Raw genomic sequence first — 224,076 nt, forward strand, 5'->3', positions numbered from 1 at the left:
GGACAGATCATGGATATCGCGAGTGTGAAGCCGGTCTTTACTGGCGTGACCTCGCCGGTGCCGAAGACGCCGACCGAGCAGAACCAGTCGACGACAACCGACCTCAGCGCCGAGAAGGCCGTCAAGGTTGCGGAGAAGACGGACGGCAATGCCGTCGATACGTCAACCGACAAGCCGCAAGGGCAGGGCGCCGGTTTGGTGTCGGCAAATGCGCTGACCAAGGCCAACACCGTCAAGGCCAGCCCGCTCGACCAGGTATCCGGCTTCGAGGTGCTCATGTCGTCAGACAGCAAGGCGCCTGAACAGGCCGCCGAGTCTCCGGCCAACGCCGCCGTCGCCCAGGATAGCCAGGAGTTCGCCATGCGCATGCAGGCGATGATTGAGGCTTGGGAGGGAACGGGCGGCTCGCCGCGCAGCGCGGTCTTTGACCGCAAGCTCTAGGATTTCATCGAAGCAATATGACATCGGCGCCCCTTGAGGGCGCCGATTTCGTTTTGGGAGACTGCATGAGCCCGGCCGAATGGCGGCCCGCCGGGAGCCCGAAGGCCGAGCGTTACGGCGTGGTGGTGGCAGGCGGCGTCGCCGGAGCAGCCGGGGCCTCGGGCGCGGCCGGGGCCGGAGTTGTCGGCGCGGCAGGCGCCGGAGTTTCAGGCGCAGGCGTCGCCGGTGCGCTTGACGTAGCGGGCGGCGGAGGGGTGGTGGTGCCCGTGTTGTTGCCCGAGAAGTAGACGATGGCGCCGATCACCACGATGATCGCAATGACGATCCAAATGATGGAAGATCTCTGCATGGGTGTTCTCCTCTCGCTCGATGAACTCAGAAAGCACCGAAGAACAAGGGTCCGCCAGCGCCGCATACTACAAACTAAGATTGCGCATTCCGGTTCCGCCCGAGCAAATGGGGCGCCGACCGCTATTGCACGGGAGGCACCGGCATCGCGGGTGTCCTCTGTCGGATCCGTTCACGGTGGGCCGAATAGAGGCCTGAGCCAGCAATCAGTGCCGACCCTAGGAGGGTATGATAGCTCGGCAAATTTCCGAAGAACAGATAGGAGAGAATACCAGCCGATATCAACTGGACGTAGGTGATTGGCGCCAGCAGCGAAAGCGGTGCCAGCTTCAGTCCCGAAATGAACAACATGTGGGCTAGCGTGAAGCTCAACGAACCGCCAATCCCATAGGCAAGCTCGAGGCCGGTCGGAACATAGAACACAGGCACGACCAAGAGCGTCGAGACGCCAAGACCGACGATGCCCGTCCACATGAACGTGACCTCCGTCGGCTCATGCTTCATCAGGCGCGTGAAGAGCGCGCCCAGAGCCCAGGCAGTCGCCGATCCGAGCGGCAGCAGGGCTGCAAGCTGAAAGCTGTCGGTGCCAGGGCGGACGATCAGCAGTACGCCGGCAAAGCCGACCGCTGCCGCCAGCCAGCGCCGGATTCCCACCAACTCGCCCAGGACGAAGACCGAAAGGACCATCACGATGATCGGCGAAATGAAGTGGATCGCCGTATTGGAGGGCACATCGAGATAGGCGAGACCGAGAACGAAGAAGCTGGTCGATGCAACGGCGGCAAGGCCGCGGCCGATCTGCAGGCGATAGCTCGCAGGGCGGAAAGCCGACAGGCCGCGGGACCACAGAGCCCAGGGAATCGCCACGAGAAAGAAAATCAGGTAGCGAAACCACGTCGCAAGTTGGGCTGGCGCCGTCTCCTTCATCAGCTTGGCGCCCACGTCGCCGCCGGCGAAAAAGACCGTCGAACCAACAACCAAGAGGATGGCAAGCAACGTCCGCTCCGCGTTGCGAGGCTGCTCGAACGGCGCCTTTCCGGACGTATCGGGAAGGGAAGACATGGGTGGCTCCGGGTTTCGTCCGGCGATGGCGCCGAGCCGGCCAGCAACCCCTCGCAGCGAGAAAAAGCCAAGCCGGGAAAAGGTGTAGCGATCGTCGGCCGCTGGGTTTTGCAAGGAGTCGTTTATGGGCGCAAGCTAATTTCAACCTTGCCCGGACATTGTCAGTAACGGATGCATTTTTTTGTACATATCCACGTGTCGCCACGGATGGCCCGCTTTTCCGCACGTCGTAAAGCTTGTTGCACGTGATAACTTGATGAGGGCGGGCAATGGTCCGTGAAGAAGGCAATGAGGCAGCCGCATCGCGCCGTGCGGTTGCCGTTCCATCGCTACGGAAAGCGGTGTCAATTCTCGATCTGGTCGGACGCCGTGGCCGGCTGCCTTTCTCAACGATCCAGAAGACCCTCGATCTCCCGAAAAGCACGACGCACCAGCTTCTCAAGGCTTTGACGGACATCGGCGCGGTGCAGGTCCAATCGGACGGCCGCTTCATGCTTGGGCCAAAGATCTGCGAGCTCGGAAGCCTCGGGATCCGGCAGCGTACCATCGACAGCCTCTCGCTCAGACACCTGGAGTCTCTGTCTGGACAGTCCGGCTTTCCCTGTGAGCTCGCCACCTTTGAAGGACGGGACGCCGTGGTTCTTGCCAGCGCGAGTCCCGACGGCGGGGCCCGTAGTGTAGGCTATGACGGCAGGCGCTGGCCCCTCAATCGGGTGGCGACGGGCAAGGCACTGCTGGCCTTCCTGGATGAAGCGGAAAGAAAACGGCTGCTCGCCGACCTCGAATGGACGAGAATGACGCCGCGTTCCATCCCTTCGCCCGAAGCGATGCGCCGGGAGCTCGACCTCGTGCGTCAGCGCGGCTGGGCGCTCGATGACCGCGAGATCCTCGAAGATATCTCCTGCATCGCGGCGCCCGTGTTCGATGGCCGCAACCATGTGGTCGCCGCCATCGCAACGGTCGTTCAGGCGGACATGGTCACGCCGGAGCGTTATGAAGCGTTGGCGGAACTGGTTCGCGCTACGGCGAACGCCGTGTCGCAAGAGGTCCGGGGCGCCTAAGCTCAGTCACGCTCGGCGATGCGGGCACGCACCCAGGCGTGAATTTCCGCATCGACGAAGGCAATGCGGCTTTCGCCGAGCCGGACTGGCTTTGGAAACGTGCCGGCGGCCATCATGCGCTTGATCGATGATACCGACAGCGTGGTCATGGCCGATGCCTGTTTCATCGACAGGAGCGTCGGCGCGGCGGCGGTTGCCATCCTGGCTTTTCTTGCGGGAGCCGGGGTCGTGTCAGCTTCCGGCAGAGCGGAGGCGAAAGCGGCCTCGGTCGTCGCCTGGAGGGCATGAACCGGGTTGTCGGTTCCGATCGGGCGAACCGGCTCCGACCTGCGAAGCACGGACGTCAGCTTCTCAAGCTTGTCGAGCGCCTTCTTCAGGCCAGGATTGTCATCGAGCGGACTGGCTCCGCCGGCGATCTGCCCCATATCTTTCTGCTCCCAGCCCCGTGTCGAAGCGGCCAGCCCGCCGCTTTAGTCAACTTTGCCAGTAGCATAAACGACGATTGGTTCACAGGACGTTGCCAATCCGGCAAACCTTCATTCGGCCCGACATGCCATATCGACACGTCATTTGGCGAAATAGGGGGCGAGATTTGCCCGCACCCGTTCAAGCGGCGTCGCACCGGAAACGTCTGGCACGAAGATCTGGCCAGTGATCGCCTCGAAAGCGTCGATGTAGACTTTCGAGGTCTCGGCGACCATGCTTTCGGGTATTTCGGGAATGGCATCCTTGTAAGGATCGCAGCGCGCCCCCACCCAAGCGCGGATGAAGTCCTTGTCGAAGCTTTTCGGACGCCGACCGGCGGCGAAATCCTCGGCATAGGACGCGGCGATCCAGTAACGGCTCGAGTCGGGGGTATGGATCTCGTCGGCAAGCACAATCGTGCCGTCGCGATCGAGACCGAACTCATACTTGGTGTCGGCAAGGATGAGGCCGTGTCCGGCGGCGATCTCGGCGCCACGCGCGAATAGCTTCAGCGCGTAGTCGGAGACCGTGGCCCATTGCTCGGGCGTCAGCAGCTTCTTCGCAACGATCTCCTCGCCGCTCAGCGGTTCGTCGTGACCGCCGTCGAATGCCTTGCTGGTCGGCGTCAAAATCGGGGAGGGGAGCTTCTCGTTGTCGTAAAGGCCGTCAGGCAGGGTCAATCCATACATGTGCCGCTCGCCAGCCCGGTATTTGGTAAGAACGGAGGTGCTTGTAGTACCCGCGAGATAGCCGCGCACGATCACCTCGACGGGTAGAATATCGAGCCGGCGGCCGATCACCACGTTGGGATCGGGATAGGCGATGACATGGTTGGGGCAGATGTCCGCCGTGGCATCGAACCAGAAGCGTGCCGTCTGGGTCAGCACCTGGCCTTTGAAGGGAATCGCCGCCAGCACGCGGTCAAAGGCGCTGATGCGGTCGGTGGCGATAATGACGCGGCTGCCGTCCGGCAGATCGTAGTTCTCGCGCACCTTGCCCTTGTAGTAATTGGGCAGTTCAGGAATGAAGGCTTCGGAGAGAACGCGGTCGAGGGCCATCGGTGCCTCCTTGACGAATGGAGCCGGAGAGCGGCTGCGGGCTCGCCGCTGCATAGAGCATCAGCGAAGAAACTTTAAGCCGAACTTGCAGGCACGGGCTCGCTCGGCTTATTTTGATTCGATTCATATGCGAAGTTGTCCGGAGAACATCGTGAGCCGCATCCGCGTCGCCGTCGACATGGACGAAGTCATCGCCGACACCTATGGCGCCATGCTGAACTGGCTTGTTGGCCGCCATGGACCACGATGGACACCCGAGGCGTTGCATGGTCGGCAGATCTTCGATGTGCTGGAGTTGGAAGCGGCCGAGTCGCTGTGGAGCGCCATGCACGATGGCGCGTTCTTTGCCGATCTGCCGGTGATCGAGGGCAGTCAGGCGGCGCTGTCGGCCATCGCGTCGCGTTGCGAGTTGTTTGTGACCTCGGCGGCGATGGAATTTCCCAACTCGTTCGGTCCGAAGTTCCTCTGGCTGCGCCGCCACTTTCCCTTCGTCGATCCGCTCAACATCGTTTTCTGCGGCGACAAAAGCATCATCGCCGCCGATTGCTTGATCGACGACAATGTACGGCATTTCCAGAGATTCGGCGGGCAGGGGATCGTCTTCTCATCCCCTCACAATGCGAACGTCACCGGCTATCCGCGCATCCCCCACTGGAGCAAAGCCGCAGCCGTGTTATCGGAGATCTTTCCCGGCGCGATCTGAAACACGGGCATCAGTCCTGCGAGGTCGCGCCGTAGACGCCGCCTTCGGCCTGCCAAGCGGATATGGCCTTGTTGGGCGCGAGCAGTTGCACCACGTTGAGCGTCAGGTTGTCCCGGATCATCAGGCCCGTGAACAGTTCGGCGGCGAGCGCAAGCGCGATGCTGGCCCGGACTGGCAGGCGGGCGGCGATCCAGAATCCGGCCAGCATGGCCAGGGTGTCCGACAACGAGTTCAGGATGCTGTCGCCGGAGTAGCCCTGTGCCAGCGCCTGCTCGCGATAGCGGGCGATCACCGGCGGCGAATTCTCGATGAGCTCCCAGGCCACCTCAATGCCAAGCGCCAGCGCCAGGGCGAAGAGCGGCGACGTCCATCGCCGGAACAGCAGACGGCCGAGAGCAAAGAACAGTATGCCGTGGATGACATGCGAAGGGGTATACCAATCGGTGATCTGCTGGGAGTTTTCGGGGCCGAGAACCGTACCGGCCCATAGGCGCACCGTGCCGCAGGCGCAGATCGACGGCTGTCCCATGGCATAGAGAACCGCAGCCTGGACAATGAGGGCGGCTGCAATGATCATAACAACGACTCTTGTGGTCTGCACCATGAAGGTCTCCAAATCCCGCCCGGTACGCCGGTCGCGAACAAAGCGAAAAGCTCCGCCACTCTTGCTTGCATATCTCAAAAAAACTCAATAATCTATTGAAATAACGTCACTTTACTGGCAAGCAGCATCATGGTCGATGAAGAGGTTGTCATTCGTCCGATGTCGGTTGACGATGCCGCCGACTTCAACCACGTGGTCGGTGTCGTGGCGCGCGAGCGACGCTATCTGCGCTTCATCGACGCGCCGTCGATGGAAGGTACGGTGGAGTTCCTGCAACAAAGCATCGGCGCCGGCAATCCGCATCTGGCCGCCGTTGTCGGCGGCAGCCTTGTCGGCTGGTGCGACGTCTGCCGCCATTCGTTCGAGATCGAGGCGCATGTCGGCAGGCTGGGCATCGGGCTGCTGCCGGAGTGGCGCGGTAAAGGCCTTGGCAAAACTCTGCTCGACGTGACCATTGCCGCCGCCGAGCGATTGGATTTCCGTCGGATCGAGCTCACAGCGTTTTCAGACAATGTTCGGGCAATCGCGCTCTACGAGACTCGCGGCTTTGTTCGCGAGGGCGTGATGCGCGCCGCAGCGCTCTTCGGGGACGAGTATCGCGATGTGGTGCAGATGGCGCGGCTGGCGCCGGACCTCCAAAACCGGCACCGATAGGCGGCATCGGAGGCCATCCGACTGCACAAGTGCCGATTTCCGGGCATCATTAGGTTCCATAATATCTATTATGCGAATCTCGGATCATGGTCTCATAGTGTGAGCCAAGCTCTCCCCGTCCCGAGCATCAGCCTTGCTTGAAGTCCGCCAGCGTGAGCGGCACCGGCCGGTAGCCGTCGACGTCGGCTATGCCATACTCCCGAGCCAGCTCCGCGGCGACCAGTACCCGACCGGATTTCGACATCAACACCGGGTCTCGCCACAGTCCGGCAATGACATGGCCGATGAACTGCGGCGACTCCGAGTTTGACATGTCGAAATACTCGGCGTTCGCCAGCACGGCTTCGGTCCGAACCAACCCCGGATAGAGCGCGACGGCTGCAACGTTGTGGCTGCGCAGGTCGTATGCGAAGTCCGTTGCCATCTTGTCGGCGGCCGCCTTGGCGATTCCGTAAATGGCATTGCTATTGTAAGCCTGTGCAGCCCAGAACGAGATGTTGACGATCAGGCCGCGCCGCGCCGAGACCATCATCGGTGCCACCGCGCGCGACATCATGAAGGCCGCCCTCACCGCAGTGCCGATCATGGCGTCCCACCGCCATACCGGCTGCTCCCAGAAAGCCCTGGGCCAGGTGAACTCGCCGTTCTCCTCCATGTTTTCGTAGCCGGGCCAGGCGTTGTTCACCAGAATGTCCAACCGGTTGCCGGCCCGGATCTCGTCAGCGACGCGCTCCGTATCGGCATCCTTGCCGTGATCGCAACGATGGATAAAAAGTCTCCCCGGCAGGTTCGCGGCTTCACGCTGAAGCCCCGCCAGCGAGCCAGGGCGCCTTTCGTCCGCTTCGTTCAGCGTCCTGCCGGTCACGTGGACCGTGGCACCCTCGGACAGCAGAGCGAGCGCAATCCCGCGGCCGACACCACGGCTTCCGCCGGTTACCAACGCGACGATGTCTTTCATGCTGACGCCCCCTGTATTCCCTCGCCCTTATTCACGGCGTCTGCCGATCATATCGGAACCGGCGAGCGAGCCGCTTGATAGGGAAGCCACACCGTTTCCACCCACCGGTCAAGGGAGGTGGGATTGGGCAGCAGGCGATCGAGCAACGGACGATCGACCGTGAAGTTCACGTCGTGGAGAACGCGAAAAACGCCGGTGAGCTCGCGGGCAAAAACCGGATCGGAAATGAATCCGTCGATCATCGCCTGCACTTCCTCTGCCGACATCTTGCGATAGGTCACCGGGCGACCAAGTGCCCGCGAAAAGGCGGCGGCCATCTCGACGCCGGTGCTGAAACCGCTGACAAGATTGAGCCTGACGCCGGCATAAGTGCCCTGCTCCCGGAACGCGCGCGCGACGAACTGCCCGATGTCCTGCATGCACACCCAACCATGGGGCTGCTCCGGCTCGGTTACGAAGCGGAACTCGCCACGCCCGATATCGACGAAACCGTCGAGAAAACCTTCCATGAACCAGGCGCCGCGCAGGATCGACGCGGACGGGAAATAGCGACGGGTCAGTGCCTCGATGCAGCACTTGGTTTCGATGTGCGGTAGTCCCTGACCGGACTCCAGCGCGGCGCTTGAGTAAACGAGATGCGATATCCCGGCGTATCTCGCGGCCTCAAGGACATTGAGCGCCTGCTCGAACTCGCGCACATACCCCGTTTCCCAGAAGTTCTGCATCGAGAAGACACCGAAGGCGCCGCGAAAGATCTCGGCAAGCTCCACGCCATCGTCCATGTTGCCCCGCACCACCTCGGTCCCCTCGGCCAGCAGTTGGCGTGCCGCCTCGGCATCGGGGTTGCGAACCAGGGCGATCACCTGGAATCCATCGGTGAGCAGACGACGACATACCGCCCGCCCCTGCCTGCCGGTTGCGCCCGTGACGACGATCGTATTGCGGTTGGTCATGTGCCTCTCCTAAGCTCCCGCCGGCGATGATAGGGAGGCGACCGAGGCAAACAAGCACGGTTTTTTGGAGAGCTACTTTCCTTTCAGTAACTTACAGGAGATTGGCATGAGGCGACGCGTCGAATGCCCCTACGAGGCGACATACGACCTGATAAAGGGCAAGTGGACGATCTGCATCCTGAACCAGCTTGCGGTGGAGTCCCGCGGGTTCAACGAGTTCCTGAGGCTGAACCCCGATCTCAGCCCGAAGGTTCTCACGCAGAAGCTCAAGGCACTCGAGGAAGGCGGAATCGTACGGCGCCAGATTCACAGCACCAGCCCGCCGTCCAGCGAGTATAGCCTGACGGCTTTGGGCAACGACTTGATGCCGTTGATGGGGGCCATGGAGAGCTGGGGCCGCCGGTATCTGGCCCAAACAGAGGAGCTTGCACAGGAAACCGACACAAGCGGACTTGCCAATGGCAAGGGTGCCCCGCCCCTCCGCCCTCTTCCGGCGAACATGGGCGAGGTTTCGTAAGGTGCGGTGATCCGGGCCGTCAAGCCAACATGAACGAGCGCATGGAGATCGAGCCGAGGTCGATACCCTCGTTGAAGAAACTGAGCTCATCGGCCTTGTCGGCAACAGCCAGCGGATAGAGAGCCGGGAAGAAATGCTCGAAAGTCGGATGCGATAGCTGGGCGATGCGGCCAAGCTTCGGCGCGTCGACGACAGCTCGATAATCTCCCTTGGCTATCGCCTCGGCCATGCGGGTGTCGAAGGCCTCGGCCCAATCATAGGCCGGTCCACCACCCCAGGCGACGGCCCGGAGATTGTGGACGAGGTTGCCCGATCCGATGATCATCACCCCGCGCTCGCGCAAGGCCTTCAGCTCCTCGGCCAAGGCGAAGTGCTCCTCGGGCGAACGGCCGAGATCGACAGACAACTGAAACACCGGAATGTCGGCTTTCGGGAACATCTGGATCAGCACTGACCAAGCGCCGTGGTCAAGGCCCCAGCGCTCGTCGGGCTCGATATGATGGTTCTTCACGAGGTCGATGGTAGCCTCGGCATAGCCAGGTGCCCCCGGCGCCGGGTAGCGCTGAGCGAACAGTTCGTCGGGGAAGCCGCCGAAGTCGTGAATGGTGACGGGATGATCCTTCACATGCACCATCGTGACGCCGCGCGTCATCCAATGTGCGGACACGACAAGGATCGCCTTGGGCACCGGCAGGCGGGCGCCAAGTTCGCGCCAGCCGCGGCTGTAGGGTGTGTCCTCGATGGCGTTCATCGGGCTGCCATGACCAACGAACAGCGTCGGCATGCGGGGCGTCCTGGGAAGATCGGCGAAGTGGCGACCGAGACTGGCCATGATCGAGCTATCCTTTCGGAGCTTTCCGCCGCGTCGTGGAACGCGGCGAGAAGGCTCTTGTCGGCCGCAAGGGGCCGACCTTGATAGCAAGGAATCTAGAAGGCGCTCATTCGCGATACAAGCCGGTCGTCAGTGACCATATTGTTCCCTCACGCTGAACAACAGATCTGCCCTTCCCTCTAGACTCGCCGATCTGGCGATTTCACTCGCCGGTCCAGCGATCCCACCGCCGATCCATCCGGCGTTCAACCCGATAACCGATCCGTGCGTCGCGGCGAGCCTCGGCGCGCGGCGGCAACCCCGGACCAACGCCATAATAAGGCTGACCGACGTAATAGGCGTTGTGGTAGACGACCGGATCATAAACGATCACCGGATAGGCGGCGACCGGTCCCAGATAGGCAGCGGCCAACCAGCCTCGATAGCCGGCCCACCCGATGTCGCACCACCCCCGACCAGCCGTACAACCGAAGACGCTGACGGCCTGCCGGGCCGGAATGGTGGCAATCACCGGATAACCGGTGGCCGGCCCCGTTCGCAGGTTGAGTGCGGTGGTGGTGACCGACGTCTGAGCGTTGGCGCCCGTGACGAGGAGAAGGCCGGCCAGGCCGGCCGCGACGGATGTGAGCGCGCGATGCATGTGTGAACTCCTTTGCTCCAATTGTCCGACCGAACCGGCTCGGCAGCTCGCGGAGACGATGCTGTTACGTCGCCCCTCCCCGTCGACTGACGCTGCTGCGGTGTTTTTCTAGTTGGTGCTTTTTTGTCGACCGGCGCGTCAGCCGCGGCTCCTTGGCGACGTAACAGGATCGGTTCCAACCAGAAGGAGCATCAAAGATGCGATCATTGACCAAGCTTCTTGTTGCCGGCACTCTTGTGGTGCTGTCGGTGCCGGCGGTGGCCGGCGACCGTCTTGCCGATATCGCCTTCACGCGCGTGGACGCCAATGGCGACGGACAGCTCGACGCTGCTGAACTGCGGCAAGCCCGCGCCCAGCGGTTTGAACGGCTCGACGTCAACGGCGACCGCGTCATCACCATGGCGGAGCAGGCTGCGGCTGGCAGCCGGTTGTTCCGCCAAGCCGAAGCGCTCGAGGGCGCCATGGCCATCAGGTTCGAGACCCTCGACACGAACGGCGATGGCCGGTTGACGCAAGACGAGTTTCTGGATGCCTCGAAGGGCACCCTGGCGACCCGGGCCGACAAGGATGGAGACGGCAAGATTTCCAAAGCCGAATTCCATGCCGGGATCGAAGCGGCGCGCGCCCTACGCTGACGCACCTAAGTGCGAGGAAACCTCTTGGAGCAGTCCGACGAAGGTCTGATGCGGGCCGTGGCGGCCGGAGACGAGCGGGCCTTCCGCCGGCTCGTAGACCGCCATGGCCCAAAACTCAGGTCAATCGCCGGTCAGTTCCTCGACGCGGGCGAGGCCGACGACGCCGTGCAGGAAGCCTTGATCGGGCTCTGGCGCCACGCCAGCCGCTTCGATCCGACCAAGGCCACGCTGTCCACCTGGCTTTATCGCATCGTCGTCAATCGCTGCATCGACATTCGCCGGCGGCGTCTTCGATGGCCGTGGAGCCCCCTTGACGAGGCAGAGGGTGTGGCGTCAGCCGACATCGCTGCCGACAGGACTCTTTCCGGGGTCGAAACGCTCAGGAATGTGCAGGCGGTCATCGCTGCCCTGCCGCCGCGGCAGCGAATGGCGTTGATGCTGGCCACCGTCGGCGACCGATCGGCCGAGGAGATAGCCGCGCTCCTCAACATCTCACGCGCCGCGGCGGAACAGTTGATCGCTCGCGCTCGAAGAAGCGTCAGGGCTGTAATGAGGGAGCCGGCCGATGGATCGGACCGAGTTTGAGAACAAGTTGCTGAGTTTCGGCGGTGACCTCGATCGCTGGCCATCGCCAGAAGCAGAAGCGGCCGGGCATCTGCTGGCCACCGATCCGGAGAGCCGCGCGCTCCTAACGGAATCGCTGGCTATCGACAATGCCATCCGTGCGGCCGCGGAAGCGCCCCTCGACGCGGCATTGGTCGGGCGGATCATGACGGCGACACGGGCTCCGACTACCGGCGATGTGTTCAGCGGCTGGAGACGGGCGGTTCCGGCCGGTGCATTGATCGTCCTGCTCGTCGCCTCGCTCGGGTTCAAATCCGGCTACGACGGCGGCCTCGGGTTTGCCGAAGAGCTCGACCTTGCAGCCGCCGTGACCGGCGCAGCCTACAGTTTGGACAATCTGCCATGATCACGTCGCGCCATCTTCTTCCGCTGCTCGCCGGGCTGCTTTGCCTGTCGTTGCTCGGCAACGTCTATGCCGTGAGCCGCCTCGCCGGCGACCGCGTTGGTCGAACCGCCTTCGCCGAGATGTCGACGCGGCAGTTCGACCCGGACTTCGGTCGTCTGGTTCGCCAGGAACTGCTTGGCCACGCTGGCGAACTAAGAGCCGCCATCACTGACCTGCGCCAGGCGCGCGGGCGCATGTTCGACCTCGCGGCCGCCAACCCACCCGACCCCGTCGCGCTGGCTCAAGCCACGGCCGACGTGCGCACCGCCTTCACCAAGGCCCAGGCGATTTTCCATGACAGTGTCGTCGAGGCGGCGCAGCGAGCCACCGCCTCCAACCGCTAGAGCATGTCGGCGAGCCCTGGTTCGCCGACATGCTCTAGTTCCTTGTTGGTGCATTGTTTCTGCGGAAAACCGGTTCCCACGTTTCCGCACGATGCTCTAAACCAACTGCCGGCAGGATTGCCGCACGACAAGCGGACAGGGCACCAGCACCTGCTGCGCGACAGGCCCCTCGGATTCGCCGTTGACCCGGCTGAGGATGTCCACCGCGGTGCGACCGATCTCAAAATAGGGGAGCGCCACCGACGTCAGCATCGGCTTCAGCGTATGGGTGATGATCGCCATGTCGTCAAAGCCCATCACCGACAGGTCGTCCGGAACCGACAGGCCGAGCGTGGCGGCCGCCGCATAGACCTGCACGGCGATCTGATCGTTGCCGCAGATGATGGCGGTCGGCCGGTCGGTGCGGCGGAGCAGACCGAGCGCCGTGTCATAGGCCACCAAATCTTCCCCTCCGTCCTGCCGGGTGATGAAGCCGGGAACGTCCAGAGACGGGTCGTAGAAAAGGCCGCTTTCGGCAAAGGCGGTGCGATAGCCGGCCCCCCTCAGCACGGTGGCGCGCAACACCGGGCTGAGCGACACGATGCCGATGCGTCGGTGCCCGAGTTCGATCAGATGGCGGGCCTGCGTATAACCGCCCCCCTCGTCGTCCGGCACCACGGAGGCATGGCTGCGCCGCGCCGAATAGCAGTTGGCGAGCACGACGCCGCGCTCGAAATCCGGGGCGCCAAGATCGACGGGGCGATGATACATGGTGGCGTAAACCACGCCGGCAACCTTGTGGGCGCGGAACATCTGCCAGTATTCCTGCTCCTGCTCCGGATCGCCGTCGGTGTTGGCGATCAGCATGGTGCGGGCCTGCTCCCGCAAGCCCGATTGCGCTCCCCGTATGATATCGACGGAATAAGGCGTGGTTGCCACCGCATCGGTCATCAGACCGACCACCGAAGAATGGGACATCCGCATCATTCGGGCCGCATGGTCCGGAACGTAATGCATGCGCCTGATAACCTCGGCGACGGCTTCGCGTGTCTTGCCGTTCACGGCCGGATCGTCGTTCACCACGCGGGATACCGTCTTGGGCGACACGCCCGCCTCGCGGGCAACATCCTTGAGCGTAACCACCCTCGCCTCCAACCCTAACTGACATCGCTGTCACGAAAGAGAGGAAATCAGCTTATGACAGCGATGTCAACATCTGTTATGAACTGGGCACAGCCCTGCATTATGGGCAACAGCCCATTTTTAGTGTCCCACAGGACAATTTTGGCGGGTAATCAGGAGATTGAGGACACCGAAGCGGACAATGGAGCTCAGATACTTGCCCCGGCCAAAACCAAGCCGCGGCAGGGCGCAGGTAGCCTTCGCCTCGCGACGGACCGGACCTTGCCCCGGATTAAGTACCGATACCCCTGCCCCGTCGGTCAGTGCCTTGGGAAGTTCAGGCCCATCTCACGATAGCGTTCGGGGTCGTCGGCCCAGTTCTCGCGCACCTTGACGTAGAGGAAGAGATGAACCGGCCGTTCCAGGATGTCCGTCAGCTCCTTGCGGGCGGCGATCGAGATGGCCTTGACGGTTTCGCCGCCCTTGCCGAGGACGATCTTCTTCTGGCTTTCTCGCTCCACGAAGATGGTCTGCTCGATGCGGGCGGAGCCGTCCTTCTGGTCCTTCCATTGGTCGGTCTCGACCGTCGATGAATAGGGCAGCTCGTCGTGAAGGCGCATGAACACCTTCTCGCGGGTGATCTCGGCTGCCAGCATGCGCATGGGTAGATCGGAGAGCTGATCCTCCGGGTAGAGCCAAGGCCCCTCGGGCACACGCGACGCCAGATGAGCGAGGAGATCTTGGGTGCCGGATCCGTTCAAAGCCGAGACCATGAAGGTCGCCTCGAAGCCGACGCGGGCATTGAGGTCGGCCGCCAGAGCCAGCAGACTCTCGCGCTTCACCGTGTCGATCTTGTTGAGGATGAGCACCTTGGGATGGCGGAGCTCGCCGAGCTTTTCGATGACCTGCGTCACCTCCTCGGCCAAGCCACGCTTGGCGTCGACCAGCAGACAGACGACATCGGCATCGGCCGCGCCCGACCAGGCGGTATCGACCATGGCGCGATCCAGCCGGCGCTTCGGCGCAAAGATACCGGGCGTATCGACAAAGACCACCTGCGACGAACCGTGCATGGCGATGCCGCGCATGATGGCCCGCGTCGTCTGCACCTTGTGGCTGACGATCGACACCTTCGCCCCGACCAGGCAATTGAGAAGCGTCGATTTGCCGGCGTTGGGCGCGCCGATCAGCGCAACGAAGCCGGCGCGGGTGGGCTCGGCGGCGGACGGGGCGGATTCGTCGGTCATCGCGTCTCTCTCCGGAGGCGGAAGGGTGGTCAAGATTATGTCATTCCTTTCGAGCTGGATAGCGGATGTCAGGGCCTGGCGCGACGATCGAGAAGAGCAACGCCAACGGGAACGGTGAAGAGTTCACGGAAGCCAAGAGCGCCCCTGGGTACCGGATAGGTTTCACCCTGCCCTGTTGGCCAGCGCCTCGGCGGCGGCGGCCTGCTCGGCGTCGCGCTTCGACTTGCCCTGCCCCTCGCCGGCCGCCTCGCCGTCAATGGTCACGACGACACGAAACGTCGGAGCGTGATCAGGGCCGGAACGATCGACGATGGAATAGGCGGGAAGCCCCTGCCCTCGGCCCTGAGCCCATTCCTGCAGCAGCGTCTTGGAATCGCGCAAGGGACCGGTCAGGTTCTCCATGCGGGGCTTCCAGTTGCGCAGAACGAAATCCCTGGCCGCGTCGAAGCCGCCGTCGAGATAAATGGCGGCAATGACCGCCTCGGCCACATCGCCGAGAATCGCCTCCTTGCGACGACCACCCGACTGACGCTCGCCGGCCCCGAGCCGGACCACTGCCCCGAGATCGAGGTCGGTTGCCACTTCGGCGCAGGTTTCGCGGCGAACCAACTGGTTGAGCCGACGGGCGAGGTCGCCCTCTTCCTCGCGCGGATAGGCGGTGAACAGCATTTCCGCCACCACCAGCGCCAGCACCCGGTCGCCGAGAAACTCGTGCCGCTGGTAGCTTTCGTGCGCCACTTGATCGCCGGGCACCGCACTGCGATGGGTGAGCGCGCGCAGCAAGCCGGCGCGGTCCTTGAAACGATACTGGAGGCGCCCTTCGAGCGCCTCCAGGATTTGTGCCTGATGAGTGTTCATGGATCAGTTCAGCATGGAGAGCATGCGGTCGACACGCACCGTCCAGGGCCAGGTCCAGAACATCCAGGGCTTGGCACTCTCGTCGATGGAGAAGAAGATGACCTGCGCCTTGCCAACCAGGTGATCGAACGGCACGTAGCCGACGCCGGACCCGTCGATGCGGCTGTCGGCCGAGTTGTCACGGTTGTCGCCCATCATGAAATAGTGGCCCGGCGGCACCTCGAACTCGCGGGTGTCGTCGCCGGCCGTCGTTCCCATGTCGAGCGTGTCGTAGGAGACGCCGTTCGGCAGCGTCTCGCGCCAGATCTTGGCGGTGATGTCGCGGCCGAAGGCGTCCTTCTCGACGAAATCGCCGGTTTGCTCACGCTTTACCGGCTGACCGTTGATGTGGAGCACGCCGCCCTTCATCTGGATCTTGTCGCCGGGCAGGCCGACGACCCGCTTGATGTAGTCCGTCGAGTGATCGGCCGGCAGCTTGAAGACGACGATATCGCCGGCCTTGGGCGCGCTCGCCCAGATGCGCCCATCGAAGGGCGCAAGACCGAAGGGGAAGGAATACTTGCTGTAGCCGTAGGAGTATTTCGAGACGAACAGGTAGTCGCCGATGAGCAGCGTGTGCATCATCGAGCCCGACGGAATCGAAAAAGGCTGAAACAGGAAGGTGCGCACCACCAGCGCAAGAAGCAGTGCCTCGACGATCACCTTGACCGTCTCCCAAATACCATCCTTGGATTCCGCGCGCTGTTTGGTCGCCGACATATGGCCGCCCTTCAATCGGAGTCTCATCCTGGGCCCACGTCGACGCCGAAGCGGCCGATCCGCGGCGGCCCGGACCTCGGCGCCTTTTATCGGAGCGGCACCGGCGACGCAACGAAAAGCCGAAAAGCAAGCCGAATTGTGGCGTCTCACCCAGTACCCTTCGACGGCCAATCCTCCGGCCAGGCCGAGATCACCACGAAGGCCTGCGCCAACGGATAGTCGTCGGTGATAGTGACGTCGATGCGCGGCACGAGACCTTTCGGTGTCAGCGCCGCCAGCCGCGCCGCCGCCGAGCCTTCGAGACGCATGGTCGGCTGTCCGGTCGCAAGGTTGACGACACCCATTTCGCGCCAGTTGACACCCATGCGAATGCCGGTGCCGAGCGCCTTGGAACAGGCCTCCTTGGCAGCGAAGCGCTTGGCGTAGGAGGCCGCGCGATTGGCCCTGCGGTCCGACCGCTCGCGCTCGACATCGGTGAACACCCGCCGGACGAAACGGTCGCCGAAGCGTTCCAGCGTCTTTTCAACGCGGCGAATGTCGATGAGGTCGGAGCCGATACCGATGATCATGGGTCACCCGTTGACGCGGTCGACCTTGCCGACGTTGGGCAAGACACGCAGCTCGTTGAGGATCTGCGTCAGGTGCTTGATGTCCCACACTTCGAGGTCAACGACGATCTCGTGGAAATCGGGGGTGCGACGCGCCATGCCGATGTTGTCGATGTTGCCATCGCTGTCGGATATCGCCTTGGCGATGCGGGCCAACGAGCCCGGCTCGTTGAAGGACTGGATGGAGATGCGGGCCGGAAAGCGGATAGGATCCTCGCTGTCGATGTCCCAGCGCACGTCCAGCCAGCGGTCGGGCTTGTCCTCGAAGGCGATCAAGGCCGGCGACTGGATCGGATAGATGGTAATGCCGACATCCGGTTCGACGATACCGACGATACGGTCGCCGGGAACCGCCCCGCCATCGGGGGCAAAGCGCACCGGCAGGTCCGCGGCAACGGTGCGGATCGGCAGGCCATGGGCGCGGATGGAATCGGAATCGCCGTGGAACTTGATGCCCGCCTGAGCGGCGAAGGAGAACCAGCCGCCCTCCTGACGCTGCGCCGCGGTCTGACGTGCCGCCCGCTCCTCGCGATAATCGGGAAAACAGGCCTTGAGAACGTCGGCCGACGGCACCTCGGCGCGACCGACGGCGGCGAGGAGATCCGGCACGGTCGGTTGCGACAAGCGCGGCAGCGCCTGCTCGAGCAACGCGTCAGTGAGCTCCCTCCCCTCGCGCGAGAAGACGGTCTCCAGCACCTGCCGGCCGAGTGCCGCGAACTGCTTGCGCGTTGCTTCACGCGTCGCACGTCGGATGGCGGCGCGCGCCTTGCCGGTGACGGCGATGGTCTCCCATGTCGGCGGCGGCACTTGTGCCTTGGAGCGGATGATCTCCACTTCGTCGCCGTTCTTCAGCTCGGTAACCAAGGGCGTGATGCGGCCGTTGATCTTGCAGCCGACGCAGGTGTTGCCGATGTTGGTGTGAACGGCATAGGCGAAATCGATCGGCGTCGCGCCGCGCGGCAGGGCGATCAGCAGGCCTTTCGGCGTGAAGCAGAACACCTGATCCTGGAACAGCTCCAGCTTGGTGTTTTCGAGGAACTCCTCGGGGCTTGCACCCTCCGACAGAGCTTCGACGGTCTGGCGAAGCCAGGCATAGGCGGCCGTGTCGTCGGCGAGTTGCGGCAGATGGCCGCTCTCGCTGATCTTGTCCTTGTAGAGGGCGTGCGCGGCGATGCCGTATTCGTTGACCTGCTGCATGCCGTGCGTGCGGAACTGCAGTTCGACACGCTGGCGATGGGGCCCGACCACGGTGGTGTGCAGCGACTTGTAGCCGTTGGGTTTCGGCGTCGAGATATAGTCCTTGAACCGACCCGGCACCGTCCGCCAGAGCTGATGGACGACGCCCAGCGCGCGGTAGCAGGTGTCGACATCGTCGACCAGCACCCGGAACCCGTAGATGTCGCTGAGCTGCTCGAAACCAAGCTGTTTGTCGATCATCTTGCGGAAGATCGAATAGGGCTGCTTACGCCGCCCCTTGACCGTCGCAACAATCCCGCGCGTCTCGAGGTTTTCCTTGAGTTCCTTTTCGATGTCGGCGATGAGGTCCTTCTGAAGGGACTCCATTTCGTCGAGACGAGCCTGAATGGCGCTGAAGGCGTCGGGGTGCAGCGTCCTGAAGGCGATGTCCTCGAGCTCGTCGCGCATGTCCTGCATGCCCATGCGGCCGGCGAGCGGCGCATAGATCTCCATCGTCTCCTCGGCGATGCGGCCCCGCTTGCTCTCCGGTGCGAAATGCAGCGTCCGCATGTTGTGGAGACGATCGGCAAGCTTGACCAGCAGGACGCGTAGATCTTCAGCGATGGCGAGCAGAAGCTTCCGGAGATTCTCGGCCTGTGCCGTACGCTTGGAGACCAGGTCGAGCTTTTGGAGCTTGGTGAGCCCCTCGACCAGTTGGCCAATCTCGACACCGAATAACTGGTCGATTTCCTGCCGGGTGGCGTCGGTATCCTCGATGGTGTCGTGAAGGAGTGCAATGACGATGGTGGCGTCGTCGACCTTCAAGTCGGTGAGAATGGCAGCAACTTCGAGCGGATGCGAAAAATAAGGGTCTCCCGAGTCACGCTTCTGCGTGCCGTGCTTCTGCATGGCATAGACGTAGGCGCGGTTGAGCAGACCCTCATCGCAGTTGGGGTTGTAGCGTTGTACCCGCTCGACGAGTTCGTACTGCCGCATCATCGGGGACGGTTATCCTCTCCTGGCCCAGCGCCCGAATCCGCATCCGGATCGGCGTTCAAGATCAAGCTATAGCAACACCAATTTGGAAAGTAGTTCATTCGCGCGCGCCTGTCGGAAAAGCGCAGCGAGCGTTTTCAATCCGTTGCCACAAATGAAAACGGGCGAACCGAAACCGGCCCGCCCGTCGAAAGATCCGCCGTGATCGGCTATCAGATTTCTTCGACCTTCTCGGGCGGAACCATGCTTTCGAGGCCACGCAGCAGGTCTTCTTCCGACATCTGGTCGAAAACGATCTCGTCGTCGTCGGCAGCGTCGCCGGGCGCACCGATCAGGCCGGCCACCGGCTCCTGCTCCGGTTCATCCACCTCGACATACTTCTGCAGCGAGTGGATCAGGTCTTCCTTGAGATCCTGCGGGGAGATCGACGATTCCGCGACCTCGCGCAGCGCGACCACCGGATTCTTGTCATTGTCGCGATCGACCGTCAGCGGCGAACCGGACGAAATCATACGGGCGCGATGGCTGGCCAGCAGCACCAGTTCGAAGCGGTTGTCCACCTTGTCGATGCAATCCTCGACCGTGACGCGTGCCATTGTCCAACTCCAGCTTCAAAAACAAGTTTCGCCCGCGCGTACGGCATCCCGTCCGGCAAGCGTCCTGAGAGTGCGATTTTCGCCATCAGCGGTTTAGCCTCGCGTGGGCGAGGTAAAGCCGCTGAACTCCTGGTGTAAATATGCGGAGGTCGGCCGAAAAGCAAGTGGAGATGCAAGCCAGACCCCGTTGCATGCCCGGCCGTCGATCATTTTTAAGCGGTTTCAGAATTCGGCGATCATATCTCAAGCGTTACAAATCCGTTCGGCCTATGCATGCACCATTGGTCGAATTGGCGACGTTTTCTGCCGTTTTCCGTGGGAATCCATCACGTGAATTCAATTTAACTTGGTTGTTTCGCCGAAACTTGATAACAGGCGGACTAATGTGCGAATTATAGCGGGCCGAAACGATGCGCGCTGACATCGCTCTATGATAAATTTCTTCGAGCGTGAACGATAGCTCAGCAAAACGAAGAATTGTAATTGACCGCCGGTTGCGAGGTAAGCAAAGAACTAATGTTTGACGAACGCGAAAAAATAGCCCTCTTCATCGATGGTGCAAATCTTTACGCGACTGCCAAGGCTCTCGGATTTGATATTGACTACCGTAGGTTGCTAAAGGAATTCAGTGCCAAGGGTTACCTGTTAAGGGCGCTGTATTACACCGCACTCGCTGAAGACCAGGAATATTCTTCCATACGCCCATTGATCGACTGGCTCGATTACAATGGCTACAAGGTTGTGACCAAGCCGACCAAGGAATTCTTTGATTCCACTGGCCGGCGCAAGGTCAAAGGGTCGATGGACATCGAACTGGCGGTTGACGCCATGGAGCTGTCCGAGCACGTCGACCATGTCGTCCTGTTCTCGGGCGACGGCGACTTTCGCTCGCTGGTGGAAGCCATCCAGCGCAAGGGGCGCAAGGTCTCGGTCGTCTCAACGTTGCAAACCCAGCCGGCGATGGTCGCCGACGAGTTGCGTCGTCAGGCCGACCACTTCATCGACTTGGCCAACCTCGCCGGACGCATCAGTCGGGACCCGAACGAGCGTCCGGCTCGCGCCACCGACCGGGCCGGCGCGACCGACGAGGCTTGACGCCTTCTCGGCTTACCATCCGGTGCCTTGAGCTCTCCTGCCGGATTTCCGGGCGGACGATTGTTCGCCCGGCAGGAAGGGTTCGGCAAGGCGGACTCCTGGCGCGCCGCAGGCCTGGCGATGTTTTTCTTACCTCCCCGGCCATCCCCGAAGCTTTTTCGCATCGCCGCCGCAATAAGGCTATACACGGCCGCCTTCCGGGCAGCCGCAGGAGATTCGCATGGCAAATCGAGGGACACTTGCCGACCATGTCGGGCAGCCGGTCGAGCCGGACCGGGACTGCGGCCTGTGCCCCCGTCTGGTTGCCTTTCGACACCTTCAACGCGCCGCGCATCCCGACTGGCACAATGCGCCCGTTCCGACCTTCGGGACGCCGGATGCGCGCCTGCTGATCGCCGGCCTCGCCCCGGGCCTTCGCGGCGCCAATCGCACGGGCCGAGCCTTCACGGGGGATTACGCCGGCGATCTTCTCTACGAGACCATGAGTGAGTTCGGCTTTGCGCGCGGCGTCTACCGCGCCGATCCCAACGACGGCTTCGATCTGGTCGATGCCGCCATCAGCAACTCGGTGCGGTGCGTGCCGCCCGAGAACAAGCCGACCAACGACGAGATCAACATGTGCCGGCGCTTCTTTGCCGCGACTCTGGTTCGCTTTTCGCGGCTGTCGGCGATCATCGCCCTGGGCAAGATCGCCCATGACCAGATGTTGAAGACGCTCGGCGTGCCGCTTGCCCGCCACAAGTTCGCCCATGGCGCCGTGCACGAGCTGGAAAGTCTGCCGGGCATCCGCCTCTATGACAGCTATCACTGCTCCCGATACAACACGAACACGGGCGTGCTGACACCGGAGATGTTCAAAGCCGTCTTCGCTGCCGTGCGCCGGGATCTCGACAGTCGCTAGAAGCTTTCCTCATGGCGACCTGGCCTGCCGCAGAAGCGCCTGCAGGGAGAGTCCACATCCTTTTGGCCGCTCGAGCTTATGCCAGCTCGACATCCACCACGCCGTCGACCGCCCTGAGCGCGCCGGCGAGCTGGGGCGACACCCGGTAGCCACCCGGCAGCTTCACCTCCACCTCGCCCCGCGCGCCGTCGCCAAGGACGATCAGCGACACGTCCCCCTCCCCGCCGGGCTTCAGCACGTCGCGGAGGGCGGCGAGCGGTTCGGCACCGCGCAGGAAGATGCGCAAGGCGTTCTGCAGCTTGCCGGCCGCCTGATCGAGCGGCTCGACGGAATCGATGCGCACCGAAATGCCCTCAGGCTTGTCCTCGGCGTTGACCAGCAGGATCACCGACTGTCCGGGCTCGAGCAGGCTGCGGAAATGGGCGAGGCCTTCGGAGAAGATCACGGCCTCATATTGGCCGGTGGGGTCGGAGATGCCGATGATGCCCATCTTGTTGCCGGTGCGCGTCTTGCGCTCCTGCTTGGCGACGATGGTGCCGGCGAGCCGCCCGGCCGACGCGCCCCGCTTCACGGAAGCCGAGAACTGGGCCCAGGTCTGCACCCGCAGGCGGCCGAGCAGCGCCTCGTAGGCGTCGAGCGGATGGGCGGAGAGATAGAAGCCGATAGCCGTATGCTCGCGCTGGAGCTTTTCTTCGGGCAACCAGTTGGGGACGGCCGGCAGGCGGACGGGCTCCGGTTCGCCGCCACCGCCAAACAGTTCGTTCTGGCCGCTCTGCTGCTGCTCGAGCCGGTGAGCGGCGGCCGCCATGACGGCATCCAACCCCTGGAACAGACGATTTCTGTTCGCTTCGAGGCAATCGAAGGCGCCGGCGGAGGTCAGCGCCTCCAGGATGCGCTTGTTCATCGCCTTGGGATTGATGCGACTGGCAAAATCGGAAATCGACCGGAAGGGCTTGCCGCCTCGCTGCTCGACAATATGCTCGACCGCCGCCTGACCGACGCCCTTGACCGCGGCAAGGGCGTAGAGGATATGCTTGCCGTCCACCTCGAACACCACGTCGGAGCGATTGACCGACGGTGGTTCGACGGTAATGCCAAGGCGGATCGCCTCGCGACGGAAATCGTTGAGCTTGTCGGTATTCGTCAGTTCGAGCGTCATCGACGCCGCCATGAACTCGACCGGATGGTTGGCCTTGAGATAGGCGGTCTGGTAGGCGACCAGCGCATAGGCGGCGGCGTGGCTCTTGTTGAAGCCATAGTCGGCGAACTTGGCCAGGAGGTCGAAGATGGTGTCGGCGAGCGCCTTGTCGATGCCGCGCTCGACGGCGCCGTCAACGAAGCGGACCCGCTGCTTGTCCATCTCCGCCTTGATCTTCTTGCCCATGGCGCGACGCAACAGGTCGGCTTCGCCGAGCGAATAGCCCGAGAGGATCTGGGCGATCTGCATCACCTGTTCCTGGTAGACGATGATGCCGTAGGTCTCCTTCAGCACCGGCTCGATGGAGTCATGCAGATAGTCGGGCTTCTCTAGGCCGAACTTGCGGGCGCCGTAGACGGGAATGTTGGCCATCGGGCCAGGACGATAGAGCGCAACGAGGGCGATGATGTCCTCGAAGCGGTCCGGCTTGATGTCCGAAATGGCCTTGCGCATGCCCATGCTTTCGAGCTGGAACACGCCGACCGTCTCGCCACGGGCAAGCAGCTCGTAGGTCTTGGGGTCGTCGAGCGGCAACGCCGACAGGTCGATCTTCACCCCCTTACGCTCGATGAGATCAACGGCGCGCCTCAGCACCGTCAGCGTCTTGAGGCCGAGAAAGTCGAATTTGATGAGGCCGGTGCTCTCCACCCATTTCATGTTGTACTGGGTGACCGGCATGTCCGAGCGTGGATCTCGGTAGAGCGGAACCAATTGATCGAGCGGTCGATCGCCGATGACGATGCCTGCAGCATGCGTCGACGCGTGACGATAAAGGCCTTCGAGCTTGATCGAAATGTCGATCAGGCGATCGACGACCGGGTCCTCGCGCGCCTCCTTGAGACGCGGCTCGTCTTCGAGCGCCTGCTCCAGCGTCACCGGATGCGCCGGGTTCTGGGGTACCAGCTTACAGAGCTTGTCGACCTGGCTGTAGGACATCTGCAACACGCGGCCGACGTCCCGCAGCACGGCGCGCGCCTGCAAAGAACCGAAGGTGATGATCTGCGCCACCTGGGCGCGGCCATACTTCTCCTGCACGTAACGGATCACCTCCTCGCGGCGATCCTGGCAGAAGTCGATGTCGAAGTCGGGCATCGACACGCGCTCGGGATTGAGGAAGCGCTCGAACAGCAGGGCGAAGCGGAGAGGATCGAGGTCAGTGATGGTGAGCGAGAAGGCCACCAGCGAGCCGGCGCCCGAGCCGCGCCCCGGCCCGACGGGAATGCCGTGGGCCTTGGCCCACTTGATGAAGTCGGCCACGATCAGGAAGTAACCGGGAAACTTCATGCGGGAGATGATGCCGAGCTCGAACTCCAGGCGCTTGTGATAGTCGTCGAGCGTCAGACCCGGAGCGAGACCGTGGCTCTCGATGCGTCGGGCGAGCCCTTCCCAGGCCTGGCGAGCCAGTTCGTCTGCTTCGGCCGCCTCGGCCGCCGCTACGTCGTCAACGTCGGCGCCTGCGAAGCGCGGCAGCAGCGGTTTGCGCTTCGGCGCCCTGACGGTGCAGCGGCGGGCGATCTCGATGGTGTTCTCAAGCGCTTCCGGCAGGTCCGCGAACAGCGTCTGCATTTCGGCGCGCGACTTGAAATAATGCTCCTCGGTAAGCCGCCGGCGATCATCCTCGGCGACCATGCGCCCTTCGGAAATGGCGATCAGCGCGTCGTGGGCTTCATAGTCGGCGCGGGTCGGGAAATAGCATTCGTTGGTGGCAACGAGCGGCAGGCCACGGGCATAGGCGAGTTCGACGAGATGCGGCTCGACCATGATCTCTTCGGGCGTGCCGTGCCGCTGCATCTCGACATAGAGACGATCTCCGAACAGCTCCTCGAGCGCCGAGAGACGGCTTTCGGCCTGCGGCATCAAGCCAGCGGCAATAGCCTTGTCGATCGGGCCGCCCGGACCGCCCGTCAGGGCGATGATGCCCCCCGTCAATCCCTCGAAACGGCCGATCGGCAGCTTGGCAGGCGCGCCCGGCTCGGACTCGAGAAAGGAGCGCGACATCAGCACTGTCAGGTTGGCGAAACCCTCCGCCGTCGCCGCCAGAAGCACGATGGACGGCAAGGCCGACGGCAGCCCGCCGGGCCGACGGCGATCGGCGCTGTCGTCTCCGAAGTCCACGGCCATCTGGCAGCCTAGAATCGGCTGAAGCCCCTTCTCGATGGCTTTCTCGGAGAACTCCAAAGCACAGAAAAGATTGCCGGTGTCAGTGATGGCGAGGGCCGGCTGATTGTCGGCCAGAGCCAGCTTCATTGCCTTGGCGAGCGGGAGCGCCCCTTCGAGCAGCGAATAGGCGCTGTGAACGCGCAGGTGAATGAAGCCGACGTCGCCAATCATCGCCATGTTCCGGTTGGAGCCGATCCTCAAGTCAGGCGGATCGGTGACGACAGGCTATCCCATCCGTCCCGACGATCGGAGTGTTTTCCTGACGAGACGGACAGCTTGTGGAAAACCCTTCCCTGCCTCTCTGGAGGCTCAAACCAGCATGTCAGCCGAGCTCAGCACAAGGACAAGCATGGTGCCGAACAGCACGAGGGCGCCCAGGGCAGCCACGTCACGCACGATGGAGGCCGATGCGATCGCCGACGCCAGGCGTTGGCGCGGCGACAGCGTGAAATCGCGGACCGTCGGCGTCTCTTCCTGCGAGAATCCCGGCAAAACCCAGCCCGAACGCGGCAATGATCCCGGTTTGTTCTGAATGTGCGACAGATGGTTGTAGCGAATACCGACTATGCATTCGACTTCGCCGATGGAAACCTTGGCACTTATGACAGCCATCTTCGCCCCCATGTTCCGGTTAGGAGCCAAGATTGTTCTATTTTTGTTCGCTCGTCAAGCATGCCCTTAACCTAGATCAAAATACAATAGTTCTTGTAACGTTCACGTGTGTGTGAGAAGGCTTTGCAGCGTAGCCGAGGGAATCGCCTGCCTCGCAGGCCGGAGGAGTTTGCATGCGCGTGGCCACCTGGAACATCAACGGCGTGCGGGCGCGGATCGAGACCGTGTCGGCTTGGCTTGAAAAGAGCCGACCCGACATCGTTTGCCTCCAGGAGATCAAGTGCATCGACGAAGCGTTCCCAACGGAAGCGTTCGAGCGGCTCGGCTACAACGTTGCCCTGCACGGTCAGAAGGGGTTCAACGGCGTTGCCCTTTTGTCGCTCCTGCCGCTCGACGATGTCCAGCGCGGGCTTCCGGGCGACGAGGCCGACGTTCAGTCCCGTTACATTGAGGCCGTGGTGTCCGTGCCCAGTGGCAGCCTCCGCGTTGCCTCCATCTACCTGCCCAACGGCAACCCGCCGGACACCGAAAAGTATGTCTACAAGCTCGCCTGGATGGAGCGTCTGAGACGTTACTCGGCCGGGCTGCTTGCCCTTGAGGAAGCCACCCTGCTCTGCGGTGACTACAATATCATTCCCGAGCCGCGGGACTGCCACGATCCCGCCGTCTGGGCCGGTGACGCGCTTTTCCTGCCGAAGAGCCGCGCCGCCTTCCGCTCCATCACCAATCTCGGCTGGACGGATGCATTGCGAGCCGTCGACGACCGAGCCGGCCGCTACACGTTCTGGGATTATCAGGCCGGTGCCCGCCAACGGAACTGGGGCATCCGAATCGATCATGTGCTGGCGTCACCGCAGGCAGCCGACCGGATCGCTGGCGTGGAGATCGAAGACGAGGTCCGAGATTGGGAAAAGCCATCCGACCACGTGCCGGTGGTCGTCGAACTCAGGATGTGATGGCAGGTGGTCGGCGACAATGCGGACGAGACAGCGGTCTCGTCCTATTTAGCGCGTGGCCGAGGCCTCGATGGCGCGCTCCGACGATGTGGCATAGGCCTGCGCGAAGGCGGCGTCGTTATCCATCAGCCACTGATCGGCGAGTGCGATGGCCTTGCGGCGTTCGTCCTCGCTGGCCAGCGAGAAGGCCTCCTCATGGGCGGCACGGATCGCCGCATCGTCATGATGGATGAGCTCGGCGCGTTTCAGGGCGATGGTCAGCCACATCAGACCATGCACCGGATTGGGTTCGATCTGGTCGCCCCTGACCAGCATTTCACCGAGCTTGGCCTGGGCGTCGACCTGGCCTTTGCGGGCGGCCAACAGGAACCAGCGGGCGGCCTGCCGGGGATCCTGATCTACCCCGACACCATCGAGATACATGGTACCGAGCTTCAACTGGGCAAGCGCGTCACCGAAATAGGAGGCCGCGTAGGTGAAGATCTCGCGGGCCCGGTTGACATTGGGCACCACGGCAGTGTCGGCAATACCCGTCAGATAATAGGACCCGACCTCGACGAAGGCGCTGGCAACGAAGGGAGCGTCCGGAGACGATGGCGAATCCTCACCATGAGCGGAAATCAGCTGGCTGAAGAACTCGAAAGCCTTCATGTCGTCCTCGGCAACGCCGTCGCCCTTGGCGTACATGCGCCCGAGTTTCCATTGTGCGGCAGGATGGCCGCTCTGGGCTGCGGCAAGCAGGCCGGTAACCGCTTCGCGCTTGTCACCCGAATAGTAAGCCCGGGTGGCCTCGCGGAGCGTGGACATCGTGGCGGCATCGCAGCACGCGTCCTGCCTGGCGGCGGACTGCGGATCGAAGGCCAAGGCCTGCGAGCCGAGCATCACCCCCAATGACAGGGCGACGGAAACCTTGCAGACGTTTCTGACACAGACACCCGACATGTTCACTCTCGGCGTTCCGCCCCGCCCGCTTTCCGGTTAACGGCGCACGAGCACCGCACCCATTCCGCGAACCTCCGTGGGATCATCAAGGCACTTGGCAACGGCGCCCTGCGCTTCTCCCACGCTTGTTTTACAGCCGATAAGGTCAGGTTCGTTTATGGCTGAATAGGGGCAATTTATGCCTAATGAATTCTGTTTTCGCGAGTTTGGAGGTGCTGTTGCGGATTCATCACAGCCGTCGCGACCGCAGCTGGAACAGGTCCGGCGCCGCTTAGTAATCCGCCGGATACGCTTCCCCCTTGTCGGGATTGAAGCTCCGGGCTTGCCTTGACGTCTGTCCGACCCAAGCGGCGATTCTGGGCTCTTTTGCTCAGTCCAGCCCAACTCACGTTGGGGACGGAGCGGTAAGTTTGGCTCTCCTAGACCGATTCGTCGTCGCACGAGTTTCAACCCTGCCCGCAAAGGGAAGAACCAGCCGTCTTGTTCGTCACGTTAGTTTGTATGGAATTATATAATATATTCAATATATTATATAACGTTCTTATTGTTATGATTCAACCACGATCCTGAGCGAAAACCTCGCGTTTTGGTTTAGATACTAAATATAACTATTTGTTTTTTATACAACAGTCCGGGCCTTGGGCCATATCTGTCTGCGAGTGTCGATACAGACGCCCCCTTGCGACACCCTCTTCAGACCTCTACGTAAAAGACCTATGAGCCGGCCAACTGTCCGGCGATAATACCCACGTCCCGAGATCGTCATGGCCGATATCGTCACTGACGGTCCGGTTTCGAGGAACCTCCCTTGTCGCTCGCCATTGCCTTCGACAACAGCTACGCCCGGCTTCCCTCTCGGTTCTACGAGCGCGTGCGCCCGGAGGCCGCGCCTTCACCTGGGCTGCTGGTGCTCAACACGACGCTGGCGGCGGATCTCGGGCTCAACCCCGAGGCGCTCGCTTCGCCCGAGGGAGTCGCCGCACTGTCGGGCGCGGCGGTGCCGGAGGGCGCCGACCCGATCGCAATGGCCTACGCCGGTCATCAGTTCGGCCACTTCGTGCCGGCCCTTGGCGATGGCAGGGCAGTTTTGCTTGGCGAGGTGATCGCCCGAGACGGCCGACGCCTGGACCTGCAACTGAAGGGATCCGGACGGACCGTCTTCTCACGTCGGGGTGATGGCAAGGCGGCGGTCGGACCGGTGTTGCGCGAGTACCTGATCAGCGAGGCGATGGCGGCCTTCGGCATCCCGACGACGCGATCGCTGGCAGCCGTCGCGACAGGCGAGACGGTGCTGCGCGAGCGCCCCCTGCCGGGTGCCGTGCTGACCAGGGTCGCGGCGAGCCATGTCCGCGTGGGGACCTTCCAGTATTTCGCCCATCGCTCCGACGAGGACGGTGTCCGCCGTCTCGCCGATTATGTCATCGATCGTCTTTACCCGGACATCGCCGGTGCCGAGGCGCCTTACGCCGCGCTGTTCGAGAGCGTCGTCCAGCGCCAGGCTCGGCTGATCGCCCTCTGGCTGTCGGTGGGATTCGTCCACGGGGTGATGAACACGGACAACATGGCGATCTCCGGCGAGACCATCGATTACGGCCCATGCGCCTTCCTGGACGCCTATGACCCCGGCATGGTGCTGAGCTCCATCGACCGGCAGGGGCGCTATGCCTACGGGCGGCAGCCGCAAATCGCCCAGTGGAACCTCGCCCGCCTCGGCGAGTGCCTGCTGCCCCTTCTCTCTGACGATCGCGACAAGGCGGTTCAGATCGTCGTGGACCGCCTGAGCGGCTTTGCCCGTCAGTTCGAGGCAGCCTATTTCGGTCGGTTTCTCGAAAAGCTCGGTATTGCCGACGAGCGCCCCGGCGATCGCGAACTAGTCACCGGACTGCTCTCCCTGATGCAGATGGGTGAGGCCGACTTCACCCTCGTCTTCCGCCGTCTTGCCGATATCGTCGACCCCAAGGCGGACACCGAAGCCTTCCTGTCGCTCTTCGGCGGCAATGCCGGCCTCGAGCCCTGGCTGACGGCGTGGAGGGCGCGGCTCGCGGCCGGCGGCCGATCCCCGACCGAGGTCGCAACGTCGATGCGGGCGATCAACCCGGCCATCATTCCCCGTAACCACCAGGTGGAAAAGGCGCTCGATGCCGTCATCGACGGGAGCGACGGCTCGACCTATATTCGCCTGCTGCAAGCGGTGACCCATCCCTTCGACGATCGCCCTGATGATGCCGATCTTGCCGTGCCACCGCGCACGGAAGAACGGGTGGCGGCGACCTTCTGCGGCACCTGACGGCTTTCATGCTCCCTCATTTACGGCTCGGGATTTGACGGGTCGAAGCTCGCCGTAAAAGATTCCTCGGAAAAGCCGATGATCAGCTTGCCGCCGTCGGCCTCGATGATCGGACGGCGGATCATGCTCGGCTTCTCGGCCATCAGCGCAATGGCGCGCTCATCGTCGAGGCTCGCCTTGATGTCTTCCGGCAGGCCGCGGAACGTAAGACCGCTCTTGTTGGCCACATGGCTCCAGCCGCCGGCGCGCGCTACCCAGGTCGACAGCTTGTCGGTGGCGATGCCCGCCTTCTTGTAGTCGTGGAAGCTGTAGGCGATGCCATGCTGGTCGAGCCAGGCAAAGGCCTTCTTCATGGTGTCGCAGTTCTTGATTCCGTAGATGGTGACGGGCATCGACTTACCTTCTTGGTTGCTGCGGATCCGCCTCTGCCGACGTCGCTGACGCCGCCGCTTGCATACGGAATGATACCTAGATCATTCCCTTCCTCAAAGCCTATCCCTTTATTCTACCGACGAAAACCCGGCTCGTGTAGTCATCACTACGATTTGTGATCTGGACCCATTCTGAACTGAAGACTAAGCTGCATGAGCGATTGCTAATGTTCGCGAGTCGCCGCCGAAGACGCCTTATCGGCGCTTGCGGGGCCGTTTGCCAGCATTGGCGCGCTTTTCGGGGGAGCAGCATGGGTTCGGCGACCGAGACCTTTTACGACGTGATCCGGAGGCAAGGGATCACGCGGCGAAGCTTTGTCAAATTCTGCAATCTGACGGCGGCGAGTCTCGGGCTTGGCTCGGTGGCGGCCAGCCAGATGGCGCATGCACTGGAGACAAAGCCGCGCATACCCGTCATCTGGATGCACGGCCTCGAATGCACCTGCTGCTCGGAAAGCTTCATCCGCTCGGCGCACCCACTGGCCAAGGATGTCGTCCTGTCGATGGTCTCCCTCGACTATGACGACACGCTGATGGCGGCGGCCGGCCATCAGGCTGAGGCGATCCTCCAGGAAACCCGCGAAAAGTACAAAGGTGGCTACATCCTGGCCGTCGAAGGCAACCCGCCGCTCAACGAGGATGGCATGTATTGCATCGACGGCGGTCGTCCGTTCGTCGAGAAGCTCAAGGAAATGGCCGAGGACGCCATGGCGGTGATCGCCTGGGGCGCCTGTGCCTCCTGGGGCTGCGTGCAGGCGGCCAAGCCCAATCCCACCCAGGCCGTGCCCATCGACAAGGTGATCCGCGACAAGCCGATCATCAAGGTGCCCGGCTGTCCGCCGATCGCCGAGGTGATGACCGGCGTCATCAGCTACATCCTGACCTTCGGCAAGATGCCCGAACTCGACCGCCAGGGTCGGCCGAAGATGTTCTACTCGCAGCGCATCCACGACAAGTGCTACCGCCGGCCGCATTTCGACGCCGGCCAGTTCGTCGAGAGCTGGGACGACGAGAGCGCACGCAAGGGCTATTGCCTCTACAAGGTCGGCTGCAAGGGACCGACCACCTACAATGCCTGCTCGACGGTGCGCTGGAACGGCGGCGTCTCCTTCCCGATCCAGTCCGGTCACGGCTGCATCGGCTGCTCGGAAGAGGGCTTCTGGGACAAGGGCACCTTCTACGATCGGCTGACCACCATCCGCCAGTTCGGCGTCGAGGCGACGGCCGATCAGATCGGCCTTCTGGCGGCCGGCGCGGTGGTCGGCGGCGTGGCGGTGCATACGGCGGCGACCGCCGTCAAGCGCCTCACCAGCAAGCACGATCCCCACCGCCGCAACGAGCAGCAGTAACAACCGGCGCGCGGGCGCATCGCGCCCCGCCGGTCCTCAGCAACGGGACACTTTCCAATGGGCATCGAAACCCCCAACGGCTTCAAGCTCGATAACGCCGGCCGCCGCATCGTCGTCGACCCGGTGACGCGCATCGAAGGCCATATGCGCGTCGAGGTGAATGTCGACGCCGACAACGTCATTCGCAACGCCGTCTCCACCGGCACCATGTGGCGCGGCATCGAGGTGATCCTGAGGGGACGCGACCCGCGAGACGCCTGGGCCTTCACCGAACGCATCTGCGGAGTCTGCACCGGAACGCATGCCCTGACTTCGGTGCGCGCCGTCGAGAACGCGCTTGGCATCGCCATTCCCGAGAATGCCAACTCCATCCGCAACATCATGCAGCTGACGCTGCAGGTGCACGACCATCTCGTCCATTTCTACCACCTGCATGCCCTCGACTGGGTGGACGTCGTCTCCGCCCTCTCGGCCGATCCGAAGGCAACCAGCGCGCTCGCTCAGTCGATCTCCGACTGGCCGCTGTCGTCGCCCGGCTACTTCCGCGACCTGCAGGGACGCCTCAAGAAGTTCGTCGAAAGCGGCCAGCTCGGCCCGTTCAAGAACGGCTACTGGGGCCATGCCGCCTACAAGCTGCCGCCCGAAGCCAACCTGATGGCGGTCGCCCACTATCTGGAAGCGCTCGACTTCCAGAAGGAGATCGTCAAGATCCACACCATCTATGGCGGCAAGAACCCTCATCCCAACTGGCTGGTGGGCGGCGTGCCGTCGCCGATCAACGTCGATGGCACCGGTGCCGTCGGCGCGATCAACATGGAGCGGCTGAACCTCGTCTCGTCGATCATCGATCAGGCGATCGCCTTCACCGAACAGGTCTACCTGCCGGACCTCAAGGCCATCGGCTCCTTCTACAAGGACTGGCTGCACGGTGGCGGTCTGTCGTCGACGTCGGTGATGAGCTACGGCGACATTCCCGAGCACGCCAACGACTATTCCGACGCCTCGCTGAAGCTGCCGCGCGGTGTGATCCTCAATGGAAATCTCAATGAGATCCACCCGATCGACTTGACCAATCCCGAGGAAGTGCAGGAGTTCGTCACCCACTCCTGGTACAAGTATCCCGACGAGACCAAGGGACTGCATCCCTGGGACGGCGTCACCGAGCCGCATTTCGAGCTCGGCCCCAACGCGCGCGGCACCAAGACCAATATCGAGGCGCTGGACGAAGCAACCAAATACTCCTTCATCAAGTCGCCGCGCTGGAAGGGTCATGCCGTCGAGGTCGGGCCCCTTTCCCGCTACGTCATCGGCTATGCGCAGGGCAAGGCCGAGTTCAAGGAACCGGTCGACAAGCTCCTCACCGACCTCGGCCTGCCGCTCACCGCCCTGTTCTCGACGCTTGGCCGCACAGCGGCGCGGGCTCTCGAATGCCAATGGGCGGCGCATCAGCTTCGCTATTTCCAGGACAAGCTCGTCGCCACCATCAAGGCAGGCGATCTCTCCACGGCCAACACCGACAAATGGACGCCGGATACCTGGCCGAAGGAAGCGAAGGGCGTCGGTTTTACCGAGGCACCGCGTGGCGCGCTCGGCCACTGGATCAAGATCAAGGACGGCAAGATCGACAACTATCAGGCCGTTGTGCCGACCACATGGAACGGCTCACCGCGCGACCCCGAGGGGAACATCGGGGCCTTCGAGGCCGCTCTGCTCGACACGCCGATGGCCGATCCTGAAAAGCCGCTGGAGATCCTGAGGACGTTGCACTCCTTCGATCCCTGCCTTGCCTGCTCGACCCACGTGATGAGCGAAGACGGGCAGGACATGGCCACCGTAACCGTCCGCTGAGGAGCATCATCATGGTTGACCAGACCAGAATGCTCACCGGCGTGATGGATGCCACCGATGACGTCATCGTCACAGGCCCGTCCATCTACGTCTACGAGGCACCGGTTCGCCTCTGGCATTGGGGCAACGCTCTCTGCATCACCATCCTGGCGGTGACCGGCTATCTGATCGGGTCCCCCCCGCCGACCATGCCGGGCGAGGCGTCCGGCAGCTTCCTGTTCGGCTACATTCGCTTCGCACATTTTGCAGCTGGGCAGGTGCTGGCCGTCGCCTTTCTCGCCCGCATCCTATGGGCGTTCTGGGGCAATAAATACTCGCGCCAGATCTTCTATCTGCCGGTGTGGGAGAAGACATGGTGGAAGGGCGTCATCCGCGAGGCCCGCTGGTATCTGTTCCTGGAAAAGGAACCCTACAAGTACATCGGGCATAATCCGCTCGCCCACACCGCCATGTTCGCGATGTTCACGCTGTTCAACCTCGGCATGATCATCACGGGTTTCGCGCTCTATTCCGAGGGGACCGGCCGGGACAGCTGGCAGGCTAAGGCGTTCGGCTGGGTGTTCGACATCTGGCCGAACTCGCAGGATGTCCATACGCTGCATCACCTGGGCATGTGGGTGATCGTCATCTTCGCCATCGTTCACATCTACGCGGCGGTGCGCGAGGACATCATGAGCCGCCAGACCATGATCTCCACCATGATCTCCGGCGAGCGGCAGTTCCGCGACGAGCGCGAGGGCTGAGCGGCATGAGCGTACTGGTATTGGGAATCGGCAACATCCTCTGGGCCGATGAGGGCTTCGGCGTCCGCGCGGTCGAGGCCTTCGATCGGCTTTATGCCATGGCGGAGGGCGTCGATCTTCTCGACGGCGGCACACAGGGGCTCTACCTCGTCAATCGTGTCGCCGAGGCTGACCGTCTTCTGGTGTTCGACGCCATCGATTACGGCCTTGCTCCCGGTAGGCTCAAGGTGGTGAGGGGCGATGAGGTGCCCAAGTTCACCGGCGCCAAGAAGATGAGCCTGCACCAGACCGGGTTTCAGGAGGTTCTGTCTGCCGCCGATCTCATGGGCCGCTATCCCCGGGACATCGCGCTGATCGGTTGCCAGCCGCTCGACTTGGAGGACTGGGGTGGTCCGTTGACCGTGCCGGTGGCGGCCAGCATCGAGCCGGCCATCGGCAGGGCCATCGATATTCTGGCGGAATGGGGCGTCGCGCCGGTCCGTCGCGCCATGCCCCTTCCCCCGGGAAGCGGCCTGCTCGCCAACGACATCGACTGGACCGCCTATGAGCGGCCCCGCGCCGGTACAGGCTGAGGGAACCGATCCATGTGCCTCGGCCTGCCAATGACCGTCCTCGACGGCGACGATTTCTCCGCTCTCTGTGAGTGGCGCGGTGAGACGCGGCGCGTTTCGACGCTACTCATTGGAAGACAGTCATCCGGGGCGCGGCTGCTGGTGCATGTCGACAGCGCCATACGCGTGCTTGACGACGCTGAGGCCGAAGCGATCGGCCGAGCGCTCGATGGCCTCGCGGCGGCAGCCGAGGGGCGGGCTTTCGAGCATCTGTTCGCCGACCTGATCGACCGCGAGCCGGAACTGCCGGCACACCTCAGGAAATAACGCCGAAAAGCTTCCGGGCCGATGAGGAGACCATGTCCGCATTGATTGCCGCTCTCGCCAGTCGTCACGGCTTGCCGACCATCGACACCGATACGCTCGACGCCTTCCTGGCATCGGCTGCCGATGAACCGGAACATGTGCTATTGTTCTTCACAGGCGATCCCGACCAGCGCAGCGACAGCGGCGACGTCGCCGTGGTGCTGCCGGAGCTCTTGTCCGCCTTCCCCGGTCGTTTCCGCGCCGGTGTGATCGCCCGTTCGGCGGAGGTGGCGCTGAAGGCGCGCTGCAAGGTTGAGGTCTTTCCGTCCCTAGTGGTGTTGCGTGGGCAAACTGTGCTGGACGTGTTGCCCCGCGTTCGCGACTGGGGCGAGTATCTCAACCGACTTGAGGCGGCGCTCAGGCAGGATGCCCCGGCATTTTGCTCCCCGAGCCGTATCGAGATCACTGCAAATGCCCGGAGGGATGAGGCATGACGACGGATCTTCCGACGACTGGCCGGACCACGGGCACCGGCACGCTCGCCTTCCTGGCGACGTCCGACGCCGAGGCCCTGATTGCCCGCTGTCCCGGCGTCGCACGCCTTATTCCGGAGATGGCGGCCGCGCTCGAACGCCAGACGGCAACGGCTCCCGGCCTGCTGTTCGACCTCGCTCCTCTCAGCGACGACGAGCGATTGCTGCTCAACGAAATCCTCGGCGAGGGCGAGGTGGGCGCCACGGTGGCGTTGCCGGACGGCGTGGTGGCCGAGATCGCCGAGAGCGTCTTTGCCGGTCTTTGGCGCGTCCGCTTCCTGGGGCCCAACAACGCGATTATTGCCGACTACGCCGAGGTGTCGGCCGTGCCGCAAGCGGTGCGCCGTGCCGCGGCGATGACCCTGCCCCGCCTCGACCTTGGCGACTTGCCAGCTGGCGTGATGAACGCGCCGGCCGTGTTGGTGGAAATCGCCGACCGTGCCGAACGCTACCGGCCAGGCGAGCCGAACCACATCATATCCCTGACGCTGATGCCGATGCTGGCCGAGGATATCGAACTCCTCGTCGATCGGCTCGGAACCGGGCCGGTAAAAATCGTCTCGCGCGGCTATGGCAGTTGCCGTGTCCAGGCGGCGGCCGTTCACAATGTGTGGTCGGTGCAGTTCTTCAACGCCATGGATGCCATCCTGCTCGACACCATCGAGGTGGGTGACGTCCCTGCGGCCGCCCAGGCGGCCGTCGAGGATTTTCACGACTCCGCCATTCGACTTCGAGAGATCGGCGAGGCCTACTTCCAATGATTTCTCATTCCGAGGATCGGTGGGAATGCGGGGTCTGCTGGGCGGTCTATGACCCGACCGAAGGCGACGACGTGGCGCAGGTGGCTCCCGGTACGGCTTTCGAAGCCCTGCGGGACGATTGGCGCTGCCCCAACTGCGACGGGTCCAAGCTCAAGTTCATGAGGATCGACGATGAACGCTGACGCGCCCCTGTCAGACCTCAACGACGAAAAACTTGTCGGCCGTCTCGAAGGCTTCTGGCGAGCAGCCGATGGTCGCATGTCCGGCCTTCCGGTTCACAATCCGGCCCTTGCCGTCATGGTGACGCCGGTCCGGCGCTTCGGTCGTTTCCGCTTCGCGGCGGTGGTCACGCCCTGGTGCATGAATGTGGTGGCGATCCCCGATCCCGGCATCAAGCTGCCACCTGACGGCGTTACCTTGCGGCTTGAGTTGCCGGCCGGCGACGTCGACTTCGTGGTGGCTTCGATGGACGACGGCGATCGTTACGGAACAGCCTCGCTGTTCTCGCCGATGGACGAATTCGACGATCAGATGACAGCCGAAGAGGTCGCCTTGGCGGCGCTCGACGAACTGCTGCGCGAAGCCGACCCGTCGGAGGTCGAGTCCCTTGCCGTCAGCCTGGACCGCCGGCGTCTGTTGGGGTTGGGGCGCAGCCCCTCGGAGGCCGACAGATGAGCGGCTTTGATCCAGGCAGAGTGACCGTCCGCTTTTCTCTCGACAATGGCGTGGTCACCGCGGCATCGGTCCGTTCGGCGCGCCCGCTGTCCCTGGTCTCAAGTTTTGCTGGCCGGCCGGTCGAGCAGGCAGTTGAGGCGGTTGGCCTAGTCAACGCCGTCTGCGGCGTCTCCCACGCCGCCGCGCTGACCTTCGCAGCGGCCGCCGCCGGTCATCGCCTCATCACCGGCGAAGAGGCGGCGCGTTGGCGCGTGCGCCTCGCGGCGGAGCGGGTCGCCGAGCATTTGCGCGAACTGGTTCGTCTCGCGCCGGTTGCCGCCTTTCCCATCGTGCGCGATGCCCTCGAAGCCGCGCGCAAGGCGGCCAGAACCGGAATCGCCGGCGACGACGTCAGAACGATCGGTGCGGCCTTCGGTCTCGTTCCGGAGTGGTTGCCGGCGCTGCCGGAACACCCCTCCCAGCCCGATGCGCTGACCTCCGCCGACGATGATGCCATCGTGGCCGCGGTCGAGGCGGACGCCGAGTTCTCGGCCCGTCCCTCCCTTCCCGGCCGACAGCCGGAATCCGGGCCGGCAGCCCGCCTCGGCTGGTCTGCCTCGGTGCCCGGAGCCACCGACGCGGCCCGTCTTGTCGAAGCCGAGGAAGCCCTCGGCGTTCTTCTTGGGGGAGCCGGTAAGGAAGGGGATCTTGCCGGCTGGCTTACTGCAAGTCGGACGCAGAACCATACGGGATACGCCTCAGTGGAAAGTCCACGCGGCCGGTTATATTATTTTGCCGTGGTGCAAGGAGATGGACGGCTCCGAGACGCCCGCGTCGTGGCTCCCACGGAATGGAATTTCCATCCCGACGGACCGTTTGCGCGCGCCCTCGTGGGGTTCCGGCCGGACGGCGATGCCGTGGCGGCGATCGCCCGGCTGGCGGCGCAATTCTCTCCCTGTGTTGCGGTGGATGTTGTCCCGGAAGGGGCTACCGATGCATGAGATGTCGCTTTGCGAGGCGGTGGTGGAGATCGCCGTCGAGGAAGCGAAGAAGAACGGCGTGGCGCGGATCAAGGCGGTGGTCCTGGAGGTGGGCGTGCTCGGCCATGTCGACCCCGACGCGTTGGCTTTCTGCTTCTCGGCCGTCAGCCACGGGACCCTTGCAGAGAATGCAAGGCTGATCGTCGAGCGTATTCCCGGCAGTGGCTGGTGCCTCGATTGTGCTAAGCCGGTGCCGATGACCGAACGCTTCGGTGCCTGCCCGGAATGCGGGCGCCGGCACGTGCAGATGAGCCAAGGCGACGAGCTCAGGCTGCGCGAACTGGAGGTGGAGTGATGTGCAACGATTGCGGCTGCGGGTCGGGTGGAACCGGCTACAAGATCAACGGCAAGACGCCGGCCGAGCTGCATGGTCATGCCCACGATCACCCACATGACCACGACCATGGCCATGATCACGGTCATCACCACCATCACGACCATGATCATCCGCATGACCACGATCACTCTCACGATCATGGGCACCACCACGTGCATGCGGCACCGCTTGCCGCCGTCCATCAGCCCGGCATCGACAGCGAGCGGGTGATCCGCATCGAGCGCGATGTTCTCGCCAAGAACAACGATGCCGCGCGGCAGAACCGCGCCCGTCTCGCCGCCACCGGCACGCTGGCCCTCAACCTGATGTCGTCGCCCGGTTCAGGCAAGACGACGCTGCTGGTGCGCGCCATCGAGGACCTGAAAGCCAAGTTCCCGATCGCCGTCATCGAAGGTGATCAGCAGACCGACAACGACGCCGAGCGGATCCGGGCGACCGGAGTCCGCGCCATTCAGATCAACACCGGCAGGGGCTGTCACCTCGAAGCCGGCATGGTCGGCACCGCGCTCGACGACATCAAGGCCGAGCCGGGTGGCCTCCTGTTCATCGAGAACGTCGGCAATCTGGTCTGCCCGGCCGGCTTCGACCTCGGGGAAGCGCACAAGGTGGTCGTGCTGTCGGTCACCGAGGGCGAGGACAAGCCGCTGAAATACCCCGACATGTTCGCCGTGGCCGACCTTTTGCTCCTTAACAAGGCCGACCTCTTGCCGCATCTGAAGTTCGATGTGGGCAGGTGCCTCGCCGCGGCGCTCACCGTCAATCCGCATCTCCAGACGCTGGTGGTCTCGGCCGAAACCGGTGAGGGCATGGCCGCCTTTTATGCCTGGATCGAGGCGCGCGCCGCCCTTTCCCGTGCCGCCGCCGTCGTTCGGGCCTGACGAGACGATGACCGCCGCGCCCGCCCCCGATGCCTTCGCCGCCGTGGCGCGCCTTTTCCTCAAGGTGAACGGTGCGGTGCAGGGCGTGGGTATGCGTCCCTTCGTCCATCGGCTTGCTACCGAATGCGGTCTCGCCGGCTATGTCCGAAACGGCGCCGATGGCGTGACCATCGAGGTGGAGGGCGCGCGCGTCGAGGAGTTCGTCCGCCGTCTTGAAACCGAGATACCGCCACTCGCCCGCATCGACACGCTTCTTCGTAAGGACATGCCGACCGCCGGTGACGCCGAGTTCGTCATCCGGGAGAGCCTCGACGGCGAGACGATGACGCGCATCGTCGCCGATGCCGCCACCTGCGATGCCTGCCTCGGCGAGCTGTTCGACCCGGCCAGTCGCTACTTCGCCTATCCCTTCGTCAACTGCACCCATTGCGGACCGCGTTACACCATCACTCGGCGCCTGCCCTATGATCGGCGGCAAACGTCGATGGCCTCCTTCCCGATGTGCCCGGATTGCGGGGCGGCCTACACCGATGTGCGCGACCGGCGCTTCCATGCCGAGCCGGTTGCTTGTCCGACCTGTGGGCCGAAGCTCAGCCATCCCGTTTCAGAGATTGTCGACGCGATCCGGGCCGGCCGCATCGTGGCGCTGAAGGGCATCGGCGGCTTCCATCTCGTATGTGATGCCCGCAACGCCGAGGCCGTTTCGGCGCTTCGGGCCAGGAAGGCGCGCGAGTTCAAGCCCTTTGCTCTGATGGTGGCGAATGCCGCGTCCATCTCTGCGATCGCCGAAGCATCGCCTGAAGAGAAGAAGCTCTGTTCGTCGACCGCCCGGCCGATCGTGCTGATGCGGGCAAAACCCGGCGTAATGGCGCCTGCCGTCTCGCCCGGCCTCTCCCGCGTCGGTGTCATGCTGGCTTACGCGCCGGTGCATCACCTGCTGTTCGCCGCGCTGGCCGGTCACGACTTCGCCGGCCACGATCCGCACGCCGCCAACGACTTCGTACTGGTCGCCACATCGGCCAATCCGGGCGGCGAACCGCTGGTGGTGGACGACGAGGATGCGACACGCCGCCTAGTCGGCATTGCCGATCTGATCGTCACCCATGACCGCGCCATCGTGGTGCGCGCCGACGACAGCGTGGCGCAGGTGATCGCCGGCGCGCCGAGCTTCCTTCGCCGGGCGCGCGGCTACGTGCCCGAACCGATCGCTCTCTCCGAAGATGGCCCAGCAACCCTTGCCCTCGGGGCGCACCTCAAATCGACGGTGACACTGACGCGCGGTCGCGAGGCCTTCGTCTCCCAGCACGTCGGCGATCTCGACACCGCCGAGACGCTGAAGTTCTATCGCGAGACGATCGCCCATCTTATCGACATTGTCGGTGTCAAACCGGAGTTGGTCGCCTCGGACCTCCATCCCGACTATCGTTCCAGCCAGATGGCTGAAGAGTTCGGTCCGCCGGTCGTTCGGGTACAGCACCACGCGGCGCATGTCGCGGCTGTCGCGGCGGAAGCCGGACTTGATGGACCAGCGCTCGGCCTCGCGCTCGACGGCCATGGCCTCGGCGACGACGGCGGTGCCTGGGGTGGCGAACTGTTGCTGGTCGACGGCGCAAACCATCGTCGCCTTGGTCATCTCGCCTCCCTGCCGCTGCCCGGCGGTGACCGCGCCGCCCGAGAACCGTGGCGGATGGGGGCCGGTGCGCTGGCCGCGCTCGGTCGGTCCTATCTGGCCGCCACCTTCTTTCCCGATCGGCCGCTGGCCGGACCGATCGCCGACCGCGTCGCCACCGGTGCCGACCGGCTTGCCACCACCTCGCTTGGCCGACTGTTCGACGCGGCGGCGGCGCTTCTCGGTGTGCGTGCCGTGCAGGACTATGAAGGACAGGCAGCGATGGAGCTGGAGGCGCTGGTCGACAAGCCGATCGCCTTCCCCGGCGGGTTCGCGCTCGAAAACCGCGTCCTGTCCTTTGCGCCGCTTCTTGCCCATTTCGCTCTCGCCCGTCCTGATGCCCGCACCGGCGCGGCGCTGTTCCATGGCACGCTGATCGAAGGCTTCGCCGCCCTCGCCTGCCATGGCGCGACCGCAACCGGCCTCACGTCGGTCGCGCTCGGCGGCGGCTGCCTGATGAACCGCGTACTGGCCGAAGGCCTCTCAGCCGCGCTTGCCCAATCCAACCTCACTCCCCTCCTCGCCCGGCGCCTGCCGGCCAACGATGGCGGCCTTTCCTTCGGGCAGGCGGTCCTCGCCCGCCGAGCCTTCTCGGAGATCTGACCCATGTGCCTCGCCGTTCCCGCCCTCGTCAAAGAGATCCTGCCCGACAACATGGCCAAGATCAGTCTCGACGGCGTATCGATGACCATTTCCACCGCGTTGGTGAAGAACGTCGGTGTCGGCGACTACGTCATCGTTCACGTCGGCTACGCGCTGGCCAAGGTCGACCCCGACGAGGCGCGACGGACGCTCGATCTGCTCGATGAAGCGCGCGGTGTGGCGCTCGCCGCCGGAGGTGCCCGATGAAGTATGTCGACGAATATCGCGACGGCGACAAGGCACGCGACATTGCGGCCGCCATCGCCGCCGAAGTGCAGCCCGACCGCTCCTATGCCTTCATGGAGTTCTGCGGCGGGCACACCCACGCGATCTCGCGCTACGGCATTGAGGATCTGCTGCCCAAGAACGTGCGGATGATCCACGGCCCGGGCTGCCCGGTGTGCGTGCTGCCGATCGGCCGCATCGATGATGCCATTCGTCTGGCAAAGCGGCCGGAGGTGACGCTCTGCACCTACGCCGACCTGATGCGCGTGCCAGCATCTGGCGGCCTCAGCCTGATGAAGGCCAAGGCGGCCGGCGCCGACATCCGCATGGTCTATTCCTCGCTCGACGCCATCCGCATCGCCGAGGCCAATCCCGAGCGGCAGGTGGTGTTCTTTGCCATCGGCTTCGAGACGACCACGCCGCCCACCGCCGTCGCCCTGAAGACGGCCGAGGCCAAGGGGCTCAAGAACTTCTCGATCTACTGCAATCACGTGCTGACGCCGGTCGCCATGCGGGCCATCCTCGAGATGCCGCCGACGCCCGACGAGCCGCCGATCGCCATCGAGGGCTTCGTCGGCCCGTCGCATGTCTCGGCCATCATCGGCATGGAGCCCTATCGGGTGTTCGCCCGCGACTATCACAAGCCGGTGGTGATCTCCGGCTTCGAGCCGCTCGACGTGATGTACTCGATCCTGATGCTGGTGCGGCAGGTCAACGAGCAGCGGTCGGAGGTGGAGAACCAGTATATCCGTGCCGTCAAGACGGAGGGCAATCGCGTCGCGATCGACCTCTGCGACGAGGTCTTCGAGCTGCGGGAGAGTTTCGAGTGGCGCGGCCTCGGCGCAGTGCCGAAGAGCGCGCTGAAGCTGCGCGACGCCTATGCCTTCTACGACGCCGAAAAGCGCTTCACTGTGGAGACGCAGCCGGCCGAGGACAACCCGGCCTGCGAGTGTGGCGCCATCCTGCGTGGCCAGAAGAAGCCGGCCGACTGCCGCCTGTTCGGCACGGTCTGCACCCCGGAGACGCCGACCGGCGCCTGCATGGTGTCGTCGGAAGGCGCCTGCGCCGCCCACTGGACCTATGGCCGCTTCCGCCATCGCGAGACCAATTCCGCCCTCAGGAAAAGCGCATGACCAAGACGTTCCGCCGCAAGCTCGATTTCAAGGCCGGTCGGGTCGACATGAGCCACGGCGCTGGCGGTCGCGCCATGGCCGAGCTGATCTCGTCAATCTTCAAGGATGCCTTCGGCAACGAACTGCTCGAACAGGGCAACGATCAGGCGAGTTTTCCGACGCCCTCAGGTGGCCGCATGGTGATGACCACCGACGGTTACGTTGTGTCGCCGATCTTTTTCCCAGGCGGCGACATCGGTTCGCTCGCCGTGCATGGCACCGTCAACGACCTCGCCATGGCCGGAGCGAAACCGCTTTACCTTTCGGCGAGCTACATCATCGAGGAAGGCTTCCCGCTCGGCGACCTCAAGCGCATCGCCGACTCCATGGGCGCGGCGGCCAAGGCTGCGGGGGTGATGATCGTCACCGGCGACACCAAGGTGGTGGAGCGCGGCAAGGCTGACGGCGTCTTCATCTCCACGGCCGGCGTCGGCGTGGTGCCGGATGGCATCAACCTGTCCGGCGACCGGGCGCGGCCGGGCGACAAGGTGATCGTCTCGGGCTCGATGGGCGACCATGGCGTCGCCATCATGTCGAGCCGCGAAAACCTTACCTTCGAGACGGAAATCCTGTCCGATAGCGCGGCGCTCAATGGGCTGGTCGATGCGATGGTGGCGGCCGCCGGTCCGCATCTGCGTCTGATGCGCGACCCGACCCGCGGCGGTCTCGCGGCAACGCTCAACGAGCTCGCGCATCAGTCGGGCGTCGGCTTCCGGATCGTCGAGGATCACATCCCGATCAAACGGCAAGTCGCTGCGGCCTGCGAGCTCCTGGGGCTCGATCCGCTCAACGTCGCCAACGAGGGCAAGCTTGTCGCCGTCGTCGCGGCGGAGGCGGCGGAAGGGCTGTTGGCGGCCATGCGCTCTCACCCGCTCGGGGCAGAAGCGGCGATCATCGGCGAGGCGGTCGAGGACGATCAGCGCTTCGTGCAGATGACCACCGGCTTCGGCGGCGGCCGCATCGTCGACTGGCTGGCCGGCGAGCAACTGCCCCGCATCTGCTGAAGGCCTAGAGCCTTCGCCGACCAAGCCCGGATGAACAACCTTCATGGCTTCGACATCTGGGTGCCAAGGGACGACGCCGCGACATCCGTGCAACAGCGGCGCGGCGTCGACCGACCTGAATTGATTGAATACCAACAAACAATTTCGGCGATGCCGGGGACCCGGTATGCTTCGCTCAATCCTTTGAGTCTTCGATGACAGCCGCCTCGTCCGTCGCCGACATCGGTCGCGCCGGAAATGCGGGTCCCGCACCGCCCGGAGCGGGTTCTCCGGCGTCGACCGACGCCCCAACGCGCGAGTCTCGTCGCACGTTGACACTCCCGGAACCGCCTGAAGCGGTCCGAAACCCGTTCGGGGAATGAAAGTGACAATGCCGATCGCAGCGGCCCTTCTGAGTGTCGCCGGCCTTGCCGGCGTCGCCGTGGTGGCGCCGATCCTCACCGCCCGACGCCTGACCTCGGCGACACCTGTCGTCTATGGAGCAAGCCTCGTCTTCACGTCCGTGCTGCTTGTCAGTGGCCTCCTCGGCCTTCTGGGCGGCAGCGCGTTTCAAGGCGTCCTCCACCTGCCGGTGGGGCTTCCCTGGACGGGCGCACATTTCGCCCTCGATCCGCTCAGCGCGGCTTTCCTCGTCATTGTCAACTTCGGTGCCGTGGTCGCTTCGATCTACGCCATCGGCTATGGCGCCCACGAGGAGGAACCCGGCCGCGTGCTGCCCTTCTATCCGGCGTTTCTCGCCGGCATGAACCTCGTGGTGCTCTCGGCCGACGCCTTTGGTTTCCTGGTGGCCTGGGAGTTCATGTCGCTCAGTTCCTGGGCGCTGGTCATGGCGCATCACCACGAGGCAGAGAACCGCCGGGCCGGCTTTGTCTACCTCCTGATGGCTTCCTTCGGCACGCTGATGCTGCTGCTGGCCTTCGGTCTGCTGGCCGGTCCTGACGGCGACTATGCCTTCTCGGCCATCCGCACCGCCGAACACGTGCCCTGGATCGCCGGCCTCGTGCTGGTGCTGATGCTGCTCGGTGCGGGCTCAAAGGCCGGCCTGGTGCCCTTGCATGTCTGGCTGCCGCTCGCCCATCCGGCCGCGCCGAGCCATGTGTCGGCCCTGATGTCGGGCGTGATGACCAAGGTGGCGATCTACGGCTTCATCCGCGTCGTGTTCGATCTCGTCAGCGAGCCGGCGTGGTGGTGGGCAGTCATCGTGCTGATCCTCGGGGCTGGATCGGCGGTGCTCGGCGTGCTCCACGCCGTCTTGCAGCGCGATCTCAAGCGGCTCCTCGCCTATTCGACGGTCGAGAATGTCGGCATCGTGTTCATCGGCCTCGGGCTTGGTCTCGCCTTCAAGACCAACGACATGGCCGGCGCGGCGGCTCTCGCCGTCACCGCGTCGATCTTCCACGCCTTCAACCATTCGCTGTTCAAGAGCCTTTTGTTCTTCGGCGCCGGCAACGTGCTGACCGGGGCCGGCGAACGCGACATCGAGAAGCTGGGCGGCCTTGTTCATCGCATGCCGGAGACGGCTTATCTGTTCCTCGGCGGGTGCCTCGCCATCTCCGCGTTGCCGCCGCTCAACGGCTTCGTCTCGGAATGGCTGATCTTGCAGGCGATCCTCCTCAGCCCCGACCTGCCGCAATGGGCGCTGCGTTTCCTGGTGCCGGCGTCCGGCGCCATGCTGGCGCTCGCTGCGGCGCTTGCCGCCGCTTGCTTCGTGAGGGCCTTCGGCATCACCTTCCTGAGCCGGCCACGCTCGCCCACCGCCGAGACGGCGCAGGAGGTGGGCCGCTGGCAAATCCGGGCGATGTACGTCCTTTTCGGCGTCTGTCTCGTCGCCGGCATTTTTCCCGGTCCGTTTCTTGACGCCCTGTCGCCGGTGTCGCAGCTCCTGGTGGGCGGCGCCATGCCCAAGCAGCCGATCGTGCCGCATTTCTCCATCATTCCGATTTCGGAAAGCCGCAGCTCCTATTCGGGCTTCCTGGTGTTCTTCTTCATCCTGATGGCAAGCTGGGCGGCGATCCGCGTCATTCACAACTTCGCCTCGCGGGCCGTGCGCCGAGCGCCGCCGTGGGACTGCGGATTTCCGGATGCCTCGCCGGCTACGCAATACACGGCAGACAGCTTCGCCCAGCCGATCCGCCGTGTGTTCGGCCCCCTCGCCTTCCGGGCCAAGATCAGCCAGACCCTGCCGCCACCCGGTGACATGGCGCCGGCGCGCCTGAACCTCACGCTTCGCGATCTCGTCTGGGAGTTTGTCTACGCGCCGATTGAAGGCGCCGTGCTCTACGCCGCCGAACGGCTCAACATCCTGCAGTTCCTGACCATACGCAGCTATCTCAGCCTCGTCTTCGCAGCGCTGGTCCTCCTTCTCGTGCTGGTGGCAACATGGGCCTGATCCTCGACATTCTCGTTCAGGGCGTCCAGATGGTGCTGGTGCTGGCGCTGGCGCCGGGGCTCGTCGGCTTCACGCGCAAGGTAAAGGCGCGTCTCCTCCGCCGGCAGGGACCGCCGGTCCTGCAGCCCTATCGCGACCTCCTGCGCCTCGTTCGCAAGGAGGCGGTACTGGCCGACAACGCCTCCTGGCTGTTCCGCAATGCGCCCTACCTGATCTTCGCAACCACCTGGGTGGCGGCGGCGCTGGTGCCGACATTCGCCGCCGGCCTGCACTTCTCCTGGGCGGCCGATCTCATCGCCATCACTGCGCTACTCGGCTCGGCGCGCTTCTTCCTGGCGCTCGCCGGCATGGACATCGGCACGGCGTTCGGCGGCATCGGATCGAGCCGCGAGATGCTGTTCGCGACGCTGGCCGAGCCGGCGATGATCATGATCGTCTTCACCGTGGCGCTGGTCGCCGGCTCGACCCAGCTCTCGACGGTGGCGGCCTTCATGGTCGACCACAGCACGCTACGCGTTTCGCTCGGTCTCGCGCTGATCGGCCTGATCATCGTGGCGCTGACGGAGAATGCGCGCGTGCCTGTCGACAACCCGGCAACGCACCTGGAGCTCACCATGGTGCATGAGGCCATGGTGCTGGAATATTCCGGCCGCCACCTTGCGGTAATCGAACTCGCGGCGGCGCTGAAGCTCCTGCTCTACATCTCGCTGATCGCCTGCATTTTCGCGCCCTGGGGCATGGCACGCCCAGACGATGGCGTTGCTGGCATGGCGATCGGCGTGGTCACCTGGGTGGGAAAGCTCGCCATTGGCGGCTTCCTGATGGTCGTGTTCGAGACGGCGATCGCCAAGATGCGGGTGTTCCGCGTGCCAGAATTCGTTGGCGGCGCGTTGATGCTCGGCCTCCTCGGCACGCTGTTGCTGTTCGTTTCGCGGAGCTTCTGATGGAACGCTTTTCCCTCGACGCTGCGCATCTTCTGGCCGGCGGAATGGTGCTGGTGAGCTTCATGATGCTCTACCAGAACCGCATCCTCGGCTTGCTCAACGTGTTTGCCGCCCATGCGGTGGTGCTGGCGCTGTCGGTCGCCTGGCAGGCCTATGTTCAGTCGGCGCCGCATCTCTTCGTCACCGCAGCCATTGCGTTGATCCTCAAGGCGATCATCATCCCCGTGGCACTGCACCACATGGTTCTGCGGCTTGGGGTCCACCGCGACATCGAGACGGTGGGCGGCATCGGTCCGACCATGCTGATGGGAATCGGCCTCGTTGCCCTCTCCATGGTCGTCATGCTGCCCGCGGCGGCCGAAGCCGACCCGATCGCCCGCGAGGATCTGGCGCTCGCCCTCTCGGTCATTCTGCTGGGCCTCCTGATGATGGTGACGCGCCAGAACGCGATCAGTCAGATCGTCGGCTTCATGAGCCTTGAGAATGGGCTCGTGCTGGCCGCGACGGGCGCTCGCGGCATGCCGCTGGTGGTGGAGATTTCCGTCGCCTTTTCGGTGCTGGTCGCCTTCATCGTCATCGGCGTGTTCCTGTTCCGCATCCGCGAACGCTTCGACACCATCGACACCCAGGCCCTCGACGACTTCCGGGAGGGCCGGGAATGACCGCCTTTCTGCATCAGCTTCCTTTCGCTCCCATCGACGCCGTGCTGGTGGTGCCCGGCCTCGCCGCGCTGCTGCTGGCGCTGATCCCGCAGTACAGGCTCGGCGCCCGCCTCAACATGCTGGCGTCCGGCCTCACCTTCCTGTTTGCGCTGACGCTGCTCCTCGAGCGCCCCGATCCGGCGGTGAGCTTCCTGTTCGTCGACGACCTCAACGTGGTCTTCGTCGTGCTCGGCACCTTCGTCGGCTTCACCACGTCGATCTTTTCGGCGAGCTATATCGGCCACGAGATCGAGATCGGCCGGCTGAAGCCCGGCTATATCCGTTTCTATCACGGCATGTATCAGGCGCTCAGCTTCTCGATGAACCTCGGGCTGACCGCCAACAACGTCGGCCTGATGTGGGTGGCGGTCGAGCTTGCCACGCTGACAACCGTCTTGATGGTCGGCCTCTACCGCACGCAGGCGGCGCTGGAAGCGGCCTGGAAATACTTCATCCTGGGGTCGGTGGGCATCGCGCTGGCGCTGTTCGGCACCATCCTGATCTACATGGCGGCACGACCGGTGATCGGCGAGGGTCACGACGCCATGGTCTGGACGACGCTGATCGCCAACGCCAACGCCTTCAGCCCCGAGCTGCTCAACGTCGCCTTCGTATTCCTGATGCTCGGCTACGGCACCAAGGTCGGTCTCGCGCCGCTGCACGCCTGGCTGCCGGATGCGCATGCCGAGGGGCCGACGCCGATTTCGGCGGTGCTTTCCGGCCTGCTGCTCAACGTGGCGCTCTACGCCCTTCTGCGCTTCAAGATGCTGCTCGCCGCCAATCCCCTGGCGGTGGCGCCGGGACCGCTGCTGGTGACGCTCGGCCTGGTGTCTCTGATCTTTGCGGCCTTCATGCTCTACCTCCGGCGCGACATAAAGCGGCTGTTCGCCTACTCGTCGATCGAACACATGGGGCTGATCGCCTTCGCCTTCGGCATGGGCGGACCGCTCGCCAACTTCGCCGGCCTCCTGCACATGACCATGCACTCGCTGACCAAGTCGGCGATCTTCTTCGCTGTCGGCCAGGTGGCGCAGGTCAAGGGCACGCAGAAGCTCGCCGACATCCGCGGCCTCACCGAAAGCCATCCGACGCTGGGCTGGAGCCTCGTTGTCGGTGTCGCCGCCATCGCCGGCCTGCCGCCCATGGGCATCTTCACCAGCGAGTTCCTGCTGGTCAGCTCGACATTCGCGCGGGAGCCACTGCTGGCCATACCGCTGGTCGCCGGTTTGCTGCTCGCCTTCGGCGCGCTCGTCTGGCGCCTGACCGGCATCGCCTTCGGCCCGCCGTCGCCCAGCGTGGTCGACGCCGGCCGGCGACCGTCGATGCTGCCGCTCATCATCCATCTCGTTCTGGTGCTGATCGCCGGTCTCTACCTGCCGGGTCCGCTGGTCGCCTGGTTCCAGAACGTCGCGCGCATGCTGGGATGAGACCATGAGCACGTTCCGCACCGCCCTTCTCAACGCTGCGCTGACCGTCGAGGAGCAGAAGCCCTGGCCGCGCATTACCGTCGATGGCGATACATGGCGACAGGCTACGCTGGCGATCGCCGCCGGCAACGCGACGCTAGCAGGCCTTTGGGCCGAACCCGACGCCGTGCACATGGCGCTGCTCGACGATCAGGACGGCTCGTTGATGGTGCTGACGCTGGCGACAACCGATGGCCGCTTTCCGTCGGTCGGGCTCACCCATCCGCCGGCCCAGCGCCTCGAACGATCCATCACCGACCTTTATGGCCTTGTTCCCGAAGGTATGCCCGACGACCGGCGCTGGCTCGATCACGATCGCTGGGGCGTCCGTGCGCCGCTCGGTTCCGGCGCCCCGGTGCCGACTGACGGCGCTCCCTACGCCTTCCTGAAGGCCGAGGGGCCGCCACTGCACCAGATCGCGGTGGGGCCGGTGCATGCCGGCATCATCGAGCCCGGCCACTTCCGCTTCTCGGCCAATGGCGAGATCGTCGTTCGGCTGGAAGAACGGCTCGGCTACGTTCACAAGGGGATCGAAGGGCTGCTGACGAATACGACGCTGGAGGCGGCCGCCAAGGTGGTGGCGCGTGTCTCGGGCGACAGCACGGTGGCCTACTCCCTGGCCTTCGCACGGGCGGCAGAGGCGGCTCTGGGGGTCGGCGTGCCGCAGCGGGCGATCTGGTTGCGTGCGCTTATGGCTGAACTCGAAAGGCTGGCCAACCATCTCGGCGATATCGGCGCCATCTGCAACGATGCCGCCTTCGCGCTGATGCTCGCCCATTGCGGCATGCTCCGCGAGGAAGTGCTGCGCACGGCCAAGGCAAGCTTCGGGCACCGGCTGATGATGGACCGCATCATGCCGGGCGGCGTTACGGTCGACCTTCACGATGCCGCACCGATCAAGGCCCTGACGACGCGTGTTCGTCAACGCTTCCCGCGCCTCGTCGAGCTCTACGACAATACCACCTCCTTGCAGAACCGGACCGTCGCGACGGGCTGCCTCTCAGCCGATCTCGCTCGCAGGTTCGGCGCCGGCGGCCCCATCGGCCGGGCGTCCGGCCGGGCGTTCGACGCGCGCAAGGCGCCGGGCTACCCGCCCTATGGCGATCTCGATTTCAAGATGGCCAAGCGAGACAACGGTGACGTTGACGCCCGCATCTGGGTGCGCATCGACGAAGTCTTCGAGAGTCTCGAGTTGATCGAGCAGATCGTCGACCGGCTGCCGCCCGGCCCGATAGCCTACCCGCTGGCGCCGGCGCTGCGTGAACGGCGGGTGCCGCAGGCCGGCGGCCTTGCGAACGAACCCCACGACAACACCACCGAGGGCCTTGCCATGGTCGAGAGCTTCCGGGGTGATGTGCTGGTCTGGCTCCGGACCGACGACAGCGGCCGGGTGCTGCGAGGAGCGGTGCGCGATCCCTCCGTCTTCCAGTGGCCGCTCCTGGAGGCGGCGATCGAAGGCAACATCGTCGCCGACTTTCCGCTCTGCAATAAGTCCTTCAACTGCTCCTATTCCGGACACGATCTCTGAGGCGGACGACCGATCATGCGTAGAATGCTGTTCGAGGGACTGTTTCGTCGACCGGTAACCGAGGGGGCGCCGGCGGTCGCCGACGCGGAGATCGACGCGCTGGCCGAGCGGCTCGGCGTCGCGGCGAAAGCCCGTCTCGGCCGCAGCCTGTCGATCCGTGAGGTGGATGCCGGCTCGTGCAACGGCTGCGAGCTGGAGGTTCACGCCCTCAATAATAGCTATTACGACGTCGAGCGCTTCGGCCTGCGCTTTGTCGCCTCGCCACGCCACGCCGACGTGCTGATGGTCACCGGACCGGTGACGGCCAACATGCGCGAGGGGCTGGAACGGACCTACGCGGCAACGCCCGCGCCTAAATGGGTGGTGGCGATCGGCGATTGCGCGGCCGGTTGCGGCGTGTTCGGCAAGAGCTACGCGGTGGTGGGCGCGGTATCGGACGTCATCCCGGTGGACCTCGTCATTCCTGGCTGCCCGCCGGAACCGATCGACATGCTGAAGGGCCTGATCGGCCTCGTCGAGGCGAGCGCGCGGGGCTAAAGCATCATCCAATCGGAGTGGAACGAGGATCGATAAGATGATGCCTCACAAACAAGAGCTTAAAGCGCCGATCTGACTTAATCAGATCGAACAGCATGCTAAAGCCGCCTTCCGAAGCGCCACAGGAGCCAAGGCTTTTGCCAGGCGGCGATTTCGGCCACCGGGCCATAGGGCGGTGCCTTGGCGAGCGCCTTCAGGTAAGGCGGGACGAAGGCAAGCGGCAGAAACGCCGGTAGCGCACGCGCGTCCGCCCCGGCGAGGGCGGCAAGCGCCTTGTCGAGATGGCCCGCTGCGCTCTGCCTGAGGCCGGCAAGAACCTCCGCGAGATCCTCAGCCTTGCGGCCATGGCGGACGTCGTCCGGGTCGATTCCCTTGGCCTTCAGGAGGTCGGCCGGCAGGTAGACCTGGTTGCGTCTTGCATGGATCGGCAAGGCCCGCATCAGCCCGGTCAGGGCGTAGGCGACGCCGGCATGGCCGGCGGCATCAGCCACCTTAGGATCGGCACCGTCGCAGAGCACCTGCGCCAGTTCGAGGAACAGGACCGACGCGGTCTCGCCGGCATAGCCTTCGAGATCGTTCAACGTCGGCATGGCATCGTCGTAAAGATCGAAACGCCGTGCCTCCAGCAGGTTGACGAAGCCCGATCGGCGCAGCGAGAAACGGCGGATGGTGTCGATCAGCGCGGCGGCCACCGGATGGCCACCGACGTCGCCGCGCGCCTCACCCTCAATGGCATCGACCCACCATTGCAGGCGAATCTCGCCGGGCATCGCTTCGTGAATGCTCTCGCGGATGCGCGCGGCCTCATAGGAAAAGGCGTGGATGGCCATGGCGTACCGGCGCTTGTCGTCCGGCAGAAGCCCGTCGGCCAGCCAACGGTCGCGATCATGGGCGCGAACGAGTTCGTCGCAGTGGCGGTAGGCGTCATCAAGGCGGCTGGATGGCACCATCAGTCGACCGCCAGAAGGGCGGCGGCGAACCGGCGCCGTTCGCCAAGCATGACGTTGAACAGCCGTACGGCGGCACCGGTCGACATCGCCTCGTGCTTCACGCCGTGTTCCCGCAGGGAATCGGCAGCATCCCGCTTGAGCGGAACGAGGTCATTGCCCGTGCCGACGAGCAACATGTCGAGGCCGGCGGCTTCGTCAAGAACCAGAGCCAGACTGTCGGCCGTTATATCGGCCGGCGTGACGGCCGCCCAGCCATGAACGCCCGACGGGAGGATGAGGATCGATCCGCGATGCGACATGCCGCCGAAGCGGAAGCCGCCGTTGCCATAGGCATCGACCGGCACCTGCTCGGGCAGGTGCTGCTCGCGGCGTTCCAGAGGGCGGCCTCGCGGCCCGAACAGCTTCATCGGCGGCGCTCCCGGGGAGACACTGCCGAACTCACGCCGGTTCGGCGGCCTCGTCGCCGTCATCCTCGACCTTTTTCGCCGATTTGTCGCCGGCCAATTGCGGATCGAGGAAGATGAGGATCGGGGCGGCGATGAAGATCGATGAATAGGTGCCGATCAGCACGCCGAACAGCATCGACGCCGTGAAGGAACGGATGACCTCGCCACCGAAGATCACCAGTGCCGACAGTGCGATGAGCGTGGTCAGCGCCGTGTTGGTGGTGCGGGTCAGCGTCTGATTGATGGCAAGATCAAGCAGGACGACAAGGTTGAGGCGCTTGTACTTCCGGCGCATCTCTCTGATGCGGTCATAGACCACCACAGTGTCGTTCAGCGAATAGCCGACGATGGTCAGAATGGCAGCGATCGAAGACAGGTTGAACTCGACCTGGGTGATGGCAAAGAAGCCGATGGTCAGCACCACGTCGTGCAGCGTGGCGATCACGGCGCCGAGCGAATATTGCCACTCGAAGCGGAACCAGACGTAGACCATGATCAGGCCCAGCGCCGAGATGATGCCGAGAATGCCGTTCTGGGCAAGTTCGCCCGAGACACGGGGGCCGACCATTTCGGTGCGCCGGTAATCGACCTTGTCGCCGAGAGCAGCCTGAACCTTGCCGACAACGGCAGTCTGGGCCTCGTCGCCGCCTTCCTGGCGGGCGATGCGGATCAGCACATCGTCTTCGGCGCCAAAAGACTGGACCTGCACTTCTCCAAGCCCGAGACCATTGAGCTGGTTACGGATCGCCTCGAGGTCGGCGGGGCCGGACTTGGTCTGGATCTCCATGAGCGTGCCGCCCTGGAAATCGATGCCGGTGTTCATGCCGTGGGTATAGAGCACCACGAAGCAAACAACCGACGCTATGCCGGAAATGAGGAAGCTCCACTTCCTCCATTTCATGAAGGGGATCTTAGTATCGTCGGGAAACAGGCGAAGCAGGCGCATGATGGAGCCTCGGGGTCCGGATCAGAGCGGAACGACGGACGGCCGCCGGTAGCGGACCCAGGTCGCCACCACCAGTCGGGTAAAGGTGATGGCCGTGAACATGGTGGTGACGATGCCGATCACGTGGGTGACCGCGAAGCCTTTCACCGGGCCGGAGCCCATCTGGAACAGTACGATGGCCGCGATCAGCGTGGTGATGTTGGCGTCGAGAATGGTGCCGAAGGCGCGGCGGAAGCCGGCATCGATGGCCGAGACCGGCGATCGACCGAGCCGCTGTTCCTCGCGGATGCGCTCGTAGATCAGCACGTTGCTGTCGACCGCCATGCCCATGGTGAGCACGATGCCCGCGATGCCGGGCAAGGTCAGCGTCGCCTGAAGGATGGTGATGATCGCCATGATCAGGATCAGGTTGACCACCAGCGCGATGTTGGCAAAGACGCCGAACAGACCGTAGGCCGCCAGCATGAAGATCACCACGGCGACGGTGCCGATCAGCGCGGCCCGCTCACCAGCGGCGATCGAATCGGCGCCGAGGCCCGGACCGACGGTCCGCTCTTCGGCAACCGACAGCTTGGCCGGCAGCGCACCGGCGCGGAGCAGAACCGCGAGGTCGTTGGCGGTCTCGACGGAGAAATTGCCGGAAATCTGGCCGGAGCCCTGGGTGATCGGCTCGTTGATGCGCGGCGCCGAGATGATCTCGTCGTCGAGCACGATGGCGAAAAGCCGGCCGACGTTGTCAGAGGTCACCTGGGCGAACTTGCGAGCTCCAGAGGTCGACAGGCGGAAGGAGACCACCGGCTCGTTGGTCTGGCTCTGGAAGGATGTCTGGGCGTCGGTAAGATCCTCGCCGGTCATCAGCGGGGTCTCGTCGACCACCATCGGCATGCCGCCCGCTTCCTTCTGCTTCAGAAGCATCTCACCCGGCGGCAGATTGCCCTTGGCGGCCTCATCGGCCGACACGTTGAGGTCAACCAGATGGAAGGTCATCTGGGCGGTGCGGCCGATGATGTTCTTGAGGCGCGCCGGATCCTTCTCACCTGGGGCTTCGACCAGGATACGGTCGGAGCCCTGACGCTGGATCGATGGTTCGACCGCGCCCATCTGATCGACGCGACGGCGGATGACTTCGATGGACTGCTGAACGACCGTACCCAGTCTCTTGTCGAGGCCGGCTTCGGAGAAACCGAGGCGCATCAGCCCGTCGGAGCCTTGATCAAACTGGAACTCGGTGACGGCGGCGCCACCCAGGGCGCCGGTCGACAGCGGATTGAGCAGGTTGCCCAAGCGCTTCGCCGCCTCTTCGACCTTGTCGGCGTCGCGAATCTTCAACTGGACGACATCGCCCTGAATGCCGAGACCGGTATAGCCGATGCGCGGCTCGTCGCGCATCGCCTGGCGAATGTCGCCTTCGAGGGCCTTGAGGCGCTTCTGCTTATAGTCGTTCACGTCGACCTGATAGAGCAGGTACACGCCGCCCTGCAGGTCGAGGCCAAGGACCACCTGCCGTCCCGGAAGCCATGAGGGCCAGTAGGTCTTGATCTGGTCCGAAGTCAGGTAATTGGGAATCAGAACCACGAGAGCGACGAAAATCGTCAGCAGGATCGTGGTCACCTTCCAGCGGGAAAAATAGAGCATTTGCTGCCTCGGACCTGATTGGCCGAAGGCGGGCAGCCAGACTGCCCGCCTTCCGTCGCGTGCCGACCGTTAGGTCAGTTGCCTTCCTTGACGGGCTCGCCCTTGCTGCGGAGCTGCTGGACGAGACCGGCAGCCACGCGCACCTGCACCTTGGCAGTGCCGTCGCCCACATCGAGCAGCAGTTCGTTCTCGTCGACGACCTTGACGATCTTGCCGATCAGGCCGCCCTGCATGACGACCACGTCGCCGCGCCGGAGATTCTTCAGCATATCCCGGTGCTCCTTGGCCTTGCGCTGCTGCGGCCGGATGAGCAGGAAGTACATGATGACGAAGATCAGGATGAACGGCGCGAACTGGATCAGGAAATCGGCACCGCCGGGGGCCGCACCTGCCGTCTGAGCAAAGGCTGGGGTCACGAACATCGGGTCAACTCCATCGGCCCGCCGCGGTCCACGAGTCGGACCGACGAGACACTGAGACATCAAGGAAAGGCGGCAGGCCGCCCTCTCGAAAGTGGCCGGAATATACCTAGGCCGCAGGACTTTGCAAACCAAAGCTACACACATGGCGCCGCCAGGCCGGGCTCTAGGTAGTCTCCGGCAGGAAATGCAGCAAAGCGTACCGAAAACGGCCTTGCACGGTTTGCATCGCCACACGGACAGGCATAGAGAAGATCACCAGAGTACCAAGCGGTACGCAACTCTTTTTGATGAGGATCGACATGAGCGCCACCGCCATCGAGACCCTGAACGCCCATCTCGAACGGATCGCCGACCTTCTTGAGCGGCTGGGTCCCGCCCTGCCCCGACCGCCGGATTTCGATGCGGCTGACGCCTTCGTCTTTGTCGCCGAGCCGGCGTCGCTGCAACCCGTCCAGCGGGTCAATCGCGTCGAGATCGGTCTTCTCAAGGGAATCGACCGCAACCGCGACATGATCGTCGCCAACACCGAGCGCTTCGCCCGCGGCCTGCCAGCCAATAACGTTCTCCTTTGGGGGGCACGCGGCATGGGCAAATCGTCGCTGGTGAAGGCCTCGCAGGCGGAGATCAACCGCCGCCTCGCCGGCCTTTCGGGCGTCACCCCGCTCAAGCTGATCGAGATCCATCGTGAGGATATCGAAAGCCTGCCAGTTCTGATGAAGATGCTGCGCGACAGCCGCCACCGCTTCATCCTGTTCTGCGACGACCTCTCCTTCGACCACGGCGACACCTCCTACAAGTCACTGAAGGCAGTGCTCGAAGGTGGCATTGAGGGGCGTCCCGATAACGTCGTGTTCTATGCCACGTCCAACCGGCGTCACTTGCTGCCGCGCGACATGATGGAGAACGAGCGGGCGACGGCCATCAACCCCGGCGAGGCGGTCGAGGAAAAGGTCTCGCTGTCCGACCGCTTCGGCCTTTGGGTCGGCTTTCACAATTGCTCGCAGGATGATTATCTCGAGATGGTGCGAGGTTATGTCGCGGCGTTGGAACTCGACGTCGATCCGGATACCCTGAGGGCGGAGGCGCTCGAATGGGAACGGACGCGCGGCGCGCGATCTGGCCGTGTTGCCTGGCAATATGTTCAGGATCTGGCCGGTCGGCTGAGGCTCGGCGAGTAACGCCAGTCGCCGGATGCGGGAGGAGACAATGAGGAAGCGTGTCGTGGCAATGGCCGCATTGCTCGCGGGCTGCGTGTCGTCGCCGGTGCCGGTCGTCTACAAGGCCGGGTCGAGTTTCGCGGAACGCCAGGCGGTGGCTGACCAGTGCCGCATCGAATCGCTCGAAAAGATCCCGCAAGCAATGGTCACGGAAATCCGGCCGCCAGAATACCGGCCCGGTTATACCGAATGCCGGGAGGATCCGGTCAGTGGCCGCCGCTACTGCCGCGAGACGGGAGGCTTCGTCTATCCCGGCAGCAGCCGCACCCGCGATGTCAACGCCGAGTTGCGAGAGCGCTATATCGGCAGCTGTCTGCGTCGGGCCGGATTTGAGGTGATTGCCAAGCCGATCTGCGGTGGCGATGCAGGGGCCGCCTATGTGGCTGGTCGCGACAATCAGGCGCCCGCCGCCTCGCTTGCCTGCGTCACCGAGGACGAGCGGGTCATCCCGCGCGACTGGCGCTGACCCACACACATAAAAAAGCCGGCGGCCGAAGCCGCCGGTCAAGGGATGTGCTGTCTGGTACCAACTCTCAATCAGCCGCTGAGGTAGGGCAGCGGATCGACCGGACGATTGCCGTTGCGGATCTCGAAGTGGAGCTGCGGCCGGCTGACGTTGCCGGTGGCGCCCACCTTGGCGATGGTCTGACCACGCAAGATGCTGTCGCCGCGCTGAACCAGCACTTCGCTGGCATGGGCATAGGCCGACACGAAGCCGTTGGAGTGCTTCACAAGCACCAGATTGCCAAAGCCCTTCAACTCGTTGCCGGCGTAGATGACCTGGCCGCCCTCGGCCGCCTTGATCGGCGTTCCCTCGGGCACTTCGATGTTGATGCCGTCATTGCGTTCGCCGCCCGGCTTGACGCCGAAGGCGGAAATGACGCGGCCGCGCACCGGCCAGCGGAAGCTGCCATCGGCGGCGCTTTCCACGCCGGAAGAAGTCGGCGTGGTCGCCTTGACGCTGGGCTGGGTCTGGCTGGGAGCCAGGGCAGCCGTCTGTTGGTTTGCCTGCTTGCCCGGCGCATTGCCGGCTGGCGGCAACAGGCCGGAGTTGGCGTCCGTCGCGGTGGAAGGCGTTGCCATGGCGACGTTGGTGGTCGGCGGCAACCCGGGTTTGCCGGGCGCAGCCGCCGCGACCTGGCTCGACACGGATTTCGGCACCGGCGGCTTGACGGGCGGCAGTTGGCCGAGAATCTGCGGGCCAGGCGCCGTGGCCGAAGCAGTCGGCGCGGCAACGGCGGCATTCTGCTGTCCGTAGGCAGGGATGACGATATTCTGGCCGGGGGTCAGTTGCGCACCTGCGACGAGACCATTGGCCGCGAGCAGCGACGACTCGGCAACGCCATAGCGGCGTGCGAGCACCTGTACGCTATCGCCCGGCTTGACGGTGACGGTTGTGCCGTTCGAGGGGGTCCAGGGCTGAACAGCCGGTACCGCGCCGGTGGGCGGCGGCGGTAGACCAGCGGTTTGTGCCGGGCGGACGTAAGCGCCGTTGTTGACGACGGCACCGGGAGCCGGCGGCAGAGCGCTCGACGACACGGCGCCCTGTGAGGGATAGGTGGGGGCCGGCGCGGCATAGGTCTGCTGCGTGTAGGCCGGTTGCGCATAGGCGGGCTGCGCATAGGTCGCCTGGGCGTTTATGGATCCGGTCGGCATCGGATCAGGGCGGCCAATGATCTGGTCCTGGTTGCTTGTCTCGGCAAACACGTTTCCGAAACGGCTCACGTCACCGCTGCAGCCGGCCGAAAAGCCAGCCAGGATGGCAACGGCGGCAACCTGGGCCAGGAAGCGGGAGGTCCGGCAGATCGCTAGGTTACTCATGATCATCAGGTCTCGCCTGCTCGACTTCAACTGTAATGATTAAGCCGCAGTAACGTTGACAAAGGCTTAAAGCGACGGGGCGACCGATTACGCGAGGGCCTGGAATCCAAGGAAAACGGCGGGTTTCCTCGCGACTTTAGGTGAACGCGTCAGGATGCGATGACGCGACTCAGAGCCGCCGCGCCACGCCTTCCCGCAAGGGGAACTGCCGGATCTTGCCGAGTTCGGCGCGGTGGAACAGGCGCCCGTCGCGGGAGATTCGCACCAGCGTCTGCGTATGGCCGGTGCCAACCGGAGCGACCAGCGCTCCCTTGTCGGCGAGCTGATCGAGGAGCGCCGTCGGCACCTTTTCGACCGCGCCGTCGACCAGGATGCGGTTGTAGGGGGCGTGTCTGGTAAAGCCTTCGAGCCCGTCGCCCAAGAGCGTAATGACGTTGGTGATCTTCAGAGCCGTCAGACGGTCCTCGGCGATGTCAATCAGGCTGCGGAACCTGTCGATCGTGACGACCTGGGCAGCAAGATGGGCGAGAATCGCCGCCTGAAAACCCGAGCCGCAGCCAACCTCCAGCACCTTGTCCTGCGGATCGACGGCAAGCGCCGAGACCATCAAGGCGACGGTGGACGGGGCATTGATCGTCTGGCCGCACTCGATAGGCAGGGACCGGTCGAGATAGGCGCTCGGCTGATGAGCGGCCGCCACGAACATGCGGCGTGGAACGAGCTCAAGGGCACGCAGCAGTCGGGTATCGGTGACACCCATGCCGCGGAGCTTCATCGTCAGCTCCGCGATCGCCACCTTGTCCGGCTCAAAAGGCCTCATCGACACCATTCTCTCGCGCAATGCCACAAAACATGAATGCGACGCTGCATTTATGACGGAGGTGTCAAAAGTAAGACGAACAGCCTTGAAAAAGCGTTTCGATCAAAACAGCGCTTGCAGCTTTTCCATGGCTGCGATGTCGGTAAGGTCCAGGCGGAGCGGGCTGACGGACACCTTGTTGCGCGAGATGGCGAAGGCATCGGTGCCTTGCGCGCACAGCATTTCGCCGCGCCGGAAGGTCAGCCAGTAGTAAGGCTTGTGACGGGCGTCGATGCGCTTCTCGACGTCAATGCCGTGGTCATAGGCAAAATTGCCCTGCCGCGTCACCTCGATGCCGGTCACCTCGGACGGCGGGCAATTGGGGAAGTTGACGTTGATGAAGGTGCCGTGGGCGATGCCCTGCCCCGTCAGCCTCCTCAGAATGTCCGGCCCCAGCGCCTCGGCAGTCTCGAAGGGGATGCGGCCGACGAAATCTTCATAGGCCTGGCTCAGCGCCACGGCCGGAATGCCGAGCAGCGTGGCCTCGATGGCGCAGGCGACCGTGCCCGAATAGGTGACGTCGTCGGCCATGTTGGTGCCGGCATTGACACCGGACAGCACGAGGTCCGGCCGGCCGGGCAGGATGTGGCGGACTCCCATGATCACGCAATCGGTCGGCGTGCCGCGCACCGCAAAGCGACGCTCGTCGATCTTCCGCGCCCTGAGCGGGTCATGCAGCGTCAGCGAATGAGCAAAGCCGGACTGGTCCGTTTCCGGCGCCACCACCCAGACGTCGTCGCTGAGCGCGCGGGCAATGGTCTCAAGAGCCGCGAGACCCGGCGCATGGATACCGTCATCATTGGAAATCAGGATACGCATGGCCGGATCTTTCGCTTCCCGTTCAGAGTTTCTCGATGCGCGCAACGCCGCCCATCAGCGGCAGCAGCACGTCCGGCACGGTCACCGAGCCATCCTCGTTCTGCCAGGTTTCCATGACGGCGATCAGAGCGCGGCCGACGGCGACGCCCGAACCGTTGAGGGTATGGACAAAGCGCGTGCCCTTGGGCTCGCCGGCCGGGCGATAGCGGGCGTTCATGCGGCGGCCCTGGAAGTCGCCGCACACCGAACAGGAGGAAATCTCGCGGAACTTCTTCTGGCCGGGCAGCCAGACCTCGATGTCATAGGTCTTGCGGCTGCCGAAGCCCATGTCGCCGGTGCACAGCGTCACGACGCGATAGGCGAGGCCCAGGCGCTTCAGCACCTCTTCGGCACAGGCGAGCATGCGCTCGTGCTCGTCAATCGACTTTTCCTGCGCCGTGATGGAGACGAGCTCCACCTTGTTGAACTGGTGCTGGCGCAGCATGCCGCGCACATCGCGGCCGGCCGAGCCGGCTTCCGAGCGGAAGCAGGGCGTCAGCGCCGTGAAGCGCAACGGCAGGTCCTTTTCCTCGAGGATCTCCTCGCGGACGAGATTGGTGAGCGGCACCTCGGCGGTCGGAATCAGCCAGCGGCCATCGGTGGTCTTGAAGAGATCTTCGGCGAACTTCGGCAACTGGCCGGTGCCATACATCACCTCGTCGCGCACCATCAGCGGCGGAATCACCTCCGTGTAGCCGTGCTCGATGGTGTGGAGGTTGATCATGAACTGGCCGAGCGCACGCTCGAGGCGAGCGAGATGGCTCTTCACCACCGTGAAGCGGGCACCGGCCAGCTTGGCGGCACGCTCGAAGTCCATCATGCCGAGCCCTTCGCCGAGCTCGAAATGCTCCCTCGCCCAGTTGAACTGGCGCGGCTCGCCGAAGCGGTGGTGCTCGACATTGGCGCTCTCGTCCGGCCCGTCGGGCACGTCGTCGAGCGGCGGGTTGGGGATCACCGACAGCGCCGCATCAAGGGCGGCGTCGAGCTCGCGCTCCTTCGCCTCGCCGTCCTGGATGAACGACTTGATACGCGCCACCTCTTCCATCAGTTCGGCGGCGCGCGCTTCGTCCTTGGTGGCCTTGGCCTTGCCGATTTCCTTGGACGCGGCGTTGCGGCGCTCCTGCGCCTCCTGCAGCGACTTGATGTTGGCCCGGCGCGCATCGTCGAGACGAATGGCCTCCGACGCCGTGGCTTCGGCGAGGTCCGCCGACTGGCCGCGCCGCATCAGGGCGTGCTTCAGGGCTTCCGGATTGTCGCGAATCCACTTGATGTCGAGCATTGGCTTTCCCCGCGCGGCACGTCCGCCGGAGCCCTCGCATCAGCTTTCGGTGGTGGAGACGTCCCGGGACTCGCCGCGCTTGTTGATATACCTGACGGCAATGATGGACACTTCGTAGAGAAGCATCGTCGGAACCGCAAGCAGGATTTGGCTCATCGGGTCGGGCGGGGTGAGCACGGCGGCCACGACGAAGGCGAGGAGGATGGCATAGCGACGCCAGGACTTCAGCCCCGCTTCGGTGACGACGCCGATGCGACCGAGCAGCGTCAGCACCACCGGAAGCTGGAAGACGATGCCGAAGGCGAAGATCAGCGTCATGATCAGCCCGAGGTACTCCGACACCTTGGGCAGCAGCTCGATCGCCGCCTGTCCCGGACCGCCAGACTGCTGCATCGACAGGAAGAACATCATGATGGCGGGCATCACGAAGAAGAACACCATCAACGCGCCCAGCATGAACAGGATCGGCGTCGCCACCAGGAACGGCAGGAAGGCCTGCCGCTCGTGCTTGTAGAGGCCGGGCGCCACGAACATGTAGATCTGGTTGGCGATCACCGGGAAGGCGATGAACAGTGCGCCGAACAGAGCGAGCTTCAGCTGAGTGAAGAAATACTCCTGAGGCGCGGTGTAGATGAGCTTCACGCTCTGCTCGGCACCTGCCGCCCGCTCATAGGGTATGACCAGGATGTTGAAGATATCCTGGGCGAAGAAGAAACAGAGCACGAAGCAAACGAAGATCGCCACCACCGACTTGAGGAGGCGCGAGCGCAACTCGGCGAGGTGTTCGATGAGCGGTGCCTTGGACGCCTCGATCTCGTCGTCTTCTGCCTTGGTGGTCATGCGGAGCTCCCGCTCTTTCCGCCCGAAGAGCCAGCCTCGGAAGCCTTGTCGTCTACCGGCGCCTCGACGCCGGATGGCAGCGATGCCTCATCCGGGCGAGGCATTTCGACCGGCACCGGCCCGTCGACCGGCGTCTCGGCCGCAGCCGGCAGCGACGCGTCGGTCGGAACTGGATCGGCAGCCGTCTCGGCAGCCTTCGGCGGAATCGGCGCCGTCATCGATTTCTTGAGGTCATCGCCGAAGCTGCGCACCGGATCGAGGGTTTTCTTGAGATCGGTGAGAGGATTGGCGTTCTGCACGCTGCTCTTGATGTCGGCGAGGTCGGCTTCACGCTCGGCTTCGCGCAGAGCCTGACTGAACTGGGCCTGCATGTCGCCGGCCATGCGGCGCGCCTTGCCCACCAGTTGGCCGACGGTCCTGAGCAGGCGCGGCAGATCCTTGGTGGGGAAGACGATAAGCGCCACGATGGCGATCACCAGGATTTCCGTCCAGCCGATTTCAAACATCGCTTACACGCTCGCCACCGGCGCGCACCGCACCATCCGGCGCGGCGCCTTCAAAGAGAACTCAACTCGCGAAGATCGATCAGACCCGGGGAGAGTCGTCGGTCTTGTTCTCGACGGGCTTCGGCGGCGTTTCCTCGTCGTCGGACATGCCCTTCTTGAAGTTCTTGATGCCCTTGGCGAAATCGCCCATCAGCTCGGGGATCTTGCCCCGTCCACCGAACAGGATGAGGACGACGACCAGGACAATCAACCAATGCCAAATGCTCAACGAACCCATTTTTGTCTCCTGAGGGCGCACGCCCAAAAGTGGCGGCACTCTTGCACAACGAACGCCCTGTCGCAAGAAACCGCGACAAGCCTATGAAGGAAATCCGGCTTTCTCAAGATAGGTGCGGACAGGTCGTGCGAAAGCTCATTCCTCCGGCGGCAAAGGCGCATAATCCTGGAAATCGAGCTCGGTCAAAGGGTCCTCATCGGGCATCAGGGCATCCGACGCGTTGGGAACGGGCACGCGGAAGCCGGGCGGCACCGCTCCTTCCAGGAACCCGGCCGCCTTGAGGTCGTCGACGCCGGGCAGATCGGTCACCGCCTCGAGGCCGAAGTGGACGAGAAAGGCCTCGGTGGTGCCATAGGTAAGCGGGCGCCCCGGCGTGCGACGACGGCCGCGCATTCTGATCCAGCCGGTCTCCATCAGCACATCAAGGGTGCCCTTGTTGGTGGTCACACCGCGAATCTCCTCGATCTCGGCGCGGGTGACGGGCTGATGGTAGGCGATGATCGCCAGCGTCTCCAATGCGGCACGCGACAGCTTCTTCGGCTCGACCTGTTCCCGCGTCAGAAGGTGCGCAAGATCGGGCGCGGTGCGAAACATCCACTTGCCCGCCACTTCGACGAGATTGACACCCCGCGAGGCATAGATGGTGCGCAAATCGGCCAGCACCTGCGGCACGTCGGTGCCCGGCGCCAGTCGTTCGGCAAGTTCGTCGGCCCCGACCGGTTGCGCCGAGGCGAAGAGAATGGCTTCGGCTCCCCGGATGGCCGCCATCCAGGCTTCATACTCGGCCGGATCGCGATCGCCGGCGAACAGCCGAAGCTGGCCGTGCGGTGCATCGTCGCCGAGGCTCGATCGGCTCATTGGTCGCCCTCCTCCGGCGTCTCCGGCCTGCCCTGTCCCTTGCGCATGTAGAGCGGTGCGAAAGGTCTGGACTGCATCAGTTCCATCCGCCCCTCGCGCACCAGCTCCAGCGAAGCCGAAAAGGCCGAAGCGCGGACGGTGGCCCGCGATTCCGGGCCGGTCATGTAGCGAATGAGATAGTCATCGATGGGCGTCCAGTCGGGAATCGTCCCGACCAGACGTTCCAGGAGATCGCGCGCGTCAGCCAGCGCCCAGACATGCCGCTTGCGCACGGTGTGGACGCGCACCATGTCGCGCTGGCGTTGCCGGCCATAGGCGTCGAGAAGATCGAACAGGCTGGCCTCCCACAGGGAGCGCCGCACAAGGCCCATCTCCTCGGGCGCGCCGCGCGGCAGCACATCCCGGCCCAGCCGGGAGCGATCGACGAGCCGGTCAGCCAGAATGCGAATACCCTCGAGCCGTTTCAGCCGCATCGCCAGCATGCCGGCGAGTTCCTCGGCGGATGGCTCGTCTCCGGGAACCTCGTCGGGCGGCAGCATCAAGCGCGACTTGAGATAGGCGAGCCAAGCGGCCATGACGAGATAATCGGCTGCCAGTTCCAGCCGGCGTTCGCCCAACCGCTCGATGAAGGTGAGATACTGGTTGGCCAGTGCAAGAATGGAAATGCGCGCGAGATCGACTTTCTGATTGCGAGCCAGCGTCAGCAGCAGATCGAGCGGTCCCTCGAATCCGTCGAGATCGACCACGAAAGCCTCGCCGGCCGTCGCGTCGATGTCGAGCCGGGTCTCGCTCCACTCCTCGGTCGTCGCCATGAAAGGCCGTTCACCCCGCGCTGCACCACTCACACCGTGGCGTCATAGGCGGCCAGCGCGGCATCAAGCCGGGCGAGGACGCCGTCTGCATCATCATGCGGCGATCCTGCGCGCCCCTTCAATGCCCTTTCCGCACGCGCCGCCGCTTTTCCCACGAGTTCGGGCGTCTCGGCGGCGACGGCCACCATCTCGGCCATGTCGCCCGAGCAGTGGAGTGCGATGTCGCAGCCGGCGGCAAGGGTTGCTCGCGCCCTTTCAGCGATCGTTCCCTTGAGAGCATTCATCGACAGGTCATCGGAGAACAGGAGGCCGTCGAAGCCGATGCGCCCTCGGATGATCTCCTCGATGACGACCGGCGACTGTGTTGCCGGTCGGTCCGGATCGATGGCTGTGTAGACGAGGTGGGCCGTCATCGCTGCCGGCAGGTCGGCGAGCGCCGCGAAGGGCATAAAGTCGGTGGCGGCAAGGCTGTCGAGATCGGCTTCGACCACCGGCAGCTCATGATGGCTGTCGACGCGGGCACGGCCATGGCCGGGCACGTGCTTGATCACCGGCAGCAGGCCGGCCGCCTTCAGGCCGTCGGCAAAGGCGCGACCGGCGGCGGCAACCAGATCGGGCCGCTCGCCATAGCTGCGGTCGCCGATGGCCGGCGTCATGTCCGGCGTTGCGATATCGAGGCAGGGCGCGCAGTCGACGTCGATGCCGACGGCGGCGAGATCGTCGCCGATCAGGTGGGCGACATCGGCCACCAGCGTCACGTCGCCAGCCAGCGCCGCCGCGCCGGCCAATCGCCGACCGGACGGATACTTGCGCCAGTGCGGCGCGGTGAGACGCTGCACTCGCCCTCCTTCCTGATCGACCAGAACCGGCGCGGACCAGCCGACGGCTTCGCGGAAGTCGCCGGTGAGCCGGCGCAGCTGATCCGGGTCTTCGACGTTGCGTCGAAACAGGATGAGCCCCCAGGGCGCCGCCTCGGCCAGAAACGCGCGTTCGTCGGCCGAGAGCACGGTTCCCTTGAGCCCGGTTACAAAAGCGCGAGACATGGCGCTGCTCCAAAGAAAAGGCCGCGCCGAATGCCGTCCAGCACTTCGACGCGGCCGATGATCGTCGGTTTGCGGTCAGCGGGCGATCAAGCAGTCGCCGCCGGCCGAGCGAAGCTGCTCGCAGAGCGCCGCAGCGGCATCCCGGGTCGGCGCACCGACACGCGCCCGGTAGTATATGCCCTTGGTGCCGAGGTCCGCCTGCTGGATGTCAACGGTTGCCGAACCCAGGATGGCCGGGAACTTCCGCTGCAACGCGGCAAAGGCGGAGCGCGCGGCTTCCTCGCTGCGCTGCGACGACAACTGCACGTAAGCTCCCGCGCCGCCCGACGCAGCAGGCGCCGGCGCGGCCTGAGTGGCCGCCGGCAGGCTGGCCACCTCGGTCGGCGCCGCGGGCTGCGGTTGCGAAGCGGCGGCCGTCAGATCGAGCGGACCGGACGACGGCGCAGCGGTAGGAGCTGCCGGCTTGACGGGCGGCAACGGAGCCGTGGTGGGCACTGATGCCGTCGTCTCGACAGCGGGGTCCGCTTCCGGGTTGGTCAGGGCCGCGAGGTTGATCGGCATCGGCTGGCCCGATGCATCGGTCAGGTTGCTTGGCGGCAGACCCTGCGGCGCGGCCGACGCGTCGGACGCAACGGTCTGGTTGGCGGAAGCCAGCGGCGGCAGGCCGATACCACCATCGGTATCTTCCGGAGCGCCGCCGGCCGTCTCGCTGCGGGCGATGATCTGACCTGCGCCATCCGATGGCGGCGGCGTGGCCGCGCCGCTGTTCGCCGCCGTGTCAGCAGGCGTTTCGATCAGCGAGCCGTCGGGCCGGACAAGAACCGTGCGGACGCGCCGGGGGCCGGTCTCATTGGGATCGAAGCCGGTCGGCAGTTCCGCCTCGACCTCCTGCCCATCGGGAAGCGTGATGCGCGAAACATGCGGCGTAACGGCCGGCAGTTCCGGCACGTCACCGGTGCGAGCAACCAGCCGCTCCTCGCTCTTGGCGGGTGCGCCGCCGACCGTGTCATAAACCGAGGCGCCCTCAGCGGAGGCCACCACTTCCTGGGCGTTGGGGTCGGGCTTGACCTTGTAGGGACCGTCCGGAGCCTTCACCACCACCGTCTCGCCGAAACCGGCGCCGTTGCCAAAGAAAGCCCAACCGGCGAACCCGGCCGCCAGCACCAGAACCGCGGCGGCGGCGGCCGTCATAAGACGTCGGCGACCGCGAGAGTCGGAGGGCTCGGCTTCGTCGCTGCCGGCGTGCGGCGGCAGGACGCCAAACTCATCCACCACCGGATCGACGCCATCGCGCTCGAACTCGGCCATGAACTCGTCGAGAGCCTGATCATCCCAGGGGTCATAAGCCTTGCTGGCCTTACGCGAGTTGACCGGCTTGTAGACCTGGCCGGTGCGCACATCGACGGGATTCATCGATGCGATGTCCTGCTCCAGCTCGGCAGCAAGGGCATCGACGAACTGATCCATCTCGGCATCGCTCGCTTGGCGGCCGTTCAGGATGTCTTCGTAGTAGCGTTCCTCGTCGGCAAGGCTGTCGTTGCCATCGGACACGGCTGGCCGCATCGACGAGTGTTCGGCTGCGCTGCTCCTAACCATCGGCGTAGCTCTTCCCGTGTCTCTTCGCCACCGTCAGGACCGGATGATCCGTCGAGGCTACTACCTCATCTCTTCGGGCGCATTGACACCTAGAACCTCAAGGCCCGAGGCAAGTACGTTCCTGACAGCCCTGACCAGAGCCAAGCGCGCGTGGGTCAACAGTGGTTCATCAGGGTTAACAAAACGCAAACTTACATTTTCCTTGCCGGCGTTCCAATGGCCGTGGAAGTCGCTGGCCAGTTCATACAGATAAAAAGCGACCCGGTGTGGCTCGTGGGAGTCGGCCGCCGCGTCGATGACGCGCGGAAACTCCGCCAGTTTCCGGATCAACGTCAGCTCGGACGGATCGCTCAGCAGGTGCAGCGGCGCTGCCGATTCGTCGGCTGCGGCGACGTCGGGAGCCGCTTCGCGAGCCTGCCGGAGGATCGAATGGCAGCGAGCATGGGCATACTGGACGTAGAAGACTGGGTTGTCCTTGCTCTGCTCTTTCACTTTGACGAAATCGAAGTCGAGCGGCGCGTCGTTCTTGCGCATCAGCATCATGAAGCGCACCGCATCGCGGCCGACCTCCTCGACGACGTCGGCCAGCGTGACGAAGTCGCCGGAGCGCTTGCTCATCTTCACCGGCTCGCCGCCGCGATAGAGCTTCACCAGTTGGCAAAGCCGGACGATCACCTCGATGGTGCCGCCGGAAATGGCGTTGCCGACCGCCTCGAGCCGCTTCACGTAGCCACCGTGATCGGCACCGAGGATGAAGATCATCTGCTTGAAGCCGCGCTGATACTTGGAGCGCATGTAGGCGACGTCGGCGGCAAAGTAGGTGTAGCTGCCGTCCGACTTTACCAGCGGGCGATCGACATCGTCGCCGGCGGTCGACGAGCGGAACAGTACCTGCTCGCGATCCTCCCAATCGTCGGGCAACTGCCCCTTGGGCGGCGGCAGACGGCCGTCGTAGACCAGATCGCGCTTGCGGAACTCCTCGATCATCTCGGCGATTTCGGAGGGTTCGTTGCCGCGCGGATCGTGCAGGGTCTTCTCCGAGAAGAACAGATCGTGCTTGACGCCAAGCAGCGCCAGGTCGCTACGGATCATGTCCATCATCATGTCGACGGACATCTTCTTGACGACCGGCAGCCACTCGGCCTCCGACATCGTCAGCAGCCGATCGCCCCAAGCGGCCTTGAGCGCCGCGCCGACCGGCTTCAGATAATCGCCAGGATAGAGACCTTCAGGGATCTCGATCGCCTCACCCAGTGCTTCGCGGTAACGCAGGAAGGCGGACCGGGCCAGGACGTCGATCTGGCCGCCGGCGTCGTTGATGTAATATTCCTTGGTGACGTCGAAACCGGCCTTGGCGAGCAGCCGGGCCAGCGCATCGCCCACCACCGCGCCGCGGCAATGGCCGACGTGCATCGGACCGGTCGGATTGGCCGAGACATACTCGACGTTGACCTTGAGGCCGTTACCGAAACTGGTTGCGCCAACATCGAGGCCCTGGGCCAGCGAGGTCTTCAGGAAGCTGGTCCAGAAGGCCGGCGAGATTCTGAGATTGATGAATCCAGGGCCGGCAACCTCGACCGCCTCGACATCCGCATCAGCCCGAAGCGCGACGGCGATCTCCTCGGCGAGGTCGCGCGGCTTTTTCCCCAGCGACTTTGCGAGCAGCATGGCGGCGTTGGTGGCAACATCGCCATGGCTCGCGTCTCGCGGCGGCTCGACGGCGATGCGCGAGAGCGCGTCGGCCGGAACGTCGAGCGGCAGGGAAGCGATGGCCGAGCGGATGCGCTCGCCGAACACCTGGAAGATATTCATCGGGTACCTCGTGGGAGCCGGAATCCCGGCCGATCGGCGAGGGGCCTAGCGCAATTCCGGCGTATCGTCAAACCAACGGCGGTGTTCCTGGATGGCGAAACGGTCGGTCATGCCGGCAATATAGTCGCCCACTCGCCGGGCAAGCGCCGTCGGATCGCCCATGTCGAGGCCGTGCCGCCATTCCTCCGGCATGAAGTCAGGATGGCTGACATACTTGTAGAACAGATCTTTCACGACGCGATCGGCATCGCGACGCACCCGCATGACCTCAGGGTGCCGGTACATGCGGGGAAACAGGAAGCCTTTGATGGCGGCATCGACTGCGGCCATTTCGTCGGAAAAGGTCACCACCGTATAACCGGCCTGCCGAATGTCATCGGAGGACCGGGGGCGGAGTTCGTCGAGCCGGTTGACCGAGGCGACGATGACGTCCTCGACCATGGCGGTGATCAGCCGGCGGGTGATCTCGTGGATGGTGCGGTGCCGATCGAGGTCGGGATATTTCGTTTCGATCGCCTCGAGGAAGCCGCCGATCAGCGGCAGCGGCCGGAGATCGTCGAGGGAGAACAACCCGGCGCGCAGGCCGTCGTCGATATCGTGGGCGTCATAGGCGATATCGTCGGCGATCGCGGCGCATTGCGCCTCGGCACTCGCATGGGTGTCGAGCTTGAGCGAATAAAGGTCGGGATAGGCGAGAAGCGCCACCGGCAGTCCGCGCTCGGCATGGCGGCCGATCGGCCTGCCGTCCGCGTCGGTCAGCGGGCCATTGTGCTTGACGAGGCCTTCCAGCGTTTCCCACGACAGGTTGAGCCCGTCGAACTCGGCATAGGAATGCTCGAGCTCCGTGACTGCCCTGAAGGACTGGGCATTGTGGTCGAACCCACCGAAGTCCGAGAGGCAGGCGTCGAGCGCATCCTCGCCGGTGTGACCGAAGGGCGTGTGACCGAGGTCATGGGCGAGCGCCAGCGCCTCGGCGAGATCCTCGTTCAACCTCAGTGCGCGGGCGAGCGCCCGGGCGATCTGTGCCACTTCCAATGTGTGGGTCAGACGGGTGCGGTAATGATCGCCCTCATGGAAGACGAACACCTGCGTCTTGTGCTTGAGACGGCGAAAAGTCGTCGAATGGATGATGCGGTCACGGTCGCGCTGGAACGGCGTGCGCGTCGGGCTCACCGGCTCGGGATAGCGCCGGCCCCGGCTCTCCTCCGGGTGGACGCCGAAGGGCGCCAGCGGCTCCGTTCCAAACCCCAGACCTGCCACCGCCGCCTCCCGAAGATCATCGATACCCAGCGAATCCGCATAACGGGCTCGCGAAGCCGTCATTTGACTTTGCCATCCGCTGCCTTACGTATGTCAGCAGTGCTCACAGTTTCAAGTCATCCGAGGCTCAAGAAACCGCCATGGAAGCTCTCGCCGCCAATATCAGCATGACCGCCGCTGCGGCGCGCCGGATCGCCAAGGTACTGGAAAAGCAGCCCGGCAAGACGGCGCTGCGCATTTCGGTCGAGGGTGGTGGCTGCTCGGGCTTCTCCTATCGCTTCGATCTTGTCGAAGGGCAGAACGCCGACGACATCGCCGTCACCCGCGACGGCGCAACGGTGCTGATCGATGAGGTGTCGCTGCCGTTCATGGACGGTTCGGAAATCGACTTCGTCGACGACCTGATGGGCCAAGCCTTCAAGATCAACAATCCGAACGCCACGTCGAGCTGCGGCTGCGGCACCTCGTTTGCGGTCTGATTTGGCTTTTCAAACAGTCAACAGCGTGGAGCCCACGGTTTCGCGAGCTTCCATTGCCTTGTGGCACGCGACGGCGTCGGCCAGCGCGAACTTCTGCCCCACACTGATGGTCACCGCCTCGCTGCGAATCTGCTCGAACAGATCCTCGGCGCAAGCGTCGAGAGTGGCGCGCGTCGCGGTGTAGTGGCCAAGCGTCGGCCGTGTCGCGTAGAGCGAGCCCTTCTGTGACAGTATGCCGAGACTGAACTCGGCGACCGGCCCCGAGGAATTCCCGAAGGAGGCGAACAGGCCGCGCGGCTTCAGGCAGTCGAGTGAGGCCGGGAAAGTATCCTTGCCGACCGAATCGTAGACCACGTCGCAGAGGGCTCCGCCGGTGATCTCGGCCACGCGGGCGACGAAATCCTCCGTACGATAGTTGATCACATGCGTGTAGCCGCAGGCTCTCGCAATTTCCGCCTTCTCCTCCGAGCCGACGGTGGCGATGGAGGTGGCGCCCAGCGACTTCAGCCACTGGCCGGCGATCTGGCCGACGCCGCCGGCGCCGGCGTGAAACAGTACCGTGTGGTCGCGCGTCACCTTGAAGGTCTGGCGCAGGAGGTACTGCACCGTCATGCCCTTCAGAAGGCTCGCCGCCACGGTGAAGCCGTCGATGTCGTCGGGCACGCGGATCAGCTTCTGCGCCGAGATGATGCGCGCCTCGGCATAGGCACCGACCGATCCGGCATAGGCGACGCGGTCGCCGGGGCGGAACTGGACGACGCCCTCGCCCACCTTTTCCACGATGCCGACCGCCTCGGCGCCGGGAATGAACGGCAGGCCGCCCGGGGCCGGGTAGAGACCCTTGCGGTAATAGGTGTCGATGAAGTTGACGCCGATCGCTGTGTGCTTGAGGCGCACCTCGCCAGGACCGGGGGCGCCAACCTCGATCTCCTCGAAGGACATCACCTCGGGTCCACCCGTCTCGCGGATGACGATCGCCTTCACCATGTCCTGCACTCCCGGAAACCTAGCGGTTACGTCGTGGAGGTGTTGGTAGCACCAACGGCGGCAGGCTCGCCAATCATCTTTTGTTGGCCGGCAAGATCGCAGACCGGCGGGTCGGCCTCGCGGGCGAAGACGCCGGACGCCGCGACAAAGGGCAGCATCAGCAGGAAGGCCGCCGTCAGTCCGAAATGCTCGGCGACAAAGCCGACGCCGGGCGGCGCCAGCAGAAAGATGGCGGTGATGATCATCGACATGGCGGCCACGTTGCGCGCCGCATCGCCCGGCTTGTCGCCGGCCGCAGCCACGCCGATCGGCATCACCAGGGATACGCCGACGCCCATCAGCGCCAGCGACAGGCCGGAAACGACGATATGCGACGAGAAGATGAAACCGATCAGCCCGATGGCCGTCGTCGTCGCACAGACGCGAACGATGCTCGACGCGCGGTAGCGTGCCCGGAACCAGTCGCCGGCCACCCGGCCGACGAACATGGTCAGCGGGAAGGTGCCATAGGCGACGGAGGTCCAGAACGGGCCCGGTTGAAGCTGCTCGCGCAGGAACAGCGTGCCCCAGTCGTAGACGGCGCCTTCGGCCAGCGTGACGCCGGTCGCCATGATGCAGAGCCCGATCAGGCCGACGCTCGGCAGCGTGAACAGCGGCGGCTTGGCCGTGCCAGCGGGACGGGCCACCCGCTCGTACATCGGGCGTGGCAGCAGCCAGGCGATGCCGGCGCAGCCGACGACGCCCAGTGCCGCCATGGCGGCGAGATGCCAGACGAGCGGCACGCCGAGCTGGCCGAACAGGCCGGCCGACAGCGCACCGGTGACGAAGCCGAGGCTCCAGTAGCCATGGCATTGGGCCATGTATTTGCCGCCGGTGGTTGCCTCAAGGCGCTGGACACCGGCATTGCCGCCGATCTCGAACAGGGTGTTGCCGGCACCAGCGAAAAACAGCACCACGGCTAGCACCGTCCAATGGCCGGCAAGGCCGATGCCGAGCAGCATGAGGGCGGCCAGCACAAGGCCCCAGACGCCGACGCGGGCGGCGGCGAAGCGATCCATCAACGGCCCGGCAATGGGTGCGGTGACCAGCGCGCCGACCGGCCCCAGGAACAGCGCCAGCCCCATGGTCGCCTTGTCGACGCCCAGATGAGCAAGCAGATCCGGCATCCGCGTCAGCCAGTTGGCCGTGAGAAAGGACGAGCCGAAGTAAAGGGTGCCGATGCGCAGGGCGGTAAACACTGTTGTCACCAATCGATGGGGGAAATAGCGGCGGGGTCGCTGCGGGACGCCGCTGAAGAACAAGCGCATCAATAAAACGATTCAAACCGTGGATGCAATGCCCACGGGCAGGGCTGGGCCGGCTTCGTTGACGATCGCGGTCGCGCCGTGCTCTCCCGGCAACACCACACAACGGCGCAGGCATTTCGGAGGCTTCGGAAAAACGCCCTGCCCTCGGTTGCCATGTCGGTTCCGGTCGAGTATGTGAAAGCCCGTTCGCGCCGGCCCCATGGCGGGGTATACTCGGCAGATGCGGCAATGCCGCTGCGATCACGGTGGGAGCGCGTAGCTCAGTCGGTAGAGCACGTGACTTTTAATCATGGGGTCGAGGGTTCGAGTCCCTCCGCGCTCACCAATCTTTTCTTGTCCGGCCTTGAGACGTGAGACCGAGCCTCCCTGCCATATGACAAAAGCCCCGGCGGACAGCCGGAGCCTTCGATCAACGGTCGATCAAGTCTTGTTTGGCGCCCGCCCTGACTGTAGCGCGCAAAAACAAATGGCGCTCTGCGCAAGATCACTTGGCACCAGATGAACCTGGTACATCGACGCTCAAAACCTCGTTCCGGCCATATACCATGGGATACCCCAAATCCTCACCCCGCTAAGGATCGCAAAAGTCGTCTGGAGGGTCCGGCCAATCTTGCGCTGGCGCCAAATTGAAGCCGCCCACGACGAAAGGCTCAAGTTTGCGTCGCAACCCCCGCCAGTGTTCGATTAAGTGCCCCTGGTATCGCCACACTGCCTTGCTGCAAGACGCTGCCAGGATGCTATAAACGGGCTCCTCGCCCCTCGTTGCAGAGATAAACCTCTCTCTGTCGACCGCGCCGTGGATGAATGAATTCAGGACATCGTCGACTAAACCCGGTTGGGGTGGTTTTAGGCCCAAGGCGAGCGTGCCCACCGAGCTCTGAGTTATGGCGAAACGCACTAGTGTCGGAGGGTGTCGGGAATTGGTCTGTTCCATCCCAGGAAGCCAACGTACCCGACTTTCTTCCTCAAGGATCCGGAAGTGGGTGTAGATAGCTGCGCCCAGAACCCTGGCCCGGGTGAGTAGTCGTTCCCGCGCATATGGACCATGTTCCGTCAAGGTAAATTGAGTCGGACTGATTCGCTCAAGGCCTAGGAAATCTCCAGCGACATCAAAAGTCGCGTTGCTGTCGGCGTCCATTTCGAGCGTCTGCCGGTCCAGCGGCGTGACACCAACAATCCGGCTACCGTTCTCATCATGAACGACGCATGAGTTCAGCCAACCGACGTGGCCAAATCTGAGGTGTACAAACTCGTGGCGAGTAATCAGCCAAGCAAGCGCACGGAATTCTGCGTCTGCTTCGATCGACCTGCTAATTACGCGTCCAAGATCGCTGCCCGGTTTGCCGGCCCAGTCGGGAGCGATACATAATAGTTCGGCGCTAGCCAACGCAGCCGCCAACTTGTTGATTAAGCCGCTAAAGATCCCAAGGAAGAAGCGACCGGGCTCCAACTCCAGGCACGAACCACCAACGCCGTCGCAAGCCAATATTGCAGTTTCGACGAAGACGCCGGGGATCTGACGCTCAAACATTGTAGCGTGAAACGCCAAAACGCTCTCCACTACTGCATGGAGATGCCTTCGCAGATCGCCTTCCGGAACGAGCGCGATACCCCCGTATCCTTCCGCCCATTTCAAAAAGCGTTCGCTGTGTTTCACCTTGATCGGCCCATGCTCCAATGTGAGCAAGCAAGCATTCCGGTGGCAAAGCTCCCCAACTGTACGAGCTCCCGAGGGGCGCCAAAGTCGCTTCGCCGCTTCGGATCATGTCAAGTCCCGCCGCCACGTCAATCGACTCCAAAGACTCGCTCATCAGCCCGTCTCCCTCCCTACACGTTCGCCAGCAGGATGCCCTTGCGCTGCATTCGGGTTTTCGAGCGGGCGGCGATCGCCGCCATCTCGGCCGCCGTTTTGCGGCCAGTGAAGATGATGGCTTCAGCGAGCTGCGGGCCATACAGGTACTGCGCGCTAGAATAGCTCGCGTTGCCGATGGAGACCTTGCGCATGGGGCTAGCGAGGGTCTTGGTAAACCCACTGCCCTCGGTACTGGTTCCGAAGGTGCCATAGTATACGACGCGCCCCGAAGCATCATCAGCCGCGAAGCCGACGAACGCCCACTTATCTGTATTCGACGCGACAGGGAAATTGCTGCCTACTAGACCCGAGGCCGGACGACGCAGGCTAGTGAACCTAAATTGGCCTGCCGCGTCACGATCAAGATAGCCCATGCTGCCGCCGGAGGCTGGGACGTTGCTAGTGATTGTCGACGCGAATACCACCTGTGACGTCGGCGAGCCGGGGTCAATCAGCTTGACGACCAAACAGACGGTCATCGCCGCCCGATCGTCGAGATCTGTCAGCAAGCCGTTCATGCCGCCGTCAACAAGCTTGATGCTATCCGAGTTGTATACCGGGGCGGTCGCGGCGGGGGTCAGCGCCTTGCCATCGATCAGGCTGTTTAGCGAAACAGCATCGCCACCAAAGTCCCAATGCCCATACGCGTCGGTTTCGATAGAGGTCGGGAATATGGGTCGGCAGTCCGCGAGGCTGACGAGCGGCCCCTGTCCGTTAGCTATGGCGACGGGGAGCTGGAGAAACGGCGAATAAGTGGTCATTTAGGCCTCCACGGGAAAGACGGAAATTTCAAACGATGGCCAGAAAAACGGCAGTTCACGCGTGACGCCGCCCTTGGTGAAGACGTCCGGCGTACTGTCTCGTAGGTTGCCGCCGCTCGCGTTGCTGAACAGCTTGCCCGAGGGGTGGGACGCGGGGCCATAGTCCAGACCGTAGCGCAGCTTAATGTTCGTCGTCGGCGCGGTGCCCGATAGCGTCAGCAGCAGGTCCGTCCCTGATGCCGAAATATCGGCAATGGTTGCCGTCCCCGCGTCGGAGACAACCTTGAAGCCACGATCGAGGACGGCGCCGAGGGTTGTCTCGTCGATCACATGCGGCGGTGTTGGCACGTCCATCCGAAGGCGTATCACCGATCCAGAGAGGCTGGCCCCGAGCACCTTCACCTGTCGCGGCTTGAGCTTGTCCACGACGATTGACTTCAGGACGCGGGCTTCAGCCCGGCCGACGTAGTGGTAGCTGGTGTTAACCAGGTGGGCGCTGTCCGAGGCGGGCTCAAGGAAGTAGAGCGGCGTGCCCATCCAAACGTCAGGGCGCTCCCGCGAAAGCTCCCACATGGCGAGAACTGGACCACGCGTCGGGCCTGTGGTGATACCGGCGCCCTGTTGGTAGACGATGACGTGCGGCTTGGTCGCCTGACCTGTGATCGCCACCACGTCATTTTGCATGTCATTGATAAGCTGGTCGAGAAGAGCCTTGTAGGTGGTCTTCGTCATGCTGCTGCTGTCTGACTCGCCCTGCATCCAACTAATCGCAGCGACCACGTAGGTTTTGCCTGCGGCGGTGGCAATCGCCTTGGCGCGCGTCACGTGGTCGATGAAGTTAGTATAGTAGTTCGCAGTGGCTGTCGGCACCTCGGCAGTGTCCGGAGCGGCCGTCTTGACCAGGCTGTTGATGCTCTCGCTGCCCTTGCCACACGCCGAGGCGAAGAAAATGAGATCGGACGGGTTGATCCCGTTCTCCAGAACGGCAAGCTCGACCGCGCCGTTGACTGTGCCCGAGCACACGGTCTCGCCGCGTGTGGTGAGCGCGTCGGGTGAGAGGTCGTCTTCGACCAGTGGTTTGGAAGTATCCATGGCCGACTGGTTTTGCCCCCCGAAGCCGTTGCCCGTCAGTGTGGTCTTGGGGCCGGCGCCGAAGGTGAGGTTGGAAAAGGGCTGGGTGACCGAGATCGCGGGCTTGCCCTGCGCGCCAATCGAGAGGCTTTGCCCGTAGGAGAGGAACCCAAACCAGATCGACGGGCTGGGCGTGGGGAGCTGCTGCGCAGCGGCCAGTGCCTCCCTGGTCTGGACCCTCGACGCACCAGAAGACGACGACCCTGCTCCATAGAGGTCCGGGATGTGGATTTTCTGTGTGCTGGAGTTGAAGTAGATGAGCGCTCGCCCGACAGCGTCTGCGGCGAGCGGGTAGATCGGGCCAGCACCGGAGTATTGGCGCAAGCCTTCGGCAACGCCGCCGACGTTGGCGCGCAGCCACCTATTAATCTCCTCTTCGACATCGAATCGCCCCTTCATCTCCCCCGTCGCCGGGTCGATGTAGAAGATCGCCTTCCCGACAGCGTCGACGATGAAGGGGATGATAGACGACAGTGAGCCCGTGAAGGCCCTGAGCGCGGTGGAGCCGAACAGCTCCAGCTTGCGCAGCTCCTGGATCGGGGCGCGGACATCGGCTTTGCCGGCAAGACCGGTGGGACCGATCCAGACCCAGCGACCCCACGTCAAATTGAGTGAATACTTGCCCGCGTTCGGGACACTGGCGCCGTCGTACCCCGTTGAGGTCGCCTGCAGGTGGGTACCCGTATCGGCGTCTATGACCTCGGCTCCCTGTCCATCAACGGTGCTCGTCAGGTTCAGGAGATCGGTCCAATGAGGGAGGGTGCGCGCCACAGCCTGGGCGTTGGCTGCCACCATCTGCGTAATGTCGCGCGCCGCTTCGGACCCTGACTTGGCAGCGATAGAAATGGCTGCTGCAGTTTCGGAGGCCACGCGCGCCGCAGCGGCGCCACTGCCGGCGTCGGCCGCTGCGGCCTTCGTCGCCCAGTGCTTGGCCGAGTAGAGCCCCGGTTGCACCTGCTGATCCTCTGGCGCGTTGGCAAAGTCCTTGGCCAGGTCGCGAGCGGTCTCGGTGGCCGCCAGAACGGCGGTCGCCACCACATCGTTGTTCAGCCGCAGGATGGCGCCTTCGCGGATCGCCATCAGCCGACCGTTGCCTGGCAGTCCGCCTTCGTCGATATCTGACCCGCTGTTCGTCTTGAGCGTGATGGCCACGCCGCCATTGATGTGAACGACAACTGGCGATGCCGTGTTCGTGCCGACCACGGGAATGATGATGGCCGTGCCATCAACGACTGGCAGCGCTGTGACAAGCTGACGAACGTTGACGGTGTCGCCGTCGCCGATCGACGCGGGGATGATGCTGTAAGGCAGCGGCAGCGCCCAAACCCACTGGCCGCCGGACACCTTGTAGATGCCGATCTTGTCCGGGTCCGGATCGGCGTAGACCCAGGGCGTCACTTGGGCGGTGGTCGCGGGAAGGTCGGCCTCTGTGTCATAGAGGTTGCCCACCATGGTGGCGAGCCGCATCGGGTCGCTCGCCACCAGTTGGGCCGCAAGGTCCGTCACCCGCTGGCGCGACGTCGTTCCGCCGGCGTTGCCGAGGATGCTGTCCACCGTGGTGGCAAGCGGGAGGTTGGAAGATTGCACGCCGCCGTCAGCCATGATGTCACCTGATATTGACGTTGAAGGGACCGGACAGCGGGCCAGCCAGGCCGTCCGAGTTGAGGGGTTCGAGCCAGAAATGGTGAGTGCCGATTTCGAGGCAGGTCGCCGTCTCGACGAACACGACGACGTCGTCGATCGATCCGTCGAAGTCCTCGTCGGCCGCAAGAGAAAATGCAGCGTTGCCGGCGACGGCGACCAGGCGATCGGAAAACTGGCCGTTGGTCGAGCGCGCAACACCAGGCACTGACGTGCCACCGACGAGCGCCGGCACCACGGCACCGGCGGTCCGGCCAGAGACCGTAAACTGCACGCGGTAGGCCTTGCCTGCGGTCAAAGACAAGGTCTGCAAGATCTCGCCGGCGTCGCCGGGCGTATGGGTTGCGACGCCGTCGACGACATCCCAGTCGTACCCATGCGTCCACGCGGCGCCGCTGGAAAAGCTCCCGGCCGTGATGATCGACTCGCGCGTTCCATCGCCCACCGGCTGGGAATAGCTCTGCGACGGCACCACGGCGATCGGCGCGCCGGCGGCGTCCGTCGAACGATCGAGCGTCGAGGACATCGAACGGTAGATCTGCACCGAGACGGTGTTGGGATCGTCCGTCGACGAGAACATGACGACGGCGCCGCCGAGCAGCGGAGCAATCGAGATCATGGCGTCGTCGAGGTCGGTTGGCGCCGGCTGGTCGTTGCCGCCCACCGTGATCATCACCACGGTCGTATACGAGCCGGGGATGCCTGCAGGCGACACGCCACGGCAGCGCAACTGGACGGGATCGCCGGTGGCATAGACGTCGAGATCTCGGCCGCCATCGACGGCCGGGAACGTAACCGTCGTCCAAACCGTCGCGCCGTTGAGGCGGTGCTGCAGCTCGAAGGTCTGGCTCTCGATCGAGCCGGAGCCCGGCGCGACCAGCACGCTAATCCGGCCGGCAACGCCGGTACCGGCAAAGCCCGTCTTGATCGACGTGATCTTGGGCGCTGGCGGCTGGCCCGTGTTGTCGCCTACCTCGGAGCCGGCGCGGCCTGACCAGGCCGGCGGAACCTCTTCGTCCGTCAGCTCGTCGATGATGGGCGCGGCTTCGACCAGGCGCAGGGCGCTGGACATTTCCTCCCCGGCCTCGACGCGGGTGACGACCAGCGGCACCGACTCGGTGAGCAGCTCCCCGAAATGGACGATATCGCCCTCGATGGGAAGCGCGCCGGTCCCCTCCAGGAGCACCGAGCGCTGCTCTCCGACGATCGCCAGTACCGGCCGCAAAACGCTCTCGCCGATCGTGTCGTCCTCGTCGGCAAAGACACGAAAGCGAATGCCGTAGTTTCGCCCGTCGACCATGGTGACCAGGTCGTCGAGCACCACCAGGCGATCACCCGAGACGGCCACCACCCTGGCGGCCACTTGCGTGCGCTCGAGCACGTCGTAGGACGCGGCAACCAGGTCGCCGCGCGTGGCGACGCGCGCTGGTCCATCCTGCATGCAGCTGAAGGTGTCCGGCCGATAGAGCGCCTCGTACATACGCCGACGGGCCTCGATCCAGATCTCGTCGGGGTCGGTCTTTCCGGGCAGCTCGAGCTGCTCCGTGAGCGTGATGGGGCCAGAATGGCCCGGCCACGGAATGAGACGCTCCGCCTGCTTGTAGTCGTTGGTCGCGTCCAAGAACTTCACCCGGAAGCCGTGTGGCGGCACGAAATAGGTACGAGACCATTTGAAGTCCCAGCTGTTGCGGGGGTTGATGTGATCGACCACCAGCTCCTGCGGCCGGTCGATGACGACGGACCAGCGCTTGCCGTCGTGGCGCGGCGACGCCCGCCCAGCAACGGCGATATCGGTGAGGCGCTCGCGCAGCGTCCTGTCGTCGTCGTGCGGCGCGTCGTATTTCAGGTCGTGAAGCACACAGAAGGCGTGCCAGTCGGCAAAGGTCGCAAGGTCGATTTCCGCGTCCGTCACCGGCCGGGGGTTGGACCGCGACTGGAGCGTGTAGCGATAAATGCTCGCCGGGTTCCGCGTTTCCCGCGCCACCCAGGTTTCGGTCTCCGCATCCCAGTCGAGGCAGCGGCGCGAGGTCAGTGCGTTGAGGTTGTCGAGCGTCCCGTTGAGCTGGTAGGTTGCCTTGACGCGCACGGCGACGAGCGCCAGCGGCCAAGGAAACGCCAGCGGGTATTCGGGGCGCAGCGTCTGGATTGCCAGCCAGCTCGATCGCGCCTGTGTGCGCGTCGACGTCTGCTCGTCGGTTAGGCGGGTGAGCTCGATCTCGTAGCGGCCGCGCTCGGCAAAGTTCCAGCTGTATTGGCGGTAGATGCCCTCCAGCTTAGCGGCGCTGAGATTCAGCGTTACGACCTCGGCCCAGTCGGTGGTGGTTGTGGCGGTCAGCCGGCGCCGCTGGCGGATGCGGATGCTCACCGTCATCGAACGCGTATTGCCCGCGTCGTCGACGGTCCCAAGGCCGCTTGGAAAGCCGATGATCACGCTGCAACCGGACGCATCGGCGCCGGTGGTGCGCACGACGGGCGTCTCGATCGAGGCGCCGGCGATGACATTTCCCGCGTCGTCGCGCGGCAGCGGGCGCACCAGCTCTGCGCCGACCGACTCCTCCACCACCTGGCGCGGGTAAAGGGTCAGCGGCGTGTCGGTCGAAAGGCCCTCGCGGGTCTCGATCTCCACCTCGTCATATTCTTCGATCGCCGTCTCGCCGATCCTGAGGCTTTCGATCTTCAGGCCATGCGTGCCACCGTATCCGACGCAAAAGACGGCGCGGATGTACTGCACGTCGCCGACGATCTCCGAGTAGGATCGAGCGGCAAAGGGCGGCGCGTAGCGCAGCTTCCCGGCCGGGTCGGGGATCACGCCGTCAGGATTGAAGGCGTTCTGCCAGCCGGAGATGGTGAAGGTCTCGGCGCGGTTTGTGTCGCGCGTTCTGGGCTTGGCCGGCGGGATCAGGGCGTTGACCAGCAGCGACCCCACCACGGTGATGCCGGCGCCGATGATGCCGGCCCAGGCCGAGGCGCCGAGACCCCATGTACCGGCGAGCGCCGGCGCCCATAGCTGGCCAAGGGCGATGGCGGCAATCGATACTACGACCATCAGGATCGACTTGAGGATCTGCTTTCCCGGTACGACGCGGATGACGACGCGCACGCCGGGCTTCGGCCGCACCACGGACCAGGCATGCCGCTCGATCACCGCCATGCCCTGCGGCGTCACGAGGGTGACGCGCATGTGATCGAGGTCGCGCTCGGTGGCATCCGGCAGCGTCACGGCGATGATCTGGGCGACGTTGAGACCGAAATAACCAGGCAGCTCTAGATCGACACGGCCGGCGCCAGGGTCGAGAAGAGGCGCGGCGAGCACCGGGATGGTGGCGGGAGCGGTCATTGCACGCCCCCTGAAACGTCGTTTGAAGCCGCTTTGACGTGCCTGTAAATGCCAGTCAGGCGATGGCCCCAGGTGCCCGTCTCGAAACGCTCCACCTTGGCGCAGTCGTCGGCTGTCACGTGCAGCATCAAGCCGCGATCGACGTAGAGGCCGACGTGGGTGTCGAGGTGGCCCCGGCGGAACAGCAGCACGTCGAACGGCCGGGCGTCGAACACGCGGGCCCATACAGGGTCGGCGCGCTCGGCCGCCACCAGCGCGGCCACCTCGGCTTGTTCCTCTGGCGACGCATAGGCGCCGGCATAGTCGGGTAGCGCGATGCCGAGCTGCTCGGCATAGACCAGCACAACGAGGCCCCAGCAGTTGCAGCCGTCATGGCTGGCGCCGAAGCGGTCGAAGGGGGTGCCGACGTAGTCGTTTGTCCAGCTCTTGACGATCATGCGAACAGCCCCGGAAAGAAGTCCTTGGTCATGCGGTGGCCCGGCGAGCGCTCCTCCTCGATGTCGGCGCGGCTGATTTCGAGGCGCACCTCCGCCGCATCTCCGTCGGCCGTCTTCATCTCCAGGCCGGTCCACTCGGCCTCAATCAGCGACGGCGACGAGGCCAGCACCACGGCCATGGCGATCGTCGCCGGCGTCGTGAAACTGCGCAGCAGCTTTGCAATGTCGTTGTCGACGTTTTCGAGGATCAGCGTCGCCGAGGTCGGCGCGTCGTCGAGGTCGGAGGGAACCAGCGTCGAGGCCAAGACGAACAGATAAGGTTCGGTGGCATCCATCCAGGTCGAGCGGGTGCCGTACATCAGCGGCTCGTCGGACAGGCGTTCGGTGTTGTCGGTCGACAGCAGCACCGGCTCGTCGAGATCCGGATGGGTGATGTGGACCAGGACGACGTAGACCTGGTCGGACGATACGGCGTCCTGCATCAGTCGGGCGTTGAGGGAGACCCGCCTCATGGCATCACCATCACGCTGAAGGCCAACCGAAAACGAACGCCCTCGATGGTCTGCTTCGGCAGATCATCACCGAAAAATACGAGCCACTGTGCGGACAACAGAATGGGCTGCCCTCCTTCCGTCAGCATGGGATTGCCGGCGCCGTCGAGCAGCGCCCAGCCGTCGGTCGTCGGGTCGGGCATATAAAAGGGCTTGGCGCCGAACGACGTATCCTCCTTGTAAAACTGGTCGAACACGGCCCTGCCGGCGCGGCTCACCACGATCGACAACGCAACTGTCTCCGGAACACCCGAGAACCTCCGGCTGAAGGCAGGCGGCAAACCTTCGGTCTGACGCTTGCGACGGGCCTCGAACGGTGATTGCGACCAGCTGTCGCGCTCGGGTTTGGGCAGGCTGGCTGGCCAGGTGGGGATGGTCATCGCCTGATCCCTCCCGACCGCATGCCATACTTCTGGCGCATCGCCCTGTCGGCCCCGCCGCCCGGCGTCGCCACCGCGTCGCCCACCGCATCCGACAGCACGAACTTTTCCTGTCGTCGGCCCCGGCTGTCGCGCGTGGTCTCGTGCTCCACCCTGGCGCCGGAGTAATTGTTGATCTCGATGCTCGTGCCCGAATCCTGTCCGCCCTGACCGTCCCACGAGGCGCGGACGCCAAGCCGGCCGGAGCGGTCGCGCGTCAGCGGGAAGATACCCTCGGGCTCTCCGACCTCTCCCATCACGCCGGCGCCCTTGGCGAAGGCAAACACGGTCGGCGTCGAAACCACCTGGTTGGCGTAGTTGTGGAGGCCGCGCGCCGGCGGCACGCCGCCAAGCGCGTAAAGGGTGAACGCCGATGCATTGTTGGCGCCCCAGCCGCCGCCGCCGAACAGGCCGCCGATACCGCCGAGCAGCGACGACCAGAAACCGCCGCCCGACGATCCTCCCGCGCTGGAGAAGGCGTCGAGCAGCTGGCCCAGCACCGAACCGAGGCCGGGGATGAACTGGTCGGCGATGCCGGCGACGCCATTGCGAAGCACTGAGAACGAGGCGCTGAGTCCGCTCACCTGCTGTTCCGCCCAGCCGGTGCCGTAGGGCGACACGCCGGCCGGCATCATCGCCGCCTGTTGTGGCGTCAGCGACAAGCTAGGCGGATAGCCCGAGGCGGTGCCGCTGGCGCCCTTGGCGCTGCTGGCAAAGGACTCGAGGCCCGTCGTCGCCGTGCCCAAGGCCGCGTTGAACTTGTCGACATAGGTCGAGCCGCTCGTACCAAGAATGTCGGTGGCATTGGCACCTTGCGCCAGCGGTCGGCCGGAGAACCACATGCTGGCCGCGTCGTTGGCATTGCCGAACCGGCTGAGGTAGCCGCCGAAGATGCGGTTGAACACGGCATCCTGCGCCGCCGGATCGGCCAGAAAGGCGGAAGGCGACATGGAATAGCCCAGCGCCTGCTGCGTCCACGGGCCGACGTTGGAGCCCATCACGCCGTAGCGCCCATAGGCGCGGTCGCCCGAGGCGGTCACCGGGCCCAGCGCGCCATAGCGGCCGCTACTCTCGATCGAGGCGATCGCCTCGCGATATTTGGCGAGCAAGTCGGTACCGCCGACCAGGCCGAGGCCGTTGCTATTGGCAGCGGTCAGGTTACCGAACAGCCCGCCGGCGCCGGCGCCGCCGAAGGTGATGAACACCGGGTTGGCGGCCGAGGCGCCGCGCGCCGTACCGCCCAGCAGGCTCGACGCCAGGTCGCCGAACAGCCCGCCGCCGGCCTCGCCCTGGCGCCCGAGCAGCCCTTGCGTGATTTGGTCGGTAAAGAGACCAGATGCGAAGTTCAGCGCCGTCTTGCCGATCGACTCCCAGTCGCCCTCGATGAGCGAGCCGAGGATCGAGTTGGTGGCCGACCTGAGGCCGTCCAAGCGCCCGATCGCGTCCTGCTGCGCCTTGGTCAGCTTGTCCATGTCGCCGGCAGCGGCGCCATAGCGGGCGCCGGCCTCGGCGATCGCCCGGCCGAGCTGCGGCGTGATCTCGATGCCGGCGCGGGTGTACTCGTTGTAGAGCCGCATCTGCTCGGTCAGGTTAGACGCCTCGCCGGCGGAGAGGCCAAAGGTCGAGCGCTGCTGAGCGACGGCGCGCTCCAGCTCGGCGGCCGATCGGGCGGCGTCCTGCAGCGGCTGGATGGCGGCCGAGCGTGTGGCGGTCTGGATCTCCAGCTCTCGCGCCTTGCGCAGGTTGTCGATCGCTTCTTTCGCACCTTCGGCCTTCTGGATCTCCAGGTCGTAGCGGGCGTTGATCTGCGCGATGGTCGCCGGCAGGCCGGTCAATCCGACACCAGCGGCCGAGCGCTGCGCCTGCTCCAGCGAGCTGCGGCTCGACGCCGTCTCCTGGGCGAGCGCGTAGGCGCGGGCGATGCGCTCCGCCTCGGCGACCTCTGCCTCGGATCGACCGCCCTGGCGCAACGCTTCAATGCGCGCCTGGGCAGCGGCGATCGAGGCCCGTTCGGCCGCGGTACGAGCGAGGATCGCCTGGGTGCCGAGATCGTCCGACTGGCGGGTGAGATCGAGCTGCTCGCGCAGCCGGTCAAGGGCACGCTCGCGAGCCTCGACGGCGTCGTCGCGCTGCTCGCGGTTGGTCGCTTGACTGATGGTTGCCTGATATTGCCGCTCGATCTCCTGCTCGCGAGAGAGCGGCAAACTGCCCATTGCCGCCAGCTTCGGCAGCTCGGCACTATAGCTCTTGAGCCGCTCGGCCAGGCGCTCGGCTTTGGCACTCAGCTTGGGCAGATCGTCGGCCGCACCAACCACGACCGCGCGTAGATTCTCTGTTTCCCGCGTTGCATCGATAATGCTTTGAATGAGCTTCTTGAGATCGTCATCGGCCGTTTTAGTTCCGATGTCGGTGAGCTGTTTGCGAAGGTCGGCGAGCGCTCTCCCGCTGTCGTCGGTCGAGCCGATAAACGTCCGGAGTTGGCTCTCGATCGGCAGCGCCGGTCCCAGCACCATGCCGCTGCTCTGGTCGAAGAAGCGAGCTCGCAGCGCATTGCGTTCCCGTTCGAGCTCCGCTGCCAGGTTGCTTTTCAGATCGGCGGCGTTCTGGCCAGCCTGAAACGCAAGAATACTCTTCTCTTCCGTCCGCAGCTTGCCGACATTAACGGCGGCGTCGCCGTAGGCATCCTTGATCCGCTTGACGAGCTCTTCGTGGCGGGCGAGCGCCTCCTCGGTGCTCGGTCCATCGCGGCGCGTGACGGCGTAAATGCCCGCAATAGCCAGACCGGCGGCACCGGCGGCCGCCGTCAGCAACGGAAAGCGCGTGATCAAACCGCCGATTGTCGACGAAATGTCGGACATGGCGCCGGAAACGCCACCCTCCCACATCTGCATCGTTTGGAAGATCTGCGGTGCCTGGCTCGCCGCGATTTGGCCGGCTGGCGCGCCGAGCATGGCCATCGTCAGGACGTCGTTACCTTGCAGACCGAGCTGCTGCCAACCAAAGCCTCGGCGCGCTGCTGTGGCAGCACCAGCGACACCCTGCGCTTGTGCCTGCGCCGTTCCCAGCCCCTTGATCGCCGCGATCGTCGACAGCGCCTGTGTCCGCTGCCGGGCCAGCGCGGCCGTCATCTCGTCGGCCGACAGCGCCCCCATGGCATGGGCGGTGCGGATCTCCGTCTGCGCCGCCTTGTACTGCTGGATGGTGGCGAACAGCGGGTTGTACTTGGCGCGCAGGTTGTCGAGCGCCATGCCCTCGGACGCCAGGATACCCTGCCATGTCTTGGCCTTGGCGGCGCCGTCGTGCAGCCCGTCGAGGGCGGTATCGAGGCCCTGCACCTTGGGCGTCGCCTGGGTGGCGGACTCACCGATCGACTGGATGGCCTGCCGGGTCTCGCCGGCGCCGGCCTTGGCGCGGGCGGCATCGAGATCGACGCCAATGGAGACACGGAATTGGTTGGCCATCACTCGTCCCGTTTGTTGAGCAGCGGCCGCGCCGCCCGTTCCATGTGTCTGAGATCCGCGAACGTCCCCGGCGGCGACCCGAGGTCATCCAGCACCAGTCGGCAGGCCACGTAGTCGAGACCGACGTAGAACAAACCCGCCATCGTCGGCGCCACCCGCCAGCTCGTCTCGCACTCCAGCCAGGCCGCGATGGCTGGCTCGTTGGCCGGGTGGATCTCGATCGTCGCTTCGTCGGCCGCCGTTGCCGTGATCGTGACACCCATGTCCTTGAACTGTTGGGACACGTCCTCGTCGACAGTGGCCGGCTTGTCCCTTGGCGTCTGGTCCAGATAGGCGGCGGCCCAGGCCTCCACCGCCTCCGTCAGTTTCCCAGGCGGGCCTTGTCCTCGGCGATCGCCTCGGCATAGGCCCGGTTGAGGGCGGCGCGCACACGGTCCATGTTGTAGAGCTCGCCGAACGTCTTCTCGTCGAAGGCGATCGGGTTGCCCTTGTCGTCGACCACGTTGCGCCAGCCGACCAGCACCCGCCGCACGGCCTCCTTGTCGTGCGCCTCCAGCTCGTCGCCGATCGCTTTCAGTGCCTCTTCGTCGAGGTCCGGCGAGAGCCGCGCCATGATCTGCCGCCGCGCTTCGGCCGAAGCCTTGGCCTCGGCGCGGTCGATCAGCCGAAACTCGGCCTCGAACTCCTGCTCGATCAGCTTTCCCGGCTTGTCCGGATCCGGCTCGTACACCTTGACCGGCCACCAGAACGTCAGGTTGGGAACGACTTTGAACATGGTTGGAACGCCCTTTGAAACCGCCCAGAGGCGTCACTTGACGGTAATGGTGAACTCGTCGTTGCCCGTGTCCGGCAGGAACATCAGCGGCAGCGTGTTGTTGAGGATGCGCTGCTTCTCGCCATAGGTCGGGCGGCCGATCTGCACCTTCGGCGCGTCGAACTGCACGATGTGGCCAGCGGTCACGCCATGCACCAGCGCCAGCACGCCGGTTGTGTGCGCCTGGGCCGTCGCCAGCCAGTTCTTGGTGGCGAGCGACACCATTTCCAGGATGGCCGAACCGGTCATCTGCCGATCGACGATCTCGACGGCTTCGGCGCCGATCAGGAAGCGCGGCTCCACCTGTCCGCCGAGATCGAAGGTGATGCCCTCGGCAATGCGGCTGGCGCCGTGCAGCGACAGCGTCGTGTTGGCCTTGTTGACCGGCACCGGCTTGATGAAGTCGGTAACGTCCACCGCCGGCAAGGCTACGTCGGCAATCGTGCCGATGAGACCGGTGAAGACGAAGCGGAAGCGCGGAATGGCGCCCGGCTTGACGTCCATCGTCACGGTGCCGCGCGCGTAGACCAGTGCCTGGTTCACGCCGTCGTTGTTGAAATGGATCGTCACCGTTTCCTGGCCGGAGCTGACCGGCGAGTAGACGACGTCCGTGTCGGCCGTCACCACCTCGGCGAGTCCGCAGGCGCGCAGCAGGGGGCCGTAGGCCGGCGCGGTGCCGGCGGCGCCGGCGCCGGCGATCTCCACCTCGCCGGTCAGACGGGCGTAGTTGCCGTCCAGGATGATGCCCTGGTGCCCCATGTAGGGCAGCACCAGGTCGCGGCTGAGGTCGTTGCCGAGCAGCGGTTCAAGGCTGACGTTGACCATCAGCATGGCGTTGGCCGCGCCGGTCGGCGTCGCGTCGGTGCCGGGGGTGGTCTCGATCTTGGCGAGGATCGCCCTGTTGCGCCACTTCTTGGCCATGTCAGTTGCTCCTCTTGGCGGGCTTGGTGGCAGCGGCGGGCGCCACGTCGGTGGTGACCTTCGTCTCGGCCGGGACGGTGACGTCCACCTCGGCGACGGGTTCGGTGCGGCGCGTCAGCGCGCCGGTCTTGGGGTCGCGGCTATACGAGCCGCCCTCGGAAATCCCGGCCATCAGGTCTGTTCCTCCTGGTAGTAGGCGGTGCCATAAGTGTCCTGCCACCACACGGCGCCGCCCTTGGCCTGCACCAGCTCGCCGGAGACGTGCTCCAGCGGCTCGAAGGTGGTGCCGCCAAAGCCGATGAGCTGGGCGCGTTCCCAGGCGAGCATGGTTTCGAGCTCGTCGGCGGCGGGTTCGCCGAGGGGCTCCGCGAGCTGCTCGAATATGATGACAACCGCGATGTCGCAGGCCGTGCGCTGCATCACCGGGCCGTTCATGCGGTCGTTCGGCTCGGACGCCTCCCGCACCATGAACACGTAGCTGGCAGGGAGCTGCGGCGGCCGGTCCGTGAGCTGCGCCAGGGCGACGGCGCCCTCCACCAGGGCGAAGGGCGTTCCGGCCACCAAGAGGCGTTGGCGGATCTCGGCGATCACGGCGTGCCCTCCATGTAGTAGTCGGCGACGATCTGGATGACCTCGCCCTGGTCGTAGTCGTCGAAACCGAGGAACGGACGCGCCGGCACCGTCACCTTGTGCTCGCCGATCGTCACCCAGCTCTCGAAGTTGCTGCGCGAGCGCGAGCGGAAGCGATAGTCGATCCGGTCGGACCGCTTGTCGTAGAAGCGGTAGATCCGCTGGCTTCGGGCGTGCTGGACGATTTCGGCGCCGAACTGGTGCGGGCCGGCATAGATCACGTTGGTGCCGGCCTCGGCGCTGTCGTTGTCCGACGAAGACGTGAGCGAGCCGTAGAGACGGCCGCTCACCCGCAGCATGTGGTCGTAGCCACGCGCCCGGCCGTTCACCCGCCGGTTGGCGGTGCGCGGGCTGAGGCGGCCCCACTTGACGCCACCAGGCCCCGTCTCGCGCTCGATGCGGCGCTGGGATGAGGTGACGAGATAGGCGCCGATCGACGCCATGAGCGGCCGGCGATCGTCGGCCCGCCTGGCGTAGTCGTCGATCGCTTCCAGGACGACGGCGTCGTCGACGGTGATGCTCGCGCCGGCCATCACATGTCCCTCAGGCTCTGGCGGGTGAACACCCGGCCCGACGGGTTGGCCCGGATGACGCCGCCGCCGGCGGCCGCAGGCGCGATGCCTTCGGCTTCGATGACGACGAGTCCCTTCGCCACGTCCTGCAGCCAGGTGGTCGCTTCCTTGTGCGCAAGGTAGACGGGGCTGTCCTTGTCGGCCGCCTTGCCGTGAAGGTAGTAGCGGGCGATATCGCAGGCCTTCTTGGTCAGCGCCTCGGGCACGCTGGTGAGCGGCAGCTGGTAGCGCCGGGCGACGTAGCCGTTGATCGTCGCCTCGGCATCCGTCAGGGCACGTGCCACCACGCTCTCGTCGATCGTCGACGCCGGCTTGTTCGTCCGGTCGGTGAGCTGCACCAGCTCGGTGCGGCCGAAACGGTCGATCAGATCCTGGAGCGTGGCGTAGGCCATCAGAGATACTCGACGGTGAGGTTCGGTTCCTTTTCGAGCAGTGCGAGCTGCTCATCGGAAAAGCGGTCGATCGGATGCTCGACGGGCGCCTTGCTGTGCCGCATGCCCGCCCGGCGGAACCCCTCGATCCGGGACGTGATGCGGATCGTCTTGGGCGTCAGGCCGTCGAACGCGTCGGAGATCCGCTTGCGCGCCACGCCGGCTCCGGTCGCTTGGCTGGCGGTGTCGGTCGCCGGCGGGGGCTCGGGCTGCGACTGCGCCTCGCCGATCGAGGTGTCGGTCGCCGGCAGGTCGCCCGTCGCGGCCTTGCCGGCGGCCTCACCGGTTTCCGTCGCCTGCGCGGGGGCGTTAGCAGCCTCCGCGCTCGACGACGGTGCGCCCTCCATAACGGACGTGGGCCCCGGCTCTGCGGTGTCGGGGGCAACAACGGACGGGAGCCCCCCGGAAAACTCGGTGATGACGGCGCCAAGCGTGCCATCCTCGGCGCGCTGCAGCGGCATGACCGCTTCATGGCCGACGGCGCCGACGGTCGGCTGCTTTGGGATGGCGGGTTTGGTGGTGCGCTTGGCCATGGGTGCCTCTCTCGGAGTTTGCCGGGCCGGTGGCGTTCGCCGGCCTGGGAAACTCCGTCCCGACGCGAGGCCGGGACGGAGGAAGAGACGACGGGACCCACCCGTCGTCAGGCGAGCCAGGGGACGACGAGCAGCTCGGCGGAACCGGCCCACTTGTTGGTTTCGCCGCCGTTGACGAGCTGGGACGCAAGAAGAGCGCGGCCAGCACCTTCGAGGGTGGGCGGCACTACAAGCAGGTTCGGCATCAGGCCGAGCGGACGGCCGTGATCACCCTTCATGCCGCTGATGGCGGCACGCGCCGTCTCGTAGTGCGCGGCGTCCAGCGTCTGCTTCGACCCCCAGGCGAACTGCCAGAAACCGAAGCCGACATTCGAGCGGGCGTCGGCGCCGTATACGAACTCGTTATTGTTGAAGACGTTGTCGTCGTCGGGGTTGTCCTTGGCGACGAACGAGAAGTCCTTGCGGCGCTGGTAGATCAGCGGCTTCAGCGGCCGGTTCGTGCAGAGCAGGAACCAGGGCGTGCCGTCGCCGCCGTCGGTGTTGGCGACGGACTGCTCCTCGCCGTCGGCGTCGAGCACCGGATGATCGGTGTCGAAGAAGTTCTGCCCGTCATAACACTTGCTCGAAAAGCCGTTCTTCAGAAGATCGAACACCAGCTCGTCGGGCAGCGACTGGGTGGACGCGCCCATCTCCTCGAACAGCGGCACATAGATGCCGAGGTTGTCGGTCTCGATGTCGTCCTTGTCGACCGCGACGGTCAGCTCCCACTTCTTCTCCTTGATGGAGTAGTCGTGCTGCTCGAGCGAGTGGACGAGGCGAGCCCCGATCCATTCCCGAACCTTCGGGATCTTGCCGAGCCAGCCGTACTTCTGTTCCTTCTGGCTCGCCGGCACCACGGTGGCGACACGCGGATACTGCGACGGCGCCTGGCCGAGACCACGCTGATAGGCGGCCGAGTAGCCGACGCGCAGGCTGTTGAGATTGGCGGCATTGACTTCCATGGGAGTCCCCTGGGCGTGGTTGAGTGAGGCGGCGCCGGCGGCGCCGTCAGATGGTGGAGATCTCGAAGGTGACGACGGCGGCCGAAGCCGTGGCATTGGTGCCGCCCACCGTGACGGACAGGCCGTCGCCGGCGGCCACCACGTTGGCGGCCGAGGGCGTGGCGCTGTCGACATCGCCGGCGGCCGAACCCGCCTGGGTGACGGTGATGACACCGTCGGTCACCGCCGTGGCGCCGATCTTGGCGGTCAGCGTGGCGTCGCCCGTGGTGAGGGCGCCCTCGATCACCGACCAGATCTTGGTGATGCGGCCGGCCACCGGTGCAACGACGCGATAGACGTTGCTGCCGACCAGCGTCGCCACCCGGGTGGAGACGTAGGTCTTGCCGTTCTTGATCGCGGCGCCGAGGTCGTCCTCGCAGAACTCGATGACGACACCCTGGTCGTCCACATCGCGGATGAAACCGGCCGGCGACCGAGTGAAGCCGCCAGAGGTCTTAGCCACCGTCTGATCGTCGACGACATAGGCGAGATTGCCGATATCGGCGATGGTGATCTCGTCGGTAGACGCCGAGTTGGCGAAGCGGAAGCAACCCTCGCGCACGTCGATGCGGAGGTCGCCCGCCGAGCCGTCGGAGTTGTCGACCCGGAGCATAGCGACGCCGGCGCCGCGCAGACCGAGGGCCGTCTGGCCCTTGACCGCGTAGCCCGAGGCGTTGCGCATGACGATGCCGCCGGCAAAGATCAGCGCCGAGGCGGCGAGCAGCATGCTCTTGATGTCGCCGCTGGCGCGCGGCGTGTTGCGATCCTTGGTGAGGGCGGTCATCAGCCTTGCTCCTTCTCGCTGGCCCTGGCCTTCAGGAACTCTTCCTTGCTGAGGCCGAGCGCCCGCATGGCGGAAACGTCGCTGTCGCTGAGATCGGCCTCGCCGGTGGCGGGCTTCTGGCCCTTCACCTGAGCCGAGGTCAGCACCGGCGCGGCCGACACGAACGCCTTGAAGGCGGTGACGTCGGCGGTGTGCAGCGAGATCGCCCAGTCGCGCAGCGCCGGCACGATCTTGCCGGCCTTGATGGCGTCGTCGACGTCGGTCTCGGCGGCCGACTTGGCGATGTTCGCCTTCAGCGCATTCAGGTCCGCCTGCAGGGCGGTCACCTGGGCGACGGGCACGAACTTCGTCGGGTCGGGCGCGGCGGTTGCGGCGGCCGTCATGGCCGAGGTCATCGCGGCGGTGATGTCGCCGATCGGCGTCCCCTCCGGCTTGCCGACCAGGGCGGCCATCGCCGAAACGCCGGCAACGATCGATTGGGCGGCCGTGTAGACGGCGTCGTCGGTGGCGTCCTCGGGCAGGCCGAGGAGCTTCTTCAGCTTGGGATGCATGGGATCTCGATCCTCTGCGGGTTGAAAGATTTCCACCGCGTGGGCCGACACCTCGGCCATCTGCAGGTTGGGAACGTTGGTCAGGCTGGCCATGTTCAAGCCCAGCACGTGGCCGTCGGCCGTGTGAAACAACACCGGCGACAGATAGCGGTACTCCTTGGCGGCGATCGCGGCCGCGGCGTTGGCGGTCCACTCGACGCGGCCATAGAGGCCGTCGTCGCGAGCCTCGATCTCCTTCACCCAGCCGGCGGCCGGCGCCGGCTTGCCGCTCTCGGCCGCTTTCAGCGTCTGGTGCTCGTAGTCGATCACCATTTCGGTGGCGCCGTGATAGCGGCGGGTCGCCTCGGCGATCTTTTCGATGCGCGCCTTGTTGCCTGCGATGAACGGACCGCGCCCGTCGCGGCCCGAAAAGGTTCCGGCCGGCATCAGCTGCACCCACGGCTGGGCGCTATCGCCGAGTTCAACGACGAAAGCGGACGCAAGCAGCTTGGAGCGGGTTGAGGCGGTTTTCAGCATGGGTCGACCATCCCAAATCAGGCATGGCCGAAACACCCACGCACATGCGTGAGGGGACCTCGGCTGTGTCAGCCGGGGTGATCGATCATCGCATCTGGATTAAAACGAGTTTCAAACGGGAAAATTCGTCCGTGGAGCCTCGTTCTGGGTCTGGAGGCTACACCGCTACCCCCAAACCTTGCAATGCCGTCCTGAGGCGAATTTCGCCAATGTCCCTTCGATGGTCACGGTATCGCTCCCTCGATCGGCGAGAACGTCGAAAGATCGAGCAGCGAAACGCGATCGACGAGCATGTAGGACCGCACCGAAAATGCCTCGATCGGCGTGCCGGCCTTGACTGCCTTGCGCCGGTAGGCGACCCGGAGGGCCAGCAAGCGGCCGTTGGCGATGAGGCGCGATGCCAGCACGTAAACCAGCGAGCTGTCCCGCCTGTCGAGCATCACGGCGGTCGGCCTGGCGAGCGCCTCAGGCAGGTTGGCGAGCAGCGCGGCGACCGTCTCGCCGTCCGCTTCGGCCGCTGTTGCGCTCTTCATGCTCCGGGCCACCTTGCGGGTGATGATGACCGCTGCGCTTGCTGGCGAGCTGCCACGCCGCCCGAGATCCTCCAGCACCTTTTGCGAGACCGTTCCGACGACCACCGTATCCGGCGCTGACGGACGTCGCCGATCGGCGGCCATGAACCAGGACCGGAACGCCTCGGGGTCGGTGGCGTCGTCATAGGCTGCAGCCAGCCTGGGCGGCGCTGTCACAAGCTTCTCCGCCCGGCGCAGCGCGGCCTCGATCGCCGCCTTGCCGGGGTTGTAGGCCCAGCCGGGGTCGATGCCGTCCGGCACCCGGGTAACTTCGCCGGTCCGCGTGTTGACAAAGTCGCGGAAGGTATCCTGCGGCGGCTCAAACTTCAGGACCTCGCCTTCGCGCTTTAGGCGATCGATGTCGCGCTGGCTGAGGCTCTGCAGAGTGCAGCGGCATCCCCAGCCGCAGGGCGGCGCCCAGGTGTCCCAGTAGGGATGGTCGACCGGCAGCACCAGATTGTGCCGGGCCCGGTGCGCCGGCCGCGTCCGCTCGTCCAGGATGGCGACATAGCGGAGGAAGGGCCGGCTGGCCTTGTTGCGCTCGAAGGCCGACCAGTGGCCGGCGGCGTAGGACACCCTCAAGTTGGTTTCAAAGATGGTTTTGAGGCGCTTCAGGCTGCCGAGCTGGACGACGCGCTCCTCGCCGGTGAGCGGGTCGGTGGCGAGCTTGCGACCCCACCACCCCTTATCTGTCAGCACCGGCCGCAGCGACCGCGAGAACTCCTCGAGGGTCTTGCCGTCGGCGAGCGCCGCCGTCATCGCCTTGTCGATGTCGGTGAGAATGTCGAAGCCGGCCGACTTGGCGACGGTGAAGGCCTCGGCATGGTCCTGCTCGAACAGATCCTGCCAGTTGAAACTCTCGGTCAGGTTCTTTCGCCGGCGGCCGTAGGCGGCGATCGCCTCGGCCGGCGCCAGGGGCTTCAGCACTACCGCCATGTCAGCCCTCGTCGCTCAAGGGCTCGTCGGCCTCGCCGGCGAGGCGCGCGGCGAACATCAGCCGCGCCAACAGCTCGGCCATCGCGTCGGTGCCCATCCCCCGGAAATGATCGGCCAGGATCCGCCGTGCCTCCTCGGGCGATCCGGCCGCGCCGATCTTCGCCTCCAGGCCGTCGATCATCGGAGAGACCATTTCCTCCCAGCCGTCGTCGACGCTGACGATTACCGCGTCGTCGATCGCGTCGGTGGGCGGCGCGCTCGCCCTCTGCGCCGACGTCTTGGCGGCAGGCGGCATTGGAGGATCTTGGTTATCGGGTTTGCCGTCGGACACGGGCGGCTGCGCCGACGGTCGCAGGATTTCTTCCTCGGGCTTCGGCTCGACTATGCCGAGCTTGTCGTAGATCGTCGCCACACCGACGCGCAGGCCAAACGGCACCATCTTGGCGATGTTGCTGGTCAGCTTGTCGACGTCGACCTCGTCCGGCCGGCCGATGCGGATCTTCGGATACTTCCGGCGCGGTCCGCGATTGAGATCGATCAGCGGGCGCACCAAGTCGCGGTTGAGCGTTGCCGCCAGTTGCTTCGCGTCCGATCGCTCGATGTCCTCGCGAACGCCGTCGTGGATCTTGCCCACGGCATAGCCGCCGGCGATCGCGTCGGTGGTGCCGGTCTGGCCAAGCACCAGCTTGCTCACCTGTCGATCGAGCCAGTCGGCGCGCTTCTCGTAGAGCTCGTGGCTACCCTGCACGTCGGCCTTGATGAACTCGATTAGCATGCTCTCGGGCACGATCGCCGAGTAGTCGGTTCCGATGTTGGTCACGGCTTCCAGCAGGATGTCCTTGTCCGCGTCCGAGGTGCCCTCGCCGTACTTGCCGAGCCGCAGCGGCTGGCCGTAGGCCTCGCAGAAGATCGCCCAGTCCTTGGTGGTGAACGCCTTGAACAGGTAGGTCCAGGCAACGGCACGTGCGATGCCGCCACGGATCGGCAGGCCGCTTTTCACCTTGGCCGTGTGCCAGATCCATTTGTAAGGCGCCAGGGGCAGATTGACGGCGCTGTCTCTCAGGTAAGGGGTCTCGCCGTCGACCAGGTCGAACGTGAACCAGGTCGGGTCGCGCCACTTCAGCGCCTTCGGCATCCATTGCCGCTCCGACGTGTCCCAGATGATTTCCGTCCCGGAAAAGCCCTTGCCGGTGGCGTCGAGGATGTCGATCAGCTCGGTCTCGAACTCGTCCCGCTCGGTCACTTCGCGAACCAGCGCGGCATCGGCTAGGCTCTCTGCGTCTTCGCCAGCCGGCTTGATGGTGATTTCAAGTCCGGCGACCTGGCGCTTTCGGATGCCGAGTACGCCGGCGTAATGAAGGTCGCGCTCCTCCATGTCCTCGGCCAACGCCAGATAGCCTTCCGGATCGCCCAGCACCGCCTGCTTCATCAGCCGGGCAAGGCGCCCCGGCGTCAAACCGGCTGCCTGGTCATAAGCGCGCGGCCTCCTCACGCTCGCGACCGTCGGCCCGCCCTGTTCCTTCTTGAGCGCCGCCATGTCGATCGGGCGCTCATACTGATCGAGCAACGGCATCAGAATGTTCCTTTCGAACGGCGATAACGAGAAAGGCGCTGGCGGCCGAAACGTGAATCGGCGGTGTCGTCGAGGCTCGCGCTGTCCCGCGCCTCGTCGAACTTCGATTGCTTGGTTTCGGCGCGCCGATAGGAAAACTCCTGCCACGGCCTATCCGACGCATAGTGCGCCAGCACCGCCGCGATCGCCGCGTCGCCGTGGCGCTTGCGTTTCTTGGCGCTGACTGCGCCTTCGCCGCGTTCGTTTGTGCGAAGCGTCGAGAGACGCGCCACGCCGTCGACGAGCTTGATGGCGCTGAAGTCGCCCTGCACGTCGGCGTGCCGGGGCAGCGACATGCCGACACCTTCGAGGGTGCGTTTGAGCGGCGGCATGTTGATCCGATACCAGTCGATCGAGAACTTGATCTGTTCGACGCGGCTCATGCCGAACTTCTGGGCAGTCTTTTCGGCCAACGATGCTCCGTTGCCGCCGGCATCCATCGCGCCCTTGACCAGGCGCGGCAGGCGCTTGCAGATCCAGAACACAACCTGCTCCTGCTGGTCGAACGGAATGTTCCGCATCTCCAGGATGAACGGCGTCTGTTTGAACAGCGTGTCCTCGATCTGCACCGGCCAGAACACGCTGAGGTCGGCCACGCGGCCGAAGTCCATGCCGAAGGCGGTCCGCAGCTTCGGATTGAGCCGTTCCAGCAAGGGAGCGACGTCGCGCTCCAGGAACTCCATCGCCGCCGCCCGGCGCTGCTCCTCGGGGCGCGCCGCGAACTCCGTCGGCATCTCCCAGCGCACGACAGGGATCTCCGACCTCATGCAGTTGGAGATCACGCCCGGCAAGATCCACGAGCCAGACCCCTCCGACGGAATGCAGAACAGCTCCTCGTCGGCGGCCTCGTCATAGTCGGCGATGACGCCGGCGCGCCATTCGGCCTCCTTCTCGATGCTCCACTCTTCGCCCTTGCGCTGACAAATGCGCTGATAAAGCCCGCCCTCCAAGGCGTCATCAAAGTCGATACGAACCAGGCCATACGGCAGCCGGCCGGCCCTGATGTCCTCGATCTTGCGGTTGAAGGGGTTGGCCTGGCCGTCATGGGTGGAGATGACCACCACCATGCCGCCCCAGATCGTGAGCGCGATCGCAGCCTTCATCAGCTCTTCGAGATCATCGTGGAAGGCGGCTTCGTCGATGATGACATAGCCGGCCTTGCCGCGCAGCGAGCGCGGCGACGACGGTAGCGCCACGACTTCAAAGCCAGATGCAAACTTGATCCGGAAGGCCTTGATTTGGCGAGTTTCCTTGGTTTTCGGGTCGTAGTCATCGAAAACCCACTCGCCGGCCTCGATCGCCACCTCGGCAACGAGCTTTGCCCACATGCCGACGACGTCGATGAACTCCCTTGCCATCTCGAGGTTGTAGCCGATGTACCAGACGTCCATGCCGCCGGCCTTGGCCTCGGCGCCGGCGACGAGGGCAGCGTCCAGCGCAAACGCCCAAGTCAGCCCGGTGCGGCGCGACTTTTCGATGAAGGTGACGGAGTATTGCAGGCGTGTCCGGATCGACTGCTTCTGGTAGGGAAGCAGAACGTCCATAACCGGAAGCATCGCCAGCTCGGGCGGCAGCCCGTAGAGCGACTGCCGCCGAAGCTCTGCCCACTCTTCCTCGGTAATCGCCCGGCCGACCTTGAAGTCGTCGCCATCGGGAAGCGCGCTCATCACACCTCCTTGTCGATGCCGAGTTCAGTCCTGAAGCGCTTGACGATGTCGCGGGACATGCCGGTCTTGCCTGTGACCTTCTCGATGGCGGCACTGGCCTTTTCGAGCTTCTCGTCCACTTCCTTTGCCAGTTGGCGCCGGCGGTTGCTCGAGACGGTTTGCGCCTGGCTGGCGGCCGCCAGGGCTCTCGCCAGTTCCATCGCGCCTTTCGGGTCGATACCCGCTTCGCCGGCTTCGGTCAGCACCTCAAACACCAGGGTCTTGATCGCCTCGGCGGCAATGACGGTGAGATTGTCGGACGAGTCGGGGTCAAACTTCTCAGCGAGGGTCGCGGCGATCTCGCGCGTCTGATCGAGGCGGCGACTGACGGTGGCGAGCTTGATCGAGTGCCGGTTGAACGCCGAGAAACTCGGAATGGTGAAATCCAGCTCGCCCCTGTGCTCCGCCGCGAGCTGCTCCAGCTTGAGGACGAACTCCTCGTAGATCTCCGTCTGCGTGCGGTTGCGGTCGCGCAGTTGCTCGGCCGCCCAGGCGATGACCGGCGAACACTCCTCGGGCAGCAGCTCTATGCCGGACAGCCGGCCCCGGCCGGCGCGCGCGGCCATCACACCCTCGGCAGACTGGGGCGCTTCACCCCGTCGAGAAAGGCTCGGCGGTCGACATGGTCCTGGCCGCGCTGGGTGAGCTGCCCCACCAGCACGGTGCCAGCCTCGGTGACCTCGATCGCGCCGAGCTGCTCAAGAGACCGCATCTCGGCCTGCACCCACTCGCGTGTGCGGGTGATGCCATAGGCCTCCATGTTCTGGCGCAGAAGCTCGGAGTTCAGACGGCCGCCCGGCTCTCCGGAGAGTGTCCTGAGGATGATGAGGCGCGCCTCCTCACGGATGATCCTGTCCATGTCGCCCATGTCACTTGCCTTGCTTGAGGAGCCACTGTTCCAGTCTGTCCGAGGTCGCGGCTGCGGACTCCACATGTGCTGTCAGCGCCTTCAGATCGCCCCGCATTTCGGACACGCTGAGTGCCAGCTGGTGGAAGGTCTCGGTGTCGGGCAGATGGGCCAGGTCGTTCTCCACCTTTGCCAACCTCACGCTGATATCGTCGACGCGCGATGAAACCGCCTTGGTCGGGCTGGTCAGCAGCACCCAAACGGCTGTCGCCATTGACAACAAGGCTGCGGCCGGCCCGGCCCAGATCCTCAGTTCTTCCATCATTTGGCGAGCCTCTCCGCCTCGTAGAATTCCTGGCATTCGATGCAGCGCTTCGCCCAGGGCGCGGCGATGCGGCGGTCCGCCGGAATGGCGTCGCCGCAGTCGATGCAGTTCTCGGTGCCCGGCGCTGCCACGGCGGCCTTGGCCGCGTCGATCCGCTTCTGGCGCTCCGCTTCAACACGCTCTTCGGCTTGCTGCTTCAGCTCTTCGACGTTCACGGGTCACCTCCGGCCGCGTCGATGGCGTCGATCGCCGCCCGCCGGCGCTGCTCGCAGATCCGAAGCGCGCCCCTGTCGCGGCCCCAGAGGGCCGTCGTCTCGGCTTCGCTGATTGCCCGGTCGGGCACGGTCACGGGGGCGGCGCACGGGCGGCGCGATTCCGCCGGCGCGGTCACCGTTACGGTCGCCTTGGCTTCCACCTTGGGAAGCTCGGGGATCGTTGAGCAGGCGGACGCGATCGCGACTGAGGCCGCAATCATCAGCGCCAGGCAGAGCCGCATTCTGGGCCTCCATCTCGGCTTGTTGGTCTTTGACCTTGCGGTCGGCCTCGGCCAGTTCCGCGTCTTTCTGCGCCGCCATCCGGGCCAGCGAGAGCGCTGCGGCCGACACCTTGGCGTTGGCCTCGGCGATCTGGCCCTGCCAGTACGCGTCGCGGGCCGTCTTGGCCTCTTCCCGCGCCGTCTCGATCATGCTGTTGAGCTTCGCGATGCCGAGGGCGAAAAGGGCCGCCGCCGCGAGCGCCACGGCGGCAGCGATGAGGAACGGCAGGGCTTTGCCGGTCATCCACGCAATCATGGCCCGGCTCCCGGCTGGTCTCGCGCATGGAAAGGGGGCTCGGGCTCGCCGCGCTCCTGGCTGGCCGCGAAATCCTTGGAACCGTAGTGGCGATGAATGCCCAGCGTGCCGCCGATCAGCAGCACCATGCTAGGCAAGGCGATGTTGGCGAAGGCAACGGCCTGGTCGGAACCGGTGACCGCGCCGAAGGCGAGCAGCACGATCACCGCCCAGGCCATGAAGCAGTTGAGCCAGATCGCGCGCTTGGTGGTCGAGTAGGTCGGGCGCTGCATGTCAGGCCTCGTTCTTGGAAAGGGGCGAACCGTCGGGTTTCAGCATCACGCGGATGCCGATCGGCGGCGTCACGGTGGTCGGCCAGCGGATCCCGCCTTCGACCAGGCGCTCCTTGGCGATCCAGGTCAGCGAAACCGAGTTGGACTGATTGCCGCCGAGGACGCGGTAGGCCGTCATCGTCTCGCCGACATAGAGGCCGACGTGGCCGCCACCTTCGCGGCTGAACACCAGCACGGCGCCGAGGGACGGCACGTTGAGCCTCCGGCCGAACGATGCCCAGGCCTTGGCCGACAGTGGATTGGAGGGGAGCAGCTCGTCGGGCAGCGTCGCTCCCATCACATGAGCCATGAACAGGCCGCACCAGGGGATGTCGTCGTTCTTGAAGAAGCCCGCCACCCAGCCGCCGATCACCCTGGCCCAGCCCATGATCGTCGGGTTCGCTGCAGGGCCGGCGATCTCCTTCAGGCCCATGAACCGCCGCGCCTCGCGCAGCCAAACCGGCTCGGCCGGCGGTGAGACCGGATCGTCGCTGTCGGCGCGCAGCATCACCACGGTGGCGGTGTCGGCTTTGCCGGTCACCGCGAGGTGGCGCTTGACCTGAAATGCCTTCAGCGCGGCGATGACGCCCCGGCCGTGGCTGTCGTCGGCAGCGCCCTTGTAGACGCCATGCGCCGTCAGGCGCTCGATCAGCCAAGCGTCAAAGCTCTGGGCACCCGCCATTCTTGACCCCTCTTGAAATCCGCTGCAAACGGCGGTTTCATCGGGATCAAATCTCCATCAATTGTCGTGGCTGGTCCGTCCCCGCAAATGCGTTGGGGGCGGAACCGCTGCCGGATCCGCCCCCTTAGAACAGCTCAATCTGCCGTGTGTCCAAACGTCGTCGGCGTCCGCCGGGTGTCGCCTTGAGCTGGCGGGCCACTGTCGCAACGTCGACATGCAGCCGCCTGGCGATCTCCTGCTGTGCCAACCCGTCCCTGTAAAGGACCTGGCTGACCCAAGGTTTTGCCAGCGGTACCTTGATCTTGCCGGCACCGAGGGCATGGCCCAAAGCGGCCGCCTGGTCAATCCCGACGATTTCAGACAGGGCCGACGTGCGCGGCGCGTATGCGAGGTCGATCATTGATCCGCCGAGGGACAAGAAGACCTCCACGGCAAGCGCCTCGCCCAGGACATTCACCCAGGGCGCTGCATGCGCGGGAGGAGGAATGCGATCGTCCGTCACGGCGCAGCCTCGGCGGGCGGCAGCGCCGGCGGCTGATCCTCGCGCCGGTAGAACAGTTGGTCGTGCCTGATGACGGTCACCAGTGTCTGCCCTTGGAAGATGAACTTTGCCTCCGGCCGCTTCACCAGAAAACGCGGGCCCATGGTCGCGCCAACCGCGGCGATCGGCCCCAACTGAGCGAGCAGCAGGTTACGGACACTCTCGACGTCGAGGTTGTGCACGCGTTCGAGGTAGCGGACGAGAGCATGGTCGGTGATCCGAATGGTCATAGCGTCTCCCCCTTAGCCTTGGTGATGTAGCCAGGAAGCTTGCAGATCTGTGAGGCCAGGCGCCGCGCCATGTCCTTCGAGATCCGGCGTGTCGAGCGGCGGCGCTGCAGCTCATCTTCAAAGTGGATGTAGGCGAGCGTCTGACCCGAAGCGTCCCGAACCTCGAAGCTCTCTTTGTGCTCGATCGCCGTCCATGGGGTCGGCATGCGCTCTTGATCAGCCATTGTCTCTCTCCTCGAAAAGATCTCCAGATCTTGGCTCCGACGCCGCCTCGGCCTTTGCCGCTCGCCGGCGGGCGGCTTCGCCCGGTATGGCAAGGTCCAAGTCGCGAAGGCGCGAATGCTTCTTCTCCTGGCCGGGTGGCAACCAGTCGAATACCGTCTGCTCGAAAGGCAGGCCGCGTGCCCAGACGAACCAGGCGTATGCGGTCGCCGTGCTGGCTTCCGGATCCCAAGCCGCCTCGATCATCGGAACGCGCTCGGAGAACTGCAGGATCCACGTCGGCCGGCGCTTCGCAAAAACACTGTGAAATCGGGTCTCGCCCTCCGCCCAGTTCGACCGGACGAGCAGCGCCAAGCTCGGGAACGTCGGCGCGTCGAGCACCTTCAGGGCGATCTGTTCGGCCATGGTGAAAGCCGGATTGGTGATGACCCACTGGACTGCGGGAACCTTCGTGGCCGGATCGAGTGCATCCACCACAGGGAAGCCCTTGCCGTAATCGAACACATCTGAACCGGCGACGAACTCGAAATACTCCCGCAGGGCGTGGACCATATGGCCCTGACCGCAGCAAGGCTCCCAGCACGTGCCGCGCACCAGGCGGCGTTTGTCGAGGAAGGCGCAAAGGGCACGCGTCGCCCAGGGCGGCGTCGGGAAGAACTCCAAGTCGTCGGAGCTGGGCAGACGGGAGTTCATGACGGCGCGGTTGATCACGACGTCTCCTCCATCGCCTTCCTGGCCGCCTCGGCAGCCACCGCCGGCGCCGCCAGGATGGCCTTGCGGTCCTCTTCCGGAAGCGCGATGAAGGCGGCGATCGCCGCCTCGTTGTCCATCAGCCAGTTGAAAGTCCCGATCACTGCCGCCGAGTGGGTTTCCATCAGCGTGGCTTCGTCGGCCTTCATCAGGCGGCGCGCGACCTGGTCGTTGTTCACCCGCGTCAGCATGTTCGCCATGTAGTTGACGTGGCCGCGCCGCGTCTTGAGCGACACGGTGGGCTTGGGAGCGCGGAACTCAGCCATGCTTGCCCCCTATCCTTGCCGGCGGGGCCTCGGCCTTGTCACCCAGCGCCTTGTCGATCTGGTCGCCGACCAGCGCCTCGAACATGTCTTTTTTCTGCGGTGGCGTGGCGCCGCGCATGCGCAAGGCCCTCAGCTCCCGGCCGGCCTGCTCCTGGAGGACGAGCACATCGAGCTCGTCGTCCAGGAAGCGGCTGACCCACTTGCCCCTCTGCATGGCGTATGGACGCGACAGAAGCGCCTTCATGACCGGGATGAGGACCCCGTAAGCCCAGTTTTCGGGCCAGGACCCGAAGAGCTTCGCGGCCTTGATCATCTTGAGGCACGCCGTGACGGGCTCGGCGCCATAGCTGCCGATCAGTTCGCCGATCGCCATGATCGAGTAGATCTCTCCGGCGGCCTTGGCCGTGTTGGGCTTGTTGCCCGTCATGACCTGACAGCCGGCGGCCTCGGCACAGTCGCGGATCGCTACGGCCCAGTCCTCGCCCGCCATGATGGCGGCGCGATAAACCTGCCAGGTGGTGACCTTCACGACGTCCCCGTTCACGGCCGCAAAGGCGCGAGCCTGTTCCGCTTTGTTCATTTGCGTAATCTGGCAAGGCACGCGCTCAAATCCGCAGATCTGGGCGGCGTGTGCCCGATGCTGTCCGTCAATCACGGCAAACACGCCGCCCTCGATGGGAGCGACAAGCACCGGCGCAAACTTCGACCAACTAAAGTTGTCTGCGATCTTTCGGATTGCCTTCCAGTTCCCGATGCCAAGCGTGCGCTGGTAGTCGTCGTCAATGACCAGCTTGGTCAGAGGCAACCAGTCGAGCATCGGCGCCGGGCCTGGATCAACGGCCGGCGGAGGCGACATATGTGCAGTTTCGATGACGCGCATCGTCAGGCTCCCTTCCGACCAAACTGCTCGGCGATCGCGCCGATTTCCTTCAGCTGCGTGTCGGTCAGCAGGCTGACGGTTTGGGGCTCGTCCAGTTGGCTGATGGCATCGCGGGTAATGGTCCAGCCCATCTTGCCGTCGTAGAGACGTTGAAAGACGAGCTTGGTGGAGCGGCCGTAGACGTCATCTGACAGGTTGAACTCGATCCTTTGCGGCTGCATGGTCAGATCACCTTCCTGCGCTTCAGAGGCGTTTTGAGCTTCTTCATGGCGCTATCGAGAACAGGCTTGATGATCGCCTTCCTCTCGTCGGACTCCCCCGCGACCGTCGGCAGCGCAAGTTCCTCGAGCATGACGAAGATGAGAGCTGCTTCATTGTTCGTGAGGCGAAGGACGATATCGCGCATGATCAGGCCCCCTTCAGATTGCGGATCAGCCCGCCGAGATGGTTCATGGCCTGCCGCCAGAGTGATTGGGACGCCGTATGGAAAGCGAAGTCTTCGTCGAGCGTCGTGGCGAGGAAGGCGTCGACGGTGGTGAACAGGCTCCACCTGGGCTCGGAGCGCTGTCGATCGAGGGCGCAGAGAATGCGCCACTGGGCCATCACGACCCGATATTGCGGGCTGTTGTACCAAGCGGGTGCGGTCTTCACGGCCGTCCAGTCGACGTCGGCTTCGCGCGCCATCCAGCCCTTCAGCGCCTCGATCGCCTTGGCGGCATCCTCGGCATCCTGCACCCAACGCACATGGTCGATGCCGGTCTGCCGCCTGACAAAGGCGATCAGCGCCGCATCGTCGCGATCGCGGACGATGCCGAGGTTCCATGCGCCGATCCAAAGCGCCTGCAGCTTGCCGGCATAGGGGCCGTCGAGCTTCAGTCGACCGTTCGGACGGCGTGCCGGCGCCGACCCTTTGAGGCTGTCCAGCTCGGCGTTCGCCTGCATGACGGTGAGGTGCTTCGTCGAGGTCACGCCATAGCGTTCACCGAGGCGAACGTGCCAGGCATCGTCGTCGATGCCGGCCTTCCGCCGGGTCGCCTGCAGGGCGCGGATCTGATCGGATGTTGCGGCTAGAGTTGTCATGATATCGCCACCTCGCTCGCGTCGTCCGCCTTGGGGTCCGCGCAGGTAGTGCAAAGGTAGGGTTCGGCCCAGTCGCAGCCGCCGTCGCAGGCGTCGTACTGGCTGCAGCCGCAACGCCTGCAGAACATGCCGACGACGCTGGGGACGAGCGGCCGCCCGGCGGTGTCGTACATGCGCTCCTGGCCGACATGAGTATCGACGCAGGCCTCCAGCTCGGCCTGGGCGGCGTCGATTGACGCCTCGCCGGCCCGAGCCCAGGCGAGCGGCACATTGGCGATAGCCGTGAAGTTTTGGACCTCGCAGGCGACCACATACTCCAGCGCCCGCGCGCCGATCGCGGCCTGTTGATCCGGCGCCAGGGTGGCCCAAGCAGCCGCCCCGTCGAACGTACCGGGCCGAAAGTCCTCAGCCATGTCGGGTCTCCTCTTGCATCAGCTGCTTCGTGAGCAGTGCAATCCGTCGGCGGATGCGCAGCTGTCGCTCGGTGCGCATGCGTGGGCGGATTAGCGGGATAAGTGCCTCGCGCTCCATCAGGAGGAGGTCCCGCCGCGAGGGCGGCGGATCCTCGGATTCGGGAGGGAGAGAGCGGCTTGCGAAACTCATCGCCAGATCCACCCAAACATCAGTTCGAAGAGCCCGACGCGGATGCCGAAGGCGCACCCAAGAACGAAGCCGATCCCGCACCCCATGACGCCGCCGCTGAGGGCGGCCATCAGTGCGAGGGCGACTCCGGCACCGTCGCCCCGGCGCGGCCGGTCGATCGGCTCGACATCAGGCGGCAGCATCGGCGCCTCCCGTCGACAGCGGGCTGGTCAGCGGTTCGATCACGAAGTCCTCGCCGGCCGAACCGATGGTGATGCCGGGCACCGTGCGAGCCACATCCGCCTCGGCGAGCATCGCTTCCTTGTTGATCTCCTCGCTGGTGCGGATGAAGCGGCCGAGGCCGAGGCGGCGCAGAGCCTCCAGCACCGCCTCGGTGCCGCGCACCGTCACCTTGGCCGGCCGAAGCCGCCAGCTGATCTTGCCGGTACCGAGATCGACGAACTTCACCTTGTTGTCGTTGGTGAGGGCCGCGCGGTTCGCCTCCGACCAGATCCGCAGGCCTTCCATGATCTGGGCAGCCTCCTCCTGCAGCGGCGTCGACTTGGCCTCCGCCGCCTCCTTCAGGGCGGTGATCTTGTCGTCGAGGCCGGCCTGGATGCGGCCGATCTCGCGCTGCAGGAGGCCGTAGCGGGAAAGGCTTTGCGTCGCCTCTTCGCGGCTCTGCGGCACGGAGATGTTGGCGGCGCGGGTGGTTTGGCGGGCAGACTTAGCCAAGATGAGCCTCCTTTCGAGGGGCGTTGGAAGAGGTTTTGAAGGTGGGTTGCGTGACGGGGATCGGCCCAAAGCTGGCCTCGTAGAGGGCCGCCAACGCATCGATCTCGCTATCGAGCGCGCGCTTGGCCGACAGTTCGCCCGGTCCGAACTTCGCATCTTCCAGCGTCTTTTGCGCCTTGATGACCCGCAGCACGCCACGCGCCACGGTGTCGGGCAGTTCGACCTGGTCGGAATCGTCCGTCTCGACGATCAGTTGGTCCTTCGCCACCACGTTGACGATGAACTCGGCCATGGCCCTGATCTCGTCGTATGTGATGCGTGCTACACCGTGGTCAGTGATAGCGCGGCCGGCGATTTCCAAGGGATCGGCGTCGGTCGGGGTGCTGATGCCGATCCTCGCGAGAGTTAGGATCGTTGCCTCGATCAAGGCCTTGGCCTTGATCAGTTCCGGCCACTCGCCCGCGTCGTTGACCTGACGCTGCAGCTTGTTACGGGCGTGTATGATCGTCGTGTGATCCCGGCCGCCCATCAGCCGGCCGATCTGCGGCAACGACAGATGCGAGCAGTAGGTGCAGGCGAGATAGATCGCCATGTGCCGAGCGCGAACCATGTTCGGCGGTCGCTGGTGCGACAGTATGTCGCGCCGCGAAACACCCGTCAGGCCGCTAACTGTCCGCACGACGGCGTCCACGGAAAGGGTAGTGCTCATGATATCCCCCCAACCACTTCGACCGGCACCGTGCGCCTGTACTCGTCGGCGCGCAGGGTGATGATCTCGCCCACCGACTTCTCGAAGGTCACCCCCTCCAGTCGCTCGGCGGCGGTCGCGAAGATGCTGAGGTGCGAGACGACATCACGCACGGCATCTGCCGGCATCGTGACGCCATGCTCGCAATAGGGCGCGAACTGGTCGCGCACCTGACGCAGGCAGTCTGAAAGTTTGTGCTCGATCACGACTGGTCTCCTTCGATAGTGGCGTGCGGGCAGCCATTCCGGCAGGCGTGGTAGAGCCGGACGGAGGACGGAGACGCCGTCGAAAGTGGCGTCCGTTGATGCTTGATGCAGGTCTCGCGGCCGATCTCCTGGTGGAGCGCCGGGCATTCGACGGTGACGCCCATCAGGGCCCCGCGCACCGCTTCCCGGACGCGGTCCGGCTTGGCGCCATAGGTGCCGGAGAGCACCGCCGAAAGCGTGCCGGCCGAAACCTTGATCCGCATGGCCAGGGCATTGAGGCCGGTGCGGGTTGCTTCCTCGGCCAACACCAAAAGCCAGTCCTCCGGCTCTCCGACGCGAGCGCGCAACGCGGCGACGAAGTCGGTCTTCGACCGCCCGGGGATGGGGCCGCGGTTCATGGCGCACCTCCAATCGGATAGGCGATGCCCGTGTTTCGGTCGTAGACCTCTCCGGCTTCCGCCTTGTAGACGGGCGCATCCGGCCCGCTGTTGCGGACGAGAAGCCAACGGCGGAACCCGTTGGACGTCGGAGCCGTGCCGGGCTCCGGCCGCAGGCGAGACAGAAACTCTGTCCGCTCCAAGGCACCGACATAGCGCTGCGCGTTGTCGCGCGTGGCGCCGGCCAGCGTCTCCAGGTCGGCGATCCGGAACTTTTTCAGAGTCCGCATCGTCGTCCACATCTTGTCGCGCACCGTCTGGCGGCGCGGTCGGCGTGGCTCGGCCTGCGTCAGCGGCCCGGTGGGCCCGCTGGTGATGATGCCCCCAGCCGCGATAGCCTTCTCGCCGACAGCGGACATCTCGAAACAGCCACGCTCGCGCCGCACGACCCAGCCGCGCGACACCAGGCTGCAGCACGCCTTGGCGACGTCGCGATCACTAAGGCCGGTCAGCTCCGCCAGCGCGGCCGTTGTCAGGCAAGCGCCGCCTTGCAGGGCATTGACCACAGGCATTTGGCGTGAGGGCATGTTAGCCTCTCACCGTGAAGGCGTGGCCAGTCGAACGCTGCACCAGCAGCTCCTGACCCGCCATGTCGGCGACCGTCACAGGATGGTCGAGGCGCTTGCCGGTGCGCTCGATGGCGGCGAGCCCGGTCAGCACTTCGCGGGCGTAGCCTTCCGCCTTGTCGTGGAGCAGCTGCAGGAGGTCGCCGTCGATCGGCACCTCGCAGCGCTGCTCGACCAAAGCCCGCGTATCCGACAAGGTCAGCGGCTTGAATTCGACGTGAGATTCGGCGCGGCTCGCGATCTGTGGGAAGCGCTTGATGCCGGCGGATATTCTTCCCATGCCGATCAGTAGGATCGGCACCTCGACCAGGTCGGAAATGTCGCGCAGCGTCTCCATGAGCGCGGACGAACCAACAACGTGGTCGGCCTCATCGACGATGATGGCGAAGGGCTTGTCCTCGACGGCGGCGATGGCCGAGCGCTTGCCCATGGCCTCGATCACCTGTTGGAAGATCTTCTCGTAGGAGTGCGCCGGCGCCGTCTGCACCGTTTCGAGCAGCTCGCGCAGCATCCAGGAGGGCCGCCACTCCCGCTTGGCGCGGATGAACGGCAAGTTGTTGGAAATGGCGAACCATTGAGCCGTGGAGGTCTTGCCGTAGCCCGGCTTGCCGTCCACCACCATGAAACAGTTTTCTGCGGCGCCGCGCCGCTCGACGACTTCGTATCCGCTCATGAACGCGGCCGTGTTGGACAGCCGCACAAAGGTGTTTCTCACGATTTGGCCTCTTGCTGGTGGGTCTTGATGAGGGTGGAGAGCGCATCGACGTCGACGCCGGCGACTGAACACAGCTCGCGGAACGTCCAACTGCGCAGGCGATCGGCCATCAAGCTCCGATCGCGATCCGTGACGACGGCAGGGTTGGCGAGCAGCCAGGCCGCCATGTCCTGGTCGGTCTTGAAGGTGGGGCGCGTGCCGGCCGGTACCGGGCGCGGCGGGAAGGCGATGACCTCGGCCGGTACCGGCGGCGCGGCCAGCGGTTCCTCGGTCGGCGTCGCTGGCGCTTCGCCGGTTGCGGCCGTCAGCGCGGCAGCGATTTCCGGGGTGACGTGCTCGATCGTGCGGGTCGGCAACTGGACGATATCGGCGCCGCCCTTGCTGCGGAGCTGCCGCTCCTTTTCGTTGAGGTAGCGCTCGATCATCGGCACGCCCGACGTCAGCTGGCGCACTTCGGCGCGGATCGGGTCGGTCTTGTCCTTCAACAGCGCGGCGCGCTGTTGCTTGACCATCCGGGTGTATTCGGCCGGATCGATGCCGCGAAGCTCGGGGCAGACCGCCAGCTCGACGTAAGCACCCGTCGCCTCGTCGAACAGGTAGACGACGCCGAGGTCGTTCGGATCCATGCGCACCATCACGCGATCGCCAGGGAGCGCCTTGATGGTCTGGTAGTGGTACTCGCCGATCTGGACGCCGAACTTCGTGACTTTGCGGTAGCCGCCGCCCTTGGCGACCGGCATCAGCAGCACGTCCAGCGCGCGCTCGTCGACCGTGCGGATGACAATGCCGGACTGGCGCGCGGCCTCGACCGGCGTCTTGCCCTTCAGCGCGGAATGGGGGGTCTGTTCGTAGACGAGTTCGATCCAGCGGTCGGCCGCCTTCTGAATGTCGGCAATGGTGTAGCTGGCGCCGAACAACTCGGCCGTCTCGGCACCGAGGCGCTGGGCGAATCCCTTCCTGTCCTCCAGGCGCTTCCGTTCGGCCACGTTATGGCCGACGTAGCCAGGCAGCAGCTCGGCAAGGCCGTGTTGCATCGTCTTGATGGCGCGCTCGACGTGGCCCTTCTGCTTCGGCGAGTAGGCGTCTGAATACTTCAGCTCGATATCGAGAGCGGCGGCCAGCCGCTTGGTGTCCTCGGCGGCGAAGTCGCTGCCGTTGTCGGTCTTGATTTCCTTGGGCACGCCCCAGGCGAGCAGTGCTTTGCGCAGCAGCATCGCAACGGCCGCAGCCCGAGGCGTCCTCGACACGTAGAGGATCATCCGGCGCGGGCCGACGTCGACGCAGGCATAGACGGTCGGGCGGGAAACCTCGGCGTCGACGGCGTCGAGCGGCGACGAGTCGATCATCCACAGCTGGTTGGGCGCGGTGACGTGGCGCAACATGCCCACACCGCTGGGTTCCATGGTTGACCGGTAGCGGTCGGGATCGGAAAGCTTGGCAAGCGCCACCGCTTCCGTGGTGCGCCATATCTTGACCTGGTTCTGGATCGTGCGAACGGGCGGGATGGGCCGGACCGTGCCATCAGCGGCGATCAGCGATCCGCCCATCTCGTCCGAGAGCAGCGTCTGGATGCGCTCGGCCTTGATGCCGGGCTGGTGGGCGATCAGGCCGAGGACAAAGGCCTTGGCCCGCCCGCCGTTGGCCGTTTCAAGAATGCCTTTGCCCTGGCGGGCGAGCGCTCGATCGACACCGAGGCTCTTGCCCTCGCGGGCGTCCGCCAGCCACCGAAACAGAGTGCGGGCGCTGACCTTGGGCACTTCTTCTCGCACCCAGTCTTCAACGCGGACCTGCCCGCAGTTGTAGGCAAACTCGAACGAGCGATAGCCGCCCTTTTTGGTTAGGTTGATGCCCGCCGCATAGATCTCGCAGGCTGTCAGAATAGCCATGCGCGCCGCCTGCGCGGTCCTGGCACGGTCCGTCTCCGGCGTCGGCAGCGCCGGCTGCGGGCGGATCGGCTCCACGGCGCCGACCGTCATGGTCCGCTGGTGATAATCGGCCCAGGCCAGCGTCGGGATTAGGCTGAGGTGGTACTCCAGCCCGCCACCCCGGCCGGTGCGATTGCGGCAACGTGCCGGATCGTCGTTCCAGCCTTTCCTAGCGGCATACCGAACGACGGCACTTTCGGAAGTTGGCAGGTCGCGCAGCTTCAGCTCGGCGACTTCGCGGGCGGTGAACCATTCCTGGGCGAGTGGGCGGGATTGGACGGTCATTTCCCAGCTCTCCAGGCGGCGTCGGCCGCGTTTATTTTGCGCTGCAGGCGGTCGAGCTCTTCTTTGGCGATTTCGCGCTCGATCAACGGCTCGTACTTGGCCGGCACGACGATCATCCCGGCAGGCGCGAGCAGCATGTTGAGCGCTCTGGGATCACCTGTGACCGCGACCAGCGCGAACAAGCGCAACGCGCTGATAACGTGCTCCTTGGCCTGCGAGGCGTAGTTGTCGAGCATGTTCTTGCTCATGTCGTCTTGCAGGAGATCGGCCATCGCCTTCGCCACCTCGGCGCGGCCCATGCCGCTTTCCTCAAGGGTCTTCGCCACTGCTTTGGATAGGCGGCCGGCGAGATCGTAGGCCCGCACCGACCCTTCCACGTACCGTTCGACGACCGGCGCGGGCTGATAGTCTTTGAAGAGGTCGAGGTTGGCCGCAACTGGCCGGCGTTTTGGCATCGTCAGGCGGCCTTCTTGCCCGACTTGTTCGTCTGGCGTGCCATCCAGGCCATGATCTTCGGCGCCAGGCTCTCGAACACCCGGTCGAGCTGGGTGTCGGGCAGCCGCATGAGGCTGGCGCTGGTCCGCTCCCAAAGCTCGAGCTGGCGGGGTGCCGGCATCCGATCGATGATGGCGATCGCCTCGGCGACGCCATCGGCCGCAGGCGGGTCGGACAGCATCAGTCCGACGATCTTCTCCTGTCGATCGACGGTCTCGCCGGAGAGCTGCAGCAGCTCGGTCATGTTGTCGGCAAGCGGGTGAGCCGATATCCGCCGGCGCACGCTCTCGGAGAGGCCTTTCGCAACCTTGATCGCGTTCTGGACCGAGCGTTCGGAGATCTGCAGGACGTTCGCCGCTGCGAGCGAGAACCTTTTCGCAAAATCCTGCGAATTGGTCTGCGCCTCGATTCCTCGCCGCTTTCCACCGCGCCGATCGACAGCATTCGCCGTCTCGTAGATCTCCTTCCAGGCGATCAGATGAATGGCCCGGTCGAGCGCCGTCAGCGGGTAGGTCAGCATGCGCGAGCGGATCTCGCGCAGCCGGATTTCCGCTTCGTCCAGGAACTCGGCCAGGTCGAACACCCGCGCCTCGATCTCGTCGAGGCCGAGCAGCCTGGTCGCCTCGATGCGCTGATTGCCCTTGATCAGCCGATAGCCCTTTTCCAGGGCGACAACTTCGATCGGCTGCCACTGCGGCCGGCCGGCCTCGCGTGTCTCATCGGCCAGCGCCTGGGCCCAATCCAGATTGATCGCGCGCAGCGCCTTGCTGCGGTCGATATCGGCGATCTTGATGCTCTGAACCTGCATTTCCACCCTCTTCAAACACGCTTCCAACTGGCGTTCGGGGGACCGGCCGAGGCGGGCACCTGGGCCGGATGCCGGAGCGTCAGGCGGCGGCCTTGCTGTTGGAGGTTGGGACAATTTCGTACCAGTCATCGGCGAGCAGGTCGGTCGCGGACGGCGTCCAGCCGGTGACCATCTGGCCATTTCTGGTTCTGGCGTCGAAGCGGGGCAGCCGCGTCACAGTGTCCGTGTCGCCGGGCTGGAAATACCTGAGAGGAATTCCCCAGGTGCCGGCGTAACTGAAGTGCTTGTCGAACTCGATTTCCGCAGCCGGTTTGTCGATGCTGCCCTTCACGAACATCATGAGTTCATGATTGTTGTCGCCATGGCGACAGGCGGCCTTGCCATCCAGCATCAGCTGCAGTGCTTCCTGAAAGGTCATCTCGATCTCCTGAAAAGGGCCGCCAGGCCGGAACAACCTGGCGGCCAGGTCTGGGAGGAATGCTGCCGCCGCCTGGCTCCTCACCACTTCCGCAGGTGACGCGATCCCCCTACAATCGAGCTGCTCAACTCGTGTTTGCAGGGGGAATGGAAATGGCTGAAAGCCGGGAGATCGCCGCGCTACGCACGCAAGTGCGGCGGCTGACGGAGAGAGTTGACGAGTTGGAGAGACAGCTCGAGGAACACCGCAACTTCGAACCCGATACGACGGTGGCCGACTGTCTCGAGTCCACGGAACACTTCGTTTTCGCGATGCTGCTGATCGAGCTGCACGAGACCGTTCCGGACTTCTCGATTGGCAAGTTCCGAGAGAAGATCCTGGCCCTGCAGGAGCAGTCGAACGCGGCGATGCCCAGTTCCAATGCGGATGAGCGTCTCTTCGGTGCGGTCATCGCGGCGCGAACGAACGAACTCATAGCTGAACTCATCCCGCCGGTTGATAAAGAGGATGGCTGACGCGGCGCAGTTCGCTTCTCAAGATGCGCCGATACCCTTCCTTCTGAGCCTCCACGATCCGTCGCCCAGCGGCTCGGCGCTCCTTCGGCCGCACGAAGTCGTCTTGCTGGAAAAGAAGGAACTGCAGGGCCGCCTGAGCTCGATCGGCAGCGGCCTTCGCTGCCTCGTCGAAGCGGCGCGACATCAGCACTTGTTCTTCGGTGGGTCGGCAGCCCATGCGGGCCAGCGCAATGCGGAGGTCCATCGCCTCTGCGGCCACGAGATGAGCTTCGCGTTGGTACCTGCAGGCGAGATCGGCGAGGCCGGGCTGATTGACCAAGATCACCCTCCCAGGCTCTGGCTGGCGGCAGCGATCAACCAGCTCGTCACGCCGGCGCCGAGCAGCGCCGTGGCCAGCGCTCCGCAGAAGTCGCGCAGGCAGAACGGCACCACGTCGACGATGCGCCGGCGCAGCATGTCATGAGGGATACGGATTTCTGACATCGGGGCCATTACGCAGCCTCCGCACTGTCAACAGCGGTTGTACGTGATTGCCTCGATTCCCCGACCGTTTTGTGAGATTGATCAGTCAGCGCTGACCTATCGGGTTCCGGCCGGCCAGCGCGGGCAGTCAGATACATGCCCGGGTAGAGCTCATGCATCGGCACGCCGAGGATCCGCGAGATCACAACGGCTGCGCGGTAATTGAGACCCCGCAGGGCCTGGCGGGCAGCGCCGCTGTAAAGCGGTGGTTCCTGCCCGTCGCCAAGGCGATCGATGGCGGCAAGGGTGTAGCCCCTCTTCGCCAGCTCCGCCTTGATGTCCGGTGAGGTCCAAACCTCGGGCATGACTGCTCCTATTTCACCGACGGGCGGTTCTCCGCCCGTTTTCTTGGCGTGCCGCTCTACGGTTGGAGATCGGAAGCGGTACGTCGTTGGAGCGGTTATCGCAGAATTTTGGCGAAACATCAATACTTGGACACCAAAAGATTGGCGTCAGAGTTCGGAAAGCGACCGGCAGGGGCGCAAATCGACAATAGTTTGATGTTTCACACGGTTTTTCGGTATCCGACCTGATCAGGGACTCTGACCATTCGTCAGAGTTTGGACAATGGCGCACTCTTTCGCCGATCGGTTACGGTTGGCACTGGACGCGGAAGACGTCACAGTCCCTGAGCTGTCGAGGCGCTCGGGGGTTGGCGAGTCGACAATCAGAAACTGGCTTTCGGCAAAGCCGTCGGTGCCCAGCGCCGAGTATGCAGCCGAGATTGCCCACGCCTTGAGTATCTCCCTTCAGTGGCTCATCGCCGGGCGGGGAGAGATGCGCCCAGAAGACCATTGCTTTCGCGAGGATCAGGCGCGATACCGCATCGACGATGCAGGGATATCCGGCTTGGTTGTTGTTCGCAGGCTCGATGGATATGCTTTGACCGAGCAGGAACATCTGGCGGAAATTCTGGCGTTTCCGGCCAGTATGTTGACCAGAATGGGCCTGTCAGCCTCCACGGCGCGGCTGCTCATCGTGCGCGGCGACAGCATGGCCCCCACGCTGCAGCACGGCGACCTGGTTCTGCTCGATACGACCGTTGAAAGCGTCAAGGAATCCGCCATTTTTGCCGTCAGTGTCGACGATCGGGTGTTCGTAAAGCGCATTCAGCCGCGCTATGATGGCTCTCTGCAGGTCGTGTCAGACAACCCCGTCTATCCGCCCGAAAAGATCTCGGCGACGGACGCCGCCGCGCTCAAGATCGTCGGCCAGGTGCGCTGGTTCGGGCGCAGCATCTAGAGTGTGAGGTCAAAATGCCGATTTGCCCTAAATGCGGTCAGACACGCCAAGTTGAGGTGATGAGAGGCGACATTTGTATATATTGCAGTAACATAGCCTCCATGCAGGTCGACGATGAAGCGATTGATCGCGATCGTATGGCATTGAACCGCGATCGAGCCGCCAATGTTTCGGTCGTTTCGCTCGATAAAGCGGCCTCGTCAGTCATACTTACGACGGCGTTCGACATTCCTGGGCGGGAGACTGGCGAGATCGTCGACATTGTCGGCGCCGAGGTTGCTATCGGCGTGAACATTTTCAAGGACATAGCCAACGCTTGGCGCGATACGTTCGGAGGGCGTTCAAACACGGTTCAAACGACGTTGCGCGATGCGAGAGTGCAGTGCCAGGCAGAGCTGCGGCGGGAAGCATTTCGCATCGGCGCCGACGCCGTCATCGGCGTCCGATTCGCCTACAGCGAGGCTTCGGTGGCAACCGGTACCGGCGGCGGCATCTTGTTCGTCTCGGCCACCGGCACCGCCGTTTCCCTCGGCGACTGACCGCGACGCCAGGCGTCTATGTCGTCGACGTGAGGTGCCATTTGATCTTGCGCGCCACCCAGCTGGTGGAATGTCGCCTCTATCCGCTTTTTTTCTTTCCCCTCAACGCCTTCCCAGCTCTTCCCGCCTTTTCCCGGATATTCCCGCCAAGTGCCATGTGTTCTTGCGGGTTACACTGACGGACCTGCCGGTCAGGGCAATCGACATCTGCCTCAGAACTCGTAGGTGTGGCGGACGGTGATCCGCCGGCGCTCCTTGCGCATGAGGAAGCAGCTCGAGGCGCATCCCTCACTCCAGGCGCGCGGCACCGGATGACGGCACCGGATAAACGGACACTTGACGGCGTCCTGTGACAAATCGCTCATGATTGCTTCTCGTCTTGGTCGTCGGTTCTTGTTGTGCAGCAACATACCATACGACTTTAGTATTAGTCACCCTTGGGACGATCACGAAGTCGCGTTCGCTCCGGCTGGGATAGTTGGAAAGTGCGAATTCGGTAAAGGTTTGGTTTTTCCTTTTTGCGACTTTCGTCTAGTAAGAGGGCGTCAACGCTCCCTTTGAGGTGCCGCCATGCCGGTCGCTATCGATTCCGCTCTTGATCAAGCCGGCATCGGCCCGTTCCAGCGCCGTCTCCTTGGCATCTTCGGCCTGGTCTGGGCGGCGGATGCCATGCAGGTGTTGGCGGTCGGCTTCACGGCCCCGTCGATCGCCGCCAGTTTCGGTCTTTCGGTGCCGGAAGCGCTGCAGACCGGCACCCTGTTCTTCCTGGGCATGATGATCGGCGCGGCCCTGTTCGGCCGGCTTGCCGACCGCATCGGCCGCCGGCGAGTGTTGCTGGTCACCGTCGCCTGCGACGGCGTCTTCGGCCTTGCCTCGGTGTTCGCGCCGAGTTTCGAGCTGCTGCTCATCGCCCGCTTTCTGACCGGCGCCGCCGTGGGCGGCACGCTGCCGGTCGATTACGCCATGATGGCGGAGTTCCTGCCGTCGGACCGGCGCGGACGCTGGCTGGTCATGCTGGAGGCTTTCTGGGCGGTGGGCACGGTCATCGTGGCACTCGCCGCCTGGGCTGCCGCGTCGGCAGGTCTGACGGATGCCTGGCGGACCATTTTCCTTGTGACGGCCGTCCCGGCGCTGGTCGGCTTCTGGCTTCGCCTGATGGTTCCGGAGTCCCCACTCTATCTGTTGCGCAGGGGCCGGGGCGATGAGGCACGCGCCGTCATTGACCGGGTTCTGACGGCCAACGGCAAGGCGCCGCTCTCCGGACCACTGGCGTCGGGCGAGGCGCCGCAATCCGTCCGGCTGCTGTCGCCGGAACTCAGACCGCGAACGCTGCTGATGCTCGCCATCTGGTTCCTGGTGTCGCTCAGTTACTACGGCATCTTCACGTGGATGCCGGCCCGCCTTGCCGGTGAAGGCTTCGGCTTCGTGCGTGGATATGGCTTCCTGGTCATCGTCGCGCTGGCCCAGCTTCCGGGCTACGCGCTGGCCGCCTGGGGCGTCGAGCGGGCTGGCCGCAAGCCGACCCTGGTGGCCTTCCTGCTGCTGTCGGCGGCCGGATGCGCGCTGTTCGTGGTGGCCGGCAATGCAACCCTGGTGGCGACTGCCATCCTGCTGATGAGCTTCTCGCTCCTCGGCACCTGGGGTGCGCTCTACGCCTACACGCCGGAACTCTATCCGACGGCGGCACGGGCGAGCGGCATGGGCGCCGCCGGCGCCATGGCCCGGCTCGGCGGCCTGTTGGCTCCATCTCTCCTGTCGCTCTTGATCGCGCGCAGCTTCGGCGCAGCGGTGGCGCTGTTCGCCGTGCTGCTAATTCTCGCCGCCGTGGCAGCGTCGCGGATCGACGCCGAGACCCGACGCCAAGCGCTCGACTGATCGATCAGCGACTGCAGATGTTTCCCTGCGGCATTCAGTGGCCCGATCTAGTCATCCGGCCCTGAATTGCTGATGACTATCTTCAATTTTCGGTCGAAGTTATCAAAAATGATCATTTTCGATCAAATTCTAGGGATTCATGCGAAGTTGTGAGCGCCAAGGCGAGCCAATAGCTTTCAATTTGGTTCAGCCTCGGGCGCCTTCATGTCGAGGGTCAATCCTTCGAGGCGACCCAAGCCCTACCCGTCACAGCCATCGACGGGCCGGGAAAAGCGGCCTCAGGAGGAACAGAGCATGGCCCATCGCATGATTCTCAACGAGACGTCCTATTTCGGCGCCGGCGCCCGTGCCGAGCTGGTCGGCGAGGTGCAGCGCCGCGGCTACAAGAAGGCGCTGGTCGTCACCGATGCGGTGCTAGTCAAGGCCGGCACCGTTGCCAAGGTGACCAGCCTCCTGGAGGCCGCCGGCCTCAAATACGAGCTGTTCGACAAGGTGATGCCCAACCCGACCATCGGCGTCGTCAAGGAGGGCGTTGCCGCCTTCGCGGCGGCCAAAGCCGATTATCTCATCGCCATCGGCGGCGGCTCGCCACAGGATACCGCCAAGGCGATCGGCATCATCACCAACAATCCCGAGTTTGCCGACGTACGCAGCCTTGAGGGATTTGCGCCGACCAAGAAGCCGTCGGTGCCGATCATTGCGTTGGCGACCACCGCCGGCACGGCCGCCGAGGTGACCATCAACTACGTGATCACCGACGAGGAGAAGCGTCGCAAGTTCGTCTGCATCGACCCGCATGACATTCCGGTGGTGGCCATCATCGACAGCGAACTCATGGCCACCATGCCGGCACCTCTCAAGGCCGCCACCGGCATGGATGCGCTGACCCACGCCATCGAAGGCTATATCACCAAGGGCGCCTGGGAGCTCTCCGACGCGCTGCACATCAAGGCGATCGAGATCATCGGCCGCTCGCTGCGCGCCTCCTGCGCCGGTGACGCCAAGGGCGTCGAGGAGATGGCGCTCGGCCAGTATGTGGCCGGCATGGGCTTCTCCAACGTTGGCCTCGGCCTGGTCCACTCCATGGCCCATCCGCTCGGCGCCTTCTACAACACGCCGCACGGCGTCGCCAACGCGGTGCTGCTGCCGACGGTCATGGCCTACAATGCCGACTTCACCGGCGAGAAATACCGGCATATCGCGGCGGCTCTGGGCGTTGTCGGCACCGAGATCATGCCGATCGCCGAGGTGCGCAAGGCGGCCGTGGCGGCGGTTCAGAAGCTCTCCACCGATGTCGGCATTCCCGCCCGGCTGAGCGAGGTGGGCGTCAACGCCGGAGACGTTCCGGATCTCGCCAAGGCAGCGCTCGCCGATGTCTGCACCGGCGGCAACCCGCGCGACACAAGCGTTTCCGAGATCGAGGCGCTCTACAGGTCCATCCTCTGAGCCCATCGGCCTGCGGACCATATGAAAGACCATTGGCGGCGCCCTCCGGGGCGCCGTCTGCGTTTCCGTCTCCGGACTTTGCGGCGCGACAACGAGAGCGGGCAGCGGGCCCGGTAAGGTGCAATCATCGAACAACGGAGAGCACCGATGTCCCTTGATACGGTCAACCCAACTACCACACTGGACGTGCGGCGGCTGCCCTGCGAGCTGCGCCGTGCCACGATCATCGAGAGCTTCGATGCCCTGGAACCCGGGCAATCGATGGAAATCGTCAACAGCTTCGATCCCGTTCCGCTGCGCCAGCATTTCGAGGAACGCACCCTGGTCGGGTTCGGCTGGGACTATATCGAACAGGGCCCGGAGATCTGGCGCATCCGACTGACCCGGAGGTGAGATCATGAAGCCGCAGATCCTCGCCGCTCTTGCGACGGTCGACGATCCCGAGCTCGGCATCGACATCGTCGCGCTGGGTCTCGTCCGCCGCCTCGATATCGGCGACGGCACCGTCCATGTCGAGCTGATGATGACGACGCCTACCTGCCCGCTGGGCAGCCTCATCGGCGAGAATGCCCGCGCCGCGGTGGAAAAGGCCCTAGGCGCCGGATGGACAGTAACCGTCGCGATCGACAAGGCAGCCGTCTGGTCGCCGGAACTTGCCGATCCCGCCGTCCGCTCGCGCTTCGAGCGCCAGCCCTCGCGCTTCGAGGCGGCCGTGTCGAAGCTCGCCGCCGGCCTTTTCGGTCGCTGAAAAGCCGACGAGACCCAATATCCATTCCGAGTCTTCTGCGGAGCTCCAAATGAAACTCACCCCGTTTCTCCGCATCGCCCTGGCCGTGACCGCAGCGGCTTCGCTGGTCGCCGGCCTCACCGGTGGCCTTGCCCGGTTGGGCGTGGTTGCGCCGGTCGGCGATACCGCGGACATGCACGGGGCGATCATGGCCTCGGGCTTCTTCGGCACGTTGATTTCGCTGGAGCGCGCCGTCGCCGATGGCCGCCTCGCGGCGCTCCTGGTCCCGGCCGTATCGGCGGCGGGCGGCATTCTGCTGCTCTTCGGTTATGCCGAGGCAACCGCGCCGCTGTTTCTAGTCGCCGGTCTGGGTTTGACGCTGTTGACCGGCCTTGCCGCCTGGAAGCTACCAACCCTGTTCACCGGGCTGATGACGGCCGGCGCCGCCCTGTGGCCGCTCGGAACCCTGTTCTGGATGTCCGACCGCACATTGCCGGAGGTGGGCTATGTCTGGCTCGGATTCCTGATCCTGACCGTCGTCGCCGAACGGATCGAACTGTCGCGGCTCCTCAGGCCGACGCTGGCGGCTCGTGGTCTGCTCGTCCTTCTCGTCATCCTGTTTGCGCTGGCGCTCGGGTTGGGGCAGCCGTGGAACGGCTCGGCGCTTCTCTCCGTCACGCTCGCCGGCATCGCGCTTTGGCTTCTCAGGGAAGACATCGCGCTCCGCACCGTGCGCACCACGGGCTTTGCGCGCTTCTCCGCCCTGCTGTTGATCTCAGGTTACGGCTGGCTGATCGTCGCCGCCGCGAGCCTCTACCTGCTGCCGCCGGGCGAGGCGGTCTACGGCCATGACGCGGCTATCCATGCCATCGCCGTCGGCTTCATCCTGTCGATGGTGTTCGCCCACGCGCCGATCATCCTGCCAGCCGTCACCGGAGCCCCGGTCCGATACGTGCCGGTTCTCTACCTGCCGGCGGCCTTGCTCCAGATCGCGATCGGCCTGCGCATCGTCTTCGATGCCGTGGAGGCGACCGAATACTTGCATTGCCCGGCGTGGCTGACCATCGCCGCCATCGTGGCCTATGTTGCACTGCTGCTCGGTACCATGGTGGTCAGACCCAAAGCGGCGACCGCCTGAAACCCCCTCAACTCGCCTTGAGCCAGTTTTCCATCAACCGATCATGCAGCGTCGAAGACGCGCGATAGGCGCGGCAGCGGTTGCGGCCGACGCGCTTGGCCTCGGTCAATGCCACGCCGGCGGCCATCATCAACGGTTCTATATCGGGGCCGACGTCAGCCACCGCGGCGACGCCGGCGCTGGTCGTCAGCGGAATATACTCGCCGCTTTCGGAGATCAGCCTCAGTTCCTCGGTTCGCCGGCAAAGATACTCGGCAATCGACAGGCCGACGTCGAGCCGGATCGAAGGCATGAACAGCGCAAACTCCTCGTCACCGACACGGGCGACGATGTCGGGCGGCCGCACCTCTCGATGCAGCACTTGCGCGAAAGCCTTCAAGGCCCGATCCCCTTCCTCCCGACCGAAGCGATCGTTGACCAGGCGGAAATGATCGAGATCGAACACCATCAGCACACCGCGATCGCCGCCGCCCTGCAGCAGTGCCTCGGCGGCACAAAAGAACGCCGTCCGGTTCGGCAAGCCGGTGAGAGCATCCATCTCGGCGGCTCTCCGATGCAAGCGAGCGTCGCGCTGGGCGAGGAGCGTCAGCATGGCGACCACCAGGAACAGCGTGAACAGCAGCGCTTCGACGACGCCGGCGACGAACAGCGGCGACTGATCGAAGCTGCCGCCGAAGCCCATTTCCGGAGCGAAGATCAATAGCGGCACCCGGAGCCCATAAATCGCCCCATGAACGGCGAACAGAACGGCCGTCGGCAGCCGGGCCGGCAACGGCTCGATCCGGCGCCGCTGCAAGAGCTTTATGGCGATCGCTAGGGAATAGACCGCCATGACGGATGCGGCCAGCGCACCGTGCAGTTCCGGCTCGTCGCGCAGGAAGGGAAGCGCCACGAACGGCAGCCAGGCGACCGCGCCCAGCAGCGCCTTCCAGAGGACCGGCCGGCAGCCCTCGAAAAGCTGGAAGCCGAGCCAGATCAGGCCGTAGGCGAAGGCCAGCATGGCATTGCCGAACAGAACCGAGGTCCAGTCCGGCACCACCGGACGCACGAGATAGAAGGCACAGGCGACGGCGCCGAACCACGGGGACGCGGCCCAGATGCCCAGCGCAACCTTGCGGCGCTCCGTCAGCCAGATGAAACCAAAGGCCGTGCCGGCCGTCGCGCCGCCCAACACGCCCATCAACAATAAGGTTGAAACGCTGACCAGATCGCTCATGACGACCTCCACGCTTTGGTATCGCGGGGTCACCTCACTCAGGAAGAGCTATTCCAATACTCAATTGTGTCAGAAAAGTGTGAATTTCTGGGCGCAAATCCAAGAATTTCCAAATTTCCGGCAGGTTTAGCGCCACCCTTTTCCTTTGAGCGACGTCAGCGAGGGATATCGTCCCTTCGGCACCGGCGCGGGAGGCGGTGGGGGCGGCGTCGGCTTGAGCTTCAGCTTCTGCGGCTCGATGGGCGCAAGCGTCTTGGATGCGCCGGATTTTGCGTCCTCGACCATGCGGACGAGCTTCAGCAAAACGGCCGCGGTGCCCTTAAGCCGCTGCTCGGCTTCGGGCCAATCGCGGGTGAGCACGATCTTCTGGTCCGGCCGTATCTTGGCCAGCGATCCCTGCTCGCCAATGTATTGAACCAGCGCCGCCGGGTTCTCGAACTTGCCGTCGCGGAAAGACAGAACAAGCCCCTTCGGGCCGGCGTCGATCTTCTCGATGTTGGCCTTGCGGCACAAACTCTTGATGGTGATGGTCTTGAGGAGATGCTCGACCTCCTCCGGCAGCGGGCCGAAGCGGTCGATCAGCTCGGCGCCGAAGGCGTCGATCGAGCCGCCATCCTCCAGCTCGGCAAGGCGCCGGTACAGACCGAGGCGAAGTTGCAGGTCGGGCACATAATGGTCGGGGATCATCACCGGCGTACCGAGCGTGATCTGAGGCGACCACTGGTCCTCGGCAACTTCGTCGACGATGCCGGCCTTGAGCTGGGCGACCGCCTCTTCCAGCATCTGCTGATAGAGCTCATAGCCGACCTCGCGGATGTGGCCGGATTGTTCCTCACCAAGCAGGTTGCCGGCACCGCGCAAGTCGAGGTCGTGGCTTGCCAACTGGAAGCCGGCGCCGAGCGTGTCGAGCGACTGCAACACCTTGAGCCGGCGGTCGGCAACCGCGTTGACCCGGTTTTCCGGCGGCGTCGTGAAGATGGCGTAAGCGCGTGTCTTGGAGCGGCCGACACGCCCTTTGAGCTGGTAGAGCTGGGCGAGGCCGAACATGTCGGCGCGGTGGATGATCAGCGTGTTGGCTGTGGGAATGTCGAGGCCGGATTCGACGATGGTGGTCGACAGCAGCACGTCATACTGGCCTTCGTAGAAGGCGTTCATGATGTCCTCGAGCTGCGTCGCGGCCATCTGCCCGTGGGCTACGGCCACCTTCACCTCCGGCACGTGCTTTTCCAAGAACTCGTGCTGGCTGGCGAGGTCTGCGACGCGCGGGCAGACGTAGAACACCTGCCCTCCCCGGTATTTCTCCCTGAGGATTGCCTCGCGGACGATCAGCGGGTCGAAGGGCGTCACGAAGGTGCGCACTGCCAGGCGATCGACCGGCGGCGTAGCAATCAGCGACAGTTCGCGGACGCCGGTCAGCGCCAGTTGCAGCGTGCGCGGAATGGGCGTGGCGCTGAGCGTCAACACATGCACATCGGACTTGAGCTCCTTCAGCCGTTCCTTGTGCTTGACGCCGAAATGCTGCTCCTCGTCGATGATCAGCAGGCCGAGATCCTTGAACTCAATGCCCTTGGCGAGAAGCGCGTGGGTGCCCACCGCAACGTCCACCGTGCCGTCGGCAAGGCCCGCTTTGGTGGCGGCGAGATCCTTGGACGGCACGAGGCGCGAGGCCTGCCGCACCTGGATCGGCAAGCCCTTGAATCGCTCCTGGAACGTGCGGAAATGCTGGCGCGACAGGAGCGTCGTGGGTACGACGACGGCCACCTGCTTGCCGCTCATCGCCGCGAGGAAAGCGGCACGCAGGGCCACTTCCGTCTTGCCGAAGCCGACGTCGCCACAGACGAGGCGATCCATGGGCCGGCCGGATGACAGGTCGCCGGCCACCGCCTCGATGGCTGTAAGCTGATCCTCCGTCTCGTCATAGGGGAAGCGGGCGGCGAAATCGTCGTAGAGACCCTCGGGCGGCGACAGCACCGGCGCGGTCTTGAGAAGACGAGCGGCCGCTGTCTTGATCAGCTCGTCGGCGATCTCGCGGATGCGCTTCTTCAGCCGGGCCTTGCGCGCCTGCCAGGCGCCGCCACCCAGCTTGTCGAGCTGAGCCTCGGCATCGTCGGAGCCGTAGCGGCTCAGAAGCTCGATGTTTTCGACCGGCAGGAACAGCTTGTCGCCGCCGGCGTAGACGATCTCCAGGCAGTCGTGCGGGGCACCCGCCGCCTCGATGGTCTTGAGGCCGACGAAACGGCCGATGCCGTGATCGACGTGGACGACCAGATCGCCTTCGGCAAGGCTGGTCGCCTCCTTGATGAAGTTCTCCGCCTTCTTTCGGCTCTTGGCGCCGCGCACCAGGCGGTCGCCCAGAACATCCTGTTCGGCGATGACCACGAAGCCCGGCACCTCGAAGCCGGTCTCGATGCCGAGGATGGCGAGCGGAAGCACGCCGGCCGGCGCCTTGAGCGCCGCATCGAGATGGGCCACAAGCTCGGTCGCCTGCCCCCCGTGATCGCGGATGACCTGTGCCAGACGATCGCGTGAGCCTTCCGACCAGCAGGCGAGGATCACCCGGCGCTTTTCCGCGGCCAGCGACGCGATATGCTTCACCAACGCGTCGAAGATATTGACGTCGCCGGCCGCCCGCTCGGCCGCGAAGGAACGGCCGGTCTTGCCGCCGAAATCCACCAGTTTGACCGAGGATTGTTCAGGCCGGTTGAACGGTGTCAGACGGGCAACGGCGCGCCGGGCTAGAAGACCCTGCAACTCGCTCTCGGCGAGGTAGAGCGTGGTCGGCGGCATCGGCTTGTAGGGAGCGCCGGAGCCACCCGTCTTCAGGGTGTCGAGGCGGGCTTCGTAGTGATCGGCAACCGCGGTCAGGCGTTCGTTGATCGCCTCGTCAACCAGCGGGTCGACCATGACCGGCGCATCGCCGGTATAATCGAACAGTGTGCCGAGCCGCTCGTGGAACAGCGGCAGCCAATGCTCGATGCCGGCGTAGCGTCGTCCTTCGCTCACCGCCTCATACATCGGATCGCCCGACGTGGCGGCGCCGAAGGCGGCAACATAGCCCTGCCGGAACCGCTTGATCGAGGCCGGCGTGATCTGCACCTCGCTCATCGGCACGAGGTCGAGGCGTTTCAACTGCCCGGTGGAGCGCTGCGTCTCCGGGTCGAAGGTGCGGATGGATTCAAGCTGGTCGCCGAAGAAATCGAGGCGCACCGGCGCTTCCGTTCCCGGCGCGTAAAGATCGAGAATGCCTCCACGCACGGCGTATTCGCCGGTGTCGCGCACCGTTGACGAGCGGGAGAAACCGGCGTCCTCCAGCCAGGCGGTGAGCTTGCCCATGTCGGCGATGTTTCCGGGCGCCAGCGTCATCACCTGACCCGACACCATGGAGGGCGGCACCACGCGCTGCACCAGCGCGTTGACGGTGGTCAGCAGCACGAAGGGCCTGGCGTCCCCGGCATGCGCCGCCAGCTCCGACAGTGTCGTCATGCGTCGCGCCACCACGGCCGGCGTCGGAGACACCCGGTCATAGGGAAGGCAGTCCCAACCGGGGAACTCCAGCACGCCGACTTCCGGGGCAAAGAAAGCCAGCGCGCGCTGGAGCTGCTGCAACCGCTGGCCGTCGCGAGCGACGTAGACGGCATCAAGACCTCGCCGCTTTTCCGACCTTACAAGCTCGGCCAGCGCCAGCGCTTCGGCGCCGTCGGGAACGGCTGCAACCGTGACTGCAGAAAAGTCGGACAGCAGGCTGGACCAGGACGTGGGCATGGCGAACGGATATCTGCTCAGGAGGGAAAGGGGTTCTTCTAAAGCATCCCGAGGCAAAAGGAAACCCCACAGCGGAACGGTAAATCAATAAATTACAATGAGTTAGCGATTCATCGAACGAGCCTGGTTCAGGCAATCCCACCGAGACGACCCTGGAGGAGCCTATGGCGAGGTGGCGACACAGGTCCCGTTCATTCATTCTTCAGCACGCTTGGTATTTTTCCATATCCGTAGGGCAATCCGTTTAGCGGTGGCCCTATAAAGGGTTATCAGGGCCCGCCCCTCCCTGGCAGGCGATTTTTGTCGGTCGATACCGAAAAGGATCCCGTGGTGAGCACGCTTCTGCATGTGCCGTCCCTGCTGATCGCCGCCGCCGTCACCGGCGCCTGCGTGTCGGCCAGCCATCTTCTGACTTGGCGGGCCGTGAGGAACGAAGTCAGCGTCCTCCTGTGGGGCATCGCCTACGGTCTCACGACGCTATCCATGGTGATGGCCGGGTTGCGCGGTGCCATCCCGGCTTTCCTGTCCGTTGTAGTCAGCAACACGTTCCTGTTGCTGGCGCTGGGCCTCGTCTGGCTCGGCTATCGCCGCTTCCTAGGCAAGGTCGGTCGTCATGATCTTCTTCTGGCCGCGCTTGGCGGATTGGCCTGGCTGGCCTTCGCCTGCGATCGGCAGCTGTTCGCCGACATCAACCTCAGGGTACACGTCGTTTCGGCCATCCAGTTCATTTATCTCCTGATGGTCGCGTCGGATCTCGTCGCCCACCAGCGGAAGGAACCATTGCCGGCTCTATCGCTGACAACCGCGGCCATCGTCGTCCAGCAGGCGCTGTTATTGGCGCGCGTTATCTATCTCCTGATTTCGCCTCTCAATTCGTCCACCGCCGTCCTGCCCACCGGCACGCCGATTGCTCTGACGCTGATCGGGTCGACCGGCTTCATCGTCTTCTTCGGCGTCCTTCAGCTGGCTCTGGTCGGGCAGCGCTCGGAGCGGCGGTATCGCATGGCGGCGGAAACCGACGGACTGACCGGGCTCGCCAACCGCCGTCGGTTTCTGGACGACGTTCTGTCGCATCTGGCCGGCGCCCCGAACCGCGGTGCGCTGATCCTGTTCGATCTCGATCACTTCAAGCGCATCAACGACACGCATGGTCACCTGACCGGTGATCGTGCGCTGGTCGAGTTCGCCGGCATTCTCGCCAACGCGACGCCCGATCGGGCCGTCGCCGCCCGGATCGGCGGCGAGGAGTTCGCCCTTTTCCTGCCCGATGGCGATGCGACCACGGCGACCGTGCTCGCCGAGCATATCCGTCAGCTCACCCGGGCCTTCGCATTGAAAACCGTCAAGGATCAACTCCGCATCACGGTCAGTGTCGGGGTCGCCGATATCGCGGAGGTCGGTCCCGATTACGAGGCGCTCCACAGCGCGGCGGACGTGGCTCTCTACAAGGCCAAGAGCGACGGCCGCGACCGCGTCGCCGTCTATCGCTGGTGCCCGCCGCGCAGGCAGATAGCGGTTGCTTGCGATGACCGGGTTGGCAAGGCGGTATCCGCGGCAGTCTGAACCGTCTCAGCCGGTCAGAGGATGGGATTGAGCGAAGGCCAGCACCTTGGCGAACACTCCCTTCGACGCGCTCTCCGGCACCGGCGCCTTGCCCAGGATCCAGCCGAACAGCTCACGATCGTCGACCTCCAACAGGGCCTCGAACTCATCGAGTTCGCCATCGGTCAACTCGCCGATGGCACTGTCGGCGAAGCGGCCGAGCAGAAGATCCAGCTCGCGCGTGCCGCGGTGCCAGGCGTGATAGAGAATTTTCCGGCGTCGCGGCGAAAGATCGTCGGACGTGCGGCTGAGCCCGGACATCGGTGTGTCTCCCGGAAATCGATCAGGACCTTCGGCGCGCAAGGAGCCGTCTTGTCCTCGTCTGTTAGCCGATACTTCCGGTGAAAGTAAACCATCGCCGGTTGTCCGCCATATCCGCGACTGCCGAAGGCTGCTATAGGAGGCAACCTTTTCAAGCACTGTCTCGGCTTTTTCCGTCATGAGTTCCGCTTCTTCCGGCCGCTGGTCCGAGCTTGTCGCGCCGGCCTACCTCGCTGCCTCGCTGACGTTGATGCTCGCCGCGGCCATCTTCGCCTTCAATGCCTTCCTGGTATCGACGGCGATGCCGACGGCGGTGGACGAGTTGCATGGCGAGGCCTACCTTTCCTGGACGCTCACCGTCTATATCGTCGCCTCGATCACCGCCGGCGCCTCGGCACCGCTCCTCAAGGCGCGCTTCGGCGCGCGGCCCTGTCTGTTCGTGGCAAGTGGCGTGTTCGCCGTCGGCACGCTCGCCGCAGCCCTGTCGCCCAGCATGGAGCTCGTGCTGGTCGGCCGCGCGATTCAGGGGGCTGGCGAGGGCCTCGTTGCCGCCGTTGCTTTCGCGCTGATCCCCCAGCTCTTTCCGTCGCGGCTGGTTTCCAAGCTGTTCGGTGCCGAGGCGATCGTCTGGGCCGCCGCGGCCTTCGGCGGTCCGGTATTGGCTGGCGTGATCACCGAGTTCGTGAGCTGGCGCGCCGCCTTCCTCGTCAACCTGCCGATCGTCGCCATATTCCTGGTGCTGGTTCACATGGCGGTGCCACAGGAGGAGCGCGACCAAGATGCCGGCATCTTTCCCGGCCTGAGACTGGGACTGGTGGCGGTAGCCATGATGGCCATCTCGGTCGCCGCCGTCGCGCTCGAGGAGCCGTGGCAGGCCGCTCTGGTGGTGGCGGGTGCCGCTCTCTGCCTGACCGCTGCCGTGCGCATCGATCTTTCCGCTCGCGTATCGATCCTGCCGCGTGGCGCCTTCGGCTTTTCGAGCGTAGCGGGGGTGGGCCTGTGGGCGATCTTCCTGCTGCCGCTCGCCCAATCGGTCACCGGCGTGTTTCTCGTCTACGCGGTGCAGCACCTATGGGGATATGGGCCGGCCGTGGCCGGTGGCATCGGCGCCATTCTGGCCGTCGCCTGGAGCACCGGGGCGGTGACCGTCGCCAACTATGACGGCATGGCAAGACGGTTGCGGTTCGTCGCCATCGGAACCTCCGTGGTGGTGGTGGGATTACTGGTCGGTCTTGCCTCCATGACCCAACTCCTCCTCTCGCTGGTCATGCTCGGTCAACTGGTGATCGGCCTCGGCATGGGCATAGCCTGGGGCAGCCTTTGCCAGGTGGTCATGGAAACCCACCCCGAAGGTGAGCGAGACAAGGCGTCAGCGCTTCTTCCGACGCTGCAATCGGCCGGTTATGCGGCGGGCTCGGCGGTGTTCGGTCTCGTCGGCAATCTCGCGGGCTTCGCCACCGATCGCTCGCCTGAAGGGCTTCGCTTCGCGATGATCGTCGCCTTCGCCTCCGCCGTGCTGCTGGCGCTGCCGCCTCTCGCCCTAGCGCTTCGCATGGGCCGGCTTCATCGGGCCGGCCCAACGATATAACTCCAGGCGTCAGATCATCACGTCGGCGCCGGGGACGATGCCGACGGCCTGCAGATAGGCAACGACGCGCTCGGCCAGGAGGTCGGCGGCCTCCGCGGTGGTATCGAGACAGATCTCAGGCCGATCGGGCGCCTCGTAAGGCGAGGAGACGCCGGTGAAGCGGGCGATCTCGCCGGCTCGCGCCTTGGCGTAGAGCCCCTTGGGGTCGCGCGCCTCTGCCACGTCGAGCGGCGTGTCGACGAACACCTCGACGAACTCGCCGTCCTCCACTAGCTCGCGCGCCAGCTGCCGCTCGGCGCGGAACGGCGAGATGAAGGACACCAGCACAATCAGGCCAGCATCGACGAACAGCTTGGCCGTCTCGGCGACGCGGCGGATGTTCTCCACGCGATCAGCGTCCGAGAAGCCGAGATCGCGGTTGAGACCGTGGCGCACGTTGTCGCCGTCGAGGATATAGGCGTGGCGGCCAAGCGCCGTCAGCTTCTTCTCGACGAGGTTGGCAATGGTGGACTTGCCGGCACCAGAGAGGCCGGTGAACCAGACGACGGCCGGCTTCTGCCCCTTAGCCAATGCCCGTGCCCGCTTGTCGACATCCAGCGCCTGCCAATGGATGTTGCCGGCCCGGCGAAGCCCATGATCGATCATGCCGGCCCCGACGGTGAGGTTGGACAGCCGATCGATGACGATGAAGGCTCCTGTCTCACGATTGACAGCGTAGGGGTCGAAAGCGACAGGTTCGGACAAGGAAAGGTTGGCGACGCCGACTTCGTTGAGAGCAAGGCTCCTCGCCGGCAGTTCGCCACCGGTATTGACGTCGATCTTGTGCCGGATGGACGTCACCTGCGCTGTAACCTGACGGGCGCCGATCTTGAGAAGATAGGGACGTCCGGGTAAGAGCGGCTCGTCGGCCATCCAGATCAGATGGGCGGCGAACTGGTCGGACACCTCCGGCCGGTCGGTGGTGCCGGACAAAACGTCGCCACGCGAAATGTCGATCTCGTCGGCGAGCGTCAGAGTCACCGCCTCGCCGGCCGACGCGGCGTCGAGGTCGCCATCGAAGGTAACGATGGACTTCACGGTGGACGTCCTGCCGGACTTGGCCACCACCACGGCGTCGCCCCGCCGCACGGTTCCCGAGGCGATAGTGCCCGAAAAGCCGCGAAAGTCGAGATTGGGCCTGTTAACCCACTGCACCGGCAGACGGAATGCCCTGGTGGACGCGTCGTCATCGACCGCCACGTTTTCCAGGTGTTCGACCAGCGTCGGACCCGAATACCAGGGCATGCGAAGGCTGCGCTCCAGCACGTTGTCGCCATAGCGGGCGCTGAGCGGAATGGCCGTCAGCGTCTCAAAGCCGAGATCGGCGGCAAAGGCCCGGTAGTCGGCGACGATGTCCTCGAAGATGGCTTCGGAAAAGTCGACGAGGTCGATCTTGTTGACCGCCAGCACCACGTGGCGGATGCCGACCAGCGACACGATGAAGGAGTGGCGGCGGGTCTGGGTCAGCACGCCACGCCGCGCGTCGATGAGGATCACCGCGAGGTCGGACGTGGAGGCGCCGGTCGCCATGTTGCGGGTATACTGCTCATGGCCGGGCGTGTCGGCGACAATGAACTTGCGCTTGTCCGTCGAGAAGAAGCGATAGGCGACGTCGATGGTGATGCCCTGCTCGCGTTCGGCTTCCAGGCCGTCGACGAGCAATGCGAGGTCGATGTCGTCGCCGACGGTACCGTGCTTGCGCGAGTCTTTCTCCAGGCTCAGGAGCTGGTCTTCGAACAGCAGCTTGGAATCATAGAGCAACCGGCCGATCAACGTCGACTTGCCGTCGTCAACCGAACCACAGGTAAGGAAACGCAGCAGGCTCTTTTTCTCGTGCCGGCCGAGATAATCGGTGAAGGCGGAGGCGTCGGCGGTGACGTTCGGGTCGATGGCGTTCATCAGAAATAGCCTTCGCGCTTCTTCTTTTCCATGGAGGCGGAATCGTCGTGGTCAATCAGGCGGCCAGACCGCTCGGACGTCCTGGCAATCAGCATCTCGCGGACGATTTCCGGCAGGGTCGCCGCATCGCTCTCGACGGCGGCGGTCAAGGGGTAGCAGCCGAGCGTGCGGAAGCGGACCCGGCGCAGCTCGGGCGTCTCGCCCGGTTGAAGCGGCAGGCGATCGTCATCGACCATGATCCATTGGCCGCCCCGGTTCACCACCGGACGCTCGGCGGAGAAGTAGAGCGGCACGATCGGGATCTTCTCGAGCAGGATGTACTGCCAGATATCGAGCTCGGTCCAGTTGGACAGCGGGAAGACGCGGATGCTCTCACCTGGCCGGACGCGGGAGTTGTAGAGGTGCCAGAGCTCGGGACGCTGGTTCTTGGGGTCCCAGGCGTGACTTTCGGTGCGGAAGGAAAAGACGCGTTCCTTCGCCCTGCTCTTCTCCTCGTCACGGCGGGCACCGCCAAAGGCCGCATCGAAGCCGTGCGCCGTCAGCGCTTGTTTCAGTGCATCGGTCTTCATGATGTTGGTATAGACCGACGAGCCGTGGGTGAACGGAGTGATGCCGGCGGCGACGCCATCCTGGTTGGTATGGACCAGGAGATCGAGCCCTTCCTCTCTCACCGTCGCGTCGCGGAAGGCGATCATCTCGCGGAACTTCCAGGTGGTGTCGACGTGCAGCAGCGGGAACGGCAACTTGCCGGGATAGAAAGCCTTGAGAGCCAGGCGCAGCATGACCGAGCTGTCCTTGCCGATGGAATAGAGCATCACCGGATTGCGGAACTCGGCCGCAACCTCGCGGATGATGTGGATGGCTTCCGCTTCAAGACGCTTCAAATGGGTCAGACGATCCTGGGACACCTGAACTCACCTCGGGCGCGACCGGCGTCGCGGCTTCCCTCCCCAGCCCCTTTGGCCGAAGATAATGGCGAAGCGGTACCAAGCCCCCTCATTGCTCTCAAGAAAGCGCGCACTCCGGCCAAAGGAGAAAAGAGAAAATCTTTCCTTCTGTAGCGTTTTGTCTTGGCTGGCAGCGGATACGAGCCAATAAATCCTATGGCCTATTAGATTAGTATTCTAATGGCAATCGACCTCAACCCTTCTCGGGCGCGGCGGCCGTCGACCCGCGCACGATAAGCTGCACCGGCCACACCTCGGCCACCGCGCCCGGCTTCTGCCCGGCGACGCGAGCCAGAGCCATCTCCGCCACACGCGTGCCGGCGGCGCGGATCGACGACCGCGTCGTTGTAAGCTGCGGGTGGAACTGATCGGCGGGAAAGGCGGGCATCTCGTCGTCATGGGCGACGATGGAGAGGTCGCGCGGCACTTCCAGACCGAGTTCGGCGGCTGCCCGCAGCACGCCGAGCGCCACCAGAATGGAGCCGCACAGGATGGCTGTCGGCCGAGCGTCGCTTTCCAGCGCCTGGCGGGCGCAACGATAGGCGTTCTCGGCCGTCATGGGCATGAAATGCTCATCGAGCATGTCGCTCGGCAGGCCGGCGGCGGCGAAGGCGACGGCGGCGCCCCGCGACCGGTCCTGGGCAAAGGTGAAATGCTCCTCGCCGTTGATCAGCATGACGCGCCGATGGCCGAGCTGGATCAGGAAGCTGGTTGCCTGCTGGAAGGCACCGAAGTTGTCGATGTCGATGAAGGAAATGCCGACCGGGTCCGGGGGACGGCCGTGCACGACGAAGGGAAACTTCAGCTCGCTGAGCAAGGCAATCCGCTCGTCGGCAACCTTGGGACCTGTCAGAATGACGACGTCGACCGTACCATCGCGGGCCAAGCGTCCGAAGGTGACAATCTCGTCGCGCGGCGTCGAGGGACTGATTAGAATATCGAAGCCCTGCTTGGCGCTCGTTTCGGCCACGCCGGCCAAGTATTCGACGAAAAGCGGATCCATGAGCGCATTTCGCTCGGCGTTGAACACGACGCCTAAAGCGTGGGCACGCCCGGTTGCGAGCCGCCGGGCCGCCGGACTGGGGCGATATCCGAAACGTTGCGCTGCGGCGAGAACGATTTCCCGGGTCTTTTCGCTGACTTCTGGGTACCCGTTAAGCGCGCGACTGACGGTCGTCTGCGACAGGTGCAGCTCGGCGGCCAATTCCTTAAGATTCATTGTCAATTTCCGTCGCCATCGGAAGCCGTCTCGTTCTTCCCCCATGGACCGGGAGCCGACGCCGATGGGCCTGCCTTATCATTTGTAGCGGTATTGTTACACCCATTGTCCAGCCTGCTCAAAGGATCGGCATCATCGAATACGCGGAACCTGGTACCGGAAATCTCCTCTGCAAACGGTTACATTGACCAGTTGACAGGTGAACGGCTTTCAAGGATGATCTCAGCGTTCAAAGCGCTTTGGAGGTTTTAGAGCGCTTCGTACCCAGTTGCGGCATTCGGGAGAAGTGCCGCATTCAAGGGAGGACTTGATGTATCACTCAGCCCTGCGTGCCGGTCTTTTCGCCGGTGCGGTTTTCAGCGCATCCCTCACGATGGCCGCCGAGCTTGCGATCGTGTCCGGCGACTCCGGCAACGGACTGGCGTTCCTGCAGAGCCAGTTGAAGCAGTTCGAGGCCAAGACCGGCAACACGGTCAAAATTGTCCCAATGCCGCCCTCGACCAGCGATCAGTTCGGCCAGTACCGTCTGTGGCTGGCCGCCGGCAACGCCGATATCGACGTCTACATGACCGACGTCATCTGGGCGCCGCAGCTCTCCGACCAGTTCCTCGACCTGACCGACGCCGCCAAGGATGTCGTCAAGGATCATTTCCCCTCGATCATCGAGTCCCAGACGGCCAATGGCAAGTTGGTCGCCATTCCCGGCTTCACTGACGCGCCGGCGCTGTTCTACCGCAAGGACCTGCTCGACAAGTATGGCAAGTCGGTTCCCAAGACCTGGGATGAGATGGCCGCGACAGCCAAGGAAATCCAGGACAAGGAACGTGAGGCCGGCGCCAAGGACCTCTGGGGCTTCGTCTTCCAGGGCAACGCCTATGAAGGCCTCACCTGCAACGCGCTGGAATGGGTGAAGTCGTTCGGCGGCGGCCAGATCGTCGAGGCCAACGGCGACATTTCCATCAACAACGAGAAGGCGGCCAAGGCCCTTGAAACGGCCAAGAGCTGGGTCGGAACCATTTCGCCGCCGGGCGTCCTCGCCTATCAGGAAGAGGAAGCGCGCGGCGTCTGGCAGACCGGCAATGCGGTGTTCATGCGCAACTGGCCTTACGCCTATGCCCTCGGCAACGGCGATGACAGCGCGGTCAAGGGCAAGTTCGGCGTCGCCACCTTGCCGTCGGCAACGGAGAGCGACAAGCCGGCCGCCACACTGGGCGGTTGGAACTTCGCGGTTTCCAAGTATTCCAAGCACCCTGACGAGGCGATCCAGCTCGCCCTGTTCCTCGGCTCGACGGAAATCCAGAAGAACCGCGCCATCCAGCAGACGAACCTGCCGACCATCGTCTCGCTCTACGATGATGCCGACGTGGCCAAGGCCGCGCCGATCATTCCGCAGTGGAAAGAGGTGTTCATGAATGCCGTGCCGCGTCCGTCGGCGCCGACCAAGGTCAAGTACAACGAGGTGTCCTCGCTGTTCTGGTCGGCCGTGCACGACACGCTGTCGGGCAACGGCACCGCCGCCGAAAACCTCGAGCTCCTCGAGGCCAAGCTGACCGAGCTCAAGGGGTCCGGCTGGTAAGCCGAGCTCCGCTCGCCGGCCGTCCGACGTCTTCCCCCTCGGCGATCGGACGGCCGAGCCTTTCCGGAGCGCGCAGTTCCGCGCACTCCGCCCGTCGGTAGATTCACGGCGCCGACGGTCCATCGCTTTCAGACGATTTCAGCCGACAATGACGGCTGCCGGAGACCTTTTTCGTTTCCGGGTTTGCGCGTGACCGGTACCGCCCCGGGGCGGGCCGATGCCTTCCGCACTCCATCGCAGGAATTGCCATGGCTTCCACACAATCGACGATCCGGATCGTGCCGACCGGACATGCCAAGCGGGCCAGGTCCGAGCTGATGCGCCAGCGCCTGAGGGCCGCCGGCTGGTTCCTGGTTCCGATGCTGGTCGCGCTTGCCATCGTCGCCGGGTGGCCGCTCCTCAGGACGATCTATTTCTCGTTCACCAACGCCTCGCTGACCAATCTCTACGGCGCCGAACTCATCGGCTTCAAGAACTACCTCAACTGGACGGTGCTGAAGAGCGGACGCGTCATCTGGTCCGGCCTTCTGGCCGATCCGGTCTGGTGGAACGCCGTCTGGAACACGGTCCGCTTCTCGGTCATCTCGGTGACGCTGGAGACCATCCTCGGCACCGTCGTCGCGCTGGTGCTCAACGCGGAGTTCAAGGGACGCGGCATCGTGCGCGCCGCCATTCTCATTCCCTGGGCCATCCCGACCATCGTCTCGGCCCGCATGTGGGGCTGGATGCTGAATGACCAGTTCGGCATCATCAACGACGTGCTGCTGATGTTCGGCCTCATCGATCACAAGATCGCCTGGACCGCCTCGTCCGACACGGCAATGATCGCCGTGCTGATCGTCGACGTCTGGAAGACGACACCCTTCATGGCGCTGCTCATCCTCGCGGGCCTGCAGATGGTCCCTCGCGACATCTATGAGGCGGCGGCCATTGATGGCGTCCACCCGGTCAAGACCTTCTGGCGGGTGACGCTGCCGCTGGTCCGGCCGGCGCTGATGGTGGCGGTGATCTTCCGCCTGCTCGACGCCATGCGCATCTTCGACCTGATCTACGTTTTGACGCCCAACAGTTCGCAAACCAAGACGATCTCTGTTCTGGCGCGCGAAAACCTGATCGACTTCGACAAGTTCGCCTATGGCTCGGCGCAGTCGACCATGCTGTTCCTGATCATCGCGCTGATGACCATCCTCTACATCTGGCTCGGCAAGGTGCGTTTTGACGGAGGAGACCGGTGATGCTCTGGACCTATACCAAGACCGCCTCCTTCTATCTCCTCGTGGCGGTCATCGTCTTCGTCTCGGTCTTTCCGTTTTATTACGCGATCCTGACGAGCTTCAAATCCGGCACGGCGCTGTTCGAGATCAACTACCTGCCGACCCACTTCACCCTCGACAACTATATCGCGGTGCTGACCACCGGTGTGTTCGTCCGCAATCTCGGCAACTCGATCCTGGTGGCGACCTCGGTGGTGGTCCTGGCGCTGTTTCTCGCCGTCACCGCCGCCTTCGCGCTGGCCCGCGTCAGCTTCCGGGGGCGCGGGCTCCTGCTGATGACCATCCTGGCCGTGTCGATGTTCCCGCAGATCGCCGTGCTGGCCGGCCTGTTCGAGCTCGTTCGCGCCTTCGGCCTCTTCAACACGCCGTTCGCCCTGATCTTCTCCTACACGATCTTCACCCTGCCCTTCACAGTCTGGGTGCTGACCACCTTCATGCGCGACCTGCCGGTGGAGATCGAGGAGGCGGCCATCGTCGACGGCGCCAGCCCATGGGTCATCATCAGCAAGGTGTTCATGCCGCTGATGTGGCCAGCGTTGGTGACGACCGGCCTGCTCGCCTTCATTGCCGCCTGGAACGAGTTCCTGTTCGCGTTGACCTTCACCTCGTCCAACCAGACGAGGACGGTGCCGGTGGCCATCGCGCTGCTGTCCGGGGCGAGCCAGTATGAGATTCCCTGGGGCCGCATCATGGCGGCGTCGGTCATCGTCACGGTGCCGCTCGTGGTTCTCGTGCTGATCTTCCAGCGCAAGATCGTGCAGGGGCTGACGGCCGGCGGCGTCAAGGGCTAGGAAAGGACGCCCCGACCGGAGCGAAGCGATGAAAGCGCTTTGCGCCGGCGGCGGCGCTCGGACAAGATGGACCATGCCGACGCCCTCCCCGCCGGCATCGATGAGAGAGAAAGACCGACAGGAATGACTACCCTCGAAAAAGCCGTCGCCAGCATCGACAGGGCCACCGATCCCGATTGGTGGCGGGGCGCGGTGATCTACCAGATCTATCCGCGCTCGTTCCAGGACTCCAATGGCGACGGCATCGGCGACCTCGCCGGTGTCACGGCACGTCTCGGCTACCTCGAAGATCTGGGCGTTGACGCCATCTGGCTGTCGCCCTTCTTCAAGTCACCGATGAAGGATTTCGGCTACGATGTTTCCGACTATTGCGATATCGATCCGATCTTCGGCACCCTAGACGATTTCCGGAAGATGGTGGCCGCGGCCCATCGGCGCGGCATCAAGGTCATCATCGACCAGGTACTGAGCCATACGTCGGACCAGCATCCCTGGTTCGCGGAAAGCCGAAAAGACCAGATCAACGCCAAGGCGGACTGGTATGTCTGGGCGGACGCCCAGCCTGACGGCACCCCACCCAACAACTGGCTGTCGGTGTTCGGCGGCTCGGCCTGGGAGTGGGATACCCGCCGCTGCCAGTATTACCTGCATAACTTCCTATCGAGCCAGCCCGACCTCAACTTCCACACCCCCGCGGTGCAGGACGCGCTCTTGGACGTGCTGAAGTTCTGGCTCGATCTCGGCGTCGACGGCTTCCGCCTGGACACCGTGAACTTCTATTTCCACGACAAGGACCTGCGCCCCAACCCGCCGCAGACGCGGCCGGTCGATGCCATCGACGCGCCAAGGGTCAATCCCTATCTCCGCCAGGACCATGTCTACGACAAGAGCCAGCCGGAAAATCTCGATTTCCTGAAGCGGATGCGCAAGCTGCTCGACCAGTATCCCGGCTCCACCACGGTGGGTGAGATCGGCGACGGCGACCGGTCGCTCAAGACGATGATCGCCTACACCTCGGGCGGCGACAAGCTGCATATGAGCTACACCTTCGATCTCCTGGGCGGCGAGCCGTCACGGACCTATATCGAAAAGACGCTCAAGACCTTCGAGGCCGGCGCCGGTGACGCCTGGCCTTGCTGGGCGCTGTCCAACCACGATGTCGTCCGTTATGCGACGCGCCACCTGCCCTTCGCGCAGAACCCGGCGCAGCAGGGCAAGCTGATGGCCACCCTGCATCTCAGCCTGCGTGGCTCGGTCTGCATTTACGAGGGCGACGAACTCGGCCTCACCGAGGCGGATCTGGCCTTCGAGGATCTGGTCGACCCCTATGGCATCCGCTTCTGGCCGGAGTTCAAGGGGCGCGACGGGTGCCGCACGCCCATGGTCTGGGAAGCGGAAGCCGCCAACGCCGGCTTCTCGCCCGCCAAGCCCTGGCTGCCGGTGCCGCAGGCCCACCTCGCCAAGGCCGTCGATCAGCAGGTTGGCAAGGCGGACAGCCAGTATGAGCTCTACAAAGCGATGATCGGCTGGCGCAAGACGAGCCCGGCGCTCACAAAGGGTTCGGTGCGCTTCCTGGACTCCGATGGCGACACCCTCGCTTTCCTGCGCGAGGCGGCCGGCGAGAAGGTGCTCTGCGTCTTCAACTTCGGAAAGACGGGGGCCGGCTTCCCGGTACCCTTGGGCCTTGCGGTGTCGGAGACCGCCGGCATCGGCTTCGCCTCGCGCGTGGTCGAGGGCATGGTGACCCTGCCGGCCGAGAGCGCCTTCATCGCCAAGGTGAAATGATCTGAACAACGACCCGGCCGCCTCTGCAGCGGCCGGGCTCCAGGAACCGGGTTTGGGAGAACCCTTCGCGAATGCGGGAGGAACTGCGCATGGCAGCCGGACTGAAGCTCAAGCAAGTCAAGAAGGCCTACGGTTCCGTGCAGGTGCTGCACGGCATCGATCTGGATATCAAGTCCGGCGAGTTCGTCGTCTTCGTCGGCCCCTCGGGTTGCGGCAAGTCGACGCTGCTTCGGCTGATCGCCGGGCTCGAAGACATCACCGAGGGAACGTTGGAGATTGGCGGCACCGTGGTCAATACGCTGCCGCCCTCCAAGCGTGGCATCGCCATGGTGTTCCAGAGCTATGCGCTCTACCCGCATATGACGGTCTACGAGAACATGGCTTTCGGCCTGAAGCTCGCCAAGGCATTGCCGGGTGAACAGGACAAACGTGTGCGGGAAGCGGCGGAGATGCTGCAGATCACGCCCTATCTCGACCGTTTGCCCAAGCAGCTTTCCGGCGGCCAGCGGCAGCGTGTCGCCATCGGACGGGCGATTGTCCGCGACCCCAAGGTGTTCCTGTTCGACGAGCCTCTGTCCAACCTCGATGCGGCGTTGCGTGTCGCCACGCGGCTCGAAATCGCCAAGCTGCACGAGCGCATGGCCGACACGACGATGATCTACGTCACGCACGATCAAGTAGAAGCGATGACGCTGGCCGACCGGATCGTGGTGCTGAACTACGGCGTGGTTGAACAGGTCGGTACTCCGATGGAACTCTACCATACGCCGGACAACCTCTTCGTCGCCCGATTCATCGGCTCGCCGGCCATGAATATCGTGTCGGCGACGATTACCAGCGCCGGGGCGCCGGCAACGGTGCAGCCGGACACCGGCAACCCGGTGACCGTCAACGCCGACGTTGCCGCCACCTATCTCGACGCCAAGGCCACCTTCGGCGTTCGCCCCGAGGACCTGACGCCCACCGATGGGCCGGGCCTCTTCACTGGCACGGTATCGATCGTCGAAAAGCTCGGCGAAGTGACCCTCGTCTATCTCGACACCGGCCTTCCCGACCCAATCACCGTCAAGATCGACGGCGATGTCGATATCGCCAAAGGCGCACGGCTGAGCGTGACGGCGCCGGCCGACCGTCTGCATCTCTTCGACGAGAACGGCGTCGCCTTCCCCCGCATGCGGCTGTCGCGCGCCGCCGAGTGAACGACGCCCTTGGCGCGGATTCCACCGGCCGCCCTTCGGGGTGGCCGCGTTTTTTTTAGAGAATGCCGACCCTTTTCAGGAACCACCAGGCACCCCACACCGACATTCCGCCCAGCAGGAAGGCGAACACCGTTCCGAAATGTTCACCGGCGAAAGGCAAGCCGCCGGTGTTCATGCCGAAGAAGCCGGTAACCAGGGTTGGCGGCAGCAGAAAGGCCGTCATGATCGAGAGAATGTAGAGATGCCGGTTGGTTTCCGAGGAGATCTTGGAGTCGATTTCCTCGTGCAGAAGACGTGCCCGATCCTGCAGCCCTTGCATTTCCTGTAGCGCCGATCCGAGCAGATCGGCCATCGTCTCAGCCATTTCGACCGTACCCGTCGGCAGGGGATCGGGTTCGTCCCAACGCTGGTAGCGACGGAACAGCGCAACCGACGCCCTGAGCTGGCGATTCAGTCGCACGATGGTTCGCCGGACCGGACCGAGACGTCGGCGCTCGTCGCGCGGCGCCGTCTCGAAGACATAGTCCTCGATGCGGTCGAGCTCGTCGCCCATCTCGACGATGAGGGCGTCCACCACCTTCTCGAACTCCGTGACGACGGCGGCGAACACACCCACCGTCCCATGAATGGCGAGGCCGCGGTCAACGGCGAGACGCGCCGCCTCGACGCAACGCAACGGATGCAACCGGGCCGTGACGATCAGCCGCTCCGATGCGGCGAAGCGGAACCAGCCGATGTCGTTGGTCTCGTAATCGAACGCGCGCTCGATATCGGTGAACACCCCGTGCAGCACGCCATCGTCGGATGCGAGCACCACGTGGTTGTCGCGGTCGGTCAGCGTGGCCCGTGCCGCCTCGGGAAGATCGGGAAAGCCTTCCAGAAACTTCGGCACCCGCGCGTCGCTGAGGGCCAGATGCAGCCAGACGAAACCCTCGTCGACGATAAGGTCTTCGCGGGGCGTGGTCGGCGGCAACGGCCGGCCGGTGCCGGTCGCGGCATCGAAACGATAGGCCCAGACAAAGCCGGGAATCTCGGTGTTGAGCAAGGACCAGGCACTCCTGACAGGCGCGGCGAGCCGCGTTTTTCCTGATAGCACGCGAGAGTGACGGTCTTCCATCCCGGTCGCGGGCGGAATGCATTCGGCTCCGGCCCGCCGTGGATCGGCGCTACGGGCTTGCCGTTAACGCACCCGCCGACCGAACCGTGAGCCCAGCGGCGGATGCGACGGTATTGCCGGGGTGCCGGATCAGTCCGGCAGCGCGGCAGTGATGATGAACTCGACCTTGTACTCGGGAGCGGCCAGCTTGGCCTCGCCGGTGGCGCGCGCCGGCGTATTGCCCGGAGCCACCCAGGCCTCCCAAACCTCGTTCATGGCGGCAAAATCGGCCATGTCGGCCAGCCAGACGATGGCCTGCAGCGCGCGCGTCTTGTCGGTGCCGGCGGCGGCGAGCAGGCGATCCACCTCGGCCAGAGCTTCAACGGCCTGCGACTTGACATCTCCCTTCGGCGAGCCGACCTGGCCGGCGAGATAAACGGTCTTGTTGTGGATGACGGCGTTGCTCATGCGCTTGCCGGGCTCGATGCGGGTGATCGCCATGACGGGCTCTCCAACTCATGCGCAGGCGGCCCATCCGCCCGCGAGGCTGCCTGTTGCCTATCTTCTCGGCAGATTGGCCGCAACAGGAAAACATGCGTCCACCGGCGAGGGGAAAGTCTCCGGCAGCGGGCTGCTTTCAGGCTGGATCGATTAGAGGCGTCCCGGCCGTCAAAATGAGCGCTGCCACGGATGGCCCGCCAAAGTCCTGCCCCGTACAAGCTGTTGTGTTTGGGTCGCCGGTCCTCACGGTGCCCTTCCCGAGACGCGGAGCCTTGAATGTCCTTCTTCGGTCCCTACGGTCCGCTCGACGCCGACGACATTGCGGCCGTCAACACTGTCGCCCGCTTTCTGGCACTCGATGACCTTGGGGGGCGGGACAAGGATCACGCTCCAACGTTCGATCTTGTGGTTCTGGCCGGCAATGCTCTGCTTTGGACGCTGGAAGGCGCCGTCAGGAAGGCGAGAACGACAGGTGTGCCGCTACTGATTTCAGGTGGCATCGGTCATTCCACCGGGCTGCTGGCCGCCGCCGTCGACGCTCACCCGGTCTACCGGAAGGCACTGGCCGGCCAGACGTCCGAGGCCCGCCTGCTCGGCGACATCGCGGCCATGTTTCTCGGCCTCGATCAGTCGCGGCTGCTCCTTGAGGACGCATCGACCAACTGCGGCGAGAACGGACTTTTCAGTCGCCGGTTCCTAGACGCGCGGGGCCTTGCGCCAGCCTCGATCCTGCTCGTTCAGGACCCGTTGATGCAGCGGCGCACCGACGCTTCGTTTCGGCAGGCGTGGGCCGACGGCCCTTGTCCGACGATCGTAAACTGGCCGGTACAGGTGCCGCGCATCGGTTATCGACGAGAAGGTATCGACTATCTCCAGAGCCCGAACAGCCGCAAGTGGACACCCGAACGCTTCCTGTCGCTTCTGACTGGAGAGATCCAGCGGCTCACTGATGACGAAAACGGTTATGGCCCTCGCGGCAAGGGTTTTCTGCCTCACGTCGACATTCCCGACGAGGTGGCGGAAGCCTGGCGACTCATCATGGGATCGGCCAAGTTTGCTGCGTCCGAGTTGGGACGTCCGGCCGGCGGTTAGGCCCAGATCTCCGGCATTTCACTCAACTTCCCTTTGGTAGACTAAAGATTCGTTATAAGTACCTTCACGCATAACTCCCGCCTACGTAGTATTACGCCTCATCGCCCGAGTCTGGGTGGAACCGCCGATCGCTGTCGATCGCCGGGCAGACACGGGCGTTGCGTTACGTTTTGGGAGGAATACCGATGACATCCGTCACCGTCGACCCGACGAAGTCGCCTGCCTCATATGTCATGACAAAGGAGGAGCGGCGCGTCATCTTCGCCTCGTCGCTCGGCACTGTTTTCGAGTGGTATGATTTCTATCTTTACGGCTCGCTGTCAGCGGTCATTGCCGCCCAATTCTTCTCCGGTGTCAATCCGACAGCGGCTTTCATCTTCGCTTTGTTGGCCTTCGCCGCCGGCTTCGCGGTGCGTCCGTTCGGCGCGCTGGTGTTCGGCCGGCTCGGCGACATGATCGGCCGCAAGTACACCTTCCTCGTCACCATCCTCATCATGGGCGCCTCGACTTTCATCGTCGGCATCCTACCCAACTACGCGGCGATCGGCATCGTGGCGCCGGTCATCCTGATCGTGCTTCGCCTATTGCAGGGGCTGGCGCTTGGCGGCGAATATGGTGGTGCCGCGACCTATGTCGCCGAGCACGCACCCGACCATCGTCGCGGCGCCTACACGTCCTGGATCCAGACCACCGCAACGCTCGGCCTGTTCATGTCGTTGCTGGTCATTCTTGGCTGCCGCGCATCGATGTCGGCCGATGACTTCAACAGCTGGGGCTGGCGCATTCCCTTCCTGGTATCGATCCTGCTTCTGGCGATCTCCGTCTGGATCCGCCTGAAGCTCAACGAGAGCCCGGCCTTCCGCCGCATGCAGGAAGAAGGCAAGACCTCCAAGGCGCCGCTCACCGAAGCCTTCGGGCGCTGGAAGAACCTCAAGGTGGTGCTGCTGGCCCTGTTCGGCCTCGTCGCTGGACAGGCGGTGGTCTGGTACACCGGCCAGTTCTACGCGCTGTTCTTCCTGACGCAGACGCTGAAGGTGGAGGCGCAGACGGCCAATCTTCTGATCGCCGCATCGCTTCTGCTGGCCACCCCCTTCTTCGTGGTCTTCGGTTCACTGTCCGACCGCATTGGACGCAAACCGATCATCATGGCCGGTCTGCTGCTCGCCTGCCTCACCTACTTCCCGATCTTCAAGGGTATCACCCACTACGCCAACCCGGCTCTGGAGCAGGCCGTCGCCAGCGCGCCGGTGACCGTCGTCGCCGACCCGAACGAATGCTCGTTCCAGTTCAACCCGGTGGGAACGTCGAAGTTCACCACCTCCTGTGACGTTGCAAAGTCGACGCTGGTCAAGGCGGGTGTGCCGTACACCAACGAAGCGGCTCCTGCGGGCACGCCGGCCACCGTGAAGGTCGGCGCTACCTCGATCGCCTTCGGCACGGAAGCCGGCACCGACGGCTCGACGCCGGCCCAGGTGTTCACCAAGTCGCTGACCGATGCCGTTACCGGTGCTGGCTATCCCGCCAAGGCCGACCCGGCGCAGATCAACATCGTCATGGTGACGCTGCTGCTGTTCGTGCTGGTGCTCTACGTCACCATGGTCTACGGCCCGATTGCCGCGATCCTGGTGGAAATGTTCCCGACGCGCATTCGCTACACCTCGATGTCGCTGCCCTATCACATCGGCAACGGCTGGTTCGGCGGCTTCCTGCCGACCACGGCCTTCGCCATGGTCGCGGCCACCGGCGACATCTACTACGGCCTCTGGTACCCGATCGTCGTGGCGGCGGCCACGCTGGTGATCGGCATGCTGTTCGTCCGGGAAACCAAGGACAACGACATTCACGCCGACTACTGACCTTCGACAGGTCTGAAAGCGAGGCCCGGCCCCATCAAGGCCGGGCCTTTTCGTTGCGCTCAGGCGCGCCCAGCGAACTGATCGAGCGTCTTCGCCGGCGTTACCGCTTGCGGGTCGAGGAAGCAGTGGATGATCGCCGGCTTGCCGGACGCCATGGCCCGCTCGAGGGCTGGCGCGAACTCGGCGGTCGTCCGCACGGTTTCGCCATGACCGCCATAGGCGCGCGCCAGCGCGGCAAAATCCGGGTTTTTCAGCGTCGTCGCCGAGACGCGGCCGGGATACTCGCGTTCCTGATGCATGCGGATGGTGCCGTACATCGCGTTGTCGACGACGACCACCACGACCGGAATGTCATACTGCACGGCCGTCGCGAACTCCTGGCCGTTCATCAGGAAACAGCCGTCGCCGGCGAAGACGATGACGGGGCGCTCGGGAAATTGTCGCTTGGCCATGACGCCGGCCGGCACCGAATAGCCGACCGATCCCGACGTCGGCGCCAACTGACCAGTGAAGCTGCGATAGCGCCAGTAGCGATGCACCCAGATGGCATAGTTGCCGGCGCCATTGGCGATGATCGTTTCAGGCGGCAGATGCCCGCGCAGCCAGACCATGGCTTCGCCATACTGAAAATCGCCCGGCAGAACGGTGGGCTTGTCGGTCCAGGCGAGGAAATCGGCACGCGCCGACCTGGTTTCGGCCGACCAAGGGATTTCGACCGGCGGATGCACGGTGGAGAGCGCCGAGGCAAAGGCGTGCGGGCTGGCGACGATGCCGAGCGCCGGCTGGTAGACGCGGCCGATCTCCTCAGGATCCGGATAGACGTGAATCAACGTCTGCCTGGGTTGGGGTATGTCGAGAAGCGTGTAGGACGACGACGGCGACTCCGACAGGCGGCCTCCGATGACCAACAGCACATCCGCTTCGCGAACGCGGGCGGCAAGCTTCGGATTGGGGCCGAGGCCGAGATCGCCGGCATAGTTCGGGTGATCGGCCGGGAACAGCGAGGCGCGGCGGAAGCTCGTCGCCACGGGCAGGTCGAAGCGCTCGGCAAAGCGGATTACCTCGCGCCGCGCCCGCTCGCTCCAGCGCGAGCCGCCGAGAATGACGAGCGGCCGCCTGGCCTCCCAGATCAGCTTCTGCAATCGCGCGAGGTCGGCAAGGCCCGGCCAGATCTCCACCGGTTCGACGACCGGCGCGTCGGCGACCTCGGCCGTCTCGGTCAGCATGTCTTCAGGCAGCGACACAACCACCGGCCCCGGACGGCCCTGCGTGGCAACACGGAAGGCGCGGGCGACCAGCTCGGGGATGCGCTTGGGATCCTCGATCTCGACCACCCATTTCGCGATCGAACCGAACACCGCCTTGTAGTCCATCTCCTGGAAGCAGCCGCGTTCCAGCATGCGGCGCTCGGCCTGGCCGACGAAGAGGATCAGCGGCGTCGAGTCATGCTCGGCGATATGCAGACCCGGCGCGGCGTTGGTGGCGCCGGGCGCTCGCGTCACGAAGCAGATGCCGGGTTTGCCGGTGAGCTTGCCATAGGCCTCGGCCATCATGGTGGCGCCGGCCTCGTTGCGGCAGACCAGCGTGTCGATGGGGCTGTCGTGCAGCGCGTCGAGGGCGGCGAGATAGGACTCACCCGGCACGCAGGTGATGCGTTCGACGCCCTGGCGGACAAGCTGATCCACCAGGATTTGACCACCGGTGCGGGACGGGATGGACGGGGACAAGATGCAGAACTCCCAGAGCAGGACGACCGGCGCGCAACCGGAACGTCGAGAAAAACGAGATCGTCAGTCGAACAGCAGGTCAAGGCCTCGCCGGAGCCCCACCTCATCGCGCACCCGCCGCACGGCGAGCAGCGTGCCGGCAACATAGGGAGCGGCATCGGAGCCAGCGTCGTGGCGAATGAGGAGCCGTTCACCCGGCGCACCGAACTGTGCCTCGCAGGACAGGACATAGCCCGGCAGGCGTAGTGAATGCACCTGCACGGCGCCAATAGCGCCGCCGCGAGTCTCGCGGACACCGCCGAGTTCGCTCACTGGCTTCGAGGTGGCCGGTTTGCGCAAGGTGGATAGCCGCTCGGCCAGCTCGCGCGCCGTGCCCGAGGGCGTGTCGGGCTTGCCGCCCGAGGCGTAGTCGATCACCTCGACATCGGCGACGTATCTCGCCGCCATCAGCGCGAACTTGGTCATCAGTGTCGCGGTGATCGAATAGTTGCCGGCAGCGAAGACGCCAACGTTGTTCGCCCGCGCCGCCTTGTCGATCTCCGCGTAGTCGTCGGCCGAAAGCCCCGACGTGCCGACCACCACGGCGACGCCGGCGGAAATCGCCGTGAGCGCGTTGGCCTTGACCGCCTGTGGCGCGGTATAGTCGACGAGGACGTCAGCGCCGGCTCTCAGCGCCTCCTCGACAGTGGCGACTACCGCTACTCCGGCAGGCGCTCCACCCAAGGCCTCGCCGATATCGCGGCCGGCCGACGAGCGCGCAACGGCGCCGGCCAGCATGAGGTCTTCTGCGGCAAGCACTGCCTTGGCCACGGCGCTCCCGGTCCAGCCGGTCGCACCGGCCACGATGACGCGGATCGCCATGTCCTCACTCCACGTCGAAACTGACGCCCTGCGCCAGCGGCAGGTCGCGGCCATAGTTGATGGTGTTGGTGGCCCGGCGCATGTAAGCCTTCCAGGCGTCGGAACCGGCCTCACGCCCGCCACCGGTCTCCTTCTCGCCGCCGAAAGCGCCGCCGATCTCGGCGCCGGACGGGCCGATGTTGACGTTGACGATGCCGCAGTCCGACCCCTTGGCCGACAGGAAGGTCTCCGCCTCGCGCAGGTCGTTGGTGAAGATCGACGAGGACAGGCCCTGCGGCACGGCATTATGCGCCTCGAGCACCGTATCGAAATCCATGTAGCCCATGACGTAGAGGATGGGCGCGAAGGTTTCGGTCCTGACCACCTCGGTCTGCGCCGAAATCTCGACCAGAGCCGGCCGGACATAGAAGGCGTTGCCACCGAGCTCTTCCAGGACACGTTCGCCGCCGTGGACAATGGCGCCGTCGGCCCGCGCCTTCTTTAGCGCCTCCTGCATGCGGTCAAAGGCGGCCTTGTCGATCAGGGGACCTACCAGCGTGCCCGCCTCGCGCGGATCGCCGATGGTCACAGAGGCATAGGCTTTCCTGAGGCGCGGTAGCAGGCTGTCGTAGACACTGTCATGGACGAAGAGGCGTCTCAGCGTCGTGCAGCGCTGGCCGGCCGTGCCGATGGCCGCGAAGGCTACGCCGCGAACCACCAGGTCGAGGTCGGCGCTCGGCGCGACGATGGCGCCGTTGTTGCCGCCAAGCTCGAGAATGGCTCGGGCGAACCGGGCCGCGAGGCGCGGCGCCACGGCCCGGCCCATTGCCGTCGAACCGGTGGCCGACACGGCGGCAATCCTGGTGTCGTCGACCAGCGCTTCGCCGATGGTTCGCCCGCCGACGATCACCGAGGAAAGGCCGGCTGGTGCTCCGGCCTTGGCAGCCGCCTTTTCAAACAAGGCCTGCGTGGCCAAGGCGGTGAGCGGCGTCTTTTCAGACGGCTTCCAGACGACAGTGTCACCGCAGACCAAGGCGATGGCGGCGTTCCAGGACCAGACGGCGACCGGGAAGTTGAAGGCGGATATGACGCCGATGACGCCCAGGGGATGCCAGGTTTCCATCATGCGGTGGCTCGGCCGCTCGGTGGCGACAGTGAGCCCATAAAGCTGACGGGAGAGGCCGACGGCGAAATCGCAGATGTCGATCATCTCCTGCACTTCGCCGAGCCCTTCGGATACGATCTTGCCGGCCTCGATGGTGACCAGCCGGCCGAGATCGGCCTTGGCCGTCCGGAGTTCGAGGCCGAACAGGCGGATCAGTTCGCCGCGCTTGGGCGCCGGCACGAGGCGCCAGGTCCGGAAGGCGGCCTCGGCGGCGGCGACGGCGAGCTCGCAGCCCGCGGCGTCGTTCTCACGCACCTCGGCGATGCGTTCGCCGGTGATCGGCGAGGTGACGGCGAGGCTGCCATCGGTGTAGGCGCTGTCGGCAACGCCGAGGCGGGAAAGGACTTCGGCTGTTTCCTGGGCAAGACTGGAAGCGGGCATTGGACACTCTCTCGGGCGACGCTGGCCGGGCGGCGCATGGGCAGGATGGCATAAGTTATTGTCCCGAGCCCCCTACCCTGCAAACGATGATTTCTGGTAGGGTCATGAGGAAAACTCATGACCGGACACACAAATGGCCCGCGATCTCCTGCCGTCGATCGGCGCGCTCGTCGCCTTCGAGAGTGCCGCGCGGCACTTGAGTTTCTCGCGTGCCGCCGCCGAGCTGCATTTGACGCAAAGCGCCATCAGCCGGCAGGTGCGCGAGCTTGAGACCCGGCTTGGGCTGCCGCTGTTCGAACGGATCAATCAACGTGTTTTCCTCACCGACGCCGGAGAGGCCTACCGGCTGGAGGTTTCCCGCATCCTGGCCGGCCTGGCCACCGCCACCGAACGCACCATGGCCAGCGCCGGTGGGGCGGAAGTGCTGAATCTGGCCGTGCTACCCACCTTCGCAGCGCGCTGGCTGGTGCCGCGCCTGCCGAAGTTCCTCTCGGGCCATCCGCAGGCCACCGTCAACTTCGTTGTCCGCAACGAGCCCTTCTCGTTCCTGGATACGCCGCTCGACGCCGCCATCCACTTTGGCGAGCCCACCTGGCCTGGTGCGATCTCAGAGTTCCTTTGCATCGAGGAGGTCTATCCCGTGGCGTCGCCCTTGATCCGTGAGCGATTCAGTCTCGCCGACGCCGCCGCCATCGCGCAGGCGCCGCTGCTGCACCAATCGAGCCGGCCGACCGCCTGGGCCGATTGGTTCGCCGCCGAGGGCCTGTCCACCGTCGGTGCCCATCGCGGATCGCGCTTCGATCAGTTCTCGATGATCGCCGAAGCCGCCGTCGCTGGCCTCGGCGTGGCGCTGATGCCGCGTTTCATGATCGAGGCGGAACTTTCCTCCGGCCGCCTTGAACTGTTGACGGAGCGCCCCCTCAATGCCGGCAAGGCCTACTGGTTCGTCTACCCGGAAGCGAGGGTCCGGTCGCGGCTCGTCCGCTCCTTCGGCAACTGGCTGAAGGCCGAAGCTGCGACACCGGTCTCCGCCTGACCTCCGGTCAACGCTGAAGCCAGACGGACCGGCAATCCAAGTTGCCGCGCGGCGGAACTTTCTTGCTCCAGAACGCTTATTAGCCGTGGCCTTTTCGCGCGGCGACGTTCGCTCGATGCGAAATGCCCGACACGGCGTGATCGCGCTCGCTTCGGCCGAACATGCGGCGGGAGGGCTTCACAGATCTGGCAGTCCGCAACTCATGCGACAGGAGATTACCATGGCTTCCACTCTCCCCGCGTTCGATGACGCGCCGCCCGTCGAATCCCCAGAGTCTGCCGTCAGTTGGGGCGCGATCATCGCCGGCGCCGTGTCCGCGGCCGCACTGACGATCGTGCTGATGTTTCTCGGATCGGGGCTTGGGCTGACCATGGTGTCGCCCTGGGCCAACGAGAGCGCCGGCGCGACCACCTTTGCCGTTTCCGCCGCGATCTGGATGATCGTCGTGCAATGGCTGTCCTCCGCTCTGGGCGGCTACATGACCGGCCGCCTGCGGACCAGGTGGGTCGGCGTACACACCGACGAGACCTTTTTCCGCGACACGGCCCACGGCCTTCTCGCCTGGGCGCTGGCGACGCTGCTCGTCGCCTTCATTGCCAGTTCCAGCCTGACCTCCGCCGTTGGCACCGGGGTTCAGGCCGCATCCAACGTTGCGTCCGGCGCGGCCATGGGTGCTTCCGCCGGCGCCGCCTCGACGGCGGATGAGGGAGCGACCGATAGCGCAACGTCCTACTTCGTCGATAATCTGTTCCGGCCCAACGATCCGACCCGCCTCGCCGCTCCCGGCGCGGAGGGCGACGCGGCGGCCGCCGCCCAAGCGTCCCGCATCCTGATCGCCAGCGCCGCCGCGGGCGAGATCTCCCCGGCCGATCGAACCTATCTCGGCACACTCGTTTCCGCTCGTACCGGCCTCAGCCAGGCCGACGCGACGGCCCGGGTCGACGCGGTGCTGACTCAGGTCGAACAGGCCAAGACCCGCGCGCAGGAGGCTGCGGACACGGCCCGCAAGGCCGGTATCGCCTTTGCGCTGATGGCGGCCCTGTCGCTGGTGATCGGCGCCTTCATCGCCAGCGCCGCGGCCGCTCTCGGCGGCAGGCTGCGCGACGAGTGAGACCCGAAGCCATAAGCAAACGGCTCGGCGGCCATCGGTCGCCGAGCATCGCTCACCGAAGCTCAATCCCCTCTCTGCAAACGCGAGCAGCCGCTTGAGGCCGCCGGCCTCTACGCAAATCCACTGGCGCCGCAAACGTTAATGGGCGATGCTCCCGGCGTTATTTGGGGGCTCCGATGATGTCCGATTACGATCTCTGTTATTGGCCCGTTCCCTTCCGGGGACAGTTCGTGAGAGCCGTGCTCGCCTATGCCGGAAAAACCTGGACCGAAGCCGACAGCAAGACAATCGTGGGATTGATGGGCGGCCCGGTGAAGGACATGCCGGTTCCCTTCATGGGGCCTCCGTTCCTCGTCGACAAGCGGGCCGGTTTCGCCATTTCCGAAATGCCGGCCATCGTTCTTTATCTGGGCGAGACGTTGGATCTCCTGCCCGAAACGGCGGCGCTCCGCGCCATGACAATGAAGATCGTCAACGACGCCAATGACGTGATCGACGAGCTTACGCTGGATGGCGGCCGCGAGATGTGGACGGAGAAAAGCTGGCAAGGCTTCGTCCCGCGTCTCAAGAAATGGATGTCGCTTTGGGAGGAAACCGGCGAGCGCCATGGCCTCCGAGCGGAGTCCGGCTACCTGCTGGGCGGCGACGCACCGGGCATTGCCGACATCGTCACCGCCACCTTGTGGTCGACGATGGTGGATCGCTTCCCAGTGATCGGCGCCATCCTCGACGAGAGCGCCCCCAGGACGGCCGCCCTCACCCGGAGGGTCGCGGCCCTGCCGCCCCTTGCCAAGCTGGCCGCCAAGGCGCGCGAAGACTATGGCGACGCCTATTGCGGCGGCCAGATCGAGGCCTCGCTGCGCAAAGTCCTGGGCGCGTAATGCGCCCTCGGACGCGGGAGCTCCGCGTCCGAGTCCGACATTGGATATGTCGCGCTCAGTCTTCTCGTTCGAGCGTGAATACAACGTCATAAAGCCCAGGGTTGGCCTGGCCGTAGGCCTTGTTTCCCTGAATCAGGCCACGGTCCATGAGGTGGCGGACGACGCGGCGCGCCGCCTCTTCGTCGGCGCTCTGCGCGTAGTTCACGACACGTGTTCCGTCCAGGCTGCGATGCAGACTGGCCGATATCCAGCCGTCCACCTCGCGAGCAACCTCGGCGGCCCTGGACAGGTAGCCGATCAGGGCGTCCTGCCCGCCGGCGGGGACGGTGAACACGTTGATCTGGGTAATGAGCCCGGACTGGGCACGGATAACAGGCATTTTGCACTCCCTATCGAGCGCGAGTCGCCGTGCCTGTTGCGTAGCGATGGACCTGCCAGCACGCGCCAAGCCGCGGCGAAACTCGCCGTTGCTTGTCGCGGGTTCGCCCAAGGGCGACGCGGAGCCTCTCATAGGAGAAGGAGCGGGCTTACCGATGCCGCTCTGGTCCTTTTCGACGATAGGAGTGTACGTCCGAAATCAGGCCCGTCAATCTCGGCAGATCGATCAACTACGAGTTTGCTGCCTACGCCTCGCCAGTTTATCTGGCCGAAGGTGCGGCGATTATGCCGTGCAATGCGCCTGAAACCATGCCCTTTAGGCCACCGAAGATCGGCCATGCGTACTTCGCAAAAGAGAGCGGCGCCTCCGTCGCGCCAATCCACCATTGAACCAACCCCTACCTCAAGCGTTGAGCCTTGCAGCCAGCCAAACGGACCGGAGGGGTTTGATGACTATTCGCAAAATCGCCATCACAGACGTGGCACTCGAACGTTCGCCTGGTCAGGACGGCGACGTTTTTGCCGGCAATGCAGTCGACCAACGCCATGGCGGGCCTATTACCATCGGCTATGGTCGCTATGCCCCCAACCAGGACCTCGTCGAGACGATTGCCGTCGATGATGTGATGGTGGTTCTGCAAGGGCGGCTGTCGGTGTCGACCGAGGCCGAGACGGTTACCGCCGGGCCTAGCGAGATCGTCTACATGCCCAAGGGCGAGTCCGTCACCATCCACTCGCACGAAGAAGGGGCAATCACCGCCTTTGTCACCTATCCGCACTGGCAGGAGGCAGAAGCGGAGCACTGAGCGCTCGTCGGTTTGGCCGGCCGCCGGCTAAAGGTCGGCGGCTCGGAACACCTCTGCCACAAAATCCAGAAACACCCGCAGACGCGGCGCCGACTGGCGGGCGCGCGAGTAAAGCGCCGAAAGGGGCATCGGAGACGGGGGACAGTCGGCAAGCACCTCGACCAACCGCCCTTCGGCCAGATCGTTGGCAAACCTGTAGCGCGGCGCCTGGATCAACCCGAAGCCTCGCCGTGCGAGGTCGGCGGTCGTATCCGAGTGGTTGGCGCTTGCCCGCATGGGCAGGCGAACTTCGCGCAGCGTGCCCGCAACATTGAACTCAAGAGGCAGAACCTCGCCGGTCCTCGACGACAGAAAACCGACCATCTGGTGGCCATCGAGCTCGACGATCGATTTCGGCACGCCGTGGCGCGCCAGATAATCCGGGCTCGCCACCGTCACTTCCTTGATGGTGCCGAGGCGACGCATCACGAGACTGCTGTCGACAGGGTCGCCAACCCGGATGGCACAATCGACACCTTCGCGCACCAGATCGACAAGCCGATCGCTTTGACCGAACTGCACCTCGATGCGGGGATGGCGCTCAAGGAATGATGGAAGCGCTGGCAGGATGAACGTACGAGTCAGCAGGCCGGGTGCATCGACCCGCAACAAGCCGTGCGGCTCGCTGTCGCGAAGCATTGCCTCGGCGTCGTCGAGGTCGGCGAGGATGGCGAGACAGCGCTGGTAATAGTGTTCGCCGTCAGGCGTCGCCGCCACGTGGCGGGTGGTGCGATCGAGTAGACGCACACCCAGACGCGTTTCGAGATGTCGTATCGCTTCCGTCGCCGTCGAGCGGGGGATGCCATGGTCCGCCGCGGCGGCGGTGAAGCTGCCGCGCTCGACAACCCTGACGAACAGGCGAAGGCTATCCAGATAGTCCATGCCCATTGTTCGCCTATTCCGGATAGTCTTGTCAATTTGCAGCGGATTATCCGGAACCGGTGAGGGTCTATGTTTCAGCTCGGAGGTGCACTATGACACAGCACACTGAGCAAAGCGCCATCGTGACGGGCGCATCCAAGGGTATCGGCGCAGCGATCGCCAAGCGGCTGGCTGCCGACGGCGTCGCCGTCATCGTCAACTACGCCCATGGCCGGGAAGCGGCCGAAAGCGTCGTTAGAGAGATCGAGACAGCTGGCGGCAGGGCCATCGCGGTCCAGGCCGACATCGGCGACCCAGCCGGCATCTCGGTGCTGTTCGACGCAGCCGAAACAACGTTTGGTGGGGTCGACATACTCGTCAACAACGCGGGCATCATGAAGCTTGCCCCCATTGTCGACTTCGACGACGCGTCCTTCGACAGGCAAGTCGCCATCAATCTCGGCGGCGTGTTCCGCGGCATGCGCGAAGCGGCAAGGCGGATGCGCAACGGCGGCCGGATCATCAGCTTCTCGTCCAGCGTGGTTGGCCTCTATCAGCCGAACTACGGGGTCTATGCCGCAACCAAGGCGGCGGTGGAAGCGATGACCCACGTTCTCGCCAAGGAGCTTGGGCCGCGCGGCATCACCGTCAACACGGTGGCGCCAGGACCGGTTGCAACCGAGCTCTTCCTCGATGGCAAGACCGACACGCAGGTGGCCGCCATCGAGAAGATGAATCCGTTCGGCCGGCTCGGTCAACCGGATGACATCGCTGGCGTCGTCGCCTTCCTCGCAGGGCCCGACTCCGATTGGGTTAACGGCCAGGTGATCCGCGCCAACGGCGGCATGATCTGAGGAGACCATCCATGCAGAAGACAATCCTGATCACCGGAGCCTCCAGCGGTTTCGGGGCCATGGCGGCGCGCGAACTGGCGCGCGCCGGCCACCATGTCTTTGCCTCGATGCGCGACCTCGCCGCGCACGACGGCAAACCGGCAGCGGACATGGAGCAGCTCGCCCGCGACCAAGGGCTGAAACTGGTGCCTATCGCCCTCGACGTCACCTCCCAGTCCTCGGCGGATGCCGCCATAGCGCGCATCCTCTCGGAAGCTGGACGGCTAGACGTGCTTGTTCACAATGCCGGCCACATGACCTTCGGCCCCGCCGAAGCCTTCACGCCGGAACAATTGGCGCGCGTCTACGACGTCAACGTGCTCGGCACGCAACGCGTCAACCGCGCCGCCCTGCCCCACCTCAGGAGAAACGGCCAGGCATTGATGCTGTGGGTCGGATCGAGCAGCACGCGCGGCGGCACGCCGCCGTTCCTGGCGCCCTACTTCGCCGCCAAGGCGGGAATGGATGCTCTCGCCCAAAGCTATGCTCTGGAACTGGCGCGCTTCGGCATCGAGACGACGATCCTGGTACCCGGCGCCTTCACCAAGGGCACCATGCACTTCGAGCATGCGACCTCGCCTGAGGATGAAAAGCGGGCCGACGCCTATTGGTCCGGGCCCTATGCCGGCGTCGATACAAAGGCACTCAAAGGCCTAGCAGCCCTGGAACCGGCCGATGCCGACGTGCAGTCGGTTGCCCGCGCCATCCGCGAGATCGTCGACATGCCGCACGGCCGGCGCCCCTTCCGGGTGCATGTCGACCCGTCCAACGACGGCTCGGAAATCGTCAACGCCGTGGCCGATCGCATGCGCGCGCAACTGCTCGAGCGCATCGGCCTTGCTGACTTGCTTCACCCGGCGCGCTGAGTTCGCGCCCCTTATCAAGGAGACCTGAAATGCCCTATGCCAACTTCAAGGTGCCCGAGGCCGCGCTCACAAAGGGACAAAAAGAAGAGATCGTCCACCGCACCACCGCGATGCTGGTGGAGTATTTCTCCGAAGCGGCGCGTCCTCACACCATGGTGCTGATCGAAGAGGTCAAGGACGGCGGCTATGCCCGCGCCGACGAAGTGTTCATCATCCCCGAGGCTTACCGCGCCAAGGACTGATCCACATAGGCTGCCCGCAACGCCGATCAGGTGCGGGCAGTTATCTATACTCCTTCTGTCCCCTCGCAGGTCAACCGACGGCAAACCTGCTATGACAGCCTCGACTTTCCGATTCTCGTCCGGGCCGCCGTGACCGCTCATCCCCTGCATATCCTGAAAACCGTCTACGGCTACGATGCGTTTCGCGGCCGTCAGGCGGAAATCGTCGACCACGTCATGGCCGGCAACAACGCCTTCGTGCTGATGCCGACGGGTGGCGGCAAATCGCTGTGCTACCAGATACCGGCGATGGCCCGGCCGGGCATGGGGCTCATCGTCTCGCCGTTGATCGCCCTGATGGCCGACCAGGTGACGGCGCTGCGTCAGGCGGGCGTCAGGGCCGCCGCCCTCAACTCCGACCTTCAGGGGGACGAGCGACACAGCCTGTGGCGGGACATATCAAGCGGCGCTCTCGATCTCCTCTACGTCGCCCCCGAAACGCTGCTCCGTCCCGACATTCTGGATCTGTTGCATCGTACGCCGCTGTCGCTGATCGCCATCGACGAAGCGCATTGCCTGTCGCAATGGGGGCACGACTTCCGGCCGTCTTACCGTCAGCTCGACGCGCTCGTGACCGAGTTCCCCGATACGCCGCGCATGGCGCTGACGGCAACAGCCGATGCGCCGACCCGCGCCGAGATCCTGTCGCATCTCCGGATCGCCGAAAGCGACGCCTTCATTGCCGGCTTCGACCGCCCCAACATCCGCTACGCCATCGCCGAGAAGGACAATCCCAGGGCGCAGTTGAAACGCTTCCTTGGGGCGCACGAGGGCGAGAGCGGCATCGTCTATTGCCTGTCGAAGCGAAAGACCGAGGAGACGGCAGCCTGGCTCTGCGATCAGGGTTATGTCGCGTTGCCCTATCACGCCGGCATGGACAAGGCCGAGCGCCAGACCAACCAGACGCGCTTCCAGCGCGAGGAAGCCATCATCATGGTGGCGACCATTGCCTTTGGCATGGGCATCGACAAGCCCGATGTCCGCTTCGTCGCCCATCTCGACCTGCCCGGCAGCATCGAGGCCTATTATCAGGAAACGGGGCGCGCCGGCCGCGACGGCCTGCCATCAGACACGCTGATGCTCTATGGCTACGAGGATATCGCCTTACGCAGCCGCTTCATCGAGACCTCCGACGCCCCCGAGCCACGCAAGCGCATAGAGCGGCAGAAGCTCGACGCGCTCCTTGGTCTTACCGAGACGGCCGGCTGTCGGCGCCAAGCGCTTCTGTCCTATTTCGGCGACCATTCCGAACCTTGCGGAAACTGCGACACCTGCGCCGAACCGCCGGACATGTTCGACGGGACCATCGCCGCGCTGAAAGCCCTGTCCTGCATCTACAAGACGGGCGAACGTTTCGGTCAGGCTTACATCGTCGACGTCCTGCTGGGCGGGGCGGATGAGCGCATTGCCCAGTTCGGACACGACCGTATCTCAACCTATGGCATCGGCAAGGAGCACGACAGCCGTACCTGGCGCGCGATCCTGCGCCAGTTGATCGCGCTGCGTCTCGTCAATGTCGACCTCGACGGCCACGGCGGGCTGTCGATCTCGGAGGCAGGCCGCCAGTTCCTGCGCGAGAAACCGGTGCTGATGCTGCGCGTACCGGCAAAACCGCAGGCGACACGGGGCAAGAGTGGCCGCAAGCCGGCATCGACCACGCTTCCCGAGGCCGATCAAGCCCTGTTCCATGCGCTGCGTGAGAAGCGCACCGAGCTCGCTCGTGCCCAGAACCTGCCGCCCTATGTGATCTTCCATGACAAGACGCTGATCGAACTGGCAGCCGCGCGCCCCGGTTCGCGGTCGCAGATGGCGAAGATCCCGGGCGTCGGAGAGGCCAAGCTCGATCGCTACGGGGAGGTCTTTCTAGCGGTGATCGCGGAGTACGAGACCTAGCGCAGCTGTCGCTAAAGCTGCATCGTCATGGCGCAACGCCGCTCCACCGGAATACCGGCTTTGCCCTCATTCTCGAGAACTTTACGCAAGCGTGGCGTTATTTCGCCCTCCGCCAAGGTGCGGAAGCCTAGACGCTGATAGTAGGGCTCGTTCCACGGCACATCCCGAAACGTCGTCAGTGTCAGGGCCTTTGCTCCCTTCTCTTGCGCAAACCGGCCCGCCGCTTCGATCAGCCTCCGCCCGATGCCTTGCCCCTGCCAGTCGAGATGCACGGCAATCTGCCAGATATGCAGGCCGTCCGGCGTCAGTTCTCCGTTCAGAAAGCCAACAGGCCCATGTTCCCGATCCTCGGCGACCAGAGCCACGCCTTGAGATATCAAGGTCCGGTGTTGATCCGCCGACTGGACATCATCGGCAATCCATTCCAGCCCGGGACATCCGCGAAAGATCGCGCCGGAGCTCCGCTCGATTTCCGGAAGATCATCCGCCTCCCACTCTGAAGCCGCTCGAATGATGATCACAGGCCGAACTCCGGAATACAGTTATCTGCTGAACCGCACGTCAGGTTGACGACGTCAGCCTGTGCCTGTGGAGATCCCAGAGCCTTCCCGGTGAACTCAGGTTCACCGGAAAAGCTCCATCTCCGTGCAAGACGCAACTCCGGACGCAAAACGGTTCCCAGCTTTGCTGGAGCTGCCCTAGACATTGACTTGGCACCACCGTTTGAAATGGTGGACGTCAAGGGTCTGAAGACGGCCGGGACCAAGATTTTCGAACCGGTGCGGCAGCCCGTGAGGACCCAGGACAACATCTCCCGCTTCGGCGTCAATGACCTGATCCCCGACGTAGAAACGCGCCCGTCCCTCCAGGATCACGAACACCTCGTCATAAGGATGGACGTGCATGACCGGCCCGTCACCCGGGCTATCGTTGCCGTAGGCCAGTATGGTGACTTCCGTCCCAAGTTCCTGGCCAAGGACGTGACCGCCACGGGGGCCTTTGCCGTTCGGGTTGAAAAGTCTCAGCTTCTTCGCCATGCGATCATCCGCTGACACGGTGGCTAGGTCGAATGTCTCGAACTTCATCGACGCCTCATCTTCTTTGCCATGGCCCCCGGCATCGCGAATGTTCGGCGGCTCTCAGTGAAGGTTCTGCGACACGATCTCGACGATCTCCGCGGCGTCGGGAAAATGGCCCCGAGTGCGTTTGGCGACGATCCCGTCGTTGACCCGCACTTCGAAGATTCCGCCGCCGCCAGGATGAAGCTCGGCGTCCAGTCCCAGCGCATGCTTGAGTGCAGCCGCTGCCTCTCGCGCCCGCTTCTCGTAGCCGCACGGCCGGCAAAAGGTGATATCGACTTTGGTCATTTCGAGACCTCCCAACGAAGTTGATGGCAGCTGCTAAGCCGCTCTCGAAACGGCGTTTTCCGCGATCCAATCTGCAATCGTCCGGCCGATGGTATCGGGGTGATCCTCCTGAAGGTAATGGGCGCCCGAACCAAGCTGAACGAGCCGGCAGTTCTTCAGTTTGGCCGCAAAACTCTCCGCGTACTCAGGCGACACCAGCGCTCCTGGATCACCCGCAAAGAGCAGCTTCGGATAGCTTGCCGAGGCTAGTTGCTCGTGCGCATGCCTGAGCATCGCATCAACGTCTTTCGGTTCACCGCCAATCGGCAACTCGTTGGGAAGACGCCAGATCGGTACCCTGTCTTGCGCAAGAGAAAAGGGCGCACGATAGGCCTGCATCTCCGCGTCGCTCATTTTGCGCTTAACCGAACCGGGGAGAACACGCTCTATGAACACGTTCTCTTCGATGATGGCACGCTCGCCCGCCCCCGCCGTCCGGAAGATTCTGAAGGCATCGCGCACGGCTTCGGACTGGTGGAAATCGTTCCAGCCGTCAAACGGCCTGATGAACTCCATAAAGGCCAGTCCGCGGACCATTTCCGGACGGCGCGCCGCCAGAACGAAAGCCAGCGCCGTTCCCCAATCCTGGGCAACGAGATAGGCAGACTTGATGCCGGCAGCCTCAATGAAGGCGTCGAGATAACGGACATGGTCGGCAAAGCGGTAGTCGATGGCGGGCTTTCCCGACTGGCCAAACCCAACCAGATCCGGCGCAATGCACCGAGCGACAGGCGCCACATGCGGCAAGATGTTTCGCCAGATGTAGGACGAGGTGGGATTGCCGTGCAGGAACAGCGCGACGGTATCCGTGCCGTGCCCGCCTTCTCGGTAGGCCATGAAGGAGTCCAGCACAGGCAGCCGCTTCAGGTGGAGATTATCGTCCATCAGTTCACCTCCTTAAAGACTGTTGCAAATGCGATTTTCTTGAAACGCTCCAAGGCGTCGCAGCGGCGCTCCACCTTCATCCGGAGGATGGCGCCCTCCCATGACGACAGGAGAAAGTCGGCGAGATCGACTGGATCGAAGGTCTTGTCGATTTCTCCGAGGGACTGCCCCTCGGCTATGCAAGCGGCAAACTGATCGCGCCACTCGACGAATATCTGCTCCAACCGAAGCCGGACGGCTTCGTTGAGCTGGGTTGCTTCGGCACTAAAGTCGCCAATCAGGCAGCCGCGCCGAAGTCCGTCCCGCTCCAGGATGTCGGTGATGATGTCGAGATAGCGGATCAGTCTTGCTCTCGGAGATAGAGAGCCACTCTCGAAAGCTTGGGCGACCAGCGTCTTGATGTGATCGAAGTAGGCATCGAGCACCGCGATGCTGAACGCCTCCTTGGTCGGGAAATGGTTGGTGAATGAGCCTTGCGGAGCCCCGGCCTCAGCGACGATGTCGCGGACGCTGGCAGCGGAGTAGCCCTTCACGAGCATTACGCGAAGCCCGGCGGAAATGATGTCGTCACGGAGAGATTGTCTAGCCATGGACAGATTAATACGTACGTACGTATTTGATGTCAAGACGGTTCACTACGCGTCGAAACCGGCGGAAAACCTCCACTGAATGTGAGAATATCGTGAGGCAGCTGGAGGGTCCGAGGCTTCATGCTTCCCGCCAGCGCCAGTTGTCGCACGGGCCGAAAATCTAGGCTGCGATGAGCGCATCCGACCGCCTGACGGCGAGATGACGACCCAAGATGAAAAGGCTCGGCGTGAGCGGTCGCCGGGCTCTATGACCTACCGATACGCTCCAACCAGTTGTCTTCACGCAGTTCCTGAAGCAAAGCCCGTACCCACGTTCGCCGGAACCGTACTAGGAGCTTGGCGAAACCAGATATGTTCCGAAGCCCTGGACGACCAGTCCGCCCGAGAAAATCAGAACCTCGCTCGCCTGGCGCCCATCCTGATTTCGATAGGCGATCGTCACGCAGTCGATCCCCTCGTAGGTGCCCACCAGCGTGAAATGGAGGTTGGGGATAAGGCGCAGGCCCTCGCTCCAATAGGAGCGGAGCGCTGCCTTGCCGACGATAACGCCATCGGAACCAGGAACGATCTTTCGCGCCGCTGGAGACTTGAAGACGACTGAATCGTCAAAGCCGCCGAGCAGCCGGTCGAGATCATGCGCATTCCAGGCAGCGCACCACTCGATAGAATAGGCATGAAAATCAATCATTTCGCGTGTCCTCTGAGTTCCGCTTGGCAACGAGCGATCGGTAAGGACGCCCCAGATTCGGGACAACTGTCCGATGCTATACCGACATCCCGTTTTGGCCGACCTCCGGTAACAGGATGATCTTTCCGCTCGACCGCCGGCTCTCGATGAGGCGATGCGCTTCTGCCGCTTCGTTCAACGGGAAATGGTGGCCGACATGCGGCCTCAGCGCGCCCTGGGTCACGTAGCTGAACAGCGCTTCGAGATCATCCCGCAGATACCGGGTTGCATCCTTGTGGCCCAAGAGCGGAACCAAGGAGTAACCAAGTAGCGATTTGCCGGACATGACGAAGGACGGCATGTCTTCCTTCGAAAGTGCGGCATATTCGCCGCTGGCTCCGCCATAGGCAACGAAGTGGCCGCCGGGAGACAAGCTCGACAAACCCAACTGGCTGACGGCGCCGCCGATTGCGTCGAAGATCACATCCGGTGGAGTGCCGTTCGTAAACGCCAGGAGATCGCCAACCCAGTCTTCCTGCGTGCATACCACCGAGTGAACGCCAAGCGCATTGAGCAGATCCGCTTTCCGCGCATCCCCCACGGATCCGATCAGTCGTCCCGGAGACCGCATCGCCACGAGCTGGGCCAGGAGGTGTCCCACGCCGCCAGCCGCCGAGTGAACGAGAACCGTTCGCCCTTCGAGCGGAACTAGCCTTGAAAGCTCAAGGGCAACGATCCCCGACAAACCGAGCGCCACCGCCTGATCGAAGGCGATATCGTGGGGAAGGAAGAAGATGCCTGTCGCCGGAAGGGCAAGGTGCGTCGCATAAGCTCCCGTGATGCGCCCCACCGCGAAGGGTGCGGCAAAGGCTCTCTTGCCCAAGATGGCCGGATCGACGCCGCTGCCCAGCGCGACGACCGTTCCGGCCGCTTCCGAGCCGATTATCAGATCGTCCATCATCGGGACGCCGGCGGTACCCGAGCGGATCATGGTGTCGGCAAAGTTGACGCCTACGGAGGCCACTTCCAAAAGCACTTCGCCTTCACCCGGAACAGGTGTCGGCAGCTCACGCAAAATCAGGTGTTCAGGGCCACCAAATTGGTTGATGATAACAGCTTTCAAGCGAGATCTCCTGGGTTGAAGAGCTCAACTTGATTGACCCAATCCATTCGACGGTTCCACCGACTTTGCGGTGGGCTACTCACCGAGGGGTTAGTGAATGAACCGGCTTTCCCCTTTGCCGATCGAAAGAGCCTTGCAGATCATAGGTGGCCGCTGGAAGCTCTTCATCGTCTTTCATCTGCTGGCTGGCGCCCAACGACCCGGCCGGCTCGAACGACTTATCCCAGGCATTTCGCAGAAAGTGCTCTTGCAGCAGCTGAAGGATCTCGAGGAGCACGGCCTCGTCAGCAAGACGATCTACGCCGAGACTCCCGTGCGCGTAGAATACGAGCTTACGCCGCTCGGCAAAACACTCGGCCCGGTAATCGAGATGCTTCATCGGTGGGGAATAGAGCAGAGCCGCGTCACGGGCGACATGGACAAGTTGAAGCTGTGCCACCCGCAATCACAAATCGACTGAGCTTACCTTTCATTCGCCAGCGCCGGCTGTCGGCGCGACACGATCTTTCGCTTCACGATCGCCGAGCTCGTTTCGGCCTTCTCCCCGATTATCTCGAGCAACTCGTCCAGCTGCTCGATGGAATGACACAGAATGCGCGCGACGAAGCCATCATCGCCGGTCACCTTGTCGCACTCCGCAACTTGAGGCATGTCGCGCAATAGCGCCTCGACGACATGCAGTTTTCCTGGCAGCGGGCGGACGCGCACTATGGCCTCGATATGGTAGCCGAGCGCCTTCGTATCCAAGACCGTGGTGAAGGCTTCGATGACGCCCGCCTCTTGCAGCTTTCGCAGTCGCTCAGCCGTCGCCGGCGCAGACAGGCGAATCTTGCTCGCAAGATCCTTTGTCGAAATGCGCGCATTCTCCTGCAGCGCGGCAAGCAAGATGCGATCAGCTGTGTCCATTTCGATTCAACTGCCGTTGGGTTTTGATGCCTTGAATATACAGGAGTTCGAAGCTCATTTCCTTTCTTCGCATATGTCCTGAGCGATAGGCGCCTTTTACGCTACGTGCTCCACAGACAGGAGCCGCCAATGGATCTGCAAACTCAGGGCAAAATGGAAATGACCGTCGCGATGGCCCTTTCGGGCACGATCGGCATTTTCGCCTATTTCTCCGGTCTTTCCGAGTTCGCCATCGTTCTCTGGCGATGCATCATGGGTAGCACGGTTCTTCTATTGGTCTGCTGGCGCCGCGGATACTTGTCATCCCACTCCCTCAGCCGTCGCTCCATCATACTGGCCCTTTTTGGCGGGGCGGCCCTGCTCGCAAACTGGCTATTCCTGTTTGCCGCCTACAGACGGGCGAGCATCTCGATCTCCGGGCTCGTTTACAATCTCCAGCCGTTCATCCTGGCTAGTCTCAGCGCCTGGATCCTGCACGAGCGCATTCGACGCGATCACATCGTGTGGGCGTGCGTCGGTCTGGCGGGGCTTGCGATCGTTGCGTTCGCGGGGCTTGATGAAGGCGTCGACAACGAGTTTCTGATTGGGCTGGGCTGCGCGGTTTGCGCGGCGTTCTTCTACGCCCTGGCCGCGCTGTCTGCGAAACTGCTGCGGGGAATGCCGCCGCATCTCGTCGCACTGATACAGTTCGCCGCCGGCTCGATCGTTCTTCTTCCACTGATCGGGAGCAGTCTTCCGCCGGGCAACTTGGCTTCAATCACGAGCATCGCTACGCTGGGCATTGTCCATACCGGCTTCATGTACATCCTGCTTTATGGCGCATTTCAGAAACTCAATCCGGGAACGGCAGCCGCGCTGGCTTTCATCAACCCTGTGGTTACTATTCTCTCCGAAGCGCTGATCCTGCATAGATCATTCACTACGCTGCAGTACTTCGGCGGCGGGATCATTCTGCTCGCCGTCCTCGGCACAACGGCTTTTCGGCGGCAGGACGAATGAAATGCCGGATGCGAGAGCTTAGGTTCTTCTTGGCAAGCGCCAGGAGTTGCGCCGCTGTTCCAGGCTCAGTAGAAGCGCGGGATTGGCCCGTCTTGCGGGGTCTGGTCCTCCAACTCCACCTCGATATCGTCCACATAGCACCAGCCCCAGCCCTCAGGCGGATCGTAACCCTCGATGATCGGGTGGCCCGTCTGATGGAAGTGGGCTCGGGCATGGCGGTGCGGGGATTGGTCGCAACAGCCGACGTGCCCGCACTCACGGCAAATCCTGAGATGCAGCCATTGACTGCCGATCTTCAGGCACTCCTCGCATCCCCTGGCGCTGGGCGTCACCTTGCGGATCAGGTTCGTGTGACTACAGGACATCGCGCGGTCTCCCTCAAGGCCTCTAGGCGACGGCGGCTTGTGCGGCCAACTTGGCGTGAACCATAGAGACCACGGCCGCCCCCTCGCCCACGGCCGCCGCCACGCGCTTGGTGGAACCAGCCCGAACGTCGCCGATTGCGAACACACCCGGCATGTTCGTTTCGAGCGGATGAGCCCCCTTGCCAGTGACCACGAAGCCGCGATCATCGGTCTCGATACAGTCTCGCACCCAGTCGGAGTTGGGATCGGCGCCGACGAACAGGAACAGATGGCGCACCTCCAGGCGACGATTGCTGCCGTCACGCCTATTCTGGAAGGTGGCCGCCGCGAGACCGGTCGTTCGATTGCCTTCCAAGGCAACCAGTTCCTCGCCGACATGAATTTCGACGTTCGGGAGTGCGGCGATGCGATCGATCAGATACTGCGACATGGTTTCCTTGAGGTCGCGGCGAACGACGAGATGCAGCTTCTTCACCTGCGGAGCCAAGAAGACGATCGCCTGCCCCGCGGAATTGCCGCCGCCAATCAGAGCAACCTCCTCGCCGGCGCATAAGCGAGCCTCGATGGCCGACACCCAGTAGGAAACGCCGGCGCCCTCAAGCTCCCTGAGGTTCGCCACGTCCGGCCGCCGGTATCGCGCACCCGATGCGATCACGACGAAGCGCGTTGTGATCTGGCGGTTGCCGGCGCACATGAGGACCGGATGAGGCCCGTCGCACGTCATTCGCTCCACTTCCAGAGGGATCGCGATTTCCGCGCCGAATTTCAGGGCTTGGTTGAAAGCACGCCCGGCAAGTGCCTGGCCTGATATTCCCGTCGGGAAGCCCAGGTAGTTCTCGATCCGCGACGACGCTCCGGCCTGTCCTCCCACCGCCCGTGCATCGAGGACAATGACCGACAAGCCTTCCGAAGCGGCATAGACAGCCGTTGCGAGACCGGCCGGCCCGGCACCGACCACTGCGACGTCGAACAGTTTGTCGGGATCAATCTCCGGCAGGACACCGAGGCAGGCCGCGAGATCCTCGTCGGATGGGCGGCGGAGCACCGGCCCGCTCTGGCAGACGACCAGTGGCAGTTCGTTGGGCGGAACTCCCATCCGTTCGATGAGCTGACGACCCTCTTCATCGACGCTGGCGTCGAGGACAAGATGCGGCAGTCCGCTTCGGTTGAGGAAGTTCTGCAGTCGCACGACATCGGGGCTGTTCGGCCTGCCGATCAGGACGGTGCCTGCGCCACCCTCTTCGATAAGGCTGACCCGGCGGAGGATCAGAGCGCGCATGACGATCTCCCCCAGCTCGGCCGATCCGATCATGAGCGCCCGCAGGTGGGCCGCGTCGAAAGGCAGCGCAGTGCAACCGTCCGGGCCGGCTCGGCCGGCGGCAAGCGAGGGCCGGCCAGCGAGCTGGTTCACCTCGCCGGAGAACTGCCCCACGCGATGCGTGACGATCGGCACCTCGCCCTTCAACCCGTCACGCCGAACGATGTCGATCGCCCCCTCGAGCACGAGCCAGGCTGGCGCGCCATGGCCACCGACCTCGTAGATTGCCGCACCGGGATCGAAGTGCGTTGCTGGGCCGCTGGCGAACCGGCGCGCCACATCCATTTGGGATGCGCTCAGTACCGGAAACATTTGGCTCGCACGGGTCTCGATGATGCTCATTCATCCCCCCTGGCTGCCAGTCGCTCGCCTGGCTGGTCAGGTGCGGACTGCCGATGACCCGCGGCCACAATCGACCGCCACATCGATCCCAGTTCGCTCGCCCGACCTAAGTACAAACACTAGTATGGTCGTGTCCGCATCCGTCGGTCAAGCGCGCCTCGTCCCGGCTTCACCTGGAGGCGGCAGCGAAAGCAGTGTGAGCGGCGTATCATGATGAACGACCATCCCTCTGGTGACCAACGAGCCGACTTCCAATCATCTCTTCTCAACTTGCCTCTGCTTCCCGGCTTGTAGCTGCGGCCTATCGTCGCTAGACAAGTCTTCTCTTCGTTTAGGCGCGTATTCTTCCCTCTTCTCACAAGGCCGAGGCCGGCGATGACGAATGAGGACTTCGAGCAAGGCGCGATTTCGCTTCGCCTGCGGCGGAAACTGCCGCCATGCGAGCAAGTGCGCGCTACCACGAGCCGTCTCCTTCTCGGGGTGCATCTCGATCAGGCCACACATGTCGATCAGCGTCGGGCCGGCAAGCACCACCAAGGCCAGTTTTGGCCGGGCGAGCTGACGCTCATCCCGGCCGGAATGGACTGCGAGTGCTCGACGGACGGGCCCGCCGCGTTCCTGCACATGGAAATCGACGAGGCAACCCTTGCCCGCAAGACCGTGTGGTCCGGCACCAAGTTCCAGTTTCAGGACGCCTTGCTTCGCGACCTGGCGCTTGCCGCGTTACGGAAAGCCCGCTCGGGCGATCCTGCAGCCCGACTCCAGGTCGAGAGCCTGGGAACCCTGGTACTCGCCCGGTTGCGTTTGCATGACGGCGGACGGGAACCGCCACCTCCCGCCTCACTCGGCCAGGCCACCCTCGCTCGTGTCCTGGAACTGATGCGCGCGCGCCTCGATGCGCCTCCCTCTCTGGCCGAGCTGGGCGACCTTGCCGATGTAGGCCCGGACCAGTTTGGCCGGCTGTTCCGGGCGACCACGGGCCTCACGCCCTATCGGTGCTTTCAGTGGTTGCGGATGACGGAGGCCAGGCGGCGCCTGACCATGCCCGACGCGCGCGTTCTCGATGTCGCGGTGTCCCTAGGCTTTTCCAATCCCAGCCATTTCGCGGCGGCCTTTCGCAAGGTCATGGGATTGAATCCCCGGGCATTTCTGGCCTGACCGTTGCCGTCGCCCCAGAGCGAGACGCAACGCCTCGCAATCTACGATCTCTGGTCTGGGCATGGGCACGCAGACGGCCCGCCCGGATCTAGATAGCGGCCCGCTCCTTCTTAGCTGTCAGCATTACGAAGGAAGCTACGGCGGCAGCCGCAACGGGCACGAGCATTGCTGCGCGAAGGGCCTCCAGCCTGGCTCCAGCGTCGGCGCCACTGCCAAGACCCAAGACGGCGAGCGCACCCACGGCAGAAACTCCGAGCCCCGCCCCAAACTGAAAGGAAGTGTTGATGAGGCTGCTCGCAAGCCCCTGTTCATTCTCAACCACTCCGTTGGTAGCCACGATGGTCAGAGGTCCATATGCAAGCGCAAACCCCACACCGAGCACCAACATGGTCGGGAACATGGCGGCATAGGTCCAGTCCAAACCGAGACGAAGGAAAAGAGCGTAGGCTACTGCCGCAAGGACCAACCCTACGACGATCACCCTGACATTGCCGAAGCGATTCACCAGAGCCGGCGTCAGAGTTGGTGCGAGTATCGCATCGATGCTCACAACGATTACAGCAAGGCCGGTTTGAAGCGGTGTCCATCCCAGCAACTCTTGCAGATAGAGCGTCACCACGAACTGGAATCCGAAGAACGCCCCTCCGAAGAGCAGCATCGCCAAGTTGGCGCGAACCAGAGAACCGGACCTGAAGATGCCAAGGCGGATCAGCGGTTCGCTCGTCCTGCGCTCAGTGATCACGAAAATCACCCAAAAGACAGCGCTCAAAGCGCAGGCCGCAAGTGCGGTTTGAAGCCCCTCCGGATGCTCAAGGCGGGCGATTCCGATCGCGGCAAACAGCATGGCCGCCGTCAGAAACAATGCGCCGGAAAGATCAAACTTTCGACGTGCCTCCGACTGACGGGAATCGGCGATGAACTTCACAGCGAGCAGGAGGATCACCATCGCTATGATGGCGGGAACGAAGAAAACCCAGCGCCAACTGATCGCCGTAAGCACGCCGCCAACGACCAAGCCCAAGGAGTATCCGGCGGAAGCTGCGCCCGAGTAGATAAGAACGGCCTTGTTGCGCCTCGGGCCCTCGGAAAAGTTTGTCGTGATGAGCGAGAGACCGGCGGGCGTCATGAAGGCAGCCGACAACCCGGTTAGGAAGCGGGCAGCAAGAAGCATCCAGCCCTCAGTGGCTAGCCCCCCGAGCCCGGAAAGGGCAATGAACACGCTAAGGGAGATCAAAAAGACACGACGCCGCCCGTAGAGGTCACAGATGCGGCCGCCAAAAAGCATGAAGCCCGCGTAGCCGATCACATAGGAGCTGACCACGGCGCTTAACGTCGCGGTAGACAGTTGCAGATCGGCGCGAATGTGCGGCAGCGCGACATTGAGCATCGCTATGTCGAGACCTTCCAAGAAAATAGCGCCGCACAGCACGAGAAGCGCTCCCTTCTCGCGCAGGCTCATGCGTGTGGGTTCGGACGCCGATGATTGCGATACAGTGAATGTCATGGGACCTGTCCCTCACTAATGATCATGGTCAGATGAGGGAACTTTTTAATACCGGGTTCCCTCTTGTAACCTGCCAAGCGATACGGCAGGATCTGCACTCATGAAAGAAGGCACTTTCGAGTTACCGGGTAACTGCCGGCTCACCTCCGACTACGACGTTCTGCAATGGGACGTTCGTGAAGGCTGCGAAGTGCGGCAAATCCTCGACAGGATTGCTGACAAGTGGTCGCTGCTGGTTATTGCGTTACTTGACAAGCGCACAATGCGCTTCGCCGAGTTGCTGCGAAGCATCAAGGGCGTCAGCAAGCGCATGCTCACCACTACACTGCGCCAACTCGAGCGAGATGGGATCGTAGAACGGACCGTCTATCCGACCGTGCCACCGAAGGTGGAGTACAACCTCACACCCCTCGGCAACTCTCTACACGAGACGGTCAAGGCACTGGTCATATGGACGGAAGCAAATCAGGTGAAAATCGCGGAGGCCCGCGACCGATATGAAACGAGGCAGAGCGAAGGCCTCTAGTTGTGCCTCGCACATGTCTATGCGGCCAACCGCGCATCACTCGGAAGAGCCTTCGACAGTTTCACCTCCCATTCTCAATCGTCAGTGACAGCCTCAGGGATTGAGCACGGGCCATGGTCAGTCTTGAAGCTTCGCCCAGTGAGCGTCACATCGGAATCGGGGTGGAGTACCCCTCGTACAATTGCGTATCGTTGGATTCTCGGACTCATCAAAGGGGAACTAAATGAGCGAGACGCAACGCATCGCAATCGTTACGGGTGCCAGCCAGGGCATGGGCAAGGAGACGGCTCGGCAACTCCTTCAGAAGGGGCTTCACGTCGTCATCACGGCAAGAAGCCTTGCCGAAGCTGAGACGGCCGCCAAGGAACTGGGCAACGGTGCCTCGGCCTTCGAGCTCGACGTCACGCGCGAAGATCAGGCTACGAGCCTCGCCGAATGGCTGCTCGCGCGCTTCGGCCGTGCCGACGTGCTTGTCAACAACGCCGGCGCCTTCTTCGAGCCCACCGACCAGACGGCCATGATGACGACGAGCGTCCTTTCGACCCCACCGGAAATCTACATAAAGTCATTTACGACCAATGCGCTGGGTGCCTTCATCGTCTCGAAGGCCATCGTTCCCGTGATGCGCCAGAACGGATATGGCCGTATCGTGAACGTCAGCTCGTCGATGGGCTCGCTCACCACCATGACGCGCGGCTGGCCGGCCTACCGGACCTCGAAGGCGGCGCTCAACGCCTGCACCAGGTTGTTTGCCGACGAGCTCAAGGACGAAAACATCAAGGTGAACTCCGTCAACCCCGGCTGGGTTCGCACCAGCATGGGCGGCGCGCAGGCCGCGCTGTCGGTCGAGGACGGAGTGCGGCCGGCTGTTTGGGCGGCTACGCTTCCCGACGATGGCCCGTCCGGCGGCTTTTTCGAGGCCGGAGGGCCTTGCCCCTGGTAATCAAGGTCGAGCGGGATCGCCACCAGCGACTACTCCGCTCCGCTGGGTCAACCCTGCGACTGACGCGCCTCATCGCAGAGCCAGTCGCAGAAGTTTCGCGGAGCCGGACGCCTGTCGCCTTCGCGGATCAGGGCAAAATACCAGTCGGGCCCTTTCAGCACTGTGTCGAACGGCGCGACCAGCAGTCCGTCGTCCAGCAGTTGCCGGAAGAGTGTCGGCGACAGCAGCGCCACGCCGAGACCACTCACCGCGGCATTGGCAATCAGCTCGAAGAATGAAAAATCCACCGCAGCGAAGTGCAGCCCGTCCGGCATGGGGCGCGCGGCTCTTGCGTACCACTTGCTCCAATCCGGGTGCGGCAGAAGATCAAACTGGGTGAGGTCTTCCGGTTCGGTGAGTGTCCGGGAACCAAGCAAGCGGGGCGCCAGCATTGGCGTGACGTCGACCGGCGCGAGAGGATACTCATCAAGGCCATCCCATCCCCCTCTCCCCGTTCGGATGGCGACGTCAAAGGCGGCTGGGCTGCGCACGTCCGAGGCAATGTCGAGCTCGATGGCAGCACCGCCGGGCGCACGATAGCCGGACAGTCGCGGCGCCAGCCAACGGGAGGCGAATGTCGGCGGCACCGTCACGCGCAGCGGCGCGGTCGCCGCTTGAAACTCCTCGACGGCTTCGTTGATGCCATCCAGCGCCTGTCGAACTCGCCCTGCCAAGATCATCGCCGCCGACGTGGGCACCACTCGTCGGCCGATACGCGTGAACAATGGCTGGCCAAGTTCTGCTTCCAGCGTTCGGATGCGCAGGCTCACCGCAGCGGGCGTCAGCGCCAGCCGATCCGCCGCGCCGGCAAAACTGCCGACGCTGACGCACATCTCGAGGATGCGGAGGGATTCAAGCGAAGGGCGAATGACGAGTTTTCCTTGTCATAAAGGCAAGCAATGCGCGTTTTGCGCGCGAAACACTCTGGTGCACAGTCATCTCGACAGAAGGATAGGAGCTGTGCCGTGTCGCCGCAATCGAGCCGTAAGGCGCTGACAGCCGGACTTATCGACGTGTTCGCAGATGCCTCGTTGAGCGGCAACCCACTGGCCGTAGTCGAAGACGCAGACGGGCTTTCCGACAGCGAGATGCGCCGGATTGCCAGCGAGTTCAATCAGGCCGAAACGACCTTCGTCCTGCGCAGTAACCGGGCCGATCTGAAGCTTCGGTCGTTTACCGCAGCCGGGGCGGAGGTGGGCGGCGCCGGCCACAACGCTCTGGGCGCCTGGCTTTGGCTGGCCGAGAGCGGCAAACTCGGACCTATCCGGACTCCCCGATCGTTCCGGCAGGAGATCGGAAGCGAGGTTCTGCCGATCGAGCTCCGTCCGGTGGACGGGCGGATCTTCGGGCGCATGAGGCAATCCGCGCTCAGACTTGGGCCGCCGCTTGCGGACTTGGCACCCTTGGCGGCGGCGCTGGGTCTCGCTCCCGAAGACCTTCTTTCCGAACCTCCCCCGCGTGCTGCCAACACCGGTACGGCACATCTCCTCGTACGGCTTCATGACGCAGCAACCGTCGATCGAGCCGACCCTTTTGCCAAGGGGCTTCTGAAGGTCCTGAACGCGGCGTCCGCCGAGGGATGCTATGTCTACGCCCTCGACGGCGCCGCGCCGGACCGCGCCTACGCCCGGTTCTTCAACCCCACGGTTGGGCTGTGGGAAGATGCAGCCACCGGCACCGCAGCCGGCCCGCTCGCCGCCTATCTGGCAAGCGAGGGCATGATCTCCGATGTCCTAAAAATAGAGCAAGGCACCAAGATGGGGCGGAGAAGCATCCTCCACGTCAGCCTCGTTCCCGAGCCGGAAATTCTGGGCACCGGCATCATTACAATGCGCGGAACGCTGACCTTCTGAAGCAAATACGCCGCCTCGGCGGCGGCGCAATCAAGCTCATTCCAACCCGTCTCGCAGGATCGACATGACCTTAACCCGTCGCACCTTCACCGGGGGCGTGTTTTCGCTCCTCGCAGCCATCTTAAGCAAACCGGCCATCGGGCAAACCAAGGAGGAAGGCAGAATGCTCGCAGTAAAGCCGTTCAAGATCGACGTCAGCGACGCGGCGATCGCCGACCTGAAAGACCGTCTCAACGCAGCACGCTGGCCGCAGGCGATCACGCAGGATTGGTCACGGGGCCAGCCCATCAAGCTGATCAGGGAATTGGCCGATCAGTGGGCCGACGCCTACGACTGGCGGAAGCAGGAAAGCGAACTCAACCGCTATCCCCATTTCATGACGGAAATCGACGGCCAGCCCATTCATTTCATGCACATCAAATCGCCGATGCCCAACGCCTTCCCCTTGATCCTCAGCCACGGCTGGCCCGGCAGCTTTGTCGAGTTCCTCGACCTCATAGGGCCGCTGACCGATCCGAGGGCGCATGGTCTCGACGCGTCGCTCGCCTTCGACCTGGTGATCCCGTCGCTGCCCGGCTTCGGCTTCTCGAGCCCCATGTCGTCGCCCGGCTGGGACAGCGCCAGGACGGCCAAGGCCTGGGACACCTTGATGAAGGGACTTGGATATGACCGCTACGGCTCGCATGGCGGCGACGCCGGCGCCCTTGTCGGCCGTGAACTCGGGATTCTGGCGTCGCAGGGCCTCGTCGGCACGCATCTCCTCCAGATATTCGCGTTTCCCACGGGCCAGCCAGGGGAAATGGAAAAGCTCTCTCCTTTCGAGAGGGAGGGGATGGCGAACCTTGCCACCTTCGAGAAGTACGGCGGGTATCAGGTGATCCAGTCGAAGCGTCCGGGAACGCTCGCTTTCGCCCTCGTCGACTCGCCGGTCGGCCAGCTCGCCTGGAACGCCGAGTTGTGGTTCGGCTTCGAGGGTGCCGGCGTGGGTCATGTGGACCGCGAGCGCTACCTGACCCACAACTCCATCTACTGGTTCACGGCCACCAGCGGATCGGCGGCGAACGTCTATTATGAGGATGCGCAGACCGGCGCGGGATATCGGGAGGTCAACAACCCGACGCCCACCGGCGTGGCCGTCTTCCCCCAGGATTTCCGGTCCGTCCGCAGCTTCGCCGAGCGCTCGAACAACATCGTCCACTGGACGGAAATGCCGCGTGGCGGCCATTTTGCGGCCTCCGACGCGCCCGACCTGCTCGTCGAGGATATCCGCAAGTTCTTCGGAAAACTGATCGTCGGTTAGCGCGGTGTTTCCAGGATTGGTGGTGTCGCGCGAGTCGCCTTGTCGTTGTCATCGATGGCAGGCGGGTCCGCGCGGCACCTGCCTAGGGTCTAGCCGCCCGGATGAAGACCCGGTGCTTCCTGGCCGGTGCTCGCTACATACTCCGTGTAGCCGCCGCTGAACTGATGAATGCCCTCGGGCGTCAGTTCCAGAACGCGGTTCGAGAGGGCTGCCAGGAAGTGGCGGTCGTGCGAGACGAACAGCATGGTGCCCTCGAATGTCGAGAGGGCCGCGACCAGCATTTCCTTGGTCGCCATGTCCAGATGGTTGGTCGGCTCGTCGAGGACCAGGAAGTTCGGCGGGTCATAGAGCATCTTGGCCATGACCAGGCGCGCCTTCTCGCCGCCGGAGAGGACACGGCAAGGCTTCTCGACATCGTCGCCGGAGAAGCCGAAGCAACCGGCAAGCGTGCGCAGTGCGCCCTGTCCCGCCTGTGGAAAGGATCCGTCCAGCGACTCGAAAACCGTTTCGTCCCCGTCCAGCAGATCCATGGAATGCTGCGCGAAATAGCCCATCCTGACACTGCTGCCGATGCTCACCGTCCCTCGGTCCGGCTCGATCGCGCCGGCCACCAGTTTCAGCAGCGTCGATTTTCCGGCGCCGTTGGCGCCAAGCACGCACCAGCGTTCCTTGCGCCGAAGCTTGAAATCGAGCCCGGCATATATCGGTTTGCCGCCATAGCCCTTGTGAACATTTTCAAAGGTCGCCACATCCTCACCGGACCGTGGCGGGGTGCGGAACTCGAACTGGATGGACTGGCGCCGCCGGGGCGGTTCCACCCGTTCGATCTTGTCGAGCTTCTTCACCCGGCTCTGCACTTGTGCCGCATGCGAGGCGCGCGCCTTGAACCGCTCGATGAACTTGATCTCCTTGGCGAGCATCGCCTGCTGACGCTCGAACTGCGCCTCGCGCTGCTTCTCGCCAAGCGCCCGCTGCTGTTCGTAGAAATCGAAGTTGCCCGAATAGGTCGTCAGCGACCCTCCGTCGATCTCCACGACCTTGCCGACGATGCGGTTCATGAAGGCGCGGTCGTGCGAGGTCATCAGCAAGGCGCCGTCATAGTTCTTGAGAAAGCTTTCGAGCCAGATCAAGCTTTCAAGATCGAGATGGTTGCTGGGCTCGTCGAGCAACATGCCATCGGGCCGCATCAGCAGGATGCGGGCGAGCGCCACGCGCATCTTCCAACCGCCGGAAAGCAGACCGACATCGCCGTCCATCCGCTCCTCTGTGAAGCTTAGCCCTGCGAGCACCTCGCGCGCTCGCGCGTCCAACGCATAGCCATCCAGCTCCTCGAAGCGCCCCTGCACCTCGCCATAGCGCTCGATGATGGCGTCCATATCGCCGGCCTGATCCGGATCGACCATGGCGGCTTCGAGCTTCGCCATTTCCTCGGCGAGCGCGCTCACCGGCCCGACGCCATCCATCACCGCGGCGACAGCGCTCTGGCCCGACATCTCCCCGACATCCTGGCTGAAATAGCCGATGGTCATGCCGGAATCGATCGCCACCTGGCCGTCATCGGGCCGGTCCTCACCGACGATCATCCGGAACAGCGTCGTCTTGCCGGCGCCGTTCGGCCCGACAAGCCCCACCTTCTCCCCTTTCTGGATGCTCATCGACGCGTCGATGAACAGGATCTGATGGCCGTTCTGCTTGCTGATGCTATCGAGACGAATCATGGAGCCCGTGGTGGCAGGGAGAAAAGCGGAGTGTGAGAGCTATGGTAGCTGCGCAATAAGGCATTCCATCGAGCGCGTCGATGGGGGGCGTGCTGTCGCTCGCAAAAAGGAAGCCTAGCCCCCGCGTAGGAAAGCGGGATCGATGTCGTAAAGGAACCTTGTTCGGATGGCCTGCAGCGTCCGGTGCCGCCCAGGCGCTCCACCAAGGGGGCGTCAGACGACGCCGGAGATCATCGACCGGATGTCGGTCCAGTTGACTTTGCCGTACCGCTCGTTGTCGAGCCGCGTAAGCTCGCCCCGACCGCTCATCATGTCGCGAAGGTACTGCATCCCCTGCCAGACCGGGAAAACTGCCCCGGGAGAAGGTGCCAGAGTTCGCGCCAGGCCGATGACGAGGCTCAAACGCCGCAGTCCGCCTGCCCTGAGCGGACGATAGTGCCTGCCTGACAAGTCGCTCGCTATAAAGGCCAGTTCCAGGGGAGAGGCGGTGCCACCAGAGATGCGAAGATCACGAGGCGCGTCGTCGTCGAGAGCAGCATCTGCCGTATAGTCAGCTGCGTCATCCTTCGTCGTGAAATTCAGCTTCTGGTCCGCGTTTCCGCAGTACAGCACGCGCCTCACCCTAGGCAAAAGGATCGGGGCATCTTCGGTCAACACCGTGGAGAAGGCGCCGTTGAGGATCGAGGTGGCTCGGACGGGCGCGGCATCAAGCCGCCTGCGAAACCGCCGGCGCAGATCCATGTTCCGGTTCTCGCCCGTAATGGTACGCGTGTAGTCCAGCGAGAAGTCCGACGGAATGAAACGCGGAACTCCTGCTGCGACTGCCGCGTCAAGCAGCGCCCCCTGCTGGCCGAGGATCACCTCCTCCAAGCCGTTGAGCGCAGACACGACGCAGGAGGCGCCTTCGCACGCTGCCTTAAGCGACCCGGCATCATAGGCGCTGTCGATCACGGCAATACCCAGCGCCACCAGACGCTGACGGGAGGCAGCCGAGCTTTCCCTTCGCACAATCGCCCGCACATCCGCGCCCTTGTGAACAAGGGCGTGCGCGACCCGCGTTCCTAGATCTCCAGTCGCCCCGGCCACCACCACCGTTTTCCGCAACATCGTCTGCAGCCTCCGATCGATCCTGACCTATTATGTGGGATGGACCGCGGAAAGCGGGAGTATTTCAGCCAGTTTTACTTACCGTATATCGCAAATGAGCTGACGGCGGACAAAAGCGTCATCGACACTGCGTCTTGCGATGCTTGTGCAGGGTGCGAAGACACGGGCGGCTTTGGCGCCAGCACTCTAAGTGGCTAAGCGAGCTCGCGGTTGCCGGACGGGCGGAACTGCTGCATGCGCTTTCGCAGTCAACACGCAACTGGTGCGTTTGACGAAAGCGCCGCAGTCCAGCCGCGGTTGCTCGATCGGGCTTATGCCGAGGCGAGTTATTCCCACTCGATGGTTCCGGGCGGCTTGCTGGTCACGTCGTAGACGACACGATTGACGCCCTTCACCTCATTGATGATGCGGGTGGCGGCGCGGCCGAGGAAGTTCATATCGAAGGGATAAAAGTCGGCGGTCATGCCGTCGACGGAGGTGACGGCGCGCAGCGCCAGCACGCGGTCATAGGTGCGGCCGTCGCCCATGACGCCCACCGTCTGCACCGGTAGCAGCACCGAGAAGGCCTGCCAGATCTTGTCGTAGAGACCGGCCTTGCGGATCTCGTCGAGATAGATGGCGTCGGCCTTCCTGAGGATGTCGAGCTTTTCGCGCGTCACACCACCCGGCAGGCGGATGGCAAGGCCGGGGCCGGGGAACGGGTGGCGGCCGATGAAGCTGTCGGGCAGGCCGAGCTCGCGGCCGAGCGCCCGCACCTCGTCCTTGAAGAGTTCGCGCAGCGGCTCCACCAGTTTCATGTTCATGCGGGCCGGCAGGCCTCCAACGTTGTGGTGGCTCTTGATGGTGACGCTGGGACCGCCGGAGAAGCTGACGCTCTCGATCACGTCGGGATAAAGCGTGCCCTGGGCGAGGAAGGTCGGCGCGCCGCGTCCGTCGGCGGCGATCTTCTTGGCCTCGGCCTCGAACACCTCGATGAACAGGCGGCCGATGGTCTTGCGCTTCTTCTCCGGGTCGGCCTCGCCCTCGAGCTGGGAAATGAAAAGGTCCGATGCATCAACGTGGACCAGCGGGATGTTGTAGTGATCCCGGAACATGCCGACCACCTGCTCGCTCTCGCCGAGCCGCATCAGGCCGTGATCGACATAGACGCAGGTGAGCTGGTCGCCGATCGCCTCGTGGATCAGCACGGCCGCCACCGAGCTGTCGACGCCGCCCGAAAGGGCGCACAGCACGCGCTCCTTGCCCACTTGAGCGCGGATCTTGGCGATCATCTCGGCGCGATAGGCCGACATCGTCCAGTCGGACTTCAGGCCGACGATCCGGTGCACGAAATTGGCGAGAAGCTTGGCGCCATCCGGCGTGTGCACCACCTCGGGATGGAACATGGTGGTGTAGTAGCGTCGCTGCTCGTTGACGGCGATGGCAAAGGGCGCGTTCTCGGAAACGCCGATCACCTCGAAGCCTTCCGGCGCCCGCGTCACGCGGTCGCCATGGCTCATCCACACCGGATAGCGCTTGCCGACTTCCCACAACCCCTCGAACAGCGGCGACGATTTCAGGATTTCCACATCGGCACGCCCAAATTCGGCGGCGTGTCCGCCCTCGACGCTGCCGCCGAGCTGCACGGCCATGGTCTGTTGGCCGTAGCAGATGGCGAGAATGGGAACGCCGCTGTCGAAGACCGCCTGCGGCGCGCGCGGACTGCCGTCGCGAGTCACTGAGTCCGGCCCGCCGGAGAAGATCACACCCTTCGGCTGAAGCTTTTCAAAGGCCGCCGCCGCCGACTGATAGGGATGGATCTCGCAGTAGACGCCGGCTTCTCGCACCCGGCGGGCGATGAGCTGCGTCACCTGGCTGCCGAAATCGATGATCAGCAGGCTGTCGTGGGCGGGCTTTTCCATGGGGAGGAACTCTTTCCGGTAAGGGGCCAGAAGGATCAAGCGGTTCCGCTAAGCCGAATCCGCGCGCCGGGCAAGCGGAAAGTCGCGGATATCGGCGGCTTCCGCGCGATATCGCCCTTCGGGCTCCAGGGTGCTTCGGTCTTCGGGCCTGTACCAGAAGGTCGAGCCGAGCCGACGAGCGCAAGTTGTCCACAGCCCACCCACAGGATGCGGACAGCTTGCACGCCGCTTCTCAAGGAAGAATCGCACAGGTTTTCAAACGACGGTTCACAGGCTCTCCCCAGCCTGTCCACCCTCAGGCCACACGGTTTTCCCCAACCGTGAGACCGGGCCAGGCGGCAGCGCCGACGCGCGTCAGATCGCCGGTGGCAAATTCGGCAAAGCGCATGCCGCGCACCGCGCCACCCGGCACGTCGACCAGGAGATTGCCGGTGATCACAGTGGCCTGCTCGGACGCCAGCACCGACACGCCGATGCCCGCGCCGGCCCGACGAATGACATTGCCGGAGGCGACAACGCTGCCGAGCGTCGCCCCCCAGCCGAGCGACAGGCCGAGATGCGGAGCGGCTTCCACGACGTTGCCGGTCACCGAGCCATGCGTCTCCACGTGGATCCCGACACCACCTGCCCGGCCGCCGATTACCCCCGCGTCGCGTCCGTCGACGAGGTTGCGGATGATGTTGCCCTCGACGAGCGACAGTCGGTCATCGCCGCCACCGAACAGTGCGATGCCGAGCATCGCGCCGTCGATCGAGTTGTTGCTGATGGAAGCCCCCGGCGACGTCGCGTCGGCAACGATGGCGAGGCCTTCGAGGGCACGGAGATCATTGCCGGAGACCCTGACGCTCCCCGCCGAAGACAACCGAATGCCGGCCCTACCCACTCCGTCGATACTGTTGTCGCGCACCGTCGAACCGTCATCGCCGGCTGTCCAGCGTCGCAGATGAATGCCGCCTGCCTTGCAGTTGCTCACCGCGTTGCCGGCGATGGTGAGCGCCCTGCCCTCCGTCGACATGACACCGGCGCCGGTGGCGCCGGAAATGCGACAATCCAGGAGGTTGCCGCCCGATCTGGTCAAAGCGATGCCGTGGCCGGCGCTGCCCAGCACCAGAAGGCGGGACAGGTCGATTTCCTCGGCGAAGGCCAGCGACAGAAGCCCGTCGTCCTCGTCGGTCAACGCCCGATTGGCGCCGTCGAGGGTCAGCCCCTCAAGCGACAGCCGGCGGGCGTCCTCGGAATAGAGAAACCGGCCACCGCCCGAATAGACCAGACGCGTTTCGCCGGGCACGCCAACCAGGCGGGTGCGATCTGGTAGACGAATGTTCGAGACCTCGTAACGGCCTGCCGGAATGTAGAGTGGCCGCCCGGCGGCAGCAGCTCGATTAATGGCGGCCTGCAGCTCGACGCTGCGATCCCCTTTGCGCCGGATGACCGGCGGCGTTTCGGGCACCGTGAGGCTACCGCGCAACTCCGTGAGGCCAAGCGTGCCGGAACGGGCCACCGCCGGCAGGGCGAGGCTCGTGATCGTCCCGAACAGGAACGCGCGGCGGTTCATGGACGCCTCCGGCGGACAGACATGACGTCCGCCGAGCAAGCTCCGTTCCAACAGCGGCTGGTCGCGCCAACTACCGTCCAGCGCCCAGGAGACGCAGGGCGTTGGCCGTCACCAGCACGGTGGCGCCGGTGTCGGCGAGGATGGCCGGCCAGAGCCCGGTGACGCCGAGTACGGTCGTCACCAGGAAGACGGCCTTCAGCCCGAGGGCGATGGAGATGTTCTGCCGGATGTTGGCCATGGCGCAGCGGGAGAGATCGATCATCGCGCCGATGTCGCCCACCCGGCCATAGAGAAGCGCCGCGTCGGCGGCCTCCAGCGCCACATCGGTGCCGCCGCCCATGGCTATGCCTATGTCGGCGCTTGCGAGTGCCGGCGCATCGTTGATGCCATCACCGATCTTGGCGACGACCAGCCGCTTGTCCTGGAGTGCCTTGATGGCGGCCTGCTTGTCGGCCGGCAGCAGACCGGCGCGCACGTCGTCAATGCCGAGCTCCCGGCCGACGGCCGCGGCGGCACGCGGATTGTCGCCCGTCAGCATGACGGTGGTGACCCCGCGGCGCCTGAGGTCGGCGACGGCGGCAACCGCATCCGGACGCGGTGCGTCGCGAAGCCCGATGAGACCGATCGCCGCACCATCGGACAGCAGCAGGCAAATCGTCTTGCCCTCGGTGGCGAGGCGCTCGACGGCGGCCAGCACCCCAGGTGTCAGCGTCGTCCGCTCGGCAGCCGCCTCGGCCGAACCGAAGAACAGATCCCGTTCCTCAACGCGGCCGGTCACTCCCTTGCCGGGAATGGCCTTGCCATCCTCGACAGTCGCCAGCGCCGCGCTGCCGACGGCGGCAAGCATCGCCTTCGCCAGTGGATGGCTGGATGTCGCTTCGAGAGAAGCGGATAGGCGCAACACGGTGTCACGATCGACGCCAAAGCCCTCGACGTCCGTTACCTTCGGCCTGCCTTCGGTTAGCGTTCCCGTCTTGTCGAAGGCCACCGCGGTCACGTCGCGCAGCCGTTCGAGAACGGAGCCGCCCTTGATGAGCAGCCCGGTCCGGGCACCGGCGGCCAGCGAGGCGGCAATGGCGGCCGGCGTCGAGATGACCAGCGCGCAGGGACAGCCGATCAGCAGGATAGCCAGCCCCTTGTAGATCCAGCCGCTCCAGTCGCCATCCAGGAGAGGCGGCAGCAGCGCGACGGCGGCGCCGACCGCCACCACGGCCGGCGTGTAATATCTGGCGAAGCGGTTGATGAAGCGCTCGACCGGCGCACGGGTCTCCTGGGCCTCGGTGACGAGGCGAACGATACGGGCGATGGTATTGTCGGAAGCGGGAGCCGTGATGCGCACGGTGAGAACGCCATCGCCGTTGATGGTGCCGGCGTAAACTGAAGCGCCCTCGCCGCGCGTCACCGGCACGCTCTCGCCGGTCACCATGGATTCGTCGATGGAACTTGTGCCGGCCACCACGACGCCGTCGCCGGGAAGGCGATCGCCGGGCCGGACCACCACCTGATCGCCGACGACAAGCGCCGAGGCCGCCACTTCGCGCGTGGTCCCACCTTCGAGACGGTGCGCCGTCTCCGGCACGAGACCGGCCAGCGCCTTGATCGATGACCGCGCCTTGCGGGCGGCAAGCCCCTCCAGCATCTCGCCAACCAGGAAGAAGAACACGACGGCAGCAGCTTCTTCGGTCGCGTCCAGGAACACCGCGCCGACCGCGGCGATGGTCATCAGGCTTTCGATGGTGAACAGTTCGCCGGCCCGGACCAGCCGCAAGGCGCGCAAGGCGATCGGCGCGAGGCCGGCCAGCATCACCGCGAGAAACAGCCAACGCTCAGCCTCTGGAAAGAGGCGTCCCAGAAGATAGGCAGCGGCGATGCCCGCACCGACGCCGATCGTTTGCAAGCCCGCCGCCGATGTCCACCACGCTCCGTCGATCTCGGCGTGAACGTGGCCGGAATGATCATGGTTGGCATGGTCATGACCGCCGTGATCGCCTCTCTCCGACGCGGCGTGGCTATGATCGTGATGATCGTGGCCCTCATGGCCGGCCTCGCCATGGTCGCAGCAACCGCAGGCGTGCTCATGCGGCTCGTGGTTTTCGGCATGTTGCTTGGGATGCTCGACGCTGATGTCATAGCCGAGGCGGCTTACTGCACTTTCCAGCGCCTTGAGATCAGCGGTATCGTCGTGGCGGACCACCATTGAGCCCGTCATCACCGAAACCGAGACGTCCTCGACACCATCAATCCTGGCAACCGCCCCCTCGACGCGGGCGGCGCAGGCGGCGCAGTCCATGCCATCGACCTTGAAGCGGGTTTTCAGAGCCATGTCGGTCATCGCGAATCCTTGATTTCCAGTCTTCTTGCTTTTGCTGGTCTCAGGCTGCATCCTCCAGTGACTAGAGGAGCAAGTAAGTAAAATGACCGATATGCCGATCGGTGAAATCTCCCGGCGCAGCCAGGTGAAGGTGCCCACCATCCGCTATTACGAGCAGATCGGCCTGCTGCCGACGCCGCCGCGCAGCGAGGGCAACCGTCGCCTGTACGGAACACGCGATCTGAGGCGTCTTTCCTTCATCCGGCATGCCCGCGACCTCGGCTTCGAGATCGACGCCATCCGGACCTTGTTGACCCTGCAGGACAACCCTACCCAGCCTTGCGCGGAGGCCGACAGCATCGCCCGAGACAAGCTCGCCGAAGTCAACGCCCGCATCGACAGCCTGATGGCCCTGAAAGAGGAGCTGGAGGCCATGGTTGGCGGGTGCGGCCACAACTGCGTCGGCGAGTGCCGGGTGATCGAAGTGCTGGCCGATCACCACAAATGCCTGCATGCCGAGCACTGAGCGCTCGGTCCATTTCCTGGCAGAGGGGCTTGCCGAAACGTCACCATCCTGCGAAACCGCTATATATTACGCTTGAGACGTTTCCGCCTGGAGCCACCAATGACCTCGCCCATCATCACCGTTACGCTCAATCCGGCGATTGACCTCACCGTCACGCTCGATGATCTGACGCCCGGCAAGGTCCATCGTGCCCGCGCGGCGCAGTCGAACGTCGGCGGCAAGGGCATCAATGTGGCCGGATGCATCGCCGACTGGGGCATTCCCGTGCTGGCGACCGGCGTGCTCGGACGCGGCAATGACGCCACCTTCACGGATTTCTTCAAGGACAAGGGCATCCAGGACCGCTTCGTCCGTACCGCCGGCGACACGCGCACCAACATCAAGATCGCCGACGTCGTCACCGGCACCACGACCGACATCAACCTGCCCGGTCTCACCTTTGACGACGAGACCTATGACATGGTGCTCGACGTACTGCGCCGCGAAGTGGTGGAAGGCGCCCTGGTGGTGCTGGCCGGTTCGCTGCCGCTCGGCCAGCCGGCCAGCGTCTGGGCGCGGCTCACCGCCGATCTCTGCCTCCTCAGATGCCGGGTGGTGCTCGACACTTCCGGTGCTCCGCTTGCCGCGTCGCTGGCGGCGCCGCGCGAGAGCCTGCCCTTTGCCGTCAAGCCCAATCGGCTGGAACTGGAAGCCTGGGCCGGACGCCCCCTGACGGAGGTCGTCGATATCGTGGCCGCCGCCCGGAGCATCCAGGCGCTCGGCATCGAACTGGTCGTCGTCTCACGCGGTGAGCAAGGCGCCATCTTCCTGCGCGGCAACACCGCTTTGTCGGCGCGGTTGCCGGTGGTCAATGCGCTGTCGACGGTCGGCGCCGGTGATGCAATGGTGGCCGGCATTGCCTCCTCGCTGGCCGACAATCTGGGCCTCGAAGCGCTCGCCCGCCGTGCTGTGGCCTTCGCCACCGCCAAGCTCGGTCGAATCGGACCGCACCTGCCCTCGCCCGACGACGTGCGCCAACTGGCTCGCCGCGTCGACGTTGCCGTGCTTGCCAGCTGATCTCCCGGGCAGTAGTTTGCCCATGGAGGAAAGCACGAATATTCAGCCGAACTATCAATTGCGTTCACGTTTTTTTGGCGCAACCGACGGTCTTGACCGAACTCGGCTCTGGTAAATTGTGCTAAAGTCGTAGATATGAGCCAGTCTGTTTCGCCAGTCGCACGCGATAGGCGGGAAGGGCTCGGGACCACAGAAGAATTCGCGAAGGAGTTCCCTTATGGCGCTGGTTTCACTGCGGCAGTTGCTCGATCATGCCGCCGAACATGGCTACGGCATGCCGGCCTTCAATATCAACAACATGGAGCAGATGCTGTCCGTCATGGCCGCGGCCAAGGAGACCGACAGCCCGGTGATCATGCAGGCCAGCCGCGGCGCCCGCGCGTTTGCCAATGACATCGTGCTCAGCCACCTGATCAAGGCTGCCATCGAGCTCTATCCCGAAGTTCCGGTCTGCATGCATCAGGACCATGGCAACTCGGAAGCCACCTGTCTTTCGGCCATCACCAACGGCTTCTCGTCGGTCATGATGGACGGCTCGCTCAAGGCCGACGGCAAGACCCCGGCCGACTTCGATTACAACGCCACCGTCACCGGCCGCGTCGCTGAGCTCAGCCACATGGTTGGCGCCTCGACGGAAGGCGAACTCGGCGTGCTCGGCTCGCTCGAGACCGGCATGGGCGACAAGGAAGACGGCCACGGCGCCGAGGGCGTGCTCAGCAAGGAGCAGCTCCTGACCGATCCGGACGAAGCGGTGAAGTTCGTCAAGCGCACCAAGGTCGACGCTCTGGCCATCGCCATGGGCACCAGCCACGGCGCCTACAAGTTCTCCCGCAAGCCGACGGGTGACGTGCTGGCCATCTACCGCATCAAGGAGATCCACGAGCGCATGCCGAACGTGCATCTCGTGATGCATGGCTCGTCGTCGGTTCCGCAGGACCTTCTCGACATCATCAACGCCTACGGCGGCCAGATGCCCCAGACCTTCGGCGTGCCGGTCGAGGAAATCGTCAACGGCATCAAGCACGGCGTGCGCAAGGTGAACATCGACACCGACTGCCGCATGGCCATCACCGGTGCCATCCGCAAGTTCTTCGCCGAGAAGCCGGCCGAGTTCGATCCGCGCTCCTTCATGAAGCCGGCCATGGCCGCCATGCAGAAGGTCTGCAAGCAGCGCTATGAGGAGTTCGGCGCCGCCGGTCACGGCTCGAAGATCAAGGTGATCCCGCTCGCCGACATGGCCAAGCGCTACGCTTCGGGCGAGCTCGACCCCAAGATCGCCTGATCTCGGTTCATGATCGATAATATCGGAACGGGGCGCTTCGGCGCCCCGTTTGCTTTGGAAGAGTAGCTTGCCTCGATGTGTGCTCGAGCGAAGACTCTAGGCAACCGCATCCAGCGCCGGGTCGCGGATCAGGAAACGGACGATGCCTTGATCCGCAGCTGCGATCCGCACGCCGATCTTGCGACGCCCGGCGCCGATGCTGATACGCCCGCACACGCCGATCAGGCAGGTGAAATCCTCATCGACGTCGGCTTCTCCTTCGACGGACAGGCTCCCGTCGCTTCGGAAGCCGGCCTTGACCCGGCAGACGACCGGAATTGGGGGCCGCCCCTCGAACTCAAGATGGGTGGTAAACCCTTGTTTCGATGCTGCAACCACAACCAGTCCTCCTTCAAAAGAACGGAGGGCACGAGGAGTACGGCTCGTGCAAAATTGGCTCAAAATTGAGACTTGTTCTTAAAACACCCGTATATTTGCCTATATCCAAACATTTGAGAAGCACAATTTTTGATGGGAATATCCTGCCGATCAAACTGCCTTTACCCTGGGCGACTTAGGGACTCTTGGTAAATATGTGCTCGGTTGGCGGGGCGTCCGAAACCTTCCAGTCAGGCTTTCCCCAGCAAGGTGCCCTTGCTCCAGCCGCGCTGCCAGAGGACAAAGGTGGGCCAAGAACCGGAGAGCGCCGATGACCATTGCAGTGGGTTCCCCCGCCCCTGATTTTACTCTGGCTACCGACGAGGGCGAGGTTTCGCTGGCCGCGCTTCGAGGGCGACCTGTGGTGGTCTACTTCTATCCCAAGGACGACACGTCCGGTTGCACGCGCGAAGCGATCGGCTTCTCCTGCCTAGCCGACGAGTTTGCCAAGACGGATGCAACGGTCATCGGCATCTCTCCGGACACCGTGGAGAAGCACGGCAAGTTCCGCGTGAAGCACAAGCTGACGGTGGCACTTGGCTCCGATCCCGAGCACAAGGTGGCGGAGAGCTACGGCGCCTGGGGAGAGAAGTCGCTCTACGGCAAGCGATATTTCGGCATCATTCGCTCGACCTTTCTGATTGCGCGCGACGGCACCGTGGCGAGGGTGTGGCCGAAGGTCAAAGTCGAAGGCCACGCCGAGGAGGTGCTGGCCGCCGTCAAGGCACTCTGAGCCGGTCTTTCGTCGGCCCGCGCGACCAAGCTTCAAGCCTTCATTAACCCTAACGGTTTCTAATCGCTCCAAACGGGGGTCGCCTGCTGCGTGTCGGTGGTGTGGCCAGGTCCCGTCTGGAGCGTCGCGTTGATGATGAGACCACAAGCCGCAGATCGATACCGCAGCCAGAACTCGGCGAGACGCATCGTCATCATCAGCCGTGACAACACACGCAGCTATACCTTCAGTCCGCTGGCCCTGTTCGGCGGCCTCACCCTGTTCCTGACGGTGTCGCTCGGCTTCCTGGCCGCCACCACCTATCTGGTGTTCCGCGACGATCTGTTCGATCTGGTGCGCGAGCGCAACGCCGACATGCAGCAAGCCTACGAGGACCGCATCGCCCGCCTGCGGTCGGAGATCGATCGCATCTCCAGCCGGCAGATTCTCGACAGCGTCGCAATGGACGAGAAGGTCGAGAAGATCATGACGGCCCAGCAGGGCATTGCAGACCGCCAGCGGGCCGTCGGCGACCTGATCGACAAGGCGCGCAGCATCGGTCTCCTCGATGATAACAACGCGGCGGTCCCCGCCGACAGGCGGGCCGCCCTCGATCCGGCCGACGTGACCGGCTCCGTCAACGCCTACGCCGACGCCGGCCGCGCCAGCCTGATCGACCGCCAGTTCGATGCGCTGACCTCGGCGGCGCCGAATGCCGCCATACCCAAGGCCGATCTGCGCACGGCGGATGGCAAGCCCGACTTCAGGGCGATATCCAGCCACCTCGCCGCCGTCGACGCCGAGCAGGCCAAAGCCGTCGAAGCCATCGCCGTGGCCGCCAACTCTCGCGTCGACGCCGCGGTGGACATCATCGCCAACGCCGGCCTTCGCGTGAACGTGCCGGAGGGTCCCGTGGAGAAGGAGGACGCAGTCGGCGGTCCCTTCATCCCCGTGGCCGGAGCCCAAGCGCTCGCCGCCGCCATGCAGGAGGCCGATCAGGCCTTCGGCCGCATGGCGCTCGTCAAGGCGGCCGCGGCCCGCCTGCCCTTGGTCCGTCCCCTCCCCGGCGGCGACATGACCTCGAACTACGGATCTCGCCGTGATCCCTTCCTCGGCTCACTGGCCTTTCACGCCGGCATCGATTTCCGCTCGCCCACCGGTACCGACATCAGGCCAACGGCGCCGGGTGTGGTGACAGCGGCGGGCTGGGCTGGGGGCTATGGCAACATGGTCGAAGTGGACCATGGCAATGGAGTCACCACGCGCTATGGACATATGTCCCGCATCGTCGCCCGCGTCGGCGATCGGGTGACGCGAGACACGATCATCGGCGAGGTCGGCTCGACCGGCCGATCAACCGGCCCGCATCTTCACTACGAGACGCGGGTCAACGGCGCGCCGTTCAACCCGATCAACTACATCAACGCGGGAAACAGGCTGGCGAGCCTTCTGCCCTGAGGGCTGGGAGTGTTGCCTCTGACAAAAAAGGCGGGATGCCGAAGCGCCCCGCCTTTCTGTTCATTTGCGATCCAGCGATGGATCAGTCGATGTCCGAAATCTCGGCCGGCTGCTTGCCGAAGGCGCGCTGGGCCAGCGCAGCCTCCATGAAGTTGTCGAGATCGCCGTTGAGCACGTCGGACGGTGACGTGCTTTCGACGCCCGTCCGGAGATCCTTGACCAACTGATAGGGCTGCAACACGTAGGAGCGGATCTGGTGGCCCCAGCCGATGTCGGTCTTGCCGGCCTGCTCGGCGTTGGCCTTTTCCTCGCGCTTCTTCAGCTCCGCCTCGTAGAGGCGGGCACGCAGCATGTTCCAGGCGGTCGCCCGGTTCTTGTGCTGCGAGCGCTCGGCCTGACAGGCCACCACGATGCCCGAGGGATAGTGGGTGATGCGCACCGCCGAGTCAGTAGTGTTGATGTGCTGGCCACCGGCGCCCTGGGCGCGATAGGTGTCGATGCGGCAGTCGCTCTCGTTGATCTCGATTTCGATCTTGTCGTCGATCACCGGGTAGACCCAGACCGAGGAAAACGACGTGTGCCGACGCGCCTGGCTGTCGAAGGGCGAGATGCGCACCAGACGGTGGACGCCCGACTCGGTCTTCAGCCAGCCATAGGCGTTGTGGCCCTTGATGAGCACCGTGGCACTCTTGATGCCGGCCTCTTCGCCGTCGTGGACTTCCAGTACCTCGACCTTGTAGCCACGCTTGTCCGCCCAGCGCGTGTACATGCGCAGGAGCATGTTGGTCCAGTCCTGGCTTTCCGTGCCGCCGGCGCCCGAGTTCACCTCGATATAGGTGTCGTTGGCGTCGGCCTCGCCGGATAGCATGGACTCCACCTGCTGGCGGGCGATCTCGTCCTTGAGGCCTCGCAGGGTGTTCTCGGCGTCGGTGACAACGGTGGCGTCGTCCTCCATCTCGCCGAGTTCGATCAGCTCGATGCTGTCCTTCAGGTCACGGTCGAGCTTGAGATAGCCGTTGATTCGGTTCTCGAGATCAGTGCGCTCGCGCATGATCTTCTGCGCGCGCTCGGGATCGTTCCAGAGCGATGGATCCTCGACGAAACCGTTCAGTTCGGCCAGGCGCTGCTGAGAGGCATCCCAGTCAAAGATGCCTCCTCAGCAGGGCCATACCCTGCTTGATCTCGTCGACGATGGCCTCGATTTCGGCTCGCATGTGTGAGCTCCAGTCAGGAGGTTGAGTTGGCGCCGAGGTAAGCTCCATCGGCGGGTGCCCGTCGTCGATCACGGGCGCGGCGGACCATAGGAACGGATGCCGCCGATGTAAACTGCCTTTTCCCGCCTCAAGGTCCGGCAGCCTCGAGCGGCCACCCTCGCAGATGAGGTCTCAGGTCGCAGCCGTCAATAGAGGCCGCCGGTCCCGGTCACCGCGGCCTTGTCGGCCTCGGGGTTGACCTCTGTCGGCACGCCCCAGGCCATGCCGTCGCCGCCGATTACCGAATAGATGTCGGACGGACCGGTGCCCGGCTTGAAGGCCTCGATGATGGCGCTTTCGCCCTCATAGGCGCGCATGCCGGTCTTGCGATCGATGGGAATCAGCACCATGCCCTCGGGCACCTTGAACTCCTGCGGCGGCTGGCCGGCCAAAGCCTGGGCCATGAAATCGCGGAAGACAGGCGCCGCCATCAGGCCGCCGGTCGAGCCATGGCCCATCGGCTTCGGCGTATCGAAGCCGAGGAAAACCCCGACGGTCAGCTCCGGGGTGAACCCGACGAACCAGGCATCCTTCTCGTCGTTGGTGGTGCCGGTCTTGCCGGCGATCGGACGGTTGAGGCTCTTGATCACGGTGGCCGTGCCGCGCTGCACGACGCCTTCCATCATCGAGGTGATCTGGTAGGCGGTCATCGGATCGAGAACCTGCTCGCGCTCGTCGATCAGTTGCGGTTCGTCCTGTCCCTTCCAGTCGCCGGCATTGCAGCCCTCGCAGACGCGCTGATCGTGCCGATAGATGGTACGGCCGAAGCGATCCTGCACGCGGTCGATCAGCGTCGGCTGCACGCGACGGCCGCCATTGGCGATGATGGCATAGGCGTTGACGAGACGCATCACCGTGGTTTCGCCGGCGCCAAGCGCCATGGCCAGCACCGGCTGCATGTTGTCGTAGATGCCGAAGCGCTTGGCATACTCGGCGACAAGCGGCATGCCCATGTCCTGCGCAAGGCGCACGGTCATCAGGTTTCGCGACTTCTCGATGCCGGTCCTGAGCGTCGACGGCCCACCGAAGCCACCGCCGTAATTCTGCGGCCGCCACATGCCGAGGCCGGGACCCTGGTCGATCTCGATCGGGCCGTCCATGATGACGGAGGCGGGCGTATAGCCGTTGTCGAGGGCGGCCGAGTAGACGAAGGGCTTGAAGGACGAGCCCGGCTGGCGCATGGCCTGCGTCGCCCGGTTGAACTCGCTTTCCGCAAAGGAGAATCCGCCGACCAGGGCGCGGACGCGGCCTGTCGTCGAGTCCATGGCCACCAGGGCGCCGGAAATGCCGGGGAACTGGCGGAGGCGATAGGCCTCCAGCATGCCCTCGGCGTTGCCGGTCTTCTCCACATAGATGACATCGCCGACCGACAGAACGTCCGAGGCGGCCTTGACGGGGGCGCCACGCTTCGGCCCGCTTTCCCATTTGGCCCACTTCAACTGGTCGAGTGGGATGATTCCCTCGACGCGCTCGTCATTCACCTTGCCGGTCGGCCCCTTGGAGGGCTGAAGGCCGATACGGGCGGCGTCGCCCTCGAAGCCCAGCACGACGGCGAGGTTCCACTCGGGAACGTCGTAGAGCGCCGGTTCGGCGGCAAGGGGGATGCCCCAATCGCCGGACACGTCGATCTGCTTCTTGGCGCCACGCCAGCCATGGGCCTCGTCGTAACGCAGCAGCGCCCGCTGAAGGGCGACGCGAGCGACCACCTGCATCTTCGGATCGAGCGTCGTGCGAACCGAAAGGCCGCCCTCGTACAGGCCCTTCTCGCCATACATGGAGAGCAGCGAGCGGCGCACCTCCTCGACGAAGTAGTCGGAGGCGAACACCTTGGCCGACTGATTGCGCTCGGCGATGACCAGCGGCGCCTTCATGGCGGCTTCGCCCTCCTCGCGCGTCGCATAGCCGTTCTCCATCATCTGTTGCAGAACGTAGTTGCGGCGCTCGATGGCAGCCTGACGATTGCGATAGGGATTGTAGTTTTCCGGCGCCTTGGGCAGTGCCGCCAGGAAGGCGACCTCTTCCAGCTTCAGGTCGGTGAGAGGCTTGTCGAAATAGGCGAGCGAGGCGGCGGCGACGCCATAGGAGCGGAACCCGAGGTAGATCTCGTTGAGATAGAGTTCGAGGATCTGGTCCTTGGTGTAGGTCTGCTCGATCTTCAGCGTCAGCATCGCCTCGCGGATCTTGCGATCCATGGTGCGCTCGTTGGTCAGAAGGAAGACCTTGGCGACCTGCTGGGTAATGGTCGAGGCGCCGACCATGCGCTTGTTGGAACCCGAGACGATGGTGTCGAGGTTCTTCACCGCAGCGCCGGCGAGGCTGAGAAGATCGATGCCCGGATGGCTGTAGAAGCCCTTGTCCTCGGCGGAGATGAAGGCCTGTTTCACCCGGTCGGGAATCATCTGGATCGGCAGGAACAGCCGACGCTCATGGGCATACTCGGACGCCAGCTCGCCATCGGCCGCATGGACGCGCGTGACAACCGGTGGCTGATAGTTCCGCAGCTGGTTGGTGTCGGGCAGATCGGTGCTGAGGGAATGGATGTAAACGGCGACGCCGCCGGCCACCACCAGGAACAGCAGCGCCGCGATCGAGAAGACCCAGCCAAAGAATCTTACGAAGATCATATCCCGTCCATCATTCCCGTCGACACCGGCCGCGCCGGCATGTCTGTCCGTCGCGGCGGCGTGGCGAAGCCCGGTTGGTCCGGATGCTCGTGCGTCGACTTTTCGGCAGCCGATACCTCAAAACGCCGCAAAATGCGAATGTTTCCGTGAGCACAGACGTTCTTCGCTCTTTGTGGCGAAGGCGGGGCCATGGCGTTGCGGGGCGGCAACAGTCAGTCGGCTTCGGCTATTTTCCGAGATAGGCGTATTTCTGCCCGAAGAAACGCATCACGGCCTGCGTGACGGCATCGGCAACGCGGGAACGCCACTCGTCAGACGTCAGCAGCTTCTCGTCCTGATCATTGGAGAGATAGCCGATTTCCACAAGGACGGACGGCACGTCATGGGCGCGCAGCACCTGGAATCCGGCCGAGCGGCGCGGGTTCTTGATCATGCGGGTTGCCGAGGCAAGATCGCCGACAAGGCCATTGGCGAAGGCTGCCGAGAAGTTCCGCGTCTCCCGTCGAGTGAGATCGACCAGAATGTCGGTCACGTCGTCGGCTTCCTTTTGCAGATCGAGGCCGGCGATGAGGTCCGACGCATTTTCCTTGGCTGCAAGGGCAGCCGCTTCCCGGTCGGAGGCCTTGTCGGACAGCGTATAGACGGTGGCGCCACGCACCGACCCCTCATGCTCGGAATCGGCGTGAATGGATAGGAACAGATCGGCGGCGTGATCGCGGCCAAACTGAACCCGGGTGCCGAGCGGCAGGAACGTATCGTCGGTACGGGTCAGCAACACCGCCACCTTGCCGGTCTGTTCGAGGCGTTCCTGCAGCTTCTTGGCAAAGGCCAGCACAATGTCCTTCTCGCGGACGCCCGATGCCGAAACTGTCCCGGCATCGACGCCGCCATGGCCGGCATCGATGACGATCAAGGGCTTCTCACGCTTGCTGCGATCGGGCGGCGGCAGTTGATCGGCCTTTTGCACCGGCTCGTTGGCGGTGTCGCGCGCAAGCTGGCTTTTCCTCAGTTCCTCGTCAAAGGCGGCTGTCGTCGTCTTGAGAAGATCGAGGACCATGCGGGCCGGCTGGTTCTCGACGGCCGGCAACACGAAGGCCTTGTCGATCTTCACGGGTCCGGTGACATCCAGCACGATGCGTGATCGCCCCGCCGCGAACTGACCGTAGCGCCAGTCGCTGACAAGGCCTCGACCGACCGACCCGGCGCCGGACGGCAGGCGGAAATCGATCTCCGGCAGATCGATGACCACGCGATAGGGCTCGGCGAGCGTGAAGGCGCTGAGATCGACCTCACCCGAGAGATCGAGCACGAAGCGTGTGCGGCTTTCGTCGCCGACGACGCGGCCATCGGTCGCTACCGGCGCGCCTTCTGCGAATGCGCCCACCGTCAGGCAGACGAGTGCCATCCCCGCCAATGTGGCGGCTCGAAGACAGGCTGCGAAGCGGTTTGCGACGGTCGTCAATGATCGCTCCCACGATCCCAAGAGCGGCCCAAACTGCCACAGACGGACGAGATGGCAACACCCGTCTCCGAAAGAAGGCGATTTCGAGCGGATCGGAGGCCAATCACCGAACAGTAACTAAAGGAATTTGGTTAACCATTCCTACGCCATGTTGGAACGGAACGACAGACGCTTCACATTGCGAGGAATTGATTGGTGGCCTATTTGATCGCCTTGCATATGGGACTTCACGCAAGTAATAAGGGATCGGAGCCCGAATCCTTGCTCTCGGTACTTGAGAGCGTCCAGCCGGTTCGCCTTCTGCTAGAAAAGCGGAAGAATGTAGCCGGCAGTCGGGGGACCGAGAGGTCAGCGTGAGCGCCGGTGTGGTTTTCCGGTCGGTGCGCGGAACCCGGACCTCCGCTTGTTGCGTCTCGCCCGGTCATGTGCCGCGTCGCGGGAAGCATATGAGGACGCCCGTAGATCCACCGGAAAGATCGGCGCTTCGGTGCGCGGCCGTTGAGGCCGCCCAACAAGGCATTCGTCGCCGTTCCCCCGTATTGGCTTTCGCCGAGCGGGCTTTTCAGGAACGACGGTGTTGAAAAGAAAGAACGTGCCGGACGTGAAAGTCGTGAGGCCACAGCAGATTGTCGAAGAGGCAGGATGGCGTAAAGCATCGGCCTTTTCCCGATTTGCGGCCTTGGTCGGTCCGGCGCCCTCCCCCATTCCCATCCCCCTTATCGACGGCCGGTGCCGATCCTTCCAGCGCGCGGCGATTCCAGGGAGAGCTCTCAGGAGCCTCCTCGCGGAGTCGCGGCGGAGCAGAGGTCGCACACGGCCGGGAGTCAGTCTTTATGGCCAACAAGATGCTGATCGATGCCACCCACCCGGAGGAGACCCGGGTGGTTGTGGTGCGTGGACACCGCGTTGAGGAGTTCGATTTCGAGTCGGCGACAAGGAAGCAGCTCAGAGGCAACATCTATCTCGCCAAGGTGACGCGCGTCGAGCCGTCCTTGCAGGCGGCCTTTGTCGAGTATGGTGGCAATCGCCACGGCTTTCTCGCCTTTTCCGAAATCCATCCGGACTACTACCAGATCCCCCAGGCTGACCGTCAGGCCCTGATCGAGGCGGAAGAGGCCGAGGAACGCGAAGAAGCCGAACGGCGCGCCCGGATGCATCGCGACCGGCAGAGCCGTGCCCAGGCGGCGAAGGCTGCCGCCCGCCCCGTCGAGACGGTGAGCGAAGCGTTCGTCGATGAGAGCGAGGCGCAGCCGGCCGATGAGAGCGCCCTGGTGGCAACGCCCATCATCGAAGCAGGCGATGACGAAGTGCCGACGCCCGAAACCGGCGGCGTCATCGACATTCACGACGATCAGTCGGTCGAGACCATCAATGACGACGGCGAGGATCGGGCAGGCAGCGACGACGAGGAAGAGCACGTCGAGAGCGTCGGTGCCGAAGATGCGCTGGAAGAGGTGCCCGAGCGTCGCGTTCGCCGCGCCCGGCAGTATCGCATCCAGGAAGTGATCAAGCGCCGGCAGGTGCTGCTGGTTCAGGTCGTCAAGGAAGAGCGCGGCACCAAGGGCGCCGCGCTGACCACCTATCTGTCGCTGGCCGGCCGTTACTCGGTGCTGATGCCCAACTCCGGCCGGGGCGGTGGCATTTCCCGCAAGATCACCAACGTTCAGGACCGCAAGCGCCTCAAGGAAATCGCCCACGAGCTGGACGTGCCGGAAGGCATGGGTGTCATTCTCCGGACGGCCGGCGCCGCCCGCACCAAGACCGAGATCAAGCGCGACTTCGAGTATCTCCTGCGCCTGTGGGAAAACGTCCGCGAGCTGACGCTGCGGTCGACCGCGCCGAGCCTCGTCTACGAGGAGGGCTCGCTGGTCAAGCGCTCGATCCGCGACCTCTACAACAAGGACATCGACGAAGTCCTGGTGGCCGGCGAAGAGTCCTATCGCGAGGCCAAGGACTTCATGCGCATGCTCATGCCGAGCCATGCCAAGAATGTTCAGCCCTACCGCGACCCGATCCCGGTGTTCGGCCGCTTCGGCGTCGAGCCGCAGCTCGACGCGATGTTCTCGCCGCAGGTGACGCTGAAGTCGGGCGGCTACCTCGTTATCAACCAGACCGAAGCGCTCGTCGCCATCGACGTCAACTCGGGGCGGTCGACGCGCGAGCACAATATCGAGGACACGGCGCTCGCCACCAACCTCGAAGCCGCCGAAGAGGTGGCCCGCCAGCTTCGTCTGCGCGACCTCGCCGGCCTCATCGTGATCGACTTCATCGACATGGAAGAGGCCAAGAACAACAAGGCGGTGGAGCGCAAGCTCAAGGATTGCCTGAAGAACGACCGCGCCCGCATCCAGGTGGGCCGCATCTCGCACTTCGGCCTGATGGAAATGAGCCGCCAGCGCATCCGCACCGGCGTGCTGGAAGGCTCTACCGAGCTCTGCCCGCACTGCCTTGGCGCCGGCATCGTCCGCTCGACGGAGAGCGTGGCGCTGCATGTGTTGCGCTCGCTGGAAGACCTGCTGATCAAGGGCGTGACCCACCACCTCACCGTCCGTACCCGGTCGGCGGTGGCGCTCTACATCCTCAACCAGAAGCGCAAGCACCTCTCCGACCTCGAGGCGCGCTTCGGTCTCACCATCACCATCGCCGCCGACGAGCATCTCGGCTCGCAGCACTTTGCCGTCGAGCGCGGCGAGATCATCCTCAATCCTGCCCCGCCGCCGCCCGCGCCGACGCTGACGCCGGAAAGCGTCCAGCCGTATGACGAGGACATCGACGACGAGATCGAGGAAGAGGACGAAGAAGAGGCCGAGACCGAGAAGGCGCAGTCGTCGCGCGAAGAGCGTGGCGATGGCGATGGCCGCCGCAAGCGGCGCCGGCGTCGGCGCCGGCGGACCGAGGGCGGCGAAGCCGCTGCCGCGGGCGAAGGCCAGGAGGTTGCCGAAGGCGCCGAACAGCCTGCCCCTGAGGGCGACGACGACGGTTCCGAAGAGGAAGATGGCGAGGCACGGGCCGAGGGCGATACGGAGAGCGAGCAGCGGCGCAGGTCGCGTCGCCGCGGTCGTCGCGGCGGCCGTCGGCGGCATCAGCTCGAGGAAGACATCGGTTCCGAAGCCACTGCGGCCGCGCAAGAGGGCGAGCCCGCTTCCGTCGAGACGGCGACCTATGACGGCGAAGCGGCGGCCAATGATGAGCCCGTCGCCGACGCCGGCGATGCCGGTGCGGCGGTGGCCGCTCCGAGCGTGCTGAATGACGAGCCGGTGGAAGCGCTGGCGGACGGCAATGAAGACGCGCCGGAAGAAAGCCAGGAAGCAGCGGCGCCCGTCCATCCGCCGCTCGAGAGCGTCGCCGAACTGGTCGAGAAGTCGGTCGAGGCCAACGAGCCTGCGCCGCAGCCCGAACCGGAGCCGGAGCCGGACGATAATCATCCGAAGAAGACGGGCTGGTGGCAGCGCCGCTCCTTCTTCTGAGGTGTGACGCAAGGAACAAGCGAGGCCGCCCGTTCGGGCGGCCTTGTCGTATCGGTATCACCTCAACAAAGGAGCTGACCTTGGCCGAGAACGTGCTCTTGTTTTCCTATGGAACCCTGCAGCTCCGGTCGGTGCAGATCGCCAACTTCGGGCGGGAACTCAAGGGCCGGCCAGACGCCATGGTGGGCTGGCACCGGGCGATGGTCGAGATCACCGACCCGGATGTTCTGGCCCAGTCGGGCGAGACGCACCACCCGATCGTCTCGCCGAGCGGCAATCCGGCCGACGAAGTGCCCGGTGTCGTCTTCGAGATCACGCCCGACGAGCTGATCGCCGCCGACGGCTACGAAGTCGCCGACTACAAGCGCGTGCTGGTGACGCTGAAATCCGGAACGCAGGCCTGGGTCTACGTGAAGGCCTGAGGCTATCCCAGCCAGCCGCCGAGCCGCTCGCAGGCTTCGGCCACCGCCTCCGTGCGGCCGGCGAAGGAGAAGCGCACGTAGGACGAGCCACGGCTGGTATCGAAGTCAAGGCCGGGCGTCGCCGCGACGCCTGCCTCATGCAGCATGCGGCGACAGAAATCGAGGCTGTCGTTGGTGTAGCGGCTGACATCGGCGTAGAGGTAGAAGGCGCCATCGACCGGCAGGAAGCGGTCGAGGCCGATCTTGGGCATGCGCTCCAAAAGCAGCCGGCGACTCGCCGCATAGCCCGCTTTCACCGTCTCCAGCTCCTCCTTCGCCTCGAAGGCGCCGAGTGCGGCGCGCTGCGACAGTTCGGACGGGGAGATGAAGAGATTCTGGGCGATCCGTTCGACCGGTCGCACCAGATGCTCCGGCAGAACCATCCAGCCGATGCGCCAGCCGGTCATGCAGAAGTACTTCGAGAAGGAGTTGACCACCACGGCGTCGCCCGAAAACTCCAGCGCCGTCACTTCATCGCCGTCATAGACGAGGCCGTGATAAATCTCGTCCATGACGAGGGCGATCTTCATGTCGGCGCAGGCGGCGACAAGCGATTTCAGGCCATCGCGCGTCATCATGGTGCCCGAGGGATTGTTGGGACTTGCCACAATGATGCCGGCCAGCGGCCGCTCGGCATGCACCTTTTCGATCGCTGCAGCGCTGGCTTGCCAGCGTGCTTCGGCGGTCGTCGGGATCTCCACCACCTCAAGGCCGAGCGCCGTCAGGATGTTGCGATAGGCCGGATAGCCGGGCGTCGGCAGGCCGACGCGATCGCCAACATCGAACATGGCGAGGAAGGCGAGGTTGAAGGCGCCGGACGACCCTCCGGTGACGGCGATCCGGTTGGCCGGGACCTCAACGCCATAGCGGTCGGCATAGAGACGGGCAATGCGGGCACGAAGCTCGGGAATGCCGAGCGCCTCGGTGTAGCCGACACGGCCGCGAGCCAGGGCCGCCTCGGCGGCAGCGCGCACGGCAGCGGGCACCGGCGCGCCGGGCTCGCCAAGTTCCATGTGGATGATATCCCGCCCTTCGCGGGCGAGCCGGTTGGCGTCGGACAGCACGTCCATGGCGAGGAAGGGAGCCACATCGCTCCGCCGCGAAACCAGCATATCTCCCCTCGCCTCCAAGATTTTGCCAGAGATCGGTTGCAGTCTGCCGCCGTGCCGACTGTTTCCGGATTTTTTCCGTTGCGCCCGGCATGCGTTCTGCCCTTTATCAGGCTCCGGACACCCTGACGAGAGTTCCGATCGTGAATCGCGCGATGATCACCCGCTTCCGCCGTAGTTCCGTCGCCATCCTCACGGCGGCGGCTGTCGCCGTCTCCTCCACCCTGCCGACACTCGCTGCCGAACGCAGCCGGGGTGGCATCTCACTGTTGCGCGATGCGGAAGCCGAGGCGTTGATCGCCGACTATACGCGGCCACTGCTCAAAGCGGCCGGCCTGGGTGGAGCGACCGTCCAGGTGAAGCTGGTCAACGACGACACCTTCAACGCCTTCGTTGCCGACAGCCGGCACATCTTCGTCAACGCCGGTGCCATTATCGATTCCACGACGCCCAACCAGTTAATCGGCGTACTGGCGCATGAGATCGGCCATCTTGCCGCCAACCACCTCGCCCAGCTTCGGTCGGAAATCCGCCGGATGCAAATCCTGTCGGCGCTCGCCGTGCTTGGTGGCGTCGCGGCCGGCGTGGCGGGCGGAGGCGGTTCGGCGGCCGGCGCCTTTGCCACCGGCGGCATGCAGATCGGCCAGCGCGGCCTTTTGATATATGCCCGCGAGAACGAAACGGCGGCCGATCAACTGGCGCTCAAGTATCTTGCCGCGACCGGCCAGTCTGCAAAGGGCATGCTGGAGACCTTCCAGCGCTTCGCCGAGCAGCAGATGTTCATGTCGGCGCATATCGACCCCTATATCCAGACCCATCCGCTGGCCACCGACCGCATCGCCATGATCGACGAGCTGGCCCGGAAGTCGAAAGCCTTCGACAAACCGGACGACCCGGCGCTCAAGGCCCGGCACGATCTCGTGCGGGCCAAGTTCGCGGCCTTCACCCGCAACTCGCAGAGCGTGATGCGGCTTTACCCGCCGTCCGACACCAGCCTCGCTGCCGACTATGCCCGGGCCATCGTCGCCTACCGCTTCGCCGACCCCAAGTCGGCCCTCACCCGCATGGACGCGCTGATCAAGCGGTCGCCCAACAATCCCTATTTCTGGGAACTCAAGGGGCAGATCCTCCTCGAAACCGGTAAGCCGCGGGAGGCCGTGGCACCTTTGCGGAAGGCGGTTGCGCTGGCCCCCAACGCCGGCCCGATCCGCGTTCTCCTGGGACAGGCGCTGGTCGGTACCGGTGACGGCAAGCTGACCGACGAAGCGATCGCCGCCCTCACCAAGGGTATCGGCGGTGACCCCGACCAGCCGATCGGCTATCGCCAGCTTGCCATCGCCTATGCCCGCAAGGACAACATAGCCATGGCCGATCTCGCCTCGGCGCAGGGCAGTTTTGCCTCGGGCGACATCGAGACGGCCAAGAAATACGCCATCCGCGCCCAGGAAAAATTGAAGACCGGCTCGCCGGCCTGGCTGCGTGCCGATGACATCATCACCTACAAGATACCGAGATGACCGGGCGCCACCTGCCTGGGACAAGGAGCCATCGCATGTTCGCCCATTTCCGGAAAGCACTGTCGGCCACACTCGTCGCGGCGGCTCTCCTGCCATCCGCCGCCTTTGCCGAAGACTTCACCGACAGCCAGAAGGCGGCGATCGGCGACGTGGTCAAGTCCTACCTCTTGGAGCATCCGGAAGTGATCACCGAGGCGCTGCAGGCGCTCGATGCGCGCAACAAGGCCGCCGAGGAGCAGGGACGGACCGACGCCATCCAGGCGAACCGTGAGGCCATCTTCTCGTCGCCTTATCAGGCGGTCATCGGCAATCCCGATGCGAAGATCACGTTGGTCGAGTTCTTTGACTACAACTGCGGCTACTGCAAGAAGGCGTTGGCCGATACCCGCGCCATCCTCGACGAGGAGAAGGACGTCAAGATCGTCCTCAAGGAGTTTCCCATCCTGAGCGAGGGGTCGGTCGAGGCTGCCAAGGTGGCTGCCGCCGTCAACATCCTCAATCCCAGGGCTTACGAGGCCTTCCACTTCGAGCTGATGGGCATCCGCGGCCAGGCCGATGGCGAACGCGCGCTGGCGGCGGCGGCCAAGGCCGGCCTCGACGAGGCGAAGGTGAAGGAAACGGCGAGCAAGCGGGAGGTGGCCGACGCCATCAACCAGTCCTACGACCTCGCCCGCAAGCTCAACATCAATGGCACGCCGGCCTATATCATCGGCGACGAGCTGGTCTACGGCGCCGTCGGCTTCTCCGACCTCAGCCGCAGGATCGAGGCGATGCGCGCCTGCGGCAAGACTGTCTGCTGATCTCCGATGGGAGGCCGAACCGGATGATCCCCAGGATACGGGGATGAAATGGCGCGGCCTCTTTTTTTCGGCGCGGCATATGCCTATAAGGAAGCCGGCCGCCGCCCCCGGGTTGCGGTCGCCCCTGCACCGGCCTGAAAGGGAACCGACCGATTGCCCATTGAAGCGTTCATCCTCAACGGACCGAACCTCAATCTTCTCGGAACTCGGGAACCGGGCATCTACGGATCGCTGACCCTTGCCGACATCGAGGCGAACTGCCGCGAGAAGGCTGCCGCTTTGGGGTTCTCAGCCGTCGAGTTTCGCCAATCCAACCATGAGGGCGTGCTTGTCGACTGGATCCAGGAGGCCGGACGTCGCGGCGCCGGCGTGGTGATGAACCCCGGCGCCTATACCCATACGTCGATCGCCCTCCACGACGCGATCAAGGGAACCGGTGTTCCCGTGATCGAAGTCCATATATCCAACGTCCATGCCCGCGAGAGTTTCCGGCATCGCTCCTTCGTGTCGCCCGTGGCGGCCGGGGTGATCGTCGGCCTAGGCCCACTCGGCTACACGCTCGCGCTCGAAGCCCTCGCCGGTCTCCTGAAAGGGTGACCGCCGTCCCAATCCGGTGAGAACCGATGCCCCAGACCTTTGACTACGAACTGATCCGCCAGCTTGCCAACATCCTCGACGAGACCAACCTCACCGAGATCGAGGTGGAGCAGGAGAAGCTGAAGATCCGCGTGGCTCGGACGGCGGCGCCTGTCACCATCACCCAGGGCGGCGGTGGCTGGGCCGCGCCGTCGGCGATGCCCGCCATGGCAGCGCCCGCTCCCGTGGCGGCACCGGCCGCCGAGGCGCCGAAAGCCGCCGACCCCGCAGCGAACCCCGGCGCCGTGCCCTCCCCGATGGTTGGCACCGCCTATGTCGCTCCCGAACCCGGCGCGCGCTCCTTCGTGGAAGTCGGCGACATGGTGAAGGAAGGCCAGACGGTGATGATCATCGAGGCCATGAAGCACCTCAATCACATTCCGGCGCCGCGCGCCGGCCGCGTCACCGCGGTTCTCGTCGAGAACGGCCAGCCGGTCGAGTTCGGCGAGCCGCTGCTGATCATCGAGTGACCGGCCCCATGTTTGAAAAGATCCTCATCGCCAATCGCGGCGAAATCGCCCTTCGGGTGCTGCGCGCCTGCAAAGAGCTCGGCATCGGTACCGTGGCCGTCCACTCGACGGCGGACGCCAACGCCATGCATGTCCGCCTCGCCGACGAGAGCGTGTGCATCGGCCCGGCCCCGGTGCGCGAAAGCTATCTCAACATTCCCAACATCGTTGCCGCCTGCGAGATCACCGGCGCCGAGGCGGTGCATCCGGGCTACGGCTTCCTCAGCGAGAATGCCCGCTTCGCCGACATTCTGGCTGCCCATAACATTGCGTTCATCGGCCCGTCCGCCGATCACATCCGCATCATGGGCGACAAGATCGAGGCCAAGGCGACCGCCAAGCGCCTCGGCATCCCCGTGGTGCCCGGTTCTGACGGCGCCGTCGAATCCGAGGAAGATGCGCTGAGGATCGCCGCCGAGATCGGCTATCCGGTGCTGGTCAAGGCATCGGCGGGTGGCGGCGGCCGCGGCATGCGCGTTGCCATGACCGAGGCCGAGCTGCCGTCGGCCATGTCGGCTGCCAAGACCGAGGCCAAGAACGCCTTCGGCGACGACGCGGTCTATATCGAGAAGTATCTCCTGAAGCCGCGCCACATCGAGCTGCAGGTGCTGGGCGACGGCCAGGGCAATGCGGTGCATCTCGGCGAGCGCGACTGCTCGCTGCAGCGGCGCCACCAGAAGGTCATGGAAGAGGCCCGTTCGCCGGCCCTCAACGACGACGAACGCGCCAGGATCGGCAACATCGTCGCCAACGCCATGGCCGAGCTCAACTATTCCGGCGCCGGCACCATCGAGTTCCTCTACGAGAATGGCGAGTTCTATTTCATCGAGATGAACACCCGCCTGCAGGTGGAGCATCCGGTGACCGAGATGATCACCGGCATCGATCTGGTCAACGAGCAGATCAAGGTGGCGTCCGGCCAGGCGTTGAGCTTCCGTCAATCGGATGTGCACTTCAACGGCCACGCCATCGAATGCCGCATCAATGCCGAGAACGCTGCGACCTTTGCGCCGTCGCCCGGCAAGATCACTTATTGGCATCCGCCGGGTGGATTGGGAGTTCGCGTCGACAGCGGCGTCTATCAGGGCTACACGATCCCGCCCTATTACGACAGCATGATCGGCAAGCTGATCGTTCACGGCCGCAACCGCGTCGAGTGCCTGATGCGCCTGCGCCGCTGCCTCGACGAGTTCGTGGTCGACGGCATCGATTCGACGATCCCGCTCTTCAACCACATGCTGAAGAACGCCGACATCATCGACGGCGCCTACGACATCCACTGGCTGGAAAAGTGGCTCGCCACCAAGCCGTTCGAGGCCTGATCTAAAAGTAAGTCAGCGCTTACCTGCAAGACGCCGCCCTCTCGGGCGGCGTTGTCGTTTCAGGATCTATACGAGAACCGGTCGCTTGACGCGCCCCGCCTCGCCGAAGACGCGCAGATAGCGGGCGATCTCGGCCGGGTCGCCAGTGGCCTTCTCCGGATTGTCGGAGAGCTTCACTGCCGGCCGGCCGTTGACCTGCGTCACCTTGCAGACCAGCGATATCGCGTCGAAATCGTCGGTGGGTTGCGGCGCGCAGTCCTGGAAATCGTTGGTGAGGTTGGTACCCCAGCCGAAGCTCATGTGAACCCGGCCGCGGAAATGGGTATAGACGCGCTCGATCTCCTCGACGTCGAGGCCGTCGGAAAAGACGATCAGCTTGTCGCGGGGATCCTCCCCCCTCGACTTCCACCAGGCGATGATCTCCTCGCCGCCATCGACCGGATCGGCGCTGTCGGGGCGGAAGCCCTTCCAGTCGGCCACCCAGTCCGGCGCATCGCGCAGGAAGGAGGCGGTACCGAAGGCGTCGGGCAGGACGACCAGCAGGTTGCCGTCATAGAGTTCCTGCCAGTCGCGCAGCACGCGGTAGGGCGCGCGGCGCAGCTCATCCTCGGTATTGGAGAGCGCGGCCATGGCCATCGGAAGCTCGTGGGCGTTGGTGCCGATGGCTTCGAGGTCGCTCTTCATGGCCAGCAGCACGTTGGACGTGCCGATGAAAGCCGGGCCGAGCCCTTCCTTCAGGGCATTGACGCACCAGTCCTGCCAGAGATGCGAGTGGCGGCGGCGGCTGCCGAAATCGGCGATCTTGATGTCGGGAAAGGCGCGCAGCCGCTCCACCTTGCTCCACAGCTTGGCCTTGGCGCGGGCGTAGAGCACGTCGAGCTCGAAGCGGCGCATGGTCTTCATCACCGAGCGCGAGCGCAGCTCGTTGATGATCGCCAGCGCCGGGATCTCCCACATGGTCGTATGGGTCCAGGGGCCGTGAAACTCAAGCTGGTACTGGCCGTCGGCCTTGCTGAGCTCATAGGGCGGGAGCTGGAAGTCGCGCAGAAACTCCAGATACTCCGGCGCGAAGATCTGTCGCTTGCCATAGAAGGTGTTGCCGGCGAGCCAGATCCACTCCTTCTTGCCGAGCCGCAGCGAGCGAGCGTAGTCGAGCTGAGCCCGAAGCTCGCCCTCATCGATGTCGTCGGCGAGGCGAATGCTGCTCGCACGGTTGATCAGCGAGAAGGTGACGTCGACATCGCGGTAGCGCTTCCAGATCAGCTGCTGCATCAAGAACTTGTAGATGTCGGTATCAAGCAGGCTGCGGATGATCGGGTCGAGCTTCCAGTTATGGTCATGAACCCGCTTGGCGATATCGGTGGTGCTCATCGGTCAATACCCGTGACGAAGCGAGGCGACCCATGAACGTCGAAAAACGCCGACGAGGCGCCACCTGACAGAGGGGTAGCCTGAAACGATCTAGAACCCAAGCGAAATCCGTATAAACGCCGAGTGTCCGGGTCACGATTTCGGGACCGCAAAGCGTCCGGCAAACGGCAAAGGGCGGCGAAAGGACGCCGCCCCACTGCCCTCTGATCGTCGAGCTCAGGCTCCGGCCTTGGCCTTGCGGCGCTTGCGGCCGGCCAGGATATTGATCACCTCGACGCCCGCCGAGAAAGCCATGGCGAAGTAGATGTAGGCGCGCGGCACATGGAAGCCGACACCGTCGGCGACCAGCGACACGCCGATCAACAGCAGGAAGGACAGCGCCAGCATCTTGGTCGTCGGATGCTTGTGGATGAAGTTGGAGATCGGCTCCGACGCCACGAACATGATGATCATGGCAATGACCACGGCCAGAATCATAACCGGCACGTGCTCGGCCATGCCGATGGCGGTGATGATGCTGTCGATGGAGAAAACGATGTCGATGGCGATGATCTGCGCCACGGTGGCGCCGAACGCGGCGTGGACGACATTGCCGTTTTCGTCCTCCTCGCCCTCGATACCGGCGTGGATCTCGTGCGTCGCCTTGTAGAGCAGGAACAGGCCGCCGGCGAGAAGGATGAGATCGCGCCAGGAGAAGTCGTGCCCGAACAGGCTGAACACCGGCGCCGTGAGGCCGATCAGCCAGGACAGGGTGATGAGCAGCAGGACACGGAAGATCAGCGCCATGGAAAGGCCGAGAGCCCGAGCCTTGCGCGCCGCTTCGGTCGGCAGGCGGCTGGTCAGCACCGAAATGAACACGAGGTTGTCGATGCCGAGAACGACCTCCATCACCGTCAGGGTCAGGAGGCTAGCCCAGGCATTGGCATTGAAAATGAGATCAAGCATAGAGGCGGTCATTCCCCAGATATGGCCGTCGGATCGGGTAGATATCTGAATGGCGCCGGTTACTTTTCAAGGTCTCAAACGGCTTTTGCGCCAAAGAATTTCTCTAGGAGCTGCTGCACCGCCGCGACGAGGGCCAGATACGCGGTGGAAAGCGCCAAGCCAACTTCAACGCCCAAGGGGGGATTGAGTTCCCAGGCAAGCGCCGCGCCAGCAAACAGGAACCAGGCGAGTGTCACGCCCAGTGTCAGCGGCCGCCAGCGTTCGACGCGCACCGGATGCACGAAAGCGACCGGCGCGAATGTCAGGACCGACAGCGCAAGGGTGATGCCGATGACGGCGAACTGGTTGAGGTCGAAGACGAAATACAGGAAGACGACGCCATTCCAGACAACGGGGAATCCCCGGAAGGCGTTGTTTTTCATCTTCATGCGCGTATCGCCATAGTACATCGCCGATGTGAAGACGATGACGCCGGCAAGCGCGAGGGCAATGGGAATTGAGGTGAACCCGGCTGTCGCCACCGCCAGAGCCGGCAGGAAGACGTAGGTCACGTAATCGACCACGAAGTCGAGAGCGGCCCCGGAAAAGGTCGGCAGGCGACTTTCCACGGAAACCTTGCGGGCGATCGGGCCATCGACGCCATCGACCACCAGGGCCAGCCCTAGCCACATGAAGAAGGTGGGCCAGTCGAGACTGTAGGCGGCGAAGGCCGCAAGCATGGCAAGGACGATGCCGCTTGCCGTGAAGGCATGCACCGCGAGGGCGATCAATGCATTCTGATGTCTGCCCACAAGCGTCAGTTCCGTCATCGCGCGCCGTTCCTCTCGTCCGAACCGACGGCCGGGCCGCGAGCCATCATGAACGGACGAGACGCGTCGTCCGACGGAGCCCAAAAGATCATCGCCCAAAACCTGACCGATCCCTAGCGGATGGTTACATTTGGCGACAATCTACCCGATGACGAGGCCGCTCGCCAAGATGACACCGGCAAGAATGAGCAATACTCCGAGGAAATACGTCAGCCAGACCCCGCTGACCAGCTTTTCCAGCCCCATCAGCGCGCCGAGCAAGGCCATGGCGGCGAGATTCATCAGGCCGGCGGCGAACATCACCGCCATCATGGCCCAGCAGCAGCCGAGACAGGCGAGTCCCTCCTCGAGCCCGATCCGGAAGGCGCTCCATGCTCCATCCTCGACATAGGCCCCGCGCGGATTGCGGCAGCGGAGAAGGCAGGCCCACTTCAGAGGCGTGAACTGATAGATGCCGGCAGCGATCAGGATCGAGGCCGACAGCGCCATTCCGGCCGGCGCCATGTGCGGAGCAAGCGCGCCGAGATGGACGAGCCAGGTTTGGATGGCCATTGCCAGCAGCGAAGCTCCGAGCCAAACCACCGTATATCCGGCGATCAGCGTCGTCGTGCCCCGCCCAATGGTGTCGGCGTAGGCCCTGAATGTGGGCGCGGCCGTCGGCAGCATCATGGCAAAGACCATGGCCACCCACATGGCGAAACCAAGGGCGAGACCGCTGACGCTGACGTTGCTTTCCATGGCGGGCATCAACGCTTCCGACAGCCCCTCGTCGATGACGACGGCAATCAGCCAGATCCAGCCGATGGCGGCCATGCCAACAACGGTTGCCATGGTCAGGCGGCGCGGCTGATCGGCGAGAGCGGTGACAAAGCGATTGGCCAAAGCGGAACACCGGGCGACGAGCCTTGCGGCCCACAAAGGAAAAGCCCCGTCCAGGATGGACGGGGCTTACTTTTAGCGGAGAACGATGCGGTGGAGCAATCGTCTCACTGCCGGTCCTTGGTCGCCAGCAATGGCGTGATGCGACGCACTGTCACCCGGCGATTGGCGCGCTCGGCCGCCTCGGTCTGAACCTTCAGGTAGCCTTCGCCGTAGCCCTGCGTCACGAGGTTCTCCGGCGGGATGTCGTAGTGGTCGGTCAACACGTTGGCCACGGCCTCCGCGCGACGGTCGGACAAGGAGAGATTGTCCACCACCGATCCGACGGCGTCGGTGTAGCCCTCGACGAGGAACACCTCGTTGGGGTTGCGGCGGAGGGCCGCGTGAATGCCGCGGGCAACGGCCTCGATACTCCGAACTTGGCTGCGCTCGACCTGCCAGGCACCACTGGAGAAGGTGACGGTATCGAGATCGACCGACCTCACCCGCTCGCGCAGGTCAGGACTGTAGATCACCTGGTCGAGCGTATACTGCGGCTCGACCTCCACAAGCGGCGGCGCAGTCAACGCTTCCTCGATGTACATCGGCGGCGCGGAGCGCATCTCGACCCGATAGCGCTCGCGCGGCAGGTCGTAGACGGGCGGAGGCGGCAGGCGGACCACCGGCTGCCATTCAGGCTCATCCACCGGCCCAGGACCAAAGCTTCTGTTGTCGAACAGAACATAGATGTTGCCGTCACGATCCCGGCGCTCACGCTGGATCATCATGCCGTTGGCATCATAGAGCGTCCGCACTTCTCCACCGCTCCGCGTGGTGACGATCACCTCACGCCCACCGTCGCGCGTCCGGCGTTCGCGATAGTCGCGATCGTCACGGTCAAACCGCGCGCGATCGTCGTGGCGGATCACCGCCTGCTCGCCACTCTGGACGATGACGCGGCCGCCCGGCTCCACCGTCACCCGGACACCGCCCTCATCGCTGATCACCCGACGTTCGCGCTGAACGTCACGGATGGTGCCGGCCCTCAGACCGATGCTGTCATCAATGGCCTGGGCGGCATCGGCGCCCGGATTGACGAGCCTCTCGATCAGGGCCGGCGGCGGAGCCTGCGTCTCGACACGATCGGGAGACACCGTCGGCTGGTCACCCGGGAGAGCCGGCGCCGGGGGCGGCGTAGGCGTTCCGGGCGCGGCGGCATCCGGCGCCAGCGGCTGAGATGGCTGGGTCTCAGAGGGGCTCACGGGTTGAGGCGGAACCGGCGGTTGGGCTTCGGACTCGCCGGTGGGTGCCGACGTCTCGGGCTTGGGCTGCGGAGTGGTCGGCTCGGCTTCGGGAGCAGAGGTCTCGGGCTGGGCCTCGGGGGTAGGCGCCGTCGTTTCCGGCTCGGGAGCCGGGCTCACATCCTTGGGCTCGGAAGCAGGCGCTTCAGGCTGCGTCTCAGGACGAACCTCCGGCTCTGGGGCCGGCGCCTCCGGGCGCACTTCGGGCTCCGGCTCTGGAGCGGGCGGCTCCGCCTTCGGGGCTGGAGATTCTGGCTGGGCCTCGGGGCGAACCTCAGGCGCGGGCTCCGGGGCCGGCGGCTCCGCCTCAGGTGCCGGAGATTCGGGCTGAGCCTCGGGGGTCGGCGCCTCAGGGCGAACTTCCGGCGCGGGTTCCGGGGCCGGCGGCTCCGCCTCAGGTGCCGGAGATTCGGGCTGAGCCTCGGGAGCAGGCACTTCAGGGCGAACCTCAGGCTCGGGCGCGGGAGGTGGTGCCTCCGGGCGCTCCGGCTCGGCTTGCGGCTGGGGCTCGGGTTGCTTGGGAACGACCTCTTCGGGCGGGACGCAGTTGGGGTCGCCCGGTTGGCAGGCCGGCTCTGCCTGGGCCAGAAGGAAACTGCCCTCTTCGGCTCGGGCGGCGGTCTGCAAGGCAAGCTGCGACAGCGGCACGACCGCGCAGGCCAGCAACAGATTTCTCAGTCGGTTCATATGGTCCTCCAGCCTTCCCTATGTCGCCCGGAGCAACGCGGATCGACAGGCCTAGACAAGCCGTCACCACGCGCCGGACGAGCCCGCCGTTAAAACCGATCGCGGGGGCTTCGGTTCCTGAGCTTGCCCGGCCAATGGGGCATCAATCGGAAGGAAGGAGGCGAAAGCGTGTCAATTCAAAGATTTGACATGAATGCCGGATGAACGGCCGTTACTTGGATGCCGCGTCGTGAAGCGCCAAGTTCGGCCACTTGCGCGTCGCCCACATCCACTGTCCCGGCTCGCTGCGGATCCAGGTCTCGAATGTTGCGTGAAGGACCCGTGTCGCCTGATCGACGTCGGCTTCGGCGTTGTCGGTATGCGGAAGATCGAGCCGTTCACCCTCGATGCAGAAGTGCGCTCCGTCGACCCGACGGCAATGCGCCACCACGAGGGGCAGACCGAGATGCCGGGCCAGCGTGACGGGCAGCTTCGACAGCAAAGCGGGATGCCCGAAGAACGGAGCCACGATGCCTGTTCCGTCCGGCAGGTCGGCCATCATGGCGATGGCCACGCCGCTGCGGGCGAGCGAGCGCAGGCGCAGTATCGAGGTGGTGCCCGCCGCGACAAGCCCGCCTGGGTAAGCCGTTTCCCGCCGTGAGCGAAAATAGGCTTCCGCGAGCGGGTTCTTGAGCTCGCGATAGATACCTGCGAACGGTTTTCCCAGGCTGGCACCGCCAACCGCGAGCAGTTCCCAGTTGCCTTGGTGCAGCGAGCAAAACACGGCGCCCCCTGCCCCGATCGCCCTTATGTCGGCAGCCAATCCGTCGCTCAGAACGATGCGCTCCGGTCGCCTGACGATCTCGGGCAGCAGAAGCCCCTCGGCAAAGGTTCGGCCGAGATTCTCCCACATGTCCGAGAGGATACGTTTCCGTTCGCCCGACGTCAGGTCCGGCATGGCATTGGCGAGATGCTGGTCTGCCCGTGAATGGCGCGGATTGAAGGGCGCAAACCAGCGCCAGAGCCGCCCCATGAACGCCGAGCCCCTGTCGACGCCGAGGAAACTCAGCAAGGCAACGACGGCGCGCAGCGCCACATACTCGAGCCAAAAGCCGGCTTGCGTCCGGGCCTGTCGATAATCCAACGCGCCTTAGCCTCTCAAGGAACAGCGGAAGACCCAAACGGCGAGATCTGCGTCCGCCGCCTGAATCGTGCGATGAGCTGTTACCCTATTTTGCGCGCTCCCTCCACCCCGTAGCCAACCGGTGGCACGGCTGCTGTGAGATGACCGCCTTGGTGCTCCCTGAGTCTTGCCGCTATTGGGCGATGCGAAGCGCCGACAGCTTGTCGCCGATGGCGCCGAAGGCGGTGACGATGTCACCGGCCGTGGCGGCGTTGAAGTAGTTGCTTGGGGAGCTGGCGCATCTCCTCAGGACGTCGGCATTTCCGGAGATGACCAGCACCGTATAGATCGTCATGTTGTCAGCCTTGGCAGCGTCGCAAACCTTGGCCATCCGGTCATCCACTTGGCTGGATGAGTTCCGCCCATCACCACCGAACCTGTTCATCGTGTTCTCGCCGTCCGACAGCAGGATGATCACGTCCTGATAATCGTAATTGGCGTCCTTGGCCGGTACGTCGAGCGGACCGCCAAGCTTCAAGGATTGCCATGCCCACACGAGACCGATCGTCTGATTGGTCGGTCCGACGGCGGACAATGCGTCGACCGCATTGCCCAGAGCGGTCCAATCATCGCTCAAGGCCGTGATCGGGGTGAGGCAACTGTCATAGTCCTCGGCGGGGAACTTGGTGGCCAGATTGGTCGCCGCCTGAACGGAGATATCGTATTCCTTGTCGCGATCCGAGACACAGCCATCCCACTCTGATTTATCCTTGCCGCTCGGCCAAAGCCGCACGTTTGACCTGCAAGTATAACTCCCGTCGCGATTTCTGGAGCAGTACTGTCCCGTCTTGTCCCAGGAGATAATCGTACTCGACTGGAATCCGGTGCCGATGTTTACATCCTTATTGAAAGGAACGATCGACACGTAAATGTCGCCCTGGGTGGTCGAGTTGGCTTTCAGCTTGTCGAGAAGATCGTGCGTCGCCTCCTTGAGGGCCTCGATCTTGCCCGAATAGGCCATGGATCCGGTGTTATCGAGCGCGAGCGCCACACGCAGGCGCTTGGATGACCATGCGGATTTGGACTGGACCGCCAACGTCTCTGACGAAATCCCCGCGAGATTGAGGAAGGTCATCGGCACCGTTCCGCTCGCCGACGCGGCGATCACCGCGCCATTGCTCTTAGTGAAGGTGGCCGACACAGTAACGCCGTTGACCTTGCCTTCCGGAAAGTTGACTTTGAATATCTCTGTCGCTCGCTCGTTGAGCCGCGTGGAGGTGAGTTTGGGCGCTTCCGAGGAGAGGGCAAGAACGGTGGCATCGAGTGAATGCTGCATGAGTTCGCGCGCATCGGCCAGTCGCGCATAGTCGACGGCCGCCCCGACACCGACCAGAAGGGGCACCAGACAGACGGCGAAGGTTATCGCCATGTTGCCGTTCCGGCACACCAAAAACCGACGAATATCCATGATCCCTCCTGGACCGCAGGATATGGTCGGTTGACCTAACAACAGATTGCGGGAATGCCGACAATTTAAGGCGATGTAGCGATTTCGGCCGTGCGCCGACGGCATTAAGGCGGGCACCTTGCGGCACCCGCCTCTCGGCTCAATCCACCCTCAGCACTGTCACCTCGGTGATCGGCTTCTTTCCCCAGCGCTCGTTGGCGGCGGCGCGGATCGAGCGGCGCACCGCCTCGGCGACCAAGTCCTCGTCCTTGCGGCGGGCCTTGGGAATGGAGACGAGGCAGCCGTCGACAGCGGCGGCCAGCACATCCTCGAAATCGTCGCCCTTGTTATCCGTTTCTGGCAGACCGAAACAGTTGAGGCCGTATTCGCCAAGGATGTCGCCGCGCCCGTTCATCAGCAGCGTGCAGACGACGACGCCGGCAAAGCTCATCTTGCGCCGCTCGACGACACCGGACCCCTCGGGATCGCGCACGAGGCTGCCATCCTTGACCAGAATGCCGAAGGGGACGTGACCGACCGCCTTGGGCTCATCGCCGGGCAGGAGGCGCAGCATCTCGCCGTTCCTGGTGCGGGCCACGCTTGGTACGCCGGCCTCGCGCGCCAGTCTCTCATGAGCGGCCAGATGGACGGCTTCGCCATGTACCGGCACCGCGACCTTCGGCTTGACGAGGCGATAGAGCTCCATCATCTCGTCGCGACGCGGATGGCCGGAGGTGTGAACCAGGGCATCGCCGTCGGAGACGATCTCGACGCCCTGCTCCACGAGCTTGTTCTTGATGGCGCCGACTGCCTTCTCGTTGCCCGGAATGGTGCGCGAGGAGAAAATGACCATGTCGCCACGGTCGAGCGTAATGTTGCGATGGTCGCCGGCAGCGATCTTGGCGAGCGCGGCGCGCGCTTCGCCCTGGCTGCCGGTGACGATGGCCATCACCTTGTCGGGCGGCAGATAGCCGTAGGCCTCCTCGTCGCGGAACGGCGGCAGCCCCTCGAGCATGCCGAGCTCGCCGGCAACGTCGAGCACCCGCTTGATGGCGCGGCCGACCACGACGATCTCGCGGTCGTTCTTGGCTGCGGCCTCGGCGATCGAACGGATCCGGCCGAGGTTCGACGCGAAAATGGTGACGGCGACGCGCTTCTTCGCCCGGGCGACCACCTCGGAAAGCCCGTGGGCGACCTCGCCCTCCGACGGACTGCGCCCGGCGCGGACGGCGTTGGTGGAATCGCAGATCATCGCATCAACGCCCTCGGCGCTGATCTCGGCGAGGCGCTTCATGTCGATCGGCTGACCGACGCGCGGATCGTGATCGATCTTCCAGTCGCCGGTATGCAGCACATTGCCCATGGGCGTGCGGATCAGCACGGCCGTCGGTTCGGGCAACGAGTGCGACATGGCGATCAGCTCGAGATCGAACGGGCCGATCGAGAAACGCTGCCCCTGCTGGACGACGCTGGTCGGCACGCGCGGCGCGTTTGGCTCCATCTCGCGCTTGGCGGCGTGGAGGGCGGCGGCAAAGGGCGTCATATAGACCGGCACGCCCAGCCGCGGCCAGAGGTCGTAGACCGCGCCATAGTGGTCTTCATGGGCGTGGGTGATCAGGATGCCGACCAGATCGTCCTTGTAGGCTTCGATGAACGAAATGTCGGGCAGAAGCAGGTCGACGCCGGGCAACTCAGGGCCGGCGAAGGACACGCCGCAATCCACCATCAACCACTTGCGGTCGGCTTCGGGTCCGAGGCCGTAGAGCGCGAGGTTCATGCCGATTTCGCCAACGCCGCCGAGCGGCAGGAAAATGAGCTCGTCGGCCCCGCTCTTCTTTTTCGTCACAGATATCTCCAACTCGCCGACCCTTTGCCGGCGCATGCTTGTTCTTTCGTTTGTCGGTTCTACGTGGACGCGAAAGCCAGCGGCGTCAAGAAAACTCTCGGGAGAACCGCGTCGATATCGATTGCACGGCGCATCGGCAGAAGCCGTCAGGAATGACCGAAAAACACGTCACCAGCCGAAATCGCCTCCAGCTCGCCATCGTGGCGGAGCAGAAGCCGCCCTTCCATGTCGAGACCGGAAAAGACGCCGGCGACCTCGCGCGTCGGCAGCCGCACGGTAATCGCCTCGCCAATACCCTGGGCGCGGCTGAGCCAAGCCTCGCGAAGCGGTGCGAAATCGCCTACCTGCCACTCGGCAAGCCGACGGGCCATGGCGGCCGCAAGCAGCGCGAACATCGCCGCGGGCTCAGTGGGATAGCCGACTTCCGCGAGATCGGTGGCGCGATAGAGCGCAACATCCGGGTGATGGCCACAGTTGAGGCCGATACCGATCACCACCACCCTACCCTCCGGCGTGCTCGCCGCCTCGATCAGGATGCCGCAGAGCTTGGCGCCAGCGTAGAGGATGTCATTCGGCCATTTGATGGCAAGGTCAGCCCTCGCCAATGGTGGCAGAGCCGCCGCCACGGCGTCGTGAACGGCCAGGGCCACCACAAGCGGCAGTTCGCCGAGCCGCGCCTCCGCCATCGGATCGCGCAGCATCAAAGACGAATAAAGGTTGCCCGGTTCGGAGGTCCAGACCCGCCCGCGTCGACCGCGGCCGGCGGTCTGGCGGCGAGCAACAACCCAAAGGCCTGATGCCGCCCCCTGCCGCGCCCGCTCGAACGCCTCGGCATTGGTGGAGCCGACGTCGTCAAGGTGAACGGCCGTGTAACCGGCGGGGCAGACAAGCCCCGGACCTTCGCTCATCGTGCCGATCGCCTCAGAACAGCGTACGGGCAGCCGCCAGCGCCGCGTCGCCCAGCGGCCCAAGCACCAGCGCGAACGCGGCGACGAACAGACCGGAGATGCCAAGCACGGCCTTCATCTCGCCGCCCATCGGCTCGAAGGCGCCCTTCGGCTCGTCGAGGAACATGATCTTGACGATGCGGAGGTAGTAATAGGCGCCGACAACCGAGCTTAGGATGCCGATTACCGCCAGCCAGTAGAGACCGGCGTTGATGGCGGCCGCGAAGACGAAATACTTGCCGAAGAAGCCGGCAAACGGCGGGATGCCGGCCAGCGAGAACATGATGATGCCGAGGAGATAGGCCACCGTCGGATTGGTGCGCGACAGGCCGGCGAGGCTTTCGATGTCCTCGGTCATCGCGCCATCGCGGCGCATGGAGAGGATTACCGCGAAGGCGCCGGCCGTCATGGCGAGATAGGTGGCGAGATAGATCAGGATGCCGTAGATGCCCGCTTCCGAGCCGGCCGCGAGACCAACCAGCGCGTAGCCCATGTGGCCGATCGACGAGTAGGCCATCAGGCGCTTGATGTTGCGCTGACCAATGGCAGCGAAGGCACCGAGGATCATCGACGCCAGCGACATGAAGGCGACGATCTGCTGCCACTCGGCCTTGACCGGTCCGAGGGCCTCCATCACCACCCGGACGAACAGTGCCATGGCGGCGATCTTCGGGGCGGCCGCGAAGAAGGCGGTAACCGGCGTTGGCGCGCCTTCGTAGACGTCGGGCGTCCACATGTGGAAGGGTACGGCCGACACCTTGAAGGCGATGCCGGTGGCGACGAAGACGATGCCGAAGGTGAGGCCGAGCGACGTCGAACCACCAGCGGCAGCCGCAGCGGCGATGCCGGCAAAATCGACGTGACCGGTGAAGCCGTAGATCAGCGACGCGCCATAGAGCAGCATGCCCGAGGAGAGCGCGCCCAGCACGAAATACTTGAGGCCGGCCTCGGTCGAGCGTCCATCGTCGCGATGGAAGGACGCGACGACATAGAGCGCCAGCGACTGAAGCTCCAGGCCGAGATAGACGGCGATGAGATCGCCGGCCGAGATCATCAGCAGCATGCCGATGGTGGCGAGGACGATCAGCACCGGCAGTTCGAAATGGAAGAACTTCTCGGCAACGGCAAAGCGCTGCGTCATCACCACGGCGACAGCAGAACCGATCAGCACCAGCACCTTCAGGAACCGGGCGAAACCATCGACAACGAAGGCGCCGCCGAAGGTGGAGCCATCGCGGCCGATCACCACGGCCACGGCTGCGACCAAAAGAAGCAGCACCGACAGGCCGGAGACGAGACTGCTTCGCTTCTCGCTGCCGTAGGCGCCGATCAGAAGCAGCAGGAGGGCGCCAGCGGCCAGCAGGAGTTCCGGTCCGGCAAGGGCAAAGTCGGGGAAAGCGGTCATGGTCTATGCCCTCAGCGGATCAGCGGCAGCGGCCCAGACGAAGCGGTCTGGCCGGCGGCGTCGATCGCCGCGTGAACGGAGCGAAGAAGCGCCTCGAGCGAGGCGGCCGTAGCATCGAGGATCGGCAGCGGATAGACGCCGAACAGGATCACCAGCACGACGAGCGGCGCCAAGATGCCGATCTCGCGCGGACTGAGGTCCATCATCGCCTTGAGGTTGGCCTTGGTGAGCGCGCCCCAGACGACGCGGCGGAACAGCCAGAGGGCGTAGGCCGCCGACAGGATGACGCCGAGCGCCGCGAAGGCGGCCACCCAGGTGTTGACCTGGAAGGCGGCCGACAGGGTGAGGAACTCGCCGATGAAGCCGGAGGTGCCGGGCAGGCCAACGTTGGCCATGGTCATCACCATGAACACCGTGGCATAGGCCGGCATGCGGTTGACGAGGCCGCCGTAGGCGGCGATTTCGCGGGTGTGCAGGCGGTCGTAGACGACGCCGACGCAGAGGAACAGCGCGCCCGACACCAGACCGTGGCTGAACATCTGGAACACGGCGCCCTGCAACCCTTGTGTGTTCAGCGTGAAGATGCCCATGGTCACGTAGCCCATGTGGGCGACGGAGGAGTAGGCGATCAGCTTCTTCATGTCCTCCTGCACCAGCGCCACCAGCGAGGTGTAGACGATGGCGACGACGGAGAGCGTGAAGATGAAGGGCGCGAGGTCGGCCGACGCCAGCGGGAACATCGGCAGCGAGAAGCGCAGGAAGCCGTAGCCGCCCATCTTCAGGAGGATGGCGGCAAGCAGCACCGAGCCCGCGGTCGGCGCCTCAACGTGGGCGTCCGGCAGCCAGGTGTGCACCGGCCACATCGGCATCTTCACCGCGAAGCTCGCGAAGAAGGCGAACCACAGCCACCACTGCATGGTCGCCGGGAAGGGATGGTTGACCAGCTCGGTGATGTCGGTGGTGCCGCTCTCCCAGTACATCGCCATGATCGCCAGCATCATCAGCACCGAGCCGGCCAACGTGTAGAGGAAGAACTTGTAGGAGGCGTAGACGCGCCGCTGACCGCCCCAAATGCCGATGATCAGGAACATCGGGATCAGGCCGCCCTCGAAGAAGACGTAGAACAGCACAAGGTCGGTGGCACAGAACACGCCGATCATCAGCGTCTCAAGCACCAGGAAGGCGATCATGTATTCCTTGACGCGGACCTGAACCGACTCCCAGCTCGCCAGAATGCAAAAAGGCATCAGGAAGGTGGTGAGCAACACGAACAGGATGGAGATGCCGTCGACGCCCATGCGATAGGCGAAGAAGCCGCCCGACCAGCCGGCCGTCTCGGTGAGCTGGAACCCGGGGTTCTTCGGATCGAAGCCCGTCCAGATGCCGATCGACACCAGGAAGGTCGCCACCGTGGTAATCAGCGCCACGCGCCGGATGTTGAGGATCGCGGCCTCGTCCTGCGCCCGGATCATCAGAATGAACAGGACGCCCGCCAGCGGCAGGAACGTGGTCAGCGTCAGAAGCGGCATTCCGCTCATACTCATTGTCCCCCGGCGAACATGGCCCAGGTGATGAGGGCGGCAACGCCGATCACCATGGCAAAGGCATAATGGTAGACATATCCGGTCTGCAGGCGCACGACGCGGGCGGTCACGTCCTGCACGCGGGCGGCAACCCCGTTGGGACCGAGCCCATCGATGATGGCGCCGTCACCGGTCTTCCAGAACAGGCGGCCGATGGCGAAGGCCGGCCGCACGAAGATCAGGTCGTAGAGCTCGTCGAAGTACCACTTGTTGAGCAGGAACTTATAGAGCCCCGGCAGAGCGGCAGCGAGCTTCTTGGGCAGAGCCGGATTGACGATGTAGAACCAGTAGGCGACGGCAAGACCGACCAGCATGGCCAGGAAGGGCGAGACCTTCACCAGGAATGACACCTCGTGCATGGCATGCAGGATGTGGTTCTCAGGACCGTAGAAGAGCGAACCCTTCCAGAATTCCGCCTGTTCCTCGCCGACGTAATGGCCGTAGAAGACCATGCCGGCGAGCACCGCACCGAGCGACAGCACGCCGAGCGGGATCAGGACGACCAGCGGGCTTTCCTTGGCGTGATCATAGACATCCTTCGGCGCTCGGCTCGCACCGAAGAAGGTGAGGAACACGAGGCGCCAGGAATAGAAGCTGGTGAAGCCGGCGGCGATCACCAGGAGCACGGCGGCGAAGCCCGACATCGGGTTGTGGCCGGCAAAGGCGCTCTCGATGATGGCGTCCTTGGACAGGAAGCCGGCAAAGCCGATCTCGGTGCCGGGAATGCCGACGCCGGTGATGGCCAGCGTGCCCAAGGTCATCGCCCAGAAGGTGAGCGGGATCTTGTTGCGGAGGCCGCCCATGGACCGCATGTCCTGCTCGTGGTGGCTGGCCATGATCACCGAGCCGGCCCCGAGGAACAGCAGCGCCTTGAAGAAGGCGTGCGTGAACAGGTGGAACACGCCGGCGCCGTAAGCGCCGACGCCCAGCGCCACGAACATGTAGCCAAGCTGCGAACAGGTCGAGTAGGCGATGACGCGCTTGATGTCGTTCTGGACGAGGCCGACCGTGGCCGCGAAGAAGGCGGTGACGGCGCCGACCAGCGTAACGACGGTGAGCGCCGTCGGGCTGAGATCGAACAGCGGCGACAGGCGCGCCACCATGAATACGCCGGCGGTCACCATGGTCGCCGCGTGAATGAGAGCGGACACCGGCGTCGGGCCTTCCATGGCGTCCGGCAGCCAGGTGTGCAGCAGGAACTGCGCACTCTTGCCGCAGGCGCCCATGAACAGCAGCAGGCAGATGACGGTGATGGCGTCCCAGTCGCCCCACAGGAAGTGGAGCGTCTTGCCCTCGACGGTCGCGACATTGGCGAAGATGTCGGTCAGGCTGATGGTGCCGAACATCACGAAGATGCCGAAGATGCCCAGCATGAAGCCGAAGTCGCCGACACGGTTGACGACGAAGGCCTTGATGGCTGCCGCCGAAGCCGACGGCTTCTTGTACCAGAAACCGATCAACAGGTAGGAGGCGAGACCGACGCCTTCCCAGCCGAAGAACATCTGGACGAGGTTGTCGGCGGTCACCAGCATCAGCATGGCGAAGGTGAACAGGCTCAGATAGGCGAAGAAACGCGGCCGGTCCGGATCCTCGGCCATGTAGCCGATCGAGTAGAGGTGGACCAGTGACGACACGGTGTTCACCACCACCAGCATGACGACGGTGAGTGTGTCGACGCGGAAGGCCCAGTCGATCTGCATGGCGCCGGAGGTAATCCAGGTCAGCACCTTGATCGACTGCGTCTCGTGCTCGCCGAAGCCGACCGAGATGAACGCAACCCAGGAGAGGATCGCCGACACGAACAGCAGGCCGGTGGTCACCAGTTCGGCGACGCGCGAACCCGGCGCGGCCGGCTCGACGGCGTGATGGTGGTCATCGTGGTCGCCATGCGCGTGGTCGTCATGCTCGGCGTGCGCCGCGTGATGATCGTCGTGATGGCCGTGGGCGTCGTGGCCGCCCTCGGGCGCCGGCACGGTGGCCGCAGCACCGAACAGCGCGACAGCGCCGGCGACGAGGAAGCCGATGAGCGGAAGGAAGACGATGAGGGAATACATCTCTTGCGTCAGCCCTTCATCACGTTGATGTCTTCCACCGCGATGGAGCCGCGGTTGCGGAAGAATGCGACCAGAATGGCAAGGCCGATGGCGGCCTCGGCGGCGGCGACCGTCAGCACGAACAGGGCGAAGACCTGCCCGACGAGATCGCCGAGGAAATGCGAGAAGGCGACGAGGTTGAGGTTGACCGCGAGCAGGATCAACTCGACGCTCATCAGGATGACAATGACGTTCTTCCGGTTGAGGAAGATGCCGAGCACCCCGAGCGTGAACAGGATCGCCGCGACCGACAGGTAGTGGGCAAGACCGAGCGTCATGGGGTCAACCTTCCTTGTCCGGTGGTGGAACGGTGCGAGTGATCGGTCACAGTCCCCTCCCCGGCTCGACATGCTTGACTTCGATGGCGGTCGCGCGAGTACGCGCCACCTGCACGGAAATGTTCTGGCGTCGGACATAGGCGCGATGGCGCAGCGTCAGCGTGATGGCGCCGATCATGGCGACCAGCAGCACGAAGCCGGCGACCTGGAAGAAATAGACGTAGCGCGTATAGAGAAGCTGGCCGAGCGCCAAGGTGTTGGAGACCTGCGCCGGGTCGGGGATCGGCGCGGTTGCCGTCGCGGTCGCCTCGGGGGCGAACACCCAGGCGCCGGCTACCATCAGGAGTTCGGCAAGGAAGATCAGCCCGACAAGCACGCCGATCGGAAGATACTGCATGAAGCCCTGGCGGAGCTCGACGAAATCGACGTCAAGCATCATCACCACGAACAAGAACAGCACCGCCACGGCGCCGACATAAACAACGATCAGCAGAAGGGCGAGGAACTCGGCGCCAGCCAGCATGAACAGGCCGGCCGCGTTGACGAAAGCGAGGATCAGGAACAGCACCGAATGCACGGGGTTGCGCGAGGAAATCACCATCACCGCCGAAGCGATGGTGACCGCCGCAAACAGATAGAAGAACAAGGCCTGTATCATCTCGCTTCGTCCCCGATGCGCCTCACGGCGCGTCCAATCCCGTCAAAACCCAGCACAGCCTCGATCACCTGTAAGGCGCGTCGGCCGCGATGTTGCGAGCGATCTCCCGCTCCCAGCGGTCGCCGTTCGCGAGCAGCCTTTCCTTGGAGAAGTAGAGCTCCTCGCGCGTCTCGGTGGCGAACTCGAAGTTTGGCCCCTCGACGATGGCGTCCACCGGACAGGCTTCCTGGCAGAAGCCGCAATAGATGCACTTCACCATGTCGATGTCGTAGCGCGTGGTGCGGCGCGTGCCGTCGTTGCCGCGCGGTCCGGCCTCGATGGTGATGGCCTGGGCCGGGCAGATCGCCTCGCAGAGCTTGCAAGCGATGCAGCGCTCCTCGCCGCTGGGATAGCGGCGCAAGGCATGCTCGCCGCGAAAGCGCGGGCTCAAGGCCCCTTTCTCGAAGGGGTAGTTGATGGTCGGCTTCGCCTTGAAGAAGTAGCGCATCGCGAGGAAGAACCCCGACACGAACTCCTTGAGGAGGAAGGACTTTGCCACCTGGCTGAGTTTCATCGCACCCGCTTCCTTCATTCCCGACCTAACATCGCGTCAAGGCGACGCCGGCCGAAATCACGTTTCCTCGCCGTCAACCCGGCGTCGGAAGGCCTGTTCCCGCCACCGTCACGCCCAGCCACCAGCCGAGGGCAGCGAAGACGATGGCGTTGACGACGAACAGCACCTTCATCAGAAGATCCGCCCGTCGCGGCTCGATCCATCCCGGCCGGCGCTCCAGCGCCCGCCTGATCACCGATGCGATCACGCCATAATCGACGAGACCGACACCGACCCCGACCGCCGCTCCAACCACGCCCGCGAGCGACAGGTCCATCATTGCCTCCCGTCAGGCCGCCCAGCCGGTCAGCTGCAGCACGCCGGCCACCAGCACGACGTAGACGAGCGACAGCGGCAGGAACACCTTCCAGCCGAGGCGCATCAGCTGGTCGTAGCGGTAGCGGGGGACCATCGCCTTGGCCATGGCGATGAAGAAGAACATCAAGACGGCCTTGGCGAGGAACCAGACGATGCCCGGTACCCAGGTGAAGGGCGCCACGTCGATCGGCGGCATCCATCCGCCCATGAACAGCAGGGCCATCATGGCGCACATGGTGCAGATGGCGACATACTCGCCGAGCATGAACATCATGTACGGGGTCGAGCCGTATTCAACCATGTAGCCGGCCACCAGTTCGGATTCGGCCTCGGCAAGATCGAAGGGCGGACGGTTGGTTTCCGCAAGAGCCGAAACGAAGAACACCACGAACATCGGCAGGAGCGGCAGCCAGTACCAGTTGAGGAAGGACAGCCAGGGCAGGCCGATCATCGTGGCAAGACCGGTTTCCTGCGACCGGACGATCGCCGAAATGTTGAGCGAGCCGGCGCAGAGCAGCACGGTGATGATGACGAGGCCGATCGACACCTCGTAGGACACCATCTGCGCCGCGCAGCGAAGGGCCGACAGGAAGGGATACTTCGAGTTGGACGCCCAGCCGCCCATGATGGCGCCATAGACGCTGAGCGAGGAGATGGCGAGGATGAACAGCACGCCGACGTTGATGTCGGCGATCACCCAGCCGTCGGCCACCGGCACCACCACCCAGGCCAGCAGGGCGAGCGTGGTGGTCACCAGCGGCGCCAGCAGGAACAGGCCCTTGGCCGAACCCGAGGGAATGACCGGCTCCTTCAACACGAACTTCAAGAGGTCGGCGAAGGACTGGAACAGGCCGAACGGACCGACCACGTTGGGGCCGCGGCGGATCTGCACCGCCGCCCAGATCTTGCGGTCGGCCAGCAGGATGAAGGCGACGATGACGAGCAGCAGCACCAGGAGCAGCACGCTCTGAGCGGCGATCACCACGACGGGCCAGACGATATCGGACCAGAAGCTCATGGGGCGTCTCTCATTCCGCTGCGATGGAGTGCCCGGAGCGGGCGAGCGCCGAACACTCGGCCATCACCTTGGAGGCGCGGGCGATCGGATTGGTGAGGTAGAAGTCGGCGATCAACGGAACGAAAGGCTCCGGCCGGACGATGCCGCCCAGCGTGGCGAGCGTATTGATCGCCTGGGGATCGGCGGCCGGGATCGTGTCGATGGCGGCGAACTCGGGGTGGGCGGAATAGAGCTTCGCCCGAAGCTGGGCCAGGCTGTCGAACGGCAGCTTGCGGCCGAGCGCCTCCGACAGCGCCCTCAGCACCGCCCAATCCTCGCGGGCCTCGCCCGGCGGGAAGGCGGCGCGGTTGCCCAGTTGGACACGCCCCTCGGTGTTGACGTAGGTGCCCGACTTCTCGGCATAGGTGGCGCCGGGAAGGATGACGTCGGCGCGGTGGGCACCGGTGTCGCCGTGGCTGCCGATGTAGACGACGAAGGTGTTGGGGCCGAGGTGCTGCGCGCCGAACTCGTCGGCACCCAGCAGGAACAGTACGTCGAGCTCGCCCTTGGCGGAGGCATCGATCATACCGGCGACGTCGCGGCCACCCTCGCCCGGCACGAGGCCGAGATCGAGCGCGCCGACGCGCGAGGCGGCGGTATGCAGCACCGAGAAGCCGTTCCAGCCCTCGGTGACCGCGCCAACCTCGGTTGCCAGCTTGGCGGCGAGCGACAGCAGCGCCAGACCATCATGGCGGACGAGCGCGCCTTGCCCGACGACGATGAGCGGCTTCTGAGCCGCGTTCAGTACGTCGAGGGCGCCGGCGTCGAGATGCTGAAGCGCCGCCGGGTCGCTGCCGAGATGAACGTGGGGATAGGTGAGATCGACCGGCGCGCCGATCGTGAAGACCGGTAGCTTGCCGCCGCTCGCCCGCCAGCGCTTGCGGATGCGGGCGTTCATCACCGACGCTTCGCGGCGCGGATCGGCGCCGATCATCAGGATGGCGTCCGCCTCCTCGATGCCGGCGATCGTGGCATTGAACACGTAGCTGGCGCGGCCGAACTTGGGATGCAGCGCCGTGCCGTCCTGCCGACCATCGACG

General features: G+C 64.4%; 229 protein-coding genes and 1 tRNA gene (1 of these 230 only partly in view). 83 read left to right on the forward strand and 147 right to left on the reverse strand.

Annotated elements, in window-relative coordinates; translation table 11 throughout:
- Positions 1-9: 9 nt before the first annotated feature.
- Positions 10-441: a hypothetical protein gene (locus CXZ10_RS05405; protein ID WP_101288052.1), complete on the forward strand. Its 432-nt coding sequence runs from the start codon at positions 10-12 to the stop codon at positions 439-441.
- A 112-nt stretch (positions 442-553) separates the two neighbouring features.
- On the opposite strand, the gene CXZ10_RS05410 is transcribed toward CXZ10_RS05405, so the two are convergent.
- Together CXZ10_RS05410 and CXZ10_RS05415 are read right to left on the reverse strand one after the other, a co-directional pair.
- Positions 554-790, reverse strand: a complete 237-nt coding sequence (locus CXZ10_RS05410) for a lipase chaperone (protein WP_101288053.1) — start codon at positions 788-790, stop codon at positions 554-556.
- A 122-nt stretch (positions 791-912) separates the two neighbouring features.
- Positions 913-1,851, reverse strand: a complete 939-nt coding sequence (locus CXZ10_RS05415) for a DMT family transporter (protein WP_101288054.1) — start codon at positions 1,849-1,851, stop codon at positions 913-915.
- A 269-nt stretch (positions 1,852-2,120) separates the two neighbouring features.
- Between CXZ10_RS05415 and CXZ10_RS05420 the strand changes: the two genes are divergently transcribed.
- A complete protein-coding gene (locus CXZ10_RS05420; protein WP_101288055.1) occupies positions 2,121-2,912 on the forward strand; it encodes an IclR family transcriptional regulator in 792 nt (263 codons plus the stop codon).
- A 2-nt stretch (positions 2,913-2,914) separates the two neighbouring features.
- Here CXZ10_RS05420 and CXZ10_RS21755 read toward each other — a convergent pair whose 3' ends face one another.
- Both CXZ10_RS21755 and CXZ10_RS05430 read right to left on the reverse strand, forming a co-directional pair.
- Positions 2,915-3,337, reverse strand: coding sequence for a helix-turn-helix transcriptional regulator (locus tag CXZ10_RS21755; protein ID WP_244617066.1), 423 nt, complete (start codon positions 3,335-3,337; stop codon positions 2,915-2,917).
- Positions 3,338-3,478: 141 nt separating this feature from the next.
- A complete protein-coding gene (locus CXZ10_RS05430; RefSeq protein WP_101288056.1) occupies positions 3,479-4,435 on the reverse strand; it encodes a phosphoribosylaminoimidazolesuccinocarboxamide synthase in 957 nt (318 codons plus the stop codon).
- 151 nt (positions 4,436-4,586) lie between these two features.
- On the opposite strand from CXZ10_RS05430, the gene CXZ10_RS05435 reads away from it, so the two are divergent.
- Positions 4,587-5,138: a 5' nucleotidase, NT5C type gene (locus CXZ10_RS05435; RefSeq protein ID WP_210199843.1), complete on the forward strand. Its 552-nt coding sequence runs from the start codon at positions 4,587-4,589 to the stop codon at positions 5,136-5,138.
- A gap of 10 nt (positions 5,139-5,148) precedes the next feature.
- On the opposite strand, the gene CXZ10_RS05440 is transcribed toward CXZ10_RS05435, so the two are convergent.
- Complete coding sequence (locus CXZ10_RS05440; RefSeq protein WP_101288058.1) at positions 5,149-5,742, reverse strand: DUF2585 family protein; 594 nt, start codon at positions 5,740-5,742, stop codon at positions 5,149-5,151.
- Between the two features lie 129 nt (positions 5,743-5,871).
- Here CXZ10_RS05440 and CXZ10_RS05445 point away from each other — a divergent pair, with 129 nt between their 5' ends.
- The gene (locus CXZ10_RS05445; RefSeq protein ID WP_101288059.1) at positions 5,872-6,396 is read left to right on the forward strand and encodes a GNAT family N-acetyltransferase; all 525 of its coding nucleotides are present in this window, start codon (positions 5,872-5,874) and stop codon (positions 6,394-6,396) included.
- A 127-nt stretch (positions 6,397-6,523) separates the two neighbouring features.
- Here the strand turns inward: CXZ10_RS05445 and CXZ10_RS05450 are convergent, their stop codons facing one another.
- Positions 6,524-7,354 carry an SDR family NAD(P)-dependent oxidoreductase gene (locus tag CXZ10_RS05450; protein ID WP_101288060.1) on the reverse strand — a complete coding sequence of 277 codons (831 nt, stop codon included), beginning with the start codon at positions 7,352-7,354 and terminating at the stop codon, positions 6,524-6,526.
- A 47-nt stretch (positions 7,355-7,401) separates the two neighbouring features.
- Positions 7,402-8,307 carry an NmrA/HSCARG family protein gene (locus CXZ10_RS05455; protein WP_101288061.1) on the reverse strand — a complete coding sequence of 302 codons (906 nt, stop codon included), beginning with the start codon at positions 8,305-8,307 and terminating at the stop codon, positions 7,402-7,404.
- 106 nt (positions 8,308-8,413) lie between these two features.
- Between CXZ10_RS05455 and CXZ10_RS05460 the strand changes: the two genes are divergently transcribed.
- Entirely contained in the window at positions 8,414-8,824 is a 411-nt protein-coding gene (locus CXZ10_RS05460; RefSeq protein ID WP_101288062.1) for a winged helix-turn-helix transcriptional regulator, read from the forward strand.
- 19 nt (positions 8,825-8,843) lie between these two features.
- Here CXZ10_RS05460 and ygiD read toward each other — a convergent pair whose 3' ends face one another.
- A complete protein-coding gene (gene ygiD / locus CXZ10_RS05465) occupies positions 8,844-9,656 on the reverse strand; it encodes a 4,5-DOPA-extradiol-dioxygenase (protein ID WP_101288063.1) in 813 nt (270 codons plus the stop codon).
- A 202-nt stretch (positions 9,657-9,858) separates the two neighbouring features.
- Positions 9,859-10,296: an SH3 domain-containing protein gene (locus CXZ10_RS05470; RefSeq protein ID WP_101288064.1), complete on the reverse strand. Its 438-nt coding sequence runs from the start codon at positions 10,294-10,296 to the stop codon at positions 9,859-9,861.
- A gap of 197 nt (positions 10,297-10,493) precedes the next feature.
- On the opposite strand from CXZ10_RS05470, the gene CXZ10_RS05475 reads away from it, so the two are divergent.
- From CXZ10_RS05475 to CXZ10_RS05490, 4 genes are read left to right on the forward strand one after another with little or no spacing between them, the layout of a single operon-like run.
- On the forward strand, positions 10,494-10,931 hold the full coding sequence (locus tag CXZ10_RS05475; protein ID WP_101288065.1) for an EF-hand domain-containing protein: 438 nt from the start codon (positions 10,494-10,496) through the stop codon (positions 10,929-10,931).
- 24 nt (positions 10,932-10,955) lie between these two features.
- Positions 10,956-11,516 (forward strand): RNA polymerase sigma factor, encoded by a 561-nt coding sequence (locus CXZ10_RS05480; RefSeq protein WP_101288066.1) that lies wholly within the window; start codon positions 10,956-10,958, stop codon positions 11,514-11,516.
- Entirely contained in the window at positions 11,497-11,901 is a 405-nt protein-coding gene (locus CXZ10_RS05485; RefSeq protein WP_101288067.1) for a hypothetical protein, read from the forward strand. The genes CXZ10_RS05480 and CXZ10_RS05485 overlap by 20 nt, the downstream gene beginning before the upstream one ends.
- Positions 11,898-12,284, forward strand: a complete 387-nt coding sequence (locus tag CXZ10_RS05490) for a periplasmic heavy metal sensor (RefSeq protein WP_101288068.1) — start codon at positions 11,898-11,900, stop codon at positions 12,282-12,284. The genes CXZ10_RS05485 and CXZ10_RS05490 overlap by 4 nt, the downstream gene beginning before the upstream one ends.
- Before the next feature lie 96 nt (positions 12,285-12,380).
- Here CXZ10_RS05490 and CXZ10_RS05495 read toward each other — a convergent pair whose 3' ends face one another.
- The 7 genes from CXZ10_RS05495 to rpoZ form a co-directional block, all read right to left on the reverse strand.
- Entirely contained in the window at positions 12,381-13,406 is a 1,026-nt protein-coding gene (locus tag CXZ10_RS05495) for a LacI family DNA-binding transcriptional regulator (RefSeq protein ID WP_180335867.1), read from the reverse strand.
- A 299-nt stretch (positions 13,407-13,705) separates the two neighbouring features.
- Positions 13,706-14,632: a GTPase Era gene (gene era, locus CXZ10_RS05500; RefSeq protein ID WP_101288070.1), complete on the reverse strand. Its 927-nt coding sequence runs from the start codon at positions 14,630-14,632 to the stop codon at positions 13,706-13,708.
- Between the two features lie 162 nt (positions 14,633-14,794).
- Positions 14,795-15,490 carry a ribonuclease III gene (gene rnc / locus CXZ10_RS05505; RefSeq protein WP_101288071.1) on the reverse strand — a complete coding sequence of 232 codons (696 nt, stop codon included), beginning with the start codon at positions 15,488-15,490 and terminating at the stop codon, positions 14,795-14,797.
- Positions 15,491-15,493: 3 nt separating this feature from the next.
- Positions 15,494-16,249 carry a signal peptidase I gene (gene lepB, locus CXZ10_RS05510; RefSeq protein ID WP_101288374.1) on the reverse strand — a complete coding sequence of 252 codons (756 nt, stop codon included), beginning with the start codon at positions 16,247-16,249 and terminating at the stop codon, positions 15,494-15,496.
- 146 nt (positions 16,250-16,395) lie between these two features.
- Positions 16,396-16,818: a holo-ACP synthase gene (gene acpS / locus CXZ10_RS05515; protein WP_101288072.1), complete on the reverse strand. Its 423-nt coding sequence runs from the start codon at positions 16,816-16,818 to the stop codon at positions 16,396-16,398.
- Positions 16,819-16,821: 3 nt separating this feature from the next.
- Positions 16,822-19,032, reverse strand: a complete 2,211-nt coding sequence (locus tag CXZ10_RS05520) for a RelA/SpoT family protein (RefSeq protein WP_101288073.1) — start codon at positions 19,030-19,032, stop codon at positions 16,822-16,824.
- Positions 19,033-19,241: 209 nt separating this feature from the next.
- Positions 19,242-19,625 (reverse strand): DNA-directed RNA polymerase subunit omega, encoded by a 384-nt coding sequence (gene rpoZ, locus CXZ10_RS05525; protein WP_101288074.1) that lies wholly within the window; start codon positions 19,623-19,625, stop codon positions 19,242-19,244.
- A 516-nt stretch (positions 19,626-20,141) separates the two neighbouring features.
- Between rpoZ and CXZ10_RS05530 the strand changes: the two genes are divergently transcribed.
- Together CXZ10_RS05530 and CXZ10_RS05535 are read left to right on the forward strand one after the other, a co-directional pair.
- Entirely contained in the window at positions 20,142-20,720 is a 579-nt protein-coding gene (locus CXZ10_RS05530) for a LabA-like NYN domain-containing protein (RefSeq protein WP_101288075.1), read from the forward strand.
- A gap of 220 nt (positions 20,721-20,940) precedes the next feature.
- A complete protein-coding gene (locus CXZ10_RS05535; RefSeq protein ID WP_101288076.1) occupies positions 20,941-21,621 on the forward strand; it encodes a uracil-DNA glycosylase in 681 nt (226 codons plus the stop codon).
- A gap of 76 nt (positions 21,622-21,697) precedes the next feature.
- Here CXZ10_RS05535 and dnaE read toward each other — a convergent pair whose 3' ends face one another.
- On the reverse strand, positions 21,698-25,150 hold the full coding sequence (dnaE, locus tag CXZ10_RS05540) for a DNA polymerase III subunit alpha (RefSeq protein WP_180335868.1): 3,453 nt from the start codon (positions 25,148-25,150) through the stop codon (positions 21,698-21,700).
- 138 nt (positions 25,151-25,288) lie between these two features.
- Positions 25,289-25,603, reverse strand: a complete 315-nt coding sequence (locus CXZ10_RS05545) for a hypothetical protein (protein WP_143741476.1) — start codon at positions 25,601-25,603, stop codon at positions 25,289-25,291.
- 161 nt (positions 25,604-25,764) lie between these two features.
- On the opposite strand from CXZ10_RS05545, the gene xth reads away from it, so the two are divergent.
- Positions 25,765-26,547, forward strand: a complete 783-nt coding sequence (xth, locus tag CXZ10_RS05550; RefSeq protein WP_101288078.1) for an exodeoxyribonuclease III — start codon at positions 25,765-25,767, stop codon at positions 26,545-26,547.
- A 48-nt stretch (positions 26,548-26,595) separates the two neighbouring features.
- Here the strand turns inward: xth and CXZ10_RS05555 are convergent, their stop codons facing one another.
- Positions 26,596-27,489 carry a tetratricopeptide repeat protein gene (locus CXZ10_RS05555; protein WP_210199845.1) on the reverse strand — a complete coding sequence of 298 codons (894 nt, stop codon included), beginning with the start codon at positions 27,487-27,489 and terminating at the stop codon, positions 26,596-26,598.
- 808 nt (positions 27,490-28,297) lie between these two features.
- On the opposite strand from CXZ10_RS05555, the gene CXZ10_RS05560 reads away from it, so the two are divergent.
- Complete coding sequence (locus CXZ10_RS05560) at positions 28,298-29,776, forward strand: protein adenylyltransferase SelO (RefSeq protein ID WP_101288079.1); 1,479 nt, start codon at positions 28,298-28,300, stop codon at positions 29,774-29,776.
- A 20-nt stretch (positions 29,777-29,796) separates the two neighbouring features.
- On the opposite strand, the gene CXZ10_RS05565 is transcribed toward CXZ10_RS05560, so the two are convergent.
- The gene (locus tag CXZ10_RS05565) at positions 29,797-30,168 is read right to left on the reverse strand and encodes an arsenate reductase (protein WP_101288080.1); all 372 of its coding nucleotides are present in this window, start codon (positions 30,166-30,168) and stop codon (positions 29,797-29,799) included.
- A gap of 290 nt (positions 30,169-30,458) precedes the next feature.
- Here CXZ10_RS05565 and CXZ10_RS05570 point away from each other — a divergent pair, with 290 nt between their 5' ends.
- The 22 genes from CXZ10_RS05570 to CXZ10_RS05675 all read left to right on the forward strand — a co-directional run bounded on the left by CXZ10_RS05570 (position 30,459) and on the right by CXZ10_RS05675 (position 51,484).
- Entirely contained in the window at positions 30,459-31,556 is a 1,098-nt protein-coding gene (locus CXZ10_RS05570; RefSeq protein ID WP_101288081.1) for a hydrogenase small subunit, read from the forward strand.
- A gap of 57 nt (positions 31,557-31,613) precedes the next feature.
- Positions 31,614-33,404, forward strand: coding sequence for a nickel-dependent hydrogenase large subunit (locus CXZ10_RS05575; RefSeq protein ID WP_101288082.1), 1,791 nt, complete (start codon positions 31,614-31,616; stop codon positions 33,402-33,404).
- Between the two features lie 29 nt (positions 33,405-33,433).
- Positions 33,434-34,147: a Ni/Fe-hydrogenase, b-type cytochrome subunit gene (cybH, locus tag CXZ10_RS05580; protein WP_244617101.1), complete on the forward strand. Its 714-nt coding sequence runs from the start codon at positions 33,434-33,436 to the stop codon at positions 34,145-34,147.
- Positions 34,148-34,152: 5 nt separating this feature from the next.
- Positions 34,153-34,719 (forward strand): HyaD/HybD family hydrogenase maturation endopeptidase, encoded by a 567-nt coding sequence (locus tag CXZ10_RS05585; RefSeq protein WP_101288084.1) that lies wholly within the window; start codon positions 34,153-34,155, stop codon positions 34,717-34,719.
- A 12-nt stretch (positions 34,720-34,731) separates the two neighbouring features.
- A complete protein-coding gene (locus CXZ10_RS05590; protein ID WP_101288085.1) occupies positions 34,732-35,025 on the forward strand; it encodes a HypC/HybG/HupF family hydrogenase formation chaperone in 294 nt (97 codons plus the stop codon).
- Positions 35,026-35,057: 32 nt separating this feature from the next.
- A complete protein-coding gene (locus tag CXZ10_RS05595; protein ID WP_101288086.1) occupies positions 35,058-35,498 on the forward strand; it encodes a thioredoxin domain-containing protein in 441 nt (146 codons plus the stop codon).
- On the forward strand, positions 35,495-36,298 hold the full coding sequence (locus tag CXZ10_RS05600; RefSeq protein ID WP_101288087.1) for a hydrogenase expression/formation protein: 804 nt from the start codon (positions 35,495-35,497) through the stop codon (positions 36,296-36,298). The genes CXZ10_RS05595 and CXZ10_RS05600 overlap by 4 nt, the downstream gene beginning before the upstream one ends.
- A complete protein-coding gene (locus tag CXZ10_RS05605; RefSeq protein WP_101288088.1) occupies positions 36,295-36,480 on the forward strand; it encodes a rubredoxin in 186 nt (61 codons plus the stop codon). Before CXZ10_RS05600 ends, CXZ10_RS05605 begins: the two co-directional genes overlap by 4 nt.
- Positions 36,470-36,973 carry a [NiFe]-hydrogenase assembly chaperone HybE gene (gene hybE / locus CXZ10_RS05610; RefSeq protein WP_101288089.1) on the forward strand — a complete coding sequence of 168 codons (504 nt, stop codon included), beginning with the start codon at positions 36,470-36,472 and terminating at the stop codon, positions 36,971-36,973. Before CXZ10_RS05605 ends, hybE begins: the two co-directional genes overlap by 11 nt.
- Positions 36,970-37,953 carry a hypothetical protein gene (locus CXZ10_RS05615; protein ID WP_101288090.1) on the forward strand — a complete coding sequence of 328 codons (984 nt, stop codon included), beginning with the start codon at positions 36,970-36,972 and terminating at the stop codon, positions 37,951-37,953. Before hybE ends, CXZ10_RS05615 begins: the two co-directional genes overlap by 4 nt.
- A complete protein-coding gene (hypA, locus tag CXZ10_RS05620; protein WP_101288091.1) occupies positions 37,946-38,287 on the forward strand; it encodes a hydrogenase maturation nickel metallochaperone HypA in 342 nt (113 codons plus the stop codon). The genes CXZ10_RS05615 and hypA overlap by 8 nt, the downstream gene beginning before the upstream one ends.
- Positions 38,287-39,207, forward strand: a complete 921-nt coding sequence (gene hypB, locus CXZ10_RS05625; RefSeq protein WP_101288092.1) for a hydrogenase nickel incorporation protein HypB — start codon at positions 38,287-38,289, stop codon at positions 39,205-39,207. Before hypA ends, hypB begins: the two co-directional genes overlap by 1 nt.
- 7 nt (positions 39,208-39,214) lie before the next feature.
- Positions 39,215-41,479: a carbamoyltransferase HypF gene (gene hypF / locus CXZ10_RS05630; protein WP_101288377.1), complete on the forward strand. Its 2,265-nt coding sequence runs from the start codon at positions 39,215-39,217 to the stop codon at positions 41,477-41,479.
- 3 nt (positions 41,480-41,482) lie between these two features.
- Positions 41,483-41,725 carry a HypC/HybG/HupF family hydrogenase formation chaperone gene (locus CXZ10_RS05635; protein ID WP_101288093.1) on the forward strand — a complete coding sequence of 81 codons (243 nt, stop codon included), beginning with the start codon at positions 41,483-41,485 and terminating at the stop codon, positions 41,723-41,725.
- Complete coding sequence (gene hypD / locus CXZ10_RS05640) at positions 41,722-42,876, forward strand: hydrogenase formation protein HypD (protein WP_101288094.1); 1,155 nt, start codon at positions 41,722-41,724, stop codon at positions 42,874-42,876. The genes CXZ10_RS05635 and hypD overlap by 4 nt, the downstream gene beginning before the upstream one ends.
- Complete coding sequence (gene hypE, locus CXZ10_RS05645; RefSeq protein ID WP_101288095.1) at positions 42,873-43,919, forward strand: hydrogenase expression/formation protein HypE; 1,047 nt, start codon at positions 42,873-42,875, stop codon at positions 43,917-43,919. Before hypD ends, hypE begins: the two co-directional genes overlap by 4 nt.
- 370 nt (positions 43,920-44,289) lie before the next feature.
- A complete protein-coding gene (hyfB, locus tag CXZ10_RS05650) occupies positions 44,290-46,308 on the forward strand; it encodes a hydrogenase 4 subunit B (protein ID WP_101288096.1) in 2,019 nt (672 codons plus the stop codon).
- The gene (locus CXZ10_RS05655; RefSeq protein ID WP_101288097.1) at positions 46,299-47,252 is read left to right on the forward strand and encodes a respiratory chain complex I subunit 1 family protein; all 954 of its coding nucleotides are present in this window, start codon (positions 46,299-46,301) and stop codon (positions 47,250-47,252) included. The genes hyfB and CXZ10_RS05655 overlap by 10 nt, the downstream gene beginning before the upstream one ends.
- Entirely contained in the window at positions 47,252-47,914 is a 663-nt protein-coding gene (locus CXZ10_RS05660) for a hydrogenase-4 component E (RefSeq protein ID WP_101288098.1), read from the forward strand. The genes CXZ10_RS05655 and CXZ10_RS05660 overlap by 1 nt, the downstream gene beginning before the upstream one ends.
- Entirely contained in the window at positions 47,911-49,380 is a 1,470-nt protein-coding gene (locus CXZ10_RS05665; RefSeq protein ID WP_101288099.1) for a hydrogenase 4 subunit F, read from the forward strand. Before CXZ10_RS05660 ends, CXZ10_RS05665 begins: the two co-directional genes overlap by 4 nt.
- A 4-nt stretch (positions 49,381-49,384) precedes the next feature.
- Entirely contained in the window at positions 49,385-50,947 is a 1,563-nt protein-coding gene (locus tag CXZ10_RS05670; protein ID WP_101288100.1) for a hydrogenase large subunit, read from the forward strand.
- Positions 50,948-50,962: 15 nt separating this feature from the next.
- A complete protein-coding gene (locus CXZ10_RS05675) occupies positions 50,963-51,484 on the forward strand; it encodes an NADH-quinone oxidoreductase subunit B family protein (protein ID WP_101288101.1) in 522 nt (173 codons plus the stop codon).
- A gap of 98 nt (positions 51,485-51,582) precedes the next feature.
- Here CXZ10_RS05675 and CXZ10_RS05680 read toward each other — a convergent pair whose 3' ends face one another.
- From CXZ10_RS05680 to yajC, 5 genes are all read right to left on the reverse strand, one after another.
- Entirely contained in the window at positions 51,583-52,434 is an 852-nt protein-coding gene (locus CXZ10_RS05680; protein ID WP_101288102.1) for a phytoene/squalene synthase family protein, read from the reverse strand.
- The gene (locus CXZ10_RS05685; protein ID WP_101288103.1) at positions 52,434-52,841 is read right to left on the reverse strand and encodes an Mth938-like domain-containing protein; all 408 of its coding nucleotides are present in this window, start codon (positions 52,839-52,841) and stop codon (positions 52,434-52,436) included. The genes CXZ10_RS05680 and CXZ10_RS05685 overlap by 1 nt, the downstream gene beginning before the upstream one ends.
- A 31-nt stretch (positions 52,842-52,872) precedes the next feature.
- Entirely contained in the window at positions 52,873-53,826 is a 954-nt protein-coding gene (gene secF, locus CXZ10_RS05690) for a protein translocase subunit SecF (protein ID WP_101288104.1), read from the reverse strand.
- A 21-nt stretch (positions 53,827-53,847) separates the two neighbouring features.
- Positions 53,848-55,461, reverse strand: a complete 1,614-nt coding sequence (secD, locus tag CXZ10_RS05695; RefSeq protein WP_101288105.1) for a protein translocase subunit SecD — start codon at positions 55,459-55,461, stop codon at positions 53,848-53,850.
- Between the two features lie 74 nt (positions 55,462-55,535).
- Positions 55,536-55,883, reverse strand: a complete 348-nt coding sequence (gene yajC, locus CXZ10_RS05700; RefSeq protein WP_101288106.1) for a preprotein translocase subunit YajC — start codon at positions 55,881-55,883, stop codon at positions 55,536-55,538.
- Positions 55,884-56,182: 299 nt separating this feature from the next.
- Here yajC and CXZ10_RS05705 point away from each other — a divergent pair, with 299 nt between their 5' ends.
- Together CXZ10_RS05705 and CXZ10_RS05710 are read left to right on the forward strand one after the other, a co-directional pair.
- Positions 56,183-57,061: an ATP-binding protein gene (locus CXZ10_RS05705; protein ID WP_101288107.1), complete on the forward strand. Its 879-nt coding sequence runs from the start codon at positions 56,183-56,185 to the stop codon at positions 57,059-57,061.
- Between the two features lie 49 nt (positions 57,062-57,110).
- On the forward strand, positions 57,111-57,566 hold the full coding sequence (locus CXZ10_RS05710; RefSeq protein WP_101288108.1) for a hypothetical protein: 456 nt from the start codon (positions 57,111-57,113) through the stop codon (positions 57,564-57,566).
- Between the two features lie 71 nt (positions 57,567-57,637).
- On the opposite strand, the gene CXZ10_RS05715 is transcribed toward CXZ10_RS05710, so the two are convergent.
- From CXZ10_RS05715 to CXZ10_RS05775, 13 genes are all read right to left on the reverse strand, one after another.
- The gene (locus CXZ10_RS05715) at positions 57,638-58,927 is read right to left on the reverse strand and encodes a peptidoglycan DD-metalloendopeptidase family protein (protein ID WP_101288109.1); all 1,290 of its coding nucleotides are present in this window, start codon (positions 58,925-58,927) and stop codon (positions 57,638-57,640) included.
- 163 nt (positions 58,928-59,090) lie between these two features.
- Positions 59,091-59,741: a protein-L-isoaspartate(D-aspartate) O-methyltransferase gene (locus CXZ10_RS05720; RefSeq protein WP_101288378.1), complete on the reverse strand. Its 651-nt coding sequence runs from the start codon at positions 59,739-59,741 to the stop codon at positions 59,091-59,093.
- A 102-nt stretch (positions 59,742-59,843) separates the two neighbouring features.
- Positions 59,844-60,599 (reverse strand): 5'/3'-nucleotidase SurE, encoded by a 756-nt coding sequence (surE, locus tag CXZ10_RS05725; protein ID WP_101288110.1) that lies wholly within the window; start codon positions 60,597-60,599, stop codon positions 59,844-59,846.
- A 22-nt stretch (positions 60,600-60,621) separates the two neighbouring features.
- Positions 60,622-61,917 carry a serine--tRNA ligase gene (serS, locus tag CXZ10_RS05730; protein ID WP_101288111.1) on the reverse strand — a complete coding sequence of 432 codons (1,296 nt, stop codon included), beginning with the start codon at positions 61,915-61,917 and terminating at the stop codon, positions 60,622-60,624.
- A 39-nt stretch (positions 61,918-61,956) separates the two neighbouring features.
- Complete coding sequence (gene tatC, locus CXZ10_RS05735) at positions 61,957-62,757, reverse strand: twin-arginine translocase subunit TatC (protein ID WP_101288112.1); 801 nt, start codon at positions 62,755-62,757, stop codon at positions 61,957-61,959.
- Positions 62,754-63,263, reverse strand: a complete 510-nt coding sequence (gene tatB, locus CXZ10_RS05740; protein WP_101288113.1) for a Sec-independent protein translocase protein TatB — start codon at positions 63,261-63,263, stop codon at positions 62,754-62,756. Before tatB ends, tatC begins: the two co-directional genes overlap by 4 nt.
- A gap of 79 nt (positions 63,264-63,342) precedes the next feature.
- On the reverse strand, positions 63,343-63,540 hold the full coding sequence (locus CXZ10_RS05745) for a twin-arginine translocase TatA/TatE family subunit (RefSeq protein WP_101288114.1): 198 nt from the start codon (positions 63,538-63,540) through the stop codon (positions 63,343-63,345).
- Positions 63,541-63,675: 135 nt separating this feature from the next.
- Complete coding sequence (gene scpB, locus CXZ10_RS05750) at positions 63,676-64,308, reverse strand: SMC-Scp complex subunit ScpB (RefSeq protein WP_101288379.1); 633 nt, start codon at positions 64,306-64,308, stop codon at positions 63,676-63,678.
- Positions 64,309-64,394: 86 nt separating this feature from the next.
- Complete coding sequence (locus CXZ10_RS05755; RefSeq protein WP_101288115.1) at positions 64,395-65,210, reverse strand: segregation and condensation protein A; 816 nt, start codon at positions 65,208-65,210, stop codon at positions 64,395-64,397.
- Between the two features lie 29 nt (positions 65,211-65,239).
- Complete coding sequence (nagZ, locus tag CXZ10_RS05760; protein WP_101288116.1) at positions 65,240-66,253, reverse strand: beta-N-acetylhexosaminidase; 1,014 nt, start codon at positions 66,251-66,253, stop codon at positions 65,240-65,242.
- A 75-nt stretch (positions 66,254-66,328) separates the two neighbouring features.
- Entirely contained in the window at positions 66,329-67,849 is a 1,521-nt protein-coding gene (locus tag CXZ10_RS05765) for an SPOR domain-containing protein (RefSeq protein WP_101288117.1), read from the reverse strand.
- Between the two features lie 60 nt (positions 67,850-67,909).
- Positions 67,910-69,661 carry an arginine--tRNA ligase gene (argS, locus tag CXZ10_RS05770; RefSeq protein WP_101288118.1) on the reverse strand — a complete coding sequence of 584 codons (1,752 nt, stop codon included), beginning with the start codon at positions 69,659-69,661 and terminating at the stop codon, positions 67,910-67,912.
- A gap of 45 nt (positions 69,662-69,706) precedes the next feature.
- Positions 69,707-70,984, reverse strand: a complete 1,278-nt coding sequence (locus CXZ10_RS05775; RefSeq protein WP_101288119.1) for a deoxyguanosinetriphosphate triphosphohydrolase — start codon at positions 70,982-70,984, stop codon at positions 69,707-69,709.
- A 104-nt stretch (positions 70,985-71,088) separates the two neighbouring features.
- Between CXZ10_RS05775 and CXZ10_RS05780 the strand changes: the two genes are divergently transcribed.
- A complete protein-coding gene (locus CXZ10_RS05780) occupies positions 71,089-71,400 on the forward strand; it encodes a HesB/IscA family protein (protein ID WP_425298911.1) in 312 nt (103 codons plus the stop codon).
- Between the two features lie 9 nt (positions 71,401-71,409).
- On the opposite strand, the gene CXZ10_RS05785 is transcribed toward CXZ10_RS05780, so the two are convergent.
- Together CXZ10_RS05785 and CXZ10_RS05790 are read right to left on the reverse strand one after the other, a co-directional pair.
- Positions 71,410-72,387 (reverse strand): quinone oxidoreductase family protein, encoded by a 978-nt coding sequence (locus tag CXZ10_RS05785; RefSeq protein ID WP_101288121.1) that lies wholly within the window; start codon positions 72,385-72,387, stop codon positions 71,410-71,412.
- Between the two features lie 26 nt (positions 72,388-72,413).
- On the reverse strand, positions 72,414-73,625 hold the full coding sequence (locus CXZ10_RS05790; protein WP_180335869.1) for an MFS transporter: 1,212 nt from the start codon (positions 73,623-73,625) through the stop codon (positions 72,414-72,416).
- Between the two features lie 318 nt (positions 73,626-73,943).
- Here CXZ10_RS05790 and CXZ10_RS05795 point away from each other — a divergent pair.
- Positions 73,944-74,019, forward strand: a tRNA-Lys gene (locus CXZ10_RS05795).
- A 246-nt stretch (positions 74,020-74,265) separates the two neighbouring features.
- Here CXZ10_RS05795 and CXZ10_RS05800 read toward each other — a convergent pair.
- The 50 genes from CXZ10_RS05800 to CXZ10_RS06045 all read right to left on the reverse strand — a co-directional run bounded on the left by CXZ10_RS05800 (position 74,266) and on the right by CXZ10_RS06045 (position 113,747).
- A complete protein-coding gene (locus CXZ10_RS05800; RefSeq protein WP_101288123.1) occupies positions 74,266-75,381 on the reverse strand; it encodes a hypothetical protein in 1,116 nt (371 codons plus the stop codon).
- 140 nt (positions 75,382-75,521) lie between these two features.
- Positions 75,522-76,307 carry a hypothetical protein gene (locus CXZ10_RS05805; protein ID WP_101288124.1) on the reverse strand — a complete coding sequence of 262 codons (786 nt, stop codon included), beginning with the start codon at positions 76,305-76,307 and terminating at the stop codon, positions 75,522-75,524.
- Entirely contained in the window at positions 76,308-79,040 is a 2,733-nt protein-coding gene (locus CXZ10_RS05810) for a sialate O-acetylesterase (RefSeq protein WP_101288125.1), read from the reverse strand.
- A 4-nt stretch (positions 79,041-79,044) separates the two neighbouring features.
- A complete protein-coding gene (locus CXZ10_RS05815; protein WP_101288126.1) occupies positions 79,045-82,416 on the reverse strand; it encodes a TipJ family phage tail tip protein in 3,372 nt (1,123 codons plus the stop codon).
- Complete coding sequence (locus CXZ10_RS05820) at positions 82,413-82,853, reverse strand: C40 family peptidase (protein ID WP_101288127.1); 441 nt, start codon at positions 82,851-82,853, stop codon at positions 82,413-82,415. The genes CXZ10_RS05815 and CXZ10_RS05820 overlap by 4 nt, the downstream gene beginning before the upstream one ends.
- A complete protein-coding gene (locus tag CXZ10_RS05825) occupies positions 82,850-83,365 on the reverse strand; it encodes a hypothetical protein (RefSeq protein ID WP_101288128.1) in 516 nt (171 codons plus the stop codon). Before CXZ10_RS05825 ends, CXZ10_RS05820 begins: the two co-directional genes overlap by 4 nt.
- Entirely contained in the window at positions 83,362-83,784 is a 423-nt protein-coding gene (locus CXZ10_RS05830; protein ID WP_101288129.1) for a hypothetical protein, read from the reverse strand. Before CXZ10_RS05830 ends, CXZ10_RS05825 begins: the two co-directional genes overlap by 4 nt.
- The gene (locus tag CXZ10_RS05835; protein WP_101288130.1) at positions 83,781-87,284 is read right to left on the reverse strand and encodes a phage tail length tape measure family protein; all 3,504 of its coding nucleotides are present in this window, start codon (positions 87,282-87,284) and stop codon (positions 83,781-83,783) included. The genes CXZ10_RS05830 and CXZ10_RS05835 overlap by 4 nt, the downstream gene beginning before the upstream one ends.
- Entirely contained in the window at positions 87,284-87,637 is a 354-nt protein-coding gene (locus tag CXZ10_RS05840; RefSeq protein ID WP_101288131.1) for a DUF1799 domain-containing protein, read from the reverse strand. The genes CXZ10_RS05835 and CXZ10_RS05840 overlap by 1 nt, the downstream gene beginning before the upstream one ends.
- Before the next feature lie 8 nt (positions 87,638-87,645).
- A complete protein-coding gene (locus CXZ10_RS05845) occupies positions 87,646-88,059 on the reverse strand; it encodes a phage tail assembly chaperone (protein ID WP_101288132.1) in 414 nt (137 codons plus the stop codon).
- 33 nt (positions 88,060-88,092) lie between these two features.
- Positions 88,093-89,019 (reverse strand): phage tail tube protein, encoded by a 927-nt coding sequence (locus CXZ10_RS05850; protein ID WP_101288133.1) that lies wholly within the window; start codon positions 89,017-89,019, stop codon positions 88,093-88,095.
- Between the two features lies 1 nt (position 89,020).
- Positions 89,021-89,191 carry a hypothetical protein gene (locus CXZ10_RS21460; RefSeq protein ID WP_180335870.1) on the reverse strand — a complete coding sequence of 57 codons (171 nt, stop codon included), beginning with the start codon at positions 89,189-89,191 and terminating at the stop codon, positions 89,021-89,023.
- Positions 89,191-89,610: a phage tail terminator protein gene (locus CXZ10_RS05855; RefSeq protein WP_101288134.1), complete on the reverse strand. Its 420-nt coding sequence runs from the start codon at positions 89,608-89,610 to the stop codon at positions 89,191-89,193. Before CXZ10_RS05855 ends, CXZ10_RS21460 begins: the two co-directional genes overlap by 1 nt.
- Complete coding sequence (locus tag CXZ10_RS05860) at positions 89,607-90,182, reverse strand: phage virion morphogenesis protein (RefSeq protein ID WP_101288135.1); 576 nt, start codon at positions 90,180-90,182, stop codon at positions 89,607-89,609. Before CXZ10_RS05860 ends, CXZ10_RS05855 begins: the two co-directional genes overlap by 4 nt.
- Positions 90,182-90,613, reverse strand: coding sequence for a gp436 family protein (locus tag CXZ10_RS05865; protein WP_101288136.1), 432 nt, complete (start codon positions 90,611-90,613; stop codon positions 90,182-90,184). Before CXZ10_RS05865 ends, CXZ10_RS05860 begins: the two co-directional genes overlap by 1 nt.
- Positions 90,613-91,185 carry an HI1506-related protein gene (locus CXZ10_RS05870; protein WP_101288137.1) on the reverse strand — a complete coding sequence of 191 codons (573 nt, stop codon included), beginning with the start codon at positions 91,183-91,185 and terminating at the stop codon, positions 90,613-90,615. Before CXZ10_RS05870 ends, CXZ10_RS05865 begins: the two co-directional genes overlap by 1 nt.
- A 107-nt stretch (positions 91,186-91,292) precedes the next feature.
- Positions 91,293-92,186, reverse strand: coding sequence for a Mu-like prophage major head subunit gpT family protein (locus tag CXZ10_RS05875; RefSeq protein WP_101288138.1), 894 nt, complete (start codon positions 92,184-92,186; stop codon positions 91,293-91,295).
- Positions 92,187-92,232: 46 nt separating this feature from the next.
- Positions 92,233-93,009: a hypothetical protein gene (locus CXZ10_RS21760; protein ID WP_244617064.1), complete on the reverse strand. Its 777-nt coding sequence runs from the start codon at positions 93,007-93,009 to the stop codon at positions 92,233-92,235.
- A complete protein-coding gene (locus CXZ10_RS05885) occupies positions 93,009-94,076 on the reverse strand; it encodes a phage protease (protein ID WP_101288139.1) in 1,068 nt (355 codons plus the stop codon). Before CXZ10_RS05885 ends, CXZ10_RS21760 begins: the two co-directional genes overlap by 1 nt.
- Before the next feature lie 224 nt (positions 94,077-94,300).
- Entirely contained in the window at positions 94,301-95,584 is a 1,284-nt protein-coding gene (locus tag CXZ10_RS05890; protein ID WP_101288140.1) for a phage head morphogenesis protein, read from the reverse strand.
- A 1-nt stretch (position 95,585) separates the two neighbouring features.
- Positions 95,586-97,157: a DUF935 domain-containing protein gene (locus CXZ10_RS05895; protein ID WP_244617063.1), complete on the reverse strand. Its 1,572-nt coding sequence runs from the start codon at positions 97,155-97,157 to the stop codon at positions 95,586-95,588.
- Positions 97,157-98,863, reverse strand: coding sequence for a hypothetical protein (locus CXZ10_RS05900; protein ID WP_101288141.1), 1,707 nt, complete (start codon positions 98,861-98,863; stop codon positions 97,157-97,159). Before CXZ10_RS05900 ends, CXZ10_RS05895 begins: the two co-directional genes overlap by 1 nt.
- Positions 98,863-99,468 carry a phage protein Gp27 family protein gene (locus tag CXZ10_RS05905; RefSeq protein WP_101288142.1) on the reverse strand — a complete coding sequence of 202 codons (606 nt, stop codon included), beginning with the start codon at positions 99,466-99,468 and terminating at the stop codon, positions 98,863-98,865. The genes CXZ10_RS05900 and CXZ10_RS05905 overlap by 1 nt, the downstream gene beginning before the upstream one ends.
- Entirely contained in the window at positions 99,468-99,770 is a 303-nt protein-coding gene (locus tag CXZ10_RS05910; RefSeq protein WP_244617062.1) for a VpaChn25_0724 family phage protein, read from the reverse strand. The genes CXZ10_RS05905 and CXZ10_RS05910 overlap by 1 nt, the downstream gene beginning before the upstream one ends.
- Position 99,771: 1 nt before the next feature.
- On the reverse strand, positions 99,772-100,074 hold the full coding sequence (locus CXZ10_RS05915; protein WP_180335871.1) for a DUF2730 family protein: 303 nt from the start codon (positions 100,072-100,074) through the stop codon (positions 99,772-99,774).
- A complete protein-coding gene (locus CXZ10_RS05920; RefSeq protein WP_101288144.1) occupies positions 100,071-100,289 on the reverse strand; it encodes a TraR/DksA C4-type zinc finger protein in 219 nt (72 codons plus the stop codon). Before CXZ10_RS05920 ends, CXZ10_RS05915 begins: the two co-directional genes overlap by 4 nt.
- Before the next feature lie 3 nt (positions 100,290-100,292).
- The gene (locus CXZ10_RS21465; RefSeq protein WP_180335872.1) at positions 100,293-100,865 is read right to left on the reverse strand and encodes a hypothetical protein; all 573 of its coding nucleotides are present in this window, start codon (positions 100,863-100,865) and stop codon (positions 100,293-100,295) included.
- Positions 100,862-101,137 (reverse strand): NAD(P)+ transhydrogenase beta chain, encoded by a 276-nt coding sequence (locus CXZ10_RS05930; protein ID WP_180335873.1) that lies wholly within the window; start codon positions 101,135-101,137, stop codon positions 100,862-100,864. The genes CXZ10_RS21465 and CXZ10_RS05930 overlap by 4 nt, the downstream gene beginning before the upstream one ends.
- A gap of 1 nt (position 101,138) precedes the next feature.
- Complete coding sequence (locus CXZ10_RS05935) at positions 101,139-101,858, reverse strand: TIGR02594 family protein (protein ID WP_101288145.1); 720 nt, start codon at positions 101,856-101,858, stop codon at positions 101,139-101,141.
- A gap of 124 nt (positions 101,859-101,982) precedes the next feature.
- Entirely contained in the window at positions 101,983-102,360 is a 378-nt protein-coding gene (locus tag CXZ10_RS05940; RefSeq protein ID WP_101288146.1) for a helix-turn-helix domain-containing protein, read from the reverse strand.
- Positions 102,357-102,629: a hypothetical protein gene (locus tag CXZ10_RS05945; protein WP_101288147.1), complete on the reverse strand. Its 273-nt coding sequence runs from the start codon at positions 102,627-102,629 to the stop codon at positions 102,357-102,359. The genes CXZ10_RS05940 and CXZ10_RS05945 overlap by 4 nt, the downstream gene beginning before the upstream one ends.
- A complete protein-coding gene (locus CXZ10_RS05950) occupies positions 102,626-102,853 on the reverse strand; it encodes a hypothetical protein (RefSeq protein ID WP_101288148.1) in 228 nt (75 codons plus the stop codon). The genes CXZ10_RS05945 and CXZ10_RS05950 overlap by 4 nt, the downstream gene beginning before the upstream one ends.
- The gene (locus tag CXZ10_RS05955; protein ID WP_101288149.1) at positions 102,846-103,562 is read right to left on the reverse strand and encodes a methyltransferase; all 717 of its coding nucleotides are present in this window, start codon (positions 103,560-103,562) and stop codon (positions 102,846-102,848) included. Before CXZ10_RS05955 ends, CXZ10_RS05950 begins: the two co-directional genes overlap by 8 nt.
- Positions 103,559-103,867, reverse strand: a complete 309-nt coding sequence (locus CXZ10_RS05960) for a hypothetical protein (RefSeq protein ID WP_101288150.1) — start codon at positions 103,865-103,867, stop codon at positions 103,559-103,561. Before CXZ10_RS05960 ends, CXZ10_RS05955 begins: the two co-directional genes overlap by 4 nt.
- The gene (locus CXZ10_RS05965; protein WP_101288151.1) at positions 103,860-104,747 is read right to left on the reverse strand and encodes a ParB N-terminal domain-containing protein; all 888 of its coding nucleotides are present in this window, start codon (positions 104,745-104,747) and stop codon (positions 103,860-103,862) included. The genes CXZ10_RS05960 and CXZ10_RS05965 overlap by 8 nt, the downstream gene beginning before the upstream one ends.
- Positions 104,748-104,749: 2 nt before the next feature.
- The gene (locus CXZ10_RS05970) at positions 104,750-104,968 is read right to left on the reverse strand and encodes a hypothetical protein (protein ID WP_101288152.1); all 219 of its coding nucleotides are present in this window, start codon (positions 104,966-104,968) and stop codon (positions 104,750-104,752) included.
- A 2-nt stretch (positions 104,969-104,970) separates the two neighbouring features.
- Positions 104,971-105,153, reverse strand: coding sequence for a hypothetical protein (locus CXZ10_RS05975; protein ID WP_101288153.1), 183 nt, complete (start codon positions 105,151-105,153; stop codon positions 104,971-104,973).
- Between the two features lie 2 nt (positions 105,154-105,155).
- Entirely contained in the window at positions 105,156-105,827 is a 672-nt protein-coding gene (locus tag CXZ10_RS05980; protein ID WP_101288154.1) for a regulatory protein GemA, read from the reverse strand.
- Positions 105,824-106,240: a hypothetical protein gene (locus CXZ10_RS05985; RefSeq protein WP_101288155.1), complete on the reverse strand. Its 417-nt coding sequence runs from the start codon at positions 106,238-106,240 to the stop codon at positions 105,824-105,826. Before CXZ10_RS05985 ends, CXZ10_RS05980 begins: the two co-directional genes overlap by 4 nt.
- A gap of 186 nt (positions 106,241-106,426) precedes the next feature.
- The gene (locus CXZ10_RS05995) at positions 106,427-106,612 is read right to left on the reverse strand and encodes a hypothetical protein (protein WP_101288157.1); all 186 of its coding nucleotides are present in this window, start codon (positions 106,610-106,612) and stop codon (positions 106,427-106,429) included.
- Entirely contained in the window at positions 106,599-107,144 is a 546-nt protein-coding gene (locus CXZ10_RS06000; protein ID WP_244617061.1) for a host-nuclease inhibitor Gam family protein, read from the reverse strand. The genes CXZ10_RS05995 and CXZ10_RS06000 overlap by 14 nt, the downstream gene beginning before the upstream one ends.
- A complete protein-coding gene (locus CXZ10_RS06005) occupies positions 107,137-107,853 on the reverse strand; it encodes a helix-turn-helix domain-containing protein (protein ID WP_101288159.1) in 717 nt (238 codons plus the stop codon). Before CXZ10_RS06005 ends, CXZ10_RS06000 begins: the two co-directional genes overlap by 8 nt.
- Positions 107,850-108,098 carry a hypothetical protein gene (locus CXZ10_RS06010; protein WP_101288160.1) on the reverse strand — a complete coding sequence of 83 codons (249 nt, stop codon included), beginning with the start codon at positions 108,096-108,098 and terminating at the stop codon, positions 107,850-107,852. Before CXZ10_RS06010 ends, CXZ10_RS06005 begins: the two co-directional genes overlap by 4 nt.
- A complete protein-coding gene (locus CXZ10_RS06015) occupies positions 108,095-108,496 on the reverse strand; it encodes a transcriptional regulator (protein ID WP_101288161.1) in 402 nt (133 codons plus the stop codon). The genes CXZ10_RS06010 and CXZ10_RS06015 overlap by 4 nt, the downstream gene beginning before the upstream one ends.
- The gene (locus CXZ10_RS06020) at positions 108,493-109,062 is read right to left on the reverse strand and encodes a MarR family transcriptional regulator (RefSeq protein WP_101288162.1); all 570 of its coding nucleotides are present in this window, start codon (positions 109,060-109,062) and stop codon (positions 108,493-108,495) included. The genes CXZ10_RS06015 and CXZ10_RS06020 overlap by 4 nt, the downstream gene beginning before the upstream one ends.
- Before the next feature lies 1 nt (position 109,063).
- Entirely contained in the window at positions 109,064-109,816 is a 753-nt protein-coding gene (locus tag CXZ10_RS06025) for an AAA family ATPase (RefSeq protein WP_101288163.1), read from the reverse strand.
- Positions 109,813-112,026 carry a DDE-type integrase/transposase/recombinase gene (locus CXZ10_RS06030; RefSeq protein WP_101288164.1) on the reverse strand — a complete coding sequence of 738 codons (2,214 nt, stop codon included), beginning with the start codon at positions 112,024-112,026 and terminating at the stop codon, positions 109,813-109,815. The genes CXZ10_RS06025 and CXZ10_RS06030 overlap by 4 nt, the downstream gene beginning before the upstream one ends.
- A complete protein-coding gene (locus tag CXZ10_RS06035; RefSeq protein WP_101288165.1) occupies positions 112,023-112,481 on the reverse strand; it encodes a phage regulatory CII family protein in 459 nt (152 codons plus the stop codon). Before CXZ10_RS06035 ends, CXZ10_RS06030 begins: the two co-directional genes overlap by 4 nt.
- Before the next feature lie 2 nt (positions 112,482-112,483).
- The gene (locus CXZ10_RS06040; RefSeq protein ID WP_101288166.1) at positions 112,484-113,329 is read right to left on the reverse strand and encodes a ParB N-terminal domain-containing protein; all 846 of its coding nucleotides are present in this window, start codon (positions 113,327-113,329) and stop codon (positions 112,484-112,486) included.
- Positions 113,330-113,408: 79 nt separating this feature from the next.
- Complete coding sequence (locus tag CXZ10_RS06045) at positions 113,409-113,747, reverse strand: Thoeris anti-defense Tad2 family protein (protein ID WP_101288167.1); 339 nt, start codon at positions 113,745-113,747, stop codon at positions 113,409-113,411.
- 152 nt (positions 113,748-113,899) lie between these two features.
- On the opposite strand from CXZ10_RS06045, the gene CXZ10_RS06050 reads away from it, so the two are divergent.
- Complete coding sequence (locus tag CXZ10_RS06050) at positions 113,900-114,262, forward strand: hypothetical protein (protein WP_101288168.1); 363 nt, start codon at positions 113,900-113,902, stop codon at positions 114,260-114,262.
- Here the strand turns inward: CXZ10_RS06050 and CXZ10_RS21320 are convergent.
- The 3 genes from CXZ10_RS21320 to CXZ10_RS06060 are packed head-to-tail and all read right to left on the reverse strand — an operon-like array spanning position 114,231 to position 115,089.
- A complete protein-coding gene (locus tag CXZ10_RS21320; RefSeq protein WP_143741478.1) occupies positions 114,231-114,581 on the reverse strand; it encodes a hypothetical protein in 351 nt (116 codons plus the stop codon). The genes CXZ10_RS06050 and CXZ10_RS21320 overlap by 32 nt on opposite strands.
- Before the next feature lie 2 nt (positions 114,582-114,583).
- Positions 114,584-114,754 (reverse strand): hypothetical protein, encoded by a 171-nt coding sequence (locus tag CXZ10_RS21470; protein ID WP_180335875.1) that lies wholly within the window; start codon positions 114,752-114,754, stop codon positions 114,584-114,586.
- Entirely contained in the window at positions 114,754-115,089 is a 336-nt protein-coding gene (locus tag CXZ10_RS06060) for a helix-turn-helix domain-containing protein (RefSeq protein WP_180335876.1), read from the reverse strand. The genes CXZ10_RS21470 and CXZ10_RS06060 overlap by 1 nt, the downstream gene beginning before the upstream one ends.
- Positions 115,090-115,351: 262 nt before the next feature.
- Here CXZ10_RS06060 and CXZ10_RS06065 point away from each other — a divergent pair, with 262 nt between their 5' ends.
- On the forward strand, positions 115,352-116,026 hold the full coding sequence (locus CXZ10_RS06065; RefSeq protein ID WP_101288171.1) for a LexA family transcriptional regulator: 675 nt from the start codon (positions 115,352-115,354) through the stop codon (positions 116,024-116,026).
- Between the two features lie 101 nt (positions 116,027-116,127).
- Positions 116,128-116,565, forward strand: coding sequence for a YbjQ family protein (locus tag CXZ10_RS06070; protein WP_244617060.1), 438 nt, complete (start codon positions 116,128-116,130; stop codon positions 116,563-116,565).
- A 212-nt stretch (positions 116,566-116,777) separates the two neighbouring features.
- Here the strand turns inward: CXZ10_RS06070 and CXZ10_RS21475 are convergent, their stop codons facing one another.
- Positions 116,778-116,930, reverse strand: coding sequence for a hypothetical protein (locus tag CXZ10_RS21475; RefSeq protein WP_180335877.1), 153 nt, complete (start codon positions 116,928-116,930; stop codon positions 116,778-116,780).
- A gap of 205 nt (positions 116,931-117,135) precedes the next feature.
- Between CXZ10_RS21475 and CXZ10_RS06075 the strand changes: the two genes are divergently transcribed.
- The 5 genes from CXZ10_RS06075 (at position 117,136) to CXZ10_RS06095 (ending at position 121,751) form a co-directional block, all read left to right on the forward strand.
- On the forward strand, positions 117,136-118,440 hold the full coding sequence (locus CXZ10_RS06075) for an MFS transporter (protein WP_101288172.1): 1,305 nt from the start codon (positions 117,136-117,138) through the stop codon (positions 118,438-118,440).
- Between the two features lie 294 nt (positions 118,441-118,734).
- Positions 118,735-119,886 carry a lactaldehyde reductase gene (fucO, locus tag CXZ10_RS06080; protein ID WP_101288173.1) on the forward strand — a complete coding sequence of 384 codons (1,152 nt, stop codon included), beginning with the start codon at positions 118,735-118,737 and terminating at the stop codon, positions 119,884-119,886.
- Between the two features lie 147 nt (positions 119,887-120,033).
- Positions 120,034-120,279 carry a DUF2249 domain-containing protein gene (locus CXZ10_RS06085; RefSeq protein WP_101288174.1) on the forward strand — a complete coding sequence of 82 codons (246 nt, stop codon included), beginning with the start codon at positions 120,034-120,036 and terminating at the stop codon, positions 120,277-120,279.
- A 4-nt stretch (positions 120,280-120,283) separates the two neighbouring features.
- Complete coding sequence (locus CXZ10_RS06090) at positions 120,284-120,634, forward strand: metal-sulfur cluster assembly factor (protein WP_101288175.1); 351 nt, start codon at positions 120,284-120,286, stop codon at positions 120,632-120,634.
- Positions 120,635-120,683: 49 nt separating this feature from the next.
- Complete coding sequence (locus tag CXZ10_RS06095) at positions 120,684-121,751, forward strand: hypothetical protein (RefSeq protein ID WP_101288176.1); 1,068 nt, start codon at positions 120,684-120,686, stop codon at positions 121,749-121,751.
- A gap of 7 nt (positions 121,752-121,758) precedes the next feature.
- Here CXZ10_RS06095 and CXZ10_RS06100 read toward each other — a convergent pair whose 3' ends face one another.
- Positions 121,759-122,967, reverse strand: coding sequence for a GGDEF domain-containing protein (locus tag CXZ10_RS06100; RefSeq protein ID WP_101288177.1), 1,209 nt, complete (start codon positions 122,965-122,967; stop codon positions 121,759-121,761).
- Positions 122,968-123,093: 126 nt separating this feature from the next.
- Entirely contained in the window at positions 123,094-126,729 is a 3,636-nt protein-coding gene (gene mfd, locus CXZ10_RS06105) for a transcription-repair coupling factor (protein WP_101288178.1), read from the reverse strand.
- Positions 126,730-127,059: 330 nt separating this feature from the next.
- On the opposite strand from mfd, the gene CXZ10_RS06110 reads away from it, so the two are divergent.
- On the forward strand, positions 127,060-128,292 hold the full coding sequence (locus CXZ10_RS06110; RefSeq protein WP_143741480.1) for a GGDEF domain-containing protein: 1,233 nt from the start codon (positions 127,060-127,062) through the stop codon (positions 128,290-128,292).
- A 6-nt stretch (positions 128,293-128,298) separates the two neighbouring features.
- Here CXZ10_RS06110 and CXZ10_RS06115 read toward each other — a convergent pair whose 3' ends face one another.
- Positions 128,299-128,592 carry an FAD assembly factor SdhE gene (locus tag CXZ10_RS06115; protein WP_101288180.1) on the reverse strand — a complete coding sequence of 98 codons (294 nt, stop codon included), beginning with the start codon at positions 128,590-128,592 and terminating at the stop codon, positions 128,299-128,301.
- Positions 128,593-128,770: 178 nt separating this feature from the next.
- On the opposite strand from CXZ10_RS06115, the gene CXZ10_RS06120 reads away from it, so the two are divergent.
- A complete protein-coding gene (locus tag CXZ10_RS06120; RefSeq protein ID WP_101288181.1) occupies positions 128,771-130,180 on the forward strand; it encodes an MFS transporter in 1,410 nt (469 codons plus the stop codon).
- A gap of 9 nt (positions 130,181-130,189) precedes the next feature.
- Here the strand turns inward: CXZ10_RS06120 and cysN are convergent, their stop codons facing one another.
- The 3 genes from cysN to CXZ10_RS06135 form a co-directional block, all read right to left on the reverse strand.
- Positions 130,190-132,118 carry a sulfate adenylyltransferase subunit CysN gene (gene cysN / locus CXZ10_RS06125; protein ID WP_101288182.1) on the reverse strand — a complete coding sequence of 643 codons (1,929 nt, stop codon included), beginning with the start codon at positions 132,116-132,118 and terminating at the stop codon, positions 130,190-130,192.
- Positions 132,118-133,026, reverse strand: a complete 909-nt coding sequence (gene cysD, locus CXZ10_RS06130) for a sulfate adenylyltransferase subunit CysD (protein ID WP_180335878.1) — start codon at positions 133,024-133,026, stop codon at positions 132,118-132,120. The genes cysN and cysD overlap by 1 nt, the downstream gene beginning before the upstream one ends.
- 232 nt (positions 133,027-133,258) lie before the next feature.
- Complete coding sequence (locus CXZ10_RS06135; RefSeq protein WP_143741481.1) at positions 133,259-134,329, reverse strand: LacI family DNA-binding transcriptional regulator; 1,071 nt, start codon at positions 134,327-134,329, stop codon at positions 133,259-133,261.
- Between the two features lie 265 nt (positions 134,330-134,594).
- On the opposite strand from CXZ10_RS06135, the gene CXZ10_RS06140 reads away from it, so the two are divergent.
- The 5 genes from CXZ10_RS06140 (at position 134,595) to CXZ10_RS06160 (ending at position 140,909) form a co-directional block, all read left to right on the forward strand.
- The gene (locus CXZ10_RS06140) at positions 134,595-135,860 is read left to right on the forward strand and encodes an ABC transporter substrate-binding protein (RefSeq protein ID WP_101288184.1); all 1,266 of its coding nucleotides are present in this window, start codon (positions 134,595-134,597) and stop codon (positions 135,858-135,860) included.
- Between the two features lie 248 nt (positions 135,861-136,108).
- Positions 136,109-137,095, forward strand: a complete 987-nt coding sequence (locus tag CXZ10_RS06145; protein ID WP_101288185.1) for a carbohydrate ABC transporter permease — start codon at positions 136,109-136,111, stop codon at positions 137,093-137,095.
- Positions 137,095-137,925, forward strand: coding sequence for a carbohydrate ABC transporter permease (locus tag CXZ10_RS06150; RefSeq protein WP_101288186.1), 831 nt, complete (start codon positions 137,095-137,097; stop codon positions 137,923-137,925). The genes CXZ10_RS06145 and CXZ10_RS06150 overlap by 1 nt, the downstream gene beginning before the upstream one ends.
- A gap of 123 nt (positions 137,926-138,048) precedes the next feature.
- The gene (locus CXZ10_RS06155; RefSeq protein WP_101288385.1) at positions 138,049-139,710 is read left to right on the forward strand and encodes an alpha-glucosidase; all 1,662 of its coding nucleotides are present in this window, start codon (positions 138,049-138,051) and stop codon (positions 139,708-139,710) included.
- An 89-nt stretch (positions 139,711-139,799) separates the two neighbouring features.
- On the forward strand, positions 139,800-140,909 hold the full coding sequence (locus CXZ10_RS06160) for an ABC transporter ATP-binding protein (protein ID WP_101288386.1): 1,110 nt from the start codon (positions 139,800-139,802) through the stop codon (positions 140,907-140,909).
- Positions 140,910-140,964: 55 nt separating this feature from the next.
- Here the strand turns inward: CXZ10_RS06160 and CXZ10_RS06165 are convergent, their stop codons facing one another.
- Both CXZ10_RS06165 and CXZ10_RS06170 read right to left on the reverse strand, forming a co-directional pair.
- Complete coding sequence (locus CXZ10_RS06165) at positions 140,965-141,954, reverse strand: transporter (RefSeq protein ID WP_244617059.1); 990 nt, start codon at positions 141,952-141,954, stop codon at positions 140,965-140,967.
- Positions 141,955-142,155: 201 nt separating this feature from the next.
- The gene (locus CXZ10_RS06170; RefSeq protein WP_101288188.1) at positions 142,156-142,506 is read right to left on the reverse strand and encodes a RidA family protein; all 351 of its coding nucleotides are present in this window, start codon (positions 142,504-142,506) and stop codon (positions 142,156-142,158) included.
- A gap of 276 nt (positions 142,507-142,782) precedes the next feature.
- Between CXZ10_RS06170 and CXZ10_RS06175 the strand changes: the two genes are divergently transcribed.
- Both CXZ10_RS06175 and CXZ10_RS06180 read left to right on the forward strand, forming a co-directional pair.
- Positions 142,783-143,598 carry a YdcF family protein gene (locus CXZ10_RS06175; protein ID WP_101288189.1) on the forward strand — a complete coding sequence of 272 codons (816 nt, stop codon included), beginning with the start codon at positions 142,783-142,785 and terminating at the stop codon, positions 143,596-143,598.
- 185 nt (positions 143,599-143,783) lie between these two features.
- Entirely contained in the window at positions 143,784-145,454 is a 1,671-nt protein-coding gene (locus CXZ10_RS06180; protein WP_425298903.1) for an MFS transporter, read from the forward strand.
- Positions 145,455-145,513: 59 nt separating this feature from the next.
- On the opposite strand, the gene CXZ10_RS06185 is transcribed toward CXZ10_RS06180, so the two are convergent.
- The 3 genes from CXZ10_RS06185 to amaB form a co-directional block, all read right to left on the reverse strand.
- Complete coding sequence (locus CXZ10_RS06185) at positions 145,514-147,181, reverse strand: thiamine pyrophosphate-binding protein (protein WP_244617058.1); 1,668 nt, start codon at positions 147,179-147,181, stop codon at positions 145,514-145,516.
- A 63-nt stretch (positions 147,182-147,244) separates the two neighbouring features.
- Entirely contained in the window at positions 147,245-148,042 is a 798-nt protein-coding gene (gene dapB / locus CXZ10_RS06190; RefSeq protein WP_101288190.1) for a 4-hydroxy-tetrahydrodipicolinate reductase, read from the reverse strand.
- Positions 148,043-148,046: 4 nt separating this feature from the next.
- Positions 148,047-149,567: an L-piperidine-6-carboxylate dehydrogenase gene (gene amaB, locus CXZ10_RS06195; RefSeq protein WP_101288191.1), complete on the reverse strand. Its 1,521-nt coding sequence runs from the start codon at positions 149,565-149,567 to the stop codon at positions 148,047-148,049.
- 133 nt (positions 149,568-149,700) lie between these two features.
- Between amaB and CXZ10_RS06200 the strand changes: the two genes are divergently transcribed.
- From CXZ10_RS06200 to CXZ10_RS06210, 3 genes are all read left to right on the forward strand, one after another.
- Complete coding sequence (locus tag CXZ10_RS06200) at positions 149,701-150,603, forward strand: LysR substrate-binding domain-containing protein (protein ID WP_101288192.1); 903 nt, start codon at positions 149,701-149,703, stop codon at positions 150,601-150,603.
- Positions 150,604-150,823: 220 nt separating this feature from the next.
- The gene (locus CXZ10_RS06205) at positions 150,824-151,714 is read left to right on the forward strand and encodes a hypothetical protein (RefSeq protein WP_101288193.1); all 891 of its coding nucleotides are present in this window, start codon (positions 150,824-150,826) and stop codon (positions 151,712-151,714) included.
- A 176-nt stretch (positions 151,715-151,890) separates the two neighbouring features.
- Entirely contained in the window at positions 151,891-152,595 is a 705-nt protein-coding gene (locus CXZ10_RS06210; RefSeq protein ID WP_280178913.1) for a glutathione S-transferase, read from the forward strand.
- A gap of 55 nt (positions 152,596-152,650) precedes the next feature.
- On the opposite strand, the gene CXZ10_RS06215 is transcribed toward CXZ10_RS06210, so the two are convergent.
- Entirely contained in the window at positions 152,651-152,974 is a 324-nt protein-coding gene (locus CXZ10_RS06215) for an antibiotic biosynthesis monooxygenase family protein (protein WP_101288194.1), read from the reverse strand.
- A gap of 448 nt (positions 152,975-153,422) precedes the next feature.
- On the opposite strand from CXZ10_RS06215, the gene CXZ10_RS06220 reads away from it, so the two are divergent.
- On the forward strand, positions 153,423-153,779 hold the full coding sequence (locus CXZ10_RS06220; RefSeq protein WP_101288195.1) for an ethanolamine utilization protein: 357 nt from the start codon (positions 153,423-153,425) through the stop codon (positions 153,777-153,779).
- 27 nt (positions 153,780-153,806) lie between these two features.
- On the opposite strand, the gene CXZ10_RS06225 is transcribed toward CXZ10_RS06220, so the two are convergent.
- Entirely contained in the window at positions 153,807-154,700 is an 894-nt protein-coding gene (locus CXZ10_RS06225; protein WP_101288390.1) for a LysR family transcriptional regulator, read from the reverse strand.
- A 92-nt stretch (positions 154,701-154,792) separates the two neighbouring features.
- Between CXZ10_RS06225 and CXZ10_RS06230 the strand changes: the two genes are divergently transcribed.
- From CXZ10_RS06230 to recQ, 4 genes are all read left to right on the forward strand, one after another.
- Positions 154,793-155,533 (forward strand): SDR family oxidoreductase, encoded by a 741-nt coding sequence (locus tag CXZ10_RS06230; protein WP_101288196.1) that lies wholly within the window; start codon positions 154,793-154,795, stop codon positions 155,531-155,533.
- Positions 155,534-155,544: 11 nt separating this feature from the next.
- Entirely contained in the window at positions 155,545-156,438 is an 894-nt protein-coding gene (locus CXZ10_RS06235) for an SDR family oxidoreductase (RefSeq protein WP_101288197.1), read from the forward strand.
- A gap of 29 nt (positions 156,439-156,467) precedes the next feature.
- Positions 156,468-156,680, forward strand: a complete 213-nt coding sequence (locus CXZ10_RS06240) for a tautomerase family protein (RefSeq protein ID WP_101288198.1) — start codon at positions 156,468-156,470, stop codon at positions 156,678-156,680.
- Between the two features lie 129 nt (positions 156,681-156,809).
- The gene (gene recQ / locus CXZ10_RS06245; protein WP_101288199.1) at positions 156,810-158,612 is read left to right on the forward strand and encodes a DNA helicase RecQ; all 1,803 of its coding nucleotides are present in this window, start codon (positions 156,810-156,812) and stop codon (positions 158,610-158,612) included.
- 11 nt (positions 158,613-158,623) lie between these two features.
- On the opposite strand, the gene CXZ10_RS06250 is transcribed toward recQ, so the two are convergent.
- From CXZ10_RS06250 to CXZ10_RS06280, 7 genes are all read right to left on the reverse strand, one after another.
- Entirely contained in the window at positions 158,624-159,133 is a 510-nt protein-coding gene (locus tag CXZ10_RS06250) for a GNAT family N-acetyltransferase (protein ID WP_101288200.1), read from the reverse strand.
- A 177-nt stretch (positions 159,134-159,310) separates the two neighbouring features.
- The gene (locus CXZ10_RS06255) at positions 159,311-159,697 is read right to left on the reverse strand and encodes a cupin domain-containing protein (RefSeq protein WP_101288201.1); all 387 of its coding nucleotides are present in this window, start codon (positions 159,695-159,697) and stop codon (positions 159,311-159,313) included.
- Between the two features lie 54 nt (positions 159,698-159,751).
- Positions 159,752-159,979, reverse strand: a complete 228-nt coding sequence (locus CXZ10_RS06260) for a SelT/SelW/SelH family protein (RefSeq protein WP_101288202.1) — start codon at positions 159,977-159,979, stop codon at positions 159,752-159,754.
- Positions 159,980-160,012: 33 nt separating this feature from the next.
- The gene (locus CXZ10_RS06265; RefSeq protein WP_101288203.1) at positions 160,013-160,903 is read right to left on the reverse strand and encodes a haloalkane dehalogenase; all 891 of its coding nucleotides are present in this window, start codon (positions 160,901-160,903) and stop codon (positions 160,013-160,015) included.
- A complete protein-coding gene (locus CXZ10_RS06270) occupies positions 160,903-161,493 on the reverse strand; it encodes a TetR/AcrR family transcriptional regulator (RefSeq protein WP_101288204.1) in 591 nt (196 codons plus the stop codon). Before CXZ10_RS06270 ends, CXZ10_RS06265 begins: the two co-directional genes overlap by 1 nt.
- A gap of 328 nt (positions 161,494-161,821) precedes the next feature.
- On the reverse strand, positions 161,822-162,181 hold the full coding sequence (locus CXZ10_RS06275) for a nuclear transport factor 2 family protein (protein ID WP_101288205.1): 360 nt from the start codon (positions 162,179-162,181) through the stop codon (positions 161,822-161,824).
- A gap of 76 nt (positions 162,182-162,257) precedes the next feature.
- Positions 162,258-163,283, reverse strand: coding sequence for a quinone oxidoreductase family protein (locus CXZ10_RS06280; RefSeq protein WP_101288206.1), 1,026 nt, complete (start codon positions 163,281-163,283; stop codon positions 162,258-162,260).
- A gap of 97 nt (positions 163,284-163,380) precedes the next feature.
- Between CXZ10_RS06280 and CXZ10_RS06285 the strand changes: the two genes are divergently transcribed.
- The gene (locus CXZ10_RS06285; RefSeq protein ID WP_101288207.1) at positions 163,381-163,743 is read left to right on the forward strand and encodes a winged helix-turn-helix transcriptional regulator; all 363 of its coding nucleotides are present in this window, start codon (positions 163,381-163,383) and stop codon (positions 163,741-163,743) included.
- Between the two features lie 2 nt (positions 163,744-163,745).
- On the opposite strand, the gene CXZ10_RS06290 is transcribed toward CXZ10_RS06285, so the two are convergent.
- Complete coding sequence (locus tag CXZ10_RS06290; protein ID WP_101288208.1) at positions 163,746-164,189, reverse strand: Lrp/AsnC family transcriptional regulator; 444 nt, start codon at positions 164,187-164,189, stop codon at positions 163,746-163,748.
- Positions 164,190-164,318: 129 nt separating this feature from the next.
- On the opposite strand from CXZ10_RS06290, the gene CXZ10_RS06295 reads away from it, so the two are divergent.
- A complete protein-coding gene (locus CXZ10_RS06295; protein ID WP_101288209.1) occupies positions 164,319-165,188 on the forward strand; it encodes a DMT family transporter in 870 nt (289 codons plus the stop codon).
- 65 nt (positions 165,189-165,253) lie between these two features.
- Here CXZ10_RS06295 and CXZ10_RS06300 read toward each other — a convergent pair whose 3' ends face one another.
- Positions 165,254-165,553 carry a UBP-type zinc finger domain-containing protein gene (locus CXZ10_RS06300; protein WP_101288210.1) on the reverse strand — a complete coding sequence of 100 codons (300 nt, stop codon included), beginning with the start codon at positions 165,551-165,553 and terminating at the stop codon, positions 165,254-165,256.
- A gap of 22 nt (positions 165,554-165,575) precedes the next feature.
- Positions 165,576-167,213, reverse strand: a complete 1,638-nt coding sequence (locus CXZ10_RS06305; RefSeq protein ID WP_101288211.1) for an FAD-dependent oxidoreductase — start codon at positions 167,211-167,213, stop codon at positions 165,576-165,578.
- A 375-nt stretch (positions 167,214-167,588) separates the two neighbouring features.
- Between CXZ10_RS06305 and CXZ10_RS06310 the strand changes: the two genes are divergently transcribed.
- Complete coding sequence (locus tag CXZ10_RS06310) at positions 167,589-168,371, forward strand: helix-turn-helix domain-containing protein (RefSeq protein ID WP_101288212.1); 783 nt, start codon at positions 167,589-167,591, stop codon at positions 168,369-168,371.
- An 88-nt stretch (positions 168,372-168,459) separates the two neighbouring features.
- Here CXZ10_RS06310 and CXZ10_RS06315 read toward each other — a convergent pair whose 3' ends face one another.
- Entirely contained in the window at positions 168,460-169,875 is a 1,416-nt protein-coding gene (locus CXZ10_RS06315) for an MFS transporter (protein WP_210199847.1), read from the reverse strand.
- Between the two features lie 100 nt (positions 169,876-169,975).
- Between CXZ10_RS06315 and CXZ10_RS06320 the strand changes: the two genes are divergently transcribed.
- Both CXZ10_RS06320 and CXZ10_RS06325 read left to right on the forward strand, forming a co-directional pair.
- A complete protein-coding gene (locus tag CXZ10_RS06320; RefSeq protein ID WP_101288214.1) occupies positions 169,976-170,401 on the forward strand; it encodes a winged helix-turn-helix transcriptional regulator in 426 nt (141 codons plus the stop codon).
- 223 nt (positions 170,402-170,624) lie between these two features.
- Positions 170,625-171,344, forward strand: a complete 720-nt coding sequence (locus CXZ10_RS06325) for an SDR family NAD(P)-dependent oxidoreductase (protein ID WP_101288215.1) — start codon at positions 170,625-170,627, stop codon at positions 171,342-171,344.
- A 47-nt stretch (positions 171,345-171,391) separates the two neighbouring features.
- On the opposite strand, the gene CXZ10_RS06330 is transcribed toward CXZ10_RS06325, so the two are convergent.
- The gene (locus CXZ10_RS06330) at positions 171,392-172,252 is read right to left on the reverse strand and encodes a LysR substrate-binding domain-containing protein (protein WP_101288216.1); all 861 of its coding nucleotides are present in this window, start codon (positions 172,250-172,252) and stop codon (positions 171,392-171,394) included.
- A gap of 96 nt (positions 172,253-172,348) precedes the next feature.
- Between CXZ10_RS06330 and CXZ10_RS06335 the strand changes: the two genes are divergently transcribed.
- Both CXZ10_RS06335 and CXZ10_RS06340 read left to right on the forward strand, forming a co-directional pair.
- Positions 172,349-173,236, forward strand: coding sequence for a PhzF family phenazine biosynthesis protein (locus CXZ10_RS06335; RefSeq protein WP_244617057.1), 888 nt, complete (start codon positions 172,349-172,351; stop codon positions 173,234-173,236).
- A gap of 163 nt (positions 173,237-173,399) precedes the next feature.
- Positions 173,400-174,536 (forward strand): epoxide hydrolase family protein, encoded by a 1,137-nt coding sequence (locus CXZ10_RS06340; RefSeq protein ID WP_101288218.1) that lies wholly within the window; start codon positions 173,400-173,402, stop codon positions 174,534-174,536.
- Positions 174,537-174,625: 89 nt separating this feature from the next.
- Here CXZ10_RS06340 and abc-f read toward each other — a convergent pair whose 3' ends face one another.
- The 5 genes from abc-f to CXZ10_RS06365 all read right to left on the reverse strand — a co-directional run bounded on the left by abc-f (position 174,626) and on the right by CXZ10_RS06365 (position 183,149).
- Positions 174,626-176,254: a ribosomal protection-like ABC-F family protein gene (gene abc-f, locus CXZ10_RS06345; RefSeq protein ID WP_101288219.1), complete on the reverse strand. Its 1,629-nt coding sequence runs from the start codon at positions 176,252-176,254 to the stop codon at positions 174,626-174,628.
- Positions 176,255-176,467: 213 nt separating this feature from the next.
- Positions 176,468-177,361, reverse strand: a complete 894-nt coding sequence (locus CXZ10_RS06350; protein WP_101288220.1) for an NmrA family NAD(P)-binding protein — start codon at positions 177,359-177,361, stop codon at positions 176,468-176,470.
- Positions 177,362-177,687: 326 nt separating this feature from the next.
- Positions 177,688-179,262 (reverse strand): glutamine-hydrolyzing GMP synthase, encoded by a 1,575-nt coding sequence (guaA, locus tag CXZ10_RS06355; RefSeq protein WP_101288221.1) that lies wholly within the window; start codon positions 179,260-179,262, stop codon positions 177,688-177,690.
- Between the two features lie 295 nt (positions 179,263-179,557).
- Positions 179,558-180,817, reverse strand: a complete 1,260-nt coding sequence (locus CXZ10_RS06360; RefSeq protein ID WP_101288222.1) for a TIGR03808 family TAT-translocated repetitive protein — start codon at positions 180,815-180,817, stop codon at positions 179,558-179,560.
- Positions 180,818-180,887: 70 nt separating this feature from the next.
- Positions 180,888-183,149 carry a heavy metal translocating P-type ATPase gene (locus tag CXZ10_RS06365; protein ID WP_101288223.1) on the reverse strand — a complete coding sequence of 754 codons (2,262 nt, stop codon included), beginning with the start codon at positions 183,147-183,149 and terminating at the stop codon, positions 180,888-180,890.
- Between the two features lie 82 nt (positions 183,150-183,231).
- Between CXZ10_RS06365 and CXZ10_RS06370 the strand changes: the two genes are divergently transcribed.
- The 3 genes from CXZ10_RS06370 (at position 183,232) to fba (ending at position 185,992) form a co-directional block, all read left to right on the forward strand.
- Positions 183,232-183,654, forward strand: a complete 423-nt coding sequence (locus tag CXZ10_RS06370) for a MerR family transcriptional regulator (RefSeq protein ID WP_101288224.1) — start codon at positions 183,232-183,234, stop codon at positions 183,652-183,654.
- A 99-nt stretch (positions 183,655-183,753) separates the two neighbouring features.
- Entirely contained in the window at positions 183,754-184,710 is a 957-nt protein-coding gene (pfkB, locus tag CXZ10_RS06375; RefSeq protein WP_101288225.1) for a 1-phosphofructokinase, read from the forward strand.
- 217 nt (positions 184,711-184,927) lie between these two features.
- Positions 184,928-185,992, forward strand: coding sequence for a class II fructose-bisphosphate aldolase (gene fba, locus CXZ10_RS06380; protein WP_101288226.1), 1,065 nt, complete (start codon positions 184,928-184,930; stop codon positions 185,990-185,992).
- A gap of 96 nt (positions 185,993-186,088) precedes the next feature.
- Here fba and CXZ10_RS06385 read toward each other — a convergent pair whose 3' ends face one another.
- Positions 186,089-186,370 carry a hypothetical protein gene (locus CXZ10_RS06385; RefSeq protein WP_101288227.1) on the reverse strand — a complete coding sequence of 94 codons (282 nt, stop codon included), beginning with the start codon at positions 186,368-186,370 and terminating at the stop codon, positions 186,089-186,091.
- A 310-nt stretch (positions 186,371-186,680) separates the two neighbouring features.
- Here CXZ10_RS06385 and CXZ10_RS06390 point away from each other — a divergent pair, with 310 nt between their 5' ends.
- Positions 186,681-187,142, forward strand: a complete 462-nt coding sequence (locus tag CXZ10_RS06390; protein ID WP_101288228.1) for a peroxiredoxin — start codon at positions 186,681-186,683, stop codon at positions 187,140-187,142.
- 132 nt (positions 187,143-187,274) lie between these two features.
- Positions 187,275-188,579: a peptidoglycan DD-metalloendopeptidase family protein gene (locus tag CXZ10_RS06395; RefSeq protein WP_101288229.1), complete on the forward strand. Its 1,305-nt coding sequence runs from the start codon at positions 187,275-187,277 to the stop codon at positions 188,577-188,579.
- An 82-nt stretch (positions 188,580-188,661) separates the two neighbouring features.
- Here the strand turns inward: CXZ10_RS06395 and prfB are convergent.
- The 3 genes from prfB to CXZ10_RS06410 form a co-directional block, all read right to left on the reverse strand.
- Positions 188,662-189,793 (reverse strand): peptide chain release factor 2 gene (gene prfB / locus CXZ10_RS06400; protein ID WP_101288230.1). Its coding sequence is split into 2 segments (ribosomal slippage): positions 188,662-189,723 and positions 189,725-189,793, totalling 1,131 coding nucleotides; the frame shifts between segments, so codons are not numbered across the junction.
- 185 nt (positions 189,794-189,978) lie between these two features.
- The gene (locus CXZ10_RS06405; protein ID WP_101288231.1) at positions 189,979-192,456 is read right to left on the reverse strand and encodes a penicillin-binding protein 1A; all 2,478 of its coding nucleotides are present in this window, start codon (positions 192,454-192,456) and stop codon (positions 189,979-189,981) included.
- 226 nt (positions 192,457-192,682) lie between these two features.
- Positions 192,683-193,918, reverse strand: a complete 1,236-nt coding sequence (locus CXZ10_RS06410) for an N-acetylmuramoyl-L-alanine amidase (RefSeq protein WP_210199848.1) — start codon at positions 193,916-193,918, stop codon at positions 192,683-192,685.
- Positions 193,919-194,751: 833 nt separating this feature from the next.
- On the opposite strand from CXZ10_RS06410, the gene CXZ10_RS06415 reads away from it, so the two are divergent.
- Both CXZ10_RS06415 and CXZ10_RS06420 read left to right on the forward strand, forming a co-directional pair.
- A complete protein-coding gene (locus tag CXZ10_RS06415; RefSeq protein ID WP_101288233.1) occupies positions 194,752-197,385 on the forward strand; it encodes an Rne/Rng family ribonuclease in 2,634 nt (877 codons plus the stop codon).
- A gap of 80 nt (positions 197,386-197,465) precedes the next feature.
- Positions 197,466-197,807, forward strand: coding sequence for a gamma-glutamylcyclotransferase family protein (locus tag CXZ10_RS06420; protein WP_210199849.1), 342 nt, complete (start codon positions 197,466-197,468; stop codon positions 197,805-197,807).
- A gap of 2 nt (positions 197,808-197,809) precedes the next feature.
- Here CXZ10_RS06420 and CXZ10_RS06425 read toward each other — a convergent pair whose 3' ends face one another.
- On the reverse strand, positions 197,810-198,958 hold the full coding sequence (locus CXZ10_RS06425) for a pyridoxal phosphate-dependent aminotransferase (protein ID WP_180335879.1): 1,149 nt from the start codon (positions 198,956-198,958) through the stop codon (positions 197,810-197,812).
- Between the two features lie 140 nt (positions 198,959-199,098).
- Between CXZ10_RS06425 and CXZ10_RS06430 the strand changes: the two genes are divergently transcribed.
- The 5 genes from CXZ10_RS06430 (at position 199,099) to accC (ending at position 203,739) form a co-directional block, all read left to right on the forward strand.
- Complete coding sequence (locus CXZ10_RS06430) at positions 199,099-200,472, forward strand: M48 family metalloprotease (protein ID WP_210199850.1); 1,374 nt, start codon at positions 199,099-199,101, stop codon at positions 200,470-200,472.
- 35 nt (positions 200,473-200,507) lie between these two features.
- On the forward strand, positions 200,508-201,272 hold the full coding sequence (locus CXZ10_RS06435) for a DsbA family protein (protein ID WP_180335880.1): 765 nt from the start codon (positions 200,508-200,510) through the stop codon (positions 201,270-201,272).
- Between the two features lie 153 nt (positions 201,273-201,425).
- Complete coding sequence (gene aroQ / locus CXZ10_RS06440; protein WP_101288236.1) at positions 201,426-201,869, forward strand: type II 3-dehydroquinate dehydratase; 444 nt, start codon at positions 201,426-201,428, stop codon at positions 201,867-201,869.
- 26 nt (positions 201,870-201,895) lie between these two features.
- Positions 201,896-202,378, forward strand: coding sequence for an acetyl-CoA carboxylase biotin carboxyl carrier protein (accB, locus tag CXZ10_RS06445; protein WP_101288237.1), 483 nt, complete (start codon positions 201,896-201,898; stop codon positions 202,376-202,378).
- A gap of 8 nt (positions 202,379-202,386) precedes the next feature.
- Entirely contained in the window at positions 202,387-203,739 is a 1,353-nt protein-coding gene (gene accC, locus CXZ10_RS06450) for an acetyl-CoA carboxylase biotin carboxylase subunit (protein ID WP_101288238.1), read from the forward strand.
- A 66-nt stretch (positions 203,740-203,805) separates the two neighbouring features.
- Here accC and pncB read toward each other — a convergent pair whose 3' ends face one another.
- The 18 genes from pncB to nuoG all read right to left on the reverse strand — a co-directional run.
- A complete protein-coding gene (gene pncB / locus CXZ10_RS06455; protein WP_101288239.1) occupies positions 203,806-205,110 on the reverse strand; it encodes a nicotinate phosphoribosyltransferase in 1,305 nt (434 codons plus the stop codon).
- Between the two features lie 216 nt (positions 205,111-205,326).
- On the reverse strand, positions 205,327-206,055 hold the full coding sequence (locus CXZ10_RS06460; RefSeq protein ID WP_101288240.1) for a TerC family protein: 729 nt from the start codon (positions 206,053-206,055) through the stop codon (positions 205,327-205,329).
- Positions 206,056-206,129: 74 nt separating this feature from the next.
- Positions 206,130-206,864, reverse strand: a complete 735-nt coding sequence (locus tag CXZ10_RS06465; RefSeq protein ID WP_101288241.1) for a CDP-alcohol phosphatidyltransferase family protein — start codon at positions 206,862-206,864, stop codon at positions 206,130-206,132.
- Positions 206,865-207,005: 141 nt separating this feature from the next.
- Entirely contained in the window at positions 207,006-207,746 is a 741-nt protein-coding gene (locus CXZ10_RS06470) for a DUF2182 domain-containing protein (protein ID WP_101288242.1), read from the reverse strand.
- 104 nt (positions 207,747-207,850) lie between these two features.
- The gene (locus tag CXZ10_RS06475; protein WP_101288243.1) at positions 207,851-208,876 is read right to left on the reverse strand and encodes an OmpA family protein; all 1,026 of its coding nucleotides are present in this window, start codon (positions 208,874-208,876) and stop codon (positions 207,851-207,853) included.
- 1,045 nt (positions 208,877-209,921) lie between these two features.
- The gene (locus CXZ10_RS06485) at positions 209,922-210,785 is read right to left on the reverse strand and encodes a lysophospholipid acyltransferase family protein (protein ID WP_180335881.1); all 864 of its coding nucleotides are present in this window, start codon (positions 210,783-210,785) and stop codon (positions 209,922-209,924) included.
- Positions 210,786-211,005: 220 nt separating this feature from the next.
- Entirely contained in the window at positions 211,006-212,280 is a 1,275-nt protein-coding gene (locus CXZ10_RS06490) for a TadE/TadG family type IV pilus assembly protein (protein WP_180335882.1), read from the reverse strand.
- Between the two features lie 139 nt (positions 212,281-212,419).
- The gene (locus CXZ10_RS06495; RefSeq protein WP_101288247.1) at positions 212,420-214,141 is read right to left on the reverse strand and encodes a ribonuclease J; all 1,722 of its coding nucleotides are present in this window, start codon (positions 214,139-214,141) and stop codon (positions 212,420-212,422) included.
- A 110-nt stretch (positions 214,142-214,251) separates the two neighbouring features.
- Positions 214,252-215,013, reverse strand: a complete 762-nt coding sequence (locus CXZ10_RS06500) for a biotin--[acetyl-CoA-carboxylase] ligase (RefSeq protein ID WP_101288248.1) — start codon at positions 215,011-215,013, stop codon at positions 214,252-214,254.
- Between the two features lie 13 nt (positions 215,014-215,026).
- Positions 215,027-216,457 (reverse strand): NADH-quinone oxidoreductase subunit NuoN, encoded by a 1,431-nt coding sequence (nuoN, locus tag CXZ10_RS06505; RefSeq protein WP_101288249.1) that lies wholly within the window; start codon positions 216,455-216,457, stop codon positions 215,027-215,029.
- A gap of 11 nt (positions 216,458-216,468) precedes the next feature.
- On the reverse strand, positions 216,469-217,995 hold the full coding sequence (locus CXZ10_RS06510; protein WP_101288250.1) for an NADH-quinone oxidoreductase subunit M: 1,527 nt from the start codon (positions 217,993-217,995) through the stop codon (positions 216,469-216,471).
- Positions 217,996-217,997: 2 nt separating this feature from the next.
- Positions 217,998-220,094 (reverse strand): NADH-quinone oxidoreductase subunit L, encoded by a 2,097-nt coding sequence (nuoL, locus tag CXZ10_RS06515; RefSeq protein WP_101288251.1) that lies wholly within the window; start codon positions 220,092-220,094, stop codon positions 217,998-218,000.
- A gap of 8 nt (positions 220,095-220,102) precedes the next feature.
- Positions 220,103-220,411: an NADH-quinone oxidoreductase subunit NuoK gene (gene nuoK / locus CXZ10_RS06520; RefSeq protein ID WP_026783452.1), complete on the reverse strand. Its 309-nt coding sequence runs from the start codon at positions 220,409-220,411 to the stop codon at positions 220,103-220,105.
- A gap of 46 nt (positions 220,412-220,457) precedes the next feature.
- Complete coding sequence (locus CXZ10_RS06525) at positions 220,458-221,069, reverse strand: NADH-quinone oxidoreductase subunit J (RefSeq protein ID WP_101288252.1); 612 nt, start codon at positions 221,067-221,069, stop codon at positions 220,458-220,460.
- Between the two features lie 64 nt (positions 221,070-221,133).
- Entirely contained in the window at positions 221,134-221,622 is a 489-nt protein-coding gene (gene nuoI, locus CXZ10_RS06530) for an NADH-quinone oxidoreductase subunit NuoI (protein WP_101288253.1), read from the reverse strand.
- 73 nt (positions 221,623-221,695) lie between these two features.
- Positions 221,696-221,938, reverse strand: coding sequence for a hypothetical protein (locus CXZ10_RS06535; RefSeq protein ID WP_101288254.1), 243 nt, complete (start codon positions 221,936-221,938; stop codon positions 221,696-221,698).
- A gap of 12 nt (positions 221,939-221,950) precedes the next feature.
- Positions 221,951-222,997, reverse strand: a complete 1,047-nt coding sequence (nuoH, locus tag CXZ10_RS06540) for an NADH-quinone oxidoreductase subunit NuoH (RefSeq protein WP_101288255.1) — start codon at positions 222,995-222,997, stop codon at positions 221,951-221,953.
- A 10-nt stretch (positions 222,998-223,007) separates the two neighbouring features.
- On the reverse strand, positions 223,008-224,076 hold the 3' portion of the coding sequence (gene nuoG, locus CXZ10_RS06545) for an NADH-quinone oxidoreductase subunit NuoG (RefSeq protein WP_101288256.1). It continues 1,028 nt past the right edge of the window; the window shows 1,069 of its 2,097 coding nt (coding positions 1,029-2,097); the start codon falls outside the window, past its right edge; the stop codon is at positions 223,008-223,010.

Origin of the sequence: Pleomorphomonas diazotrophica, from assembly GCF_002844595.1 — a bacterium.
Classification (GTDB): Bacteria; Pseudomonadota; Alphaproteobacteria; order Rhizobiales; family Pleomorphomonadaceae; genus Pleomorphomonas; species Pleomorphomonas diazotrophica.

Bases quoted from the DNA above. Each gene is read 5' to 3' on its own strand.
- CXZ10_RS06360 (WP_101288222.1), bottom strand. From the start codon at position 180,817: ATGAACCGCCGCGCGTTCCTGTTCGGGACGATCACGAGCCTCGCCCTG.
- CXZ10_RS06220 (WP_101288195.1), top strand. From the start codon at position 153,423: ATGACTATTCGCAAAATCGCCATCACAGACGTGGCACTCGAACGTTCG.
- hypB (WP_101288092.1), top strand. From the start codon at position 38,287: ATGTGCAACGATTGCGGCTGCGGGTCGGGTGGAACCGGCTACAAGATC.
- CXZ10_RS06115 (WP_101288180.1), bottom strand. From the start codon at position 128,592: ATGTCCGGGCTCAGCCGCACGTCCGACGATCTTTCGCCGCGACGCCGG.
- CXZ10_RS05780 (WP_425298911.1), top strand. From the start codon at position 71,089: ATGACCGCCGCTGCGGCGCGCCGGATCGCCAAGGTACTGGAAAAGCAG.
- CXZ10_RS05405 (WP_101288052.1), top strand. From the start codon at position 10: ATGGATATCGCGAGTGTGAAGCCGGTCTTTACTGGCGTGACCTCGCCG.
- CXZ10_RS05430 (WP_101288056.1), bottom strand. From the start codon at position 4,435: ATGGCCCTCGACCGCGTTCTCTCCGAAGCCTTCATTCCTGAACTGCCC.
- CXZ10_RS05895 (WP_244617063.1), bottom strand. From the start codon at position 97,157: ATGCCGTTGCTCGATCAGTATGAGCGCCCGATCGACATGGCGGCGCTC.
- CXZ10_RS06015 (WP_101288161.1), bottom strand. From the start codon at position 108,496: ATGAACCGCGGCCCCATCCCCGGGCGGTCGAAGACCGACTTCGTCGCC.
- secF (WP_101288104.1), bottom strand. From the start codon at position 53,826: ATGCGCCTGCTTCGCCTGTTTCCCGACGATACTAAGATCCCCTTCATG.
- CXZ10_RS05860 (WP_101288135.1), bottom strand. From the start codon at position 90,182: ATGGCCGGCGCGAGCATCACCGTCGACGACGCCGTCGTCCTGGAAGCG.
- CXZ10_RS06490 (WP_180335882.1), bottom strand. From the start codon at position 212,280: ATGGATATTCGTCGGTTTTTGGTGTGCCGGAACGGCAACATGGCGATA.
- CXZ10_RS05900 (WP_101288141.1), bottom strand. From the start codon at position 98,863: ATGAGCGCGCTTCCCGATGGCGACGACTTCAAGGTCGGCCGGGCGATT.
- nuoI (WP_101288253.1), bottom strand. From the start codon at position 221,622: ATGAAACTCAGCCAGGTGGCAAAGTCCTTCCTCCTCAAGGAGTTCGTG.
- CXZ10_RS05520 (WP_101288073.1), bottom strand. From the start codon at position 19,032: ATGATGCGGCAGTACGAACTCGTCGAGCGGGTACAACGCTACAACCCC.
- CXZ10_RS06200 (WP_101288192.1), top strand. From the start codon at position 149,701: ATGGCCCGCGATCTCCTGCCGTCGATCGGCGCGCTCGTCGCCTTCGAG.
- CXZ10_RS05490 (WP_101288068.1), top strand. From the start codon at position 11,898: ATGATCACGTCGCGCCATCTTCTTCCGCTGCTCGCCGGGCTGCTTTGC.
- CXZ10_RS05930 (WP_180335873.1), bottom strand. From the start codon at position 101,137: ATGCAGCGCCCGACCTACTCGACCACCAAGCGCGCGATCTGGCTCAAC.
- CXZ10_RS06535 (WP_101288254.1), bottom strand. From the start codon at position 221,938: ATGGACCTGTCGCTCGCGGGCGTGGTTGGAGCGGCGGTCGGGGTCGGT.
- ygiD (WP_101288063.1), bottom strand. From the start codon at position 9,656: ATGGCCAGTCTCGGTCGCCACTTCGCCGATCTTCCCAGGACGCCCCGC.
- CXZ10_RS05870 (WP_101288137.1), bottom strand. From the start codon at position 91,185: ATGGCCAAGCGCACCACCAAACCCGCCATCCCAAAGCAGCCGACCGTC.
- guaA (WP_101288221.1), bottom strand. From the start codon at position 179,262: ATGGAAAAGCCCGCCCACGACAGCCTGCTGATCATCGATTTCGGCAGC.
- amaB (WP_101288191.1), bottom strand. From the start codon at position 149,567: ATGCCCGCTTCCAGTCTTGCCCAGGAAACAGCCGAAGTCCTTTCCCGC.
- abc-f (WP_101288219.1), bottom strand. From the start codon at position 176,254: ATGATTCGTCTCGATAGCATCAGCAAGCAGAACGGCCATCAGATCCTG.
- CXZ10_RS21460 (WP_180335870.1), bottom strand. From the start codon at position 89,191: ATGGCCGGGATTTCCGAGGGCGGCTCGTATAGCCGCGACCCCAAGACC.
- CXZ10_RS05450 (WP_101288060.1), bottom strand. From the start codon at position 7,354: ATGAAAGACATCGTCGCGTTGGTAACCGGCGGAAGCCGTGGTGTCGGC.
- CXZ10_RS05720 (WP_101288378.1), bottom strand. From the start codon at position 59,741: ATGAGGCCTTTTGAGCCGGACAAGGTGGCGATCGCGGAGCTGACGATG.
- CXZ10_RS05460 (WP_101288062.1), top strand. From the start codon at position 8,414: ATGAGGCGACGCGTCGAATGCCCCTACGAGGCGACATACGACCTGATA.
- CXZ10_RS06270 (WP_101288204.1), bottom strand. From the start codon at position 161,493: ATGGCTAGACAATCTCTCCGTGACGACATCATTTCCGCCGGGCTTCGC.
- CXZ10_RS05995 (WP_101288157.1), bottom strand. From the start codon at position 106,612: ATGCTGCCGCCTGATGTCGAGCCGATCGACCGGCCGCGCCGGGGCGAC.
- CXZ10_RS05875 (WP_101288138.1), bottom strand. From the start codon at position 92,186: ATGGAAGTCAATGCCGCCAATCTCAACAGCCTGCGCGTCGGCTACTCG.
- CXZ10_RS05910 (WP_244617062.1), bottom strand. From the start codon at position 99,770: ATGGGCGACATGGACAGGATCATCCGTGAGGAGGCGCGCCTCATCATC.
- CXZ10_RS06155 (WP_101288385.1), top strand. From the start codon at position 138,049: ATGACTACCCTCGAAAAAGCCGTCGCCAGCATCGACAGGGCCACCGAT.
- CXZ10_RS06060 (WP_180335876.1), bottom strand. From the start codon at position 115,089: ATGCCCGAGGTTTGGACCTCACCGGACATCAAGGCGGAGCTGGCGAAG.
- CXZ10_RS06090 (WP_101288175.1), top strand. From the start codon at position 120,284: ATGAAGCCGCAGATCCTCGCCGCTCTTGCGACGGTCGACGATCCCGAG.
- secD (WP_101288105.1), bottom strand. From the start codon at position 55,461: ATGCTCTATTTTTCCCGCTGGAAGGTGACCACGATCCTGCTGACGATT.
- CXZ10_RS06525 (WP_101288252.1), bottom strand. From the start codon at position 221,069: ATGATACAGGCCTTGTTCTTCTATCTGTTTGCGGCGGTCACCATCGCT.
- CXZ10_RS05755 (WP_101288115.1), bottom strand. From the start codon at position 65,210: ATGGCGACGACCGAGGAGTGGAGCGAGACCCGGCTCGACATCGACGCG.
- argS (WP_101288118.1), bottom strand. From the start codon at position 69,661: ATGAATATCTTCCAGGTGTTCGGCGAGCGCATCCGCTCGGCCATCGCT.
- CXZ10_RS05605 (WP_101288088.1), top strand. From the start codon at position 36,295: ATGATTTCTCATTCCGAGGATCGGTGGGAATGCGGGGTCTGCTGGGCG.
- CXZ10_RS05555 (WP_210199845.1), bottom strand. From the start codon at position 27,489: ATGTCGGGTGTCTGTGTCAGAAACGTCTGCAAGGTTTCCGTCGCCCTG.
- hypE (WP_101288095.1), top strand. From the start codon at position 42,873: ATGACCAAGACGTTCCGCCGCAAGCTCGATTTCAAGGCCGGTCGGGTC.
- CXZ10_RS05575 (WP_101288082.1), top strand. From the start codon at position 31,614: ATGGGCATCGAAACCCCCAACGGCTTCAAGCTCGATAACGCCGGCCGC.
- CXZ10_RS05830 (WP_101288129.1), bottom strand. From the start codon at position 83,784: ATGACCATCCCCACCTGGCCAGCCAGCCTGCCCAAACCCGAGCGCGAC.
- CXZ10_RS06070 (WP_244617060.1), top strand. From the start codon at position 116,128: ATGCAGGTCGACGATGAAGCGATTGATCGCGATCGTATGGCATTGAAC.
- yajC (WP_101288106.1), bottom strand. From the start codon at position 55,883: ATGTTCGTGACCCCAGCCTTTGCTCAGACGGCAGGTGCGGCCCCCGGC.
- CXZ10_RS06305 (WP_101288211.1), bottom strand. From the start codon at position 167,213: ATGAGCATCATCGAGACCCGTGCGAGCCAAATGTTTCCGGTACTGAGC.
- hypA (WP_101288091.1), top strand. From the start codon at position 37,946: ATGCATGAGATGTCGCTTTGCGAGGCGGTGGTGGAGATCGCCGTCGAG.
- CXZ10_RS05890 (WP_101288140.1), bottom strand. From the start codon at position 95,584: ATGGCGGTAGTGCTGAAGCCCCTGGCGCCGGCCGAGGCGATCGCCGCC.
- era (WP_101288070.1), bottom strand. From the start codon at position 14,632: ATGACCGACGAATCCGCCCCGTCCGCCGCCGAGCCCACCCGCGCCGGC.
- CXZ10_RS06340 (WP_101288218.1), top strand. From the start codon at position 173,400: ATGCTCGCAGTAAAGCCGTTCAAGATCGACGTCAGCGACGCGGCGATC.
- CXZ10_RS06510 (WP_101288250.1), bottom strand. From the start codon at position 217,995: ATGAGCGGAATGCCGCTTCTGACGCTGACCACGTTCCTGCCGCTGGCG.
- CXZ10_RS06260 (WP_101288202.1), bottom strand. From the start codon at position 159,979: ATGACCAAAGTCGATATCACCTTTTGCCGGCCGTGCGGCTACGAGAAG.
- CXZ10_RS06290 (WP_101288208.1), bottom strand. From the start codon at position 164,189: ATGGACACAGCTGATCGCATCTTGCTTGCCGCGCTGCAGGAGAATGCG.
- cysN (WP_101288182.1), bottom strand. From the start codon at position 132,118: ATGAACGCCATCGACCCGAACGTCACCGCCGACGCCTCCGCCTTCACC.
- mfd (WP_101288178.1), bottom strand. From the start codon at position 126,729: ATGCCCACGTCCTGGTCCAGCCTGCTGTCCGACTTTTCTGCAGTCACG.
- CXZ10_RS05590 (WP_101288085.1), top strand. From the start codon at position 34,732: ATGTGCCTCGGCCTGCCAATGACCGTCCTCGACGGCGACGATTTCTCC.
- CXZ10_RS05965 (WP_101288151.1), bottom strand. From the start codon at position 104,747: ATGCGCGTCATCGAAACTGCACATATGTCGCCTCCGCCGGCCGTTGAT.
- CXZ10_RS05745 (WP_101288114.1), bottom strand. From the start codon at position 63,540: ATGGGTTCGTTGAGCATTTGGCATTGGTTGATTGTCCTGGTCGTCGTC.
- rpoZ (WP_101288074.1), bottom strand. From the start codon at position 19,625: ATGGCACGCGTCACGGTCGAGGATTGCATCGACAAGGTGGACAACCGC.
- CXZ10_RS06175 (WP_101288189.1), top strand. From the start codon at position 142,783: ATGTCCTTCTTCGGTCCCTACGGTCCGCTCGACGCCGACGACATTGCG.
- CXZ10_RS05765 (WP_101288117.1), bottom strand. From the start codon at position 67,849: ATGGTTAGGAGCAGCGCAGCCGAACACTCGTCGATGCGGCCAGCCGTG.
- CXZ10_RS21755 (WP_244617066.1), bottom strand. From the start codon at position 3,337: ATGGGGCAGATCGCCGGCGGAGCCAGTCCGCTCGATGACAATCCTGGC.
- CXZ10_RS06310 (WP_101288212.1), top strand. From the start codon at position 167,589: ATGACGAATGAGGACTTCGAGCAAGGCGCGATTTCGCTTCGCCTGCGG.
- CXZ10_RS06230 (WP_101288196.1), top strand. From the start codon at position 154,793: ATGACACAGCACACTGAGCAAAGCGCCATCGTGACGGGCGCATCCAAG.
- CXZ10_RS06395 (WP_101288229.1), top strand. From the start codon at position 187,275: ATGATGAGACCACAAGCCGCAGATCGATACCGCAGCCAGAACTCGGCG.
- CXZ10_RS05850 (WP_101288133.1), bottom strand. From the start codon at position 89,019: ATGGCCAAGAAGTGGCGCAACAGGGCGATCCTCGCCAAGATCGAGACC.
- CXZ10_RS05415 (WP_101288054.1), bottom strand. From the start codon at position 1,851: ATGTCTTCCCTTCCCGATACGTCCGGAAAGGCGCCGTTCGAGCAGCCT.
- CXZ10_RS05885 (WP_101288139.1), bottom strand. From the start codon at position 94,076: ATGCTGAAAACCGCCTCAACCCGCTCCAAGCTGCTTGCGTCCGCTTTC.
- CXZ10_RS06005 (WP_101288159.1), bottom strand. From the start codon at position 107,853: ATGAGCACTACCCTTTCCGTGGACGCCGTCGTGCGGACAGTTAGCGGC.
- CXZ10_RS06300 (WP_101288210.1), bottom strand. From the start codon at position 165,553: ATGTCCTGTAGTCACACGAACCTGATCCGCAAGGTGACGCCCAGCGCC.
- CXZ10_RS06405 (WP_101288231.1), bottom strand. From the start codon at position 192,456: ATGATCTTCGTAAGATTCTTTGGCTGGGTCTTCTCGATCGCGGCGCTG.
- CXZ10_RS05600 (WP_101288087.1), top strand. From the start codon at position 35,495: ATGACGACGGATCTTCCGACGACTGGCCGGACCACGGGCACCGGCACG.
- CXZ10_RS05445 (WP_101288059.1), top strand. From the start codon at position 5,872: ATGGTCGATGAAGAGGTTGTCATTCGTCCGATGTCGGTTGACGATGCC.
- CXZ10_RS06160 (WP_101288386.1), top strand. From the start codon at position 139,800: ATGGCAGCCGGACTGAAGCTCAAGCAAGTCAAGAAGGCCTACGGTTCC.
- CXZ10_RS06325 (WP_101288215.1), top strand. From the start codon at position 170,625: ATGAGCGAGACGCAACGCATCGCAATCGTTACGGGTGCCAGCCAGGGC.
- CXZ10_RS05845 (WP_101288132.1), bottom strand. From the start codon at position 88,059: ATGTTCAAAGTCGTTCCCAACCTGACGTTCTGGTGGCCGGTCAAGGTG.
- CXZ10_RS06285 (WP_101288207.1), top strand. From the start codon at position 163,381: ATGAACCGGCTTTCCCCTTTGCCGATCGAAAGAGCCTTGCAGATCATA.
- CXZ10_RS05670 (WP_101288100.1), top strand. From the start codon at position 49,385: ATGAGCACGTTCCGCACCGCCCTTCTCAACGCTGCGCTGACCGTCGAG.
- serS (WP_101288111.1), bottom strand. From the start codon at position 61,917: ATGCTCGACATCAAGTGGATTCGCGACAATCCGGAAGCCCTGAAGCAC.
- surE (WP_101288110.1), bottom strand. From the start codon at position 60,599: ATGCGTATCCTGATTTCCAATGATGACGGTATCCATGCGCCGGGTCTC.
- CXZ10_RS05905 (WP_101288142.1), bottom strand. From the start codon at position 99,468: ATGGCCGCGCGCGCCGGCCGGGGCCGGCTGTCCGGCATAGAGCTGCTG.
- acpS (WP_101288072.1), bottom strand. From the start codon at position 16,818: ATGATCATCGGTATCGGCTCCGACCTCATCGACATTCGCCGCGTTGAA.
- CXZ10_RS06425 (WP_180335879.1), bottom strand. From the start codon at position 198,958: ATGCTGGTTTCGCGGCGGAGCGATGTGGCTCCCTTCCTCGCCATGGAC.
- CXZ10_RS06020 (WP_101288162.1), bottom strand. From the start codon at position 109,062: ATGCCCTCACGCCAAATGCCTGTGGTCAATGCCCTGCAAGGCGGCGCT.
- accB (WP_101288237.1), top strand. From the start codon at position 201,896: ATGCCCCAGACCTTTGACTACGAACTGATCCGCCAGCTTGCCAACATC.
- CXZ10_RS05705 (WP_101288107.1), top strand. From the start codon at position 56,183: ATGAGCGCCACCGCCATCGAGACCCTGAACGCCCATCTCGAACGGATC.
- CXZ10_RS06040 (WP_101288166.1), bottom strand. From the start codon at position 113,329: ATGCAGGTTCAGAGCATCAAGATCGCCGATATCGACCGCAGCAAGGCG.
- CXZ10_RS05485 (WP_101288067.1), top strand. From the start codon at position 11,497: ATGGATCGGACCGAGTTTGAGAACAAGTTGCTGAGTTTCGGCGGTGAC.
- CXZ10_RS05710 (WP_101288108.1), top strand. From the start codon at position 57,111: ATGGCCGCATTGCTCGCGGGCTGCGTGTCGTCGCCGGTGCCGGTCGTC.
- CXZ10_RS05815 (WP_101288126.1), bottom strand. From the start codon at position 82,416: ATGACCGCTCCCGCCACCATCCCGGTGCTCGCCGCGCCTCTTCTCGAC.
- nagZ (WP_101288116.1), bottom strand. From the start codon at position 66,253: ATGTCTCGCGCTTTTGTAACCGGGCTCAAGGGAACCGTGCTCTCGGCC.
- CXZ10_RS06365 (WP_101288223.1), bottom strand. From the start codon at position 183,149: ATGACCGACATGGCTCTGAAAACCCGCTTCAAGGTCGATGGCATGGAC.
- CXZ10_RS06415 (WP_101288233.1), top strand. From the start codon at position 194,752: ATGGCCAACAAGATGCTGATCGATGCCACCCACCCGGAGGAGACCCGG.
- CXZ10_RS21470 (WP_180335875.1), bottom strand. From the start codon at position 114,754: ATGGCCCCGATGTCAGAAATCCGTATCCCTCATGACATGCTGCGCCGG.
- CXZ10_RS06035 (WP_101288165.1), bottom strand. From the start codon at position 112,481: ATGCCAAAACGCCGGCCAGTTGCGGCCAACCTCGACCTCTTCAAAGAC.
- pfkB (WP_101288225.1), top strand. From the start codon at position 183,754: ATGACCTCGCCCATCATCACCGTTACGCTCAATCCGGCGATTGACCTC.
- tatC (WP_101288112.1), bottom strand. From the start codon at position 62,757: ATGACCACCAAGGCAGAAGACGACGAGATCGAGGCGTCCAAGGCACCG.
- CXZ10_RS05470 (WP_101288064.1), bottom strand. From the start codon at position 10,296: ATGCATCGCGCGCTCACATCCGTCGCGGCCGGCCTGGCCGGCCTTCTC.
- CXZ10_RS05665 (WP_101288099.1), top strand. From the start codon at position 47,911: ATGACCGCCTTTCTGCATCAGCTTCCTTTCGCTCCCATCGACGCCGTG.
- CXZ10_RS06135 (WP_143741481.1), bottom strand. From the start codon at position 134,329: ATGGGGGAAGAACGAGACGGCTTCCGATGGCGACGGAAATTGACAATG.
- CXZ10_RS06495 (WP_101288247.1), bottom strand. From the start codon at position 214,141: ATGCGCCGGCAAAGGGTCGGCGAGTTGGAGATATCTGTGACGAAAAAG.
- CXZ10_RS05685 (WP_101288103.1), bottom strand. From the start codon at position 52,841: ATGAAGCTGTTCGGGCCGCGAGGCCGCCCTCTGGAACGCCGCGAGCAG.
- CXZ10_RS06075 (WP_101288172.1), top strand. From the start codon at position 117,136: ATGCCGGTCGCTATCGATTCCGCTCTTGATCAAGCCGGCATCGGCCCG.
- CXZ10_RS05985 (WP_101288155.1), bottom strand. From the start codon at position 106,240: ATGGCTGAGGACTTTCGGCCCGGTACGTTCGACGGGGCGGCTGCTTGG.
- CXZ10_RS05535 (WP_101288076.1), top strand. From the start codon at position 20,941: ATGGCAAATCGAGGGACACTTGCCGACCATGTCGGGCAGCCGGTCGAG.
- CXZ10_RS06210 (WP_280178913.1), top strand. From the start codon at position 151,891: ATGATGTCCGATTACGATCTCTGTTATTGGCCCGTTCCCTTCCGGGGA.
- CXZ10_RS06265 (WP_101288203.1), bottom strand. From the start codon at position 160,903: ATGGACGATAATCTCCACCTGAAGCGGCTGCCTGTGCTGGACTCCTTC.
- CXZ10_RS05675 (WP_101288101.1), top strand. From the start codon at position 50,963: ATGCGTAGAATGCTGTTCGAGGGACTGTTTCGTCGACCGGTAACCGAG.
- CXZ10_RS06065 (WP_101288171.1), top strand. From the start codon at position 115,352: ATGGCGCACTCTTTCGCCGATCGGTTACGGTTGGCACTGGACGCGGAA.
- CXZ10_RS05835 (WP_101288130.1), bottom strand. From the start codon at position 87,284: ATGGCCAACCAATTCCGTGTCTCCATTGGCGTCGATCTCGATGCCGCC.
- CXZ10_RS05975 (WP_101288153.1), bottom strand. From the start codon at position 105,153: ATGCGCGATATCGTCCTTCGCCTCACGAACAATGAAGCAGCTCTCATC.
- CXZ10_RS05595 (WP_101288086.1), top strand. From the start codon at position 35,058: ATGTCCGCATTGATTGCCGCTCTCGCCAGTCGTCACGGCTTGCCGACC.
- dapB (WP_101288190.1), bottom strand. From the start codon at position 148,042: ATGGCGATCCGCGTCATCGTGGCCGGTGCGACCGGCTGGACCGGGAGC.
- CXZ10_RS06085 (WP_101288174.1), top strand. From the start codon at position 120,034: ATGTCCCTTGATACGGTCAACCCAACTACCACACTGGACGTGCGGCGG.
- lepB (WP_101288374.1), bottom strand. From the start codon at position 16,249: ATGTCGGCGACCAAACAGCGCGCGGAATCCAAGGATGGTATTTGGGAG.
- CXZ10_RS06170 (WP_101288188.1), bottom strand. From the start codon at position 142,506: ATGGCGATCACCCGCATCGAGCCCGGCAAGCGCATGAGCAACGCCGTC.
- CXZ10_RS05440 (WP_101288058.1), bottom strand. From the start codon at position 5,742: ATGGTGCAGACCACAAGAGTCGTTGTTATGATCATTGCAGCCGCCCTC.
- CXZ10_RS05980 (WP_101288154.1), bottom strand. From the start codon at position 105,827: ATGACAACTCTAGCCGCAACATCCGATCAGATCCGCGCCCTGCAGGCG.
- CXZ10_RS05565 (WP_101288080.1), bottom strand. From the start codon at position 30,168: ATGCCCGTCACCATCTACGGAATCAAGAACTGCGACACCATGAAGAAG.
- CXZ10_RS06500 (WP_101288248.1), bottom strand. From the start codon at position 215,013: ATGAGCGAAGGTCCGGGGCTTGTCTGCCCCGCCGGTTACACGGCCGTT.
- CXZ10_RS05635 (WP_101288093.1), top strand. From the start codon at position 41,483: ATGTGCCTCGCCGTTCCCGCCCTCGTCAAAGAGATCCTGCCCGACAAC.
- CXZ10_RS21465 (WP_180335872.1), bottom strand. From the start codon at position 100,865: ATGATTGCGTGGATGACCGGCAAAGCCCTGCCGTTCCTCATCGCTGCC.
- nuoL (WP_101288251.1), bottom strand. From the start codon at position 220,094: ATGTATTCCCTCATCGTCTTCCTTCCGCTCATCGGCTTCCTCGTCGCC.
- CXZ10_RS05945 (WP_101288147.1), bottom strand. From the start codon at position 102,629: ATGACCATTCGGATCACCGACCATGCTCTCGTCCGCTACCTCGAACGC.
- CXZ10_RS05785 (WP_101288121.1), bottom strand. From the start codon at position 72,387: ATGGTGAAGGCGATCGTCATCCGCGAGACGGGTGGACCCGAGGTGATG.
- CXZ10_RS05655 (WP_101288097.1), top strand. From the start codon at position 46,299: ATGGGCCTGATCCTCGACATTCTCGTTCAGGGCGTCCAGATGGTGCTG.
- CXZ10_RS21760 (WP_244617064.1), bottom strand. From the start codon at position 93,009: ATGACCGCCCTCACCAAGGATCGCAACACGCCGCGCGCCAGCGGCGAC.
- CXZ10_RS06145 (WP_101288185.1), top strand. From the start codon at position 136,109: ATGGCTTCCACACAATCGACGATCCGGATCGTGCCGACCGGACATGCC.
- CXZ10_RS05915 (WP_180335871.1), bottom strand. From the start codon at position 100,074: ATGATGGAAGAACTGAGGATCTGGGCCGGGCCGGCCGCAGCCTTGTTG.
- CXZ10_RS06120 (WP_101288181.1), top strand. From the start codon at position 128,771: ATGAGTTCCGCTTCTTCCGGCCGCTGGTCCGAGCTTGTCGCGCCGGCC.
- hypF (WP_101288377.1), top strand. From the start codon at position 39,215: ATGACCGCCGCGCCCGCCCCCGATGCCTTCGCCGCCGTGGCGCGCCTT.
- rnc (WP_101288071.1), bottom strand. From the start codon at position 15,490: ATGAACACTCATCAGGCACAAATCCTGGAGGCGCTCGAAGGGCGCCTC.
- CXZ10_RS06205 (WP_101288193.1), top strand. From the start codon at position 150,824: ATGGCTTCCACTCTCCCCGCGTTCGATGACGCGCCGCCCGTCGAATCC.
- CXZ10_RS06235 (WP_101288197.1), top strand. From the start codon at position 155,545: ATGCAGAAGACAATCCTGATCACCGGAGCCTCCAGCGGTTTCGGGGCC.
- dnaE (WP_180335868.1), bottom strand. From the start codon at position 25,150: ATGATTGGCGACGTCGGCTTCATTCACCTGCGCGTTCACAGCGCCTAT.
- CXZ10_RS06215 (WP_101288194.1), bottom strand. From the start codon at position 152,974: ATGCCTGTTATCCGTGCCCAGTCCGGGCTCATTACCCAGATCAACGTG.
- CXZ10_RS06255 (WP_101288201.1), bottom strand. From the start codon at position 159,697: ATGAAGTTCGAGACATTCGACCTAGCCACCGTGTCAGCGGATGATCGC.
- CXZ10_RS06050 (WP_101288168.1), top strand. From the start codon at position 113,900: ATGGCTGAAAGCCGGGAGATCGCCGCGCTACGCACGCAAGTGCGGCGG.
- CXZ10_RS06180 (WP_425298903.1), top strand. From the start codon at position 143,784: ATGACATCCGTCACCGTCGACCCGACGAAGTCGCCTGCCTCATATGTC.
- tatB (WP_101288113.1), bottom strand. From the start codon at position 63,263: ATGTTTGAAATCGGCTGGACGGAAATCCTGGTGATCGCCATCGTGGCG.
- CXZ10_RS21475 (WP_180335877.1), bottom strand. From the start codon at position 116,930: ATGAGCGATTTGTCACAGGACGCCGTCAAGTGTCCGTTTATCCGGTGC.
- CXZ10_RS06240 (WP_101288198.1), top strand. From the start codon at position 156,468: ATGCCCTATGCCAACTTCAAGGTGCCCGAGGCCGCGCTCACAAAGGGA.
- CXZ10_RS05805 (WP_101288124.1), bottom strand. From the start codon at position 76,307: ATGACCACTTATTCGCCGTTTCTCCAGCTCCCCGTCGCCATAGCTAAC.
- hyfB (WP_101288096.1), top strand. From the start codon at position 44,290: ATGCCGATCGCAGCGGCCCTTCTGAGTGTCGCCGGCCTTGCCGGCGTC.
- accC (WP_101288238.1), top strand. From the start codon at position 202,387: ATGTTTGAAAAGATCCTCATCGCCAATCGCGGCGAAATCGCCCTTCGG.
- CXZ10_RS05970 (WP_101288152.1), bottom strand. From the start codon at position 104,968: ATGCAGCCGCAAAGGATCGAGTTCAACCTGTCAGATGACGTCTACGGC.
- CXZ10_RS05775 (WP_101288119.1), bottom strand. From the start codon at position 70,984: ATGACGGCTTCGCGAGCCCGTTATGCGGATTCGCTGGGTATCGATGAT.
- CXZ10_RS06390 (WP_101288228.1), top strand. From the start codon at position 186,681: ATGACCATTGCAGTGGGTTCCCCCGCCCCTGATTTTACTCTGGCTACC.
- CXZ10_RS06100 (WP_101288177.1), bottom strand. From the start codon at position 122,967: ATGAGCGATCTGGTCAGCGTTTCAACCTTATTGTTGATGGGCGTGTTG.
- CXZ10_RS05410 (WP_101288053.1), bottom strand. From the start codon at position 790: ATGCAGAGATCTTCCATCATTTGGATCGTCATTGCGATCATCGTGGTG.
- CXZ10_RS06460 (WP_101288240.1), bottom strand. From the start codon at position 206,055: ATGCTTGATCTCATTTTCAATGCCAATGCCTGGGCTAGCCTCCTGACC.
- CXZ10_RS05530 (WP_101288075.1), top strand. From the start codon at position 20,142: ATGTTTGACGAACGCGAAAAAATAGCCCTCTTCATCGATGGTGCAAAT.
- nuoK (WP_026783452.1), bottom strand. From the start codon at position 220,411: ATGACGCTCGGTCTTGCCCACTACCTGTCGGTCGCGGCGATCCTGTTC.
- CXZ10_RS05935 (WP_101288145.1), bottom strand. From the start codon at position 101,858: ATGGCGGGTGCCCAGAGCTTTGACGCTTGGCTGATCGAGCGCCTGACG.
- hybE (WP_101288089.1), top strand. From the start codon at position 36,470: ATGAACGCTGACGCGCCCCTGTCAGACCTCAACGACGAAAAACTTGTC.
- pncB (WP_101288239.1), bottom strand. From the start codon at position 205,110: ATGAGCACCACCGATATCGCCAAGCGGGTTCATGACCATAACTGGAAG.
- CXZ10_RS05825 (WP_101288128.1), bottom strand. From the start codon at position 83,365: ATGAGGCGGGTCTCCCTCAACGCCCGACTGATGCAGGACGCCGTATCG.
- CXZ10_RS06275 (WP_101288205.1), bottom strand. From the start codon at position 162,181: ATGATTGATTTTCATGCCTATTCTATCGAGTGGTGCGCTGCCTGGAAT.
- CXZ10_RS05420 (WP_101288055.1), top strand. From the start codon at position 2,121: ATGGTCCGTGAAGAAGGCAATGAGGCAGCCGCATCGCGCCGTGCGGTT.
- CXZ10_RS05585 (WP_101288084.1), top strand. From the start codon at position 34,153: ATGAGCGTACTGGTATTGGGAATCGGCAACATCCTCTGGGCCGATGAG.
- CXZ10_RS06225 (WP_101288390.1), bottom strand. From the start codon at position 154,700: ATGGACTATCTGGATAGCCTTCGCCTGTTCGTCAGGGTTGTCGAGCGC.
- CXZ10_RS05475 (WP_101288065.1), top strand. From the start codon at position 10,494: ATGCGATCATTGACCAAGCTTCTTGTTGCCGGCACTCTTGTGGTGCTG.
- CXZ10_RS05545 (WP_143741476.1), bottom strand. From the start codon at position 25,603: ATGGGGGCGAAGATGGCTGTCATAAGTGCCAAGGTTTCCATCGGCGAA.
- cybH (WP_244617101.1), top strand. From the start codon at position 33,434: ATGCTCACCGGCGTGATGGATGCCACCGATGACGTCATCGTCACAGGC.
- CXZ10_RS05660 (WP_101288098.1), top strand. From the start codon at position 47,252: ATGGAACGCTTTTCCCTCGACGCTGCGCATCTTCTGGCCGGCGGAATG.
- CXZ10_RS06315 (WP_210199847.1), bottom strand. From the start codon at position 169,875: ATGACATTCACTGTATCGCAATCATCGGCGTCCGAACCCACACGCATG.
- CXZ10_RS05960 (WP_101288150.1), bottom strand. From the start codon at position 103,867: ATGGCTGAGTTCCGCGCTCCCAAGCCCACCGTGTCGCTCAAGACGCGG.
- CXZ10_RS06295 (WP_101288209.1), top strand. From the start codon at position 164,319: ATGGATCTGCAAACTCAGGGCAAAATGGAAATGACCGTCGCGATGGCC.
- CXZ10_RS05570 (WP_101288081.1), top strand. From the start codon at position 30,459: ATGGGTTCGGCGACCGAGACCTTTTACGACGTGATCCGGAGGCAAGGG.
- nuoH (WP_101288255.1), bottom strand. From the start codon at position 222,997: ATGAGCTTCTGGTCCGATATCGTCTGGCCCGTCGTGGTGATCGCCGCT.
- CXZ10_RS05810 (WP_101288125.1), bottom strand. From the start codon at position 79,040: ATGGCTGACGGCGGCGTGCAATCTTCCAACCTCCCGCTTGCCACCACG.
- xth (WP_101288078.1), top strand. From the start codon at position 25,765: ATGCGCGTGGCCACCTGGAACATCAACGGCGTGCGGGCGCGGATCGAG.
- CXZ10_RS06095 (WP_101288176.1), top strand. From the start codon at position 120,684: ATGAAACTCACCCCGTTTCTCCGCATCGCCCTGGCCGTGACCGCAGCG.
- CXZ10_RS06030 (WP_101288164.1), bottom strand. From the start codon at position 112,026: ATGACCGTCCAATCCCGCCCACTCGCCCAGGAATGGTTCACCGCCCGC.
- nuoN (WP_101288249.1), bottom strand. From the start codon at position 216,457: ATGACCGCTTTCCCCGACTTTGCCCTTGCCGGACCGGAACTCCTGCTG.
- fba (WP_101288226.1), top strand. From the start codon at position 184,928: ATGGCGCTGGTTTCACTGCGGCAGTTGCTCGATCATGCCGCCGAACAT.
- CXZ10_RS06320 (WP_101288214.1), top strand. From the start codon at position 169,976: ATGAAAGAAGGCACTTTCGAGTTACCGGGTAACTGCCGGCTCACCTCC.
- CXZ10_RS05615 (WP_101288090.1), top strand. From the start codon at position 36,970: ATGAGCGGCTTTGATCCAGGCAGAGTGACCGTCCGCTTTTCTCTCGAC.
- CXZ10_RS05865 (WP_101288136.1), bottom strand. From the start codon at position 90,613: ATGGCCTACGCCACGCTCCAGGATCTGATCGACCGTTTCGGCCGCACC.
- hypD (WP_101288094.1), top strand. From the start codon at position 41,722: ATGAAGTATGTCGACGAATATCGCGACGGCGACAAGGCACGCGACATT.
- CXZ10_RS06140 (WP_101288184.1), top strand. From the start codon at position 134,595: ATGTATCACTCAGCCCTGCGTGCCGGTCTTTTCGCCGGTGCGGTTTTC.
- CXZ10_RS06045 (WP_101288167.1), bottom strand. From the start codon at position 113,747: ATGACCTTTCAGGAAGCACTGCAGCTGATGCTGGATGGCAAGGCCGCC.
- CXZ10_RS05715 (WP_101288109.1), bottom strand. From the start codon at position 58,927: ATGATCATGAGTAACCTAGCGATCTGCCGGACCTCCCGCTTCCTGGCC.
- CXZ10_RS05455 (WP_101288061.1), bottom strand. From the start codon at position 8,307: ATGACCAACCGCAATACGATCGTCGTCACGGGCGCAACCGGCAGGCAG.
- fucO (WP_101288173.1), top strand. From the start codon at position 118,735: ATGGCCCATCGCATGATTCTCAACGAGACGTCCTATTTCGGCGCCGGC.
- CXZ10_RS05820 (WP_101288127.1), bottom strand. From the start codon at position 82,853: ATGATCGTCAAGAGCTGGACAAACGACTACGTCGGCACCCCCTTCGAC.
- CXZ10_RS05680 (WP_101288102.1), bottom strand. From the start codon at position 52,434: ATGGTGCCATCCAGCCGCCTTGATGACGCCTACCGCCACTGCGACGAA.
- scpB (WP_101288379.1), bottom strand. From the start codon at position 64,308: ATGGCGGCCATCCGGGGAGCCGAAGCCATTCTCTTCGCCTCGGCGCAA.
- CXZ10_RS06465 (WP_101288241.1), bottom strand. From the start codon at position 206,864: ATGACGGAACTGACGCTTGTGGGCAGACATCAGAATGCATTGATCGCC.
- CXZ10_RS06370 (WP_101288224.1), top strand. From the start codon at position 183,232: ATGACCGATATGCCGATCGGTGAAATCTCCCGGCGCAGCCAGGTGAAG.
- CXZ10_RS05950 (WP_101288148.1), bottom strand. From the start codon at position 102,853: ATGGCTGATCAAGAGCGCATGCCGACCCCATGGACGGCGATCGAGCAC.
- CXZ10_RS06435 (WP_180335880.1), top strand. From the start codon at position 200,508: ATGTTCGCCCATTTCCGGAAAGCACTGTCGGCCACACTCGTCGCGGCG.
- CXZ10_RS06350 (WP_101288220.1), bottom strand. From the start codon at position 177,361: ATGTTGCGGAAAACGGTGGTGGTGGCCGGGGCGACTGGAGATCTAGGA.
- CXZ10_RS06150 (WP_101288186.1), top strand. From the start codon at position 137,095: ATGCTCTGGACCTATACCAAGACCGCCTCCTTCTATCTCCTCGTGGCG.